This window comes from Moraxella osloensis, assembly GCF_001553955.1.
Classification (GTDB): Bacteria; Pseudomonadota; Gammaproteobacteria; order Pseudomonadales; family Moraxellaceae; genus Faucicola; species Faucicola osloensis.
In genome coordinates this window covers 1,439,031-1,669,716 of the sequence record NZ_CP014234.1, presented here as the reverse complement: position 1 = coordinate 1,669,716, position 230,686 = coordinate 1,439,031, and the positions used below count along the sequence as shown (strand labels likewise).

The 230,686-nt window shown below is 43.9% G+C and carries 186 protein-coding genes, 5 tRNA genes, 6 rRNA genes and 8 pseudogenes (2 of these 205 only partly in view); 114 read left to right on the top strand and 91 right to left on the bottom strand.

Features of this window, described 5'->3' with window-relative positions; genetic code table 11:
* From AXE82_RS07335 to AXE82_RS07325, 3 genes are all read left to right on the top strand, one after another.
* Nucleotides 1-280, top strand: partial view of an IMPACT family protein gene (locus AXE82_RS07335; protein WP_062333110.1) — the 3' end only. Its footprint begins 317 nt before the window's first position; 280 of the gene's 597 nt are visible here — the last part of the coding sequence; the start codon falls outside the window, past its left edge; its stop codon occupies nucleotides 278-280.
* Nucleotides 281-461: 181 nt separating this feature from the next.
* The gene (locus AXE82_RS07330) at nucleotides 462-1,445 is read left to right on the top strand and encodes a YheT family hydrolase (RefSeq protein ID WP_062333108.1); all 984 of its coding nucleotides are present in this window, start codon (nucleotides 462-464) and stop codon (nucleotides 1,443-1,445) included.
* Nucleotides 1,446-1,587: 142 nt separating this feature from the next.
* Nucleotides 1,588-2,694, top strand: a complete 1,107-nt coding sequence (locus tag AXE82_RS07325; RefSeq protein WP_062333106.1) for an RNA-guided endonuclease InsQ/TnpB family protein — start codon at nucleotides 1,588-1,590, stop codon at nucleotides 2,692-2,694.
* Between the two features lie 13 nt (nucleotides 2,695-2,707).
* On the opposite strand, the gene gdhA is transcribed toward AXE82_RS07325, so the two are convergent.
* Nucleotides 2,708-4,042, bottom strand: coding sequence for an NADP-specific glutamate dehydrogenase (gene gdhA / locus AXE82_RS07320; protein ID WP_062333104.1), 1,335 nt, complete (start codon nucleotides 4,040-4,042; stop codon nucleotides 2,708-2,710).
* Nucleotides 4,043-4,335: 293 nt separating this feature from the next.
* Between gdhA and mpl the strand changes: the two genes are divergently transcribed.
* The 4 genes from mpl to AXE82_RS07300 all read left to right on the top strand — a co-directional run bounded on the left by mpl (nucleotide 4,336) and on the right by AXE82_RS07300 (nucleotide 8,243).
* Nucleotides 4,336-5,769, top strand: coding sequence for a UDP-N-acetylmuramate:L-alanyl-gamma-D-glutamyl-meso-diaminopimelate ligase (mpl, locus tag AXE82_RS07315; protein WP_062333102.1), 1,434 nt, complete (start codon nucleotides 4,336-4,338; stop codon nucleotides 5,767-5,769).
* Nucleotides 5,770-5,853: 84 nt separating this feature from the next.
* A complete protein-coding gene (locus AXE82_RS07310) occupies nucleotides 5,854-6,696 on the top strand; it encodes a ParA family protein (RefSeq protein WP_062333100.1) in 843 nt (280 codons plus the stop codon).
* A 259-nt stretch (nucleotides 6,697-6,955) separates the two neighbouring features.
* Nucleotides 6,956-7,213 carry a GlsB/YeaQ/YmgE family stress response membrane protein gene (locus tag AXE82_RS07305; RefSeq protein WP_007116610.1) on the top strand — a complete coding sequence of 86 codons (258 nt, stop codon included), beginning with the start codon at nucleotides 6,956-6,958 and terminating at the stop codon, nucleotides 7,211-7,213.
* A gap of 283 nt (nucleotides 7,214-7,496) precedes the next feature.
* A complete protein-coding gene (locus tag AXE82_RS07300) occupies nucleotides 7,497-8,243 on the top strand; it encodes an enoyl-CoA hydratase-related protein (RefSeq protein WP_062333099.1) in 747 nt (248 codons plus the stop codon).
* A 95-nt stretch (nucleotides 8,244-8,338) separates the two neighbouring features.
* Here AXE82_RS07300 and thrC read toward each other — a convergent pair whose 3' ends face one another.
* The 3 genes from thrC to fmt all read right to left on the bottom strand — a co-directional run bounded on the left by thrC (nucleotide 8,339) and on the right by fmt (nucleotide 12,207).
* Complete coding sequence (gene thrC / locus AXE82_RS07295) at nucleotides 8,339-9,754, bottom strand: threonine synthase (RefSeq protein WP_062333088.1); 1,416 nt, start codon at nucleotides 9,752-9,754, stop codon at nucleotides 8,339-8,341.
* 68 nt (nucleotides 9,755-9,822) lie between these two features.
* Entirely contained in the window at nucleotides 9,823-11,175 is a 1,353-nt protein-coding gene (gene rsmB / locus AXE82_RS07290; protein WP_007116613.1) for a 16S rRNA (cytosine(967)-C(5))-methyltransferase RsmB, read from the bottom strand.
* A gap of 15 nt (nucleotides 11,176-11,190) precedes the next feature.
* Nucleotides 11,191-12,207: a methionyl-tRNA formyltransferase gene (gene fmt, locus AXE82_RS07285; protein ID WP_040403836.1), complete on the bottom strand. Its 1,017-nt coding sequence runs from the start codon at nucleotides 12,205-12,207 to the stop codon at nucleotides 11,191-11,193.
* Between the two features lie 136 nt (nucleotides 12,208-12,343).
* Here fmt and AXE82_RS07280 point away from each other — a divergent pair, with 136 nt between their 5' ends.
* On the top strand, nucleotides 12,344-15,166 hold the full coding sequence (locus tag AXE82_RS07280; protein WP_062333086.1) for a response regulator: 2,823 nt from the start codon (nucleotides 12,344-12,346) through the stop codon (nucleotides 15,164-15,166).
* Nucleotides 15,167-15,288: 122 nt separating this feature from the next.
* On the opposite strand, the gene AXE82_RS07275 is transcribed toward AXE82_RS07280, so the two are convergent.
* The 8 genes from AXE82_RS07275 to rpmH form a co-directional block, all read right to left on the bottom strand.
* Nucleotides 15,289-15,957: a riboflavin synthase gene (locus AXE82_RS07275; protein WP_062333084.1), complete on the bottom strand. Its 669-nt coding sequence runs from the start codon at nucleotides 15,955-15,957 to the stop codon at nucleotides 15,289-15,291.
* 466 nt (nucleotides 15,958-16,423) lie between these two features.
* The gene (ribD, locus tag AXE82_RS07270) at nucleotides 16,424-17,503 is read right to left on the bottom strand and encodes a bifunctional diaminohydroxyphosphoribosylaminopyrimidine deaminase/5-amino-6-(5-phosphoribosylamino)uracil reductase RibD (protein WP_062333081.1); all 1,080 of its coding nucleotides are present in this window, start codon (nucleotides 17,501-17,503) and stop codon (nucleotides 16,424-16,426) included.
* Nucleotides 17,504-17,511: 8 nt separating this feature from the next.
* Nucleotides 17,512-18,036, bottom strand: coding sequence for a transcriptional regulator NrdR (nrdR, locus tag AXE82_RS07265; RefSeq protein WP_036601355.1), 525 nt, complete (start codon nucleotides 18,034-18,036; stop codon nucleotides 17,512-17,514).
* Nucleotides 18,037-18,068: 32 nt separating this feature from the next.
* Nucleotides 18,069-19,460: a tRNA uridine-5-carboxymethylaminomethyl(34) synthesis GTPase MnmE gene (gene mnmE / locus AXE82_RS07260; protein WP_062333078.1), complete on the bottom strand. Its 1,392-nt coding sequence runs from the start codon at nucleotides 19,458-19,460 to the stop codon at nucleotides 18,069-18,071.
* Between the two features lie 157 nt (nucleotides 19,461-19,617).
* On the bottom strand, nucleotides 19,618-21,306 hold the full coding sequence (gene yidC / locus AXE82_RS07255) for a membrane protein insertase YidC (protein WP_062333076.1): 1,689 nt from the start codon (nucleotides 21,304-21,306) through the stop codon (nucleotides 19,618-19,620).
* Between the two features lie 181 nt (nucleotides 21,307-21,487).
* Nucleotides 21,488-21,754 carry a membrane protein insertion efficiency factor YidD gene (gene yidD / locus AXE82_RS07250; protein WP_228140552.1) on the bottom strand — a complete coding sequence of 89 codons (267 nt, stop codon included), beginning with the start codon at nucleotides 21,752-21,754 and terminating at the stop codon, nucleotides 21,488-21,490.
* 96 nt (nucleotides 21,755-21,850) lie between these two features.
* The gene (gene rnpA / locus AXE82_RS07245) at nucleotides 21,851-22,288 is read right to left on the bottom strand and encodes a ribonuclease P protein component (protein WP_062333070.1); all 438 of its coding nucleotides are present in this window, start codon (nucleotides 22,286-22,288) and stop codon (nucleotides 21,851-21,853) included.
* Between the two features lie 260 nt (nucleotides 22,289-22,548).
* Nucleotides 22,549-22,683, bottom strand: coding sequence for a 50S ribosomal protein L34 (gene rpmH, locus AXE82_RS07240; protein WP_050326012.1), 135 nt, complete (start codon nucleotides 22,681-22,683; stop codon nucleotides 22,549-22,551).
* A 499-nt stretch (nucleotides 22,684-23,182) separates the two neighbouring features.
* Between rpmH and dnaA the strand changes: the two genes are divergently transcribed.
* The 6 genes from dnaA to AXE82_RS07205 all read left to right on the top strand — a co-directional run bounded on the left by dnaA (nucleotide 23,183) and on the right by AXE82_RS07205 (nucleotide 30,923).
* Nucleotides 23,183-24,523 carry a chromosomal replication initiator protein DnaA gene (dnaA, locus tag AXE82_RS07235; protein WP_062333069.1) on the top strand — a complete coding sequence of 447 codons (1,341 nt, stop codon included), beginning with the start codon at nucleotides 23,183-23,185 and terminating at the stop codon, nucleotides 24,521-24,523.
* A gap of 104 nt (nucleotides 24,524-24,627) precedes the next feature.
* Nucleotides 24,628-25,803, top strand: coding sequence for a DNA polymerase III subunit beta (gene dnaN / locus AXE82_RS07230; RefSeq protein ID WP_062333068.1), 1,176 nt, complete (start codon nucleotides 24,628-24,630; stop codon nucleotides 25,801-25,803).
* Nucleotides 25,804-25,855: 52 nt separating this feature from the next.
* Nucleotides 25,856-27,028 carry a DNA replication/repair protein RecF gene (gene recF / locus AXE82_RS07225; RefSeq protein WP_062333067.1) on the top strand — a complete coding sequence of 391 codons (1,173 nt, stop codon included), beginning with the start codon at nucleotides 25,856-25,858 and terminating at the stop codon, nucleotides 27,026-27,028.
* A gap of 262 nt (nucleotides 27,029-27,290) precedes the next feature.
* Nucleotides 27,291-29,783 carry a DNA topoisomerase (ATP-hydrolyzing) subunit B gene (gene gyrB / locus AXE82_RS07220; RefSeq protein ID WP_197931436.1) on the top strand — a complete coding sequence of 831 codons (2,493 nt, stop codon included), beginning with the start codon at nucleotides 27,291-27,293 and terminating at the stop codon, nucleotides 29,781-29,783.
* Between the two features lie 95 nt (nucleotides 29,784-29,878).
* Entirely contained in the window at nucleotides 29,879-30,076 is a 198-nt protein-coding gene (locus tag AXE82_RS07215) for an MntP/YtaF family protein (protein WP_062333066.1), read from the top strand.
* 51 nt (nucleotides 30,077-30,127) lie between these two features.
* A protein-coding gene (locus AXE82_RS07205; RefSeq protein WP_115304567.1) for an IS5 family transposase occupies nucleotides 30,128-30,923 on the top strand; the annotation gives its coding sequence in 2 pieces (ribosomal slippage) (nucleotides 30,128-30,388 and nucleotides 30,390-30,923; 795 coding nt in all).
* 5 nt (nucleotides 30,924-30,928) lie between these two features.
* Here the strand turns inward: AXE82_RS07205 and AXE82_RS07200 are convergent.
* Nucleotides 30,929-31,153 (bottom strand): annotated as a pseudogene (locus tag AXE82_RS07200) (transposase); the annotation flags it as partial.
* A gap of 89 nt (nucleotides 31,154-31,242) precedes the next feature.
* Complete coding sequence (locus AXE82_RS07195) at nucleotides 31,243-32,073, bottom strand: cation efflux transmembrane domain-containing protein (RefSeq protein ID WP_062333062.1); 831 nt, start codon at nucleotides 32,071-32,073, stop codon at nucleotides 31,243-31,245.
* A gap of 75 nt (nucleotides 32,074-32,148) precedes the next feature.
* Between AXE82_RS07195 and AXE82_RS12460 the strand changes: the two genes are divergently transcribed.
* Together AXE82_RS12460 and AXE82_RS12455 are read left to right on the top strand one after the other, a co-directional pair.
* Nucleotides 32,149-32,265, top strand: coding sequence for a transposase-like zinc-binding domain-containing protein (locus AXE82_RS12460; protein WP_418001145.1), 117 nt, complete (start codon nucleotides 32,149-32,151; stop codon nucleotides 32,263-32,265).
* A pseudogene (locus tag AXE82_RS12455) lies at nucleotides 32,258-32,386 on the top strand (IS1 family transposase); the annotation flags it as partial. The gene AXE82_RS12460 and the pseudogene AXE82_RS12455, both read left to right, overlap by 8 nt.
* A gap of 202 nt (nucleotides 32,387-32,588) precedes the next feature.
* Here AXE82_RS12455 and AXE82_RS07190 read toward each other — a convergent pair.
* Nucleotides 32,589-33,185 carry a DUF411 domain-containing protein gene (locus AXE82_RS07190; RefSeq protein ID WP_007116040.1) on the bottom strand — a complete coding sequence of 199 codons (597 nt, stop codon included), beginning with the start codon at nucleotides 33,183-33,185 and terminating at the stop codon, nucleotides 32,589-32,591.
* A gap of 240 nt (nucleotides 33,186-33,425) precedes the next feature.
* Between AXE82_RS07190 and AXE82_RS12510 the strand changes: the two are divergent.
* A pseudogene (locus AXE82_RS12510) lies at nucleotides 33,426-33,593 on the top strand (IS701 family transposase); the annotation flags it as partial.
* Nucleotides 33,594-33,887: 294 nt separating this feature from the next.
* Here AXE82_RS12510 and AXE82_RS07185 read toward each other — a convergent pair.
* From AXE82_RS07185 to AXE82_RS07140, 11 genes and pseudogenes are all read right to left on the bottom strand, one after another.
* Nucleotides 33,888-34,220 (bottom strand): type II toxin-antitoxin system MqsA family antitoxin, encoded by a 333-nt coding sequence (locus tag AXE82_RS07185; RefSeq protein WP_062333060.1) that lies wholly within the window; start codon nucleotides 34,218-34,220, stop codon nucleotides 33,888-33,890.
* Complete coding sequence (locus tag AXE82_RS07180; protein ID WP_062333057.1) at nucleotides 34,217-34,537, bottom strand: type II toxin-antitoxin system RelE/ParE family toxin; 321 nt, start codon at nucleotides 34,535-34,537, stop codon at nucleotides 34,217-34,219. Before AXE82_RS07180 ends, AXE82_RS07185 begins: the two co-directional genes overlap by 4 nt.
* A gap of 103 nt (nucleotides 34,538-34,640) precedes the next feature.
* A complete protein-coding gene (locus tag AXE82_RS07175; RefSeq protein ID WP_237049458.1) occupies nucleotides 34,641-35,153 on the bottom strand; it encodes a recombinase family protein in 513 nt (170 codons plus the stop codon).
* A gap of 29 nt (nucleotides 35,154-35,182) precedes the next feature.
* Nucleotides 35,183-35,281: pseudogene (locus AXE82_RS12320) on the bottom strand (calcium/sodium antiporter); the annotation flags it as partial.
* Nucleotides 35,282-35,369: 88 nt separating this feature from the next.
* Nucleotides 35,370-36,557: a Na+/H+ antiporter NhaA gene (nhaA, locus tag AXE82_RS07170; RefSeq protein ID WP_036604826.1), complete on the bottom strand. Its 1,188-nt coding sequence runs from the start codon at nucleotides 36,555-36,557 to the stop codon at nucleotides 35,370-35,372.
* A gap of 23 nt (nucleotides 36,558-36,580) precedes the next feature.
* Nucleotides 36,581-38,323 (bottom strand): alpha/beta-hydrolase family protein, encoded by a 1,743-nt coding sequence (locus tag AXE82_RS07165; protein ID WP_062333046.1) that lies wholly within the window; start codon nucleotides 38,321-38,323, stop codon nucleotides 36,581-36,583.
* Nucleotides 38,324-38,389: 66 nt separating this feature from the next.
* Complete coding sequence (locus AXE82_RS07160; RefSeq protein WP_062333043.1) at nucleotides 38,390-39,514, bottom strand: AOC03_06830 family ribosome hibernation factor; 1,125 nt, start codon at nucleotides 39,512-39,514, stop codon at nucleotides 38,390-38,392.
* 818 nt (nucleotides 39,515-40,332) lie between these two features.
* Nucleotides 40,333-40,674 carry a helix-turn-helix domain-containing protein gene (locus AXE82_RS07155; protein ID WP_060996132.1) on the bottom strand — a complete coding sequence of 114 codons (342 nt, stop codon included), beginning with the start codon at nucleotides 40,672-40,674 and terminating at the stop codon, nucleotides 40,333-40,335.
* Between the two features lie 247 nt (nucleotides 40,675-40,921).
* Nucleotides 40,922-41,665, bottom strand: coding sequence for a Qat anti-phage system TatD family nuclease QatD (gene qatD / locus AXE82_RS07150; protein ID WP_062333040.1), 744 nt, complete (start codon nucleotides 41,663-41,665; stop codon nucleotides 40,922-40,924).
* Nucleotides 41,665-42,990, bottom strand: a complete 1,326-nt coding sequence (gene qatC / locus AXE82_RS07145; RefSeq protein ID WP_062333038.1) for a Qat anti-phage system QueC-like protein QatC — start codon at nucleotides 42,988-42,990, stop codon at nucleotides 41,665-41,667. Before qatC ends, qatD begins: the two co-directional genes overlap by 1 nt.
* A 44-nt stretch (nucleotides 42,991-43,034) precedes the next feature.
* Nucleotides 43,035-43,830 (bottom strand): IS5 family transposase gene (locus AXE82_RS07140; protein WP_115304567.1). Its coding sequence is split into 2 segments (ribosomal slippage): nucleotides 43,035-43,568 and nucleotides 43,570-43,830, totalling 795 coding nucleotides; the frame shifts between segments, so codons are not numbered across the junction.
* A 57-nt stretch (nucleotides 43,831-43,887) separates the two neighbouring features.
* Here AXE82_RS07140 and AXE82_RS07130 point away from each other — a divergent pair.
* Complete coding sequence (locus tag AXE82_RS07130) at nucleotides 43,888-44,313, top strand: manganese efflux pump MntP (protein ID WP_228140528.1); 426 nt, start codon at nucleotides 43,888-43,890, stop codon at nucleotides 44,311-44,313.
* A 545-nt stretch (nucleotides 44,314-44,858) separates the two neighbouring features.
* Here the strand turns inward: AXE82_RS07130 and AXE82_RS12505 are convergent.
* The 3 pseudogenes from AXE82_RS12505 to AXE82_RS12445 form a co-directional block, all read right to left on the bottom strand.
* Nucleotides 44,859-45,017: pseudogene (locus AXE82_RS12505) on the bottom strand (glycine zipper domain-containing protein); the annotation flags it as partial.
* A gap of 6 nt (nucleotides 45,018-45,023) precedes the next feature.
* Nucleotides 45,024-45,215: pseudogene (locus AXE82_RS12315) on the bottom strand (glycine zipper domain-containing protein); the annotation flags it as partial.
* A 66-nt stretch (nucleotides 45,216-45,281) separates the two neighbouring features.
* A pseudogene (locus tag AXE82_RS12445) lies at nucleotides 45,282-45,746 on the bottom strand (hypothetical protein); the annotation flags it as partial.
* A gap of 490 nt (nucleotides 45,747-46,236) precedes the next feature.
* Here AXE82_RS12445 and guaA point away from each other — a divergent pair.
* Complete coding sequence (gene guaA, locus AXE82_RS07120) at nucleotides 46,237-47,820, top strand: glutamine-hydrolyzing GMP synthase (RefSeq protein WP_062333031.1); 1,584 nt, start codon at nucleotides 46,237-46,239, stop codon at nucleotides 47,818-47,820.
* 74 nt (nucleotides 47,821-47,894) lie between these two features.
* Here the strand turns inward: guaA and AXE82_RS07115 are convergent, their stop codons facing one another.
* The 4 genes from AXE82_RS07115 to erpA all read right to left on the bottom strand — a co-directional run bounded on the left by AXE82_RS07115 (nucleotide 47,895) and on the right by erpA (nucleotide 51,406).
* Complete coding sequence (locus tag AXE82_RS07115) at nucleotides 47,895-48,419, bottom strand: disulfide bond formation protein B (RefSeq protein WP_062333029.1); 525 nt, start codon at nucleotides 48,417-48,419, stop codon at nucleotides 47,895-47,897.
* Between the two features lie 120 nt (nucleotides 48,420-48,539).
* Nucleotides 48,540-50,105: a glutamate--cysteine ligase gene (gshA, locus tag AXE82_RS07110; RefSeq protein WP_062333025.1), complete on the bottom strand. Its 1,566-nt coding sequence runs from the start codon at nucleotides 50,103-50,105 to the stop codon at nucleotides 48,540-48,542.
* A 208-nt stretch (nucleotides 50,106-50,313) separates the two neighbouring features.
* Nucleotides 50,314-50,637 carry a roadblock/LC7 domain-containing protein gene (locus AXE82_RS07105; protein ID WP_062333022.1) on the bottom strand — a complete coding sequence of 108 codons (324 nt, stop codon included), beginning with the start codon at nucleotides 50,635-50,637 and terminating at the stop codon, nucleotides 50,314-50,316.
* Nucleotides 50,638-51,073: 436 nt separating this feature from the next.
* A complete protein-coding gene (gene erpA / locus AXE82_RS07100; RefSeq protein ID WP_062334856.1) occupies nucleotides 51,074-51,406 on the bottom strand; it encodes an iron-sulfur cluster insertion protein ErpA in 333 nt (110 codons plus the stop codon).
* Between the two features lie 132 nt (nucleotides 51,407-51,538).
* Here erpA and AXE82_RS07095 point away from each other — a divergent pair, with 132 nt between their 5' ends.
* The gene (locus AXE82_RS07095) at nucleotides 51,539-53,512 is read left to right on the top strand and encodes an ATP-binding cassette domain-containing protein (RefSeq protein ID WP_062333019.1); all 1,974 of its coding nucleotides are present in this window, start codon (nucleotides 51,539-51,541) and stop codon (nucleotides 53,510-53,512) included.
* Between the two features lie 47 nt (nucleotides 53,513-53,559).
* Here the strand turns inward: AXE82_RS07095 and AXE82_RS07090 are convergent, their stop codons facing one another.
* Entirely contained in the window at nucleotides 53,560-54,306 is a 747-nt protein-coding gene (locus AXE82_RS07090; protein WP_062333016.1) for a glutathione peroxidase, read from the bottom strand.
* 279 nt (nucleotides 54,307-54,585) lie between these two features.
* Between AXE82_RS07090 and AXE82_RS07085 the strand changes: the two genes are divergently transcribed.
* Nucleotides 54,586-55,074 carry a YajQ family cyclic di-GMP-binding protein gene (locus AXE82_RS07085; RefSeq protein ID WP_036591734.1) on the top strand — a complete coding sequence of 163 codons (489 nt, stop codon included), beginning with the start codon at nucleotides 54,586-54,588 and terminating at the stop codon, nucleotides 55,072-55,074.
* A 93-nt stretch (nucleotides 55,075-55,167) separates the two neighbouring features.
* Here AXE82_RS07085 and hisB read toward each other — a convergent pair whose 3' ends face one another.
* Both hisB and def read right to left on the bottom strand, forming a co-directional pair.
* Nucleotides 55,168-55,770 (bottom strand): imidazoleglycerol-phosphate dehydratase HisB, encoded by a 603-nt coding sequence (gene hisB, locus AXE82_RS07080; protein ID WP_062333013.1) that lies wholly within the window; start codon nucleotides 55,768-55,770, stop codon nucleotides 55,168-55,170.
* A 22-nt stretch (nucleotides 55,771-55,792) separates the two neighbouring features.
* Nucleotides 55,793-56,323 (bottom strand): peptide deformylase, encoded by a 531-nt coding sequence (gene def / locus AXE82_RS07075; protein ID WP_062333011.1) that lies wholly within the window; start codon nucleotides 56,321-56,323, stop codon nucleotides 55,793-55,795.
* 293 nt (nucleotides 56,324-56,616) lie between these two features.
* Between def and AXE82_RS07070 the strand changes: the two genes are divergently transcribed.
* The 12 genes from AXE82_RS07070 (at nucleotide 56,617) to AXE82_RS07015 (ending at nucleotide 72,432) form a co-directional block, all read left to right on the top strand.
* Nucleotides 56,617-57,585: an IS4 family transposase gene (locus AXE82_RS07070; RefSeq protein ID WP_115304568.1), complete on the top strand. Its 969-nt coding sequence runs from the start codon at nucleotides 56,617-56,619 to the stop codon at nucleotides 57,583-57,585.
* A 320-nt stretch (nucleotides 57,586-57,905) separates the two neighbouring features.
* A complete protein-coding gene (locus AXE82_RS07065; RefSeq protein WP_062333005.1) occupies nucleotides 57,906-59,009 on the top strand; it encodes a LysM peptidoglycan-binding domain-containing protein in 1,104 nt (367 codons plus the stop codon).
* Between the two features lie 169 nt (nucleotides 59,010-59,178).
* Nucleotides 59,179-60,408: a DNA-processing protein DprA gene (gene dprA, locus AXE82_RS07060; RefSeq protein WP_062333002.1), complete on the top strand. Its 1,230-nt coding sequence runs from the start codon at nucleotides 59,179-59,181 to the stop codon at nucleotides 60,406-60,408.
* A 48-nt stretch (nucleotides 60,409-60,456) separates the two neighbouring features.
* Nucleotides 60,457-61,062 (top strand): L-threonylcarbamoyladenylate synthase, encoded by a 606-nt coding sequence (locus AXE82_RS07055; RefSeq protein ID WP_062332999.1) that lies wholly within the window; start codon nucleotides 60,457-60,459, stop codon nucleotides 61,060-61,062.
* A 212-nt stretch (nucleotides 61,063-61,274) separates the two neighbouring features.
* Nucleotides 61,275-61,874, top strand: a complete 600-nt coding sequence (gene grpE / locus AXE82_RS07050; protein ID WP_062332997.1) for a nucleotide exchange factor GrpE — start codon at nucleotides 61,275-61,277, stop codon at nucleotides 61,872-61,874.
* A gap of 143 nt (nucleotides 61,875-62,017) precedes the next feature.
* Nucleotides 62,018-63,940, top strand: coding sequence for a molecular chaperone DnaK (gene dnaK, locus AXE82_RS07045; protein WP_062332994.1), 1,923 nt, complete (start codon nucleotides 62,018-62,020; stop codon nucleotides 63,938-63,940).
* A 443-nt stretch (nucleotides 63,941-64,383) separates the two neighbouring features.
* Nucleotides 64,384-65,915, top strand: a 16S ribosomal RNA gene (locus tag AXE82_RS07040).
* Nucleotides 65,916-66,051: 136 nt separating this feature from the next.
* Nucleotides 66,052-66,128, top strand: a tRNA-Ile gene (locus AXE82_RS07035).
* Nucleotides 66,129-66,249: 121 nt separating this feature from the next.
* Nucleotides 66,250-66,325: transfer RNA gene (locus tag AXE82_RS07030), tRNA-Ala, on the top strand.
* 384 nt (nucleotides 66,326-66,709) lie between these two features.
* Nucleotides 66,710-69,844: ribosomal RNA gene (locus AXE82_RS07025) — 23S ribosomal RNA — on the top strand.
* Nucleotides 69,845-69,942: 98 nt separating this feature from the next.
* Nucleotides 69,943-70,056 (top strand): 5S ribosomal RNA (gene rrf, locus AXE82_RS07020).
* Together the 16S, 23S and 5S rRNA genes with 2 tRNA genes alongside form the textbook arrangement of a ribosomal RNA operon.
* 282 nt (nucleotides 70,057-70,338) lie before the next feature.
* Nucleotides 70,339-72,432, top strand: coding sequence for a catalase (locus AXE82_RS07015; protein ID WP_062332991.1), 2,094 nt, complete (start codon nucleotides 70,339-70,341; stop codon nucleotides 72,430-72,432).
* Nucleotides 72,433-72,489: 57 nt separating this feature from the next.
* On the opposite strand, the gene AXE82_RS07010 is transcribed toward AXE82_RS07015, so the two are convergent.
* Nucleotides 72,490-72,580, bottom strand: a tRNA-Ser gene (locus tag AXE82_RS07010).
* Between the two features lie 126 nt (nucleotides 72,581-72,706).
* On the opposite strand from AXE82_RS07010, the gene AXE82_RS07005 reads away from it, so the two are divergent.
* Complete coding sequence (locus AXE82_RS07005; RefSeq protein ID WP_062332988.1) at nucleotides 72,707-73,642, top strand: DNA/RNA non-specific endonuclease; 936 nt, start codon at nucleotides 72,707-72,709, stop codon at nucleotides 73,640-73,642.
* 257 nt (nucleotides 73,643-73,899) lie between these two features.
* Complete coding sequence (locus tag AXE82_RS07000; RefSeq protein ID WP_062332985.1) at nucleotides 73,900-74,274, top strand: DUF2147 domain-containing protein; 375 nt, start codon at nucleotides 73,900-73,902, stop codon at nucleotides 74,272-74,274.
* A 127-nt stretch (nucleotides 74,275-74,401) separates the two neighbouring features.
* Here AXE82_RS07000 and AXE82_RS06995 read toward each other — a convergent pair whose 3' ends face one another.
* Nucleotides 74,402-75,727, bottom strand: coding sequence for an ammonium transporter (locus tag AXE82_RS06995; RefSeq protein ID WP_062332983.1), 1,326 nt, complete (start codon nucleotides 75,725-75,727; stop codon nucleotides 74,402-74,404).
* A gap of 122 nt (nucleotides 75,728-75,849) precedes the next feature.
* On the bottom strand, nucleotides 75,850-76,188 hold the full coding sequence (locus AXE82_RS06990; RefSeq protein ID WP_007115809.1) for a P-II family nitrogen regulator: 339 nt from the start codon (nucleotides 76,186-76,188) through the stop codon (nucleotides 75,850-75,852).
* Nucleotides 76,189-76,914: 726 nt separating this feature from the next.
* Between AXE82_RS06990 and murD the strand changes: the two genes are divergently transcribed.
* On the top strand, nucleotides 76,915-78,300 hold the full coding sequence (gene murD / locus AXE82_RS06985) for a UDP-N-acetylmuramoyl-L-alanine--D-glutamate ligase (protein WP_228140551.1): 1,386 nt from the start codon (nucleotides 76,915-76,917) through the stop codon (nucleotides 78,298-78,300).
* 37 nt (nucleotides 78,301-78,337) lie between these two features.
* Entirely contained in the window at nucleotides 78,338-79,546 is a 1,209-nt protein-coding gene (ftsW, locus tag AXE82_RS06980) for a putative lipid II flippase FtsW (protein WP_172460479.1), read from the top strand.
* Here the strand turns inward: ftsW and gluQRS are convergent.
* The 4 genes from gluQRS to AXE82_RS06960 all read right to left on the bottom strand — a co-directional run bounded on the left by gluQRS (nucleotide 79,543) and on the right by AXE82_RS06960 (nucleotide 82,730).
* A complete protein-coding gene (gene gluQRS / locus AXE82_RS06975; protein ID WP_062332980.1) occupies nucleotides 79,543-80,505 on the bottom strand; it encodes a tRNA glutamyl-Q(34) synthetase GluQRS in 963 nt (320 codons plus the stop codon). The two genes, ftsW and gluQRS, sit on opposite strands and share 4 nt — an antisense overlap.
* Nucleotides 80,498-80,935, bottom strand: coding sequence for an RNA polymerase-binding protein DksA (gene dksA, locus AXE82_RS06970; protein ID WP_036594643.1), 438 nt, complete (start codon nucleotides 80,933-80,935; stop codon nucleotides 80,498-80,500). Before dksA ends, gluQRS begins: the two co-directional genes overlap by 8 nt.
* A gap of 225 nt (nucleotides 80,936-81,160) precedes the next feature.
* Nucleotides 81,161-81,988: a metallophosphoesterase gene (locus AXE82_RS06965; protein WP_062332977.1), complete on the bottom strand. Its 828-nt coding sequence runs from the start codon at nucleotides 81,986-81,988 to the stop codon at nucleotides 81,161-81,163.
* Nucleotides 81,989-82,169: 181 nt separating this feature from the next.
* Nucleotides 82,170-82,730: a Fur family transcriptional regulator gene (locus tag AXE82_RS06960; RefSeq protein ID WP_227713370.1), complete on the bottom strand. Its 561-nt coding sequence runs from the start codon at nucleotides 82,728-82,730 to the stop codon at nucleotides 82,170-82,172.
* 244 nt (nucleotides 82,731-82,974) lie between these two features.
* Here AXE82_RS06960 and AXE82_RS06955 point away from each other — a divergent pair, with 244 nt between their 5' ends.
* From AXE82_RS06955 to AXE82_RS06900, 12 genes are all read left to right on the top strand, one after another.
* Nucleotides 82,975-83,376, top strand: a complete 402-nt coding sequence (locus AXE82_RS06955) for an ATP synthase subunit I (RefSeq protein WP_062332974.1) — start codon at nucleotides 82,975-82,977, stop codon at nucleotides 83,374-83,376.
* A gap of 467 nt (nucleotides 83,377-83,843) precedes the next feature.
* Nucleotides 83,844-84,719 carry a F0F1 ATP synthase subunit A gene (gene atpB / locus AXE82_RS06950; RefSeq protein ID WP_062332971.1) on the top strand — a complete coding sequence of 292 codons (876 nt, stop codon included), beginning with the start codon at nucleotides 83,844-83,846 and terminating at the stop codon, nucleotides 84,717-84,719.
* 44 nt (nucleotides 84,720-84,763) lie between these two features.
* Nucleotides 84,764-84,991, top strand: coding sequence for a F0F1 ATP synthase subunit C (gene atpE / locus AXE82_RS06945; RefSeq protein ID WP_264622234.1), 228 nt, complete (start codon nucleotides 84,764-84,766; stop codon nucleotides 84,989-84,991).
* A 79-nt stretch (nucleotides 84,992-85,070) separates the two neighbouring features.
* The gene (locus AXE82_RS06940; RefSeq protein WP_062332969.1) at nucleotides 85,071-85,541 is read left to right on the top strand and encodes a F0F1 ATP synthase subunit B; all 471 of its coding nucleotides are present in this window, start codon (nucleotides 85,071-85,073) and stop codon (nucleotides 85,539-85,541) included.
* Between the two features lie 25 nt (nucleotides 85,542-85,566).
* Complete coding sequence (locus tag AXE82_RS06935; protein ID WP_062332966.1) at nucleotides 85,567-86,169, top strand: F0F1 ATP synthase subunit delta; 603 nt, start codon at nucleotides 85,567-85,569, stop codon at nucleotides 86,167-86,169.
* A 47-nt stretch (nucleotides 86,170-86,216) separates the two neighbouring features.
* Nucleotides 86,217-87,761 carry a F0F1 ATP synthase subunit alpha gene (gene atpA / locus AXE82_RS06930; protein ID WP_062332963.1) on the top strand — a complete coding sequence of 515 codons (1,545 nt, stop codon included), beginning with the start codon at nucleotides 86,217-86,219 and terminating at the stop codon, nucleotides 87,759-87,761.
* A 141-nt stretch (nucleotides 87,762-87,902) separates the two neighbouring features.
* Nucleotides 87,903-88,781, top strand: coding sequence for a F0F1 ATP synthase subunit gamma (atpG, locus tag AXE82_RS06925; RefSeq protein ID WP_062332960.1), 879 nt, complete (start codon nucleotides 87,903-87,905; stop codon nucleotides 88,779-88,781).
* A gap of 25 nt (nucleotides 88,782-88,806) precedes the next feature.
* Nucleotides 88,807-90,207, top strand: coding sequence for a F0F1 ATP synthase subunit beta (gene atpD, locus AXE82_RS06920; RefSeq protein WP_062332958.1), 1,401 nt, complete (start codon nucleotides 88,807-88,809; stop codon nucleotides 90,205-90,207).
* An 81-nt stretch (nucleotides 90,208-90,288) separates the two neighbouring features.
* Nucleotides 90,289-90,705: a F0F1 ATP synthase subunit epsilon gene (locus AXE82_RS06915; protein ID WP_062332955.1), complete on the top strand. Its 417-nt coding sequence runs from the start codon at nucleotides 90,289-90,291 to the stop codon at nucleotides 90,703-90,705.
* A gap of 419 nt (nucleotides 90,706-91,124) precedes the next feature.
* Nucleotides 91,125-91,832 (top strand): response regulator, encoded by a 708-nt coding sequence (locus tag AXE82_RS06910; protein WP_007115827.1) that lies wholly within the window; start codon nucleotides 91,125-91,127, stop codon nucleotides 91,830-91,832.
* A gap of 232 nt (nucleotides 91,833-92,064) precedes the next feature.
* Nucleotides 92,065-93,759 carry an ATP-binding protein gene (locus AXE82_RS06905; RefSeq protein WP_062332952.1) on the top strand — a complete coding sequence of 565 codons (1,695 nt, stop codon included), beginning with the start codon at nucleotides 92,065-92,067 and terminating at the stop codon, nucleotides 93,757-93,759.
* Nucleotides 93,760-93,886: 127 nt separating this feature from the next.
* Entirely contained in the window at nucleotides 93,887-94,066 is a 180-nt protein-coding gene (locus tag AXE82_RS06900) for a hypothetical protein (RefSeq protein WP_062334848.1), read from the top strand.
* Between the two features lie 122 nt (nucleotides 94,067-94,188).
* Here AXE82_RS06900 and AXE82_RS06895 read toward each other — a convergent pair whose 3' ends face one another.
* Nucleotides 94,189-95,565, bottom strand: a complete 1,377-nt coding sequence (locus AXE82_RS06895) for an ATP-binding protein (RefSeq protein WP_062332945.1) — start codon at nucleotides 95,563-95,565, stop codon at nucleotides 94,189-94,191.
* A gap of 104 nt (nucleotides 95,566-95,669) precedes the next feature.
* Here AXE82_RS06895 and AXE82_RS06890 point away from each other — a divergent pair, with 104 nt between their 5' ends.
* Nucleotides 95,670-96,992, top strand: a complete 1,323-nt coding sequence (locus tag AXE82_RS06890) for a valine--pyruvate transaminase (protein WP_062332943.1) — start codon at nucleotides 95,670-95,672, stop codon at nucleotides 96,990-96,992.
* A gap of 54 nt (nucleotides 96,993-97,046) precedes the next feature.
* On the opposite strand, the gene hisH is transcribed toward AXE82_RS06890, so the two are convergent.
* On the bottom strand, nucleotides 97,047-97,682 hold the full coding sequence (hisH, locus tag AXE82_RS06885; RefSeq protein WP_062332940.1) for an imidazole glycerol phosphate synthase subunit HisH: 636 nt from the start codon (nucleotides 97,680-97,682) through the stop codon (nucleotides 97,047-97,049).
* A 176-nt stretch (nucleotides 97,683-97,858) separates the two neighbouring features.
* On the opposite strand from hisH, the gene AXE82_RS06880 reads away from it, so the two are divergent.
* The gene (locus AXE82_RS06880) at nucleotides 97,859-98,854 is read left to right on the top strand and encodes a DnaJ C-terminal domain-containing protein (protein ID WP_062332937.1); all 996 of its coding nucleotides are present in this window, start codon (nucleotides 97,859-97,861) and stop codon (nucleotides 98,852-98,854) included.
* A 112-nt stretch (nucleotides 98,855-98,966) separates the two neighbouring features.
* Nucleotides 98,967-99,293 carry a chaperone modulator CbpM gene (locus AXE82_RS06875; RefSeq protein ID WP_062332934.1) on the top strand — a complete coding sequence of 109 codons (327 nt, stop codon included), beginning with the start codon at nucleotides 98,967-98,969 and terminating at the stop codon, nucleotides 99,291-99,293.
* A 100-nt stretch (nucleotides 99,294-99,393) separates the two neighbouring features.
* On the opposite strand, the gene AXE82_RS06870 is transcribed toward AXE82_RS06875, so the two are convergent.
* The 4 genes from AXE82_RS06870 to lptF all read right to left on the bottom strand — a co-directional run bounded on the left by AXE82_RS06870 (nucleotide 99,394) and on the right by lptF (nucleotide 103,229).
* Nucleotides 99,394-100,215 carry a DUF305 domain-containing protein gene (locus AXE82_RS06870; RefSeq protein WP_062332932.1) on the bottom strand — a complete coding sequence of 274 codons (822 nt, stop codon included), beginning with the start codon at nucleotides 100,213-100,215 and terminating at the stop codon, nucleotides 99,394-99,396.
* A gap of 161 nt (nucleotides 100,216-100,376) precedes the next feature.
* The gene (locus AXE82_RS06865) at nucleotides 100,377-101,042 is read right to left on the bottom strand and encodes a hypothetical protein (protein WP_062332929.1); all 666 of its coding nucleotides are present in this window, start codon (nucleotides 101,040-101,042) and stop codon (nucleotides 100,377-100,379) included.
* A 1-nt stretch (nucleotide 101,043) separates the two neighbouring features.
* Nucleotides 101,044-102,117: an LPS export ABC transporter permease LptG gene (gene lptG, locus AXE82_RS06860; protein ID WP_062332925.1), complete on the bottom strand. Its 1,074-nt coding sequence runs from the start codon at nucleotides 102,115-102,117 to the stop codon at nucleotides 101,044-101,046.
* Nucleotides 102,114-103,229 carry an LPS export ABC transporter permease LptF gene (gene lptF / locus AXE82_RS06855; RefSeq protein WP_062332922.1) on the bottom strand — a complete coding sequence of 372 codons (1,116 nt, stop codon included), beginning with the start codon at nucleotides 103,227-103,229 and terminating at the stop codon, nucleotides 102,114-102,116. The genes lptG and lptF overlap by 4 nt, the downstream gene beginning before the upstream one ends.
* Nucleotides 103,230-103,608: 379 nt before the next feature.
* Here lptF and AXE82_RS06850 point away from each other — a divergent pair, with 379 nt between their 5' ends.
* The 3 genes from AXE82_RS06850 to sstT all read left to right on the top strand — a co-directional run bounded on the left by AXE82_RS06850 (nucleotide 103,609) and on the right by sstT (nucleotide 106,968).
* On the top strand, nucleotides 103,609-105,123 hold the full coding sequence (locus AXE82_RS06850; RefSeq protein WP_062332920.1) for a leucyl aminopeptidase: 1,515 nt from the start codon (nucleotides 103,609-103,611) through the stop codon (nucleotides 105,121-105,123).
* 21 nt (nucleotides 105,124-105,144) lie between these two features.
* Complete coding sequence (locus AXE82_RS06845; RefSeq protein ID WP_062332918.1) at nucleotides 105,145-105,612, top strand: DNA polymerase III subunit chi; 468 nt, start codon at nucleotides 105,145-105,147, stop codon at nucleotides 105,610-105,612.
* 117 nt (nucleotides 105,613-105,729) lie between these two features.
* On the top strand, nucleotides 105,730-106,968 hold the full coding sequence (gene sstT, locus AXE82_RS06840) for a serine/threonine transporter SstT (protein ID WP_062332915.1): 1,239 nt from the start codon (nucleotides 105,730-105,732) through the stop codon (nucleotides 106,966-106,968).
* Nucleotides 106,969-107,141: 173 nt separating this feature from the next.
* Here the strand turns inward: sstT and AXE82_RS06835 are convergent, their stop codons facing one another.
* Complete coding sequence (locus AXE82_RS06835; RefSeq protein ID WP_062332910.1) at nucleotides 107,142-107,621, bottom strand: hypothetical protein; 480 nt, start codon at nucleotides 107,619-107,621, stop codon at nucleotides 107,142-107,144.
* Between the two features lie 611 nt (nucleotides 107,622-108,232).
* Here AXE82_RS06835 and AXE82_RS11895 point away from each other — a divergent pair.
* Nucleotides 108,233-108,388, top strand: coding sequence for a DUF1328 domain-containing protein (locus AXE82_RS11895; protein ID WP_007115844.1), 156 nt, complete (start codon nucleotides 108,233-108,235; stop codon nucleotides 108,386-108,388).
* Between the two features lie 149 nt (nucleotides 108,389-108,537).
* Here the strand turns inward: AXE82_RS11895 and AXE82_RS06830 are convergent, their stop codons facing one another.
* Together AXE82_RS06830 and AXE82_RS06825 are read right to left on the bottom strand one after the other, a co-directional pair.
* Nucleotides 108,538-109,524 (bottom strand): putative bifunctional lysylphosphatidylglycerol flippase/synthetase, encoded by a 987-nt coding sequence (locus tag AXE82_RS06830; RefSeq protein WP_062332907.1) that lies wholly within the window; start codon nucleotides 109,522-109,524, stop codon nucleotides 108,538-108,540.
* Between the two features lie 47 nt (nucleotides 109,525-109,571).
* Entirely contained in the window at nucleotides 109,572-109,850 is a 279-nt protein-coding gene (locus tag AXE82_RS06825; RefSeq protein WP_065252104.1) for a DUF1289 domain-containing protein, read from the bottom strand.
* Between the two features lie 261 nt (nucleotides 109,851-110,111).
* On the opposite strand from AXE82_RS06825, the gene AXE82_RS06820 reads away from it, so the two are divergent.
* The 4 genes from AXE82_RS06820 (at nucleotide 110,112) to AXE82_RS06805 (ending at nucleotide 113,993) form a co-directional block, all read left to right on the top strand.
* Nucleotides 110,112-110,741, top strand: coding sequence for a YqiA/YcfP family alpha/beta fold hydrolase (locus AXE82_RS06820; protein WP_062332904.1), 630 nt, complete (start codon nucleotides 110,112-110,114; stop codon nucleotides 110,739-110,741).
* A gap of 112 nt (nucleotides 110,742-110,853) precedes the next feature.
* The gene (gene parE / locus AXE82_RS06815) at nucleotides 110,854-112,743 is read left to right on the top strand and encodes a DNA topoisomerase IV subunit B (RefSeq protein WP_062332901.1); all 1,890 of its coding nucleotides are present in this window, start codon (nucleotides 110,854-110,856) and stop codon (nucleotides 112,741-112,743) included.
* Nucleotides 112,744-112,938: 195 nt separating this feature from the next.
* Nucleotides 112,939-113,277, top strand: a complete 339-nt coding sequence (locus AXE82_RS06810; RefSeq protein WP_062332898.1) for a YnfA family protein — start codon at nucleotides 112,939-112,941, stop codon at nucleotides 113,275-113,277.
* Nucleotides 113,278-113,357: 80 nt separating this feature from the next.
* Entirely contained in the window at nucleotides 113,358-113,993 is a 636-nt protein-coding gene (locus tag AXE82_RS06805; RefSeq protein ID WP_062332896.1) for a lysophospholipid acyltransferase family protein, read from the top strand.
* A gap of 58 nt (nucleotides 113,994-114,051) precedes the next feature.
* On the opposite strand, the gene AXE82_RS06800 is transcribed toward AXE82_RS06805, so the two are convergent.
* On the bottom strand, nucleotides 114,052-115,806 hold the full coding sequence (locus AXE82_RS06800; RefSeq protein WP_065252103.1) for a mechanosensitive ion channel: 1,755 nt from the start codon (nucleotides 115,804-115,806) through the stop codon (nucleotides 114,052-114,054).
* 457 nt (nucleotides 115,807-116,263) lie between these two features.
* On the opposite strand from AXE82_RS06800, the gene AXE82_RS06795 reads away from it, so the two are divergent.
* Both AXE82_RS06795 and AXE82_RS06790 read left to right on the top strand, forming a co-directional pair.
* Nucleotides 116,264-117,118 (top strand): FKBP-type peptidyl-prolyl cis-trans isomerase, encoded by an 855-nt coding sequence (locus AXE82_RS06795; RefSeq protein WP_062332893.1) that lies wholly within the window; start codon nucleotides 116,264-116,266, stop codon nucleotides 117,116-117,118.
* 151 nt (nucleotides 117,119-117,269) lie between these two features.
* The gene (locus AXE82_RS06790) at nucleotides 117,270-118,013 is read left to right on the top strand and encodes an FKBP-type peptidyl-prolyl cis-trans isomerase (RefSeq protein ID WP_406946756.1); all 744 of its coding nucleotides are present in this window, start codon (nucleotides 117,270-117,272) and stop codon (nucleotides 118,011-118,013) included.
* 96 nt (nucleotides 118,014-118,109) lie between these two features.
* Here the strand turns inward: AXE82_RS06790 and argA are convergent, their stop codons facing one another.
* Nucleotides 118,110-119,468, bottom strand: coding sequence for an amino-acid N-acetyltransferase (argA, locus tag AXE82_RS06785; protein ID WP_062334846.1), 1,359 nt, complete (start codon nucleotides 119,466-119,468; stop codon nucleotides 118,110-118,112).
* A gap of 517 nt (nucleotides 119,469-119,985) precedes the next feature.
* On the opposite strand from argA, the gene AXE82_RS06780 reads away from it, so the two are divergent.
* The gene (locus AXE82_RS06780; RefSeq protein ID WP_062332887.1) at nucleotides 119,986-120,519 is read left to right on the top strand and encodes a hypothetical protein; all 534 of its coding nucleotides are present in this window, start codon (nucleotides 119,986-119,988) and stop codon (nucleotides 120,517-120,519) included.
* Nucleotides 120,520-120,585: 66 nt separating this feature from the next.
* Here the strand turns inward: AXE82_RS06780 and AXE82_RS06775 are convergent, their stop codons facing one another.
* The 3 genes from AXE82_RS06775 to vapB are packed head-to-tail and all read right to left on the bottom strand — an operon-like array spanning nucleotide 120,586 to nucleotide 122,129.
* Nucleotides 120,586-121,470 carry a patatin-like phospholipase family protein gene (locus AXE82_RS06775; RefSeq protein WP_062332884.1) on the bottom strand — a complete coding sequence of 295 codons (885 nt, stop codon included), beginning with the start codon at nucleotides 121,468-121,470 and terminating at the stop codon, nucleotides 120,586-120,588.
* A 3-nt stretch (nucleotides 121,471-121,473) separates the two neighbouring features.
* Nucleotides 121,474-121,875 (bottom strand): type II toxin-antitoxin system tRNA(fMet)-specific endonuclease VapC, encoded by a 402-nt coding sequence (gene vapC / locus AXE82_RS06770; RefSeq protein WP_062332881.1) that lies wholly within the window; start codon nucleotides 121,873-121,875, stop codon nucleotides 121,474-121,476.
* 17 nt (nucleotides 121,876-121,892) lie between these two features.
* Nucleotides 121,893-122,129 (bottom strand): type II toxin-antitoxin system VapB family antitoxin, encoded by a 237-nt coding sequence (gene vapB, locus AXE82_RS06765; RefSeq protein WP_062332879.1) that lies wholly within the window; start codon nucleotides 122,127-122,129, stop codon nucleotides 121,893-121,895.
* A gap of 303 nt (nucleotides 122,130-122,432) precedes the next feature.
* On the opposite strand from vapB, the gene recG reads away from it, so the two are divergent.
* The gene (recG, locus tag AXE82_RS06760; protein ID WP_062332876.1) at nucleotides 122,433-124,601 is read left to right on the top strand and encodes an ATP-dependent DNA helicase RecG; all 2,169 of its coding nucleotides are present in this window, start codon (nucleotides 122,433-122,435) and stop codon (nucleotides 124,599-124,601) included.
* A 222-nt stretch (nucleotides 124,602-124,823) separates the two neighbouring features.
* Nucleotides 124,824-125,003, top strand: a complete 180-nt coding sequence (locus tag AXE82_RS06755; protein ID WP_036592470.1) for a hypothetical protein — start codon at nucleotides 124,824-124,826, stop codon at nucleotides 125,001-125,003.
* 458 nt (nucleotides 125,004-125,461) lie between these two features.
* Here AXE82_RS06755 and AXE82_RS06750 read toward each other — a convergent pair whose 3' ends face one another.
* The gene (locus AXE82_RS06750; RefSeq protein WP_062332873.1) at nucleotides 125,462-127,123 is read right to left on the bottom strand and encodes an electron transfer flavoprotein-ubiquinone oxidoreductase; all 1,662 of its coding nucleotides are present in this window, start codon (nucleotides 127,121-127,123) and stop codon (nucleotides 125,462-125,464) included.
* Between the two features lie 547 nt (nucleotides 127,124-127,670).
* Here AXE82_RS06750 and AXE82_RS06745 point away from each other — a divergent pair.
* The 4 genes from AXE82_RS06745 (at nucleotide 127,671) to AXE82_RS06730 (ending at nucleotide 131,045) form a co-directional block, all read left to right on the top strand.
* A complete protein-coding gene (locus tag AXE82_RS06745) occupies nucleotides 127,671-128,390 on the top strand; it encodes a DUF1285 domain-containing protein (protein ID WP_062332870.1) in 720 nt (239 codons plus the stop codon).
* Between the two features lie 190 nt (nucleotides 128,391-128,580).
* Nucleotides 128,581-129,450: a glutamate racemase gene (gene murI, locus AXE82_RS06740; RefSeq protein ID WP_062332867.1), complete on the top strand. Its 870-nt coding sequence runs from the start codon at nucleotides 128,581-128,583 to the stop codon at nucleotides 129,448-129,450.
* A 127-nt stretch (nucleotides 129,451-129,577) separates the two neighbouring features.
* Nucleotides 129,578-130,585: a DUF4062 domain-containing protein gene (locus AXE82_RS06735; protein ID WP_062332863.1), complete on the top strand. Its 1,008-nt coding sequence runs from the start codon at nucleotides 129,578-129,580 to the stop codon at nucleotides 130,583-130,585.
* Between the two features lie 199 nt (nucleotides 130,586-130,784).
* Entirely contained in the window at nucleotides 130,785-131,045 is a 261-nt protein-coding gene (locus tag AXE82_RS06730) for a hypothetical protein (protein WP_050325181.1), read from the top strand.
* 173 nt (nucleotides 131,046-131,218) lie between these two features.
* Here the strand turns inward: AXE82_RS06730 and AXE82_RS06725 are convergent, their stop codons facing one another.
* Together AXE82_RS06725 and msrA are read right to left on the bottom strand one after the other, a co-directional pair.
* Nucleotides 131,219-132,604 (bottom strand): lytic murein transglycosylase, encoded by a 1,386-nt coding sequence (locus AXE82_RS06725; protein ID WP_062332860.1) that lies wholly within the window; start codon nucleotides 132,602-132,604, stop codon nucleotides 131,219-131,221.
* A gap of 276 nt (nucleotides 132,605-132,880) precedes the next feature.
* Entirely contained in the window at nucleotides 132,881-133,411 is a 531-nt protein-coding gene (gene msrA / locus AXE82_RS06720; protein ID WP_062332856.1) for a peptide-methionine (S)-S-oxide reductase MsrA, read from the bottom strand.
* Between the two features lie 254 nt (nucleotides 133,412-133,665).
* Between msrA and cmoA the strand changes: the two genes are divergently transcribed.
* Entirely contained in the window at nucleotides 133,666-134,439 is a 774-nt protein-coding gene (gene cmoA, locus AXE82_RS06715) for a carboxy-S-adenosyl-L-methionine synthase CmoA (protein ID WP_062332854.1), read from the top strand.
* Nucleotides 134,440-134,484: 45 nt separating this feature from the next.
* Nucleotides 134,485-135,540, top strand: coding sequence for a tRNA 5-methoxyuridine(34)/uridine 5-oxyacetic acid(34) synthase CmoB (gene cmoB, locus AXE82_RS06710; RefSeq protein WP_062334845.1), 1,056 nt, complete (start codon nucleotides 134,485-134,487; stop codon nucleotides 135,538-135,540).
* A 79-nt stretch (nucleotides 135,541-135,619) separates the two neighbouring features.
* Here the strand turns inward: cmoB and AXE82_RS06705 are convergent, their stop codons facing one another.
* The gene (locus AXE82_RS06705; RefSeq protein ID WP_007117392.1) at nucleotides 135,620-135,838 is read right to left on the bottom strand and encodes a DUF2788 domain-containing protein; all 219 of its coding nucleotides are present in this window, start codon (nucleotides 135,836-135,838) and stop codon (nucleotides 135,620-135,622) included.
* 266 nt (nucleotides 135,839-136,104) lie between these two features.
* Here AXE82_RS06705 and argS point away from each other — a divergent pair, with 266 nt between their 5' ends.
* On the top strand, nucleotides 136,105-137,922 hold the full coding sequence (gene argS / locus AXE82_RS06700) for an arginine--tRNA ligase (protein WP_062332851.1): 1,818 nt from the start codon (nucleotides 136,105-136,107) through the stop codon (nucleotides 137,920-137,922).
* A gap of 62 nt (nucleotides 137,923-137,984) precedes the next feature.
* Complete coding sequence (locus AXE82_RS06695) at nucleotides 137,985-138,710, top strand: SPOR domain-containing protein (protein ID WP_062332849.1); 726 nt, start codon at nucleotides 137,985-137,987, stop codon at nucleotides 138,708-138,710.
* 61 nt (nucleotides 138,711-138,771) lie between these two features.
* Here AXE82_RS06695 and plsB read toward each other — a convergent pair whose 3' ends face one another.
* Nucleotides 138,772-141,507: a glycerol-3-phosphate 1-O-acyltransferase PlsB gene (plsB, locus tag AXE82_RS06690; protein ID WP_062332846.1), complete on the bottom strand. Its 2,736-nt coding sequence runs from the start codon at nucleotides 141,505-141,507 to the stop codon at nucleotides 138,772-138,774.
* A gap of 185 nt (nucleotides 141,508-141,692) precedes the next feature.
* On the opposite strand from plsB, the gene AXE82_RS06685 reads away from it, so the two are divergent.
* Entirely contained in the window at nucleotides 141,693-142,667 is a 975-nt protein-coding gene (locus tag AXE82_RS06685; RefSeq protein WP_227713372.1) for an acyl-CoA thioesterase, read from the top strand.
* A gap of 54 nt (nucleotides 142,668-142,721) precedes the next feature.
* A complete protein-coding gene (locus AXE82_RS06680; protein ID WP_062332843.1) occupies nucleotides 142,722-143,195 on the top strand; it encodes an acyl-CoA thioesterase in 474 nt (157 codons plus the stop codon).
* 95 nt (nucleotides 143,196-143,290) lie between these two features.
* Here AXE82_RS06680 and ribBA read toward each other — a convergent pair whose 3' ends face one another.
* Nucleotides 143,291-144,406, bottom strand: a complete 1,116-nt coding sequence (gene ribBA, locus AXE82_RS06675; RefSeq protein WP_062332841.1) for a bifunctional 3,4-dihydroxy-2-butanone-4-phosphate synthase/GTP cyclohydrolase II — start codon at nucleotides 144,404-144,406, stop codon at nucleotides 143,291-143,293.
* 446 nt (nucleotides 144,407-144,852) lie between these two features.
* On the opposite strand from ribBA, the gene AXE82_RS06670 reads away from it, so the two are divergent.
* On the top strand, nucleotides 144,853-145,506 hold the full coding sequence (locus AXE82_RS06670) for a BLUF domain-containing protein (RefSeq protein ID WP_062332838.1): 654 nt from the start codon (nucleotides 144,853-144,855) through the stop codon (nucleotides 145,504-145,506).
* A gap of 38 nt (nucleotides 145,507-145,544) precedes the next feature.
* On the opposite strand, the gene AXE82_RS06665 is transcribed toward AXE82_RS06670, so the two are convergent.
* Complete coding sequence (locus AXE82_RS06665) at nucleotides 145,545-146,831, bottom strand: replication-associated recombination protein A (protein ID WP_062332834.1); 1,287 nt, start codon at nucleotides 146,829-146,831, stop codon at nucleotides 145,545-145,547.
* Nucleotides 146,832-147,382: 551 nt separating this feature from the next.
* On the opposite strand from AXE82_RS06665, the gene AXE82_RS06660 reads away from it, so the two are divergent.
* The 6 genes from AXE82_RS06660 (at nucleotide 147,383) to AXE82_RS06635 (ending at nucleotide 156,135) form a co-directional block, all read left to right on the top strand.
* Nucleotides 147,383-149,356: a TolC family protein gene (locus AXE82_RS06660; protein ID WP_062332831.1), complete on the top strand. Its 1,974-nt coding sequence runs from the start codon at nucleotides 147,383-147,385 to the stop codon at nucleotides 149,354-149,356.
* Between the two features lie 46 nt (nucleotides 149,357-149,402).
* A complete protein-coding gene (locus AXE82_RS06655) occupies nucleotides 149,403-150,626 on the top strand; it encodes an HlyD family secretion protein (RefSeq protein WP_172460481.1) in 1,224 nt (407 codons plus the stop codon).
* 8 nt (nucleotides 150,627-150,634) lie between these two features.
* On the top strand, nucleotides 150,635-152,071 hold the full coding sequence (locus AXE82_RS06650) for an ABC transporter permease (protein WP_167541439.1): 1,437 nt from the start codon (nucleotides 150,635-150,637) through the stop codon (nucleotides 152,069-152,071).
* Nucleotides 152,071-153,267 carry an ABC transporter permease gene (locus AXE82_RS06645; protein WP_197931437.1) on the top strand — a complete coding sequence of 399 codons (1,197 nt, stop codon included), beginning with the start codon at nucleotides 152,071-152,073 and terminating at the stop codon, nucleotides 153,265-153,267. Before AXE82_RS06650 ends, AXE82_RS06645 begins: the two co-directional genes overlap by 1 nt.
* A gap of 130 nt (nucleotides 153,268-153,397) precedes the next feature.
* Nucleotides 153,398-154,504: an RNA-guided endonuclease InsQ/TnpB family protein gene (locus tag AXE82_RS06640; RefSeq protein WP_062332821.1), complete on the top strand. Its 1,107-nt coding sequence runs from the start codon at nucleotides 153,398-153,400 to the stop codon at nucleotides 154,502-154,504.
* Nucleotides 154,505-154,689: 185 nt separating this feature from the next.
* Complete coding sequence (locus tag AXE82_RS06635) at nucleotides 154,690-156,135, top strand: L-serine ammonia-lyase (RefSeq protein WP_062332818.1); 1,446 nt, start codon at nucleotides 154,690-154,692, stop codon at nucleotides 156,133-156,135.
* A gap of 50 nt (nucleotides 156,136-156,185) precedes the next feature.
* Here AXE82_RS06635 and AXE82_RS06630 read toward each other — a convergent pair whose 3' ends face one another.
* The 3 genes from AXE82_RS06630 to AXE82_RS06620 all read right to left on the bottom strand — a co-directional run bounded on the left by AXE82_RS06630 (nucleotide 156,186) and on the right by AXE82_RS06620 (nucleotide 159,855).
* Nucleotides 156,186-157,745 carry a pyridoxal phosphate-dependent decarboxylase family protein gene (locus AXE82_RS06630; RefSeq protein ID WP_062332815.1) on the bottom strand — a complete coding sequence of 520 codons (1,560 nt, stop codon included), beginning with the start codon at nucleotides 157,743-157,745 and terminating at the stop codon, nucleotides 156,186-156,188.
* A 77-nt stretch (nucleotides 157,746-157,822) separates the two neighbouring features.
* A complete protein-coding gene (locus AXE82_RS06625) occupies nucleotides 157,823-158,392 on the bottom strand; it encodes a nucleotidyltransferase family protein (RefSeq protein ID WP_062332813.1) in 570 nt (189 codons plus the stop codon).
* 83 nt (nucleotides 158,393-158,475) lie between these two features.
* Complete coding sequence (locus AXE82_RS06620; protein ID WP_062332810.1) at nucleotides 158,476-159,855, bottom strand: diaminobutyrate--2-oxoglutarate transaminase; 1,380 nt, start codon at nucleotides 159,853-159,855, stop codon at nucleotides 158,476-158,478.
* Between the two features lie 850 nt (nucleotides 159,856-160,705).
* Between AXE82_RS06620 and AXE82_RS06615 the strand changes: the two genes are divergently transcribed.
* The 12 genes from AXE82_RS06615 to pgsA all read left to right on the top strand — a co-directional run bounded on the left by AXE82_RS06615 (nucleotide 160,706) and on the right by pgsA (nucleotide 172,315).
* Nucleotides 160,706-161,311, top strand: coding sequence for a 2Fe-2S iron-sulfur cluster-binding protein (locus AXE82_RS06615; RefSeq protein ID WP_050325201.1), 606 nt, complete (start codon nucleotides 160,706-160,708; stop codon nucleotides 161,309-161,311).
* Entirely contained in the window at nucleotides 161,308-162,351 is a 1,044-nt protein-coding gene (locus tag AXE82_RS06610) for an FAD binding domain-containing protein (protein WP_062332805.1), read from the top strand. Before AXE82_RS06615 ends, AXE82_RS06610 begins: the two co-directional genes overlap by 4 nt.
* Nucleotides 162,348-164,771: a xanthine dehydrogenase family protein molybdopterin-binding subunit gene (locus tag AXE82_RS06605; protein WP_062332802.1), complete on the top strand. Its 2,424-nt coding sequence runs from the start codon at nucleotides 162,348-162,350 to the stop codon at nucleotides 164,769-164,771. Before AXE82_RS06610 ends, AXE82_RS06605 begins: the two co-directional genes overlap by 4 nt.
* Nucleotides 164,772-164,792: 21 nt before the next feature.
* Nucleotides 164,793-165,887, top strand: a complete 1,095-nt coding sequence (locus AXE82_RS06600; RefSeq protein ID WP_062332799.1) for an XdhC family protein — start codon at nucleotides 164,793-164,795, stop codon at nucleotides 165,885-165,887.
* Nucleotides 165,871-166,560, top strand: a complete 690-nt coding sequence (locus tag AXE82_RS06595; protein WP_062332797.1) for a nucleotidyltransferase family protein — start codon at nucleotides 165,871-165,873, stop codon at nucleotides 166,558-166,560. Before AXE82_RS06600 ends, AXE82_RS06595 begins: the two co-directional genes overlap by 17 nt.
* A gap of 7 nt (nucleotides 166,561-166,567) precedes the next feature.
* The gene (locus AXE82_RS06590) at nucleotides 166,568-167,854 is read left to right on the top strand and encodes a molybdopterin molybdotransferase MoeA (protein WP_062332794.1); all 1,287 of its coding nucleotides are present in this window, start codon (nucleotides 166,568-166,570) and stop codon (nucleotides 167,852-167,854) included.
* 2 nt (nucleotides 167,855-167,856) lie between these two features.
* Nucleotides 167,857-168,861: a GTP 3',8-cyclase MoaA gene (gene moaA, locus AXE82_RS06585; RefSeq protein WP_062332791.1), complete on the top strand. Its 1,005-nt coding sequence runs from the start codon at nucleotides 167,857-167,859 to the stop codon at nucleotides 168,859-168,861.
* A gap of 128 nt (nucleotides 168,862-168,989) precedes the next feature.
* Nucleotides 168,990-169,487: a cyclic pyranopterin monophosphate synthase MoaC gene (gene moaC / locus AXE82_RS06580; RefSeq protein ID WP_062332788.1), complete on the top strand. Its 498-nt coding sequence runs from the start codon at nucleotides 168,990-168,992 to the stop codon at nucleotides 169,485-169,487.
* Nucleotides 169,474-169,737 carry a molybdopterin converting factor subunit 1 gene (gene moaD, locus AXE82_RS06575; protein ID WP_062332786.1) on the top strand — a complete coding sequence of 88 codons (264 nt, stop codon included), beginning with the start codon at nucleotides 169,474-169,476 and terminating at the stop codon, nucleotides 169,735-169,737. The genes moaC and moaD overlap by 14 nt, the downstream gene beginning before the upstream one ends.
* Before the next feature lie 37 nt (nucleotides 169,738-169,774).
* The gene (locus tag AXE82_RS06570) at nucleotides 169,775-170,266 is read left to right on the top strand and encodes a molybdenum cofactor biosynthesis protein MoaE (RefSeq protein WP_062332783.1); all 492 of its coding nucleotides are present in this window, start codon (nucleotides 169,775-169,777) and stop codon (nucleotides 170,264-170,266) included.
* A 24-nt stretch (nucleotides 170,267-170,290) separates the two neighbouring features.
* The gene (locus tag AXE82_RS06565) at nucleotides 170,291-171,028 is read left to right on the top strand and encodes a sulfite exporter TauE/SafE family protein (protein ID WP_062332781.1); all 738 of its coding nucleotides are present in this window, start codon (nucleotides 170,291-170,293) and stop codon (nucleotides 171,026-171,028) included.
* Nucleotides 171,029-171,640: 612 nt separating this feature from the next.
* On the top strand, nucleotides 171,641-172,315 hold the full coding sequence (pgsA, locus tag AXE82_RS06560) for a CDP-diacylglycerol--glycerol-3-phosphate 3-phosphatidyltransferase (RefSeq protein WP_062332778.1): 675 nt from the start codon (nucleotides 171,641-171,643) through the stop codon (nucleotides 172,313-172,315).
* 144 nt (nucleotides 172,316-172,459) lie between these two features.
* On the opposite strand, the gene AXE82_RS06555 is transcribed toward pgsA, so the two are convergent.
* A complete protein-coding gene (locus tag AXE82_RS06555; protein WP_062332775.1) occupies nucleotides 172,460-172,966 on the bottom strand; it encodes a pyridoxamine 5'-phosphate oxidase family protein in 507 nt (168 codons plus the stop codon).
* A gap of 350 nt (nucleotides 172,967-173,316) precedes the next feature.
* Between AXE82_RS06555 and purL the strand changes: the two genes are divergently transcribed.
* From purL to AXE82_RS06515, 7 genes are all read left to right on the top strand, one after another.
* Complete coding sequence (gene purL, locus AXE82_RS06550) at nucleotides 173,317-177,324, top strand: phosphoribosylformylglycinamidine synthase (RefSeq protein ID WP_062332772.1); 4,008 nt, start codon at nucleotides 173,317-173,319, stop codon at nucleotides 177,322-177,324.
* A gap of 289 nt (nucleotides 177,325-177,613) precedes the next feature.
* Nucleotides 177,614-178,309 carry a YceI family protein gene (locus AXE82_RS06545; protein WP_062332769.1) on the top strand — a complete coding sequence of 232 codons (696 nt, stop codon included), beginning with the start codon at nucleotides 177,614-177,616 and terminating at the stop codon, nucleotides 178,307-178,309.
* A gap of 244 nt (nucleotides 178,310-178,553) precedes the next feature.
* Nucleotides 178,554-179,279 carry a LemA family protein gene (locus AXE82_RS06540; RefSeq protein ID WP_062332765.1) on the top strand — a complete coding sequence of 242 codons (726 nt, stop codon included), beginning with the start codon at nucleotides 178,554-178,556 and terminating at the stop codon, nucleotides 179,277-179,279.
* A 193-nt stretch (nucleotides 179,280-179,472) separates the two neighbouring features.
* The gene (locus tag AXE82_RS06535) at nucleotides 179,473-180,768 is read left to right on the top strand and encodes a TPM domain-containing protein (RefSeq protein WP_062332763.1); all 1,296 of its coding nucleotides are present in this window, start codon (nucleotides 179,473-179,475) and stop codon (nucleotides 180,766-180,768) included.
* Nucleotides 180,769-180,873: 105 nt separating this feature from the next.
* Nucleotides 180,874-181,467: a TPM domain-containing protein gene (locus AXE82_RS06530; RefSeq protein WP_406946751.1), complete on the top strand. Its 594-nt coding sequence runs from the start codon at nucleotides 180,874-180,876 to the stop codon at nucleotides 181,465-181,467.
* A 347-nt stretch (nucleotides 181,468-181,814) separates the two neighbouring features.
* A complete protein-coding gene (locus AXE82_RS06525; RefSeq protein ID WP_062332761.1) occupies nucleotides 181,815-184,208 on the top strand; it encodes an ATP-binding protein in 2,394 nt (797 codons plus the stop codon).
* A gap of 393 nt (nucleotides 184,209-184,601) precedes the next feature.
* On the top strand, nucleotides 184,602-185,252 hold the full coding sequence (locus AXE82_RS06515) for an LOG family protein (RefSeq protein ID WP_062332758.1): 651 nt from the start codon (nucleotides 184,602-184,604) through the stop codon (nucleotides 185,250-185,252).
* Nucleotides 185,253-185,354: 102 nt separating this feature from the next.
* Here AXE82_RS06515 and AXE82_RS06510 read toward each other — a convergent pair whose 3' ends face one another.
* Nucleotides 185,355-186,764: an FAD-binding oxidoreductase gene (locus AXE82_RS06510; RefSeq protein WP_227713373.1), complete on the bottom strand. Its 1,410-nt coding sequence runs from the start codon at nucleotides 186,762-186,764 to the stop codon at nucleotides 185,355-185,357.
* A 219-nt stretch (nucleotides 186,765-186,983) separates the two neighbouring features.
* Between AXE82_RS06510 and serA the strand changes: the two genes are divergently transcribed.
* Complete coding sequence (serA, locus tag AXE82_RS06505) at nucleotides 186,984-188,216, top strand: phosphoglycerate dehydrogenase (protein ID WP_062332752.1); 1,233 nt, start codon at nucleotides 186,984-186,986, stop codon at nucleotides 188,214-188,216.
* Nucleotides 188,217-188,259: 43 nt separating this feature from the next.
* On the opposite strand, the gene AXE82_RS06500 is transcribed toward serA, so the two are convergent.
* From AXE82_RS06500 to ettA, 3 genes are all read right to left on the bottom strand, one after another.
* On the bottom strand, nucleotides 188,260-188,892 hold the full coding sequence (locus AXE82_RS06500; RefSeq protein WP_062332750.1) for an HNH endonuclease family protein: 633 nt from the start codon (nucleotides 188,890-188,892) through the stop codon (nucleotides 188,260-188,262).
* 3 nt (nucleotides 188,893-188,895) lie between these two features.
* Nucleotides 188,896-190,434 carry an AAA family ATPase gene (locus AXE82_RS06495; protein WP_062332747.1) on the bottom strand — a complete coding sequence of 513 codons (1,539 nt, stop codon included), beginning with the start codon at nucleotides 190,432-190,434 and terminating at the stop codon, nucleotides 188,896-188,898.
* Nucleotides 190,435-190,527: 93 nt separating this feature from the next.
* Entirely contained in the window at nucleotides 190,528-192,189 is a 1,662-nt protein-coding gene (ettA, locus tag AXE82_RS06490) for an energy-dependent translational throttle protein EttA (protein ID WP_062332744.1), read from the bottom strand.
* Nucleotides 192,190-192,440: 251 nt separating this feature from the next.
* On the opposite strand from ettA, the gene AXE82_RS06485 reads away from it, so the two are divergent.
* Nucleotides 192,441-192,728 carry a GNAT family N-acetyltransferase gene (locus AXE82_RS06485; RefSeq protein WP_062332741.1) on the top strand — a complete coding sequence of 96 codons (288 nt, stop codon included), beginning with the start codon at nucleotides 192,441-192,443 and terminating at the stop codon, nucleotides 192,726-192,728.
* Between the two features lie 108 nt (nucleotides 192,729-192,836).
* Here AXE82_RS06485 and infC read toward each other — a convergent pair whose 3' ends face one another.
* Both infC and thrS read right to left on the bottom strand, forming a co-directional pair.
* Entirely contained in the window at nucleotides 192,837-193,334 is a 498-nt protein-coding gene (gene infC / locus AXE82_RS06480; protein ID WP_172460503.1) for a translation initiation factor IF-3, read from the bottom strand.
* A gap of 35 nt (nucleotides 193,335-193,369) precedes the next feature.
* On the bottom strand, nucleotides 193,370-195,298 hold the full coding sequence (thrS, locus tag AXE82_RS06475; protein ID WP_062332738.1) for a threonine--tRNA ligase: 1,929 nt from the start codon (nucleotides 195,296-195,298) through the stop codon (nucleotides 193,370-193,372).
* A 481-nt stretch (nucleotides 195,299-195,779) separates the two neighbouring features.
* Here thrS and AXE82_RS06470 point away from each other — a divergent pair, with 481 nt between their 5' ends.
* Nucleotides 195,780-196,799, top strand: a complete 1,020-nt coding sequence (locus tag AXE82_RS06470) for a 5'-nucleotidase (RefSeq protein WP_062332734.1) — start codon at nucleotides 195,780-195,782, stop codon at nucleotides 196,797-196,799.
* 90 nt (nucleotides 196,800-196,889) lie between these two features.
* Here AXE82_RS06470 and actP read toward each other — a convergent pair.
* The 6 genes and pseudogenes from actP to AXE82_RS06440 form a co-directional block, all read right to left on the bottom strand.
* Nucleotides 196,890-197,198: pseudogene (actP, locus tag AXE82_RS06465) on the bottom strand (cation acetate symporter); the annotation flags it as partial.
* A gap of 83 nt (nucleotides 197,199-197,281) precedes the next feature.
* Nucleotides 197,282-197,524, bottom strand: a complete 243-nt coding sequence (locus tag AXE82_RS06460) for a hypothetical protein (protein WP_062332728.1) — start codon at nucleotides 197,522-197,524, stop codon at nucleotides 197,282-197,284.
* A gap of 88 nt (nucleotides 197,525-197,612) precedes the next feature.
* Nucleotides 197,613-197,933 carry a DUF485 domain-containing protein gene (locus AXE82_RS06455; protein WP_062332725.1) on the bottom strand — a complete coding sequence of 107 codons (321 nt, stop codon included), beginning with the start codon at nucleotides 197,931-197,933 and terminating at the stop codon, nucleotides 197,613-197,615.
* Between the two features lie 491 nt (nucleotides 197,934-198,424).
* Nucleotides 198,425-198,829, bottom strand: a complete 405-nt coding sequence (locus tag AXE82_RS06450) for a thiol-disulfide oxidoreductase DCC family protein (protein ID WP_062332722.1) — start codon at nucleotides 198,827-198,829, stop codon at nucleotides 198,425-198,427.
* Between the two features lie 18 nt (nucleotides 198,830-198,847).
* Nucleotides 198,848-199,795 carry a TIGR01777 family oxidoreductase gene (locus tag AXE82_RS06445; protein WP_062332721.1) on the bottom strand — a complete coding sequence of 316 codons (948 nt, stop codon included), beginning with the start codon at nucleotides 199,793-199,795 and terminating at the stop codon, nucleotides 198,848-198,850.
* Between the two features lie 172 nt (nucleotides 199,796-199,967).
* A complete protein-coding gene (locus tag AXE82_RS06440) occupies nucleotides 199,968-200,486 on the bottom strand; it encodes a GbsR/MarR family transcriptional regulator (protein ID WP_062332718.1) in 519 nt (172 codons plus the stop codon).
* A 238-nt stretch (nucleotides 200,487-200,724) separates the two neighbouring features.
* Between AXE82_RS06440 and AXE82_RS06435 the strand changes: the two genes are divergently transcribed.
* Nucleotides 200,725-201,546, top strand: coding sequence for an enoyl-CoA hydratase/isomerase family protein (locus AXE82_RS06435; protein WP_062332716.1), 822 nt, complete (start codon nucleotides 200,725-200,727; stop codon nucleotides 201,544-201,546).
* Between the two features lie 52 nt (nucleotides 201,547-201,598).
* Here AXE82_RS06435 and AXE82_RS06430 read toward each other — a convergent pair whose 3' ends face one another.
* Nucleotides 201,599-202,333: a glycosyltransferase gene (locus AXE82_RS06430; RefSeq protein ID WP_062332713.1), complete on the bottom strand. Its 735-nt coding sequence runs from the start codon at nucleotides 202,331-202,333 to the stop codon at nucleotides 201,599-201,601.
* Nucleotides 202,334-202,517: 184 nt separating this feature from the next.
* Between AXE82_RS06430 and AXE82_RS06425 the strand changes: the two genes are divergently transcribed.
* On the top strand, nucleotides 202,518-203,330 hold the full coding sequence (locus AXE82_RS06425) for an NRDE family protein (protein WP_062332710.1): 813 nt from the start codon (nucleotides 202,518-202,520) through the stop codon (nucleotides 203,328-203,330).
* A gap of 67 nt (nucleotides 203,331-203,397) precedes the next feature.
* Here AXE82_RS06425 and AXE82_RS06420 read toward each other — a convergent pair whose 3' ends face one another.
* On the bottom strand, nucleotides 203,398-204,480 hold the full coding sequence (locus AXE82_RS06420; RefSeq protein WP_062332708.1) for a CobW family GTP-binding protein: 1,083 nt from the start codon (nucleotides 204,478-204,480) through the stop codon (nucleotides 203,398-203,400).
* 60 nt (nucleotides 204,481-204,540) lie between these two features.
* Nucleotides 204,541-205,314 (bottom strand): osmolarity response regulator transcription factor OmpR, encoded by a 774-nt coding sequence (gene ompR, locus AXE82_RS06415; protein WP_269465433.1) that lies wholly within the window; start codon nucleotides 205,312-205,314, stop codon nucleotides 204,541-204,543.
* A 580-nt stretch (nucleotides 205,315-205,894) separates the two neighbouring features.
* Between ompR and AXE82_RS06410 the strand changes: the two genes are divergently transcribed.
* The 7 genes from AXE82_RS06410 to rrf (AXE82_RS06380) all read left to right on the top strand — a co-directional run bounded on the left by AXE82_RS06410 (nucleotide 205,895) and on the right by rrf (AXE82_RS06380) (nucleotide 215,556).
* Nucleotides 205,895-208,444: a Tex family protein gene (locus tag AXE82_RS06410; protein ID WP_197931438.1), complete on the top strand. Its 2,550-nt coding sequence runs from the start codon at nucleotides 205,895-205,897 to the stop codon at nucleotides 208,442-208,444.
* An 84-nt stretch (nucleotides 208,445-208,528) separates the two neighbouring features.
* Nucleotides 208,529-209,455: a 1,4-dihydroxy-2-naphthoate octaprenyltransferase gene (menA, locus tag AXE82_RS06405; RefSeq protein ID WP_062332705.1), complete on the top strand. Its 927-nt coding sequence runs from the start codon at nucleotides 208,529-208,531 to the stop codon at nucleotides 209,453-209,455.
* Nucleotides 209,456-209,881: 426 nt separating this feature from the next.
* Nucleotides 209,882-211,413 (top strand): 16S ribosomal RNA (locus AXE82_RS06400).
* 136 nt (nucleotides 211,414-211,549) lie between these two features.
* Nucleotides 211,550-211,626: transfer RNA gene (locus AXE82_RS06395), tRNA-Ile, on the top strand.
* 121 nt (nucleotides 211,627-211,747) lie between these two features.
* A tRNA-Ala gene (locus AXE82_RS06390) sits at nucleotides 211,748-211,823 on the top strand.
* A 384-nt stretch (nucleotides 211,824-212,207) separates the two neighbouring features.
* Nucleotides 212,208-215,342, top strand: a 23S ribosomal RNA gene (locus AXE82_RS06385).
* 100 nt (nucleotides 215,343-215,442) lie between these two features.
* Nucleotides 215,443-215,556, top strand: a 5S ribosomal RNA gene (rrf, locus tag AXE82_RS06380).
* Between the two features lie 284 nt (nucleotides 215,557-215,840).
* Here the strand turns inward: rrf (AXE82_RS06380) and AXE82_RS06375 are convergent.
* The 8 genes from AXE82_RS06375 to AXE82_RS06340 form a co-directional block, all read right to left on the bottom strand.
* The gene (locus AXE82_RS06375) at nucleotides 215,841-217,922 is read right to left on the bottom strand and encodes a bifunctional 2',3'-cyclic-nucleotide 2'-phosphodiesterase/3'-nucleotidase (protein ID WP_082741430.1); all 2,082 of its coding nucleotides are present in this window, start codon (nucleotides 217,920-217,922) and stop codon (nucleotides 215,841-215,843) included.
* 206 nt (nucleotides 217,923-218,128) lie between these two features.
* Nucleotides 218,129-219,223, bottom strand: a complete 1,095-nt coding sequence (locus tag AXE82_RS06370) for an SIP domain-containing protein (protein WP_062332702.1) — start codon at nucleotides 219,221-219,223, stop codon at nucleotides 218,129-218,131.
* A gap of 77 nt (nucleotides 219,224-219,300) precedes the next feature.
* Entirely contained in the window at nucleotides 219,301-221,451 is a 2,151-nt protein-coding gene (locus tag AXE82_RS06365) for a TonB-dependent siderophore receptor (protein ID WP_062332700.1), read from the bottom strand.
* A 137-nt stretch (nucleotides 221,452-221,588) separates the two neighbouring features.
* A complete protein-coding gene (locus tag AXE82_RS06360; RefSeq protein WP_082741486.1) occupies nucleotides 221,589-223,259 on the bottom strand; it encodes a multidrug ABC transporter permease/ATP-binding protein in 1,671 nt (556 codons plus the stop codon).
* Nucleotides 223,260-223,378: 119 nt separating this feature from the next.
* A complete protein-coding gene (locus AXE82_RS06355) occupies nucleotides 223,379-225,625 on the bottom strand; it encodes a TonB-dependent receptor (RefSeq protein ID WP_062332697.1) in 2,247 nt (748 codons plus the stop codon).
* A 105-nt stretch (nucleotides 225,626-225,730) separates the two neighbouring features.
* Nucleotides 225,731-227,806 carry a Fe(3+)-hydroxamate ABC transporter permease FhuB gene (fhuB, locus tag AXE82_RS06350; protein ID WP_062332694.1) on the bottom strand — a complete coding sequence of 692 codons (2,076 nt, stop codon included), beginning with the start codon at nucleotides 227,804-227,806 and terminating at the stop codon, nucleotides 225,731-225,733.
* Nucleotides 227,799-228,728 (bottom strand): ABC transporter substrate-binding protein, encoded by a 930-nt coding sequence (locus tag AXE82_RS06345; RefSeq protein WP_227713374.1) that lies wholly within the window; start codon nucleotides 228,726-228,728, stop codon nucleotides 227,799-227,801. The genes fhuB and AXE82_RS06345 overlap by 8 nt, the downstream gene beginning before the upstream one ends.
* A gap of 14 nt (nucleotides 228,729-228,742) precedes the next feature.
* The gene (locus tag AXE82_RS06340; RefSeq protein ID WP_062332687.1) at nucleotides 228,743-229,516 is read right to left on the bottom strand and encodes an ABC transporter ATP-binding protein; all 774 of its coding nucleotides are present in this window, start codon (nucleotides 229,514-229,516) and stop codon (nucleotides 228,743-228,745) included.
* Nucleotides 229,517-229,687: 171 nt separating this feature from the next.
* Here AXE82_RS06340 and AXE82_RS06335 point away from each other — a divergent pair, with 171 nt between their 5' ends.
* A protein-coding gene (locus tag AXE82_RS06335; protein ID WP_062332684.1) for an energy transducer TonB family protein crosses the window boundary here: on the top strand, nucleotides 229,688-230,686 show its 5' portion. The gene runs 99 nt beyond the window's last position; the window shows 999 of its 1,098 coding nt (coding positions 1-999); it begins with the start codon at nucleotides 229,688-229,690; its stop codon lies beyond the right edge, outside the window.

The following is a 230,686-nucleotide window of genomic DNA, read 5'->3' as shown; positions in this document are numbered from 1 at the left end:
ACTTGGTGCAGGCGGGCTGACACGTGCCTATAGTAGCACCGCGCAAGCCGTGGTTGATAACATGAATTTGCACGCGTTTGTGCCGTTAAGCGTGATAATAATTGAAACCGATTTTGCCAATGAGTCCTTTGTCAGACATACATTAGACGGCTTTAATGCCACGATTTTGCAGGTTGATTATGGTAAAAATGTCGTTTTGACAGTGGAGCTTGCACAAAAATCGGTTCAAGCACTCAGCGAAAAAATCGGCTTTTATGGGAATGTAACAGCCAGTGAATAACCAAAAGCCAATAACCACAGTAGCAGCGTGAAAGTGATAGCCTAGCAAAATTTTTCTCAAAAAAACAAATTGTCCTCAAAAAAACCTATAAAACACCCCAAACTTAGCTCACAAGTCGCCATGAAAAAACTGTCAAAAAGCCGTAAAATAGTCAAAAATCATAACAATCACTAGGTATATTATGAATATTCACCAACTACCACTAACGCCATTTCGCACCCCGTTTTTTTTAGCCAACCCCCACGTTCAAACCATTTTACCCAAGTTTATCAAACTGCCAAAACCTAACTATCAGCGACACCTTCACCCTGACCGTACCGGCACTACCCAAGTGGCTTATGACTTTGTGTTTGCCAATATCGACAATCAGCCAAACCTCGATAAGCCATTGGCGGTGATGTTTCATGGGCTTGAAGGCAGTAGCGACAGCCATTATGCCATTGCCTTTGCCCACCAAGCGCACCGATTGGGGTATGATGCGGTTATCGTCCATTTTCGCGGCTGCGGCGGGGTGGATAATACCTCAGAATTGGACTATAACGCGGGTGATACTGCCGAAGCGGTGCATATGTTTAACCTGCTAAAAACTCAGTACGGTTATAGCCGAATTGTAGCCAGTGGCGTGTCGCTCGGCGCCAATATGCTGGCGCGTTATCTGGGCGAGCAAGGCGATGCAGCTGCCTGTGAAGCAGCGGTGGTGATTTCTGCGCCCGTCGATTTGACGACTTCGGCAAAAGCCATGCATCGTTTTGTCGCCAAACGCGTGTATACGCCTTATTTGCTCAATCCTTTATTGCAAAAAGCCTTCAAAAAGGTGGATGAGCCAGCACTAATCAACGCATTAAAAAATATCAAGATGATTGACGAGTTTGATGAGTTATATACCGCGCCGCGCCATGGTTTTGGCACAGGGGCGAATTATTACATTCAAGCCTCGGCCCTACCTGTACTCAAAAACATCACTAAACCCACGCTGATTATCACTGCCAAAGACGACCCATTTTTGGGCATTCTTGCCACCCAAGCCGATGTGTCACCTTGTGTGCGCTTACTGTATAGCCAGCATGGTGGACATGTAGGCTTTGTGCAATTACAAAACAAAAAACTCAATTTGAATTGGCTGCCTAGCACCACCTTTAAATTTTTTCAGGCTTGTGCTGACTGATTGCTATTGCTTCAATAAAAAACGCCATCACAATGACGGAGCTTTTTATCAGCCGTTGCCGTAAAACCACCGCCTTTAGGCGGTGGATATAAGGCAACTTGTACACTATAACGCTTGCATAAATTTTGCTAAAATAATTTGCATGAAAACACTCAAGCTACGCATACGAGATAAACATAAAGACCAACTAAATCGCCTAAGCGGTTCGGTGAATTTCGTATGGAACTACGTTAATGCGTTAAGCTATGAGCATCTTAAGCGTACTGGCAAGTTCTTTAGTGCTTACGACCTAAACGACTACACCAAAGGTAGCGGTGAACTACTTGGCTTACACTCGCAAACCATTCAAGCCATCAATGAAACCCATGCCAAAGCTAGAAAACAATTCAAAAAAGCTAAGTTATCATGGCGAACCAACAACCCAACATCAAAACGTAAATCATTAGGCTGGCTACCCTTTAAACAATCTGCCATTAAGCATATTGCCACGCACCAAACAGGCAAAAAGGGCTTAAAATCCACCTTGCAACTAAGCCTAGCCAAAGGACAAAAACTAGTCATTGACCTATGGGACAGCTACAACCTTAGCCTATATCAAATTAACACCCTTGAGGTCGTCCAAGACAGCCGTAACCGTTGGTATGCCTGTATCACCGTCAAAGACTACCCCAAGACACAATGCGGTACAGGCAGTGTAGGCATTGACTTAGGGCTTAAAGACAGTGCCACTACCTCAAGCGGTGACAAACTCACCATCAAGCAAACGCTCAAATATGCCAAAGATTTAGCCATTGCTCAACGAGCTAAAAACAAACAACGTGTCAAAGCGATCCATGCCAAAATCAAAAATACACGCCAAGACCTCATCCATAAATTCACCACCCAATTAGTCAAAGACAATGCCCTAATCGTGGTCGGTGATGTGAAAACCACCCAATTTAACAGTAAAAAAGGCAAACTCGCCAAATCGGTTTACGATGCAGGCTGGTTTGAACTGAAACGACAACTGACCTACAAATGCGAGAACGCAGGTTGCCGTTTTGAAATCGTGAATGAGAGATACACGACCCAGCGATGTTCGTGTTGCGGTCAAATTGACCGCAATAGTCCGAAAGGTAGAGCAGGCTTGCGAATAAGAGAATGGACTTGTGCAATGTGTGGCACATGGCATGATAGAGATATTAATGCCAGTCGGAACATTCTTGCGGTCGGGCTTGGCCGTCTGGGAGCAGGAATCCCCTTGCTTTAGCAAGGGGAGGAAGTCAAAAAATGCCGTAATTCACCATGGCTTTAGCAATCTTGTTAAAACCTGCTAGATTAGCGCCTTTTTTATAATCAATGCTCCCATCCGCTTGTTTGCCATGGTTAAAACAATCGTCATGGATATTTTTCATGATGGTTTTTAATTGCTCATCAAGCACCGCAAAGGTTGCGTATTGACGTACCGAGTTTTGTGACATCTCAAGACCTGATACCGCGACCCCACCGGCATTCGAGGCTTTTCCCGGCGCATAGATGACGCCATTACTTTGGAAGATGGCGATGGCATCGGCATCACTGGGCATGTTGGCACCTTCTGCCACGTATTTCACGCCATGATTGACCAGATTTTGCGCATCGTGCCCATTGATTTCGTTTTGGGTGGCGCAAGGTAGGGCAATATCGGCTTTGATATGCCATGGGCGGCTACCCTCGATCCATTCTGCGTCATCACTGGTGCCGACGAAGTCTTTTAAACGTTTATCTTGCGCTTTATAAGTTTTGAGCGCTTCAATTTGCTCTAAGCTAAAGCCATGCTTGAGATACAAGGTGCCTTTTGAGTCTGATAATGTCACTACCTGCGCGCCAAGCTCAATACATTTTTGTGCCGCATGTAGCGATACATTGCCCGCACCTGAGACCAGGACAGTCTTAGCCATCAAGCCGTCATGATGGGCTTCTAGCATATTTTGTAAAAAATAAACCAGACCAAACCCCGTTGCCTCGGTACGAATCAAGCTACCACCTTGTCCCACCGTCTTACCGGTTAATACCCCGGTAAACTCACGATTAAGCGTCTTATACATGGCGAACATATAATTAATTTCGCGGCTACCGACACCGATATCACCCGCCGGTACGTCTATATCTGCACCAATATAGGGCGCTAATTCCCGCATAAAGGCATAGCAAAATCGACGGATTTCGGCGTCTGATTTACCTTTTGGGTCAAAGTCTGAACCGCCTTTACCCCCACCCATGGGCAGACCGGTCAATGCGTTTTTAAAGATTTGTTCAAACCCTAAAAATTTTAGTACCGAAAGATTCACACTGGGATGAAAACGGATACCGCCTTTGTAAGGCCATAATGCATTGTTAAATTGCACACGCCAACCGCGGTTGACTTGAACATTGCCTTGGTCATCTTCCCAGTTGATACGAAATTGAATAACACGGTCAGGGTTGGTTAAGCGGTCAAATAGATTAAGGTGTTGATAAACAGTGGATTGGTCATAAACCGCTGCGATATCTTCCCAGAATTCTTCGACCGCTTGGATAAACTCTGGCTCATTGCTATGACACTGCTTTAAAATGCTTAATAACTCACTACTTTTCATACCACTCCTCAATTCTTTAACTTCATAAAAATAGTGCAAAAACACTATTTTGGTGAATTTATAGTAACTTAGCACTGTCATAGTAATTTGTAAAACTATTTTTCTGTACCTCTTTGGCACGGTTTTGGCACGGTGGGTTGACAAAAACTAGACATGGGTGTTGGTGAGCAAGTTAACCTGCAACTGGATTTAATAGCTGACAAAGCGTGATTTGTCCTTTAAAATTGTTAATTTTTAGCAAGGTTTAGCGGCTTTGATTAGCCGCTAATGCGTATTTGACCTAAGGCAAACTTATGCACATTCATATTCTTGGTATTTGTGGTACCTTCATGGGTTCGTTGGCGCTGCTTGCGCGTGACCTTGGACATACCGTGACAGGCTCAGACGCCAATGTCTATCCACCAATGTCCACCCAGCTTGAAAATGCGGGTGTTGAGATTATGCAAGGGTATGCCGCTAGTCATTTACAACCTGCCCCTGATTTGGTGATTGTCGGCAATGCCATGAAGCGCGGCATCGAAGCGGTTGAATATATGCTCAATGAGCGTATTGCTTATACCTCAGGTCCGCAGTTTTTGGCAGAGCAGGTATTGCAATACCGTCATGTATTAGCCGTGGCAGGCACGCATGGCAAAACCACCACTACCACGATGCTGGCGTGGATTTTACACTATGCAGGCATTGATGCCGGCTTTTTGATTGGTGGCGTGCCACTTGTTGATACCCAAGATGAACGCCTAAAAAAAGCGTTTGCCCACAGTAGTTATTTGGGTAGTGATAAAACTGCGGATCATGAAGGTTACTTTGTCATCGAAGCGGATGAGTATGACAGTGCTTTTTTTGATAAACGCTCTAAGTTTGTTCACTATCGCCCAACCACCGCAATTTTAAACAACCTTGAATACGACCACGCCGATATCTTCCCTAACCTTGCCGCCATCCAAACCCAGTTCCATCACATGGTACGCATGATACCGTCAAATGGCAAAATCATCATGCCAGCAGATACCGAAAGCTTGGAAGAAACCCTTAAAAAAGGCTGCTGGACACCGATTTGGCGGACAGCGATTGCTAGCACTAATCCCCAAGCGGATTGGCAAGCCAAGCTAGTGAAACAAGATGGCAGCCAATACGAAGTCATGTTTGATGGTCACAAAGAACAAGTCAATTGGCAGATGAGCGGGCTACATAGCGTCAATAATGGTTTAGTGGCAATTGCGGCAGCCTACAATGTTGGCGTATCGGTTGCACAAGCCTGTGAAGCCTTATCCAATTTTGCTGGTATCAAACGCCGTATGGAGCTGGTCGGCACAATTGATGACAACGGCAAGCATATAGAAGTTTATGACGACTTTGCCCACCACCCAACCGCCATTGAAACCACGCTTGACGGTGCCAAAAAACGTTTTGCGGATAACCCAAACCGTAAAATCTGGGCAGTGATTGAACCGCGTTCAAATACCATGAAACTGGGTACCCACCAAGGTTTGCTTGCGCCATCAGCGAGTATCGCCGACCAAGTCATTTGGTATCAACCTGCCAATCTAGATTGGTCTGTCGTCGATGCAATTGGCAATGCTGCCAACCAACAAGTGATGACATCAACCGATGCGATTATTAAGCATATTGCAGCGCACATTGGCGATGACGATGCGGTGATTGTGATGTCAAATGGCGGCTTTGAAGGCATTCATGGTCGACTAGTAAAGGCACTACAGCAAGCCTAACTGTTTTAACCTTGTAAATTTGCTAGCAAAAATCGTGATTTTTTAGCATACTCATGATTACTTGTACAAATATTAGGTTACACAATGCTTACCCGAGTCATTTTTAATCAAAAAGGCGGTGTTGGTAAATCCAGCATTGCTGTCAATCTTGCCGCGATGAGCGCCCATCAAGGTTTGCGTACCTTACTCATCGACCTTGATCCACAGTGCAACGCTACCCAATATATCGTCGGCGATGCGGCCACAGACATTCATCCCGCGCATATCACAGAACCCAATATTGAAAATTTCTTTTCGCAAACCCTGCAAGCGACGTCCAGCCCCATGCCGATGATGTTTGCATTTCCGTTTGGCGGTATGACGGGTAGTCGTAATCAAGGGTTGGAGCACTGTATTCACACCACCCGATTTGATAATTTATCACTGATTCCAGCCAGTCCCATGCTTGCCGATATTTTGCAGCCCCTTGAAAGCAAACATAAAATTTATAAGTTAAAAGACGGCTTAAACCTTTTAAGTCAGCAGTTTGATCGGGTGTACATTGATACACCACCGGCGTTTAACTTTTTTACTTTGTCGGCATTGATCGCAGCTGATCGTGTCATCGTTCCGTTTGATTGTGATATTTTCTCCAAACGCGCGCTGCAGACCTTGGTGCAAAATATCTTAGAGACGCGCCAGGACCATAATAGTGACTTGTTAATTGAAGGCATTATCGTCAATCAGTTTGACCCACGTGCCAATTTACCCAAAGAAGTGGTACAAACGTTGGTCAATGAAGGCTATCCTGTGTATGACACCAAACTTAGCCCTTCAATTATCATGAAACAATCTCATCATCAAAGTTTGCCGCTGATTTATTTGGACCCCAAACATAAACTCACCCAGCAATACGATGCACTTTATCAAGAAATCGAATCCAGATAACGGAACTTACATTTAATCGTCTCTACTGACATAGCATTACATTAAATAAAAAATTCTCTTAATACTTCAAAGAGAACTTACATAATTAACAAACCAACATTTTAACTTCTGATAGCTTATGTATAAAATAACAGTCATCAGAGAGGCAGTTATTAGTTAAAACCATAAATATAACAATTTAGCCCTGTAACGCCTGCCAATCGATTAGGCAACAAAATAAGTTAACAAGTAGACAAGTTAAAAAATTAGGAGTGTTAAAATGAGCTTTATTTATATGATTATCATGGGTCTTATCGTTGGTGTTATCGCGCGTGCTATCAAGCCAGGTGCGGACGCAATGGGTTGGATTCTTACCATTGTACTGGGTATTATTGGTGCATTAGTGGGCGGTTTCTTAGCAGGTATGCTAGGTGTGGATGCCAGTGGTGGTTTTACCGGTTTAATCTTTTCAGTGATTGGTGCCATTATTGTGCTATTCATTTATGAGCTAGCCACGGGTAAACGCCGTATTGGTTAATGCTGTATTAATTAATTAAGCAATCAATTTAAAATATCAATTAAAAAAAGGCATTTAATTTAAATGCCTTTTTTATTGGCTAAAATTTTCTGAACGCACGGTATCTAACACTTGGCATCTAGCGCTTGGTATTTTGGGCTTAATTTTTTTTCAGTTTCATTTTTTTGCCGTCATTGTCTCACTAATTTTAGAATCTCCGCTTAGAATGATGCTATATTGTTGACTTGGTTTTTAGCGCTAAACCCCTACTAGACACTGATGAGATACTAAGGTAAACATTTTCATGGAACAACTTGTCAATTTTCACACGCAAAATGGCGTTTTAGAAATCCAATTTAATCGTGCCGATAAAAAAAATGCCCTAACCAATGCCATGTACCAAGCCGTACAAACCGCGATGGAGCAGGCAAAAAGTGACGATAATATTCAAGTGATTTTATTTACGTCAACGGGGGATTTTTTTACCGCAGGCAATGATCTTGTCGATTTTTTAAACAAAGCAGAAAATGACGATGCCAAGCTTAACGCGTTAGATTTCGTGCAGTTTTTGGGTGATTATCCCAAACCCATCGTGGCAGCGGTGACAGGCTCAGGCGTTGGCATTGGCTTGACGCTACTACTTCATTGTGATTTGGTGTATATCGTAGAAAGCGCTAAATTATTAGCCCCATTTGTGGATTTATCTTTGGTGCCAGAAGCAGGTTCGACCCTTTTGCTGACGCAAAAAATTGGTTATCAGCGTGCCTTTGAGGTGTTTGTGATGGGTGAAAAAATCACAGGCAAACAGGCAGTCGAATTGGGCTTAGCCAACCAAGCTTTTGCTAGTAGCGATGAGGTACTAAGCACGGCGCGCCAAAAAGCAGAAATACTTGCCAAAAAATCGGTGCCATCGGTACGACAAACCAAAGACTTGATGCGTAATGCCACAGAAATCCTAGCGCGTATCCAACAAGAAAACATTCACTTTAGTAACCGTCTAAAGACAAATGAAGTCAAAGCGATACTGCGCAAATTTTTCCATAAACAGTAAGGCAAAAAAGAACAATAATGCAAAAAAGCCTTTTAACTGGCAAATTAAAAGGCTTTTATTTGAGTCAATTTATTAGCCAATCTATTAGATAGCCATTATTTGGCTACCACAAACTGTTCAATTTGCGCACGCACCAAATTTGCATCATTATCAAGCACAGTCACATACTGCGCCAAGCTTTCGATGTTATCGGTATGCTTGGGGCGGGGAATGTCAAGTTGACCGACAGCTTCGGTGATGGTCTCGGCAAATTTGGCTGGCAAGGCGGTTTCAGCGCAGACAATCACCTCACCTTCTTTGCGTACTTCACGAGCCACTTTTATCCCATCAGCGGTATGCGGGTCAATTAACTGATTGTCTTCGGCATACACTTGTTTTATCGTGGCGATACGGTCGGCATGTGTTGATTTTCCCGATACAAAGCCATATTTGCCATTGATGTTCGCCATCAAATCCGACATATCAAAGCCTTTGCCTGCGTTGACATCCTGCCAAAGCGTATGGATTTTTTCGCCATTTTTCTCAGCGAGCAGGTACACAAAACGCTCAAAATTCGACGCTTTTGAAATATCCATCGATGGGCTTGATGTCACATAAGTCTTGTCGGCAGTACGGGGGCTATATTTGCCAGTCGTAAAAAAGTCATGCAGAACGTCGTTTTCGTTGGTGGCAACGATTAAACGGTCGATGGGTAATCCCATTTCACGGGCAATATGTCCCGCGCAGATATTACCAAAGTTACCCGATGGGACGCAGAAACTCACCTTTTGGCTGTTGTCGGTGGTGCTGGCAAAATAACCTTTAAAATAGTAGACGATTTGCGCGAGGATACGACCCCAGTTAATGGAGTTGACAGTCCCAAGGCTGTATTTGGCTTTAAACTCAGCATCTTGCTGCAGGGCTTTTACGATATCTTGGCAGTCATCAAACATACCTTTGATGGCAATGTTATGGATATTTTTGTCATCGAGGCTATACATTTGTGCGCGCTGGAATTCACTCATTTTGCCATGCGGTGACATCATGAACACTTCGATATTGTCTTTGCCGCGCAGCGCATACTCAGCCGCTGAGCCTGTATCACCTGATGTGGCACCGATAATGGTCAAACGCTCATTTTTTTTCTTTAACACATATTCAAAAGCATTGCCCAAAAACTGCATAGCGATGTCTTTAAATGCCAGTGTGGGACCGTTTGATAACTCGATGATTTTGATGCCATCTTTGAGTGTACGAACAGGGGTAATATCAGGATTGCCAAATGCTTGTACAGTATAAGTTTTATCAATCAGTGTTTTTAAATCGTCTTTTGGGATATCGGTGGCAAATAATTGCATGATTTCAAAGGCAAGCTCAGGGTAGCTTAAAGTGCGCCATTGGGTGAGGGTTGCTTCATCAATCTGTGGGTATTCTTCAGGTAGCATTAAGCCGCCATCTGGGGCAAGTCCCATCAGTAACACATCACTAAATTGCATAGGGGCTGTTTTGCCACGGGTGCTGATATAGTTCATTTTTTCTTCCATTTAATCAATTTGATGCAGTTTAGCACAAACCTAGCATTGCGATGAATGCCAATTTTTTAGCCACGTTTTTGCAGTAAGGCATAATAAAAGCCATCGCCATCGTTTTGATGAAGCGGCAAGCATTGATAACCGATGTTCTGTTTGATTTGGTTAGGTAAATTAAGGCTAAAATCCACGATTTGCGCCGCTTTGTGTGTGGCTAAAAACGCTTGTAGTTGGTTTTCATTCTCTGCTTTTAACATCGAGCAAGTGATGTAGAGTAGATAACCGTTAGTGGCTAAATTATGCCAACAGTTGGCTAAAATACGGGCTTGTAACGCGGCAGTTTGCCCCACATCTTGTTCGGTGCGTAGCAGTGCGATATCAGGATGGCGGCGAATCACCCCCGTTGCGGTACAAGGTGCGTCAAGCACTATCACATCAAATTGGGTATCGGCTTGAAACGTTGTGGCATCATCACATACCAATTGTACATTTTCTTGGTTTAACTGCAAACGCTCAAGGTTTTGACTGACCCGTTGTAAACGTTTTTCATCGTTGTCCAAAGCGATTACATGGGCGATATTTTGATGTTTCACGTGAAACGTTTTTGACTCATCAAGCTCCAATAAATGCGCCAGTTTACCCCCAGGTGCAGTGCAAGCATCTAGTACCGTCAAAGATTTATCCAAGGCGAGGCTTGCCAAAATATGTGCTGATAGCTGGGCGTGTCTGTCTTGCACACTGACCCATCCTTCGGCAAATTTAGGCAAATCGGTGATTCTTATAGCGTCAGTGAGTTGAATGGTTTGCACCTTCTCAAAGCCAATTGATACTAGGGCAAACCCGATGCCTTGTTGGGTTAATATATCGGCATAATCCTCTACACTACAAAATTTGCGATTGACGCGTAAGAATATGGGCGCAGGTTGGCGAAGCGCTTGTCCAAGCTCGGCATAGTATTCACCCCAATCCTGTTTGAGCTGTTTGGCAAGCCAATTGGGTAGACTGTGATTTTTCTCAATTTTTTTGGCAAATTTGGCAGGGTTTTTTTGCACCTTTCGCAGTATGGCATTGATAAGTCCAGCACCGTAACCTTTATCCAGTTGTTTGACTGCTTCGACCGTTTCACCAATTGCCGCGTAATCTGGCGTGTCCATATACAGCAGTTGGTACAGTCCGATATTGAGTGCTGCCCATACGCCTTTGTCAGTAACTTCATGCTCAATCAAGCTTTCACCAATACGAGCGAGTGCCCACCATTGACGCAGTGTGCCAAGCAATAATTCATGGGCAAAGCCTTTGTCTTTTTCGCTCACTTGGTTGAGTAGTGGGTCAAGCAAGCTAGATAATGACTCACCTTGTTGGATACGCTCAAGGGTGGCGACAACTTTAGCGCGCGTGTTAAGCTGAGAATGTAATTGGGTCATGATGTGCCTAATTGGTTATGAGTGAAAAATATCACCATCGTTGAGTTTATCTCCATTGGCAATTTGCTCAGCGGTTAACGGCTTACCACCTGGCCACTGCATTTGGGTGATATTAATCAGATGTTGTACACCCTGATGTTGGTGGTTGCTCGCGTTTTTGCCACAGGCGACCAAAATTGCATTACGACCCACACTGACGATTTTACCTGCAGGTTCATGGGTTTGTTGGTCGAGTTTGATGGGCGCGGCTTTTATTATTTTGATACGGCTGTTGGGGTCTTTATGTTCATCAAGATAGGTAAAGGCATTTAACGCACGGATTTGGCGTTGAATACTGATAGCATCATTTTGCCAGTTAATTTCACCCTCTGCCGTGGTGATTTTCTCGGCATAATTAGCCAAAGCGTCGTCTTGTTTTTGCGCGTTTTGTTGATAGTTTTTTAAATCAGACAACACCGTGACAATGGCTTCACCGCCTAATTTGGCTAACTTATCATGCAATAGTTGGGTGGTATCTGTGTCAGTGATTGGGCATTCTATTTTATACAGCATATCGCCCGTATCGAGTCCCTGCGCCATTTGCATGATGGTAATGCCTGTGGTGTCGTCACCTGCCAAAATCGCACGCTGAATGGGCGCTGCACCGCGCCAGCGTGGCAATAATGAGCCATGAATATTGATACAGCCAAATTTTGGGGTATGCAGCACACCAAGCGGCAAAATCAATCCGTACGCAGCTACCACCATAACATCGGGTCGATAGCGTTTAAGTGTTTCACGTGAAACAATCCCATCGGCTGATTTTAAGCTAAAACTTTCGGGTTGTTCCACCGCAATATTATTTGCTAAGGCAAGGGCTTTGACTGGCGATGCGCTAATTTTTTGCCCACGACCCGATTTGCGGTCAGGTTGTGTATAGACCGCCACAATGTCGATATTAAGGGTTTTTTGGTGACTGATTAGTGCTTGTAAGGCGACTTTAGCAAATTCGGGCGTACCAGCAAATACGACCCTAAGCGGGGTTTGAGACATGATAAATTTCATCTTAAGTACAATAAATTTCTGTTATTATAATATGAATTGGCACAATACTTAAATCTAGCATTGTGATGATGGGTTTTTTTCTTTTACCTTCATTGACTGTTTTCTTTATTGGGTATATCACGCTGTGTCAAACCAGTTTTCTCTCTACAATCGCCCAGCAGCTCGGCGACTCATCATAACCTTAGTGGCTATCGAGCTGATACTAATAGTGGCAGGTTATGGACTGCTTTGGCTTTATGCGTTGCAGCAGCAACAGCAGCTTGGCAAAAGCTACCTCGTTGAATTGGTTGATAAACTCAATCATAAAATTACCCACGGTGAGCACGATTGGCGTCAGGTTAATTTAGACCAACATGAAGCAATCAAAAATTATCAGTTGATTGTCTTTGAGCCAACGGGTGATACTACCGTTGTCAAAAACAACCATAATGATTTCTCTGACGCCTTACCCAATTGGACGCTATCTGCCAAACAAAGCAATAAAATATTTTATGATGCTCGTGGTTTTGAAGTTTGGCAGAATCTGGCAGCGGGTTACCGCTTATACGTTAAAGTACAATACTTCCCGTTTTGGCGTAATTTTGCCAACCCTATCTATTTGCTGCCACTGCTACTAGGGCTTTGCCTATTTTTATATGTGATGATTCAGCTGCGAAAGAGTTACGAGGTTTGGTATAAATTTCTCGATTATGCCCAAAATTTGCAATTGCAAATTAGTAAAGGTTATCAGCCTGCCAAGCTTCATGAGTTTCGTAACCACCCTGAAACGCTTTATTTAGCTCAGCTATTTAACCGATATGCTTATAAGATGGGGCAATATTATGATAAGGTTCGCCAGTTAACTTATCGACAAAATATTTTGATTGATACTTCACCAATTTTGCTATTTATCATGAGCAGAAATGGTCGGATTGTGTACTTTAACCATAAATTTTCGCAAGTGTTTAATACCCCGTTTCAACAGGGGTCGATGTATATTCTTAGTGACTTTATCACCGGTGCCAATAAAACCACGCAGCAGCTACTAAGTTCGCTCGAGAATATTCAGACTTATGCAACTTTACCCGTGACCAATCTACAGCGAAATCTGTATTTTGATTTACGCATTACCCCGTATTATAACCGTTTTGGTCAACTACAAGGTTATAGCTGTGGCTTAGAGGATACCACCGATTATCACGATAAACTGCAAAAAGCGTGGGTCGAAGATAAATTTACTGCCGATAAATTAACCAGTTTTAATAAAATGTGGGCGGTAGTGGGGCATGAATTGCGTACTCCACTCAGTGGTTTAGTTGGCATGATAGATTTACTTGCTGAAGATAAAGCGCAGTTTAATAGCGAGCAACAAGAAACCATCGCAACCTTGCAGCAATCTAGCCAGACCATGATTCAACTGCTCAATGATATGCTTGATGTGGCCAAATTAGACGCAGGCAGGCTACAAACCAATGTCACGTCTATTGATCTCTTGAAATTACTGCGCCAGACCACTGAACTGATGCTTGGTAATGCCCGACGTCAAAAAATTAGTCTGTATATTTTTGTAGATCCCCTTACCCCACGTTTTATTGATTGTGATGAAGGTAAATTACGCCAAATTATTTTAAACTTATTGACCAATGCGGTAAAATTTACCAAAGAGGGCTACGTGGCTATCACGGTTGATAAAACCGATAGCCGTCACCCATTAATCGCGGCTAAAACCAGCCAAAATATGACTGTCAGCGAAGATTGGTTAAAAATATCAGTAAAAGATACCGGTTTAGGTATTACAGAAAAAGACCAACGAAAGTTATTTTCCTACTTTGAACAAGCCAATGATTCTATTAGTCGGCAGTTTGGCGGTACAGGACTTGGTTTAGCTATTTCCAATAGTTTTTCACATTTATTGGGCGGGTTTATTCATTTAGAAAGTCAATTTGGTCAAGGCAGTGAATTCCAACTATTTTTACCGATTCCAAAGTTTAGTCTGCAGTCTGTTTACCAATATAAAACTGGTAATTTAAGGATAACACTGATTATTATCTCGCCATTTTCTATCTTTGAGCGAGTGAATAAAGTGCTAAATTATGTGGAGTTATCGCACCATATCTTTACAGCTATGGATGAAGCCGTTATCGATACGATTAATAACCTTGATTTGCAAGGCTTGATGCCGGTCTTTGTGATTGATGATGCAGCACTCAAAGCCAACAACCATTTATTAGATAATATTGATTTTTATGCTGATGCGATTAAAATTATTTTAAGTATTGAATCACCTAAAACTCTGCCACCCGAGCTGCAATTACAATTTGATGGGTATTTGCAAAAACCTACGTCTTTAAGCCTGTTGATTGCTGAGGTGAATCATCTATATGAGTTAAAAATCAAAAAAGAAAAAACCAATACCCATCTGCCCGTACAACTGGCATTTAAGCAATTTTTGCAGCAGTACCCCAGCCCCTCTAATTCTAGCGTTAACGTAGCATCCGCAACGCCCCCCGTTAATAACCCTAATCTGTTATTGGATGGACCAATTCAAGTGGTTGATGAGGGCCACACCAATCTTGAGAGCCCAAACGATGCGCATCACTCTGGTCAAAAATTGATATTAATAGCAGAAGACAACCCGGTTAATCAAAAAATTGCCAAAAAGCATTTGGAAGCCTTGGGTTATCGCTATCTTGTAGCATCCGATGGCGAGCAAGCAGTTAAGTTACTCAGTGAAAATCGTCAGCAAATCGGACTTGTGTTGATGGACTGTCGCATGCCAATTCTAGATGGTATTGAAGCGACGCGTATTATTCGCCTCAATAAAGATAGTGTGCCGATTGTTGCCTTAACCGCCAATGATTCTGATGATGATAGAAATATCTGTTTAGAAGCGGGCATGGACAGTTTTTTGACCAAACCCATCAACAAGCAAAAACTCATCGAAGCCATCAATCATTACATGGTCTGAGACAATAAAAAAGACCAGGTTAACTTGGTCTTTTTTTGTTTGAAGTAAAACGTTATGAGGGTCGAGTTTTAAAAGTAAATTGGTTGGTGGTTCTTTGTCCATCATTATAAAGCAGTTGCGCTCTATTTGCTAAACCCATTTTGTTGTAGGAAGCTTAATGTAATGCCTTCATGATTAGAATTTGACATGTTGTCTGGTGTTGACATAAGAAGTTTTTCTAAATATCTGGCTACCACATCCACCTCGATGTTGACTTTTGTTGCCACTTTCCAATGTCTGCTTATGTTGGTGACCTGCGCCGTATGCGGGATGATATTTAAACTAATCACATTACCTTCCACCAAATTACTGGTCAGGCTAATACCATCGACTGTTACAGAACCCTTGGTAGCGACATATTTGGTAAACTCGCTTGGAATCTCAATCTCTATGTAAATTGAGCGCGAATCATTTTTTATCAGTTTAACTGTACCCGTGGTATCAACATGACCGGTGACAATGTGGCCGCCAAATCGTGTAGTAGGCAGCATGGCTTTTTCAAGGTTTAATACATCGCCAACTTGCCATTGTTGCATCGCTGTTTTATTGAGTGTTTCACGTGAAACATCAACGGCGTACCAGTCTTTACCTTGCTCTACAACAGTGAGACAAATCCCGTTACTTGCAATCGAGTCACCCAATTTGACATCAGCAAAGTCCAAATAGTCAGATTGAACTTTTAAGCGTATATCACCCTGTGTTGGCGTAATGGCAACGATTTTTCCCGTGGCTTCAATAATACCTGTGAACATTTTTTATCCTATTTATTGTTGATATCAATGCATTTTAATGCACTTTTACAACTATCACAAACATAAAATATTATTTAGAATAATTAAATTATAATCATGACTCAATTCTAATTTTAATTGGGCGTCAAGCGTTCAAAACTTTAAAATGATAGAGGTAGCTTTTAGTGGATAACTTACCATCGTAGACTACTTATCACCTCATTTATCTACTTATCCACTGATCATAATTGTGATAGACTACAGGTGTTTTGTGCCATGTTTCATGTGAAACACCGCTTATAGTCTAGCATTACAGTAAAATTTGACTCTAATCATTGTTTCATGTGAAACAGTTATCCACAAAGAAAATCCACTTCTAACGCTTTCATTAAATTTAGCTAACAATGTGGATAAGTTTTAAAAAGCAAAAAAATATAACAGTTTGACTATTTTTTTGTGCAAGATTTACCTAACCGATTGTGTGGATTTACTTATCAAAACGATAGGTTAGTTTGATATCATTGCCCATTGTTTCATGTGAAACTAGTGTAGCGATAATTTGTTGGTGGATATGCTGTGCATTAAAGTTAATCATGGGCTTAGCACTGTTACCCAAAAAGCATGGCGCTTGATACACGACTAACTCATCTACCAGACCTTGTTGTAAAAAACTAGCAGCGACTGTTGCCCCTGCTTCAACTAGCACATCGTTAATTTGGTAATTGTCTTTTAAAGTGGTGAGTATTTGAGTTAAGCTCATAGCTGCATCTTGGATAAGCAAAACGGGACGCTTGTTGATTTGACTTTGATACCATGCATCCGTCATTTGGATGCGTTGACGACGGTCTAGCACTATCAATAACGGCTGTGGTATATCGTCTAAATTTACCCCTAATTGCTGACTACGGATATTTAGCGCAGGATGGTCTTGCAGGATTGTTTCGCTACCCGTGATAATTGCCCCTGCCTGCGCTCGTAAACGCTGTACATCCTCGCGTGATTGGTCGCTGGTTATCCATTTTGACTCGCCATTTGCCATCGCGGTGCGTCCATCCAAACTTGTCGCTATCTTTAAGCGCACAAAAGGCAAGCCGCCACGCATGACTTTAAAAAACCCTTCATTTAATTGATAAGCCGCTTGCTCACAAATGCCAGTAATGACTTCGATACCCGCCTGCTGCAGTTTGGCAATACCGCCCCCATCGACTTTAGGATTAGGATCGACAACAGCAATCACCACACGGCTGATACCCGCTTTGATTAGCGCATCAGCACAGGGCGGGGTACGTCCATGATGGCTACAAGGCTCAAGCGTGACATATGCTGTTGCCCCTTGCAAATGCTTAGCATCATGCTCATACGCTTGTCGAAGGGCAAACACTTCGGCGTGGGGTTGTCCTGCTAGATAGTGAAAACCTTCGCCGATGATTTGATTATCTTTGACAATGACGCAGCCGACATTAGGATTGGGACGGGTGGTGAAACGTCCTTTTTTAGCCAGCTCAATGGCGCGTGACATGTAGTATTGGTGCTGATAGCGCTCAGCGGATGATAAATTTGCCGTCATAATAAAACTTAGGATTGTAGATGTTTGAGCTTGTGTGGGTGAGTCAAATCTTCGATACGTTGATTGATTTCTTGTTTATTGGCGTCCGTGGTGAGGTTTGACACCATGTGTTTAAACGCTTCAATATCTTGAAAATCTCGATACACGCTAGCAAATCGAACGTAGGCAACATCGTCAATTTGGCTCAGCTCTTTCATGACGATTTCACCTAAAATTTTACTGGGCACCTCACGCTCACCGAGCTGCCTGAGCTGTTTTTCAATCCGGCTAATCATGGCTTCAATGTTGTCAGTCGATATTGGACGTTTTTGTAATGGTAGCTGCACTGAGCGACGCAGTTTTTGCCCATCATACGGCTCGATACGACCATTGGATTTGATGATACGAGGCATGACCGCTTCGATAATTTCAAAGGTGGTAAATCGCTCTTGGCACGCGGTACACTGACGACGACGGCGTACCTGCGCACCTTCTGCCGCGAGTCTTGAATCAATGACTTTGGTATCTTCAGCATTACAAAATGGACAGTGCATGCGATTTCCTAGCTAAGTTTAAACCTTTTAATTTATTTACCAATACAAAAACTGCCAAAAATCTTGCCCAATAAATCATCGGCGGTAAATTCACCGGTGATTTCATTGAGGCTAAGCTGTGCTTGGCGTAGGCTTTCCGCCACCAATTCACCGGCATGAAATAAATGCAGTTGCTCATCGGCTTCATGCAGCGCCATTTGGGTACGGCGCAGCGCATCAAGATGGCGGGTTCGTGCAATCAAGCTGTTTTCAGGGGGATGAAAACCGACTTTATCACAGATTTGATTGACCAATTCCTCAAGGCCTGTACCATATTTACAAGACACATAGACGGGGTGATAAATCTGCTCTTGTGATGAAAATTGCTTGGGCAAATTTTGGTGATTGTCGGATAAATCAATTTTATTGGCAATCATTAATATTGAATTGGCATTGGGTAAACTGCCAAATAATTCGGTCGCTAATCGTAACGGCTCATGCTCACGGTGCGCATCATACACCATAAGCAGTAAATCAGCTTGGGTGATGGCTTGTCGTGCTCGCTCAATGCCCGCCTGTTCCACAATATCATCAGTCTGACGCAGCCCCGCGGTATCGGTCAAATTTAGCGTTAGACCGTTTAACACAATGGTTTCTTGCAAAATATCGCGGGTTGTCCCGGCAATATCGGTCACAATTGCACGCTCTTGCCCTGCTAAGCGATTGAGCAAGCTAGATTTTCCCGCATTGGGTCGCCCGGCAATCACAACTGAGACACCATCGCGCAGCAGCTGCCCTTGTTTGGCAGTGGCTAACACAGTGTTTAGTTGCTCAGAAACTTGGCGTAATTGCTTGGCGATATGTTCATCTGCCAAAAAATCAACCCCTTCTTCATCGGGGAAATCAATAGCGGCTTCAACATACAATCGTAGCTGAATTAACTGCTCAAGCAGCGCATTAATTTTTTGTGAAAACTCACCGGTCAATGAGCGCATGGCACTTTTTGCGGCAGCCACACTGGTGGCATCAATGGCATCAGCAATCGCTTCTGCTTGTACCAAATCAAGTTTATCATTATCAAAAGCCCGCGCCGAAAACTCGCCCGCTACCGCTTGATTTGCACCCAATTCAAACACACGGGTCAAAAGCTGCTGCTGCAAAATCATACCACCGTGACCTTGCAACTCAATCACATCTTCACCTGTAAAAGAATGGGGGGCAGGGAAATACAACACCAATCCCTCATCAATCACCGTATCATCATTATCATAAAATCGGCAAAAATGGGCAAATCGCGGTTTGAAAGCTTGACGACCGGTTAACGCCAAGGCAATTTGGTAACTGTTTGGACCTGATAGGCGTATCACACCAACCCCGCCACGACCCATTGGTGTTGCAATGGCGGCAATGGTTGAAGTAAGCGCTGTCTGAGAGTTATTTAACATAGTTTTTTACAATCTAACATTTCGGGTAGTCAGCATGGACTCAATACTGATATTTTAACATCCGCTCACTGATTACAACATGATTATTTTTTGCCAATAAAAAACCCTTTAAACAGTTGTTTAAAGGGCGGTTAAAGTATTAAATTGTTTAATGGATTTAAACCACGTTACGTGCTGCCTCTTTTGCCGCTTGCTCACGCTCAACTTTTTTATTGATAAAGTATTGCTGCGCCATACTAAACAAGTTGTTGACCGTCCAATAAAGCACTAGACCCGCTGGGAAGAATAGCATAAACACGGTGAAAATAATCGGCATAAACTTCAGCACACGGGCTTGCATAGGATCTTGCGGCTGTGGGTTTAGCATCTGCTGGAAAAACATCGCCGCGCCCATAATCAGTGGCAAGATAAACAATGGATCCATGGATGATAAGTCACGAATCCAACCAATCCAAGGGGCATGGCGTAATTGAACCGATTCAACCAGTACCCAATACAACGCCAAGAAAATCGGCATTTGCAGTAATACCGGTAAACAACCTGCCATTGGGTTGACTTTTTCTTCTTTGTAGATGCGCATCATCTCTTGTGACATACGCATACGGTCATCACCATATTCTTCTTTTAAGGCTTGCAATCGTGGTGCCACTGCGCGCATTTTTGCCATCGAGTGATAGCTTTTGTTGGCGATTGGCATTAACGCGATTTTAACCAATAAAGTGAGTACAATAATTGACCAGCCCCAGTTGCCCAACACTTTATGCAAATTATCCAAAATCCAAAATAGCACTTTTGAAATCGGCCATAAAATACCGTAATCAACAGTTTTATCTAATCCTTCTGCCAAAGGTTTTAAGTTGCTTTGAATTTTTGGACCTGCATACAAGACAGACGTTAAGGTTACTTGCTTGTTGGGGGCTACTGACACAGGGTTACTGGTAAACCCGATGATGTGATATTTGCCAGCTTCACGGCTATAAAAATTTGCTGTGTAATTCTTTGGTATCCAAGCGGTGACAAAATAATGCTGTACTATGCCAATCCAGCCTTTATCACTGCTGGCTTTTAAACCCTCATTGAAATCACCAAACTTGAGTTTGTTGTAAGGCTGCTCTGGTGTACCCCATGCGCCACCTAGGTAAGTCGATAGGCTAATTGCGCCTTTGTCACCTTTACCCGGGTCTTCACTATTATCACGTTTTAACTGCGCATACTTTTGTCCTTGCCAAGGCTGCGTGCCGTTATTGGTGATGTTATAGCTAACGTTGATAGGATATTGACCTTTGGTAAACTTATACGATTTGATGACGGTTACACCATCTTTTTGATAAGTTAAAGGAACGACCAATTCGGCTTGATTGGGCTGCATGACAAATTGGTTACTAGGTGCGGTAAAAGTCGCACGACCATTGCTATTATCAATACCATTGGCGCCAATCAACCCTGACTGAGCCACATATACGCGATTACTATCTTCTTGAAGAAGTACAAATGGCTGGTTGCTATCTAATGTTTGAGTCTGCTCTCGAAGCGCCGCATATACTACATCGCCACCGACTGGATTAATACGAATATCGTATTTATCCGTCATCACGCTAATGAGCTGTGCGCCCGTTTGCTGGGTAGTAGCAGCAGTTGGCGTGGTTGCTGTTGCCGTGGGAATATCGCCCGTTGGCGTACTTGAAGCCCCCGCCACTGGCACATCATTGCTACTGACGGCTGTGGTTGTTGGGGTTGTCGCCACGGGTTTATTTACATTGGTATAATCATCCCGCCATGCCAGAATCAGCAAATAACCCGTAATCAACATTGCGATAATAATCAATGTCCGTAAAATTTTTTGCATATATAGCTATCCTATCTAATGATATGACTTGAAATCACTAGTTGCTAATAAAGGAAAAATAATTAAAAAATAGAAGACATTCTACTAAAAAAAAGTTAAAAAAGATATTCTATAAATAGTTGACTCGATTAAGCTATTTGAGACTCGCAACAAGTTTTTATAATTTACTTAGCCACATCAATTAATGATAGTGATAAGCATATACCAAAAAGTAAGACGGGCGTGTGTCAATATAATGATAGCGGTAGCGATATAATGGCTTAGGGACAAAATCAATCCCATGCCCACCCCAAGGATGACAGCGCGCGATACGCTTGGCTGTTAATAATCCACCCCGGTACCCCCCATGTAATCTTACCGCCTCTAAACCATAACTAGAGCACGTTGGATAGAACCGGCAACGAGGTGCCAACCATGGGCTAATCAAACGCTGATAAAATATAATCATACACAGCAAAAACTTTGCTAATAATTTATCCATGGATTAAACCTAGATTTTTTATCACCTTCATTTGAGTAAAGATATCACGAACTTCAGCTAAAATTAACGCCGCTTCAACTTTCTAATCTTATCATTGATTAAATTAAAGCCCATTGCTAATTGCTGCGCAATTGCTTCATTTGGCATGTCATCGGAAAACTGCTTGATAGTTAATAAAATATCAACTTGAGCATTTAGCTGGTGCTGATGCAGCCGAAAATACTCTCGCGTTAATCGCTTAATACGATTACGCTCATGGGCACGTTTAACTTTCTTTTTAGTGATCGCAAGACCCAACCGATTTACTGCAGCTTGTTTTCGGGTATCGGCTAAAACCAATTTGACAAAGAACAACAAATTAGGCTGATGAATTTTAAACATCACAACATGCTGTGACTGATCTTCACCGGTTTTGGTATGACGGCCCGACATCGCTTTAAAATCTTTGGGCGTTAGCAACCGCTGTGATTTATCAAATTTAAAAGGTTTGTCTGCAGTCATGAGGATAAGTCCAAATCCATACCAAAGCACCATTAAAATAAAAGCTAAAGCTATAAAGATTTTATAGATAGGGTAAAATAGGCTGAAATAATAGAGTAGGGGAGTATGCTAATCATAGTTACGAACCGACTTCTAGCGTAACGATTAGTACAACAATAAAAAAAGCGATATAAGAAGTATATCGCTTTTTACTATAACCTGTTTTAATATCAACATTATTATTAAATCAAGATTATTAAATCAAGTTAACAAAATAGACATTACACCGTTAAACGATGACGGCCTTTAGCACGACGACGAGCTAAAACTTGACGGCCATTTTTGGTAGCCATACGAGCACGGAAACCGTGAGTACGTTTGCGTTTGATTACGCTTGGTTGGAAAGTGCGTTTCATGCGATTCACCTTGGCTAAATTTACGTGACATTTAACCGATAGCGGTTAAAATACAAAATTTCAAAACAGTTAATCTCGTATTATCCTTAATTTTAACCAATAGGTCAAGGATAACTAAGCTTACCGATTAATTTCTTTCTTAAAATTATTACTACAGTCAATTATTTTGCTTCTCTAAAATAACATTTTTGTATGACAAATACAAGGTGACAAAAAGTTATCCACAAAAATTTTTTTTATTATTATATATTAAATAAGTATTATTATTATTATTAAGCACATCGATTTCAGTGGATATCTAATAAAATAAAAACAAAAACAATTATTTATGATGTTGATAAACCTGTATATAAATAGTTGATAGTTTGTTGGTAACTCCCAATTTTAACTTATCAACAATTATATCCACATTGTTATCCACAATAATTTATTTGTAAAATCGCTGTTGTATGATACATTACACCAACTTTGAAGATGCTTGAATTAGGAAAGTGAAGTTATGGCTGATGCATTATGGCTTAAGTGCGTTGACGAATTAAAATATCAAGTACCTGATAATATTTTTACCATGTGGATTCGCCCATTATCCGCCTCAATGCATGACAACACGATGGTCGTCAATGTACCTAACCAGTACTTCGCCAGCTATGTTGAAAAAAATCATTTAAATCAAATTCAAACGATTTTACACCAGCTTGAACCAACCCTACCGATTCATGTGCAGATTCAAATTGATAAAGGTAACGCAATCACTGATGCTGTTGGTACACAAGAGTTTGGTGAGCAAAAAGTGACGCTAGTAAAAAATGAGCAGCAACGCTCCTTTCAGTATATCGATCCGCATTTTACGTTTGACCAATTTGTAACCGCAAAATCCAATCAAATCGCTTACAGTATTTGCCGAGAGACTGCCAACAATTTGGGTCAATCAAAAAATAATCCGCTGTTTATTTATGGCGCGACAGGTTTGGGAAAAACCCATTTGATGCAAGCAATTGCCCACGAGATTTTAAAGCAAGGCAAAAGTTTTTATTACTTCACGTCCGATAAATTTGTTAACCAGCTGGTGAATTCATTAAGAAAACAAAAAATCGATGAGTTTAAAGATAAAATAAAAAAAGCCGATTTATTGATTATTGATGATATTCATGTGATTGCGGGCAAGCAAAAAAGTAGCGAGCAGTTTTTGCTATTGCTCAATGATTTTATGAGCAAAAATAAACAAGTGATTTTGGCATCTGATAAACACCCGAGCGCACTGACTGATTTTGACGAACGTTTAAAGTCACGTTTGGCTTGGGGGGTAGCAGTAGCGCTAGAGCCGCCAGAGCTAGAAACCCGTATTCAAATTTTGCAAAAAAAATCCAAAGCGCAAGAGGTGAATTTGCCAAAAGAGTGCGCTATTTTTATTGCTCAGCATATCATCGCCAATGTGCGAGAGTTAGAAGGTGCGCTGAACAAAGTTTTAGCCATTTCCCGTCTGCTCAATCAGCCTATCCATTTAGAATTGGTACAAATGGCGTTAAAAGATTTGATTGCCATTCGTGTACAAGCGGTCAGTATGGATAATATTCGTAAAGTCGTTGCTGAGTTTTATGATATATCGGTCAAAGACCTGATGGGTAAAAAGCGTTTACGTCATATCGCTCGTCCGCGTCAGGTGGCTATGAGTTTAGCTCGTGAACTAACCAATAACAGCTTTACAGAAATTGGGCAGTCATTTGGTGGTCGCGACCATACTACGGTCATGCACGCCTGTGAGAAAGTACAAGAACTTTGTGTCAGCGATTTGATGTTTGACAAGGATTATCGCTCATTAAAATTAATGTTACAGACTTAGTATTTTGTTAACTCGATTAAAAAGATTTTTAGTCAATTACCCCGTATAATAAGTCTTAATTTTTCCATTTGTTACAACCATTCATTTTGATTTGAGGCGGTGCCATGCAATTAGTAATCTCTCGCGATTTGTTACTACAAGCGATTAATTTAATTTCAAAAGCCGCTGACAAACGCCATAACATGGTAATTCTGGGGAATATGAAATTGGCGTTAACCGACTCTCAATTGGTCATGGTAGCGTCAGATTTGGAGCTTGAATTACAAGCCACCCTCAATTTGCCAGCATCGGCGTGCAAACAACCAGGTGAGATCACCGTTCCTGCCAACAAATTCAAAGATATCGTAAAATTATTACCCGACGGTTTACCCGTATCTATCAGTGTAGGTAACGACAATCAGTGTTTAATTGTGTGCGGTAGTAGTCGTTTTAAACTCAGCACTTTACCTGCCCAAGACTTTCCCCTATTGGGTGAGCCAGAGCAAGTCACGCCTATCCAATTGGGCCGTGAAGACCTAGTCGATTTGCTCGATAAAACGCATTTTGCGATGGCCGTGCAAGACGTGCGGTATTATCTCACCGGTATGCTGTTTGAAGTCAAAGAGCGTCAATTGGCGACGGTATCAACCGATGGTCATCGCTTGGCATTGGCTCGTACAGTGATAGCGTGTGATGATAGCGTGGCACTGGCTGCAATTTTACCAAGAAAAGCCGTACTTGAATTACAACGTTTGTTAGCAGAGCTTAAACGCATGCTACCGAATCAAGATAATAAAATCACCCTCAATGTCGGTCGTGAATTTTTACAAGTTTTACTCCCTTTTGGGGAAGTCGATAGCACAGGTCAGCTAAAAAATGCCATCATGGTGGCTTTTACCGCCCGCTTGATTGATGGTAAGTTCCCCGATTATCGCCGCGTTATGCCATCATTAACCAACAAAATTGCCCGTATCAGCCAAGAGCAGCTGGCGAACGTGCTTCGCCGCGTGGCTATTTTGAGTAACGAGAAATCGCGTGGCGTGATTTTTGATTTTTCAGGCGATAACAATTTGATGGTACGTGCTAGCAACGCTGAGCAAGATGAAGCCAGTGAGCAGCTTGAGGTTAAGTATCAAGGTGAGCCATTAGAGATATCATTCAACGTGGCTTATTTGCTAGATGTGCTGAATGTACTGCAAGGCGAAATTGACTTTAATATGAGCCAAGCCAATGCTTCGGTATTGGTACAACAAGTCAATGACAGCAAACACGAATTTGTGGTTATGCCAATGCGTATTTAGTCAGCGGGCATATTTTTTTCAATCCAGTGATGAGTAGTTAATTAGATAAATCATGCAAATTATTGAATTGGCTATTCATCATTTTCGCAATCTTCACACGATTGAATTACAACCTACCAGTTGTAATGTGTTCTTGGGTCAAAATGGCAGCGGAAAAACATCGCTGTTAGAAAGCATCTATTTATTATCGCGCGGCAAAAGTTTTCGCCATCATCAACCGAGGCATTATATTGAGCATGGTTTTAGCGATACGACGGTTTTTGCTAGGCTCAATCATGAGCAAACGGTCGCTATTGCCAAATCCCAAGACGCTACCACGCAATTGCGACTCAATGGGCAGTCGCTTGTCACCCAAAGCCCACTAGCGCAGCTGCTACCGACCCTATTGCTTGAGCCTGTGAGCCTTGCACAGCTAGAGGACGGTAGTCAAGCAAGGCGTGAAATGCTAGATTGGTTAGGGTTTCACGTGGAACAATCATTTCATCCCAATTGGCTGTCTTATCAGCGTCTACTAAAACAGCGCAATAGCTTATTAAAGCAAAATGTTGGCAACGTCTCATTAACCAGCCTGCAACAGCAAGAACTCTCCGCTTGGGACTACCAGCTAAGCCAACATGCAGAAAAAATCCACCAAGCAAGGGCCCACATCATTGAACAATGGCAGCCCCATTTTTTGGCGCAAGTGCAAAAGTTTTTACCCCAGTATGCCGAAAAATTACGATTGCGTTATACACCGGGGTTTGATACTGAAGCTGGGTTAGCCATTACCTTAGCCAATCGTTTGGCGTCTGACATTGAGCTTGGCTATACGCGTATGGGATGCCATCGGGCTGATATCAATGTTGTGCTAGATTTAGTGCATACTGATGCAGCAGGGCATAAACACAAGCAGACATTGCTTGCCACCGATATGCTGTCACGGGGTGAAAAAAAATTATTGGTCATGGCGCTTCGCTTATCCCAGTTGCCGTTACTCAACCAGGTCGATAAAGTACCCTTGGTATTAGTAGATGATATCACAGCGGAATTGGACAATGACGCGCTTATGTTGTTATTAACTGGCTTAAAACAAGTGAATTCACAGCTGTTTATCACCAGTCTCACCCAAGATATCGTCGAGACTATTCAAAAGATTTGGCAGGATAATATAAAACTGTTTCACGTGGAACAGGGAAGTATTAGACAATTACCGCTTAAAACACAAGCTATTCAAAATGAAAGATAAAAACCAATAACATTTTTAGGTAACTAAGTTTAAATGCTTAAGTATTTTTTCAAACTGATGTAACTTAAACTCCCGTTTTTCTAGCTCAGCCAAATCACTATTTTGCCTCTTACAAGCCGGGATATTCAGTGACTTTTCCCCTAAAATTTGCTACAATAAACCCTTTATTTTTCGCCAAAAAACTAAGAAAAAAATCAACGATTTTGACCATAAAATCGAGTATGTTCTGACGTTTTTGCCATGCAAAACTTATGGAGTCATCATGACTGATACATCTGCGAATGTAGCCGATCAGACACAACAATCTATTACCCAATCAAGTCATCAAGAAAATAAAGCCTATGGTTCTGACAGTATCCGCGTACTTCGTGGCTTAGAAGCCGTGCGTGTACGCCCTGGTATGTACATTGGCGATACCGACGATGGCACAGGTTTGCATCATATGGTGTTTGAAGTGGTAGATAACGCCATTGATGAAGCCTTGGCGGGTCACTGTGATCAAATTGATATCATCATCCACGAAGATGAATCGGTCAGTGTCAAAGACAATGGACGCGGTATTCCTGTCGATATTCACCCAGAAGAAGGGGTGTCAGCCGCGCAGGTTATCATGACAGTACTGCATGCGGGCGGTAAATTTGACGACAACAGTTATAAAGTCTCAGGTGGTTTGCACGGTGTCGGTGTGTCAGTGGTTAATGCGTTATCAAAAAAACTGGTGCTCGATATCTGGCGTGACGGTTACCACTATAGCCAAACGTATGCCGATGGTGAGCCCGTAGCCCCTATCGAGCAGCTTGAAGCCACCCATCAGACAGGCACACAAGTGCGCTTTTATCCAAGCGATGATATTTTTACAGGGACGATTTTTGATTTTGAAATTCTCGCCAAGCGCTTACGCGAATTGTCGTTTTTAAACTCGGGTGTACGCATCGTATTGACGGATGAGCGCGATGACAAACGCCATGAGTTTGAACACGTTGGCGGTCTATCTGAATTCGTTCATTACATCAATGCGGGCAAAACTGGGCTAAATGAGGTGTTTCATTTTACCAGTGAAGAAAATGACGGTATCAGCGTCGAAGTGGCATTGCAATGGACAGATAGCTACAACGAAAAAGTATTATGCTTTACCAACAATATCCCGCAAAAAGATGGTGGTACCCACCTTTCTGGTTTTCGTTCGGCATTAACACGCTGCCTAAATAGCTATATGGATAGCGAAAACTTGATGAAAAAAGAAAAAGTTGCGGTAACAGGTGACGATGCGCGGGAAGGTCTAACGGCGATTATTTCTGTCAAAGTACCTGACCCAAAATTCTCAAGCCAAACCAAAGACAAACTGGTATCGAGTGAAGTCAAACCAGCGGTTGAATCAGCCATGCACGATAAGTTTAGCGCTTACTTGCTTGAAAATCCCAATGCGGCCAAAGGGATTGCTGGTAAAATCATCGATGCCGCCCGTGCTCGAGAAGCTGCGCGTAAAGCTCGTGAAATGACTCGCCGTAAAACGACACTTGATATCGCAGGTCTGCCCGGCAAACTTGCTGATTGCCAAGAAAAAGACCCTGCGATGTCAGAGCTGTACATTGTGGAAGGGGACTCGGCAGGCGGTTCTGCGAAACAAGGGCGTAACCGTAAGATGCAGGCGATTTTACCGCTGAAAGGTAAAATTCTAAACGTAGAACGTGCGCGTTTTGATAAGATGCTATCGTCGCAAGAAGTGGGTACCTTGATTACCGCATTGGGTACAGGCATCGGGCCTGATGAGTACAATCCTGACAAATTACGCTATCACAAAATTATCATCATGACCGATGCGGACGTGGATGGTTCACATATTCGCACCTTGCTCCTGACGTTCTTTTTCCGTCAAACCCCAGAGCTATTAGAACGTGGTCATATTTATATTGCGCAGCCACCGCTGTATAAAGTGAAAAAAGGTCGCCAAGAATTGTATGTCAAAGATGATGAAGCGTTAAAGGCCTATTTATTGTCGTCAACCATTGATGATACCCAGTTGCATTTGAGTGAAGGTACGCCTGCGGTCACAGGTCAAGCGCTAGAAACCTTGCTCAATGATTATAACCAAACTCAGACCATCAAAAACCGTTTGCAAATCAAATATCCAAGCGCCGTATTGGATGCGTTGGCAATCACCAGCAAACTTAGCATACCGATGATTGAAGATGAAGCGCAAATGCGAAATTGGGTAGAAGCGTTAGCGCAGAATCTAGCAGTGACGGCAGACGGATTAGACCCACAAATTGAATTAGAGTCCTTTAGCAAACAAGAAGGCGATCATCAAAAAACCTATTATCTACCGCGCGTGACGATTTTTATCCATCAGTTGCCACACGCGTACTTATTAGATACCGCATTTATTGGTTCAGGTGAGTATAGCCGTTTGCATCGCTTAACCAGCCAATGGAAAGACATGTTATCAGATACCGCTTATGTCGCTAAAGGCGATAAAAAACTGCCGATCAAAGACATGGGTTATCTATGGCAATTTATTATGAGTGATGCGCGCCGTGGTTTAGCGATTCAGCGTTATAAAGGGTTGGGCGAGATGAACGCTGATCAATTATGGGAAACCACGATGGATCCAGAAAATCGCCATATGCTAAAAGTCACCATTGAAGATGCGATTGCTGCTGATCATTTGTTCTCGTGTCTGATGGGGGATGATGTAGAACCGCGTCGTGCCTTTATTGAGGAGAATGCGTTAACAGTGACCAACTTGGATATTTAACCCAATTTTAGGGTCGTGTTTTAATACAATGGAAACCACCTTATGTTGTAATAAGGTGGTTTTATTTCAGCTTGAATTTTTAGAAGAGATATCACATGATTGCCTTATTACTGCTAGCGATAGCCTTATCGATGGATGCCTTTGCTGTAGCGATTGGACTCGGTGCCAAACACCGCCAAGATACGACCAAAATTGCGGTCATGGCAGGCGTATATTTTGGCGTGTTTCAAGGTTTGATGCCTTTGATTGGTTATCTCGGTGGACGTTCAATCTTAGAACCTGTTCACGATTAAAAAATATGCTAGGATAAGCTACATAATCAATTAATAACCGAATCAATCACCATGAGAAAAGCCTATCCAAGCGACATTAGCCGAAAACAATTTGAGCACATACTACCTATTTTAGAAAGTGCAAGGAAGAAGACCAAACCAAGAACGGTTGACCTTTACGACGTATTTTGTGGGTTATTGTATGTACTAAGAACAGGTTGCCAATGGCGACAGCTGCCCCATGACTTTCCCAAATGGCGCACCGTCCACGCCTACTTTCAGAAATGGAGCGAGCTTGATGAAGAAGGCAACAGCATTCTTCATCAAGCCTTAAAAAAAATTGGTCAAAAAAGCGCGAAAGAAGGACAAACGCAAGGGTAAAACCAGTTTTATCATCATCGATGCTCAAAGCGTTAAGAACACAGATACCGCTAAGTACAAAGGCTATGACGCAGGAAAGAAAGTATCAGGGATTAAGCGCCATATTGCAGTAGACAGCCAAGGCTTGCCGCATGCTATCTGTATTACCACTGCCAATATCACCGACCGTGAGGGTGCTACAACGTTACTTCGTCAACATGCTAAACGATTAAGCCGCGTAAAAAATGTGATGGTTGATGGCGGTTATCGAGGTGAGCCATTTGCTAATAGTGTTAAATCTATTTTAGGCGAAACCGTTACCACAGAAGTTGCCAAAAGAGATGAATTGCACACGTTTAAAGTCATACCAAAGCGATGTGTTGTAGAACGTTCGTTTGCTTGGCTTGAGAAAAATAGACGCTTATGGAAAAACTGTGAGCGTCATTTAAATTCGAGCCTTCAATTTACCAATCTTGCTTTCATCGCTTTGTTATTGAAAAGATTGTGAACAGGTTCTAACTCGGCAATGCGGGCGGCTTGGCTTTCGGTGGTAACAGTGATGGGATTTTGCTTTGCTAGGTGCTTTTGATGCCATGAACGAAGGGTTTCAGGGGTACAGCCAAACTTCGGAGCAATGGCTTGTATGGCTGCCCAGAGTGAGGGATAATCTTTTTGTGATTCGATGAGTAATTCGACGGCTCGAGTCTTAATTTCAGTTGAGTATTGTTTGGTTTTCATAAGGGTATTGTCTCAGAGTTTTGGGTCTCCGACAATCCCGGGACGGTTCACTACTTACTTGAGCTATTTGCTTCAGTTATTAGGCTTGGCTACTTACTCAACTTCAATATTCTAAAGGCGCCCTGAATAACTAAAGCAAATACGATGCTACCAATAATCAAATCAGGCGTACTAGAGTGTAACCAATTAACCAAAATCCCTGCAACAATTACCCCTAAATTGATAATCACATCGTTTGAAGTGAAAATCGTACTGGCTTGCATATGGGCTTCTTCTTTGCTTTTCGATTTTTGTAGTAAATAGAGGCAAATCGAGTTTGCAATTAGCGCAAGAATCGATATGACTATCATGGTAGAAAAGTCAGGTAACTGCTCATTGCCAAAGAAACGTCTTAGTACTTCTAAAAAACCAAGAATCGCCAGCGTAATTTGAAAATATCCGGCAATTCTAGCAATCCGTTTTTTCTTAATGACCGTTCCACCGACCGCAAATAAGCTAATTCCATACACAAAGCTATCTGCTAACATATCTAAGCTGTCGGCGACCAACCCCATCGAACGAGAAATCAGTCCCGTGCTCATTTCAATAATAAAGAAAGCAAAGTTAATGACCAGCACTATCCATAGTAGCTTTCTTTGCTCAGCATCTTTTTTGTGACTAGAGTCAGCATCAACTTTAAAATTATTGTTGGGATCAGAGGGGTCAATGGTTTCGGTCGAGAGTAAGATGTCTCCTAATTTTAGGTCATGAATAGCAGTCTCTATCCCTTCTATATTGTCATGATGAAACACAGTTAATTGACGGTTAGGAATGTCGAACTCAAGATGTTCAATATTCGAGTGGCCCTCTAATTTCATTCGGATTAGGTTTTCCTCCGAAGGGCAGTCCATCTTTGATATTTTAAAAGTTGTTTTATTCATAGCTACATTTATATCCGGGTGGTGGTTCAAAAACTAGGCTGGAAAAAACAGGCTGAGAAATTGATAAATAGTGAAATGCAAATGACACTATACATCAAATGCCCAGCCTGTCTAAGTGACAATATAAAGAAAAATGGTTTCAAAAGCTATGGTAAGCGAAACTATAAATACAAAGACTGCAAAAGGCATTGAAGGTAATAATTGCACTATCAGACATCGAGTAAGGCGAGCATTTAGGCGAAGTTGTAACTTTCCTAAAAAGCTGGAAAATCACTTTAAAGCCTTTGATTTAGCTTTCTTTGATGTGGCCTGATAAATTAGGCATCAGCATAGAATTTGGATTAAAATAAGTATCCGACCACCCCGCCTTTCTCACATTAGCAGAATGTGGGGTAACTGCTTATGATGATTAACTAAATAACTTACTCAATCTGCTGTAATATTATATGAGAGCCACGTCCTATAGCCGGACGTGACCCAATCAGTGTTACCTAGCGCTGTACTGGCTAATATCTTCAATATTGTTCGTTTGCTTGTTTAATACTAGCATAAGGCGCGGTACTACCGTCTTTTTTTATCAGCATAATAGTATAAGGACTGAATTGATCACCCATTTCCATGCCTGGACTACCCATTGGCATACCCGGTGTGGCTAGACCAATAGCGTCTTTGGGCGGGTTTTGTAGGAACTTATCCATATACTTGACCGGCACATGACCCTCAAACACATAACCGTCTTGGCTTATGATGGTATGGCAAGAGTACATTGACGTTGGTAATTGATGCTGCGCTTTGATCGCTGTAACTGCCTCATTACTGGTGACTTTGTCAACAATCATCACACCGTAGGATTTAGCATGCTCAATCCAACTATGACAACAGCCACAGTTCGGGTCGCGATGTACCGTTAACGTATTGTTTTTCAATGTATCTGAGATTTGAGTTTGAACGTTAGGAATGGTGGTTATCGCCTGACGCTGCTGAGTTGTTTGAGGCGTTGAGGCGATGGTATCTGTTTGACTATTTTTCGCGACTTGATTGCCACAAGCGACCAAAGATAACGCTGATAAGCTGACGAGGATTGAAAATTTAATAGAATATTTATTTGACATGATAATCTCTATTGATAAGTTGGTTTCAGCTCAAACGTGACGGGTAACGCTAAAATCACTGGTTAATCTGTAACTTTGAAATCACTAAATGAGTAAATGCCAAAACCTTATGCTTGGCATTTATAATTAGGACTTACGCAAAAAGCATAAAATTTTGCGAAAGCGGATAAAAATATAGTAGCATAAAGAGATGAAGAAAAAAGCTATCACCCGCTTAGATTAGACTACTGTCAATATTTACTGGTAAGCCAAACCAATTACACCCTTACCAACTACGCAGAACATCATCCTGAATCAATTAGTCATGACCGCATCAATCGATACCTACGTCATGACAAACTAAAACCCAAGCTCGTATGGGAAAAAGTCAAAGACGACATCGTATTAGACGACGATGGCTATGTAGTGGCATAATAAAGCTAGACAACCGATAAGAGATTATAATGGGGTTACCCCAGAATTCGGAGAAAATAGTACGTTAAGGAATTTAGTCGAGTATTTTTAAAATTGATAAAGGTCAAGGTGTCTAAAAAACGTTGGTTTTTTGGACACTTCCATTTAGGCGAAAAAACAGAGGCAAATCGCCTCTATTTTTGTAAATTAACCTGTCTACAAATCAGTATCTAATAAATATGTAAATAGACCCTATGAGAAAATTTCAATTACACTCAAAGAAGGGTAGTTACTAGAATGGCTCAAGTACTATGCCAAATGAGCAATCTCATCAATTAACTCAGGTTTTTTGCCCAATAACTTAAGCAAGACTTGAGCTGAACCGCTCGGTTTACGCTGACCTTGCTCCCAAGACTTTAAAGTATTGACTGAAATCCCCAATGACTTGGCAAATTGACTTTGCGACAAGCCTGTCTTTTGACGAACTTGGCTGACTTCCGATACGGGTGCATACCGTCCTTCTCGTAATTGAGAAAGTGATTTGGCTAAACTGTCTTTAATAACAACCGCATCAGGGTCATCTTTAATCACCGCTTCAACAATATTGGCAATATCTAAATCAGAAAATTTGACACGTTTCATGATTGGTTTCCTTGCTTTTCATTTTTCAAAGATTTTAATTCTTTGGCAGAAATGTTTTCTTTTTCATTTTTCGCATACACAGCTAGACAAACTATCAGTCCATCATCCAGCATATTGTAGTAGATAACTCGAACCCCACCTGACTTACCTTTACCACTGGTTGCCCAACGAATTTTGCGTAATCCTTTGCCATGTTGAATCACATCACCTTTTAATGGATTTTGTGAAAGGTAAGTAAAAAAAGCCAATCGATCATCCAAATCTAACAATTGAGCAATCTCAACTTTAAAGCTTTCTGTTTCGACGACCGTATACATAGTAAACCTTTAATATATGATACATTGCATTATAATACTAAATCTACTAGTTAACAATCGATTTTAGAATCCTGAAAAATTGAAACTTCCCAAAATTTTGAAATTAATCGAGTTTGCTTATTAAATCCACCCCTGCCTTCTTCAACTCCCCTTTCGCCGTCACATAGTGGTACAGCGTACTGCTGGGAATATCACCAAGCTCCCTGCAAATCGCAGGAATGCTTTTGGTTTGGTCTTGCATCAGATGCTGGGCATATCGCAGTTTCTCAGCAGTCATGATTCTAGGTCTGCCGCCTTTACGCCCCCGAGCCCTAGCAGCCGCAATCCCCTCTTTTACCCGCTGGTGGATAATATTACGCTCCATCTCCGCAAAAGCAGCTTGAATCTGCAAAAAGGCTCGACCTGCAGGGGTTGTGGTATCCATCGGTGAATTAATCGCTTTAAAGCCAATGTCTTTTTCAGCCAGTTCATCGATGAGTTTAATAAGCTCACTGGCTAACCGCCCTAACCTATCCAAATCCAAAACAACAAGCACATCGCCTTTTCGCAAATAGTTTAGACAATCATCCAATCCTTTACGTTGGGAATTACTGCCTGATGCTTTGTCTTCAAAAATTCGCTCACAGCCGATTTCTTTTAACGCATCAACTTGACGGCCAAATCCGTTGCCCCATCAATAAACACGTTGGCACTCCACACCAGTATAGCTAGCCCCACTAAAAATGCCACAATCGCAATCAACATAAAAAACTCACTTTGCTATTCAATTAAAAAATGCGTTTTTACCGCTATCAATGATAAAAACGCATTTTAGGTATAGGATAGTTAAAGGCTAGGCTTGTTTTGGCAATGTCTTATTCAGATAAAAATAACCGATAATGCCTGCTAAAACTGAACCCATGACAATCCCTAATCGCTCATCAAACGGTTTAATCTCCAATCCTGCGAACGCCAAGCTCCCGATAAATAAACTCATGGTAAATCCAATGCCACATAGGGCAGCGACACCAATTACTTGACCCCAGTTCATGCCTTGTGGCAGATTGGCGAGCTTTAGCTTAACCCCAAGCCAACTAAATAACATCACACCCAGCATTTTACCGACTAGCAATCCCATGATAATGCCCAATGACACAGGGTGGGTGAGTGACGCCATAAAGCCTCCTTCCGCTCCCCCAAAATGGATCCCTGCATTGGCAAAGGCAAATACGGGCAAAATCAAAAAGCTCACTGTATGATGCAAATCATGCTCAAGTTCTTTTAACGGTGAGATTTTAGGGTTTGCCGAATCAGTCATTGGGATAAACATCGCCAGCAATACCCCAGCAATCGTGGCATGAATACCCGATTCAAGCATCGCCACCCATAACACCAATCCAATAATGACATACGCAGAAATACGAGTGACATTAAAACGATTCATGATAAACAATACTGCAAGCGTTAAAGCGGCAACCCCTAAGGCGGCTAGGTTTAACCCACTGGAATAAAACAAAGCAATGATTAAAATCGCCCCAATATCATCGAAAATCGCAATTGAGGTTAAAAACACTTTAAGCGACAGCGGCACTCGGCTACCCAGTAAGGTTAATACCCCCAACGCAAAGGCGATATCCGTGGCCGCAGGAATCGCCCAACCCTTAGCAAAATCAGGGTTTTGGTAGTTAAACATCAAATAAATTAAGGCAGGAAACACCATGCCGCCCATGGCAGCGAGTGCAGGTAAAATGATGTTGCGTGGGTTGGACAATTCCCCTACCATCATTTCACGTTTAAGCTCAAGCCCCACTAAAAAGAAAAACACTGCCATTAACCCATCATTAATCCAATGAAGCAAATGGTGTTTCACCACGAAATCACCAAAACTTATCGCAATCGGAAAATGCAATAAATGCTCATAGCTTTCTTGCAATGGCGAATTGGCAACAATCATTGCCAGTAGTGCAGCGATGGCTAAAACAATACCAGCCGCTGCATCCATCGCAAAAAACCGCTTAAGCGTTTGCTGAAAATTACTCATAGACCCTCCTAATATAAAAATAGCTATTTATTCTCTTTTGTGAATGCTATTCGCTGTTCAATTCTTTCTGCCACTTGCTTAGGGTCAACTTGTGAATTATCGAGTACCGCCGCCCACGCATACACGATATCATCTTCATAAATATGACCAAATCCTGCAGGCGTTTGGTTAGACGCTGGCATATCCAGAGATAATTCCCAAAAACTTAACACAGGCAACCATCTAGGTAAATGACTAACCCCTCGACCCTTGGGTTCTGCCATCCAGTCAGGTGCTTGCCATAGCATCTTGGACGACCACCACACGATAGGGTCTGTCGCATACTGCAAAAATACAATTCGTGGTGACTGCCAATCATTTGTCAGTTGTTTTAATGAGGCAGGATTATCCATAAATCGCACATGTTGTCCGCCATGAATAATGGGTAAGACTTCCGTCGAACCTTTATTCCGATTCGCCACCAGTTGTTGCCATAGTGGGCTAAATCTTGGCGTTCCCACCCACACCGCCCCATCAATACGATTAATGACATCATCATAATTGTTAAAAAGCGATTGACTGGCATACGCCCCTAACGACTCTCCTGCAAGCAGTAATTTAGGGCGTTTATCAATCGGCATTTGCTCAAGACGTTGTTTGACGGCATTTATCAACTCGCTATTGGCAAACGTGGCAAGCTCACCATTCAACAAAAACGAAAATTGACTGGGTAAATACGAGTATTGAATCGCCACCGTTGCCACATCGCCTTGGGTCAAATACTCAACCGCCTGACTGCTGTACTCTTCAATCCAGCCCCGTCCTGTAGCCCCTTGTATCACGATATAGCGGCGGGTAAACGCCTGCGTTCTATCCATCTCATCAAGGGCGGTCTGCACCATTTTTTCTAACAACGCTTTATCAGGTTCTTGACGATTCAAACCAACGAATACCCGAATCGGCTCTTTGGCAGGCAATCCTGTCAGCAAGCTAATATCCTTCTGCGACGCCCCAAGCGAGACAAAGCGTTGTCCAAAATGCCCCAACTCCTGCCACTGTTGGGCAGGTTTTTCTTTATTACTATGCCCCGTTTGCCCACTATCAAACCCTGATTTATACCGTGAGAATGGGGCTGATAGGGTATCGGGTTCAGAGGTATCAAGCTGCATGGCACTATAGGCGACTTTCTCGACAACTTTGTGCCAGATATAATCTCGACTTAACGTAACCAATCCGACAATCAGTAGTAAAAAAGCCCCTGCTTTCATACTCATTTTTGTGGTAGTAGAAAACTGTGGAAAGCCACGTTCTACCCCCATCAACACCAATTGCTTTATCAAGCGAGCGATAAACACGACCAACCCCCAAATCAATAGACTTAAGAGCATTGACCCACTGACACTAAGTAATGACGGCGGTGTTATCTGGACCTGTTGGGCAATCTTGGCAGTAATCTGGTAATGATAAAAAGCAAAACCAATCGCGCCTAAAAATCCTAATACCATCGTCATTATTGGTAAGATATTTAGGTGGTTGATAGCTGATTGATGATTGGAGTTTTTTAATAAACGCTGTAACCAATACCCTATAAGACCCAACAGCATTCCAAACGCATAACCAACGATAGCGTTAATGCCACCACTGATTGCCTGCAACCACCAGACCCGTGGCAACAACATTGGTACATAGGACACATATAGACAAAAAAAACCCAGCATTAACCCAACTGCTGAACTATCTTTAATCTGTCGCTGTAGCCATTGAGCGACCAAATGCGTATTATTCATCTATTTTACTCAATAAAAAAAGGGGTAAGACCATTGTCCTACCCTTCATTGTAAACGATTTAGTAATTAGTAACGAGTAATCAACGCAATCGGCTCCTTTTCATCCATTTGCTCAGTGGGTACAAATACCACCTCACCACCGTTATGGCTAACCAATTCAATGATTTCACTAACCGCATCATCGGTTACACCCTCAGCAGTAGCATCATCTTGGACTTGTAGGGTCTGTGCTTTCTCATCAATCTTCGCAGGCACACTATGACCTTGACGAACCAATAGCGTTACCGCATTGCCTTCAAACGCCGAGCGATAAATTTGTTGCAAATCAGTACGCACCATCTTTTCATTACGAGCTTTTTCAAGGTCGCCTTTGGCAGTTTCATAGCGAGTCTGACGCTTTTGCTCAACGATGTCTTGAACGCCAGCAATAATGTCCTCTGGCTTGCTGTCGTTTAAATATGTTAAATTATCGACTTTACCAATAATCATATCAGGGCGGTCGCACACTTTTTCATAAAACCCCATATTGTGGCTATCACCCACCAAAATCACAGGTAGTGGTGATTTGTTATAAAGCTCTTGCAAGCTTTTATCAACACGGTTAAAGAACTCTTTTAAGTACATATCATCGTCTGATGAGCCTGTACGGTCTGCTTTACTGTTGTTGGGTAGCGTTGAGTTGTTAATAGGGAAGGTCAACTCGCTCATTGTTTGTTGACGTTCGCTACCGCCTTTAATTTCTTCAACCAGACGATTATTCACGCCTTCAATCAGACGGGCTTTTTCAGGCGTAACTACCAACACATAATAGCCAACCCCTTCTGATAAGTTACGCATGAGGTCACGGGTCGCAAACTTTTCACCAATGATGACTCGCTCAGCGGCATCAAAGGGCAAACGCACCACTTGAGCAGATTCAGGCGTGGCAAACACAGCCAGCGTATCTAAGTTATAGTTATGGTCAAGCTCATCGGTTTGGGCATGGATTTTTTCCATCACACTTGCAGCAACACGCTTGTCGTATTCATTGGTGACACGTTCTTCGACGATTTTAAGTTGGTTTTTTAGGGCAATTGCGTCTTGCTCATTGTCTGGGAAAGTACGGTGGGTCGGAATAAATACGCTAACCGCTGGATTACCTGTTTGCCCACGCAATGTTTTAAAAGTTTCTTTTAAATTGATGTTATTCATGTGTAACTCCCATTTTAAAATTAAATAAAAAATAAATATCAAAAACAAAAAATAATAAGAAAATATATTTCTAAATATAGCAAAATATAGAATTTATTTTTCATATTTAAGCTAAAATTTGATTATATCAATCATAATAAGAATTAAAAGTAAAATATTGTATCGCTTATATATGGCAATGTTATAGTTAGCATCGTTTGAACAATAAAAACGAGTATTATAAAAGACGTAGATTTCAAAAGTTCTAGACTGGGATAAACGATAATGGTCTCATACCTAATCTGCCATTTATAACTAACTTAATGTCTAGAAACAAAATTTTGGGTCAAAGGGTAGATATAAATGCACTCACAAACGTGGCCTTGGCTTATCCGAAAGCGGCTAGACTGCTATAGTCTTCGAAGACAGAAAGTGCTACGGCGTTAGGCTCACTCACAGTACTATTTGTACAGTTTCGTTCGCCTGCCTTGTATCACTTTTATGTTTCTGTGACTATATTTCCCTAATTCTTTGCTGATATCGAATAAGGTAGAGTGTAAAAAAACAAGCCACACTTTAACCAGGGGTTATCTGAGAATTCGGGTCATATTGCACGCTAAGGAATTTTGTCGAGTATTATACCATTATAGATTCGCGTGATAATAGAACTAGCCTACGGAAAACAGATGTTTTCATAGAGTTTCTTATTTTCTTAAGTTTATGCCTATTTTTGTAAATTAACCTATCTATAAATCAGCGTTCAACACATCTTTAAACAGAGCTTATAAGAAACTTTCGATTACACTCACTAAAAGGTGTTTAATAGAAGGGCTCAAGTACTATGCAAAATGAGCAATCTCATCAATTAACTCAGGTTTTTTGCCTAATAATTTAAGTAAGACTTGCGCTGAGCCACTCGGTTTACGCTGACCTTGCTCCCAAGATTTTAACGTATTGACAGAAATACCTAAGGCTTTGGCAAATTGACTTTGCGACAAACCCGCTTTATGGCGGACTTGAGCCGTATCTGATATTTCTGTCGTACGTGCAAAGATACCTGCTTTGGTTTGGTTTAATGCTTCAATCAAATTGTCTCGCTCTGCTATCAAATCAGGTTCATCATCAATAATCGCTTGAACCGCTGCTTCAACATCGAAGTCTTTAGGAAAATTCGTTTTCATCAGTTATCCTTTTAGCTTTTGAAGCTCACTTGCCAAAATATTTTCTTGTTCATTTTTTGCATAGAAGTAAGACATCACAATCAGTGTAAGCATCCGACCATCCCATCTACCACCATTCTAAAAAATACGAGATAGTGCCCACTTATTTTGATCTGAACCCCGAAAGTTGGACACCCTTTTTAACGATTTTTGAAGTATTTCTACATAAATGGTAAAATTAAAAATATTTTTTGGGATTTATTGTTGTTCACCAAGTCACTTGCCTTATAAGGTTTTTAAAATTCTCGAAAACTCTAGCAATAACTTGCTCTCTTGGTTCATTCCAAAGCTTAGATAAACTATTGATTACTGGCATAACTTCGCCAGGCAAAATTGGCTGATTTTTACTCTTAACAAATGGGCCATCCGTTTCAGTGATAATGCAGTTTTTGGGAATTCTGCTGACGAGCTGTTTTCCTTTGTTGGTTGAGAGCATCCTTTGATTTACTGAAAACCAACAGCCATTAGCTATCGCTCTGTTTAATTGAATTTCATTTCCTGTGTACCAGTGTAGAACAGGTACGCCATTTGAAAAATGATTTTTTAAACAGTCAAGTACGCTATCCACAGCCTGAAGACTATGAATGGTTAAAATTTTAGGAGTAGACTTATTCGATTGTATAACAATATGCTCAAAAACTTTCTGTTGAATCGATTGAAATTGTTTTAGTGAGCGCGAGCCATCTAATCCTATTTCACCTATATATTTTGTGTCGTCCACTAATAGGTCAAATAAATCTAGTTCATCACTTCGTTCGTGAGCTATCTGTGGATGCAAACCAAGAGCTGTTTGAATTCTTTGATGGTTTTCTGCAAGTTCCTTTGTACCGAACCATGCTTTAGGTGTTGTCGTGACTGATAGAATATAACTTGAAGCATCGCATAAAGAAGCGACTTTATGCGGATTTTCATATAAATCCAAATGGCAATGCAGATCAATCAATGGGTACATTAGACAGTTACATCCAAATTTTGAGTTTGTAAATAATTTTTCACTTCACCCATTCCCCTTAAAACAGTATCTATAATGCTCTGACGTTCAGTTTTCTCAAATGGTAATGAACCCGACCTTGCCACCCAAATATTTTTATTCGAAGCATTTTCTAAACTCTGAATAGCGACAATCATAGACATCAAATCGTCTCTATTATTGGGGTTTTTGATGACATGGTTTAAAACTGGGAATTGGTATGGTGTATTATCATTATAAGTGGCTGCATTAAAAGAAGCTCGCCTAATCAAGCATGGCACACATCTGCCGCATTGAATACCTGAGCGTTTCCATTTACCACAGGAAACTGTATCAACGGCAACCTTTTTCAGTAAAGCCTGATTTTGGCAGTCTACTATCATCTCACCCTTTGTTTTAAACTGGTAAGGATTCAATAGCTTAACAGGTAAACCAATATTGATGAACAATTCGTTCAGCTTTCCTAAAAAAAAGGGATGAGTCGTTCTTGTACTCAATGAACCAATTCGTCGAGCTGTTAATGGTGGATTGATCGAAATAAGCCCATTTTCTGGGATATAAAGGTTAACGGTTTGATTATTATAGTGGTTTTTTGATAACGCAGTAGCAATCAATGCTCCAAATGCAATAAAGTTAAAACTCCGTGTTCTCATTTGTACATCGACTGGGATTTCTTTTACTTTTCTTGGGTTTGCGACGACTTGAAATTTAGCATTAGTAAGGCGAAGTTTGTTATAAACATCATCCTGTTTTTCCCTATCTTTTGGATAAGCATGGCTGACTAGTACAGGTTTTTTCCCTTGTTGTGTTAAATCTATGGCTCCAATCATACTATCGAGACCGCCAGAGAATAAACAAACCGAGTCATGATTATCGATGTGTATTTTTCGAGCTCGTCGATGCGTTATCTTACTTGGTATTTGAAAATCACTTTGACTAAATTCAAAATCCCATAAGTCACCGCTGAGAAAATGTAAAGTTTCTTGAAGTAATGATCTTTGTTGTTGCCACAAATCTGGTTCTAGTAAAGGTAGATGAACCTTAAATTGACGACACCAAGCATCTTCTGCTCTGGTGTTTCGTTCAACGAAAGTATCAGCGGCAGTAACTGCTAACGATAACATCATTAAGTCAAAAGCTGTTTCGTCAGGCTGTTCTTGTAATCTTCTGAATTCTTGTAAAGCAGCTCCGCCAATACTGTTGTACATACCTTCCAGTGCAGATTTGCCAAACATCCGGACTGGTAATACATTACTTGACATATTAGGTAATTTAGTGGGGTCAGTCTCAAAATATAGTTCAATCATTTAGATAGTCCTCCCACTCGGTCCAAATCTCTTTAAGAACCTGTTCACAATCTTTTCAATAACAAAGCGATGAAAGCAAGATTGGTAAATTGAAGGCTCGAATTTAAATGACGCTCACAGTTTTTCCATAAGCGTCTATTTTTCTCAAGCCAAGCAAACGAACGTTCTACAACACATCGCTTTGGTATGACTTTAAACGTGTGCAATTCATCTCTTTTGGCAACTTCTGTGGTAACGGTTTCGCCTAAAATAGATTTAACACTATTAGCAAATGGCTCACCTCGATAACCGCCATCAACCATCACATTTTTTACGCGGCTTAATCGTTTAGCATGTTGACGAAGTAACGTTGTAGCACCCTCACGGTCGGTGATATTGGCAGTGGTAATACAGATAGCATGCGGCAAGCCTTGGCTGTCTACTGCAATATGGCGCTTAATCCCTGATACTTTCTTTCCTGCGTCATAGCCTTTGTACTTAGCGGTATCTGTGTTCTTAACGCTTTGAGCATCGATGATGATAAAACTGGTTTTACCCTTGCGTTTGTCCTTCTTTCGCGCTTTTTTGACCAATTTTTTTTAAGGCTTGATGAAGAATGCTGTTGCCTTCTTCATCAAGCTCGCTCCATTTCTGAAAGTAGGCGTGGACGGTGCGCCATTTGGGAAAGTCATGGGGCAGCTGTCGCCATTGGCAACCTGTTCTTAGTACATACAATAACCCACAAAATACGTCGTAAAGGTCAACCGTTCTTGGTTTGGTCTTCTTCCTTGCACTTTCTAAAATAGGTAGTATGTGCTCAAATTGTTTTCGGCTAATGTCGCTTGGATAGGCTTTTCTCATGGTGATTGATTCGGTTATTAATTGATTATGTAGCTTATCCTAGCATATTTTTTAATCGTGAACAGGTTCTTAGGATTTATCGCAAATTGGGCGCCTTGGATAGCGTGCGTTATTTTGGTGGGGCTTGGTGGAAAAATGCTGTATGAAGCCTTATCTGGCGATGATGAAGATGCTGCATCACAAGATTCCACCCCGCACAATATTGCTTTAGATATCGCCAATGATGCCAATGTTGTCATCACCCATAAAACCATGACTACTTTAGCGATTGCAACCAGTATTGATGCAATGGCAGCCGGATTTACCTTAAATTTAATCCCAGTCAATCCTTATGTATCCTGTGCAGTAATTGCCGTGGTAACAGGCATTTTTAGCTTTATAGGCGTATTTATGGGCAAGCAATCAGGCACGTGGCTAGAGAGTAAAGCTGAAATTTTTGGTGGGCTAGTATTAATCGGTATTGGCATCAAAATGGTAATTTAATAGACCAGCTTTTTTAGCTTTGATTTTAACAGTTCAAATAAAAAAGACTTTCAAATTAATGAAAGTCTTTTTCATTTTAAGCTAACTTAATCGAAAGATTAACGCTTAATACGATACCATGCATCACGTGCTGCTAGGCGAGCTTGGTCCCAAGTCAAACGTGAATTACCTTTGAATTGTTCCCAATCATTGCGTAAGTCATTTTCAACACTTTCAAACTCATTAGCTGTATTAAAATGATGACGTGCACGATAACCATAATCATACGCCGAGCGATAGTCAGTATCGTAATCATAACCTTGGCTATAGTAAGTCGTGGTATTGTAGTTATTGCGCCAGTAGGTATCTTCTTCTGTATTACCTTCAAGCGTATTTGCTACCGCGTTACCTGTGGCTGCGCCTGCTACAGCACCAATTGCACCACCCACCACTGAACCTACTGGCCCACCTACCGCACCAATCGCTGCGCCTGTCGCGGCACCGGCAGCCATACCTGTACCACTGGCAACAGGGTTAGCTTCTTTACGCTGTTCGCCTGCTTCAGTTGGATTGACTGCTTCACCGACTTCATGACCTGCTGCCCCGCCAGCTACAGCGCCAATCGCGCCACCCACTAAGGTACCGACAGGACCCGCTACTGAACCAACGGCTGCACCGGCTGCGGCGCCACCTAGTGCCCCAGAACCACTGGCAACTGGGTGAGGTTTTTCGTAAGCATCTTCAGCGGTGGTAGGGTTGACTGCTTCACCGACTTCATAACCTGCAGCACTACCTGCTACTGCGCCGATAGCGCCACCCACTAAGGTACCAACAGGACCGGCTACTGAACCAACGGCTGCACCAGCTGCAGCACCACCTAATGCACCTGTACCAGTAGCAACAGGATGAGCTTTTTCTTCACCTTCTGCATAGCCATCCACCGTACGAAGACGTGGTGAATATTCTTGACCAGAAATACGAGCATCTGTTCTATCCCAACCATCACGAATAGCTTCTTTGGCATCTTGCCATGCAAGACGTGAACTACCTTTTACTTCCTGCCAGCTACGTTCAAGGTCCGATTCTACACTGTCAAACGTTGTGCCAGCTGGGTATTTTGCGCGGTTTGCATAGCCGACGGCATAAGCTGGTTGATAGTCAGTGGTATAATCATAACCATCTCTATAATAGGTTGTTTGTGTATAGGTATCGTTCCAATAAGTATCTTCAATAGTTGGGTCAATCGCTTCACCTGCGGCGTGACCTGCAGCACCACCAGCGATTGCACCAATTGCGCCGCCAATTAACATACCCAATGGACCACCAATAGCGCCGATAGCTGCACCTGCAGCAGCACCACCCATACCGCCTACTGCGGTACCGATTGGGTGTGAGCCTGGTTCACCAGTGATAGGGTCGCGGTTTAAGTCTGAATCATTAATATTATCTACCATGATGGTATCCTCATTTGAAGTTTTTTTATCCAAGCCATACGAGTGTTTAGAAAAAAATTTTAATATGGCTGTTATTTTTATTGTCGAAAAACGATTAAACGTGACGTTAACTTAAAATGCATAAATTAAAATCAATTTTTTCATCAATCCGTTTTCGGTTATTACCGTTTCATAATAATAAATTTTTGTATTTGCTGTATAGTATTATGATCAGTCTTTTTCGTAGAGTTTGGTAAACATAAAGCTTATTAGATGAGGTTTGTGTAACAAAGATAAGCAATTGGTGAAAGGGATACAAAAAAAACCAAGTAAAGACTGTTTATGATAGAAATTTTTTAGGGAAAATTTTTACTTACAACAGTTATGTAGCTATTTTCCACTCCATAAAAATCAGCAAATAAAGCCGTTAATTGGTAGAATACCCATAAATTTTTGAAACCTGTTAGCATCAGTTCAATTAAGCTATTTATCCAAATTTAAAGAGGCTCGTATGTCAACATCCAACAACTCAATCAAACAAGACCGTATCTTGGTATTGGATTATGGTTCACAGTACAGTCAACTGATTGCGCGCCGCGTGCGTGAAGCAGGGGTATTTTGTGAAATGTACCCATACGATATTGACGCACAGCGCATTCACGACTTTGGTGCAAAAGGGGTTATTTTATCGGGCGGTCCAGAGAGCGTGTATGCAGAAAATAGCCCAAAAATTAATGACGCCGTATTTGATATCAATGTGCCTGTACTAGGCATTTGCTATGGTATGCAGGCGATGGCAGATCGGTTTGGTGGCAAAATCGAAGCCAGTAGTCACCAAGAGTTTGGCGCTGCTACCATTGAAAAAACCGCTCAAGATAGCTTTTTTAAAGGCATTGAAGATGAGCCCAACAAATTACACGTTTGGATGAGTCATGGCGACAAAGTTGTTGAGTTACCTGCAGGCTTTGAAGTGACTGCGATAACCCCAAGCTGTCCAATTGCTGCAATGGCAAATGAAAGCAAGCATTATTACGGAGTGCAGTTTCATCCAGAAGTGACCCATACTTTGCAAGGTGAAGCATTGATTAGCCGATTTGTGCACCAAATCTGTGGCTGTGCCAATGCCTGGACACCGGACAATATCGTTGAGATGCGTGTCGCGCAGTTAAAACAACAAATTGGCGATGAGCAAGTGTTGCTGGGGCTTTCGGGCGGCGTAGATAGCTCGGTGGTAGCCGCACTGCTTCACAAAGCGATTGGCGAGCAGCTAACCTGTGTGTTTGTTGATAATGGTTTGTTACGGCTCCATGAAGGCGACCAAGTGATGCAAATCTTTGCTGAAAACATGGGCGTTAAAGTCATTCGCGTGGATGCTGAAGAACGTTTTTTGACCGCATTGGCTGGCGTTAGCGATCCAGAAGCCAAACGTAAAATCATTGGCAAAACCTTCATCGATGTGTTTGCGGATACCGCACGTGAACTGTCGGGTGAGGGCAAAGGCATTCAATTCTTGGCACAAGGTACCATTTACCCCGATGTCATTGAATCGGCAAAAAGTCACCAAGGCAAAGCGCATGTAATCAAATCTCACCACAATGTCGGTGGCTTGCCAGACGATTTGCAGTTCAAACTCATTGAACCCTTACGTGATTTGTTTAAAGATGAAGTGCGTAAGCTCGGCGTGACATTAGGGCTACCTGAAAAAATGATTTATCGTCATCCTTTCCCAGGTCCAGGGCTAGGCGTGCGTATCTTGGGTGAAGTGAAAAAAGAATATGCCGATATTTTGCGGCAAGCCGATGCCATCTTTATGCAAGAGTTGGAAAAATCTGGGTGGTATGAGAAAACCGCACAAGCGTTTGCGGTATTTCAACCGGTAAAATCAGTGGGCGTGGTCGGTGATGGTCGCCGCTATGCGTGGGTGATTGCATTACGGGCGGTTGAAACCATCGATTTTATGACAGCACGTTTTGCCCATTTACCGTATGATTTGATTGAAACCGTGTCTAATCGCATCATGAATGAAATCAAAGAAGTATCACGTGTGACCTACGATATCTCAAGTAAGCCACCAGCGACCATTGAATGGGAATAAAGCGACTAAAAAAGCTAATAAAAAAGGCGATTGATTATCGCCTTTTTTATGGGTTTAAACCACGACCGATAGCGTTATCGAGCATTGCTTTGACGTATCGCCAAAATAATCATTACCAATAAAATGCTAAAAAATCCCAATGATAATTCTGGAATACTAAAGCCTAAAAACGTCCAATCAATCACCGCGCACTCGCCAGAACCTTTAAATACTTCTTTTAACACTTGGGCAATCGGCAACGTATCCATCCAATAGTCTAATCCAGGACCACATGAGGGGACTTGGTCAGGTGGCAGGTGTTGAATCCAGACATGGCGAATCGCCACAGCAATTGACCACAAAATGCCAAGCAGTGCGCCAAACATCAACAAAATCTTTGCCCAAGCTTGTTTTGGATTGAGCAAAAAGGCGATAAACGCAAAAATCCCCATCACAATCAAACCCATTCGCTGAAAGATGCACAGCGGACACGGGTCTAATTTTACCACCCCTTGCAAATAAAAATAGGCGAAACTCATGCCAATAATGCTGGCTAACGTCAATAGTCCTGCCAGTCCCCGATAACTTAACAAGCTGTGGGTCAATGAAGCATCACGCATAAAAAAACCATCAAACAATTTAGTGAAAAAGAATAAGCCAAACAATAGCGCTTAGAATTTTAGAAATTTAACCCTACAAAATAATCAGCGCAACAATACCTGATAACTAGCACCTGCTAACTAGCGAAATTGACCCACATACGTATAAAAATCTTGTGTGTCATTCTGCTCGATATCGGCTTGCTCACGCACAGAGTCTTTGGCAAGCTGCTCGAAGTAAGTCATTTGCTCAGGGACCAATCCTTGATGTCTTAAACGATTGGCATGCATTTGCGCCAGTGACTTACCAAACTGCCAGCTACTATCAAAGCGTTCGGTATCGGCTAGCACTTGCGCTGATAAGGTGTTGTCTGGATTTTGCGCTTTTGCCATCATCGCTTGCCACGCGTTGCGGTAATCATTGCTACCATAGGTGACATCCATGAGTTCTGATAGCTTACGCATACCGAGCAAATGCTGTACTAGCCAGTCTTTAAATGCGACTTGCCCTACTAGTGTATCAATCATTAAATTTGGCTCGCGCCCTTGATTGACAATTTTTTCTTGGTTTTGAGCAAGTAGGGCATCTTCATCGGGCAATAAGTCAGGACTGTCCAGCAATAGGCAGTACAATGCCAAAATTTCCATAAAACAGGCGGTATTTAAGCTGATACCGATTTCGCTGTACGGATCTAAGTCAATCGCTCGGAGTTCCACATAAGCGATACCGCGCTTAGCTAACGCATCACTGGGGCTTTCACCAGGTTGGGTAATTTGTTTGGGTCGAATCGGGCTATAGTACTCGTTTTCAATCTGCAAAATATGGTCATTGATTTGAATGGGATAGCCATTGTCATCATCGAGTCCCAACGCGGTAAAATTAGGATGCGGCGTGTGGATGGCATTACGCAAACCTGCGACATATTCATCGAGACTATTGTAGCAGATATCTAAATCATCTTGTACACTATTTTGATAACCCAGTTTGCCCATACGCAGAGAGGTAGCATTGGGTAAATAGTAAGTTGATGCGTTCATTGGCTTTAGCGGATGCTCGCGACCCTTTAAAAAACACGCGCACACGGCAGGACTTGCACCCACCAAGTACAGCACCATACCACTTAGACGCTTAAAGTTACGAATCAGACCCAAGTATTTTTCATTTTTAAATTCAGTTAATGACTGGGTATCACCTATCTGCTGTTGCCAAGCGGTGAATAAATTATCACCAAATGATAAATTATAATGCAGTCCAGCAATGGTCTGCATACGGCGACCATAGCGAATGCCTAGACCATGACGATATAGGGTTTTTAATCTACCTAAGTTTGAGGTGCCATAGTCGGCCAGCAAAATATCTTCATCGCCCGAAATCATACAAGGCATCGACATCGGCCAAAACAGCTCGTCATCGGTCAAAGCATTTTGTACCACAATATGCAAATCACGCAGCATATCAAGCGCTTCTTTCACCGTGGGTTTTGGCTCAGTAATTAGCTCTAACAAGCTTTCGGCGTAGTCAGTAGTGATAAAAGGGTGAGTGAGTTTTGAGCCAAGCTTTGCCGGGTGTGGGGTAGTGGCGATATATCCCTCAGAGCTCATACGTAAGCCTTCTTTTTCGATACCCCGTAGCATGCCATGAATGTTTTCAGCGGTCAGCCAAGTAGGTAGCTGCAAAGAAGTACAAGTTTGAGGCGCTTGGGTCATAGTTATCCTAGAATTATTGTTAATTGTGTGAAATTATGCCACCAAATTTATACAAACACTATCAAAATATCGTGATGACGAAATTACCAATTGCGATAATCGCCAAACGTAAAAAACCCACAGTAAATACCGTGGGTATGATAAAAACTATCCTATTATTTGATTAAGCGGTAATTTTTACCTAAAACTTTTAATCAACAACAAGGCATTAAGAGAAATCTAATTCAGTCTCAAACCCTTTTAATTCATGACGCGCCATGGCTAAGTTTGATTTTTGGCGATCAAGTACTAGGTACAAAAATAGGTTTTCGTTACGGACTAGTGGACGGATTAAGTGATATTGTTTACTTAATGTGATTAGGATGTCTTCGATCTTGTCGTTAAGACCTAATGCTTTAGAAGTTTTACGTTTTGCACGTACTACTTCAGTGTTACCCGCTGCTGCAACTTCAAGGTCGATACCATTACCCGTTGTAGCAAGTGCTAGACCTGATTCGCTGTCAACCAATGCAGCTGCAATGAAACCGTCGATGTTATTGAGTGAGTCTAAAGATAATTTAGCCTCCTTGGTGTTATTAAACTAATAATAAAGATTGCTTATTAATAATTGCTTAGCTAACAAACTTAAATCATTAAAACATTTAACATTAAAACATTTAACATTAAGTAATTCACAAGAATAAATTAATATCAACCTATATTAGGATACTTGATGATAACACAGTTAAGTGTCAGCACGCTGTTGATGGAAGCATTATTACCGATAAAGGCTAATGACACAAATCAAATCTGATAAACGCTGAAAAAATGTAGATGATTTTGTTCAAAGGTAACAAATACAGGCTAAACGAAAATTAAAAGGCTAAACTTAACAGTTGCTAAATATATTTAAGCCAAAATTTAAACTAAAGCCTTTTAATTATGCAAACAAACTAGGTAAAGAAACCCAGTAAAATTAGCCAGTAAAGCTAGATAGAAAATGACGAACCACAACCACAAGTTGTGGTGGCGTTTGGATTGTTGACGGTAAAACGCGAGCCTTCCAGGCCTTCCACATAATCAATGGTTGAGCCATGTAGATATTGGTAGCTCAAACTATCCACGACCAATGCTACGTCATCGTTGCTAAAGGTAGCATCATCATCGCCCAAGTTTTCTTCAAAATTAAAACCATACGAAAAACCCGAACAGCCACCACCCGTCACATATACTCGCAGCATCAAGTCGTTATTGCCTTCTGAATCACGTAGGTTACGCACTTTTTTGGCAGCATTATCGGTTAAAGTCACGCCATCAACCATACTATCAGTTACGGTATCGCTCATCGGGGTATTCCTTATAAAAACTTTTTTCTTATTATGGGGTGCTTGCTTTATACTATCAAGAATTTTCCCATTTAATTTTAGTCAATTTTTTTGAGTTTTGAGCCGATTATGATAGAACTAAAAGATGCCAGTATTCGCCGTGATGGGCGGGTATTATTTAAAGATGTTAATTTGCAAATCCATCCAGGTTGGAAAATCGGGTTAACAGGCAACAATGGCACAGGTAAATCCAGTTTTTTTGCGACGCTATTGAACCAAAAAGGCGAAGGTGAATTGGCGCTCGACACAGGCAGTCTATCGGTTCCCAACAGTTGGCAAATCGGTCATATGGCGCAAGAGATTGAAAGCACTGACCAGTCGGCGATAGATTTTGTATTGAGTGGTGACAAAGAATACTTTGAGCTGCAAGATAAGATTAACCACCCGGATAGCTTGTCAGAAGATGAGCTTGCCCATGTGCACACGCGCTTTGATGATATCCATGGCTACAGTACCCCTGCAAAAGCCTCCCAAATCATGACAGGACTTGGGTTTAATGTCGCCCAAGAAAGCCAACCTGTGAGTAGTTTTTCAGGCGGCTGGCGTATGCGCCTAAACCTTGCCAAAACCTTAATGAGCCGAGCGGATTTATTGCTCCTTGATGAACCGACCAATCACTTGGATTTGGATGCCATCTTGTGGCTTGAAGAATGGCTCAAAGCCTATGACGGCACGCTACTCATGATTTCGCATGACCAAGCGTTTTTGGATAATGTGGTGAGCAATATCTTGCATATTGAAAACCAACAAATGACCCTTTATACAGGCAATTATAGCACCTTTGTGCGTACCCGTAGTGAACGCTTAGCCCAGCAGCAGCAACAGTTTGAAAAACAGCAAGAAACCCGTGCCCACCTTGAAGATTTTATCCGCCGTTTTAAAGCCAAAGCCTCCAAAGCCAAACAAGCGCAAGCCCGTGTCAAACAGCTGGAACGGATGACCGAGCTAGCGCCTATCATGGCGGATAATCCGTTTCAGTTTCGTTTCAAATCCCCTGTGCAATTAACATCGCCATTATTGGTGCTAGATAATGCCAGTGTAGGTTACAACGGTGTAGCACTCATCGAGAACATTCGCCTACAAATTACCCCTGACAGCCGCATCGGGCTGCTAGGGATGAATGGCGCAGGCAAATCAACGGTCATTAAAGGCTTGGTGGGTGAGTTGCCTATCTTGTCTGGGACGCGTAAAGCCGCAGATAGTTTGGTACTAGGGTATTTTAACCAACACCAAATGGATAGCCTTGATGGCGAAGCATCCCCCATGTTGATGCTGCAGCGTCTCGCAGGCAAAACCTCAGACGCTGATTTACGCGCGTTTTTAGGGAGTTTTGACTTTCGCGGTGAGCGCATTGATACCCAAAGCAAGTTATTCTCTGGCGGTGAGCGGGCAAGACTCACCCTTGCGCTCATCGTATGGCAGCGTCCCAATGTTTTGGTATTAGACGAGCCGACCAACCACCTAGATTTGGAGATGCGGCAAGCATTGAGTATGGCGTTGCAAGAATTTGAAGGGGCGGTCATTCTGGTGTCACATGACCGAGAAATGATAGCCAATGTTTGCGATGAGCTATATTTGGTGCATGACGGGCAATGTAACATCTTTGACAATGACATCGCTTATTATAGTCAGTGGTTATCACAGACCCGCAAACAGCAAGCCAAACAAGCGAGCGATAATAAAAAGCTCGAAGACAAAAAATTAGCGGACTATAAAACAGATGTTTCACGTGAAACACCTAACGTGCCCAATGCGTTATCCAAAGAAGAACAACGCAAAAAATCCGCTGAACAGCGTAAACTCACCGCGCCTATCCGTAAAAAAATCGAAAACGAGGAAAAGCAACTAGAAAAATTCATGGCGCAGCTGGGTGAGATTGAAGAAAAGCTGGGTGATGCAGGTCTGTATGATGATAGCCGAAAAGCGGATTTGTTAACGTTGCTCGATGAGCAGACGGCATTAAAAAGTGACATTGAAGCAGTCGAAGAGCAGGTGATGAATTTGATGATGGCGCTTGAAGATATCGAAAATAATTTTAACTAGCCAATAAAAAAGACAGCCTAGACTGTCTTTTTTTATTTAATCAAACATTATTTTGCATCAGCAAAATATTTTTGTAAGTCATCATTACCACCGATGTGTTTGCCACCGATAAACACCTGTGGGGTGGTTTCACGACCAGTAATGGCTCGCACTGAGGTAATAGTAGCGTCTTTACCAAGTACAATTTCTTCAAACTGGAAGGCTTTTTGGGTTAACGTTTCTTTGGCTTTGGCACAATGTGGGCAACCAGGCTTGGTAAAAATTGAGACAGAGGGTTTATCTTGCCAGTTTGGGTCAATGTATTTAATCATGGTATCAGCATCTGATACTTCATACGGGTCATCACTACCGCTGTCTTGGGGTTCATCAAAGATTTTGACGATTTTACCATCATCGACCAGCATCGAATAACGCCACGAACGTTTGCCAAACCCAATTGCTGAGTCATCAATTAAGCGTCCCATCGCTTCAGCAAACTCACCGTTACCATCTGGAATCATGGTCACATTGCTACAGTCTTGGTCTTTTGCCCAAGCATTCATAACAAAGGTATCATTGACCGAGACACACACGATGTCATCAACGCCTAGTTTGGCAAATTCAGTTGCCAATTCATTGTAGCGGGGTAAATGCAGTGATGAACACGTTGGTGTAAATGCCCCTGGTAAGGCGAACAATACGACTTTTTTTCCTTTGAATAATTCATCCGTGGTAACATCCACCCATTTGCCTTGCTGCTGGGTATGAAAAGTCACGCTTGGCACTTGTTTGCCAGTCATATCGATAAACGCCATGTCCTACTCCTTATTATGGTAAATTGTTATACTACATTTTTTAGTAAATGACCTATTTGCTTACTCATTATACAAACAAATAAGGTAAAAAACTGTAATCAGCGTTATTAAAAAGTTAATCATTTTAATCAGTATTTTAAATCATTATATAGTTTATGATTTATTTTATATGATTAACTTGGGTAAAAACAGCTAGTCAATTGTTAAAAATCGACAAAATCAGTTATCATAGGGCAGATTTTTTAGATTTTATTCAACAAATTTGATAAGGAAAACCTCATGCCATCATTTGACGTGGTTTCAGAATTACAGTTATTTGAAGTTAAACATGCCGTACAAAATACCGAAAAAGAGATTGCCACCCGGTTTGATTTTAAGGGTAGTGATATTAAAGTCGAACTCAATGAGAAAGACAAAAAAATCACCATCACCGCAGACAATGAGTTGCAGATGGAAAACGTGTATGCCATGCTTGAGAAAAACATGATAAAACGTGGGGTAGATTTGCAGTCGCTTGACCCACAGGATAATCAAGGCTCGGGCAAACAAATGAAAAAGGTGGTCAATCTTAAAGATGGACTTGATGGCGATACTGCCAAAAAAATCAGTAAGGCATTAAAAGAGTCGGATTTGAAAGTATCGGCAGCGATTCAAGGCGATAAAGTACGAGTCAATGATAAGAAAAAAGACACGCTACAGCAAGCGATGGCGTTTTTGAAAGAAAAACAATTTGGTGTGCCACTGCAATTTAATAATTTTAAAGACTAACACGCAAAAATTAGCACGCAAAAATTAGTACAAAAAAACTGGCATAAAAAAAGCCCTTGTTTCAAACAGGGCTTTTATTTTTACAGGTTGCTATCAAAGGCTTTCTTTGGTGCTTGGCAATCTATCTAACGCCCTTTCATCGTATTCCACCGCCATGCGCAGCGCACGAGCAAAGGCTTTAAAGATACTTTCAATTTGGTGATGGCTGTTTTTGCCTTTTAAGTTATCCAAATGGATAGTTATCATGGCATGATTGACAAAGCCATAGAAAAATTCACTGAACAAATCCACATCAAACCCACCAATCATCGCACGGGTAAACGGGATATCCATGTGCAGTCCAGGACGACCTGAAATATCCACTACCGCACGGCTAAGGCTTTCATCGAGTGGCGCATAAAAATGCCCATAACGCACGATGCCTTTTTTATCGCCAATCGCTTGTTTGAAGGCTTGACCTAGCGTGATACCGACATCTTCGACGCTATGATGGTCGTCAATGTGGGTGTCGCCGTTACAGGTGATATCCATGTCAATTAAGCCATGTCGTTTGATTTGGTCAAGCATATGGTCAAGAAATGGCACGCCCGTGTCAATACTGCCTTGACCAGTGCCGTCAAGGTTGATAGACACGGTGATTTGGGTTTCGGCGGTATTTCGTGTGACAGTGGCGATACGCGATGGGCGAGTGGTCATGGTTTTCCCTTACAGTTAAAAATCACAGTCTTTTATGTTCAGCATCTTTTTCACGTTGTTTGATAACTTTACGCACTTTATCACGCGCACGGTCTTGTTTGAGCTTGGATAAATAATCCACAAAAACTTTACCATTTAAGTGGTCAATTTCATGTTGGATACATACGGCAAGTAGGCCTTGTGCTTCTTCAACAAACGGGTTGCCCTGCGCGTCGAGTGCCTCAATTCTGACATGTTTGGGTCTATCGACTTTGTCATAATATTCTGGCACAGACAAACACCCTTCTTCGTAGCTATATAACTCATCGGCTAATGGGGTGATAACAGGGTTGATAAACACCCGAGGCTGGCTGCCATCTTCAGATAAGTCCATCACCACCAATTGAATGTGCTCATCCACTTGTGTCGCCGCAAGGCCAATACCTTTGGCGGCATACATGGTTTCAAACATATCATCAATCAAGGTTTTTAGCTCATCATCAAAGTGGGTGACAGGCTTGGCAAGGGTACGAAGCCTTGGGTCTGGGTAATTTAAAATGGTACGTAAAGTCATAATCGGTCAACTGTTAATAAAGCAAAAATTATCTAAAAAAATTGGCATAGGGTAACGCAAACGCTAAAGTTTGGCTACTATAACTTATATCTCAGCACACGACAAAAAAACGAAAAAGTCTGTTAAAGCAATGGCATAATAACAATTTTTCTCACGAACCACCATTATGCCAAACCTTAACAGACTCAGTGAAATATTAACGCAAAATCTTACAATGAACAAGGCAAGAATTACCTGTTTAAGCCTCATGATAATCGCCCTGATTACCGCCCAAAGCAGTAATCTAAAAAAAAATAGCAAGGCACCTACCTAATAGTGGCAAGACGGACAGTCACTACCGCAGGCTACAGCGATTTATCGCCAGTGCTGTCATCGACTATGACCAATTAGCCATATTGATATATCGGCTATTTGGACTTAGCAAAGTCACCCTTACCATTGACCGCACCAACTGGAAATGGGGGAAAAGCAACATCAACATATTTATGCTAGGGGTGGTCTATAAGGGCATTGCCATACCACTGTACTGGGACATGCTAGACAAACGGGGTAACACAAACCACCTTGAGCGAGCCGAACTCATTGAACGCTTTATCAAGCAGTTTGGTAAAGACAATATTGAGATGATACTGGCAGACAGAGAATTTGTTGGTGAGTTATGGTTTAACTGGCTAACAGCGCATCACATACCCTTTGCCATCCGTATTAAGAAAAACAGCAAAGTTGTGAACCATCACGGCAAACTGGTACAGATTAAAGACTTATTGCGTCATGTCTCCCACAAAGAAACCTATCGACATGGACGGATATTGATAGTCGATGGCTGTGCTGTCCGAGTATTTGCCAAACGTGATAAAGACCATGGTTTAGTGATTGTAGCAACCAATCAGCTACAAACCCTTGATGCGATGACAATTTATGCCAAGCGTTGGGAGATTGAGAGTTTATTTGCTTGTCTTAAAGGTCGTGGTTTTAATCTTGAAGAGACGCATTTGACTAAGATGGATAGGGTGAGTAAGTTAGTGGCAGTCAATGCTTTAGCGTTTTGTTGGGCTTATCATGTCGGTATTCATCATGATAAGCAAAGACCATTAAAACGTAAGCCCAAGTCAAACGGTCGCCCTCAGGCCAGTTTATTTGCATTAGGCTTGGATTTGTTGATTGAGGGCTTGCGTTTGGTGTTGTTGAACAATGATAAAGCCGTATTTCGACAGTTGGTCAGTTTTTTAACCCCCAAACCCATGAAAATTGGTTGGTGCTGATTTTTTGTCGTGTGCAGAGAACTTATATATAGGTGCAAACCAATCGCTTCACAATAGCAAATAATCAATGATAATGATCAATGATAATGATAATGATTGAATGATTAAAATCCACCAAAAACCAATTATTTAAAAAAACCATTTAAAGAGAAAATTTATCAAGCCCCAATTATTTTATGCTATGCTAACCAAAATTTACATAGTGCAAATTATGGGTGATTTTGCGACACATAACACAACATTTGGCTATGATTTTTATAAGTAATGGTAAAGCGTATGCCATTTTAAAGCGTTAAGCGGTTAACCTTGAGCATTAGGCTATGACAAACTATAACACCACGACAATGAAAAAATTATCCTTCGCTTTGTTGGCAACCTTAGGTATGACAGTGACTTCAGTGGCTGCTGCTAACAACCCGCCGCCTCGTATCAAAGCCGATGCTCCCAACCGTTACGTGGTAAAAAAAGGTGATACGCTTTGGGATATCTCCGGCAAATTCTTAGAAAGTCCGTGGCGCTGGAAAGAAATCTGGGCGACCAATAAGCATATTCGTAATCCGCATCTGATTTATCCAAAAGATGTGATTATCTTATGTGTGATTAAAGGGCAAAAATTGGTCGGTGTAGATACGGGTGAAGGCTGTGCAGGCATTGAAAAAGCCATGAACGCGCCAGTCACCACAACCACAGTGGTAAGTGCTGCAGGTAGTATCGCTGCGATTCCTTTGACTGCCATTGAAACATGGCTTGAGCGCAATATCATCGTATCGCCTGATGACTTTAAAACTACCCCCTATGTGCTTGCTTCAAAAGATAAAAATATTATTACAGGTGTCGGTAACAAAATTTATGCCAAAGGCGTGCCACTCATTGTGGGACAACGCTATGGCGTGTACCGTGAGGGCGAACCGTATGTTGACCCAGTGACCCGTAAAGTCATCGGTCTTGAAGTCACCCAAGTTGCCGCAGGTATCGTCACTAGCGTAGCATCAAACGGTGTTTCTAGTATCGAGCTTAAAAAATCGTATGGTCAAGAAGTGCGCGAAGGTGACCGTGTATTTGTCGAAGTCGGTCAGTACTTGCCACCCGCTTTTTATCCAAAACCTGCCAGCGTTACTCGTGGCGGTCGCGTGATTCGTATTTTAAATTCCATTAGTAGTGCGGGTCGAGATGGGGTGATTGCCATTAATTTGGGTACCAGCCAAGGCGCTGAGCCAGGCGATGTGTTGACGGTTTATCAAAAAGGCGCTTTAGTCTTGGATGGCTATTCACCCGTAAAAGGTGGGGCAGTACGCTTGCCAAGTGAGCAAATCGGTCATGTGATGGTATTTAAAGCATTTAACGATATAAGCTACGCTTATGTACTTGATGCAGAATCACCGATTCATGAGCAAGATTTTTTATTGCCTGCGGTCGGCAACTAACGCTTTTGCTTACCTTTGCTTGCTTGCCCTTGCTGATGCTTGATTGGTAAGCGATTGTTCAAAAGCCAGTCACTTTGACTGGCTTTGCTGTCTTTAAAGTTTTTATCGTGAGAAAAATTTATACTAGCAAACATTCATAAGCCCTATACTTGCCCAAGGAATATACGTGATGCAGGATTATCAGCCTAACCTAAACCCAGCGCAGCAGGCTGCCTTATTGTTATGGCATTTAGTGAACTTATCGGTGCCTGTTTATAACAAGCTTGTAGCGCGTTTTGGTAGCGCTGAACAAGCCATTCAAGCTAAGCTAGCAGACTGGCAAGCACTGGGCTTGCATGATAATCATCACAAACGCTTTGCTGAGTTTATCAGCGCCAGTCGAACCAGCCAATTTTTGCATGATACGCTATTAGAGCTATCACAAGGGCAGTATGGGGTTGTGTTTGATAATGACCCTTTATATCCCACGCAGTTAAAAAACATCTATGACCCACCGCCTTTGTTATTTTATCAAGGCAATTTATCTGCATTAAGCCAACCACAATTGGCGATTGTTGGTAGCCGCAAACCAAGTCCACATGCTGAAAAAATCGCCTTTGATATGGCGCAATATTTGGCGCACGAAGGCTTATGGGTCACCAGTGGCATGGCAGAAGGCATTGACAAACAAGCGCATTTAGGTGCGTTAAGTCTACAAATGACTGGCACACAAGGTGGTACTATTGCGGTACTGGGCAATGGTATTAAACATTGTTACCCAAAAAATCACGCCAGCCTTAAAGCCCATATTATTGCGTCAGGTGGCTGCGTCATTAGTGAATTATTGCCTGATATGCCGAGCAATCGTTACCATTTTCCAAGGCGCAATCGGCTCGTCGCTGGGCTAAGTTTGGCAACTTTGGTTGTAGAAGCCGCTGCCAAAAGCGGCTCGCTCATCACTGCCAGAGAAGCCAATGAACAAGGCAAACAAGTCTTTGCTATTCCTAGTCATATTGATAACCTCAACGCCAAAGGTTGCCACCAATTGATTCGTGAGGGTGCGACCTTGATCGATCATCCCTCACAAATTTTGGAAGATTTATCAATTTTTAAATCGCCGCTTGTCAAAGCCACTGAGGTTGAAACAGCGCCGATAGTTGTACAGGCAGTCATCAGTAGCCCTCAATTACCGTCCGAATCAGCATCAAACACCCAGCCGCTCCAAGCGCCATTGGCGATGGATGTGGCGCCACATTTGCAGACACTACTTAATCAACTCGATTGGGTCGGGCAAGATTTAGACAGCTTGGTCGATAAGACCGGCACGGATATTGCGACACTTATGGGCTGGCTGATTGAGCTTGAACTCATGGGACTGGTGATGCAGCGCGGTGGTCTATACATGCGCTGCCGCCCTTAATTTTGATAAGCGATAAGCAAAAAAAATACCAAATAATCGAGGTATATAATGCAATTTAATGACACCCAGCTCGATGCAGTTCAGCAATTTTTACAAGCCGGCAATCTGCTCGCTTATCCAACCGAAGCGGTGTGGGGAATCGGCTGTGACCCGTTTAACGAAACAGCAGTGAAACAGATTTTAGCGGTTAAACAACGTCCAATCGAAAAAGGCATGATTGTTATCACAGGCGATATTGCGCATATTCAGCCATTTTTACAGCCGTTACCACAGCAGGTAGTCAACACCATTGCGGCAAGTTGGCAGTCTAGCGATGCACAAGCCACCACTTGGTTGTTACCGATTCCTGCATCATTGCAAGGCAAAATCCCCGAATGGGTCACAGGTGGGCGAGATAGCTTAGCCATACGGGTGATTAGCCATCCGATGATTGCCAAACTATGTAATCACATTGCCCACGTAGACAACAATAACCCGTTTGGATTTTTGGTATCCACAAGTTGTAACCTATCGGGTTTAACACCTGCTACTGATTTTGCGGCTGCTTATCATTACTTCGGTGATGCCATCGGTTATTTACTCGGCGACACCCTTGGATTTGTTCGACCTAGCCAAATTTTTGATGCACTAACCCACCAACAAGTACGCGCTTAACACCTTGTTTTTAGCAATTTTTATCTTCTCATGTCATAAATACGCAAATTTAATGTGGATTTCATAGTAAAAACACCATTTTGACCCGAAAATAATGCGACTTACTCTTGAAATCAAAGAGATTCACCACTATCAAAGATAATAACTTTAACCGTTTTAACGTGTAACTGTTACCCTGGTGACGATTACTTTGATAATAGGAGTGATGATTGATGAATTCAGCTGATAATAACCAAAATACGCAACCGCATAACCAAACTGATGCCACGTCAAATGTATTAGGCGAAGCAATAAGCGAATCTGAGCCAACTAGCGAACCAAAAATTATTGACAGTCAAGTAGATTTGACTACTTACCAAAATCGCATTGCCGAGCTTGAAGGTCAAATCAAAGAAGCCAAAGAAGCCCAGGCCCGTGCCAACGCTGAAGCCTACAATGCGCGTAACCGCATGGAGCAAGAAACCGAAAAAACCAAAAAATTTGCCTTAGAAAAATTTGCCAAAGACCTATTAGACACGGTTGATAACCTTGAACGTGCGATTGAAAATAGCCAATCCGACAATGATCCTGTGTTTGAAGGCGTCAAACTTACTCACAAATCGCTGATTGCGGTGCTAGAAAAATACGGCGTTAAAGTGGTCAATCCACAAGGCGAAACATTCAATGCCGACCTGCATGAAGCCGTGGGTATCGATCCAGAAGCAAGCGCCAACCAAGTCGGTCAAGTACTACAAAAAGGTTATACGCTACATGAGCGTTTATTGCGCCCAGCCATGGTTCGCGTAGGTAGCCAGGAAGCAAGCAGTAAATAATGGATTGACCGATTGGTAACAAATGTAGCAAAAAAATTTTGCTAACTGCTTGAAAAAAACCCTCGGTAAACCTATATAAAAATACAAGACAACGTGGTGCTCATCACCACTTATTATCAAAATAAAAATTGGAGAATTTAATTATGGCTAAAATTATTGGTATTGACTTAGGTACAACCAACTCATGTGTTGCAGTGATGGAAGGTGACAAAGTTAAAGTCATCGAAAATGCTGAAGGCGCACGTACCACCCCATCAATCGTTGCTTATAAAGAGGACGGCGAAATCTTAGTGGGTCAAGCAGCCAAACGCCAAGCGGTAACCAACCCACAAAATACCTTATTTGCTATCAAGCGTTTGATTGGTCGCAAGTTTGAAGACAAAGTCGTGCAAAAAGACATCGCCATGGTGCCATATAAAATTGTCAAAGCTGACAATGGCGACGCTTGGGTTGAAGTCAACGGTAAAAAATTAGCACCACCACAAATCTCTGCTGAAATTTTGAAAAAAATGAAAAAAACTGCAGAAGATTATCTAGGTGAAAACGTCACTGAAGCGGTAGTAACGGTACCTGCTTATTTTAATGACAGCCAACGTCAAGCCACTAAAGACGCAGGTAAAATCGCAGGTCTTGATGTCAAACGTATTATCAACGAACCTACAGCGGCAGCTTTAGCCTACGGTTTGGACAAAAAAGGCGGGCCAGACCGTAAGATTGCGGTTTATGACTTAGGTGGTGGTACATTCGATATTTCAATCATTGAAATCGCAGACGTTGATGGCGAGCAGCAATTTGAAGTACTTTCAACCAATGGTGACACCTTCTTAGGTGGTGAAGACTTTGACTTAGCCTTAATCGACTACTTGGTTGAAGAATTCAAAAAAGAAAACGGTGTGAACCTAAAAGGTGACCCGCTAGCAATGCAGCGCCTAAAAGAAGCGGCAGAGAAAGCTAAAATCGAACTTTCTAGCTCACAAAGCACGGATATTAATTTACCGTACATCACGGCAGATGCGACAGGTCCAAAACACTTAGTGGTAAACGTAACCCGTGCCAAGTTAGAAAGTTTAACTGAAGCGCTGGTCAACCGTACCATTGAGCCTTGTAAAATCGCACTGAGTGACGCCGGCTTAAAAGCGTCTGATATTGATGACGTTATCTTGGTAGGTGGTCAAAGCCGTATGCCACTGGTACAACAACGTGTCCAAGAATTTTTTGGCAAAGAGCCACGTAAAGATGTGAACCCTGACGAAGCCGTAGCGATAGGTGCAGCAATTCAAGGTGCGGTACTGTCGGGCGATAAAACTGACGTACTACTGCTTGATGTAACACCGTTAACGCTAGGTATCGAAACCATGGGCGGCGTGTTAACACCAATCATTGAGAAAAACACCATGATTCCAACCAAGAAATCACAAGTGTTTTCTACAGCGGATGACAACCAACCTGCGGTAACTATTCAGGTGTACCAAGGTGAGCGTAAAATTGCCGCACAAAACAAATTGCTTGGACGTTTCGATTTGACCGATATTCCACCAGCACCGCGTGGCGTACCGCAAATTGAAGTTACCTTTGACATCAACGCTGATGGCATCATGAATATCTCAGCTAAAGACAAAGGGACTGGTAAAGCACAAAGTATCCAAATCAAAGCCGACTCTGGTCTATCAGATGCTGAAATTGAGCAAATGATTCGTGATGCTGAAGCCCATGCCGCTGAAGATGCCAAATTTGCTGAACTTGCGCAAGTACGTAACGAAGCAGATGGCCGTATTCATGGCGTACAAAAAGCCATGAAAGATGCCGCTGACAAAGTGACCGATAGCGACAAAGCCGCAGTAGAAGAAGCTATCAAAGCGCTAGAATTGGCGGTAAAAGAAGATAATCTAGATGACATCAAGTCAAAACTTGAAGCCCTAGACAATGCCTTCTTACCGGTTAGTCAAAAAATTTACGCTGATGCAGGCGCGACTGCAGGAGCAGGTGATGCACAGCCACAACAAACCCAGCAAGATGATGGGGTTGTCGATGCAGAATTCACCGAAGTAAAAGATGACAACAAATAATCATTTAACCGGTTAAATCATCAATAAAATACCGCCTTACGGCGGTATTTTTTATTTTATTTGAAAATTTTTAAAAAAGGTGTTGACACCCATTCCAATTCACGTATAATACGCCACCACTGAGCGACAAAGAGTTTACAAATAAGTAAACAAGTTACGAAGCTTAGAAAGAATTAAAATAAAGCTTGACAGAGTAAACCAAAGCGTATTACAATATCAAACTCACCAAATGATAGACGATATCTTTGGTACACTAAATAACAACGAACACAAGAACAACTTGTGTGGATTTTCACTTAGGGCGATAAAATTAAGACTTTAATTAATTATATTGTCAGAGTGAAGATACTCGTAAGTTTATTTGAGCAAAGACAGTATAAATAATTGAGTCAACAAATTAAATCTATTGACACCGCTACGCGGTGACAATAGATAGAAAGATTAAACTGAAGAGTTTGATCATGGCTCAGATTGAACGCTGGCGGCAGGCTTAACACATGCAAGTCGAACGATGACTCTCTAGCTTGCTAGAGATGATTAGTGGCGGACGGGTGAGTAACATTTAGGAATCTACCTAGTAGTGGGGGATAGCTCGGGGAAACTCGAATTAATACCGCATACGACCTACGGGTGAAAGGGGGCGCAAGCTCTTGCTATTAGATGAGCCTAAATCAGATTAGCTAGTTGGTGGGGTAAAGGCCCACCAAGGCGACGATCTGTAACTGGTCTGAGAGGATGATCAGTCACACCGGAACTGAGACACGGTCCGGACTCCTACGGGAGGCAGCAGTGGGGAATATTGGACAATGGGGGCAACCCTGATCCAGCCATGCCGCGTGTGTGAAGAAGGCCTTTTGGTTGTAAAGCACTTTAAGCAGGGAGGAGAGGCTAATGGTTAATACCCATTAGATTAGACGTTACCTGCAGAATAAGCACCGGCTAACTCTGTGCCAGCAGCCGCGGTAATACAGAGGGTGCGAGCGTTAATCGGAATTACTGGGCGTAAAGCGAGTGTAGGTGGCTCATTAAGTCACATGTGAAATCCCCGGGCTTAACCTGGGAACTGCATGTGATACTGGTGGTGCTAGAATATGTGAGAGGGAAGTAGAATTCCAGGTGTAGCGGTGAAATGCGTAGAGATCTGGAGGAATACCGATGGCGAAGGCAGCTTCCTGGCATAATATTGACACTGAGATTCGAAAGCGTGGGTAGCAAACAGGATTAGATACCCTGGTAGTCCACGCCGTAAACGATGTCTACTAGCCGTTGGGGTCCTTGAGACTTTAGTGGCGCAGTTAACGCGATAAGTAGACCGCCTGGGGAGTACGGCCGCAAGGTTAAAACTCAAATGAATTGACGGGGGCCCGCACAAGCGGTGGAGCATGTGGTTTAATTCGATGCAACGCGAAGAACCTTACCTGGTCTTGACATAGTGAGAATCTCTCAGAGATGAGAGAGTGCCTTCGGGAACTCACATACAGGTGCTGCATGGCTGTCGTCAGCTCGTGTCGTGAGATGTTGGGTTAAGTCCCGCAACGAGCGCAACCCTTTTCCTTATTTGCCAGCGGGTTAAGCCGGGAACTTTAAGGATACTGCCAGTGACAAACTGGAGGAAGGCGGGGACGACGTCAAGTCATCATGGCCCTTACGACCAGGGCTACACACGTGCTACAATGGTAGGTACAGAGGGTTGCTACACAGCGATGTGATGCTAATCTCAAAAAGCCTATCGTAGTCCGGATTGGAGTCTGCAACTCGACTCCATGAAGTCGGAATCGCTAGTAATCGCGGATCAGAATGCCGCGGTGAATACGTTCCCGGGCCTTGTACACACCGCCCGTCACACCATGGGAGTCTATTGCACCAGAAGTAGGTAGCCTAACGAAAGAGGGCGCTTACCACGGTGTGGTCGATGACTGGGGTGAAGTCGTAACAAGGTAGCCGTAGGGGAACCTGCGGCTGGATCACCTCCTTAACTAAAGCACTAAGTGAGAATTCACAGCAAGTTGTTCTTGTGTATAAATAAGCTAATTCGAGGGTTACGGCTTTAGAATTTACTTCGTAAATTCTCTTGCACTCGGGCAAAGCGATGCTTTGCTAATCCTCGTTCAGGGTCTATAGCTCAGTTGGTTAGAGCACTGCCTTGATAAGGCAGGGGTCATAAGTTCAAGTCTTATTAGACCCACCATTAGATGAGCTTAGTAAGCGCAAGCGAACTTAGCGAAACCTATGTACCGCTACTTAATTGAGTCGTTACTTAATCGAGTAAAGATACATAAAACTTTAACCAGCTACAGTAATTAAGTAGCGGGGCCATAGCTCAGTTGGTAGAGCGCCTGCCTTGCACGCAGGAGGTCAGGAGTTCGACTCTCCTTGGCTCCACCATAATTAGCTTAACGTTATAAAGCAGACAGAGTAATTTAGTAAGTATTAAGAGATTACTTCAATCTGTTTTATCAGAAATCACGACCTGACGAAGGTCTGATAATTCAATAACAACATAGAGAAATGAGTCTGGGTTAATTATCAAGTTCCAACGAAGATAATTAACCTTTACCGCACCTTGCTGCCTTTAGCAGACAGGTGCGGTATAAAAGTAAAGAGAACTGAATCAAGCGTAAACATAGGTGAAGATCGTTACCATTACGAATATAACTCAAATAGAAAAGTGCAGTAAGCACTTGCTTGAAATCTCGAATTATTTCGAGATGCAAAGCAAGTAATAGCTGTCACTCATTTGGCAACAGATGAAGCTATTTAGGGTTGTATAGTCAAGTAATGAAGTGCACATGGTGGATGCCTTGGCAGTCAGAGGCGATGAAAGACGTGACAGCCTGCGAAAAGCGTCGGGGAGGCGGCAATATCCTGTGATCCGGCGATATCTGAATGGGGAAACCCACTTGTCATAAGACAGGTACCCCGCTATATTTTATAGCGGGGGGCAAACCGGGAGAAGTGAAACATCTCAGTAACCCGAGGAAAAGACATCAATAGAGATTCCCCTAGTAGCGGCGAGCGAACGGGGAGGAGCCGACTGATTATAATTTAGAGGAATGACTTGGAAAGGTCAATCGTAGAGGGTGATAATCCCGTACTCGAAAGGTTATAAGAAGCATATTAAGTAGGGCGGAACACGAGAAATTCTGTCTGAAGATGGGGGGACCATCCTCCAAGGCTAAATACTCCTGACTGACCGATAGTGAACCAGTACCGTGAGGGAAAGGCGAAAAGAACCCCTGTGAGGGGAGTGAAATAGAACCTGAAACCGTGTGCATACAAGCAGTCGGAGCCCCGCTACTTAATTATTTTGGAATGATAATGTTCTACGTATATATACTCAAAGGTGAAGATGGTTCGCATTATTGTGGATACACATCAGACCTAAGACAACGATTTGCCGCCCATAACAGTGGTGGAAACAAATCGACCAGTTACCAGCAATGGCAACTACTATACTATGAAGCATATCAAACAAAACAATTAGCAATGAGAAGAGAGCAAACGCTCAAACATCATGGCAAAGTTTACCAGTCCTTAATCAAGCGACTGGCAGAATAATTAAGTAGCGGGGTGACGGCGTACCTTTTGTATAATGGGTCAGCGACTTATATTCTGTAGCAAGGTTAACCGAATAGGGGAGCCGTAGGGAAACCGAGTCTTAATAGGGCGTCTAGTTGCAGGGTATAGACCCGAAACCGAGTGATCTATCCATGAGCAGGTTGAAAGTGACGTAACAGTTACCGGAGGACCGAACCCACTGTCGTTGAAAAGCCAGGGGATGACTTGTGGATAGGGGTGAAAGGCTAATCAAACTCGGTGATAGCTGGTTCTCCCCGAAAGCTATTTAGGTAGCGCCTCGGACGAACACCATTGGGGGTAGAGCACTGTTTCGGCTAGGGGGTCATCCCGACTTACCAAACCGATGCAAACTCCGAATACCGATGAGTGATATCCGGGAGACAGACGGCGGGTGCTAACGTCCGTCGTCAAGAGGGAAACAACCCAGACCGCCAGCTAAGGCCCCAAATTCCTAGTTAAGTGGGAAACGATGTGGGAAGGCACAGACAGCTAGGAGGTTGGCTTAGAAGCAGCCATCCTTTAAAGAAAGCGTAATAGCTCACTAGTCGAGTCGGCCTGCGCGGAAGATGTAACGGGGCTCAAACTAGGAGCCGAAGCTGCGGATTTAATTGTTTCAATTAAGTGGTAGGGGAGCATTGTGTAAGCCTGTGAAGGTGTGTTGTAAAGCATGCTGGAGGTATCACAAGAGCGAATGCTGACGTGAGTAACGACAATGCGAGTGAAAAGCTCGCACGCCGGAAGACCAAGGGTTCCAGTCCAACGTTAATCGGGGCTGGGTGAGTCGACCCCTAAGGCGAGGCCGAAAGGCGTAGTCGATGGGAAATCGGTTAATATTCCGATACTTGTTTATGATGCGATGGAGGGACGGAGAAGGTTATGCCAGCTTGGCGATGGTTGTCCAAGTGGAAGGATGTAGTTAGGTTTAGTAGGCAAATCCGCTAGACTATTAATGAGATCTGATAGCAAGCTGTACTTGTACAGCGAAGTGGCAAATACCCTGCTTCCAGGAAAAGCTTCTAAGCGATAGTCATAAACAAATCGTACCCGAAACCGACACAGGTGGTCAGGTAGAGAATACCAAGGCGCTTGAGAGAACTCTGCTGAAGGAACTAGGCAAAATGGTACCGTAACTTCGGGAGAAGGTACGCTGCCGATGGTGAGTAGTCACGCACTACAAAGCTATTGGCAGTCGCAGATACCAGGCCGCTGCAACTGTTTATTAAAAACACAGCACTCTGCAAACACGAAAGTGGACGTATAGGGTGTGATGCCTGCCCGGTGCTGGAAGGTTAATTGATGGGGTCAGCCGCAAGGCGAAGCTCTTGATCGAAGCCCCAGTAAACGGCGGCCGTAACTATAACGGTCCTAAGGTAGCGAAATTCCTTGTCGGGTAAGTTCCGACCTGCACGAATGGCATAATGATGGCGGCGCTGTCTCCAGCAGAGACTCAGTGAAATCGAAATCGCAGTGAAGATGCTGTGTACCCGCGGCTAGACGGAAAGACCCCGTGAACCTTTACTACAGCTTTACATTGAACTTTGACCTTACCTGTGTAGGATAGGTGGGAGGCTTTGAAGCAGGCACGCCAGTGTCTGTGGAGCCATCCTTGAAATACCACCCTGGTAATGTTGGGGTTCTAACTCAAGCTTAACAGAGCTGAGGACAATGTATGGTGGGTAGTTTGACTGGGGCGGTCTCCTCCTAAAGAGTAACGGAGGAGTACGAAGGTGCGCTCAGAACGGTCGGAAATCGTTCGAAGAGTATAAAGGCAAAAGCGCGCTTAACTGCGAGACCCACAAGTCGAGCAGATACGAAAGTAGGTCTTAGTGATCCGGTGGTTCTGTATGGAAGGGCCATCGCTCAACGGATAAAAGGTACTCTGGGGATAACAGGCTGATACCGCCCAAGAGTTCATATCGACGGCGGTGTTTGGCACCTCGATGTCGGCTCATCTCATCCTGGGGCTGAAGCAGGTCCCAAGGGTATGGCTGTTCGCCATTTAAAGAGGTACGCGAGCTGGGTTTAGAACGTCGTGAGACAGTTCGGTCCCTATCTACCGTGGGCGTTGGAAATTTGAGAGGATCTGCTCCTAGTACGAGAGGACCAGAGTGGACGAACCTCTGGTGTTTCGGTTGTGACGCCAGTCGCATTGCCGAGTAGCTATGTTCGGATGGGATAACCGCTGAAAGCATCTAAGCGGGAAGCCCACCTTAAGATTAGATTTCCCTAAAGAGCCGTTGTAGACTACGACGTTGATAGGTTGGGTGTGGAAGCATAGTGATATGTGTAGCTAACCAATACTAATTGCTCGTTTGGCTTGACTATACAACGCCTAAATGGCTTTGTAGGTAATAACGATATTCACCTCGCTTGATATAGCTCATACTTTACTTCTAAAACAACTCATTTCTCTATCCCCCTTTGCTGACGATAATAGCTTGGAGGTCCCACCTGATCCCTTCCCGAACTCAGAAGTGAAACTCCAATGCGCCAATGGTAGTGTGGTTCGCCCATGTGAGAGTAGGTCATCGTCAGCTCCCTATCCCAAAACCACCCCCCTTACATCAGTAAGGGGGGGTTGCTTTGTAGTCTATCAAGATTTTTTATATTTGGTTATCATGTTATTTTAATTATTTTTAGTTATCTTTAGTTATCTTGCGTTAATATCTTATTTGCTACATAGCTTTACGCATTTTCACACTGTAAATTTTTGAATTCTATATACTGATTATATCAATGTCGATCCTTTTCCAACCTTAGGTAAACATTTGATATTTGCTAAGAAATTACAAATATAATTAAAAGTTTAGGATAAAAAAATGACACATAAGCCCGTTAAGCCAGAGCCAGATATGAATATTCAGCAAGGCAATGGTGGTGAAACTCACCAACAAGCTGATAATAATTCAACCAATTTAACCACGCAGCAAGGGATTGTTATTGCAGACAATCAGAATTCGCTAAAAGCGGGTCGCCGTGGTCCTGCATTGCTAGAAGATTTTATTTTACGTGAGAAAATTACCCATTTTGACCATGAACGTATTCCAGAGCGTATTGTGCATGCGCGAGGTAGTGCGGCGCATGGTTATTTCGAGTTGACTGAGTCATTAGAGCAATATACTACTGCTAAAGTGCTTACTGAGGTAGGTGAGCAAACACCTTTATTTACCCGTTTTTCGACGGTAGCGGGTGGCGCAGGATCAATTGATACACCGCGTGATATTCGCGGTTTTGCTGTCAAAATTTATACTAAAGAGGGAAACTGGGATTTGGTGGGTAATAATACCCCAGTATTCTTTATTCAAGATGCTATTAAGTTTCCAGATTTGGTTCATGCTGTCAAGATGGAACCGGATCGTGGTTTTCCACAAGCTGCCTCAGCGCACGATACTTTTTATGATTTTATTTCATTGAGTCCAGAAACATTGCACAATTACTTGTGGGCAATGAGTGATCGCGGCATTCCACGCAGTTTGCGTATGATTGAAGGCTTTGGTATCCATAGTTATCGCTTTATTAATGCCCGAGGTGAAAGTGTGTTCTTCCGTTATCACTGGCGTCCACGTTTGCAGCTTCAATCACATGTGTGGGATGAAGCAGTGAAAGTTGCCGGTGCTGATCCAGACTATCATCGTCGTGACTTATTTGAAGCATTACAACAAGGTGATGAGGTTATTTGGGATTTTGCTGTTCAGTTGTTCACCCAAGAACAAGCGGATGAATTCCCTTTTGACCATCTAGATGCTACCAAGCTTATTCCAGAAGAGTTGGTACCACTCAAAATAGTTGGTAAGATGGTATTAAACCGTTATCCCGATAACTTCTTTGCTGAGACAGAGCAAGTGGCTTTTTGTCCAGCAAACATCGTACCAGGTATCGACTTTAGTAATGACCCATTATTACAAGGTCGTTTATTTAGTTACCTTGATACCCAGCTGTCGCGTTTAGGTTCACCAAATTTTGCGCAGTTGCCAATTAATGCACCAAAATGTCCATTCCATAATATGCAGCGTGATGGTCATATGCAGATGCAAATTCCGAAAGGGCGCGTTGCTTATGAACCACAAAGTTTAGAGCCAGAAAAACCGCGTGAAAATCCCGCAGTAGGCTTTAAATCATTTGCTGAGGATTTAAGCCAAGGCAATGATACAGTTAAAGGTCGTATCCGTTCTGAAAGTTTTGCAGACTTTTATAGTCAGCCACGTATGTTCTATCGTAGTCAAACACCTATTGAGCAGGCGCATATTGCTTCATCAATTGTTTTTGAACTTTCAAAAGTTGAGACGCCCTATATCCGTGAACGCATGGTTGCGCAGCTGTTAACGGTTGATGAAACATTGGGCAAACGCGTTGCCGATGGGTTAGGGATGAAATCCGTGCCAAAACCGATTGAGCCCACGGTTCCAGTGCAAGATTTGCCATTGTCGCCAGCTTTACAGTTGATTGGCAAAGCTAAACCAACGCTTGAAGGTCGTAAAGTCGCTATTTTAGTTGCCGATGATTCAAATGCAGAAATGCTTGAAAAATATAAAGCAGCGATTACAGCAGCAAAGGCAGTACCGTTTGTAGTAGCGCCAAAAATTAGTATTACCTTAAACAATGGTGAAACCATTGCGGCTGACGGTCAATTGGCGGGTTCACCTTCTGTATTGTTTGATGCAATCGTTAGTATCATTATGCCGGAGCAAGCGAAAAAATTAGCCAAAATGAGCGAGGCGATTGCGTGGTTTAAAGACGCGCACGCCCATCTAAAAGCGATTGCTTATTGCGGTGCGACCGATGAATTTATTCTAATTCCTCAGCACATTGAGAAAGATGCCAGTGTGGTGGCTTTAAAGGAAATAGATACCTTTATTGAGAAGGCCAAATCGCGTGAATGGGATCGTGAGCCTAATGTGCGTGATTTAGCATAACTCATCAACCCCGCAACAAAAAAGCTAGCTTAATAATAAGCTAGCTTTTTATTTATTTGGCGGAAACGGAGGGATTCGAACCCTCGATACGCTATTAACGTATACACACTTTCCAGGCGTGCGCTTTCGACCACTCAGCCACGTTTCCAATCGAGTTGCAATTCCAAAATATAGGTAATCGCAAAACGGACGCCTATTTTACCCAAAATAATGCCAAATGTCATGTATAATTAATCAATTTTCATCGATGGCTAGAGTTGGTAAGTTAGAGCGTATGAGTTGTCATCAGCGTTTTTCCCACAAATCACTGTCACAGATGCTAGTAGTGATAGCTTTATCCTTATTGCCCTTATGGGCACATTCAAGCACCTCTTTAGATTATCGTAAACAGCACCTCAATCAATGTGGCAATACCTATGCTAACCAACAAAGTCCACAGCCACTCTCGAATCAACCACTTGAGATTTATTATCTATGTCTAAATGGCTTTGCTGTGGGGTATTCGTCACTCAGTAAAACCGCTTTGTGGTCAGCGGAGTATTTGACGCGAGCGCGTATTGAAAAAGCGAGTGAACTATCTAGGGTTGATAATTTTCACGAGGAAAGTCAGCTGCCTAATCGGGTTAAAGGCTACTTAACTGATTATCGTAACGTACCTTATGATCGTGGACATCTAGCGCCGAATGCAGATATGAGTACGCTTGAATCACAATATGACAGTTTTAGCCTCGCCAACATTGTACCGCAAAATCCTGTCAATAATCGTAGCACTTGGCGAGACATTGAGTCCCGTACCCGTTATTTAGCGATCAAACACAACCGTATCTATGTGGTGACAGGGGTGGCTTTTATCAGTAATCGAGTTAAGAAAATTAATAACAATATATTAGTACCCAGTCATCTGTATAAGGCAATTTATATTCCAAGTCTACAACAAGCAGGGGTTTATTTTGTCCCTAATGATGATAGTCAGCGCGTGGAAGTCATTAGTCTGGATGAATTGGCGGTAAGAATAGGTGTAGATGCCATGCCAGGCTTGTCAGGAAAGGTACAAAAAACGGCAATGACGCTGCCTATCGATGACTATTCGAGCGCTACAAAAAACAAAAACACGCCAAAATCAGAACCTGATAACCAGCAAATTTTATTAGTCTTAGTTAATTTAGTCTTGACCATTTTTGAATGGATAATCAGCCTATTTAAATCCTAAAAATGGTAATTATACACAAATGACTGATTAGTCAGTTTACGCTTTTGGGATTTTTTCAAAAAATAATCATTTAAAAATCAAATACTTAATTATAAAAAAACGAGAAATTTTGCCCTGTAAGGATGTAGAAAACTATTAGTAACTTTTGCGTATTAAAAAATATCTTTACCTCAAAACCATTTTGGCTATAATGATTGTTAATGGTACTGCATCTCACTTCCCTTACTTTTTTGCAGTGCGCTACAGAAGGAACTGTTATGAAAATTTCTCTTAAATCAATCAGCGTTGGTGTTGCTCTTTCTACTTTAAGTGTTGCTGCAATGGCAGCTGACCCAATTGTTGGTAACTGGCAATTAACGGAAGACGGTAATCCAAAAGCGGTTGTTACTATCTCGCAATCAGGCGCTGGTTTTAATGGTGTGGTCACTTCTGGTCAAACTGAAAAAGCAAAAACCTATGTTGGTAAATCTGTTATCATGAATGCAAAACCAGCGGGCGATGGTAAATATGTGGGTAAAGCTAAAGATCCTCGTTGGGGCTTCTTGCCAGCAGTAAATGCGGACATCACGTTAAGTGGTAACAAATTAACCCTAAAAACCCTGAAGGGTTCTGAAGTGTTAACTCGTAAATAATGAAATATTTATTTAAAGAGCCAAAGTCACTACTTTGGCTTTTTTATTGTCTACAGTTTTAAGTCTACAATTAAAATTTTAAAAAGGGTAAATATCGTATTTACCCCCTTTTACTATATTTTATGAATTATTCAATACGTTCACCATGAACGGCTAAGTCAAGCCCAGTGTACTCATCTTCATCAGTGACACGTAAGCCCATGGTTAATTGAATCACTTTGGCAATAAGGAAAGTCACAATCGCGCAGTAGATGATAACCGCAAACACGCCTTCTAATTGCACCCACACTTGACCCATAGTTGATAAAGCCAGTGGTTTGCCAGTGATAGCAGGACTCACAAAGACACCTGTCAATATGGCACCGACGATGCCACCAACGCCATGCAATCCAAACGCGTCCAAGCTATCATCGATTTTTAATAGACGTTTGAGATAGTTGACTGCATAAAAGCAAACCAATGAGGTGATAATGCCAATCGCTAATGCGCCTGCTACCGTCACAAAACCTGCCGCTGGGGTGATACCGACTAGACCTGCTACTGCACCTGATGCACCGCCTAATACAGAGGCTTTACCACGGACTAATTTTTCGATGGCAAACCAAGTCAATGCCCCTGCCGCTGCCGCTACTTGCGTGACGAGTAGGGCATTACCTGCCAATGCATTTGCCGCCAACGCACTCCCGCCATTAAAGCCAAACCAACCTACCCAAATCAAACCCGTACCAATTAAGGTTAAAGCCAAGTTTGAAGGTGCCATTGGATCACGGTTATAGCCATTACGTTTACCTAAAACCGCCGCCAACACAATACCTGCTACACCTGCATTAATGTGCACGACCGTACCGCCTGCAAAGTCTAGCGCACCATCTGCCATCAACCAGCCGCCGCCCCAAACCCAGTGACAAATCGGTGCATACACCAATAATACCCAAAGGGCAGTAAACACCATGAAGCTACTAAATTTAATACGTTCAGCAATCGAGCCTGCTAAGATTGCCACAGTGATAATGGCAAAGGTCATTTGAAAAGTGACAAATAACAGGGTGGGTACGGTACCGGTTAAATCACCTAACCCAATATTAGATAACAGGGCATTATCAAAACCGCCAATAAATTGATTAAAATCGCTACTACCAAACGCCAGCGAATAACCCAACACAATCCAAATGATAGATACTAACGCCGTGGCACCATAGCTGTGTGCCATCGTCCCTAAAATATTCTTTTTGCGCACCATACCTGAGTAAAACAACGCCAACCCTGGAATAGTCATTAGGAGCACTAATGCAGTAGAAATTAATACCCAAGCCGTGTCGCCTGCATTTAGCGTAGGCGTGTCAGCAGCATGAGCCACCAATGGAGATAACAACAATAATGATAAAATTGATTTGGTAGATACTAGTGGCTGTGAAAATTTGGCAAAAGCTGCCCTTGTAATGACGGCATTCATCGTAACCCCCTTAAAATTATTTGAGATAGTCGTTAAGCTGCTTGATAGGTCTTCGTTAATGTTTAAAGGATGGTCAACTTTAAAGTTTAACAAGCGCTGCGGCAACGACAGTCATGATAGTGTTAGATAGCATTAGCGCCCGTTTCACCCGTACGGATACGAATCACTTGTTCTAATGGTGATACAAAGATTTTGCCATCACCGATTTTGCCCGTGCTAGCCACGCGAGTGATAGCTTCAATCGCTGCATCAACCATTTCGTCAGTCACTGCAATTTCTAACTTAACTTTGGGCAGGAAATCAACCACATACTCAGCGCCGCGGTACAATTCAGTATGACCTTTTTGACGACCAAAACCTTTGACTTCGGTAACAGTGATACCTTGAACACCAATCTCAGAGAGTGACTCACGTACATCATCTAGTTTGAACGGTTTTAAGATAGCCGTAATTAATTTCATAATAATTTCCTTTTAAGTGCCGCTTATGGTTGGGTTAGTTACTATTTGCTGCAGTGGCTTAATAGCAGTTACCCTAAACAGCATTTGTATAGCGAGTTGAAAATGGTAGTTTCGATAATTCAAAAGCTATGCCAACTTTCATAAACGTCCTATTTTTAAGGGGGTAAAAAATACAACCTATTGAAAATAAAGCAAAAACTTTTTTGTGGTTTCAATGCGACCATCACACAGAAAGCGTAATTTTATTATAGCGAAAAAATAAAAATTCCTCTAATTTAAATCAGCTATTGCACCAAAAAGGTTATTTGGGTGCCATTAACGATTTTGTAGATAAATTTTAGAATTATTTTAATAATTAGCGATAAAAACAAAAATATTGCACTAAAAAAGTGCATTATACTTCCTAAAATCGTTGAATTTGTTGGGTAATATAGATAAAAGTATATCCGCATCACAAAAATCATAGCATTTAAACCGTCTTTTATTGCTGCCACTACAAAACATGAAAACTCACATTTAATCGCAAAACTTTTTGTCATAAAATGGTATGATAGAAAACGTTTTTTAGCTTATGCGGCAAGTATGGTTATTGCCTTAGTTAGCGGTACCTTTATTTAAGTGTTACAAGTTTAAGTGTTACAAGGAATTCTCGTGAGCCAACTCTCTGCCACCCAATCACCCGTTTCACCTGCTTCAACCAACCAAAGCATGCCATCAGCATCAAGCATGATTCAACGTGGCAATGGATTACAAGTGGTGGTTGGACTTGGCAAATCAGGCTTGTCGGCAGTCAACTATTTACACGCGCTTGGTTACCCAGTAGCTGTCACTGATGCAGGTCTGCCCAAACTTGCCGAGCATTTGCCAACCAATATAGTGACCAAGTTTGGGGCACTAGATGGCGAGCTGTTGTCAGTGGCAGATCGCATTATCATCAGTCCTGGTATCGACCCTTATTTGCCGGTGTTTGATGGCGCACGTGCGAGAAAAATCGCGATTGTCAGTGATATTCAATTGTTCCATGAGGTAGCTAAACAGCGAGATATTCCGATTATTGCAATTACCGGCTCTAATGCCAAAAGCACTGTCACCACACTGGTTGGCGAGATGGTCAAAAATGCGGGGGTTAAAGTCGGTGTCGGTGGTAACTTGGGAACGCCCGCGCTTGATTTGTTACTTGAGCCCATACAGATGGCGGTGCTTGAGTTATCCAGTTTTCAACTACAGACCACCACCAATTTGGCCGCTAAAGTAGCCACTGTGCTTAACATGTCGCCTGACCATCTAGATCGCCATGGCAATATGCTTGGCTATCACCAAGCCAAACACCGAATCTTCCAAGGCGTGCAATCCATTGTGGTCAACCGCGAGGACTTGCTTAGTCGCCCGTTGGTAGCCGATGATATGCCCACCCTTACCTTTGGTAGTAACGCACCGGATATGAATCAGTACGGATTGATAAAAGATAGCGATGGTGAAATCTGGTTAGCCCGGGGTCGTGAGCGCTTACTCAATGAAAAAGACGTGCCGATCAAAGGTGAACATAATTTGGTGAATGCGCTGTCAGCCTTAGCAATTGGCGAGTTGGCGGGTCTGCCGTTAGAGAGTATGTTGACAACATTGAAAAACTTTGTCGGGCTGCCACATCGCTGTGAATTTATCACAACCACCCATCAGCTCGATTGTTTTGACGACTCCAAAGGCACTAACATTGGCTCGACCATCGCGGCAATTTTGGGGCTAGGTAAAGTATATGCGCCCAAAGGCAAAAAACTCGCTGTGATTTTGGGCGGGCAAGGCAAAGGTCAAAACTTTGCTGAACTGGCAAAACCCCTGATGGATTATGCGCAAGTGGTGTACTTTATTGGTGAAGATGCCGATAAAATCGCGGCTGATTTGGCATCAGCGGGGTTAGATGCTCACAATCCTGCAGGGATTGTGTTAACCAAATGCCAAACCTTGGAACAAGCGGTCAATCAAGCTTGGCAAGACCAGCCAACATTCCCCGCGTTAGGTGTATTACTGCTATCACCTGCTTGTGCAAGTTTTGATCAGTTTAGTGGCTATGTGGAACGTGGACAAGTTTTTCAACGCTTAGTCAAACCCCAATAATCATTCGCTAGTGTATTTTTAATATTTAGGTTGTGTTATGCCCGCGCCCCATTCGACTTCTTCGTCACTTTCTTCATCCCTCTCAGCTAACAGCGTTTCTGCTAAGAAAAGCCGCCAGTGGATTCCGCCCATCAATTCGGTGCTATTGACCACGGTAGCAACCATCATGGTATTTAGTCTGTTGATGGTGGCGTCCGCATCAATACCTTTTGCACAAACCAAAAAACTGGGTGATTTTTACTTTTTTTATCACCAATTGGCGTACATGGCAATCGGTGCAGTTCTTGGTTTACTGGTATATTTTATCCCGCTTCGCAAGACGTTTCGCTTAGATTTTATTATGTATGCGCTGCTGGCTTGTCTTTTACTGATTATTTATACGCTAATCGGTGGGTCAGTGATTAACGGCAGTAAACGCTGGATTGAACTGGGTGGTATCAATTTTCAGCCCTCTGAACTGGCAAAATTGTTGATGATTTTGTACACCTCAGATTATCTGGTGCGCCGATCAGAAGAAATTCGCAACCATTGGAAAGGCTTTTTGCGGCTAACACTGATAGCCATGGGGCTGATATTATTTATCATGTTGCAGCCTGACTTCGGCTCGGTGGTGATTATTGCGACCTGTATTGCGGCGATGATTTTTGTCGGTGGCTTACCCATGCGCCAGTTTTTTATCATCATGGGTGCCATGTTTTTGGCAGGCACCATGGCGATTATGGGGGCAAGTTACCGACTAAAACGGGTAACCTCATTTTTAGATCCGTTTGATGACTTAAAAAATAGTGACTATCAGCTAGGTCGCAGTATTGTAGCCTTTGCCCGCGGTGAATGGTTTGGTGTCGGCTATGGGGAAAGTATCCAAAAACTCTCCCATTTACCGGAGGCGCATACCGACTTTTTACTAGCCATTACCGGTGAAGAGTTAGGCTTAGTGGGTGTGTCGTTTTTACTGGTGTTACAAATTATTTTGGTCACCACGGTTATGCGCATTAGCTACCAAGCGCTAGCACGGCACCAAACACGCTTAAGCTATTTTGCGTTTGGGGTTGGGATTTTATTTTTTGGGCAAATTTTTGTTAATGCCGGCATGACCATGGGGATGCTACCTACCAAAGGGTTGACCATGCCATTTTTTAGCTATGGTGGTTCTTCTATGGTGGTTAATCTGATTATCGTCGGATTGTTGATGCGAATTATCAAAGAAAGCCCAACGATTCCTGCCAATCAATGTCGTTATTATTAATGGGTTGCCAAAAGATTTTGTAAGCTATCGACTTTTATACGCTGTTTGCCTTGCAGCGGCGTATGATTCCATTGGCAAACCGCCTGCTCGAGCATCGTGGTTGGTTTATCCATATCAATCGGCGGCTGTTGTAATAATTGCAGTGCTGTTTTGATAAGTTGTGGTGCAGGGTAGGATTGAATCGGCTCAGCAAGCGTTTGTTTAGACAGTTTTTGCCCTTGTGCATTCACCAAAATGGGTAAGTGGTAGTAATGCTGGTGAGGGGAAAAATTTAAATAATCCGCAATCACCATTTGCGGTATCGTCAATGGTAATATATCCAGACCACGCACGATTTGATTGACGCTTTGAAGCGCGTCATCAATTACTACCGCAAGCATATAATTAATCATGCCTTTGCTGGCTGTTTGAGCCTTTGAAAAAGACGGTTCAATGCGCCGCCTTCTGACCACAATATCACCCTGTTCTCGTTGCGGATTGCCCAAAATCACCCCTTGCAGCTGATCAAAAAAAAGCATTGGGTTATCTGGCATCACTAAGCGAATGGCATGATCGCGTGATAGCCGTTTATGGGCACAGATTCTGGGATAAGGGTATTGGGTGTTGGGGTGGGCGAGTTGATAAGTTTGCAGGAATTTACGACTGCAATCACAGCCATAACTTACTGCTTTTAGTTGCTCATCTAATAACGCGTGATACGTGTTTAGGTGTTGTGACTGGTAGCGAATGTTACCATCCCAGTGCAAACCCAATCGATCCAAATCTGCTAAAATCAAATCGCTAAATTTTGGATGACAGCGCTCAGTATCGGTATCTTCAATGCGTACTAGCCACTTGCCTTTTGCTTGCTTGGCGATACAGTAACTGGCAATCGCCGTCACCAGTGACCCCAAATGCAAAGCTCCCGTCGGAGAGGGAGCAAAGCGTCCAATAACAGGAGAGGTTGATAAATTAAGCATGACCCCATGCTTGTTTTTCTTTAATCTCTGATAAGGTTTTGCAGTCGATACATTGGGTCGCGGTTGGACGGGCTTCTAAACGACGCAAACCAATTTCTACACCACAAGTCTCACAAAAACCGTAATCACCACTGTCAATCTCAGCAATCGATTTATCAATCTTGCGAATCAGTTTACGCTCACGGTCACGCGTGCGCAGTGCCAACGCAAACTCTTCTTCTTGGGTGGCGCGGTCATTAATATCAGGCATCGCCGTTGATTCATCTTGAATATAAGATTTGGTTGATTCAGCTTCGCTAATTAACTGCTCTTTCCAATCTAATAAAATTTTTCTAAAATGCGCAAGCTGTGCGTCATTCATATATTCTTCTTCAGCCGCTGGCTGATATGGGGTAAAGCTTAATTCACGTTCATTTTGGGCAGATGCCATAGCTAATTCCTTTAAAAACCGATAGTGATACAATTTTAAGTTTACAATTTCATTACGAGTTCAGCACTTAAGGCAATGACATCGCGTTATTCACGCTTTAAACACTGCAATTCGCCAGTATATGAAATCAAACTAAAATAAACGCTAAAACCTTAATAAACAAGCTAACCAAACTTTCACGACATTAAATTTATGAACATAAGTTCAACAAACATGAAAAATTAGTCAGATAGTATCTGTTCTTTTGATACCAGTTGCAAGTAACCCATTGTTATATAAATTTATCCAACGTAAACCAGGCGCAATTTCGTCAATGGTATAATCTTTACACAAGGGTTTAAACTGTATGCTAGTCGATGGGCAGCCAAATACCGATATCCCATAATTAATCTTATGCATTTCTTGGTGAATATGACCGACAAATATCGCTTTAATGCGGTCTAGATACGGCATTACGACCTCCCAAAAACGGTCCGCATTGATTAGGGTGTACTCATCAAGCCATGCTGAATCGATTAACACCATCGGATGATGACAAAAAATTACACAAGGGCGATTGGCGTTTGCCAACTGTTGCGCCAGCCACCGCAATGACTGCTCGTCAATCTTGCCATGACTGTGCCCCTCACAAGAGGAGTCTAATAACAGTAAGTCCCAATAATCGGTGTCAATACTATAGCAGTTTTGCAGGCGAGTATCTGCTTTGACAGGCAAATGACGGCGCTGGGTAAAGGGTAAATGACTATCCAGCTCTAGGGTCACATCATGATTGCCTGGGATGGCTATAAAAGGAATGTCGACGTCGTTTAAGGTTGCAAATAAACGGTCATAATTCTGTGGGGTAGGTTCATGGCATAAATCCCCCGTCAGTACCAACAAATCAACATTATCGCGCTGTTGTCGGACCAAGGATAATACCGACGCAAATGTGTCTGCGGTATTAACACCATTCATTAACTTATTAGGGTCATCAAAGAGATGCAGATCACTTAATTCAATGATTGAAAAATAATCAGCATGGTGTTGTGATATCGAACTTGGCAGTAACGTCACTCAGTTATCCTTAGAATAATGACGGTAATCGTATCAGTACAACTTTATCAAACAACGGTTAATTGACTTAAGTCAATCAAATAAGCCATGTTTTATATCACAAATGCGCATAATTGACAAACACAATAGCAAAATAATTGTTGGCAGAGTCTGATTCTAAGCATTCGATAAAAAAAGGTGACTATTGGCAGCGCTGACAAACACCTGAAAGCTCAATAATGCTTGACTGAGTGGCAAAATTGGTTGACTGCTCAACCTCAGTTAGCATGGTCTGGATAGATGGGTGGCTAAACTCTTGTACCTCGCCACAGCATCGACAGACCAAAAAAGCGGCAACATGGCGATCGGTGGGCTGAGAGCAAGCAAAAAATGCCTTGCTAGAATTTAATTGGTGAACCAAGCCATGCCTGAGCAAAAACTCCAAACTACGATATACAGTTGGCGGTGCGACGACTTTTTCGCTCGCTGATTGCAGCAAATCCAATAATTCATACGCCCCAATGGGATGGGCGGCAAGTAAAATCAAACGATACACTTGCTCTCGCAGCGCAGTAAAACGTAAACCTTGCGCTTGGCAATCTTGTTTTATCTGAGCAATCTGTGATTCAATCTGCTCGACCGTCATTTGTGGCATACACATGGACATAGATAGGTGGCGACAATTTGCGTCGTAACTATTGGTTGATTGACTATTGGCTGATTGAATAGAATTTTCAGTTGATTGAATAAAACGTTGGGTCATATCACATAAAATCATCAATAACTATCAACTTACTTTAGCATGAAAACCGCATAATTTGTCTGAGAAATTAGTGGTTCGGCTTTAAAAATATCCAACAATATAGCAAGTCTAATAGCATATTATTTATAATGACTGGCGATTAACATCAGCATAGATAAAACAACCTTTAGCCAAATTTTTAATCAAGATTCTGCTATACTACTTTCATCATTCCTGCCCACAATCAGCCAGCCCTTATTTTGCTATGTCAAAACCTGCCAAGCCATTTGACCCACAGTCTATCCAACAATCCATCAACAAGCAGTCGTGGCTGATACTTGGGCTGGTCGCCATCGGGATTGCATGGGATGTTTGGCAAGGCAATAGCCAGTATATGGTGAGTAAAAATCTGCTAGCAGGTAGTGTGCTAGGGTGGGTGAGTCAAATCATCTTTGCTAAAATTTCCCTGAGCAAATCGGGCTATCAGCAGCGTCGTCAAATTGTTCATCGTTTTTACCAAGCGCATATGGTAAAGTGGCTGTTGACCATTGTTGGGTTTGCACTGATTTTTCTGCTATTAAAACCGCTAAACGCCATTGCGGTATTCGCGGGCTACTTAATTTTGCAAATGAGTTACCTCATTATCACTTACCGAAATCCTTGGTAAAAAAAGGCTATTTACAATTATTTGGTAATAACAGAAATAACCTAAACTAAATCACAAATAAATCTATTTAATCCTTTACAAAAAGGTAACAGTTGAATTAATATAGTGAAAATTTTTTAAAGGTGCGATTGCTCAGCGCTAATTGGCTAAAAAGAATTAGTTTTCAAGCAATTGCATATATGTTTTACTGATGACCCACTTATTTGAGTCAAGCAAAACACAGTAGGTCGATAGCCTATATTATTACGTTGATAAACAATCCGTTTATTCACGGTTCATCACCTTAGTTAAGCAGATTGCTTAAACGCCTCGATGTGCCTTTGACGTCATGTTTGCACTTCTCATTGAGTATCATCAGCTCAGTTAGATACGATTATAGTGTTAAGTTACAAATTTTTGTGATTAGACAAAATATCTGACGCTAACTCCCTCTATTATCGGCTCAATATAAAAAAGAAGTTAAGATTATGGCAGAAGCAAACGCAGAAATTACTTCAAATGAGTATATCAATCACCACTTGACCAACTGGACTTTTGGTAATCACCCAACAGAAGGTTGGATAGTTGCCGAAACCAAACAGCAAGCTTCTGAAATGGGTTTCAATGCGATTCATTTAGACTCAATGCTGTGGTCGATTGGTTTAGGGGTTCTTTTTTGTGCCATTTTTTATACGGTAGCAAAAAGAGCGACCTCGGGTGTACCCGGCAAAATGCAAGCTTTTATTGAAATGATTGTGGAGTTTGTTGATAGTAACGTTCGTGATACTTATCATGGCACATCAAAAGTTATTGCGCCATTAGCACTGACTATTTTTGTGTGGATTTTCTTGATGAACTTCATGGATCTTCTGCCAGTTGATTATTTGCCTGTCATTGCACAAAAAATTGGTGGTCTACTAGGACATAACCCACACCATGTTTACATGAAAGTCGTACCAAGTACTGACCCAAATGTGACGCTTGGTATGTCGTTCTCAGTATTTGCACTGATTATTTTTTATAGTATTAAAGAAAAAGGTTTTGGCGGTTTTATTGGTGAATTAACCCTTCATCCATTTAGCGCAAAAAACCCAATCGCTAAAATCTTATTGATTCCAGTGAACTTTATCCTAGAGTTTGTAACTCTAATCGCAAAACCTATCTCACTTGGCTTACGACTTTTTGGCAACATGTATGCAGGTGAGTTGATTTTCGTATTGATTGCTTTAATGCCATTTTATCTCCAATTTTTATTATCAGTACCGTGGGCTATCTTCCACATTTTAGTAATCACTTTGCAGGCGTTTATCTTTATGATGTTGACTATCATTTATCTGAGCCTTGCAAGTCAAACTGACCATTAATTTTTAACCATGAGGATATTTCGATGAATCCAGAACTAGCAAGCATGACAGTATTAGCCGTTGCTCTACTTATTGGTCTAGGTGCATTAGCCACAGGTATCGGTTTTGCCATCTTGGGTGGTAAATTCTTAGAGAGCGTTGCTCGTCAACCAGAACTAGGTTCACAACTACAAACTCGTATGTTTATCGTAGCAGGTCTTCTTGACGCCGTGCCAATGATCGGTGTGGGTATTGCTATGTTATTGTTATTCGCAAATCCTTTAGCAGGTTAATAGGTACACTATCAGTACAATGTCCACATCATTTTATGTGGACAAGGATTGAAGAAACTTAATTAACGAGGGATTCTAAGTGAATATCAATGCAACCCTAATTGGACAATCGATTGCATTCGCCATCTTCGTGATGTTTTGCATGAAGTTTGTGTGGCCGCCTTTGGTTGCTGCTATTTCGGATCGCCAACGTAAAATCGCAGATGGCCTAAATGCTGCCGAAAAAGCCAAAGCAGACTTAGCAACTGCATCACAAGTTGCAGAGCAAGAGCTTATCGCAGCAAAAGCAAAAGCCGCTTCACTCATTGAGCAAGCGAACAAAAGCGCCAATCAAATGATTGAAGAGGCCAGAGTGCAAGCACAAGTGGAAGGCGAACGTATTCGTCAACAAGCGCGTGAAGCAATTGATCAAGAAATTAATAAAGCCCGTGAAAGTTTACGCGCGCAGGTTGCAGAACTTGCCGTACTCGGTGCCGAAAAAATCTTACAAGAAAAGGTCAATCCAGAAACTCATGCCAATATGTTAAACCAATTGGCAGCCAAGTTATAAGTAGCAACCGTACAGTGAGGATATGATGGCTGATTTATCAACCTTAGCAAGACCCTATGCAAAAGCAGCATTTGATTATGCTAAAGAGCATCACGCTATCAATGAGTGGCAAGATTACTTAAACGTGATGAGTGCCATCGTTAGTGATAAAGCATTTGCCGATTATATCAATAATCCAGCAGTTGCTGCACAAGCTAAAGTCGCTACTTTAAAAGACCTTTATAACCAAATTTCACCTGAAGATAGCAATACCGTGTTTAAAACTCTAAGCACCGCTATTGAGGGTGGGGCACAAGCAGATTCCAATGCTTTTGTTAATTTTTTGACGCAACTTGCAGAGCAAGATCGTTTGGCATTATTACCCAGTATCAATGAGCGTTTTGGTTTATTAAAAGCCGCTGATGCAAAAGAAGTTCATGCGTATGTCACATCGGCATATCCATTAACGCAAGTGCAAGAGCAACTCATTGAACACCGACTTGCTACCTCCCTAGGCGCGAAGGTCGTACTACATGTCAGTGTAGACCCTGCCCTGATTGCAGGTGTGACGATTAAGGTCGGTGACAAAGTAATCGATGACTCTGTACGTGGCAAATTAAAACAGTTAAAAACACAGCTGACGGCATAAATTTCAACAAAATTGATTCTAGTCAGTAAAATTTAAGGAACAGTGCAATGCAACAATTGAATCCAGCGGAAATCAGTAATCTGATTAAGCAGCGAATTCAAGACCTGACTGCGGGTGCCACAGCAAAGAACGAAGGCACTATTGTCATGGTATCTGACGGTATCGTACAGATTCATGGTCTTGAAGATGCCATGTACGGCGAAATGATTGAGTTTGAAGGTGGCGTATATGGTATGGCGCTAAACCTTGAACAAGACTCAGTCGGCGCGGTTGTTCTAGGTGAATACTTGAATCTCCAAGAAGGACAAAAAGCTTACTGTACTGGTCGTATTTTAGAAGTACCAGTTGGACCCGAGCTTTTAGGTCGTGTGGTAGATGCACTGGGTAATCCTATCGATGGTAAAGGCCCAATTAACGCCAAGTTAACGGATAAAGTTGAAAAAATCGCCCCAGGCGTTATCGACCGTCAATCAGTTGATGAGCCAGTAATGACAGGTTATAAAGCTGTTGATACCATGATTCCAATCGGACGTGGTCAACGTGAGCTTATCATTGGTGACCGCCAAACTGGTAAAACAGCCATGGCAATCGATGCGATCATTGCGCAAAAACACTCGGGCATTAAATGTGTATATGTAGCCGTTGGTCAAAAACGCTCAACCATCGCAAACGTGGTACGTAAACTAGAAGAAACAGGCGCACTAGCTTATACAACGGTTGTGGTTGCATCGGCTTCTGAACCAGCAGCGCTACAGTACATCGCGCCATACTCTGGTTGTACTATGGGTGAATACTTCCGTGACCGCGGTGAAGATGCGCTTATCATTTATGATGACTTATCAAAACAAGCCGTAGCCTATCGTCAAATTTCATTGCTATTACGTCGTCCACCAGGACGTGAAGCTTACCCAGGTGACGTATTCTATCTTCACTCACGCCTATTAGAGCGCGCTTCACGCGTGAATGCTGAGTATGTAGAAAAATTCACCAACGGTGCTGTAACAGGTAAAACAGGTTCGTTAACTGCCTTGCCAATTATCGAAACCCAAGCGGGTGACGTATCAGCATTCGTACCAACCAACGTGATTTCAATCACTGATGGTCAGATCTTCCTAGAGTCAAGTTTATTCAACTCAGGTATCCGTCCAGCGGTGAATGCGGGTATTTCAGTTTCTCGTGTGGGTGGTGCCGCGCAAACTAAAATCATCAAAAAATTGTCAGGTGGTATCCGTACCGCATTGGCACAGTATCGTGAATTGGCAGCGTTTGCACAGTTTGCTTCTGACTTAGATGACGCGACCCGTAAACAGCTTGACCATGGTCAACGTGTGACTGAATTGATGAAGCAAAATCAATACGCACCAATGAGCATCGCTGAACAAGCTGCGGTAATTTATGCCTCTAACGAAGGCTATCTAGCTGATGTTCCCGTCAACAAAGTGGGTGCATTTGAAGCAGGTTTGTTACGTTACCTACGTGACCAACATGGTGATTTTATGGCAGACATTGATAACACTGCCGACTATAATGATGATATCGCAAACCAGTTCAAATCAGCGATTGAAAACTATAAGCAAAATCATTCATTCTAAGATTTAGTGAAATTTTAGAACTGCATTGTCATAGAACAAATGAACAAAGGGGTTATGATTACTTTGTTCATTTTTCCAAATTTCGTCCATGTTATATCAATGGGCGTGGACTGAAACTAAACATGGCTGTATGGATTATTTATGGCAAGTTTAAAAGAAATTCGAGCAAAAGTTGCTAGTATTAAAAGTACCCAGAAAATTACTCGCGCCATGCAAATGGTTGCAGCGAGTAAGATGCGACGTGCCCAAGAACGTATGCAACTAGGTCGTCCTTATGCCGATAGCATGCGTCGAGTGGTTTCTCATCTAGTTAAAGCTTCACCAGACTACAAACATCCTTACCTAGTATCTCGTGCGGTTAATCGTGTTGGCTATATTGTAGTCAGTTCTGACCGTGGTCTTGCAGGTGGTTTGAATATCAACTTATTCAAAAAATTGATGCAGCACGTTAAACAACAAAAAAGCCAATCGGTTGAAACGCGTTTTGCGGTGATTGGTCAAAAAGGCGTGAGCTTCTTTAAAACATTCGGTGGTACGGTGATCGCTGCGGAAACTCACTATGGTGACAACCCAAGCTTTGAGCAACTTAGTGTGCCAGTTCAAGTGATGCTTGATGCGTATAATCGTGGCGAAATTGATGAAATTTACCTGGTATATAATGAATTTGTTAATGCCATGACCCAAAATCCTAGTGTGCAACGCTTATTACCGATTGCGGCTGAGTCTTTGGTTGATGAAACCATGGAAAATCGTGAATACAGCTGGGACTACATCTATGAGCCAACTACCAAAGAGCTGCTTGATGGTTTGATGGGACGTTATGTTGAATCAATCGTCTATCAAGGTGTGGTAGAAAATATTGCTTCTGAACAGTCTGCACGTATGGTTGCTATGAAAGCAGCAACGGATAACGCAGGTAACTTAATTAACGAATTACAATTGGTTTACAACAAGCTGCGTCAAGCGGCGATTACCCGAGAAATTTCGGAAATCGTTGGCGGTGCTGCTGCTGTTTCATAATTGACCTACATTCAAGGAGAGCGTAATGAGTAGCGGTCGTATTGTACAGATTATTGGCGCGGTTATTGACGTTGAATTTGACCGTCAAAGCGTACCAAGAATTTATGATGCCTTAAAAGTTGAAGGCACAGAAACTACATTAGAAGTACAACAACAATTGGGTGATGGTATCGTACGTACTATTGCCATGGGTTCTACTGAAGGTCTAAAACGTGGTCTACCAGTTAGCAACACTGGCGCACCAATCTCTGTACCTGTGGGTAAAGGTACACTAGGTCGTATCATGGACGTTTTAGGACACCCAATCGATGAGGCAGGTCCGGTAGAGCATAGTAACACTTGGGCGATTCACCGTGAAGCGCCAAGCTATGATGAACAATCAAACTCTACTGAACTTTTAGAAACCGGTATTAAAGTAATTGACTTACTATGCCCATTTGCTAAAGGTGGTAAAGTCGGTCTGTTCGGTGGCGCGGGTGTTGGTAAAACCGTTAACATGATGGAACTTATCAATAACATCGCAAAAGCACACTCAGGTTTATCGGTATTTGCTGGTGTAGGTGAGCGTACTCGTGAAGGTAATGACTTCTACCACGAGATGAAAGACTCAAACGTACTTGATAAAGTTGCGATGGTGTATGGTCAGATGAATGAGCCACCAGGAAACCGTTTACGTGTTGCCCTGACAGGTTTAACCATGGCAGAATACTTCCGTGACGAAAAAGATGAAAACGGTAAAGGTCGTGACGTATTATTGTTCGTTGACAATATTTATCGTTACACGCTAGCGGGTACCGAAGTATCAGCATTATTAGGTCGTATGCCATCTGCAGTAGGGTATCAGCCAACGCTTGCAGAAGAGATGGGTGTACTACAAGAACGTATTACTTCAACCCAATCAGGCTCTATTACCTCGGTACAAGCAGTATACGTTCCTGCCGATGACTTGACTGACCCATCACCCGCGACAACCTTTGCTCACTTAGACGCAACAGTGGTATTGAGCCGTGATATTGCCTCACAAGGTATTTACCCAGCGGTTGACCCACTCGACTCAACGTCGCGTCAGTTAGACCCACTGGTCATTGGTGAAGAGCACTATGCTGTTGCTCGTGGCGTTCAAGAAGTATTACAACGCTTTAAAGAGTTGAAAGACATTATTGCGATTTTGGGTATGGACGAATTATCAGAAGATGATAAATTAGTGGTTTACCGTGCACGTAAAATCCAACGTTTCTTGTCACAACCTTTCCACGTTGCAGAGGTATTCACCGGCTCACCAGGTAAATACGTACCAATCCGTGAAACTATTCAAAGTTTTAAAGCAATCTTAAATGGTGAGTATGATGACTTGCCAGAACAAGCATTCTACATGAAAGGTGGTATTGAAGAAGTGGTTGCTGCAGCAGAAAAACTACGCGGCTAATTTCTCAATCAAACCCTGTTAATTTAAACTGTATTAACAGGGTTTTATCAACCTAATTTTGCAATACCATAGGAGAGAACTGTGGCAACTTTACAATGTAATGTCGTCAGTGCGAAAGAAACTATCTACTCTGGTGAGATTAGTATGTTAATTGCTACTGGTGTAGAAGGTGAAGTCGGTATTTTGCCAGGACATATTCCTTTTATTACGCTATTAAAACCAGGTACCATGCAGATCAAAACTAGCAATGGCAATGATGAAATGGTGTATGTATCAGGTGGCGTTTTAGAAGTACAACCGCATTTAGTGACGGTATTGGCAGATACGGCAGTACGTGCGAATGACTTAGATGAAGCCAAAATTTTGGAAGCACGTCGTCATGCAGAACAAACCTTGCAAAATCAAAATGCCGATATCGACACCTCTGCGGCTTTGGCAGCATTGGCAGAATCTTTGGCACAATTGCAAACCTTACAGAAATTCAAAAACCGTGCCTAATTTTGATGTGGACGTGTTTAAAGACAGTGGCTATGACCACTGTTTTTTTATGGGTCCTTAAAAATTCGTATTTAAAAATGGTTAATTGAGAAAATGGTTACTTGAGAATTTGATAATTACTTTTTAACTCACAACTGGTACCTTTTAACTCACAACTGGCAAAAAAATATTTATCAGTTACCAAACAGACAACCTTATATCGTATGGTTTTGCATCTTGTTATATGTGGTATTTATACTTTTTTATGTTTAGTTACGTTTTAACAATATTAAATTGGCTATTTTTTCGCTAAATTAATTCAATTATATTGTAGTAGTACAGGTAATGCGTAAACTTTTATTACTTATTGCTGGTGGATAAATAAAGATATATTCTGATATAAGTATTAAGAGTATGTATAAATTTTTTTGGAGGAAATTATGTCAGAAGAAGAGTTGATACCCCGCGTATTGATTGTAGAGGATGATGAGCGTCTTGCCACTTTGACCCAAGATTATTTGCGTAAAAATGGTCTAGATGTGGCAATTGAAACTGACGGCAACCGTGCGATTCGTCGTATTGTGGCTGAGCAGCCTGATATGGTGGTGCTTGATGTGATGCTGCCAGGTAGTGATGGTTTGACGGTCTGCCGTGAAGTGCGACCCCATTTTCATAACCCTATCTTAATGCTAACCGCGCGTACTGAAGATATGGACCAAGTATTAGGTCTAGAAATGGGTGCGGATGACTATGTGGCAAAACCGGTTCAACCGCGTGTGTTATTAGCGCGTATCCGTGCGCTATTGCGCCGCTCTGATACCGCGCCAACTGATGAAGTGCCACAGCGTCTTGAATTTGGCGATTTGGTTATTGATAACGGCGGTCGTTCGGTTACTTTGAATGATGAGCTTGTTGACTTTACCAGTGCAGAATATGATTTATTGTGGCTGTTGGCATCAAATGCAGGTCGTATCTTATCGCGTGAAGATATTTTTGAACGTCTGCGTGGTATCGAGTATGATGGTCAAGACCGCTCGATTGATGTACGTATTTCTCGTATCCGTCCAAAAATTGGTGATGATCCAGAAAACCCAAAACGTATCAAAACGGTTCGCAGTAAAGGTTATCTGTTTGTCAAAGAAAACTAACATAGTATTGATAAACACAGTATCGATAAAAAAGTCAGCATCAAGCTGGCTTTTTTTATCGCTATCACTGGTAACTTTGCTCTTTGCTACCTAGCGATTGAAAGGTTTTGGACAACAATTTCCTACGTTACTAGACAGTCGCCTCAACGTTTTTCATGAATTTTACATTGTAATATTAATTTTGCTAGGTAATAATACGGCTATTATCTATAGCCCTTTACCCTAGATTTTTATGCCGCTATTATCCTCCTTAAACCAGTCTATTTTTCTGCGAATTTATGCAGGTCTGTTATTTATCTGTTTGTTGGTTGCATTTTTTGCCCAACTGCTTATCACCACTATCAATGCAGAGCGGGTACAGAGTTATCGTGAGGATATGGCATCAGCAGCATTTTATCTCATTGATTCAGGCTTATCGCGGCAAGTCACTGCCAAAGAGCGTAATTTTTGGCTCTCTGATGTCAGTACTTTATTTGACACCAAGTTTAATATCGAACCGATCTCAAAAGCGGACTTTAGAACCAGCGAAATCAATCGACTCAATAAACAACAAGCGGTAGTACGTTTTAATAGCGATACCAATACGGCTGATATTTATTATAAAATCTCGGGTGAAGATAACGTCTTGCATGCAAGTTTTAATAAACTTAGTGAGCAACAAATCAAAGGGGTAGGCGTGTTGCTGCTCGATGATTTGTCTCACTATCGTACTTTGGCAGAAAAACAGCAACGCTTGCAACAAATTCAAAAATTTTTCCCTTTTAAGCTCACCTTACAATCCATTAATAAACTGCAGCTTGATACCGACCAAAAAGCGCGCCTGTATCGCAAAGATATTGTGATTATGTTCCGTGACAATACCAGTGTAGAGAATTCATCGATTCGGGTATTAGCACCGACTGAACTTCAAGATATCGTAGTGGATTTGGGACCCATTCCGCTATTTAACTGGTTTCCGCTTAATCTGATTATTAGTATCACGCTCATTAGTATGTTCTTGATTAGCCTAGGGGTGTATGCGCTGATTTTCCCATTAGAGCGTAAATTGCAGCTGATTCAAAGCGGTATCACCAAAGTGCGCGAAGGTAAGCTCAATACCAAAGTAAAAGTCGTGGGCGAAGATGAAATTGCCCATCTAGCTGCAACCTTTAATAGTATGACTGAGCACATCCGCCGTTTGATTGAATCCCAGCGCGAGTTGACCCGTGCCGTATCCCATGAGCTGCGCACCCCAGTAGCACGTATCCGCTTTGCCGTGGATATGCTGGCTGATACGGATGATTATGAGGATCGGATGAGTCAGCGTGATTATATCGACCAAGATATCGAATCGCTCAATGGCTTGATTGATGAAATTTTGACCTATGCCAAGCTTGAAGAAGGCTCACCTAAAATGGACTGGGAAGATGTCGATTTGCAAGAACTCGTTTCGCAGATTGCCCGTGAGACCAATGCGCTTGGTAAACCTGTCACTGTCAAAGTGGGCAACGTGCAAAAAGGTGTATTTGCACAAGCCGATAGACGCTATTTACACCGTGTTTTGCAAAACTTGGCAGGTAATGCCACCCGTTATGCTGAAAGCACCATTATCATCTCAGCAGGCCTAGAAAAAAATGAAGCCTTTATCAGTGTGGAAGATGATGGCCAGGGTATTGCAGAAAAAGACCGTGAAAAAGTCTTTATCCCGTTTGCGCGTTTGGATGATAGTCGTACCCGTGCCTCGGGCGGCTATGGTCTGGGCTTATCAATCGTGTCTCGAATTGCGTTTTGGTTTAATGGTCGTATGTCAGTGGATGAAAGCCCGACCTTGGGTGGGGCGCGATTTATTATGAAGTGGCCGAAAAGCCAGCTAGCTTCAAGTATTGAGGCCGATGAAATTACCCAAAAAAGTAGCGAGAAAAAATACACGCAAGCGCAAGGGTCATAAGCTCGTTACCCGTAACGCTTGCAAATTTGTTCAGACTGGGCTAAATTTTAGTGAGTTATGCAATGGTTTAGCGAAACTTGCGCCCATCAATTAACCGATGAGCGAAATCATCACAAGCGAGGATGGCATGCGTTACCTATTTTTAGCCTTGGTGGTACTCAACATGGCGGTTTTCGGTTATTATAGTTTTTTGCGCAAACCTAATGAAAGCCAGTCCGTCTCACAGGCGCGCGCAGCATTGGTTCACCCTGTCACAGCCACCAATGTGTCAAGTGAATTACCCCCCATGATTGGTACTAAAAAGTAAAAATGGCTACCAAAACCAAAGCTATCAAAACCAAAGCTATCAAAACCAAAGTTACTAAGGAATCATGGTTAGCCTAACCTATTAAGCAACCAATCGGTATGTCATCTTTACTCTATAATCATTCATTCTATAATCGGAATGTTCACCACTACTACTAGACCGCCGCCATTGGGCTGATTACGAGCGATGACGCTACCATTGTGTAGGTGAGTAATGCGGCTTACAATCGCAAGCCCAAGTCCACTTCCTTGCGTGGTACGTGCCGTTTCGCCCCGCTCAAACGGCTGCATAATCCGCTCAAGCTGATCTTCGGCAACGCCTTGCCCTTCATCGCTAACTTTGATGGTTAAGTATTTTTGTCTAGAGGTTATCTCTGGTGTTAGATTTTCATCGGTGACCACTTGCTCAGTAGGCTGTAGCTCATCATCAATGCTGATTTCAATATGAATGGGCGGCTGACCATAGCGACAAGCATTATTGACCAAATTAACGATCAGACGCTTGATGGATAAGGGTCGCAATGGCACACTGGGCAGATCGTCTTGGATATCGATAATAAATGGGGTGGGGGCAAACTGCACCACAATCTCGTTAATGATAGGGCGCAGGTTGGTCAATCGTACTGCTTCATCTGAGCCATCTTTCATAAATGAAATAAACTGCTCCAAAATCGCGTCCATGTCCTCAATGTCATACACTAGCCCTTCCCGCAAAAACTCATCGGGTAACATCTCAGCTGTGAGTCGCATCCGCGTCAGTGGCGTGCGCAAATCATGGGAAATACCAGCGAGCATAATATTGCGTTCTTTTTGGGTTTGGATCAGGTTATGAAACAGTCGGTTAAATGCCAAATTCACCTGACGAATCTCTGTTGAGCCTTCATTGGTCGCCAAATTGTTGGCGTGCCCAAGGGTGATGTAGTCAATTGCCACTTTTTGTAGGCGTTTGAGCGGGCGATTTAATTGTCTGACCAAAAACAAAATAGTCAGCAACGTGGCAAGCGGAATCCCCAATAAGAAAAAATAAATCGACGTTGGGCTATATTTGGCATAAAACTTGACAGGCTCTTGCAGCCAAACATCCGGATGCGCACTGTCTTGAATATACAAAATCGGTACGGGTTTGAATTTAAAATTGACCGATACAGGACGCTGCATCACGGTTTCCATCTGTGTTGCCATCCGCTTAGTGAAATAATCCACCAAGGTTTTTTCTTGAAAAGAAGGTATCTGTTGTGGGTCAGTAATCACGTTAATATGCGAGGCATTAATAATCCAGTTTTTAAGCTCGGGATTGTTTTTAAAATCTTTATCCGCTTTATCAATCATTAACAGCTGATGGGCAAGATACGTCGCATGGTTTTGTAGCTCGGGTAAATACAGACTGCGCCAAAAAAACCACAGCGACAACGCCACGCTCACCAGCACCATCAACATCACCATCAAGGTGGTTTGCCAAGTGTGGCTATAGCCTTTGAGTTTGGGTAAATGCGGTTTCATGCTGGGGTATCCTGATGGTGGCTGTATAGCTGAGTCAAAACGGGCAACGGCACTGGCATGCTGTTATAATACGCAGATAGCTTGACAAAATTAAAGGGGCAATCATGCAGTTTTCAAAATTTGGTGAAAAGTTTACCAAAAACAGCGGTATTTTGCAGTTAATGGATGATTTGGGCAACGCGCTTAACAGCGAGCAACCGATTAATATGCTCGGCGGTGGCAATCCAGCACGCATTGATAAAGTTAACCAAACCTATTGGTCGGTGTTTAAAAGCCTAGCCGAAGGTGATATGGGTTCAATGGCCATCGAAAATATCGGAAACTACTCAACGCCGCAGGGCGATGCCAAGTTTATTGCAGCATTGGTAGATTTTTTTAATCGCCATTATGATTGGGGACTTACCACAGACAATATCGCCCTGACCAATGGCTCACAAAACGCATTTTTTTATTTATTTAACTTGTTTGGTGGGCAGTTTGACGATACTAAACAAGGCAGCATAGATAAAAAAATTCTATTACCCCTTGCCCCAGAGTACGTGGGTTATGCCGATGCTCATGTGGATGGGCAGCATTTTATCGCAGTGCTACCCAGCATTGAATTTGTGCAACATCAAGGTGAAGACGGCTTTTTTAAATACCGAGTCGATTTTGACACCCTAGAGAATTTGGCTGAATTGCACAACGGCGAAATCGGGGCAATTTGCTGCTCACGCCCGACCAACCCAACAGGCAACGTGCTGACTGATGACGAAATGGCGCGCCTTGAAGCGATTGCCAAGCGCTTTGATATCCCCCTGATTATTGACAATGCGTATGGGATGCCGTTCCCCAATATCATCTATAGCCAAGCCACGCTCAATTGGAATGAGCAAATTATTTTGTGCTTTAGCTTATCAAAAATCGGTTTGCCTGGGGTGCGTACAGGGATTGTGGTCGCCAATCCGCAGGTGGTCAAAGCGATTAGTAGCCTAAACGCCATTGTCAATCTAGCGCCGACCCGTTTTGGTGCGGCGATTGCTACGCCACTGCTACAAGATGACCGGCTAAAAGATTTGTCAGACAATCATATTCGTCCGTTTTATCAAGGACAAGCCAAATTAGCGGTGCAGCTGCTAAAACAAGAACTGGGCGACTTACCAAGCCCCTATAACAATGTGATGAAAATCCACAAGCCTGAAGGTGCGATTTTCTTGTGGGTGTGGTTTAAAGATTTGCCGATAACCACGGTGGAATTGTATGCGCGATTAAAAGCTAAAGGCACATTGATTATCCCTAGCGAGCATTTCTTTGTTGGCGTGGATACTGACAACTTTAAACACGCCCATGAGTGCATTCGCCTAAGCATCGCCCAAGATGATGAGACGCTGAAAAAAGGGATTGCCACGATTGGGGAAGTGGTGAGAGCGGTTTATGCCAAGCAATAAAAACAAGCAATAAAAAAGGCGCACATCGCGCCCTTTTACTGTTTTTGTTAACAACTAAATCTTCCACTCCACAAAATTCTTCAATAGCTGCAACCCTGCGGTATGGCTTTTTTCGGGATGGAACTGGGTCGCAAACAAATTATCTTTAATCACGCTGGCACAAAACTCGACACCATAATCACAGGTTGCCGCCACAATCGAGGTATCAGACGGCACACAATAAAAACTGTGCACAAAATAAAAATGGGTATTATCTTCAATCCCTTGCCATAGCGGATGCGCCAAATCCATATGGGTAGTAGTATTCCAACCCATATGCGGCACTTTAATGCGTTCGTTTTTGTCATCTAGCCAATGATCATCAAAGCGTTTGACGTCACCGCCCAGTACCCCTAGACAGTCTACCCCGTCATTTTCTTCTGAGCGCTCAAACAACGCCTGCATCCCTACACAAATCGCCATTACAGGCTTATTAAATACAGCCGTTTTGACAGCATCAGCGATTCCTGCTGCCTGCATCTCTGCCATGCAGTCGCGCATTGCCCCTACGCCAGGGAAGACGATTTTGTCCGCCGCCGCAATCACTGCCGGGTCGCGCGTGATCGACACATCAGCGCCCACTGCCGTCAAGGCTTTACCCGCCGAATGTAAATTACCCATGCCATAATCTAACAATGCAACCTTTGTCATCTGTTATCCTGTTGTCAAAAAAAGCCCAAAACTGCGATTAAGCGCTGATATCACTTGGCGCTAATCTATCTTTAATTACCAAAGAAGCTTTGAAAAATGCCAAAATAGCCATTATATTAATATCATCACATTGCTGCGCGAATAACATTATTCGCAAAATTGTAAGGACAATAATAATGGCAGAAAAAAACTATTATGACATTTTAGGCGTCGATAAAAAAGCCAGTGAAGCAGATATTAAAAAAGCCTATCGCAAACTGGTACGACAATATCACCCTGATATCAACGACTCACCCGATGCCGACGCCAAAATGGGTGAAATCAATAACGCCTATGAAACGCTCAAAGACGCTGAAAAACGCGCCCAATACGACCTGATGCTCGACAATCCTTATATGGGTCAAGGCTTTGGCGGTATGGGGGGCGGCATGGGCGGCGGTCAGGGCTTTAATGCCAATATGAGCCAAGCGGATTTGGATGAAATCCTCCGCCAGTTTGGCGGTGGGGCAGGCGGTCGTCAGTCGCAAGGCGCGGGTGGCTTTAGATTTGATGATATTTTCTCGACATTTGGGGGCGGGTTCGCAGACGGATTTGGTGGCAGACAGTCGCAACGCTCGAGCAAAGGCGACGATCAGCATGCCGAGTTATCAATTGATTTAAAAGCTACTTATGAAGGCGATACCCGTAAAATTAGCCTAAATTTACCGGTACGAACCGCGACAGGGCTGGATTATCAAACCAAGACCATTGAAGTCAAAATTCCCAAAGGTATTGCCGAAGGACAACAAATTCGCTTGGCAAAACAAGGCAGTCCAAGCCCGTATGGCGGTGATAATGGCGATTTGTACCTAAAAATTAAATTTAATCACCCAGACAACATCCGTGTAGAAGGCAAAGACGTGTTCCAAACGGTAGACGTTGCGCCTTGGGAAGCAGCTATGGGCGGTCAAATCACGGTCAACACGCCTGCTGGCAAGGTCAATGTCAATGTACCAAAAAATAGCCGCACCGGTACCAATCTGCGCCTTAAAGGTAAAGGTATCCCAGCCAAAGAACCCGGTGATTTGTATTTAAGTTTAAATATCGTGTTGCCAAAAATTAATACAGACGCAGATATCCAAGCGTATGAAGCGTTCAAATCGGCATTTCCCTCGTTTGTCCCAAAGCGCTAATCTATTGATAATTAAGCTTTATTGATAACTAAGCAAAAAAAATAGGCAGTACAATAAAAAAAATGACAAACAGGCAACAAACATAACTATAGAGACACAACAGGAGTGTAACATGGCTCAAACCACCCATACGGATTTATCATTACGGTTAACCTTAGATGATTTGATTATGGCGAGTAGTTGGGATAAAAGCTGGATATTAGCGCTGATGGATGAAGATATTATTTATGCTGAAACGCCTGCTATCGATAGCCAGCCCTATTTTAATAGCACACAATTGACCACAGTGCGCCTTGCCTCACGCCTACGCCGTGATTTTGATGCCAGTCCGCAAGCGATTGGCTTGATACTATCGCTGCTTGACGAGCTAAGACCGCTTCGGCAGTTACAGCGGCAAATCATGCTCACGCGAATGATTCATGATGTGGATGACAGCTAACAAACATCAAGTTAGCCAACATCAATTAGGTGAGTTTAATGTTAAAAAAGGGCGGGTTATACTGTGATAATCCGCCCTTTTTATTTGCTACAGCAACCGATTATTGGGCAAAACCGTGGTTACGGAGCCAATTTTGTAGAAGTTGTATTTCGGCTTGTTGAGTATCGATTAGGGTATTGGTAAGGCTACGCACTTTGTCATCGTTACCATATTTGGCAACCACTTGTGAGAACGCAATCGCGCCTTTATGATGAATCAGCACGGTTTGGGCAAACGCTTGGTCGGCATTTTTAGTCATGACCGTGTCCACCATTTCTTGCTGCATATCATCGATAATGCTATCGATTTCTTGCTGGGCTGCCACACTATCTGCCATCGGCTGATTAGGGTCAGCGGTGTTTTGAATCAGTTGCATGGCAAGCCAATTCTGTAATATTTGTGATTCATTTTGGCGTGAGCTGATAATGTCTCGGGCTAAGTCTAGCAGTTCAGGATTTTTGCCGTATCGCTGCTCAATATTGGCAAGCGCGATGATTTCATCAAAATGACTCAGCATGGTTTTGACAAAAATCATATCCGGTGAGATGGGTATATAGTCAAATTGATTGAGGGTGTTTGGGTCACTGGCTGCAGCCGCATCGATGCTTGGCTGCTTGATGACAGTAAAATACGCTTCTTGATAGTCATTGATGGTGCTCGAGGCGGGCATCACATAACCTTGTGCCAGTTGACTGACGGTGAGCATGTTGTTATTGATTGCCTGTGTGTCTAATACTTGGGGCAATGGTTTATCATCAAATTCTAGGGGCGAGCTCGCGCTGGCAGCCGTTGGGGGTGTTGGCTGCTGAGAATCAGATTGCTCACAACCAATCATGCTGATAATTGCGATGATAAGCAGAATTGATGGTGCGGGGTTGGACATGCATCGGCTCCCATGCGTTGATTTTATACGGTGTGTTTTGAAATGATGACTGTCAGCATTGATTATCAGTCTTAGGCAACGAGTATAAAATAGGGCAAGCACAGTGACTATATCAATTGTGTCATGGCAACTTGCTTATCATTTGCTAGCTGCTGATTATGCTAACTGCCGAGTGCGGGCAATATCCCAGCCAAGGTAAAAAACGCGCGATAAGCGGCTACTTTTTTCTCCAAGCTTTGCGGGTAAGCGCGCGAGGTCGATGGCAACCGATAAATACCAAATGCTCGCCCAAAAGCGTTAACTTCAAGAAACTGATTGGTTTTTGGTAGTTTATAGGGTGTTTGGCTGGGATTGAAATAGGGTGACGCAGGGTCAATGATACTTTGGTTCACCAGCGCTATCAGCACTTCTGTGGCTTTGCCACCGGTGGTATATATCCACTTGACTTGCTCAAGCTGTGCCAAAACTTTACCCAAATCAACTGTAGCAACCACGGTTAAATGTTCATCAGCCGCATTGCCTTTTTCGCGGATGACGTGAGTGACTGAAGGACACTCACCGATGTTATAAGCCTGTAAAAATGCTTTGATTTTTTCGGCATCAAAGCGTTTTTCGTCACCGACTCGAAAATAATCGATATCATCAAAAAACACCTTGCCCATGATACGCCACATATCATTATAAAAATTGGGGTAATGAAATGCCATGCACCATTTGTCAGGCGTGGGCGGCATGGTACCCATCATCAAGACTTTGGTATCCGCAAAAAAGAAGTTACCAAATGGATGGGCTTCGACACGCGGGTCAGTCAATAAATTAGCAGACATATCAGTTTTTATGTTTAATTAAATACACGCCAAGCGCGGCACTGGCAATAATCGGTAATAACACCATAAAAAACGGTGAAAATCCCGTGCTTAAACTGACAAACCCGACCAAATCTTGCAGATACCTAAATACCAAGCCAAAGAGTAGAGCAATCACAATGCGATAGCCCAAACTTTGGTTACGCAAGGAGCCAAATACAAATGAACAAGCAACCAACACTAGCGATAGCATGGCAAAAGGCGACAATAGCTTTTTCCAAAAGGCAACTTCATGCTCAAGCGAGCGGCGTTTGTCTTTGGCTAAGAGCTGTTGGTGCTGCCATAATTCGGTCACTGACATGTTATCAGGGCTGCGTGTTAACAGATAAATCGCTGACGGCTCAATGGGTAACTGCAGCGTCATAGTCGGGATGGTAGTCAACTGACTGTGTCCATCGGCGGCGATGGTCAATTGTTTGACTTGTTGCAGCTGCCAGCCCGATGTCTTATCGGCGGTATTTTGGCTGACAAAGCTGCCGGTATCGGCCTGCAGCACTTGTTGGATATGGGCAGTGTCGTCTAGCTGCCAAACTTTGATATTTTTGAGCTCGCCTTTGGTATTGGCATGGTCAATATTGATGATGCGGTTGGCCTGTTTGTCCCAATAACCGTTGATGGCACTTGATAGCAAAGGTTTGTCATGCTTGACTTGGTGCGCTAACTGATTGCTAGTTGGCACTACATACTGCCCAAGCAACAAACGGATAATGACAAAAATAATCGCTGGTTGCATCACCCAACCGACTATTTTAAAGCGGCTGATGCCTGCTGCTTGAATCACCGTAAGCTCACTGGTGTTGGCAAGCAAGCCTAGCCCTACCACTGCGCCTAATAGTGTGCCAAATGGCATATAGTCGAGTAAATCACGGGGTGCACTATAGGCAATAAAACGCAAGGCATCTAAATAATTGTAATGGTCATTGAGATCCTGCAACTCTGCCAGATAATCAAAGACGACTTTAAGTAGCCAAAGACCAATGATAGCCCCTGTCATGGCAAAAAGCGCTTGTTTTTTAACGTAACGAGATAAAATCATGGCTGACCGCCTGCGGACAACTGACGACTTTGGCGACGATAGCGGACACGATGTACCACGCGGCTTTGCCAATTTAACAACAATGCAAATGCGATAAAACCAACGATTAGCCAAATATACGCGTACTCACTAATGCGCTCTTTACCAATGGCAGTGCGTAGCGAAATGATACTAATCGCACAGCTAGCAAATATGAGCACTGAAGGTAACAGACGAAGCCAGCGTCCTTGACGGGGGCGTACTTGTGCAAGCGGGGTAGCAAGCATCGCCGCAATGATAATCAGCCACGGCATGGTAAAGCGATAGCCAAGCTCGGCTTTGACTTCGGGTTTTTGGGTATGGGCGAGCAGTTTGGCAGTGGTTTGGGTTTCGACATTGGTTTCGGTAATTGTTTCGCTGGCAGGTTTTTCTAGGGTAATGCGATATTTTTCAAAACTGGCTTGGTTGTATTTGGCGTTGTTGGTGCCAAGCTCATAGCGACGACCCTGAAACAAATCCAGCTGCATTGAGCTATCTGTGTCTTTACTGGGTACTTGATAGGCGCGCGTGGCGGTGATGATAACATCGTTTTTGGCGATTTTGCCGCTTTTATCGGTTTGCTGCTGCACCACGTATAGGTTTTTGAGTTCACGTTTTTCTTTATCAAACTCATCGACATACAGGTGATAGTTACCACTGCTGATAAAGGTTTTTGGACGCACTAAATCGAGCAAACTACCGAGCGACTGGGTTTGCCAAATCTGCTTACTGTTAGACAGTCCCCATGGTTTTGCCCAAAGACTAATCCCCATCTGAAATACAAATAACCCAGCAATGAGCGGAATCATCAAACGCGTTAAACGGCCGCGACTGATACCACTGGCAAACAGGACGCTCATCTCCTGATCCACGTACATACGACCGAGCACGAGCATCAGTGCGATAAAAAATGACAGCGGTAAAATCAGCTCAAGAAAGGTTGGAATGTTATAGCCAATAATAGTAAATAGCAAACCCACATCCAGCCTGCCTTCTGCAGCGATACCAAAATAGCGGATTAAACGACCGCCGAGCATCAGCGCCATCAGAAATAACAGCACAATCGCAGTATTAGCGGCGACTTGTTGCGTCATATAGCGTCGTAATATCACAAGTAACCACCTAATATTACTCAAAGATTAATCAATTCAAACAGCTAGGGAAGTAAATGCCAATATTGTACGACATCATACCATTCGGCGCATCTGTTAATCGGCTATTTTAGCGCGTTGCCGAGAGATTATGAATATGAATACTGTAAGGTAACATTTCACAATGGCTTTTCACCAGCACTTTTTATAGCCGCTTTATCAAAGCCACTTTTTACAAAGACTTTTCACAACTGCATTTTACCCTACGCAATGACGCCTGCTATCCCATCGCCCAGTGATAACCCAATGCTATAACCCAAATACGATAATAGGTATGCTATGATAATAGTTATTTCTTGATGACAATAATTAAGGAGCTTAAATGAGTTTGACATTGACACTAGCGACCGTGCTTAAAAAACCGGTCAAGAACAGCTATCACGTGGTATTGGTAGATGACAATAGCCAAACTATGGGGCAACTAACGAGCGAACTACAAACCGCTGTCAGTCGTTTGATTGAAGCGAGTCGTTTTAAGGGTAAGCTTGCCGACACCGCAATCAGTTATGGCACAGACAACAATACGGGTTTATTGTTGGTTGGCGTGGGGAGTCAAGACAAATTAAACGGCGGTAGCCTGCAAAAAATTGCCAAAGCAATTTATGCAAGTTTAAGCAGTCTTACCAAATCTGCGGTGATTAGTTTAGGCGATAGTATGGATGAGGTGAGTTTTGGTCAGTTGGCATTAGCCCTGTTAAATCAAAGCTACACCTTTGATATTTATAAATCGCAAAAAGCGGATAAACCGACGCTAAAAGACGTGACCTTATTGGTCAGCGCAGACAACCAACCTGCGTTTGACACCCTGCTACAGCTGCAGCACGCGACTGCGCAAGGTCAATCACTCACCAAAGATTTGGCAAATCAGCCACCAAATGTATGTTTCCCTGCCTATCTTGCAGAGCAAGCACAAAGCTTGGCAAATCAATACCCAGAGCTATTGACGGTCAAAGTACTGGGTGAAAAAGACATGCAGCAATTAGGGATGAACTGCTTTTTGGCAGTCGCTCGCGGCTCAGCGCATGAAGCTAAGCTAGTATTACTTGAGTACAATGGCAAAGCCGCCAAAAAAGACAAAAACAGCAAAACCAAAGGCAAAAAATCAAGCCTAGAGCAACCGATTGTACTCGTGGGTAAAGGCATCACCTTTGACAGTGGTGGTATTTCACTCAAACCAGGTTTGGGTATGGGTGAGATGAAATACGACATGGGCGGTGCAGCGGCAGTCATGGGCATGATTAAAGCGCTATGTGAAGCGCGTCTACCGCTACAAGTCGTTGGCGCACTCGCTTGTGCGGAGAATATGCCATCAGGAACAGCGACTCGCCCTGGCGATATCGTCACCGCCATGAATGGTAAAACCGTGGAAATCCTCAATACGGATGCCGAAGGTCGTTTGGTACTATGCGACACCTTGGTATATGTGCAGCGCTATCAGCCAAAAGTGATTATTGACATGGCAACCTTGACGGGGGCGTGTATCGTGGCGCTGGGTTATGTGCGCTCAGGTTTATACAGTAACAATGAAGATGTGATTTTTGAGCTTGAACAAGCTAGCGAATCAGCGTATGACCGTGTTTGGCACATGCCACTGGATGATGACTACCAAGAGCAGCTTAAATCCAACATGGCAGATATGCAAAACATTGGCGGTATGCCGGCAGGGTCAGTCACAGCGGCGTGTTTTTTATCCAAGTTTGTTGAAGATATCCCTTGGGCGCACTTGGATATCGCAGGGACGGCATGGCAGTCGGGTAAAGAGCCAACCGCAACAGGTCGTCCAGTACCGTTATTGATGCATTATCTTTATCGCCAAGCTGCCCAAGATGCAGTCTAGGTGATAGGACGCTGACCCCTAATGATGGCCTCGCAAATTAGTTTTTATATTTTGTCCCCGCAAAAAAAACAGCTGGCGTTTGTCTGCCAGCTGATTTCAACCGTGCTAGCCAAAAGCGATGATAGCATTATCGTAGTGGCAGCATCCGAGCTATTACCCCCACTTGATGACCGACTATGGTCATTGAGTGATGTGGCGTTTATTCCCCACCAAATTATCCAGCAACTTGATGCCTTTTATCACCAAAAACTCCCTGCCAGTGTGGTACTTACCGATAATATCGAACTTGTCACCTTATTTGATGGCGTCGTCATCAATCTCACCAACGAAGCAATTGTAGATACCCAAGCTAGCCGCCTGCTAGAAGTTATCGACGCTGCCCCCGAACAGGTTGAAAGTGGTCGTCAAAAATACCGCGTTTATCAAGCACAATTACAATCACTAGCAACCAACAGCGCACCTGCCATCCAAGTTTTTCAAATCCGCTAACCTCTTTACCCAATACTTTGATAGCTTTAAGTTGACGATTTTAAAAATAAATTATGCAAATTGTTAAAAAATGTTAATATAGCAGCCATTTTTGCGGTGAAATATTAAGAGGTTATTATGTTAAAGCTTATCCAAGCGTATCAGCGCGTGGGGTTGGTGCCTTTGATTGTGATAGGGCTGATACTCGGTATCTTAGTCGGTTCATTAGCCAATCCGACTATCATCGGCGGTTTATCCATGAGTGTGGCGCAAACCATCTCAATTTTGGGTGCGTTGTTTGTCGGTGCGTTAAAAGCGATTGCACCGTTGTTGGTGTTTATCTTAATCATTGCCGCTATCAGTCAGCATAAATCAGGCACTCAGGTCAATGTCCGCTCAACCTTGGTGCTGTATATGGCAGGTACGTTCTTGGCAGCTTTGACGGCGGTAGTAGCAAGCTTTTTATTCCCAACCGAATTGATTTTAAAAGCCGGTGAAGTCAGTCAGACGCCACCGTCATCCTTAGCAGAAGTGATAAAAGTACTCTTGACCAACATGGTGGAAAATCCTATCAAATCGATCGTCAATGCCAACTACATGGGCGTGCTATCTTGGGCGGCGATTTTGGGTTTTGCCTTGCGCCATGCCTCAGACAATACCAAGCAAATGATTAACGATTTGGCGGAAGCGGTCTCAAGCGTGGTCAAATGGGTGATTTGGTTTGCGCCATTGGGCGTGTTTGGCTTGGTGACACAAACCATCGCTGAAACGGGTCTGTCGGTGTTATTAAGTTATGCCCGTTTGTTAGCAGTGTTGGTCGGCTCTATGGTGTTTATCGCTTTAGTTGTAAACCCATTAATTGTATTTGTCAAAACCCGCAAAAATCCTTATCCATTGGTGTTTACCTGCCTTAAAGAAAGTGGCATCACCGCCTTCTTTACTCGTAGTTCAGCTGCCAATATTCCTGTGAATCTAAACCTTGCGCATAAGTTGGGTTTGCATGAGGATACTTATTCAATCACTATTCCGTTAGGTGCCACCATTAATATGGCAGGGGCGGCGATTACCATCAATGTCATGACATTGGCAGCGGCACATACGTTAGGTATTCATGTGGACTTCGGGTCTGCGCTATTGTTAGCGGTGGTGTCTACCTTAGCTGCGGCGGGGGCATCAGGTGTTGCAGGGGGGTCATTGCTATTGATACCATTGGCCTGTAGTTTCTTTAATATTCCTGACACCATTGCCATGCAGGTAGTCGCGATTGGCTTTATTATTGGGGTAGTACAAGACTCGGTTGAGACAGCACTCAACTCATCAACGGACGTGTTATTCACCGCGGCAGCAGATCCCAAATATGCTGCTTATCACCGCTAAAAGTTGCTAAAGATTTTGAGTCATATAACGATAAAAAAGGAACAATAAAAAAGGGTATCAAGCGTGTCTTTTTTATTGTCCAAATAATCAATAGACTAATTAGCTAATAATCCACAAAAAAAAAGATGCCACGTAGGCATCTTTTTTTATAAAAATCGTTTAACAATTAGCGATTATGGGTTTACTACAACAGGTACGATTTGTACATCAACGGGTACAGCCGTTGTTGTTGAGGCAATCGCTGTATTGTCGTCAATAGGTTTAACGGTGACTGCTTGAACCGCAGGCCCTTTTGGGATAACTTTTACTACAGGGACCACAACTACAGGATTGGGTTGAGCATTCATAGGTGCTCTTGGCGCAACAGATTTGTTAGTGCTTTCGTCGATTTTTAGGTCAGCTGGGATATCAATGTTTATTTCGCTGGTTCTTGGCGTTGCTTTGCTGCCTTTTTTAGCCTTGGCTGAAGCTTTGGTACTGTGAGTATTTTTTGAGGCTTTTGTGGATTTTTGCGGTTTTGCTTTTGCCGATGCGACGTTTTTGTGTGTGGTAGTCGATTTGGTCGTAGTTGTTACTTTAGTCGCTGCTTGGGCACTGACCGTAAGACCTGTTGCTATGACTAATGCAGTAAGCGTTGTGGCTAATTTTTTCATAATTTTTTCCTCATTGTTGATTGATAGGTTGATGATTAGCTTGTTTTCTATAGTTATATTAGGTGGTTAGTATCATTCCCCAAATATGACCGTATTATCAATTATCAAGAAAATGCTTTAAGGGAGTACTAAACGCCTAGATGTCATTATAGAACAATCATCCGACGCAACAATGTAAGGATTGCAGGCAAAATGTTGAGAATACGTAAATAAATCCTAACGCCATCAAAGAAGTTATCCGGTAGCGTTAACAATCAGTGAAATTGTCAATGAAACGCCATCAAATTTTATTTTGGGGTAAATTTTATGGTATAAGTAAAAGACCAGTTAGCAGAAGTTATTAACAAAACCTTGCAAAACTTACTAATGCTTACTAGAAGCGTCAACGATATCAACCTTGTAGGGCTTTTTTTTGCACTTTTTTATATAACGGCTATGAGAATGCCACAAACCTTACAAAATTGCTCGTTACAACAAGATAGAATCATTCTAATATGCAGTCATGTGTTAAAGCATAGGTCAATATGCTTTAATAACTAAAATGCAAAATTTCTAAAAGTGTCAAAGTACAAAAGCAGGACATTAAAAATACTAAAAAAAGGAGAATTATCATGTTTCGTTGGGCTATTATTTTTGCGGTAATCGCACTCATTGCGAGTTTCTTAGGTTTTGGTGGTGTCGCAGGTTTATCGGCAAACTTGGCATATGTGTTCTTGGCAGTAGCGGTGATTTTATTTATTATCGCCTTTATTAGCCGAAAAGTTTAGCTACTAAAGTTTTGATACTAAATGGTAATACGATAGGTCGATTTGACGGGTCTATTTAATTTGGTATGATCGTACCAAACACACTTAAAATAACCTTTTACTATATGAAAACACGTTTGTTTGATGCAAAGTGTTAACAATGTAAAAGGTTATTTTTTTTTGTTAGAATTTTCACTCAGATATAGCTTTGCCTCATATGCCAGCAATGCCAGTAAGGCAACCAAAAATGGCATGATGTAATACAGTAATCTAAAAATCAATAGCACCGCCAGCATCTGCGTCCGATCGACTTTGGGCAAAGCCGTAATCATGACCACTTCAAATACGCCCAATCCCCCAGGGACATGACTTAAAATACCGATTGCCATTGATTGAATAAACGCAGAAAAGGTCGCCCAATAGCTAATATGCTCAGAAGGCGGCAATAGTAAGTACAGTACCAACGCCACGGTACTTAAATCTAAAATGGCAATCGCAATCTGTTGCAGCACAATTTTGGCGGGCGGTAAGTCAAAACGCCAACCCCGAATCACCACGTGTTTGCCTTGCTTGCCAGCATATACAATAATCGCTGCAATAACGCTTAACATGATGATGCCAAGCACCCGTACATAAAAAGTATGCTCAAAGATGCCAAGGGATTTATCCAGTTCAGATAATAGTTGAATGGTAATCTCAGGATGGCTAGTCAAAGACGCCCCAATCAACGTGGTAATACCAAAGGTAAATGCCATCGACACCATCCAGACGATATTGGCAATTTCATTATGAGTCAGATTAAAACGGCGATAGTTACGATAACGGATACCACTTGCGGTCACAAGATTGAGCCCAATGGTGTGGCTAATGGCATAAGCGGTAAAAGAGGTGAGGGCGACATGGCGGTAATCAAGTTTTTTGCCGAGTTGGCGGAGCGCAATAAAATCATAAAGGGTGAGTACTAAATAACCAAAAGCCACCACGATGGCGGCGATAAAAAGATGGAAGGTAGGAATATGCGCGATAGCGTCTAGAACGTCTTGATAGTGCACAGTTTTGGTCAAACGATAAAGCGCGCGAATTGCCATAAAAAAAATCAATACCGTAATCGCTGTTAATGCAAGTCGCCAAACCTGCTTAAACCAAGAACTATTCATGCATTCAACCTAATTTTTTTTAGTAGACATTACAATCATTTAATCAATTAGTCGCCAACATTATTTTCATTATCTGCAAACAATGTCAAATTTATCTCATCATCTCGCGCAGTAGGGGTTTGGTGCGCCAAACGCTCGGCACGCAGTCGTTTGAGTCGCCGGATAGTCAATAACTTAAGTACTTGCCGCTTTTGTGAGTCATTCATCATAAGCCAAAGGTCACGCTCAGTGCGATTGCGCAAACAGCCTTTACAATACCCCTGTTTATCTAGCTCGCAGACTTGAATACAAGGACTGGCAATCTCAAATAGCTCTTGCTGCTCCATCGCGGTGATAACTCCTGACTACGCCATACAAATGGACGAGTAATCCACCTATGCAGAGATAGGGTTAACTGGGCGGAAAATCAAATAACACAGGCAAAAACGTACCACCAAACACGGCTAGCTAATTAACACGACAAATTTTAACGTGTTGAAACCTCGCATCATGGCTATTTTAGCCAAGCAATGCTAAGATTAAATGTTAGCCAAACCAACAACAGTCGATATGATGATTTACTATAATTAAAAATTTGAGATAAAGCCATGCAAATTGTGTATATTCACGGACTTGATAGCAATCCAAACGCCGAAAAAGCGCAAAAACTCAAAGATTTTTGTGCCAAAAATTTCCCACAAATCAAGGTTGTTGCGCCCGATTTGAATCGTTCACCCAATGAGTCAATTGCTTTAATCCAACAAATTATTGCCAACGACCCGAATACAGGTTTGGTCGGTAGTTCGCTCGGTGGGTTTTATGGCAACATTTTGGCAAATTTGACAGGTAAAAAAACGGTATTGCTCAATCCAAGTGTGCACAGTGGCACAAGTCTCAAGCGTTTTTTTGGGGAAGATTTTGACGGTTTACCCGATGATTATATCGGTCACGTCACCCCCGATGGTTGGCACATTAGCAAAAAAGATATTGAGTGGCTGGTAGCAAATCGCCCCGAACAACCGCTCAATCCGCAAAATTTATTGGTAATTTTGAAAAAAGGCGATGAGCTGCTTAATTTCCAAGATGCGGTCAATTATTTTAGTCAAAGCGCTTTGGAAAAAAGCAATGCCCAAAGCCATATCATCGTGGAAGAGGGTGGCGACCATCGTATGAGTGATTTTGAAACCAAATTACCGCAAATCATACTGTTCTTGTTTGGCTTGCCGCTGATTAAGTAAAAATTTGCTCGAAAGGTCAGGCTTTAGCCTTGAAAATGGGTTTATCTCATACCACTAGCTATATCTACTATTTAGTATGAATCATTGAAAATTTTAAAAAATTAAGGTTGTTATGAGTAGTTACACATCCACATCCCTCGAAGTATTAGAAGGTCTTGACCCGGTACGCCGCCGCCCCGGCATGTACACTGACACCACACGCCCCAACCATCTTGCCCAAGAAGTCATCGACAACTCGGTGGACGAAGCCCTTGCAGGTCACGCCAAAAACATTACTGTCATTCTACACACCGACGGCTCGCTGTCAGTCGAAGATGACGGACGCGGCATGCCCACCGACATTCACCCCGAATTTAACCAATCGGGCATTGAGCTGATTTTGACACGCCTACACGCAGGCGGTAAATTTTCTACCGACAACTACCAAGTCTCAGGCGGTCTGCATGGCGTGGGGATTTCAGTCGTTAATGCCTTGTCGCACAAAGTCGATGTCACTGTGTGGCGAAATGGCGAAGAATTTACCATGCAATTTGCCGATGGCAATGCGGTTGCTCCGCTGGCGGTTGCCCCGTCTTCTAACAAGAAAAAACGTGGGACACTCGTGCGGTTTTGGGTCAATGAAACATACTTTGACTCACCAAAATTTAACATCAAACAACTCAAACATCATCTTAAAGCCAAAGCCGTGTTATCGGCAGGGCTGACCATTACTTTTATCAATGAAATTGACGGTGACAAAGACGTTTGGCAATTTACCGATGGGCTATCGCAATATCTCACCGAGCAACTGGTCGAAGAAATCACCCTCCCAGAACAGCCATTCGTGTTTAATTACGACGCCAAAAAAGGCGAACGAGCAGGGTTAAGCTTTGCCATTTGTTGGCTTAGCGAGGGAGGTACGCCTGTGCAAGAAAGCTACGTTAACTTGATTCCTACGGCTCAAGGTGGCACCCACGTCAATGGACTACGCACAGGTATTACTGACGCGTTAAAAGAATTTTGTGAACTGCACAATCTACTGCCGCGCAACGTCAAACTCGCTCCCGAAGACGTGTGGGATGGGGTCAATTATATTTTATCGCTAAAATTCTCCGAACCGCAATTTAGCGGACAGACCAAAGAGCGCTTATCGAGCCGAGAAGCAGCGGGCGTGGTGCAAGCCTTTGCTAAAGATGGCTTTAGCTTGTGGCTCAATCAAAACTCAGAGATTGCCAAACAAATCGCTGAACTTGCCATTAATAAAGCGGGCAAACGGCTAAAATCTGCCAAAAAAGTTGAGCGTAAAAAAATCACCCAAGGACCCGCATTGCCAGGCAAATTGGCGGATTGTCGCGGTGATTTGCGAGATGGCGCAGAGCTGTTTTTGGTGGAAGGGGATTCGGCAGGTGGCTCAGCAAAACAGGCACGTGATAGACATTTTCAAGCGATTATGCCCCTGCGAGGCAAGATTTTGAACACGTGGGAAGTGTCGCCCGATACGGTGCTTGCCAGTGAAGAAATCCACAATATTGCCATTGCCATTGGCGTTGATCCTGATTCGGACGACTTGAGCGAACTGCGTTATGATAAAATCTGTATTTTGGCGGATGCCGATTCGGATGGACTGCATATTGCCACGTTGCTGTGTGCGCTGTTTGTCAAACATTTTAAAGCGGTGGTTGATGCAGGGCATCTGTACGTTGCAATGCCACCGCTATACCGCATTGATATTGGCAAAGAGGTGGAGTACGCCCTTGATAATGACGAACTTGAGCAAATCTTGAAAAAAGTGGCAAAAAACAAAAAGCCGCAAATTACCCGTTTTAAAGGCTTGGGCGAGATGAGTGCCGAACAGCTACGTGAAACCACGATGAATCCTGATACGCGACGTTTGGTGCAGCTAGACCTTGATGACCCAATTGCAACCGATAGCATGATGGATATGCTGCTTGCCAAAAAACGCGCCAGCGACCGTAAAACATGGCTTGAGCAAAAAGGCGACTTGGCAGAAATTGGGGTTTAATGGCTAGGCAAAAATGATTGACGTTAAGCCTACACTGCTAGCGCGTACTTTTGTAAGTGCATGGCTATCAGCTACGTTTGCACATTATCACGTAGATAAATCCTATGACGCTGTAGACTTTTCAAAGGCAAATGACGCTCGTGATACGATTTATCAACTTTCCCCTGCTGCTTAATATAAGGCAAATCCGCGAATATGACTAAATTGTTGATTACCCTGCTTTTATTCTTTATCACCGCCATTGCCGAGATTGTCAGTTGCTATCTTGGCTATCTGATGCTCAAACAGCATAAACCGCTTTGGCTCATTGTACCTATGACCATCACGCTTGCCCTGTTCGTATGGCTACTGACCCTTCATCCCACCGCGACAGGGCGAGTGTATGCCGCATATGGTGGCATATATATCACGACGGCTTTGGTATGGCTAAAATTTGTCGATGGCGTTTCTTTAACGCACTGGGACAGCATTGGCGGTTTGGTGATACTGTTGGGCGCAACTATCATTATCCTGCAGCCCAAAAGTTTGTTATAAACTCCGCCAATCAACAAATTTGCTAATTTTAGTGCACTAATGTAAACTCAAATTAAATTATTAAATCAAAGAGACCCTACATGGATATCAACCAAACGCCATTAGATCCCAGCCAATTTGGCTCAAATGTGCCGCGCCGCGATGACCCAAACATTGCCAAACTTGCCGCAAAATACTTAAAAATGCGCGGTTGGCAACTTGTGGGCGAGGTGCCCAATGTCAAACAGCTGGTCATGCTCGCTGCCCCGCACACGTCAAACGAAGATGGCTGGAATGCGGTGATGGGCATTTTATCAGTTGGCATTGATTTTAAATTGATGGGCAAAAAAGAGCTGTTTCGTATCCCCCTCATCGGGTCTTTCTTAAAATGGGGCGGTATGATTTCGATTGACCGTCACAAAAAAGGCTCGACTTTGCAGGCGACTTTGGAGCAGTTTAACCAACGAGATCAACTTTGGTTAGGGTTGGCACCTGAAGGGACACGTAGTTATACCGAAAAATGGAAAACAGGGTTTTATCATATTGCCGTAGGCGCAGGCGTACCAATTTTGCCGATTGCAATGGACTATAAAACCAAGCAAATCCGCTTTATGCCTTTGTTTTACCCAACGGGCGACTATGATGCCGATTTACCGAAAATTTTAGAAAACTATCGCGGCGTTTTGGGTAAGCATTTTGAAAAAATGTCACAGCCACTACAAGATTTACACCGTTAATAAAATACCCTGATTACTTATCAGGGCATTTTTTTCAGCGTGGCTGTACACTAAACAACTATGATTTAGGTTTTAAATCATCGCTACTAAAGGTGCTGGTAGGTTGAATAATCGCTTGCTGTGTTTGGGTCGTTTTATCGGTATCGATGCTTTCAGCCAAATTGTTAAGTGCGGTATGCAATGACGTGGTGGTATCGACAGTGGTTGCTTGATTGTTGTCAATCCCCGATGCATTGCCTGAGTCAATTGGACGCTCAATGCTACCTGTTTGTGTAGGTGCGTACTGAGTCGCAACATCTGTTTCAAACCCTGTCAATTTAGTAGGCTCTTTCACAGGCGTATTCATCATATTTGTCAAGCCTGAGCGTTGACCTTCCGCCTTATCTTGGATGTTTTTTAAAAAACGGGCGGCAGCTTCACGACCACCAAGACCAAAGGCTAGGGCAAACGCAACCGCGACTGCGCCTAAAGTCAAGCCAAATGCCATATTGACAATCGAGTCAGCAATACCCATCGCACGTAAGCCCATCGCAAGCACCACACCCATGATGAGAACACGCACAAGGTTGGCTAAAAATGCCGTACCATTTTGTGAGCGTTGTACCGCACTCGCCAGTAAATTGGCAAGCCAAAAACCCACAGCAAGGATAATTGCACCTAGGATGACTTGCGCGCCAAACTGGATGAAGACGTTGATTAAATTTCCAATATAAGTAAAGCCAAGGCTGCGAGCCGCTTCGATGGTGGCAAATAACATCACAAAGAACACAATCAAAAAGCCTGCCACGTCAGAGACTTTGGCAGTACCTAACACATTTTGCAAGCCTAACTTGCTTGGTAATACATTGACGCCTGAGTTATCAAGTAGGTTTTTGACGATATCGGCAATCATTTTTGACACAAAATACGCTACACCTAAAATCAATATGGCCATGATGATATTTGGAATCGCTAGCATGATTTCGTTCAGCATATTGGTCGCAGGACCAGAAATCGCTTGGATATCCAGTACATTAAGACCCATGATAATCGCGGTAATGAGTACGATGAGATACACCAGCGTACCTGCGATATTGGCGATTTGGGTTTGGTTGCCGATACCCGCCTTGCCTGCTAAGTTTTGCACGTTTAAGCTTGTGACAATATTAGTGACGATACCACGTAAAATTTTGGCAATAACAAAACCGACAAAAATAATCACACCCGCGCCGATTAAGTTAGGGATGTAAGATAACGCTTTGGTAATCATGCCATTAATCGGGGCTAACAGACCCGTTACGCCCAATTGCTGCAATACCATTGGCAAGAACATGAGCAAAATAAACCAATAAGCCAAGTTAGCAATGCTCTCGCTCATGTGCGGTACGCCTGCTTCGCTTGATAGTTTTTCATCAACTGACGTGCGGTTAAGCACGTTTGACAGCGCAGAGCGCACCACAGTCGCCAGTACCCAACCTAGTAGCGCAAGTAAGCCTGCAGCAATTAGATTTGGAATAAATAACAACACGATATTGACCATATTGGCAAACGGCACTGAGATAGCGTCAAGTTTTAAGAAACTTAATGCCGCAGAAATACCAATGATAAAGACAAACCAAAAAACAATACGTGATAATAAATGCGCCAAATCATAGGTTTTACCCGTTGACGCATTCATTTTTTGATTGATGCTCAGTTTTTCTAATAATTTATGCACCACCGAACCGACAATACTGGCGATAATCCAACCAAGAATAAAAATAATCAGTGCGCCAATCATGGTCATCATGGATGAACCAAGAGTTTGGTTATAATTAATGAAAAAATTGTCCATTGTGCCTCCTACAATTTGGTTATATTATTGATGTGGTTGATAAAAGTTTTTAAATACTCGAAAATTACCAGCTATATGCTACTCCATACTATTGTTTGTCTATCCTCGGTCTAGCTAAGCCAATGTCGTGCTTATAATTATCATTGTTGTGTGTATGTTTAATTAAATAAAGTGCTACAAATAACTTTCAAGTGTTTGCAAATGTTACTGTAGCATTGAAGCTCAACAAGATGACAGTGTAAAAAAGTTGCGTTTCAACCCTTTTTACCCCTAAATTGTTAAGAAAATTGTATTAATGTAAACATAGTTTTACTATTGCCCAATTTTTTGTTTGGCCATACGGTCACCTCACGATGTCATAGGTTTTGCAAACTATTTCTGCTATGATAGCTACAATTTTGAGACGATTTTTTAGTCGTTATTAGACCTTAATTGGACATATCAGATAGGAAATTTTATGAGCAATAATACAGTTCCCGTATTGGCAGCAGTTGTGTTAGGTGCTTTGGCATTATCACCCGTTTTTATCAAAAGTTTTGGCAACGACCCACAAGTAGCCGCCATCGGTAGCCGTCAGTTGGCGGGTAATTCATCCGCTATCAATGCCCAAAGTAGTGAAGTGGCAAAGGTAGGTTATAGCCTAGGTTATATGATGGGTCAAAACATCAAAAAAGACGCCAAAGACCTCAATCCTGCTGATATCAATCAAGGTATCAATGACGGTTTTAATGGTAAAGAATCGACCATGTCCCGTGAAGAAATGATTAAAGCGGTACAAACCTATGAGCAAAATCAAATCCAAAAACGCCTTCAAGACAACCAAGCCAAAGGTGAAGCTTTCTTAGCGCAAAATGCTAAAAAAGCGGGTGTCAAAACGACCGCGTCTGGCTTGCAGTATGAAGTGCTCAAAGAAGGTACCGGCGCACAGCCAAAAGCCACAGATATCGTAGCCGTACAATACGAAGGTAAATTATTAGACGGTAAAGTATTTGATAGCACCGCACAGCATGGCGGCGAGCCTGCGGTGTTCCCGCTTAACCAAGTTATCCCAGGGTGGACTGAAGGCTTACAATTGATGAAAGAAGGCGGCAAATATCGCTTCTACATTCCATCAAAACTCGCTTACGGTGAGCAAGGCGCTCCCCAAGGTGGTATTGAGCCAAATAGTGTGCTCATCTTTGATGTTGATTTGCTAAAAGTCAATCCACCGGCTGATGCTGCACAGCCTGCCGCAGCAGATATCCAAGCTCAACTACAACAACAAATTGAATCCATGCAGTCAGCTTCTCAACCTGCCCAATCTGCTAAATAGGTGGGGTTGGCGTCAGATAGGTGGTCTCAATCAGCTGGGCAAGCGCAACTATCGAATTCGCTCGCCCTACTCATCGGCACGATGGCAAAGGAACATCCCAATGATTTTAGCATATAAAAAAGTAAATTTAGTGACTGGCATCGCTACTGGCATGCTGTTAGCGGTTACGTCAATCAGTGCAAATGCCGCACCGGCTAGCACTAACGCAACAAAAGTTGCGTCCTCTGTTTATGTACCAAAATCAACAGTGACGGCAACTAGCCCAGCATTGGCACAAGTCGGCTATAGTTTTGGCTATCTGATGGGTGAGAGCAACAAAGACAGTATTGATGACTTAAATCTGGATGCGTTTTTTCAGGGATTTCGAGATGCATACTCAGCGCAGTCGCCCAATCTTGACAAAAAACAAATGCAAAAAGTATTGCTAGACTATCAAAAAAACAAAGAAATCGCCTATGCCAAAGAAGTACAAGCATTAGCAGCGAGCAATGCGGCAGAAGGTAAACAGTTCTTACTACAAAACGGCAAAAAATCAGGCGTGAAGACTACCGCGTCGGGTCTACAATACCAAGTGCTAACACAAGGGAGAGGCAAATCGCCTAAAGCAACGGACAAGGTCAAAGTCCACTACGAAGGTCGCTTGATTGACGGTACGATTTTTGACAGCTCTTATAAACGTGGCGAACCTGTGACTTTCCCACTCAACCAAGTGATTAAAGGTTGGACAGAAGGGCTACAGTTGATGAAAGAAGGGGGTAAATACCGTCTGTTTGTTCCCGCTAATTTGGGGTATGGCGAAGCAGGCAATGCCGATATCGAACCCAATAGCGTGTTGATTTTTGATATTGAGCTGCTACAAGTCAATCCACCCGTGACCCAACCCGTCAAACTTTAAGTTTTCTCCCATCTTAAAGTTTTCCCCAGTTGGCTATAAAAAAACGCTCATATTCCTATTGAGCGTTTTTTATATGAGGGCTTGAAAAGCGTACCTTTAAAGCACCTTTTTTAATACTTTAGAGTTGCGGGTATTGTCATAAAAGGCATAGCGGTCAGCCGGTAGCGATTCAGCAGGGACTTCCATAAACCCATGCTCGACAAACCAATGCGCGGTGCGAGTAGTCAAGACATACAATTCATGGATGCCACGGCTACGCGCTTGTTGCTCTAAGAATGCTATCAAATCTGCGCCACGGCTACCATTGCGATAATCGGGATGGACAGCCACACAAGCCACTTCCGCGGCTTGGTCATTGAGTGGGTATAAAGCCGCGCAGCCTAGCACCATGCCATCACGCTCAATCACGCTAAAGTTTTCGATATCGCTCTCTAAACGCTCACGCGAACGACGGACCAAAATACCTTGTTCTTCGAGTGGCTCTAGCAGTTCAATCAAACCTACCACATCGTCGATATCGGCACGGCGAATTTCTTCATACGGGTCATGGGAGATTAGCGTCCCTGAGCCATCACGGGTAAATAACTCTTCAAGCAGTGCGCCATCTTTGGCATAGGAGATAATATGGGTACGGTGGATGCCGTATTGACAGGCATCGCTGGCTGCCCGTAAGAAACGCGCGATTTCTGAGTTTTCAGGAACATCTCGTAAGAAGCGTGTCACTTCATGCGGAATCATTTCTTTAAGCAGGTGAGTGCCATCTTTATAGATACCTGTTTGCTCACCCAAGAAAATTAATTTATCCGCTTTTAGGCTAATCGCCGCTTGTAGCGCCACATCTTCAGCCAGCAGGTTAAATACTTCGCCTGTCGCAGAATAGCCCATACTACCCAAAATCACCACATGATCATGGATTAAATTGTTGTGTATGGCTTCGGCATCAATCGCGCGCACTTCCCCAGTAAATTGGTAATCGATGCCATTACGGATGCCATAAGGGCGGGCGGTGACGAAGTTGCCTGAGATGGCATGAATACGAGAGCCATACATCGGCGAATTGGCAAGTCCCATCGATAGCTGCGCTTCAATTTGCAGGCGAATTGAGCCAACGGCTTTTAGGATGTACGGCATGGCTTCTTTTGTAGTGATGCGCACGTCATCTACCATCGGTGTTTCGATATGGTTCTCGGCAAGATTGGCATCAATTTGCGGACGCGCACCGTGGACGAGTACGAGCTTAATGCCAAGACTATGCAGCAGCGCAAAATCATGAATCAAATGGCTAAAGTTGTCGTGATTGACCGCTTCGCCATTGAACATAATGACAAAGGTCTTGCCACGATGGGTGTTGATATAGGGCGCAAAGTTACGAAACCATAATACATAAGGCGGGGTAACATAAGCAGGGGTTGTGGCAGCGGCATTTTGTTGGGCAGTATTGGGTAAATCAATCATAGCGTGATAGGCAAGTATAGGGTTATTATCAGTCATCGTTTCGCCATCGGCAAGCGGTGCATTGCCATTGGTAAAACTTGCTGAAGTGTCGGTTGAAGTTGGCATGATAATAGTAGATATGATAAAAAAAGTAGACGTACAAACAGCATACGATAAAGTTTTTGTCTCTTTTAATTAAACATACATGTAATTAAACATACATGTAAGTTTAACAGCGTGATTGCGACGCATCGCTCAGAGACTAACGATAAGGCTATCAATAAACCTTACAAAATACAATAGCTAATCTTACTGATTTTGGCTGCGCTGTTTGTATTTAGTAAATTCATCCCGCAACTTTCAACTTGCTAGTGAGTTAAATTGTAAAGTTTGTTATGCTAATCTATAGTCGAGCATTAACCTATTTGACCACCCAATCAGCGGTGTAGGCCAACCTGCCAAAAAAACAGAATACGCTAGCAGCCGCTGACACAACAATTTTGAACATTTGAAAATCATGATTTAATGGAGAATATTCATGCAAAAGCTTTCAGTATTCGCGCTAATGACCGCCTCACTTGGGGCATCAGCCACCGCAATGGCTGTGCTACCAACGGTGGCATTAGACCCTGTTGATAATAATCAAGCTGCACCTATCTCAGCGCCAGTTGCTAGTCAAATTCAAACCCGCATTTTAGCCTCTGTGGTTGGTCAGGATCCACAAGGTCAAGAAGTGTTAAGCCCCGTCAATGCACAAACGCGCCTTGCATCTGGCAACATCGTAGAGTATCGCGGCTACTTAACCAATAACAGCCCCGACCGTATCCGCAACATGAAAGTGACCATGAACATTCCCGCCAATATGGAATTAGTGAGCACGAGCGATGTAGAGCCAACCCGCGCGTTTGGTAGTATGGACGGTGCCAATTTTCAATATATGCCACTAAAAACCAATATGAATGGCGTGCTACAGAACCTACCGATGGCTTACTATAAAGCCATACAGTGGGATGTACCAGGTTTGGGTCTTAATGAAGTGGCGATGGTAAAGTATCGTTTAAAAGTAAAATAATAAGCGCTCAATGCCTAGAAGGGCTCAACGCATAAAACCGCTCAATTGAATGAGCGGTTTTTTTATTTACAATTTTTGAAACTTGCCGATTTTTTGCTCGATATCGCTGAGCTTTGCTAAGGTTGCAATTTCCCCTGCTTTTATCGTCGCTTCTCTAGCTATGGTATTGGTCGTGCCAATATCACCAACGGCCGGGCGTATCACCACGTCCGCCCATTTGATTTCAGCAGCATTTGCTTGATGGGGGATGACGGCAAATGTCTTATCCAGTAGCGCCCAAAAATCCTGCGGATGACTATTTTTTGGCGGGCTTGAGACATCTACCGCGATGATAATATCTGCGCCCATTTGTTTGGCAGTTTGCACAGGCACAAGGCTTGTCAAACCGCCATCGCCATAGCGTTTATTGTTGATACGTGGCGGTACAAAAACACCGTACACGCTACTGGATGCACGCACCGCAAGACCGGTATTGCCTTTATCAAAGACGGCTTTTTGCTTGGTGGTTAAATCGGTGGCGACACTGGCAAAACGGATGGGGAGTTTTTCAATCGGTCGATTATCGACTTGGGTATTTACCCAGTTTTGTAGTTTGATGCCTTCGATAAATCCTTGTTTGCTCCAGCTATAATCGAGTAATTCATTATTGCTAACATGGGTCGCGATGTCTTCAAGTTCGCTAGCGGACTTGCCACTGGCGTATAAACTACCGACTAGACTGCCGCTACTGGTACCGACGATTAAGTCGGGGGTGATGCCATTTTTTTCCAGTACCTTGATGACGCCGACATGAGCAAAACCTTTGGCACCGCCCCCGCCTAATACAAGGGCGATTTTGGGTTTTACTGATGGTTGAACGGGTGGTTTAATAGGTTGGGTGGGTATCACTGGCGTTTTGGTGCAGGCGGTGACTGCGAAAGTTAATAGCAGGTAAGTGAATAATTTTTTCATGATTTATGACACCCAGTTATCTAACCGTAATCCTTCGACACGCTCAAACTCTCTTAGATTATTGGTCACCAAAATTAAGCCGCGGCTACGGGCATGACCTGCGATATGCATGTCATTTTCGCTAATGACGTTACCTTTTTTAGTCAAGTCAGCATAAATATTGCCGTAATGACTTCCCGCTTGGCTATCATAATCAAGGATAACCAAACGTGATAAAAAATCATCCACTTGTGCCAAGTTTTTAGCCAGATTTTGGCTGTTTTCCGCGCCAAAATACAATTCCGCTACTGTGATACTACTGACACAAATTCTAGCGGCATATTGGTTGAATTTATTTAAAGCCGCAATCGGACGTTGTTTGATGACGTGGATGGCGATATTGGTGTCTAGCATAAAGGTCAGCATACATCGCTTCCTAGTCGTTAGTCAAAGCTTTCGCGTTGGCTGATAGGGGCGTTGCCACGCTGTGCCATAAAGTCATCGCTGACGGGGTCTTTAGCAATAAAAAAGCTATCCCATACGTTAGTGATAGGGGTTAAAATACGTTCGTTACCGACTTTGCGTATATGAACATGTTTGATGTCATCAGCAAATCGCATATCCGCAGGTAAGCGCACAGCTTGGGTGCGGTTGTTAAAAAATACGCTAGCTTGGGTCATAAATTATCCTTTTTATGCTATATATACTAAGTATATAGCATAAATTTTAAAAAGCAATCTGCGCTATTTTGTAGTGAAAATTCTGCCTATGATGTTTAGGAGATAAGCATAGGTATGTTTAGAAGACAAGCATAGCAGAACCTACTTTTAGCAGGTTTTTTTTGTACCTAGCAACCTCGCTTTGCAATCAGGCTATATTAAAAACAAAACCCTGTAAATGCTGTTAAAAAATGCCATAATAAATCACCTGTTTCATTAAAATAAAATCAATAAAAACAAGCTGTCTAAGGCATGACGAACCGCATGACCAACCCCATGATTCAACCCAATACTGACATCTTTAACCTCCCTGTCACCGCGCTCGCTGGCGTGGGTAGCAAAATCGCTGAACAGCTTGACCAACTAGGTATTGAGCGCGTGTTTGATTTGTTGCTACATTTGCCGCGTGATTATGAAGATCGCAGCCGACTGGTCAACATGTGTGATGTCGTCGATGGACAATCGGCATTGCTACAAGGCACCGTTGTCCGCGTCGAAAACAAAAAGATGGGCCTCAGCGTGACATTGCAAGATAGGACAGCGCAAACAACATTACGCTTTTTCAAAGTCTATCGTGGACTGACCGAAACCATGGCAGTGGGCAATACCTTGCGTGTCTTTGGTGAAATCAGTATCAGTAAGTATGGCACCCAAATCAGCCACCCTGAATATGAAATTATTACTGGACATCAACCCCTGACCAATACAGGGCTGATACCTGTTTATCCAACGGTCAAAAACTTGCACCAAAATAAACTGCGTAGCTTGATTCGACTTGCGCTGCAAACGGTTAAACAAGCCAATCCTGTGATGGCTACTATTAGTGATGCTGAGTGGCAAATCGTACAAAGCGCGCTGAGCCAACAGTTTCCGTTACTGGCAGGTAGCCACAATCCATTTGAGGCATTTAGCTTGCTAGAAGCCATTAGCTTTATCCATCAGCCACCGATTTATACCGATTTGAATAAGCAAATTTTGGTGTTAGAGGCGTTAAAAAATCGCAGCCATCCGACCTGTCAGCGGCTCATTATCGAAGAAATGCTGGCGCACCAGCTGAGTCTACTGTACCGCAAACAACAACTTTATCAGCACAAAGCACCGCGCTGCGATGCCACAAGCGCGCTTGCCAATCGGCTGTTAGCCAATTTACCTTTTACCCCGACCCATGCCCAAAATCGGGTAGTGGCGGAAATCGTCAAAGATTTGTCAACCTCAGTACCCATGCTGCGACTTGTGCAAGGCGATGTTGGCGCAGGCAAAACCTTGGTGGCAGCTTTGGCGGCATGCTATGCGCTTGATAGCGGCTGGCAAGTGGCGGTGATGGCACCGACAGAGATTTTGGCGGAGCAACATCTTAATAACTTTAAAAACTGGTTTGAACCGCTTGGCATCGGTGTGGGTTGGCTGGTGGGTAAGCAAACAGCCAAAGCGCGTGAAAAAGCCTTGCAACAAGTACAAGACAACGAGGTGCAAATCGTGGTCGGTACGCATGCGCTATTTCAAGAGCATGTCAATTTTGCCAAGTTGGGCTTGGTGATTATCGATGAGCAGCACCGTTTTGGGGTGGAGCAGCGAATGGCGCTAGTAGATAAAGGCTTGGCGCATACCACACCGCATCAGCTGATTATGACAGCCACACCCATACCGCGTACCCTTGCCATGAGTGCATTTGGTGATATGGATACGTCTATTATTGATGAATTGCCGCCCAACCGCACCCCTATCACCACCGTCACCATAAGCCGTGACCGACGCGATGAAGTGATTGAGCGTATCGCTGCCAACTGCGAGCAAGGCAAACAAGCTTACTGGGTGTGCCCACTGGTCGAAGAGTCTACCGTGCTTGATGCGCAAGCCGCTGAAGCGACCTATGCCGATTTGAATGACAGGCTCAATCTCAACATTGGCTTGGTGCATGGCAAAATGAAACCGAATGACAAACAAGCGGTCATGGCGGATTTTAAAGCGGGTAAAACTGCTTTGCTGGTGGCTACCACCGTGATTGAAGTCGGGGTCGATGTGCCCAATGCCTCGCTGATGGTGATTGAAAATGCTGAGCGATTAGGGTTGTCGCAATTGCACCAGCTACGCGGACGCGTGGGGCGTGGCACCCAAAAAAGCTTTTGCGTATTGCTTTATCAAACGCCATTGTCAGAAACGGGTATCGAGCGGCTCAATGTGTTGCGAGATAGCAATGATGGCTTTGTGATTGCGCAAAAAGACTTGGAACTGCGCGGTGCAGGGGAGCTTTTGGGTAAACGGCAGACGGGATTTGATAGCTACTATGTCAGTGACCTAGCTAGAGATGAAAGCTTGCTAATCGTGGCGCAAGCGATTGCTAAGTACCTAATTGCTGATGAAAATCGCAAATCACAGGTGCAGCAATATATCAGTCATTGGACACCCGATGCCATTAAATACATTAACGCGTGATAGCGCGTAGTAGGCGCTTGAATTCTGATAGAGCGCTATTTTTACAGATAAAGCGCCTATTCACATCCGCAAATTTTTGTTATGTTATACCCTATGCACTTATTGATTAATTAACAATGTCCTAACGATTGGTTTTAATTAATTTTTTTATTCATTGCGCAATATCACTGTTATTAATATAGAGTTATCAATATTTTGTTATCAATATAAAGGATATCTGTTATGCCACAAACCAAATACGATTTACCTATCGCAGACCAAGCCGCTGCTGATGAAATCATCAAAAAAACCGAAGACATCAAAGGGGTCAAATTTGTCAACATTAACCCTAATGGTACCATCGTTGTGACCCATGGTGACGACTTTGATGAAGCTGCATTTAAAGCGGCTGCAGGTATCTAACTAGTAGTCTTGATAAGCGACTAGGTTTTAAGCCTAGTTTGATTGCCTGTATGTTTTATTGCATAGATTTTTGACTGCATAAAAGCTGACTTCGGTTAGCTTTTTTATTGGCTAAAATTTGCCGTAAATTGTTCATTCAATCGTCATACGGTTGTCACCTTAGTCAGCCAATGTTTCCTAGTTATAACGCCAGTTTTGTAAGTCACAAGACACCTATTTAGTCACCACTTTATCGCCATTTGCTAATGAAAACATCATGTCAAACCAGCTAGCTGACCAGCAGTCGCTAATTCACAATTTGCTTAAAGATACCCAGTCAGAGCCAATCTGCGTTAATCGTCACCGTTTTTTGTAATCAACGTCGCAGAACTTGCTAAAGTGCCATTATTTGGTTTAAACAACTTTGACAAAACCCAATAAAAAAACCGCTAACGTTAGCGGCTTTTTTTGATAAATCATTACATATTTGGGTAGTTTGGACCACCACCGCCTTCTGGCGTGACCCACGTGATATTTTGTGAGGGGTCTTTGATATCACAAGTTTTACAGTGCACACAGTTTTGTGAGTTGATTACAAATTTTGCGCCGCTGTCACTTTGTACCACTTCATATACCCCTGCTGGGCAATAACGCTGTGCTGGCTCAGCAAAGATTTTGAGGTTACGCTTAATTGGCACCTCTGGATCGGTTAATTTTAGGTGACACGGTTGATCTTCAGCGTGGTTGGTATTGGAGATAAACACGGAAGATAATTTATCAAAGGTCAGCTTACCATCGGGCTTTGGATACTCAGGGATATAAGCGTGGTCTGCGCGCTCAAGCACATAGTAGTCTGGCATTGTGTCACGAATAGTCAGTGGCATTTTACCCTTAAATATATTTTGCTCTAGGAAGTTGAACGCACCGCCCATCCAGATACCCATGCGGTGCATCGCATTTGCGAAGTTACGCGCTTGGTACATGTCGTTGTAGAGCCAGGAGGCTTTGAATTTTTGCTCATAAGTTGGCACTTCGTCATGCTGACGACCGGCAGCAATCGCTTCATACACGGCTTCAGCGGCTAACATACCTGATTTGATGGCGGTATGAGTCCCTTTGATTTTTGCTGGGTTTAGGAAACCTGCATCGTCACCCACTAATACACCGCCGGCAAAATACAGTTTTGGTAATGAGTTTAAACCGCCTTTGGTCAAGGCACGCGCACCGTAAGATAAGCGTTTACCGCCTTCTAAAATATTGCGAATGAGCGGGTGGGTTTTTAGACGTTGTAACTCATCAAATGGCGATAGGTAAGGGTTGTGATAAGACAAGTCAATCACCATACCAAATGACACTTGGTTGTTTTCATCAAAGTATAACCACCAACCACCGTTACTATGCGTATCGCTAAGCGGCCAACCTGAACCGTGCAGCACCATGCCTTCTTGGTGTTTGGCAGGGTCAATTTCCCAAAGCTCTTTTAAGCCAATCCCGTAGTGCTGTGGGTCTTTGCCTTCTGATAGATTAAAACGGCTGATTAAGCGTTTACCTAAGTGACCACGGCAACCTTCAGCAAAAATGGTATATTTTGCCAGTAGCTCATAGCCTGGCTCATAGCCTGGTTTTGGTTGACCTTCGGCATTGACGCCCATGTCACCCGTCAATACGCCACGAACAGAACCATCTTCGTTGTAGAGAATTTCAGCGGCAGAAAAACCTGGGAACATCATCACTTCAAGCTCTTCGGCTTGGGTGGCTAACCAACGTACAAGGTTACCCAATGAGATAATGTAATTGCCATGGTTGTGCATCAAGCTTGGGACGATTTTTTCTGGCAATTCGCGGTATTTGGTCTCATTTTTGAGCATGTAGACGCGGTCACCTTTGGTTTGCACGCGAACGGGCGCACCTTTTTCTTTCCAATCAGGAATCAGTTCAGTCAGTGCATTAGGCTCCATGACCGCACCTGATAAGATATGGGCACCAAATTCTGACCCTTTTTCAACGATACACACGCTAAAATCAGGATTGCCAGCAGCAATGGCAAGTTGACGTAGACGAATTGCCGCAGATAGACCTGAAGGTCCGCCACCCACGATAACTACGTCAAACTCCATTTGCTCGCGTTCGATGTCTTGCATACAAACTCCTTAGAAAAATAAAATTCAGTGATGACAACTTACTTAAACTTGTGCGCATTAGGTTAAACCATGCGGTTCTTCAGCTTATACCTGACAATACACATAAGTTACATCACGATGATTTTTGCAAGGCTAGTGATTGGGAAGGTTAGCCTTTGATTATCAGTTCATCAAATAATTGCTGGCACAGGCTGGCAATGTTATCAATGGTTTTCTTGATTTTAACATATAATGATTCGTTATATGAATTCAGAAAAAATACTACTTAGTATAATAGATTAACTGTTTAACCACCTAATAATTTTGCAGCAGAAAATGACTGCCGGGCTTAATTTATCGTATCTAATCTGGCTTATATTATGCGAGCTATCACTTTTATATACAATAAATCGACACAGGTACTAACAGCGACTATTTGAAACCCAGCGTTGAATTGACTACTATGTACCACAAAGTGATGTCAACACAGCGCATCATGGCATTCATAAACCCATACAATACGCTAAATACTAATCTAAATAAAAACTACCATAATACGAGCTATAAAATGACTAATAATGATACTGTAGCGTCTAAACCGAGTTTTGATGTTAATTTTGATACTAGCTTTGATATAAGCGAGCTAAGCCAACAAATCGAGCAATCGGTCACTTCGCAAGCGCTAGCAACCGCAAATCATGCGACACGCCAAATTCCACCGCTTGAAAAATGGCAACCCAAACTCAGCGGTGCGATGGATATGGTGGTCAAAGCCAATGGCGAGTGGTGGCATGAAGGCAGTCAAATCACCCGTCCGCTACTCATTGATCTGTTTGCCAAAGTGTTGTGGTCAGAGGTTGATGACAACCACCAGGTTCGGTATTTTTTAAAAACCCCTGTGGAAAAATGGCAAATCCAAGTAGAAGACGCGCCACTGCTAGTGAATCAAGTGGACGTCATTAGCCAGCAATTTGGCGATACTAGCAAACCGGTGTTGCAGTTCACCACCACGCAAGGCGATGTGGTGATTGCTGATGAGCAGCATCCGATCCGTTTGGGTCTGCCATTTACCCATGCTACCCAGCAAGATGCTGGTTTACAGCAAAAACAAGCCAGCCAGCCTTATTTATTGGTTCGCCAAAATGGTGACTCAGCATTATACGGACTCATTCATCGCAATGTGTTTTACCATTTGATTAAGTTGGGTGAGTTGGTAGAGGGTGAAGAGGGGACGTCATTGATTTTGCACAGTGGTGATAGCACTTTTACCTTGACCATGAGCGCATAAGTCTCAGCGTTAACCAAACTGTTGATAAGTTTTGAGCAAGTAAAGTGACGAATGGGCTGTCAAATTCGGCCCCGCATTTTTTTTGTAGTGAGTACCTAAAAATTGGTATAAGATAGTGGTCTATTTTATGGGTAGGCGATTATTTTGCGGTTTAAAATAGCAACACCCTGCGAGTTGGACTGAGTAGGCTATGGTAGAATTAGCAAGCGCGCCGATAGGCGTATTTGATTCTGGGTTGGGCGGATTGTCGGTATTGACCCATTTGCAGCGACGCTTGCCATTTGAACGTTATATCTATCTTGCCGATACCCTGCATGTACCCTATGGCTCACGCAGTGAAGCAGAGATTCGTGAACTTACGCTGCAGGCAGTGGCATGGCTACACTCGCAAGGCTGTAAGCTCATTGTGATAGCTTGCAATAGTGCCTCTGCGCATGGATTACAGGCGGCAAGGCGGCGGTATCCTCAAGTACCGATTGTCGGTTTAGTCCCTGCATTAAAACCTGCAGTGATGCAGTCGATGACCAAGCAAGTCGCGGTGTTGGCAACCCCAGCGACCTTGCACGGGTATTTACTCAATGAAGTTATTGAACAAGTCGCCAAACCGCAGCAAGTGACTGTCCACAAATATAGCTTTAACAGTCTAGTGCCTTGGGTGGAATTGGGTATGCCAAACCATCACCCAGCCGTGACTGATTTAGATCACTTGCTAAGTGAGTTACAGGATAAAAAAGTAGACCAATTGGTACTGGGCTGTACCCATTTTCCTTTTTTTAAAGCCTATTTGGCACAGCTTATCGACGAGCTGATGACCCGCCAAGCTATGCGTAAAGTGGCATTGATTGATTCGGGCGATGCCATTGCCAAACGCGTATATGATTTGCTTGAGCAAGCCAATCAGCTTGCCTCTCATAAAGAGCGACCGCGATTACAGTTTTATGCCACCGCCAACTTACCCACTACTGAGCAGGCGGCAACGCGTTTGTTGCAGCGGTTTTTGCCAGAGTTGGGGATTGATTTTTTTACCTTGTGTGTGACTCAACATCGTGCAGTGAATTGAGCTTGTTGGTTAGTCGGCATGGCTTTTACCCTTTTAGCTTTTAACGATTTAACTTTTAACGATTCAGCTTTTAACCCTTTACTTTTTTAATTAATTGCGTTCATTAGAGCGTTATGGAGAAGATAGCATGTCTCAAAAGAAACGTTATCATATTCATATCTCTTTGGTGAGAAATGAAAATGTCAACTTAGAGAACGCGCTAGAGTATGCGCTATCGACAGATTATTTTTTGACTTGGGATTTGCTTGCGACCCATACCAATTTTGTTGAATACAGCCGCCAACAAATCGACCAATGTGATTATATGATTTTTATTTTGGGCAATGATTACGGTCATTTAAGCCTATCAGGTGTCAGTTATCTGCACTTATCTTATATCTATGCGTCTTCAAAACGGGTGCCGATGATTGCGTTGGTCAATACCCAACCAAGCCAACATGAGCTATTACGTCAACGGTTGGATCTGTTTAATTTGGTGATTAAAGAGCAAGGTTCGCGGGCAATTTACTTCGATCAGACCCATGATGGCGTGCCAGACTGTGTGCGAATGCTTGAGGAAATCAAAGACAAGTTTCCGCGATCAGGTTGGGTCAAAGACACCCATCCATTAAGGACGCTACCGACAGGCGCTAGTAGTGATTTAAAGTCGGTGTTTGTCTCGGATCGATTTCATATCCGTAATAGTGTGCAACCCGCCTTAACTGCCAGTAGTCTAGAGCGCGATCAAAAGCCGCCTGAACTTGAAGCCAGACCTACCCAAGTCACGCCAAAAGCGCTCAATGAAGGGTTATTGGTCAATTACACCGCACACGCGTTTGAAGGCGGCAACTTGCAAGAAATCAGCGCAGCTTATACCTTTAGCTTGGGCAATATTGTGCAAATGCTACAAGCATTACCGCAGCCGTTTACCAGTAATATGATGTTGACCCAAATTAATGATGCCCTCAAAGATGCGGCGATGGCAGAAGCGCTCAAAATCTCACCCAAAATCCATGCCGTCTCTCGCTGTCAAATCAGCAATATCGATTATCAATGGATCAAAAGCCAACTGGTGAAAAAACAATGGTTGGTCTCCGTCAAAGAAGAGCGAAGTATCCGCGAGCTGTGGCAGATTAACATTATTGTACAAGCTTAATCTGTCGTTTTTAACACGCATTTTTAGTGTTTTATCTCAGTATTTTACCCAAATTTTATATCAGCTTTCACCAAGCCATGATTTACTCATGTCATGATAATATTATACAGACCTGCTAACTAGCGTCACATTTGTTTGTGTTATGATAATCTCATAACGATAACATTGATGATAAAAGAGGATAAAAGAGGATAAAATTATGAGCAATCATGTGACCCAACAAGCAGACGAGCTTGAAAACAAAATCAACCAACTTGAAGACACCATGCACGAAGCGCAGCAGTTTCGCACCCTTGAAGAGCAAGTCGAAGACATGAAACGCCGTGGCATCAACCCACGCGATAACTTCAAAAAATGGGATGAAGACGAAGAGGACAATTGGGGCAGCAATTCAAAAGGCGAAGTCAAACCAATCCAAATGGATGATGGTGAAGAGCCCACCCCGCCACCTATTGTATAAGGTTGTACAATGCGCGGATATTAACAAAACCGTGTCACTATCAACAAAAAACCCTTAATGGTGACATTAAGGGTTTTTTGTTTGGGGATAAAAAATTGATGAACATTTTAAATGACTAAGTCTTAAATACCTCAGGGTTAAATCATTTAAGGTTTCAATGCCTAACGTTTAAATCACTGAGGCGTTGTCACCCCACCTTGCCCATTATCGATACGATAGTAACTCGTGCGACCATTGGCATCGCGTACCACTTTAGTCGGACTGGCAGTAACGGTTGAATTCGGTACAGACTGGTATCGAACGGGCGTTTGGGTCGGGTATTGGGCTGGATACTGACCATTGCCTGGCTGAGTCATTAGCATACGGTAGAGTTTCATACCCGCCCGACCATCAGGGTTGACACCTTGCTGACGCTGAAAATCTTGAATGGCATAGCGCGTTTTATCGCCAATCATGCCATCGACTTGACCAATATCATACCCACGATTAAGCAGTGCTTGCTGGATTTCACGGGCTTGACGGCGACTAATACCGGCATCATCTGTGGGCCAAGGTGTGACAAAGCCGACATTGCTAGTACGGTTTTGGCTAATCATATCGGACAAATGCGCAATCGCTAGCGCGTAGTTCTCTGACGCATTGTAACTATAAAACGCATCGAAGTTTTTACCCACTAAAAACGCAGGACCTTTAATGCCCGCAGGTAATAGCAATCCTGCACTATCAAGGCTAGAGGGTAGCGGCTGACCATTGGCAAGGGTCAGACCTTGACTGCGCCAGTAGCTCATCGGTTTTTTGGCTTTGCGGTTGCTATCTGCCCAAAACCCTGCAGGCAACTTGACCTCAAACCCCCAAGGTTCGCCGGTGCGATAACCTGCTTTATCCAAGAAATTGGCCGTTGACGCGAGCGCATCAGCTTGGCTGTTGACCAAATCTTTACGTCCATCACCATCAAAATCTTGCGCCAAGCGTAAAAAGGTACTTGGCATAAACTGGGTTTGCCCAAACGCCCCTGCCCATGAGCCAGTCATATCATCACGGCGGATATCACCATTTTGCAAGATACGCAGCGCATTGGCGTATTCCGTGCGAAAGTACGACTGACGACGGTCAAAGCAAGACAAGGTCGCTAACGACTGGATTAAGTCTTTTTTACCCAGCTGCTTACCAAAGTTCGACTCTACCCCCCAGACGCCAAGTACATCCGTCCCTTTCACGCCATAGCGCTGCTCGATGCGGCTTAGCGTGCTTTGCAGTTGGTTTTTGGCATTGATACCGTCTTGCACACGTTCTTCATCGACCAGACCTGAGAGATAGTCCCACACTTCTTTTTGAAACTCAGGTTGATAGTTGAGTGAGACAATCACACTAGGGTCAGGCTCACTTGGGCGATATTGTTCTAAGGTGCTGGCTACACCGCGAAAGGTGCTGCTGTTTTTGAGATTGGATAAACACTGTTGAAACTGGGCATTGCTAAGATTAGGCGGTGTCGGTGCGGCATTGGCTTGGCTAATCATCGCCACGCCTGCCAGCGCCATAAAAATCGGAAGTAAACGCATAAAAAACCTTGAATAGTGGCAGATAAAAACATCAACAAACGGGATGAATTTTGACTAGGTCAAGGGTATAAAAAAAGCTTGCTTAGTGAAAGGAGTAAATGCATTTAATTACATTTTTTCACATTGGGTGATAACGCGTTAATTTTTGCACGGTTGTGGTAAGTTTAATTATTGAACGCAAAAAAATTGGGCATTAACGCGGTAAAGCCCAATTTTGAAAGGATTAATAAGTATCACTAAGGTATTAACAAAGTATCAATAAAATAACAATACGCGTTATTGTTCAATCATAAAACCGCTAAAATATTGTTTAAGCTTGGCAAGCTTGGGCGGAATCACAAAGTTGCAATAGCTTTGGGTCGGGTTGTTGGCGTAATAATCTTGGTGGTAGTCTTCGGCAGGGAAAAACTGCGCAGCAGGATGCACTTCGGTCACCACCTTGATGCCCTGCTCATCGCGAAGCTTACCAATCACACGGTCAATGGTCGGTTTTTGCTGCGCTTCATCGGTGTAAAACACCACAGAGGCATATTGTCTGCCGACATCATTACCTTGACGGTCTTGTGTCGTTGGATCATGGGTGGCAAAGAAAATATCTAATACCGTCTCAAGCGGAATAATGGTCTCATCAAAATCGACTTTAATCACTTCGATATGACCGGTATCGCCGCCACAGACGGCTTTGTAATTGGCGGTTACTTCATCACCGCCCATATAGCCTGAGGTGACATCGATCACACCTTTGACATGGCTAAATACGGATTCGGTACACCAAAAACAGCCACCACCTAAAATAATCGTTTGCATAATAGTACCTTTTTATGGTTATTTCATTGGTTTGATATAAGGGTTAAAATAAATTATTAAAAGTAAAACGGGTGAAAATGTTAGAATAGCAAAGTTTACTGGTCATTCAAGTTAGGCAATGTAAACCAAGTTTCCGCTATCTAAAAACCTGGCAGTTTAAGCGTTTCTTAAGCGTTTCATTGTTGAAGCGATGATAAAACTGTCAGCGATAATAAGCCTTAGTAACGCTCAATCAGCCATAGTGAGTCAGCCGCATGAGTCAGCCCCAAGCCAAACCACCCCTCGATACGTTATTTACCACGCCGCTAGATACCCATGCGCGGTTTAGCTTTGATGAGCAAGTGGTGGCTTGTTTTCCCGATATGATTCGCCGTAGTGTGCCTGGGTATGGGCAGATGCTCGCCATGTTGCCGATTTTTGCCAAACGCCATTGTCAGTTTCGCCAAACCAATAGCGACGGCAATAAAGTCAGCCGCGTCTATGATTTGGGCTGTTCACTCGGGGCGGTGAGTTTTGCGCTCGCAGGCGAGTTTGCGCCGCAAGATTTGCAAATCAAAGCCATTGATATCTCAGAGCCAATGATTGCCAAAGCGCAAAGTGTACTAATGCAGCATTATCCTGAACATGATATCGAGCTGATTTGCGCTGATGTGTGTGAGGTGGCGTTTGAGCGGTGCGATATGATTGTGCTTAATTTAACCTTGCAGTTTTTATCCCCTGACAAGCGCGAGCTGTTACTCAAACGCTGTTATGATGCGTTGGTTGAAGGCGGTATTTTGATTTTGACCGAAAAAACCCATTTGCTCGATGAAGCGGACGATGCCTGGCGCGTTGAGCGGTATTATGATTTTAAACGCGCCAATGGCTATAGCGAGATGGAAATCAGTGGTAAACGCAATGCGCTAGAGAATGTGCTTATCACCGATACCCTCGATTTTCATCATCAGCGTCTAGCAACGGTGGGGTTTGACCGCCATTTGACGTGGTTTCAGTTTTTAAACTTCGCGTCGATTATTGCGTTTAAGTGATGATTGCCGTTAAACAATGAAGACCTGTCAATCCTAAAAGAGTCAATCATGAATGCTACCATCAAAACTGCCGAAACCGACGTCTATCTTACCTTGCTGCAATTGGCGGAAAAATACCCAGTTGCCAATGAATGGCTTGCCCGGTTGCCCAACTGGCTGGCTACCATCAAAGACAAATCACGCTACGCCCATGCGCCATTTTATCAATCGCTCATTGAGCGCTTGCCCGTGGTTGGCAACGCGCAAGTAGCGTTGAATCAACCCTGTATCACCGCAGCATTTGATTGGCAAGACAGTGAATACAAGCAAACTCATGCACTACTCAAACGTCTGATGCCGTGGCGCAAAGGCGGTTTCTTACTGGGTCGAGATGACCTGCAAATCCATATTGATACCGAATGGCGCAGTGATTGGAAATGGGATAGGGTGTTGCCGCATATCAGCCCACTTCACGGCAAACGCGTGCTAGACGTGGGTGGCGGTTCTGGTTATCACGGCTGGCGTATGGCGGGCGCAGGGGCAAGCACGGTGATTGTGATTGACCCATCCTGCCTGTTTTATCACCAGTTTATGGCGATTCGGCATTTCGTCAGAGACGCTGACCGTAACGATTTTGGACGCAACAGGGTGCACTATGTACCCGTACCGCTTGAAGCCTTGCCCAATCCTAGCTTGACTAGCGGGCAAGCAGGGCTGTTTCATACCGTGTTTAGTATGGGCGTGCTGTATCACCGCGCGTCACCGTTTGAGCATCTTGAGCAATTATACCATCAGTTAGCAAAAGGCGGAGAATTGGTACTAGAAACCTTGGTGATTGAAGGGGATGCGACATCCGTGCTAGTACCAAGTGAGCGTTATGCACAGATGAATAACGTGTATTTTATCCCGTCAGTTGCGGCACTGTCGCTATGGCTGTACAAAGTAGGCTTTGTGGCGGTGCGCTGTGTCGATGTGGATGTGACATCGACGGATGAACAACGCAAAACCGACTGGATGGATTATCAATCTTTAAGCGATTTTCTTGACCCCAAGGATAGCAGCAAAACCATCGAGGGCTATCAGCGCCCGACCCGTGCGGTGATGATAGCCAAACGACCGTAACGGTAGATGAACAAGTAACAAGGGTAATGCAGTTTGGGGTAATGGCGTTTTAGGCTAGTAAAGTTTAGCGTAGGGGAGTTTAAAGTGTCCTACTAAAGTACCACTCCAAGACCATTTTGATAAGAAAACCAAAAAAACCACCGCCCAGTGCCAAAAAAATCCAAAATGTGCCTTGTTTGCCGGCATTGTTTTTCTTTGAAATATCGTACATGATAAAAAATAAAAACGCGATAAAGATAGGCAGCAGCACATACATGCCAAGTTTGGTGATTAACTCACTAGAGACTAAAACAAACATGTTATTATCCTATGATTGTCATCAGATATTACAAAATTTTAGCCCGTATTATACGCCAAAAAACCGCGTTTCCTTGTAATAGCATGTATCTTTTGACAGGATTATAATGAAAAAATCATCAAAAATTGGTATATTGAACGCCAAAATCCATGCCCATTGATTATGAGCGAGTGATAGCGTCAAATTGATGGTGATTCATTGATTTATCGTGCTTTTTTAGCTATCAACCCTGCAACAAAACCTGTGAGCCAACAAAGAGAATTTCCATGTCAGAACAACAACCCGTCATTTCGCAAGCCTTAGCATTAGTGGTGGAATCACTAAAACAACAGCAAATTTTGCCAATCGATTGGGTTGATAACAGCACCATCAGCCGCACTAAAGACCAAGCGCACGGCGATTTTGCCAGTAACCTTGCGATGATAGCTGCCAAGACTGCCAAGAAAAACCCACGTGAACTGGCGCAAACCATCGTGGCGATGTTGCCTGCCTCGGACATGATTAGCAAAGTTGAGATCGCAGGACCGGGGTTTATTAACTTTTTCTTAGATGATAACGCGCGTTTTGCTATCTTAGACACCATTATGGAGCAGAAAGGCGACTTTGGTACATCCGAAGAATTTGCCGGTCAAAAAATCCAAGTTGAGTTTGTCTCTGCCAATCCAACCTCAAGCCTGCACGTGGGGCATGGTCGCGGCGCTGCGTTTGGCATGAGCGTGGCCAATTTACTAGAGGCGGTTGGCTACCAAGTCGGGCGGGAGTATTATGTCAATGATGCGGGTCGTCAGATGGATATTTTGGCAACCAGTACCTATTTGCGCTACCTTGAGCTGTGCGGTGAGCCAATTGTATTCCCCACCAATGCCTACCAAGGCGATTATGTCAAAGATATTGCCAAACCCATCAAAAAACAGCATGGCGATAGCCTAAAAACCGCCTGGGAACATATGCTGCTCAATGTACCTGCCGATGCCCAGTACCAAATCGATGCCAACGGCGAAAAAGTATGTGTCTCAGGTGATAAAGAAGCCCATATTGACGGACTGATTGCCAATGCCAAAGCCAATTTGGGCGATAATTATCAGATTTTTCATGAAGCTGCACTTAGTACCATCTTGGCAGATATCCAAGATGATTTGGCGGATTTTAATGTCCATTTTGACCAATGGTTTAGCGAAAAATCCATCCAAGATGCCATTGTGCCTGCTTTGGAATTATTAGAGCAGCGAGGGTTTTTATACCAAAAAGACGGTAATTTGTGGTTTAAATCCACCGAATTTGGCGATGAAAAAGACCGTGTTGTCCGCCGTGCCAATGGTCAATTTACTTATTTTGCCTCGGATATCGCCTACCACAAAGACAAGCTTGACCGCGGCTATGACAAAATTATTGATGTATGGGGCTCAGACCACCACGGCTACATCAAACGGGTGAAAGCGGCATTGACGGCGATGGGCTACGATGCCCAGCGTATGGATGTGATTTTGGTGCAGTTTGTCACCCTATGGCGCGGTACAGAGCAAATCCAGATGTCATCACGCTCAGGTCAGTTTGTGACCTTACGTGAACTGCGTCAAGAAGTCGGCAATGATGCCGCGCGCTTTTATTATGTCGCGCGCAAGCCTGAGCAGCACATTGACTTTGACTTAGAGCTTGCCAAATCGCATACCAAAGATAATGCGGTGTATTATATTCAATATGCCCATGCGCGTATTTGCCGTGTGCTTGAGCGTACTGAAGAGCGCGGTATCAAAGTCGATGACAAAGCCGGCAAAGCCCACCAGCATCTGTTGACCCAACCTGTTGAAACGGATTTATTGAGCTTACTGGCTTCTTACCCTGAAGTGCTACGCCGTGCTGCCGTTAATTATGAGCCGCATTTATTGACCAATTACCTCAAAGATTTGGCAAGCTTGTTCCACGGTTGGTACAACGACAACCGTATCTTGCCCAAAGATGGCGAAACCCCGACCCAAGATGAGCTGGACTTGATGCAAGCACGTCTGCGGTTATCAAAATCGGTACGCCAAGTGATTCAAAATGGCTTAATTTTGCTTGGATTAACGGCACCAACCAGTATGTGATATGATTAAGATACGCTAAAAACGCTGTAGTATTACCGTATCCCATGTCGTAGGAGATGATGATGGCAAGACCCAAAGGAGCGACCCCGCGTAAAGCGCCAAGCACGATGTCGTTTTTTGCTGCCATGTTGGTGGGCATGATATTGACCGTGGGGATTGGTCTGTTTGTTTATTTGTGGAATCCATTTAACCAAGGCAAAACCACGAGCAGCGATGAAGCGCCGATGGTGCAGCCAAAGGTGCAAGACAAACCCAAAACCAATAACTACGAGTTCTATGACTTGCTCAAAGAACAACAGGTTAGTGCTGTCCCCGACGAGGCCGCTGCCAGCCAGCCAGTCTCGGCGCAGCCTGATGTGGTGTTGACCCAAGCTGACAGCGCCAGTGCGCCAAAATCTGCGAATGTCAGCGTGGTCGATAATCCTTTGTTGTCTGATGATAACGGTACCAAACCACGCACTTCAGCCAACAATAGCACGGTAGACACTAGCAGTACTTCCGATGACACAAGCAGTGCCGATGCCATTGTCATTGGCAATGAAGAGCCTACGCGGACTTATATCTTGCAAATCAATAGTTTTGATAATGCCGATGATGCCGATAAACGCCGTGCTGAAGTGCTAATGGCAGGGGTGGATGCCCAAATCGTCAAAAAACGCTTAAACAATGACCAAACCGTCTATCAAGTTATCTCGCGCCCGATGAGTAGCCCAGAGATGGCGGCACAAGCCCAGCGTCAACTACAAAATAGCCGCATTGATTCACTGATTGTCGAGCAGCGCCGCTAGGCTGATTTGCAGGCAAAAAAAACCGTGTTATCGCAACACGGTTTTTTATTGTTCGGTAGAATTAAGCTTTTTTACGACTAAATTTGCGTTGTTTTTTGTTTTGCAGTTCAGTCAAGGTGCGTTTGATTTCCTCATCAGTCAGTTGTGAAATTTGCTGTAAGATATGCATCACGTCCATATTAAGGATAAATCGCGCGCTTTTTGCCATAGTATGAATGCGCGCATCAAACTCAATCACCCCGCTGGCCGACACCGTAATATAACCAAGACGCTCTAGCGCATCCATAAAGCTAGTAAACAAGGCACGGTCAAAGAAATCTGGCATATCATCTTCATATAGCACCGATAGACGCTGACCGAGCAGATGACCCAAATCAATCACTTGCTCTTTGGTGAGTTTGCCTGAGCCTTGCTGACTCAGCAGCGCAAGTACCATAAAGTAGCGCTCTAGACTCTGCTCAACTGAGTTGGCAAGTACTGTCAACTGCTGATAGCTACGGGTATTCGGCTCTGGCGTGGTCAGCATACGATGACCGTCCGCATTCACCCCTTTGTCCACGATGATGTTTTCTTCGACCAAAGTGTCGATATGCTCACGCAAAGTGTCATTTAGGGTGCGCAGTGGGTATTTCAAAAACAACTCTGCTTGCAAGAAGGGATACATGATACCCACCACCCGCTCAATGGTGTTTAGGCTCATGGTACCATTACGCTGTATCAATGATGCGCACAGTGACGCGATGATATAAATATGCAAAATATTGTTGCGAAAATAGCTCAGTAGCGGCGCTTGACCGTCCGCAATACGAATCAAGTCACCGAGTACATGTGGGGTGCGCTCGATGAGTTTAAGCTTGACGCCATAGTTAATAATGGCTTCTGGGCTTTGCTGGGTGATGGACACATCATCATCATACGGGATTTTTTCGGCGATACGTTGATACAGCGCCAACTGTTCACGACAGCTTTGCTCATCAAGTGCGCCATGGGGCGTATCAAGCAACACCAAAGCTAGCAAATTGACTGGGTTAAGCACCGCAGAGCTGTTGATACGCTGCATGATTTTGATGCTCAAATTGTCAATCATGTGAGTGACATTGGCAGGCATATCACTATCGGTACGGTCTTTGGGTAGGGTGTTTGGGGCAACGTCAAATTTTTTCATAAAATCAGCTAGATACAGCGGCTGACCAAAACTGACGTGCACATGACCAAAGATACGCTCGATTTTTCGGCTGGCTTTTAACAGACCGAGTAGCGACTCAGATTCTTTGGGCTTACCTTTAAGCTCGCCTATATAAGTGCCGCCTTCCATAATACGTTCATAACCGATGTAGGTCGGGATAAAGACAATCGGTTTGCCCGCTTGGCGTAGATGGCTTTGTACCGTCATCGCTAACATTCCTTTTTTGGGCGGTAACAAGCGACCTGAGCGCGAGCGGCCGCCTTCGATGAAGTACTCAATCGGCGTGTTGCGTATCAGCATACTATGCACGTATTCACGAAACACCGCAGAGTAAAGCGGATTGCCTTTAAAACTGCGACGCATAAAGAAAGCACCGCCATTGCGTAATATTTGACCTAGCACGGGGATGTTTAGGTTCTCGCCTGCAGCAACGTAGGGCACCCGTAACCCACGTTTATAAATCACGTATGACAGCAACAGATAGTCCATGTGACTGCGGTGGCAAGGCACATAGATGATTTCATAGTCGGATGCCAGTTCGCGTACCCGCTCAAAGTGCGCCACTTCAACCCCGTCATACAACTGTGTCCATAGCCAGGTCAAAAAGCGGTCAAAAAAGCGCACGGTTGCATACGAGTAATCACTGGCTATCTCATTTAAATAACTACGAGCGAGTTTGCGGCTTTTGGCGAGTTCACGCGAGTTTTCTTTGCTATCGATATTGATGGCGTGCTGAATGGCAGGGGTATACAGAATTTTATCGACCACGTTGCGACGGTCTGATAAGTCAGGTCCCAAGATGGCTTCTTGTTGTTTATCCAGATAACCTTCTAAACGCTGCTGTACCTGTGCAGCGACGGTGTGTAAATGCTGGCGGTCGTTACTAGCAGCATCAGTGGATATCAGGCTATCTGATTGCAGCGCAGGGTTTTTGCCAATCTCATCTTCGATGATGGCACGCAAATCTTTGGGTGAGTGAAACTGCACATAGGTATCTCGCCCTTTGACCCCGATATTAAATAGCTGTTTGCTGATGCTGGGTACTTGCCATTCATCAGCCGTGAGGAGGTTAAACAGCGAATCTTCTTTTTCTGGCGCGCGACCCCACAAGATAGTGACAGGGATAAAATCAATTTTTAGCGTTGGGTATCGCTCGACGGCTTCAATCAAACGTAATAGGCGAGGTGAGAATACAGGGTTGTTATCAGACAGTTTTTCTGTTTTATGGTGATGCAAAAAAATCATTGCGGTATTTTCATCAATACCATGCGCCCGATCGATGACATTGGCTAGGGCAGGGGGTAGGTTGTATTGTTTGGTTTCTAGGTCAATTAAAATACTGTTGCTACGAGAATATTCTTTGAGCACATAAAAGGTGAGTCGCTGGCTTGAGGTGCCGCTATCGCCTGCTGGCGCTAGCTTATCATCGCTAACATCGGTGCTAGCTTGGCTAATATTGGGGATGTCGCCGATAAGTTTGGGTTTGACGGCGAGCCCCAAGAGTTTGCCAGAGACTTGTCGGTATAGATTTTTTAATAGCGGGGTCGCAGCAGGATGGGTACCTTTGTTGTTCGCTTCGGTAGTGCCTGAATTTTTCCCTACGTGATTCATAGTATGCCTAGTGATTGCGTGAGTTTTTTCGTAAGTTTTTTAAAGATAAATACAAGGTTTAAAATATGTCTTATCATGCCATAGATTGATGAATTTCTAAACCTTATCACGCAAAAATTCTTGTATAATGAGTGACTTTAATCCATTTTATCTACCCAAAAATAACGTTAATCATAAGAGTGTCTATGTCAAACCAACCAGATATGCACCGTACCCATACCATTGATATCACTCACCAACCACAGGTGCCGGTAACAGCCGTAACGCAGCAGCTTGAGCAGCAAGCGATTTGGCAACAATTAGTCACGCAGTTATTAGAAACCTTAACCCTCGTGCCGTATCAAGACAATGTATTTATTGGGCAAAGCCACGATTATGTCGGCGCGCGTATTTTTGGTGGGCAAGTACTGGGACAAGCATTGATGGCAGCCAGCCATACTGTGGAGCATTTTAAACCTTGCCACTCATTTCATGGCTATTTTTTGCGCGGTGGCGATATCAATAAGCCTGTATATTACCAAGTCGAGAAATTACGTGATGGTCGTAGCCTTGCTTCACGTCAAGTAACAGCACGCCAATATGATGACGATAACCAACCGAGCATAATTTTTACTATGATGGCGTCTTTTTCACCGTTTGAAGAAGGGCTTGAGTACCAAGAAACCATGCCGAATTTTCCAAGTCCGGACACGCTGCTGACCGAGCAACAGCTTAAAGACCAAGTGGTAGGCAAAATCCCCGATGCCCTAAAAGCTCGCTTTATGCGCCATCGTCATATCGAAATCAAACCGATACAGCCGCGTGACCCCATTCATCCAAAAATCATGGAACCTAGCCAAGCTAATTGGCTGCGTATTCCGCAGCTGGGTAAACAGTCAATTCAAGTGCAACAAGCACTGCTCGCATTTTCTTCTGATTTTTATTTGATTGGCACGGGGCTGATGCCACACGGGATTAGCTTTATGACTAAAGGCTTGCAAGCAGCAAGTATCGACCACAGTATGCATTTTCACCGCCCATTTGATATGAATGATTGGTTACTCTACAACATGTGGTGCGATACCACGTCACAGTCAAAAAGCCTAAACCACGGTCAATTTTGGCAAAATGGCAAATTGGTCGCCACAACCCAGCAGCAAGGGCTAATGCGACTGCGCTAGTGATTCAATAATTTTTACCTTGTTTTAAACAGTAACCGTATGAGAGAGAAAAATATGTCCAATCCCCCAATGAGTGATGCCACTCGCCAGGACATCGCCCAACAAGACAATCACCCATTAAAAGGCTTTGCTGTTATCTATGAGCAAAAAGTGGAATGGGGTGATATGGATGCGTTCAAGCACGTCAATAACGTGGTGTATTACGACTATGCCCAGCGCGCGCGTATCCACTACCTTGAACAAGTCGATATGTTTAACTTACAAACCCATACCGTGATTGCTTCGTCATCTTGCCAGTATTTAAATTCGGTCACTTTCCCCGATGTGCTGTGGATTGGCATTCGTGCCAAAAAAATAGGCAATACCAGTCTAACTCATGACTATGTTTACTTTAGCACGGCCCAGCAAAAAGTCGTCGCCACCGCATCGTCCGTCATTGTATTTTTTGACCAAACCGGCAAAAACAAACAACCGATTTCTGATGGTCAGCGCCAACAACTTACCGAGTTAGAAAGTCATACGGTTTAACTGTTACTAAATTTCATTGTTAATAAACTTGTTAAAAAAAGCCACAAGCTGCAATGCTTGTGGCTTTTTGGTCTGATAAATGGCTATCTCAAGAATCACGCTTTGTGGTCGGGGTTGGCAACGGTTTCCACCAAGTTTAGGTCAAATCCTGATAACGCGTTGAATTTAAGCGGTGATGACAGCAAACGCATATCACGCACGCCCAGATAACGTAAAATCTGTGAGCCAACCCCAATGCTGCGGTAAGGTTGGTGTTTAAGCGGTGAGTTGGGTTTGTCAGCGACAAAGTTATCGAGCGCTTCGCCCATATCAATCGCTTGCTGATGCCCAATCCAGACAAACACGCCACGCTCTGATTGGCTAATTTCTTTGAGTGAGGCATGGATATCCCAGTTACTCTTACCGCTGTTGGGTAGCTGCACAGTGAATAAATCGCGCAATGGCTGGAAGCTATGCACCCGCACAGTGCTCACGCCTTCTTGTGGGTTGCCCTTGACCAGTGCCAAATGGGTATCCTCGGAATTTTTTTCTTTAAAACGATAAGCTGTAAACTCACCAAACTCAGTTTGCATCGGATAGGTCGCAACCATTTCTACCGTTTGCTCATTGGCAATACGGTAATTAATCAAATCGGCGATGGTGCCGATTTTTAAGCCATGTTCTTTGGCAAAAATCTCTAGGTCATCACGGCGCGCCATTTCGCCATCTTCTTTGATAATTTCACAAATCACTGCCGCAGGTTCAAGTCCTGCCAAGCGTGTTAGGTCACAGCCCGCTTCAGTATGACCGGCACGGTGTAGCACACCGCCATTTTGTGCCACGATTGGGAATACATGTCCCGGTTGTACGATGTCTTCTGGTTTGGCAGTCGATGACACTGCTGTTTGGATGGTTCTGGCGCGATCCGCTGCTGAGATACCTGTGGTGACCCCTTCTGCCGCTTCAATCGATACCGTGAAGTTGGTGCTAAATTTAGCGCCATTTTTATCCGACATGAGCGGTAAATTGAGCTGTTCACTGCGGTCAGCGGTGATGGTCAAACACACCAAGCCACGCGCATGGGTAATCATAAAGTTAATATCTTCTGGGCGTACATGGGTGGCTGCCATCACCAAGTCGCCTTCGTTTTCACGGTCTTCATCATCCATCAAAACGACCATTTTGCCTGCACGGATGTCATCGATAATTTCTGCCGTTGTATTAAATGCCATAAAAGTGCCTTTGTTAGCGATTTATTAAAATAACATTGATTAAAAAACTGATTAACAAATAGGGAAAGAAAATAAGCGCTATCAGCTAGTATTGTTCAAACTATTGTCCAAACCAACCTTAACAATCACCTCATCAGACTGGGTAAAGCTATTATGGGCGCCCATTTTTTATTAGGTCGCTATTATAGCATCAACTCAGTGAGTCTAAGCAGCGAAATATTGATAACCATATGCGCTGGTAGCGCACGCAGATAAAACATGCGGATAAATTAGTTTAAAAAACTAACAAAAATTGGTGATTTTGTATAATTTTTGAGCAAAAATTAAAAAAAACTGGTATATTATTACTTAATGATTAATAAAAATTACATTCTTAATACGTTTGAAGAAAACGCTATTAAAAAGTCATAGACGTCTAACCGATTTATTTATCTAAGGATACTGTGATGTCAGTCTTTTATCTTATCTACACGAGCAAAATTACCTTACAAGCAAGTTTGCATACGATGACGTTGCCTGATATCTATCGTCAGTCAGTCGCGCGCAACACCCAGGCAAATGTCAATAGCGTACTATTTCTCAAGCAAGGCAAATTTCTACAATATATGGAAGGTAGTGAGTGCACTATCACCCAACTATTTAACAAAATCAAAGCCGATAAAAGACACAAAAATATTCACGTTATTGGACAGGGACAGGCGCCCAATGCGCTGTTTGGGCACTGGAAAATGCACTGCATCAATTTAGATAGCGTCAATGATATGGATGATGTCGATGATATCAGCCCCCTGCTAGACTATTTTGAAACTGCGCAATTTGATAGCGCCAGTGTACCAAGGTTGCTTGCGGATGTAGAAAACTATTATCGTTCGGGCAAATGGCAAAGGCATCAACATACCAACTTTGATAAGGGCAGTTATAGCCATGCCACGCTGCGCCGATTGGGCTTTAAGCATCGCTATTTTTTGTGGATTCAGCTTGGGTTTTTATTGGTGTTTTTATTGCTGGTGATATACTGGGTATTACAGAATAGGGTTCATTTGGCTGCGCTAAATCATCCGTTGTCTGCTTTGAGGGGTTTTTTAGCCGCCGCGCTTTAATCATCGCTCTTCAGTGATTGCCGTTTAGCCACTGCTTTTTAACCACTGCCCTTTAACCACTGTATAAAGGCATAGGTTTGCTGTTCTTTGGCATTATCAGCAAAGTCAAACAACCGCGTGCCCAGTAAATTATCAGGCAGATACTGCTGTGGGTGGTAATGGTTGGGGTAGTCATGCGGATAGACATAATTGGCACCATAACCTTCGGCGCGCATCAGCTTGGTGACGCCATTACGCAAATGTAGCGGTACAGGCGATTGGTCATTTTCTGCCAGTCGCATCGCTTTATTGATGGCCTGATAACTAGAATTGGACTTCGGCGATGTCGCCAAATACACCACCGCTTGCCCCAAAATAATTCGCGCTTCAGGCATACCGATGCTCTGCACACTTCGCAGGGCGGTATCGGCAAGTAGTAACGCATTGGGATTGGCAAGTCCGATATCTTCACTTGCCAAAATCACCAACCGCCGCGCAATAAAGGCAGGGTCTTCGCCCGCTGTCAGCATCCGCGCCATCCAATACAGTGCCGCATCAGGGTCACTGCCGCGGACTGACTTAATCATCGCTGACACTAGGTCATAATGGCCATCACCCGATTTGTCGTAGCGTACCAGGCTTGCACCTGCGACCGCGATGACATTGTCATCAGTCACCACAATCGGTGACTGACTGCCTTGCTTAAAATTGGGGCTTGATTGAATGGCGAGTTCAAGTAAATTTAACGCCTTACGCGCATCGCCTTGCGATAGCGCAAAAATCGCTTGGCTTGATTGTATTTCAATTTTAAGTTGTTTAAAAACTGCATCATCGTCAATGGCACGTTGTAGTACTTGGCTGATTTCATCTTCGCTCAAGGGGTTGAGCCGATATACTTGGCAACGGGACAATAGCGCATTGTTGACACTAAACGAGGGGTTTTCGGTGGTCGCACCGATTAAAGTAATATCCCCTGACTCAACCGCGCCGAGGAGTGCGTCTTGCTGGGCTTTGTTAAACCGATGAATCTCATCGACAAATACTACCGGCGGCTCGCCAAACAAACCGTCATCTTTTGCCAGTACTTCACGCAGCTCTTTGACCCCTGCATTGATAGCCGAGAGCGGGCGAAAAGGACGACCCACCGCATCGGCTAATAGCATGGCTAGGGTGGTTTTGCCAATGCCTGCTTCCCCATGCAAAATAATCGATGGCAAGTAACCTTGCTCAACAATACGGCGAATCGGTGCATTGGCACCGAGCAAGTGGGTTTGTCCGATCACCTCGTCAAGCGATTTTGGGCGGACACGTTGGGCAAGGGGGATTTGAGCGAGTTGATTCATCATTAAGGTATAAGTTTAACTGGATTACTTAGTCGAAGGTCTTCAGCGATTTCACTATTTTTTAAATTGGGATTGTAGCTAAGTGCGGTACTTATTTGGTAAAAGTAACTGCACCAAAAACAATGAGGGTTTTTTAAGAATTTTAGCATCCTTAAATGACAGCGGTAAGCTAACTTGTTTGATTTGTGTGACTACTTGGATTGAGAAATATTTTTACTTTGTTAAATAAAAATAAACAGTAATGATGTGAGGCTTAATGAGCCATATTTTTAAAAAAACTACAATATTGTTAATATGACAAGTGTAGATTGACGGGTCATTTTTTTCTTTTTACAATCTCATAATTTGGTTAATATTCAAACTGACAGTTAGTGCTCACTTTGTTATTTCATTAGTATTTAATAAGACAGTTTTTTAATAAGACATTATTTAGCAAGACAGTTTTTTGGTAATACGGGCATCATAACGGCGACCGCATCAATTACTAGGGTCATTGACGGCTTGCGGGGTTGTTATGTTGCGGCAAAGCCATAGGCAAGTTATTAGCGAGTCGTATGAAATTACATCAATCCATCAAACCATCGACTTACCCAGTAAGCCATCATCTGCAGCCACTATCACGCGTGCTTACCCTGTCGGCGTTTACGGTGGCAATGGTTTCGTTGAATTTGTCCTTATCTTTGGATGCGACGGCTGCGACCACGGTCACCAAACCCAGCACTACCAAAACCACCCCGACAAAAACTACAACAAAAACCACCAAAACGACCAGTACCCCCACCAAAAATGCTAACAAGCCGCCTGTTAAAACATCAGCTACAACATCGGCTAAAAATTCTGTTAAAACATCGGCTAAAACCACGCCAGTAGCGCCAACCATAGAGCCCACTAGCAGATTGCAGCCCAGTACCAGTGGCGACACCGCAGAGTTTACGCCGATAATCAATACCCCGCCCAACCCTGAGCCTGTGCTCAATGCTAGCCCTGCCACGGACGCACCATCAGCCGACACGCCATCGAAAAAAACCGCGTCCCGCGCCAATGAAGTTAAAGGTGGTAAAGCAGCTGGGCTCAGCTACGATCCTACTATCAATAATGGGGTGCCTTATCCGCCAAGTTATGGCTTGGATGTGCCCAGTAATTTGACACTGGCACAAGCGCAGCAGTACCTAGTTAAAGTATCACCCAAAGTCGCGGCTGACAATGCGGCAATCGTGAGTAATGAGCTGCGAGCTGAGTCAACCAAAGGCTTAAACAAACCGATTGTGTATCTGGGTGCCAGTGCTACGCATGTACATGTGGATGACAATATAGATACCACGGGCATTAAAAACAACCTAGCCAATCCCATTGACAATGCAGTCAATAACAATAGTGGCAGTTTGCCCATCACCTTGCCACTGCCTACCACGCCTGCAGATATCGGTGGCTTAATCACCGACCCGATTCCCAATAGCATCCCTGTCAATATCGGCAAGAACAACACATCAGCCAATATTACGGTGCTATGGTCTGCTTATAACGGACACAAAACCGAAGCAGTGACCAGTTTGCTCAATGGTATGACCGATGAAAGCCGTGCCGATGCTGATTTGTCACTGGATGAACAATACACCACGCTTACCAAACGCTATTTTCAAACCCAGCTTGCCATCATGGCAGCTTATCTACGCGCCGATGCACTCAATGCGATTCGTGCCACCGACCATGCCGCACAGCGCGCACTCGATGTGGGGCTGATTTCAAAAGTCGAGCGTTTGGAAGCCAAAAAAGCCTTAGCCGATGCTGAATACGAAAATAGCAAAGCGCTGAACGATGCTGAGCTTGCCATGACCGCGCTACAGCGGTTACTGCGCACGCCGTATTTTATCAAACCAACATCGCCTTTATTTGTATCCACCAAGCCGTTGCCGCCACTGAGTTATTTTCAGCAGCAGGCTAAAATGCATCACCCAGGTTTTGATAAGGTGGCCGCCAAGTACAACCAAGCCAAAGCGCTGCATGAATTTAGTGAATCCGCCTATAAACCCAATGTTACCGTCTTTGGTCGCTCTGAAATCGACGCTGACCCAAATTGGATTGCCGGGGTGTCTGCCAACTGGAAATTGTGGGGTGGGGTAGATCGCCGTACCAGTACCCAATCTAGCCTTGCCAAGCTGCACCAAGCCGAATTTAGCCAAGTCGATGTCAATGATAATATTATGTTGTTGGTAGAAAAAAATTGGCAAACAGTCAACAATGCACGCGATAATTTTATTGCCTTAAATACCAATATTGAACTTGCCAGTGAGATGCTACGCTTTCGTCAGCTCGGCTTTAAAGAAGGCGTCAACACGGCCGTAGAAGTGATGCAAGCCGAAGCCAATTTGGAAAAAGCCAAAACCGAGCAGGCCAAAGCGGCAAATGATTATGTGCAGGCAATGGCAGACTTGATGCAAAGCTGCGGTACGCCACTAGAGTTTAACCGTTATATGCAGGCAGCGGACGTCAAGCTACCCGCGATTTATTTTGAACATCGTAAAAACTAATCAATTATTTTAACCCGTGTCTTTATTTCACCAGTAGGCTTACCGTATGGCTGATCCACAAAACCCAACACCAGACAATGCGATGGACAACGCTAAAGACAACGCTAAAGACAACACTTTGGACAGCGCTGCGGATAATGCTAATGCAGCGATGAACGCCCAAGCTGCCGATGAGCCGCACGCAGAGGATAGCCTGGCAGCCGCTGCGACGGATAGCCGTTACGCGGCGCCTACCAAAAAACCCAGTAAAATCCGCACCATCATTATAGCTTTGATTATCCTTGGGCTGATTGGACTGGTCGCATGGGGGCTAATCAAAGATAAGCGCGAGACGCGCAGCGCGCCTGTGACCATCCAAGGGCATATGGAAGTGGAGCAAACGCCTGTCGCTGCCAAAGTTGCCGGTCGTATTGCCAATATTTATGTCAAAGAAGGCGATGAAATTAGCGTCGGCACCCGCCTGATTGATATGGATAGCCCAGAAATCAATGCCAAGGTCGAAGAAGCACAAGCAGCCAAAGAATTAGCCCAAAGCCAGCTGGACAAAGCCAACAATGGCGCAAGACCGCAAGAGATTGAAATGGCAAAATACCAGTACGATGTTGCCCAATCCGCGGCTGACCTTGCCAAAGTCACCTACGAACGTATCAACCGACTCGCAGCAGAAGGCTTGATGTCACGGCAAAAACGTGACGAAGCCTATACCAACTATGTCGCCAATGTCGATAAAGCCAAAATCGCCAAAGCCCAATATGAGTTAGCCAAAACAGGCGCGCGTAGTGAAGATAAAACCGCCGCCCAAGCGCAAGTCAGCCAAGTAGAAGCCAAGCTTAAAGAAGCAATGGTGGCCAAAGAAGAAGCCAATCTTAAAAGCCCGATTGCCGGTATCGTGGACAACGTGATTGTCAAACCAGGTCAAGTGGTGGGACAGGGCGTACCACTGATGACCATTGTCGATCCCAAAGACCAATGGGTCGTGCTTAACGTTACCGAAAACAATCTAAATCATTTTGCAGTCGGTAGTGAATTTAGCGGTACGGTTCCTGCGTTATCGGTCAACAATCAGCCTTACCGCCAAGTGTTTAAAGTGTACGCAAGTTCCGTGCTATCAGATTTTGCCACGTGGCGCCCGACCAACAGCAAAGACGGCTTTGATATGCGTACCTTTGAGATTCGCGCGCGCCCGAGCCAGTCAGATACACGCCTAAGACAGGGCATGACCGTATTGGTTGATATACCGGCAAGCCGTCAGCCAACCCAAACACAATGAAGTCAACCATGATATCAAAACTGACATCAAAACTGACATCAAAACTGGCATCAAACAAGGGCTCTAAAGCGTCACCGACATCGTCCGCTGTGTCAAATGCCAGTGACAGTGACAGTGTTGGTGCTAGTGACCATGAGCGTCATGCGCAGTTTGATAACCGCTCAGGCTTTGTGCAATTCTTTGCGGCGTTTTGGCACAGTGCGCGCCGTGAATGGGATTTTTTGGTGCAAAATCGCTGGGATTTTTCGTTGATGTTTTGGATGCCCATCGTATTGATATTTTTGGTCTGGTGGATTTTTAGCAAAGGCATGGCAGTCGGGATACCGATTGCGGTCATAGACAATGACCACTCCGCGCAATCTGCGACGATTATCCGCTATATTGATGCGACGCCTGAGGTTGCGGTGGTTAAAAGTCTTCATAGTGCCGCTGCGGCTCAGCAAGCCATCGAGACTACCGATGTCATGGCGGTGGTTGAAATCCCAGAGAATTTTTCAACCAATCTACTGGCTGGCAAAACCTCGCGCTTGCTACTCAATGTCAATGCCCAGTATGGCACGCATTCAGGTATGATACAAAAAGCGGTACAGACAGCAGTCACAACCTTTTCGGCAGGGGCAGAGATGCAGCGGCGAGTCGCCATTGGCGAAGATGTCACCCTAACTAAAACCAGTTATGCACCGATACAATCGCAAAGTGTGGCACTGTTTAATACCGCCAATAATTATCAGCAATTTTTGGCAGTCACTGTGGTACCAGCCTTACTACATATTTTGTCGATGGTGATTGGGGCGTCAACTGTCGGGCGAGAGCTGGTCGACAAGACGCTAGGTGAGTGGTATCAGTCGCTAAAATACCCCAAATTTGCCAGTAGCCATGCCAGTAACCACGCCTTTAACCGCCCCTTTAACTATAGCCATCCTGTGACACTGGGGCACGAAAAACCCAAACTATCGCTAATTATCGCAGGGCTCAATGGCAAACTAATTTGGGCGATGTTTGCGTATACGCTTTGGGCAGCGGTGGCATTAACGTTGGTGATGCAAATTTTCCCCATTCGTTTGGCATCCGTGGCGATTACTTATCTGATATTTTTAATGTTTATGATGGTGTCGTTCTGGCTTGGGGTGATTGTCACGGTCGGCACGTTTTCGTATCGTCAAGGCTTGTCATTTACCGGATTTATCTCCGCCCCGTCATTTGCTTTTTCAGGGGTGACGTTTCCATTTTTGGCGATGAGTCCTGCCGCACAGCGTTGGGCAAATGCCCTACCACTAACCCATTATCTCAACTTGCAAACCACCCAATTACAAATGGGCGCACCGCCATCGTTTGCCTATAGCAGCTTTATCGGATTTTTTATTGCCGTCATGATTACCTTGTTGCTAGCCGCGTTGTTGACCAAAAAGGCCTTGCTGAAGCCTGAAAAATGGGGGCAACGCTGATGCCCACCCAGAGAACCCCCGGCAAAGTCGGCGTAAGCCACTCTGGCAACTCTGCCAACATTTGGGAGCGCGGTTTTTTGCTGCAAGTTTTGCATGTATGGCGCAGCGTGTTTCAAGACAAAGGGGTGCTTAGTATGCTACTGATTGCCCCGGTTATTTATGGCTTTTTTTATCCGTGGCCGTATTCAAAAGAAGTGGTGCGTCATGTCCCTGTGGCAGTGGTGGATTATGACCATTCAAGTCTATCGCAGACCATTATCCGCTACGCCCAAGCCAATCCGCGCATCCAAAGTACTATTGTAAACGATGAAAACAGTGCCAAGCAGCTGATGTGGCAAGGCAAAATTGCAGGCTACATGGTGATACCCTCAGGGCTGTATCAAAAAGTGACCACAGGACAACCTGCCAAGGTGAGTATCCTTGCCAACGGTAACTATTTTTTGCTCAACAAACAAGTACAAACGGGGTTTTTAGAAGTCATCGGCACCGTGTCCGCAGGGGCGAAAGTACAAAAAAATGTTGCCATCGGGCAAGATATCACGGTTGCCAAAAACAATATTTCCCCGGTTGCGCTGACGATTAATCCCTTATACAACCGGACCGAAGGCTATGGCAGCTACATTGTCCCTGCGGTTGCGATATTGATTCTGCAGCAGATGTTTTTGATGGGCACAGCAATGCTAGTGGGTACTTGGGCAGAGCAAGACATGCACCGCGCTTCGATGAAAACGTGGCTTGCGCGAATATTGGGCTTAGCGTGTTTTGGTTTTGTGCTCGGCTGTTTTTATTATGGCTGGGTGTTTTCGAGCAATGACTATATCCGTAACCAAAATCTCACGGGTTCACTGGTACTGCTTGCCCTGTTTTTCCCCGCGGTAACGGCGCTGGGCTGTCTGCTTGGGGTGTGGTTTGGGGCGCGAGAACGGGCGATGCAAATCTTGGTCGCAAGTTCAATGCCGATGCTGTTTGTATCCGGGATTTCATGGCCGTATCAAATGCTGCCTGAGCCACTGCAGTATTTGCGCTGGGTGTTGCCTAGCACCTCGGGAATGAATGCCTCTGTGATGCTGAACCAAATGGGCGTGCCACTGGCGTATGTCAACGTGTATCTCATGGCACTCATGATGATTTTCTTGGTTTGTTTATTGCTGCTACTTTTATTAGCGAGTAAAGAAAGTGAATCGTTAGCAGATTAATCCTTGCCAACGGTTATTTTCTTCCTCATGCGTTTATCATCCGTTGCCTTATATCCACCGCCTTTAGGCGGTGGATATAAGGCAACTTGTACACTATAACGCTTGCATAAATTTTGCTAAAATAATTTGCATGAAAACACTCAAGCTACGCATACGAGATAAACATAAAGACCAACTAAATCGCCTAAGCGGTTCGGTGAATTTCGTATGGAACTACGTTAATGCGTTAAGCTATGAGCATCTTAAGCGTACTGGCAAGTTCTTTAGTGCGTATGATTTAAACGACTACACCAAAGGTAGCGGTGAATTACTGGGGTTACACTCGCAAACCATTCAAGCCATCAATGAAACCCACGCCAAAGCTAGAAAACAATTCAAAAAAGCTAAATTATCATGGCGAACCAACAACCCAAATTCAAAACGTAAATCATTAGGCTGGCTACCATTTAAACAATCTGCCATCAAACACATCGCTACCTACCAAACAGGTAAAAAGGGCTTAAAATCTACCTTGCAGCTATCTTTAGCCAAAGGACAAAAGCTAATCATTGATCTATGGGATAGCTACAATCTATCGTTATATCAAATCAACACTTGCGAGCTAGTCCAAGACAGCCGTAACCGTTGGTATGCCTGTATCACCGTCAAAGAATACCCTAAAACTACTTGTGGAACAGGTAGCGTTGGCATAGATTTGGGGCTTAAAGATAGTGCTACCAGCTCGAGCGGTGACAAACTACAAATGAAACAAACGCTCAACTATGCCAAAGATTTAGCCATTGCTCAACGAGCTAAAAACAAACAGCGTGTCAAGGCTATCCATGCCAAAATCAAAAACACACGCCAAGACCTGATACATAAATTCACCACCCAATTAGTCAAAGACAATGCCCTAATCGTGGTCGGTGATATTCAGAGTAATCAATTTAATAGTAAAAAAGGCAAACTCGCCAAATCGGTTTACGATGCAGGTTGGTTTGAACTGAAACGACAACTGACCTACAAATGCGAGAACGCAGGTTGCCGTTTTGAAATCGTGAATGAGAGATACACGACCCAGCGATGTTCGTGTTGCGGTGAAATCACCGCCAATAGTCCGAAAGGTAGAAAATCGCTTAGAATAAGAGAATGGATATGTGCTTCGTGTGGCACATGGCATGATAGAGATATTAATGCCAGTAAGAACATTCTTGCGGTCGGGCTTGACCGTCTTGTAGAAGGAATCCCCTTGCTTTAGCAAGGGGAGGAAGTCAAACAGGTGGTTAGTTGCCAAATTTGCGATGCGTGTAGCGAGCATCTATCATCTATCATTTGATAAACTTTTCGATAGCACATTGACACAGATGGGCAATCCGTGGTTATCTAGCACAATGAATACAACATAATTGAATTTTTCAACTGATTGGCATATAGGATTTATCAGTGATCAGTATTTTTGATTTATTTAAGATTGGGATTGGACCTTCAAGTTCGCATACCGTCGGACCGATGAAAGCGGCGAATCTGTTCGTTAGCGCATTATCACAGCAGCAGCTATTGATGCAGGTGGATAGGGTGCAAGTCGAGCTGTTTGGTTCGCTCGGTGCGACCGGTAAAGGGCACGGTAGTGATATAGCGGTGATGCTAGGTTTGATGGGAGAGCAACCACAGACGACGGATGTCGCCGCTATTTCACAAAAAATTGCCGATATCCAAGCGCAAAGCACGCTATGTCTAAATCAGCAGCATGAGATTAACTTTGTTGCTGACAAAGATTTAATCCTAAATGGTAGGGTATCGCTGCCCCATCATCCCAATGCTTTGACTATCACTGCTTTTACAGGCAATGAAATTGTTTACCAAAATACGTATTATTCAATCGGCGGCGGGTTCGTGCAGACCGAGCAAGAAGCGCAAGCAAAAGAACCGGTGATTGAAAGCGTCAAAAAATTAGTACCTTATCCGTTTAACAACGCCAAAGAATTATTACAAATTTGCCAACACAATCAACTGTCAATCGCCCAAGTCGTTCGAGCCAATGAACTGGCTAACTTGAGTGAAGATGAGCTGCTGGGTGGACTTAACGACATTTGGCAAGTCATGCAAGACTGTGTCAATGATGGTTGTCGCCACGATGGTATTTTGCCAGGGGGCTTACAAGTACAGCGCCGTGCCAAGGCGATTTATCAGCAGTTATCCGCTGCCGATAGCCGAAAAGCGTTTAATGATGCCCTTGCCGTGATGGATTGGGTGAATCTATATGCGTTGGCAGTTAATGAAGAAAATGCCAGTGGCGGACGTGTAGTCACCGCACCCACCAATGGTGCGGCAGGCGTGATACCTGCGGTTATGCATTATTATCGAGATTTTTGTCCAAGTTATACGCTGCAAGGTTTGCATGATTTTCTGCTAACCGCCGCGGCGATAGGCATCATTATCAAAGAAAACGCCAGTATTTCAGGTGCAGAAGTGGGCTGTCAAGGGGAGGTCGGCTCGGCATGTGCAATGGCTGCGGCAGGGTTAACCTATGTGCTTGGTGGTAGTCCTGCGCAATGTGCCAACGCTGCCGAAATTGGCATCGAACATCATCTTGGCATGACGTGTGACCCGATTGCAGGGTTGGTGCAAGTACCTTGTATTGAACGCAATGCCATGGCGGCAGTAAAAGCGATTAATGCCTCAAGGCTTGCGCTTAAAGGCAATGGGCAGCATGTGGTATCGCTTGATAAAGCCATCAAAACCATGAAAGAGACAGGCAGAGATATGATGTCAAAATATAAAGAAACCGCAATGGGCGGGCTTGCTATCAATGTCCTAGACGAGGATTTTGCCGCCCAGTCAAATCTGATTCCGACGCTGGATGTGACGGTCAATTACAGTCAGTGTTAGTGCTACAATAAAAAAACCGATTCGCCAAGGAATCGGTTTTTTTGTGCTTATCAATCAATCGCAGGCTGATAATCCCCTGTGATAATAGCGTCTTTGATGTCATCGGCTTGTGCCAACACTTGCGCCAATAATGCTTTGACATTGTCAAGCGTGGCGATGGGGCTTAACGTGGTCATTTTAAGCGATTGCACATCTTGGTTAGCATCCCCTTGCTTTTGGTAACTGACGCGCGTCACGCCGATATTGGCTTCACCTTTGGCAAATAGCTCATCGGCGACATTTTGGTTTAAGCTATCAAGCAACTCGACCGGGTAGTCTTTGGGCACCACGCGAAATAGCACGGAGGCAAACTGTGGCTCTACCAACAATTCAAGCCCATCAGTCGCTTTGATGTAATCAGCGACTTCGCGGGTCAAATCAACGCCATGGTCAATCATCGAGCCGTATAATTCTTCGCCCAAGGCTTCCACTGTGAGCCATAATTTTAGCGCATCAAAACGGCGCGTGGTTTGTAGCGACTTAGAAACTAGGTTGGGTACGCCATGTTCCTCGTCATACGCAGAGTTTAAATACTCAGCTTCGTAATGCATGAAGCGATAGTTGGCTTCATCTTTGAGCAAAAATGCCCCGCAAGAGATGCTTTGGAAGTAATGTTTGTGGAAGTCGAGGGTGATAGAATCGGCTTGCTCAATGCCTGCAAGTTTATCGCGGTAGTTATTCGATAAAATCAGCGCACCGCCCCAAGCGGCATCAATATGCAGCCATGCACCGTACTCATGGGTAAGCTTACGAATCGCAGGGATTGGGTCAATCGCGCCTGCGTCGGTAGTGCCTGCAGTAGCGACCACACAGGCGATGATTTTACCTTCGGACTTCAGTTGCGCCATGGTGTGTTCAAGTGCGGCAACATCCATCTGCGCTTGGTCATTGACTGGCACAGTGACCACCGATTGAAAACCCATGCCCATCATTGCCATGTTTTTTTGCACGCTAAAATGCGCGTTTTCTGAGCAGATGACTTTCACTTTTTGCATGGCATCGGCTGGGATACCGTCACGCTGTACTGACCATTCTGACCCATCGTCATTCTTATAGTTGTTGGCGATACACCAATCACGGGCGAGTAACACGCCCATCAAGTTGGATTGGGTGCCACCTGAGGTGAATACGCCCGCTTGTCCGCTACCAAAACCGACTTTTTGACGTAGCCAATCAATCAGTTGCACTTCCATCAGTGACCCTGCTGGGCTTTGGTCCCAAGAGTCCATCGATTGGTTGGTGGCATTAATCAGCACTTCAGCGATTTGGCTTGTGACCATCGTTGGGCAGTGCAAGTGAGCAAGCGAATGTGGGTGATGCACCTTTAAGCTTTTATTAAGGAATAATTCGACTGAACGTTTTAATGCGTCTTCCAAGCCAAGTCCTTCTTTTGATGGCTGAAAGGCAATCTCAGCGCGCAGCTGCTTGATACTACCGCCGGTGTACATTTTGTCATTTTTGAGCCAATCGGTGACGGCTTGCACGGCAGTGTTCATATTTTTTTGGTAATCGGCAATGGATTGGCTGTCATTACAAAATAACGCTTGGCGATGCTGTGATAAGTTTGACATGATAAGTCCTTGCATTCTTTAAGATAGAGTTAACTATAAATTGTCATTAAACAGAGTGATATGAGCAAATGGTTAATTTATTTTACAAAATTACGCTTATACAGTTGATGATTTACAATATTGGCTTTGGCATCGTTTTTATCCCAAATTTGCAATTCCCACGGATAATAAAAATTGCTCGCATTTTTAAAGTACACATGCACACCGATATACCCGTCGATATCACGTAAATACCAATTTTTTAGACTGTAATCTGTTTTCCAATCATCCAGTTTTTCCATAATATCTGTCACATCAGCCGATGGCAAAATTACCCGAGCACCAAAAATATCATTTAAGATATTATTGACTGGGTACTGGTTTTGTCGTGCCAAATAGCGATTGACTTTGTCATAGATACTTTCAGCCGTTTTAACACGGTAAAAAAAATCGATATTTTGGGTATCGGCAAATGCCAAATAATCATTAATCGCTTCATGCAAATTAAGCCGATATGACAAGATAGGCTCAATAGGGACGGTTTTGAGCGTATGTGATAGATTGATTTTTGGTACCTTGCCTGTTTCGAAATAATCTTGCGAATACTCACCATGAATCCGATTGATTTCTCGAATCAGGCGTTCGGTCTTGGCGATATTGGTTTCCATATTTTACTCAAAATAAAATAAACAGATAATAAAAACGGCAAAGCCACGTCAGTAACTTTACCGTCTTAATAGGCAATAATCAATTACCCACGTACTTTTTGCACGGCTTCAGCCACTGCCTTTTTAAAGCGTTCAAGCACCGCATCACATTCATCAGCAGTGATGTTAATCGGGCAAAGCAAGCGAATCACTGTACCGCCACGACCGCCTTTTTCCAGCAGTAACTTGTTGTCAAAACACGCTCTTTGAATCGCATTCGCCATGTCAATGTCAGCAGGATACGAGCCGATACGGTCAGCAGGTTTACGCTCATCGACAATCTCAATACCCGTCATCAAGCCGCGACCGCGCACGTTACCGATACAAGGAAATTCTTGGGCGATTTTTTTGAGTTCATCGCGCAAGAATTCACCGCGGATACGCGCATTTTCTGCCAAGTTTTTGCTGCGGATTTCAGCCAATACTTGAATCGATGCCGCCATTGCAAGCTGATTGCCACGGAAAGTACCGGTGTGACCGGCTGGCGCCCATGCGTCGAATTTTTTGTTGATGGCAAGTACGCATAGTGGCAAACCACCCCCGACCGCTTTACTCATCACCACCACGTCAGGCACGATGTCGGCATGTTCGAAGGCAAACATTTTGCCTGAGCGCGCAAAACCAGCTTGCACTTCATCCAAAATCAATACGATATCATGCTTGGCGGTCACTTCACGGATTTTTTGTAGCCATTTTTTGGGCGCAGGCACGACACCGCCTTCCCCTTGAATTGCTTCTAGGATGACCGCTGCAGGTTTGACCACGCCGCTTTCAACATCTTCAATAAAGTTTTCAAAGTAGTAAGTCAGCGCATCCACGCCCGCTTCACCCCCTAGACCAAGTGGGCAGCGGTATTCATGCGGATAGGGCATAAACTGTACCCCTGGCATCAAATTGCCAACTTTCTCTTTGGCAGACAAATTGCCGGTCATGGCAAGCGCGCCATGGGTCATACCGTGATAACCACCGCTAAATGCGATAACGTTGTCACGCCCTGTATAAGTTTTTGCTAATTTAATCGCCGCTTCTGTACCGTCAGCACCGGTCGGACCGCAAAATTGCAATACAAAATCTTTTGGAAAAAAAGACAGCAAGGATTCGGTAAATGCATCTTTAACAGGGGTGGTGATATCTAGGGTGTGCAGTGGCAGACCACTTTCTAACACATCATATAAGGCTTGTTTGACGGCTGGGTGATTGTGACCCAAGGCTAATGTGCCAGCACCGGCTAGGCAATCAAGGTAATCATTGCCTTCAACATCGGTGACCCAAATACCTTGGGCTTTAGCTATAGCTAGCGGTAGTTTGCGGGGATAACTACGAACATTAGATTCCATCGTGCTTTGACGAGTTAAGTAATATTCGTTAGTGGCATGAGAAATTGGATGTACAGGGGTTGCTACGTGTAAATGCGTTTGGCTCATATCGGATTACCATCTCAGATAACGGGCGAAAAGGTTAGTTTTTTGGCTATCTTTCTCGTATTTGTGAATAACATATCAGTCAGGATGACTGACACCAAAACAAAAACGTTATACCGCAAAACCCCAAAATGCCATGACACTGCACCCAAGACCTAACAATATAACGTTGAAAATTTATGGGGCATGATACCCTTTTTTTGTGAAAAATACAGTCTTTTTTGCAAAAAATCGCATGAATCCTCCAAAGTGATAACACAGCGGCGTATTTTGCGATGACAGAGGCAAAAAATCATGGCAAGCGGTGAGCAAGGTGAGCAAGGTGAGTAATGAGCGGCACAACACCACAAGTAAGTATGAAAAGTCTGACAATCGTTGATAGTCCAAGCAGTTTATAAAACTCTGCAGTCACAATTTCAGTCACGATAATGATAAAAAAATTACCTAGTTAATACCATGTTAATGAATTATTTGATACAAAATAGCCAAGTGTCAGCACGCCCAATAATATCCAAGCTTACACCATCAAAATTTTATAAAAGCTAAATACTGCTTAGTATTGAGAGCTTTACACGAATAAACATACAAAAGCTGATTAAAAAAATATAATCAATTACCTAGCAAAATAGACTGGCAAAAGAACTAGTAAAAAAATTACCAAAAGAAACTGCCAAAAAAATTGCCAAAAAAACGGGATGGCTACATACGCAAAAATAACAGACCCTTGTAATGTTACCAGCGTCCTTGCGTAGGCAAGACGTAGCGAATTTTTAGAAACTATTTTAATAACATGCGTCAATCCTAGATAACACACTTAAAATAAACCCATAACAACTAGACGAGAAGCAACTTTATGCCACAATCCTTAACACTTACTATCAATCAGCAACAACACACGTTGACGAATCTAGATGTACGCACCACGGTGCTGGATGTCTGTCGCAACCATCTTGGCTTGACAGGCAGCAAAAAAGGCTGTGACCACGGTCAGTGTGGCGCATGTACCATGCTGATTAATGGTCAGCGGGTCAACAGCTGTCTGACCCTAGCGGTCATGCATGAGGGCGATAGCATCGAAACCATTGAAGGCATTGGCTCACCTGAAGCGCTTGACCCGATTCAACAAGCGTTTTTGGAACATGACGCCTTTCAATGTGGTTATTGTACCCCTGGACAAATTTGCTCGACCAAAGCGATGATTGAAGAGCTCCGCCAAAACTGGGCAAGTCATGTGTCGGCGGATTTGATGCAGCCTTTATCAAACGATACAGCACAATTTAAGCAACAATTAGATAAGGAAATCTCTGAGCGTATGAGTGGCAATATTTGTCGCTGCTCGGCATATCCCAACATCGTGCGAGCTATCAAACAAGTATTACAAGAAACTGGTTTTTCGGCAGAGACAGATAAGGTAACCACCCAGACAGCAGCTACTCAGGCTACAGGAGTGTCGCTATGAAAACGTTTGATTATCAGCGCGCCAACTCGGTAGATGACGCAATCAAAATAGCCACTTTAGCTGAAGGGCATTTAGTTGAGGCGCAGCGTCCGTTTTTTATCGCTGGGGGTACCAATTTACTTGACTTGATGAAACTCGAAATCGAACAGCCGACGCAGCTGATTGATATTTCACGTTTGCCCCTTAACACAATCGAAGCCACGCCAGAAGGTGGGTTAAAAATCGGTGCTATGGTCAGTAACAGTGAATTAGCGGCTCACCCTGTCATTCGTCAAGATTATGCGGTGCTTGCCCGTGCCTTGTTGTCGGGTGCATCGCCGCAACTGCGTAACAAAGCCAGTACCGGTGGCAATCTACTACAGCGTACCCGTTGTTACTATTTTTATCAGCCTGATAGTCCGTGTAATAAGCGTGAGCCTAATTCTGGCTGCGGGGCAAAAGCAGGTCTTCATCAGAATTTGGCAATTTTAGGCACGAGCGAGCAGTGTATTGCTACTCATCCATCAGATATGGCGGTGGCAATGCGATTGCTCGATGCCGTCATTGTTATCCAGCAAGCCGACGGGCAAACCCGCCAAGTGCCTATTGCTGAATTTTATCGCTTACCTGAGCAAACCCCCCATATTGAAACTTGCTTAAATCTAGGTGATTTGATTACCCATATCATTCTACCGCCGCCCTTAAAAGGCGTGCATAGCTATGACAAAGTGCGTGACCGTGCCTCATATGCCTTTGCTTTGGTGTCCGTCGCTGCAGTGATTGAGCATGATAATGACACACTCACCAATGTACGACTTGCATTTGGCGGTATTGGCAGTCAGCCATGGCGAAATACCGACATTGAAAAAATACTGATTGGCAGCACGGGCGATGCCGTGAGTATTGAGCTTGCGGTGGCGACCCTATTCAAAGAAGCAAAAACTGATGAACAAACCGAGTACAAGACCGTGCTAGTACAGCGTCTTTTACACCATGTTGTGCAGCGGGCATTACAACAACCCAATCAATCAAGTCCTTTAAGTAGTGGAGTGAGTGCATGAGCCTAACACAAATTTTTGGCGAATCGCCCCTTGAAAAAAAACTGACCATGGACAAGCCTGTCGAGTCACGGCTAGATACGACCGATAGCAAACTCGTTGGCAAACCACTGAGCCGTATCGAAGGACACCTAAAAGTCGCAGGCAAAGCCACGTATACTGCTGAGCACCAATTTGACGACTTGTGTCATGGTGTCATGGTCGGTGCAACCATCGGTAAAGGCAAGGTAAAAAAAGTACATCAAGATACCGCCTTACAAGTTGCAGGTGTGATTGGGGTGTTTCATGACCCGCTGTTTTTACGCAACCCGCAACAAGGGGGTGTCAAAATGGCGCCTGTGCAAGGCGCAAGCGAGGTTTTTTATCATGGACAGCCGATTGCCTTAGTGGTCGCAGAAACCCTAGAAGCGGCTCAAGAAGGCGCGAAGGCGTTACAGATTGACTATGAAAATGATGAAAAACACGGGCATTTTGACTTTAACAAGCAAAAAAAGCATACCCAATTTATTGATTGGGTAACTGATAAAAGTGACGATATTGGCAAACCTGAAAAAACGCTTAAGCAAGCAGAGGTTAAAGTCGATGTGACTTATACCACGCCAAGCCAAAGTAACATGCCGATGGAACCACACAGTTCGTTGGCGCGTTGGTTTGAGGGTAAGCTAACTCTTCATACCTCCAACCAAATGCTTGCCTCTTCCAAAATACAGCTTGCTAAAGCCTTAGATATGCCCGAAGACGATGTCCGTTTGCTATCGCCATATGTTGGTGGCGGGTTTGGCTCAAAACTGGGTATTTCGCCAGAATCGGTGATGGCAGCCATTGCGGCTAAAGACTTAAAACGCCCCGTACTGGTGAACATGACCCGACCGCAAGTCATGGAAACTACCGTGAGACGCACCAACACCGAACAAAGGGTGGCATTGGGGGCGGATAAAGATGGTAAAATCCATACTATTATTCATAATAGCATTGTTACCAATTTACCGTCAGAAACGTTTTTTGAGCCAGTGGCGGTCTCTACCCACTTTTTATATGGCGGTGACAATCGCCAAATCAAATACGAAATGGCGCGCATGAATTTTACCTTAACAGGCTCTATGCGTGCCCCTGGCGAAGCGGTGGGTCAGTTGGCACTCGAATGTGCCATGGACGAACTGGCACATGCATTAAAGCTGTGCCCAATCGAACTGCGAAAACGCAATGAACCGAGCGAAGACCCAAGCAAAAAAATTCCCTACAGCACCCGAAAATTGCTGGCGTGTATGGAGCAAGGGGCAAAAGCCTTTGGGTGGGATAAACGCCCACAAACGCCCGCAAGTCGCCTTGATGGTGATTGGCTGATTGGCTATGGGATGGCGTGCGCCGCACGTAGCAACGAATTAAAACCCTCGCAAGCCCGTGTGAGCTTGTTGCCCTCTGACAAACCGCTTGGGGTCATGGCTCGTATCGAAACTGACATGACTGATATCGGTACAGGGAGCTATACTATTTTTTCGCAAGTGGTTGCCGATATGCTGGGCTTACCGATTGACCACGTCGAGGTCAAACTTGGCGATACCGATTTGCCGCCTGCTGCAGGGTCAGGCGGTAGCTGGGGAGCTTCAAGCGCTGGTAGTTCTATTTATCTGGCGTGTGAAGCGCTACGAGAAAAGATTGCACAGAGTGTGGGGCTGCATGCCGATAGCATTGGCTTTAAACAAGGCAATCTATATAGACAATTTGAGCATGACCCTAGCCTAGCTGAAAAAATTGGCGAAAAAATTAACCATACGTTAACCGATACGTTGGATAAACTAGCAGAAAAAACAGGCCTTAATTCTGAGGTTTCTGTAGACCACCAAGATAATGTACTCGATTGGGAACAAGTCAATACCCAGTTACCGCTGAGCAGTTTTTTGCAGCAATATGCCCCTCATGGCTTGGTAGCTAATGGTGAAATCGAACCTGGTAAAACCAAAAAAGAATACCGTCATGCAGGCTATGGCGCACAGTTCGCTGAAGTCGGGGTACACCGGGTAACGGGTGAAATTCGGGTTCGCCGTATGCTAGGCACATTTGCCGCAGGGCGTATCTTAAATGAAAAAACAGCGCGCTCGCAGTGCTTTGGTGGTATGGTGTTTGGTATAGGGGCTGCCTTGATGGAGCAAATTCACCATGACAAACGTGACGGTCGTCTATGTAATCACGATTTAGCCGAGTATCAAGTGTGTGTGAATGCCGATGTGCCTGACTTAGAGGTAATAATGTTACCCGAAACTGACCCCTATGCCAATCCGCTCCACAGCAAAGGCATAGGTGAATTGGCATTATCAGGGGCAGGGGCAGCCATTGCCAATGCAATTTTTAATGCCACAGGCGTTAGAGTACGAGACTATCCCATTACTTTGGATAAACTGCTGTACCAGTTGCCCTTACTGTAATCGGCTACACTGTCATTTGCTATGAACCACTTGTTTGATATTTTTGATACCCTTGAGCAGTTACCGCCCAACAGTGAAGCGGTGTTAGCCACAGTGGTGAGTGTCGAAGGGTCAGCCTATCGGCAACCTGGCGCCAGAATGTTGATTTTAGCCGATGGTCAATCCATAGGCATGGTGAGTGGCGGTTGTCTTGAAAAGCACTTGGTTCAGCGAGCCTTTTGGCTAACGCGAGCTGGGGCAACGCTCAAAACCTATCATACCGCAACCGATAGCCAATTATCACAAGATGAGGTAGCTGATGACAGTGATGAGCAAGAAGGCTTTGGGCTTGGCTGTCAAGGCGTCATTCAAGTATTATTTGAACGTCTGGTTTTGAATGAGCAATCTGTATTATTCGCCTGTTTTCAGCGCTTAAAACAGACAAAACAGCCACAAACTCTGGCTACAGTTATCACCTCAAACTCAGATCACTTTGTGGTTGGACAGCATCTGCCTTTGACACAGTTGTCGCAATTGGGTCAGCAAGATTGGCAACTGGTTAATCAAGTCGCTGCCAGCCGTAAGAGTCGCTTTAAGCTGCATGTTTATCAAAAACAAGCACAACAATTGAGCCTCTTTGTAGAAACGCTACAACCGCCACTACAGTTATTAATTTTTGGGGCGGGGCAAGATTGTTTACCCTTGATGACCATGGCAAATTTGCAAGGCTGGCAGGTGACGGTGATTGATAGTCGGTTGGATGTGATTGCCCGTTATCGCGGGCAGGCTCACGCCAATTTTGTGCAGATTGCCCTTGAGCAAGCCGAGTCTGTGCAGACTTTTTTTGAGTCACCGCAGCCGACCGCTGTGGTGATAATGACCCATAGTCTGAGTCAAGATAGAGTATGGCTCAGCCAAGCCTTTAAAGCCCAAAATTCGCCTTTCTTTATTGGACAATTAGGGCCCACCTATCGTACTGAGCAGTTGCTTAGTGAGATTGACGATGGTTATCAACTGGTGAAATCTGCTAATTTGTTCTATCCTGTGGGTTTAGCACTCGGTGGGGATACGCCCGAAGCGGTGGCTTTATCTATCACTGCCCAAATTCAACAGGTATATCATGAGCGTCACGCCTAGCAATTTAACCGTGGTGATTTTGGCGGCAGGATTGAGCCAGCGTCTTGGTTTTGCCAAACAGCTGATTGTAAAAAATCATCAAACTTTGCTGGCTGAAAAAATTCAACTGGCACGCCAATTGCAGCCTCATCAAGTGTTGGTGGTTTTGCCAAAATTTGATAACCCAATATCTAAAGCGTTATACAACGAAGTTGCACCATTTGCCGTCACAGTCGTTGATAATCCAACGCCGCAGACAGGGATGGCGCAATCGATTCAGTATGCAATGACAACATTACAACAACAGTCAGTAAGTGCTACGATGCGAATTTTGTTCTTGACTGTTGACCAAGTGGCGGTAACCCTCGATGATTTGACGCTATTAAGCCAAAATGTTAAAGACCATAAGCTGATTGTGAGTGAGTATGGTGATAACAATCAACCAATTTGGGGGATTCCCGTCAATTTACCTTGGGGTTTTTTGCAAGCATTTGGGCATCAGTTGCAAGGCGATAAAGGTTTTCGGGCGTTATGGCAACACCAAACCGCTATCGTTTCGCCCACCGACGGTACGGTTTATCAGCTTTATCCAATACCGCTGCCGCATTTAAGCCAAGATATTGATACCTTAGAACAATTTGAGCAGCTAAAAACAGCCTATCACCTTTTGCCGCCGACCCAACATTTTAATTGAGATAATGATGATTTCTGTCAATGAACTAAAACAAGCGATTAATGAGCGCCTAGAGAACTATTTAACGTCGCGTCTGGGCGAGGTAAATATCATAACAGTGGGTTTATTGGAGGCGCAAAACCACATCTTAGCCCAAGATATTGCGGCATCCTTTGATATTCCCCGCCAAAATCTATCATCCATGGACGGTTTTGCGATTGCTATGAGTAGCTATCTTGACCACGATAGCCAACTTGAAATCATCGGTGAATCGGGGGCAGGTAAACCTTTTAACGGTCGTTTAAGACCCAATCAAGGCGTGCGAATTTTTACCGGCGCGGTGGTGCCAAATGACTGCGACACGGTGGTGATGCAGGAAGACACCAACCTTAGCGACATTCAGCACAGTTTGGATAACACCCAGGCCTATCACATTCGCTTGACCCAAACCGCTAAGGTGGGCGCAAATATTCGCCGCCAAGGCGAGGAAGTGCAAGCAGGCGAAACTGTTTTAACAATTGGTAAACGCCTAAACCCCACCGATATCAGCTTACTTGCCAATTTGGGCGTGGATAGCGTGCAGGTATTTCAGATACTCACGGTTGGCATTATTGCCACCGGCGATGAGCTGGTTGATGTGGGGCAGCCGCTGGCAACGCTTGCCCAAATTTATAATTCCAACACGCCCACGCTAAAAGCGTTATTAAAGCAGTTGCCGATTGCGATTCAAGATTATGGCATTGTCCCTGACAACCTTGAAACCACTCGCCGCACTGTTCAGCAAGCGATAGTCGAATGTGATGTGATTATTTCTACGGCGGGTGTATCGGTGGGTGATTATGATTTTTTAACCCAAGTCATTCAGGCGCTTGGCAAAATTCACCATTACAAAGTGGCGATGAAACCAGGTAAACCTTTTATATTTGGGGAATTTGAGCAAGATAAAAAAACGGTCATGTATTTTGGGTTACCCGGCAATCCGCTATCTACCGTGGTGTGCTGCCTTAATTTTGTCCAACCCGCGCTGTGGCAACTATCGGGCGCGATACCATCAGACATCCCAAAACCGCTGCAACTGTTTGCCAAAACCACCCACGACATCAACAAGCGAGCAGGACGCCAAGATTATCAGCGAGCGATTTTTTGCCAAAATGAAGACGGCAGTTTTAGTGTCACTCCTTTATCTGCCCAAGACTCCCACCGTGTAAAACAGCTTAGCCACGCCAATTGCTTGCTTGTATTACCCAAAGATAATGCAGGGGTAAAAGCAGGCGAAATAGTGACAGTGCAGCCGTTTAGTTGGAATTTTAGCTGACGATGACTCCGCAACCTTCTTCATTAAATTTGGTGGACAATTTCCATCGCCAGTTAAGCTATTTACGCCTGTCGATTACCGATTTTTGTAACTTTCGCTGTCACTACTGTCTGCCCGATGGCTATACTGCCAACGCGGGTAAACGCCCTGACAACGAGCTTTCTGTATCCGAAATCGATGTTTTAATACAAGCCTTTGCCAAACTAGGTACCACCAAAGTGCGGCTGACGGGGGGTGAGCCATCGATTCGACAAGATTTACCGCGCATCATCGAACTTGCCAAACAGACCCAAGGCATCCAAACAGTGGCGGTTAGCTCCAATGGCTATCGCCTTGCCAAGCATTTATCCGATTGGCAAACGGCAGGGCTAAATCAGCTTAACATCAGTATCGACAGCTTTGACCCCACCATTTTTAAACAAATCACCGGCTTTGATATATTGCCAACGCTGCTAAAAGACATAGATAAATTGCTAGCAACCACCGATATTAAGCTAAAACTTAATGGTATTTTGATGGCAGACACCGCTTTTGATAACTTGCAATCCGTGTTAAGTTTTGTCAAAAATCGCCCTGTCACTTACCGTTTTATTGAGTTTATGCAAACTTCGGATAATAAAGCTTTGTTTTTTGCCCAACATAGCAGTGGTCAGCGTATCAAAGATTTTTTGCTAGAAAATGGTTGGCAATCCCAACGCCGAGCAAGCGATGCAGGCCCTGCGATTGAATATCGCCATGCCGATTATGTCGGTGGCATTGGGCTGATTGAGCCTTACGCCCCGCAGTTCTGCGACAGTTGTAATCGGCTGCGAGTGAGTAGCCAAGGCAAAGTACATTTGTGTTTGTTTGATAATGGCAGTTATGATGTGCGAGCGTTTTTGGCAAATGGCGATGTCGATGGATTGGTTCATGCCTTGCAAAGGTTAATGCCGATTAAGCCCGAGCATCATTTACTCAAGCAAAACGACAGTGGTATCATGGCGAATTTGTCGATGATTGGCGGCTAATCGATGGCGGGTTTTTTGAAAATATAAAATAGGCAAATTTAAGAAAAATTGACTCATTCAAGCGCAGCTTGATAAGCGTATATGTTGATGTAATTTTGTGCCACATTTGAGGGGTGAAAATCCAAAACATGACAACACAATTAACTCCCTTAGACCTGACACATTTAGACGCACACGGCGATATCGCCATGGTCGATGTATCGGGCAAAACAATAACCCAACGCAGCGCCACCGCCGTAGGGCAAGTCATTTTCCCTAGCAACAGTTACCAAGTGATAAAATCTGCCGACGGCATCACCAAAAAAGGCTCAATCACCCAGACCGCGCATATCGCAGGGGTCATGGCAAGCAAACGCACCCACGAGCTGATTCCGCTTTGCCACCAGCTGCCACTCGATGGGGTAAAAATCGGCTTTGAGTATGATGATAACAACTGCTCAATTCATGTCACTGCCACCGTCAAAGTCACCCACAAAACAGGCGTGGAAATGGAAGCCTTAACCGCTGTGTCGGTAGCTTGCCTAACGATTTACGACATGACCAAAGCATTATCTCACGACATCACCATCAGTGATATCAAGCTACTCACCAAAACAGGGGGCAAATCCGACTATGCCAACACCTAGCGCGTCTGAGAAAAATTTAGCCATCTTATACTTTGCAAGCCTTGCTGAACAAGCAGGGAAAGACGAAGAAACAATCCGCTTTGACGGTGATAACCTGACCGAGCTTTACCAAACGTTAAGCGCACACTACGGTTTTAAACTCGCCCAAACCAAACTTGCCGTGGCAATCAATCACCATATTGCCAACTGGCAAACGCCGCTTCAAGATGGCGATATCATCGCCTTTATTCCGCCTGTAGCGGGCGGTTGAATATCGCATACACCCTTTAAAAAATATAGAGAAAACCATGAATGCATTGCATAAAGGCTCATCCACCATTAGCATCAGTGAAGACCAAGCCTACCAAACCGTGATTACTGGCGGCTTTACATTGACTGACCGAGCCATTGACGATAAACGGCTTAAACACGCCTTAATGAGCGATACTTGTGGGGCGTTAGCGACATTTGAAGGCTGGGTACGTAACCACAATAACGCTCGCCCTGTTAGCAAACTCACTTACTACGGCTACGAGCAACTGGCACTTAATCAAGGCAAAAAACTGATTGAACAAGCCAAAGCCCAGTTTGACATCGAAAACGCCATTGCCATACACCGTGTTGGCGACCTTGCGATTGGTGAGATGGCGGTGTGGGTTGGGGTAGTGGCTGCCCACCGTTATCCTGCGTTTGATGCCTGTCGTTGGTTACTAGATGCGATTAAAGCGGATATCCCTGTGTGGAAACAAGAATTTTATGCCGACAGTACTGAGAGTCTGTGGCTTTCTAATAATGGTTAATACTCTAGTAATGGTTAACAAGCAATGACAACTACCGTATTAAGCGTGCTGTTCTTTATTTCTGCCTTGCTCTATTCATCAGTCGGGCATGGGGGCGCATCGGGCTATCTAGCGATGATGGGGTTAGTCGGCGTTGCGCCAAGTATGATGAAACCCACTGCGCTATGTCTTAATATTTTGGTGTCAATCATTGCGTTTTGGCGCTTTTATTCTGCAAAAAATTTTTCTTGGCAAATTTTTATTCCCCTTGCTATTACCGCGGTGCCGATGGCGTTTATCGGGGGAATGACCCATTTACCCAGTCATTTATATAAGCCGATTGTTGGGATGGTACTGATTTTTTCGGCTATTTATTCATTTATCTTTGCCAAAAAACTCACCAGCGAGCAACCATTAAAACAGGTGTCAAAATGGATTTTGGCAATCGTGGGGGCAGTTTTAGGGTTGCTTTCGGGATTGACGGGGGTGGGCGGTGGTGTGTTTTTAAGTCCAATTTTATTGTTTAACCGTTGGGCAAGTCCTAAAGTTGTTGCAGGCGTAGCGTCGGGGTTTATTTTGGTGAATTCAATTTCAGGTCTGTTTGGTGTGTTATCGACAGGGGCAAAACTGCCAAATCAACTACCAATCTGGCTTGTAGCGGTTTGTGTAGGGGGTTTTATTGGCGCAACTTATGGTAGCAAACGCCTTGCCGACCCCATGCTCAACAAATTATTATCTCTGGTATTAGTCATTGCAGGGCTGAAAATGCTGGCAAATTTTTAACGATTAGGTAGACCCCAACCGCTGCCTCTAGCACCACCCTAAAAACGCGATGAATTGCATGCAACATCCAATAATTTCAAAGCTTAAGCCATAAAAAAAACCCATTGCAGGAGGTGAGCAATGGGCTGAGGAAAAGCACAAGTAAGTGTTAAAAGTCTGGAAATTTTTGACAATAAACGCGATTTATCAAAATTATCCAATCACTATATGATAAAAAATTGATAAAAAAATTCATAAGTTGATACGCTATGATTAATGAATTGGGTGGAAAATAATCAACTTTCAGTAAACCTGACAACAGCAAAATTTGCTAATATCGAAATAAGTCTTATTGTTATTATTTCGTTGTCGGACGTTATGATATCAATAAAAGTCTAAATTTTTGACTGTCTAATTACACCCTGTTACTCTTGAAGTGTTTTTTATACAATGACATATTTAGTAAAAAATACCATAAAATCAATACGGTAAAGTAGCTTAATTATTGAAAAATATGATAAAAACTAGCATTATGGGCAAAAAATAATGACATTAATTTGAGAACCGTTATAATTATTTCAACTAAAATTAGCGTTACGCCGCGCCCTAAAACAATAATGAACGAAAAATCCCATGACCGATAAGCCAGTGACCGACGAGACAGCCCATCCCCCTGTTGCTTCGGGTAGTATTTTTAACTTGCCCAACAACTTGACCATTGCGCGCATCATAATGATTCCGCTGTTTGTGGCGATTGCTTATTGGCCGCCTGCGATGGGGATTGGGCAGAGCGCCATTAGTGACAATGCAATTGCCAACATCGGCATGTATCAGTTTAGCGATAGCCTACTACGCCACTTTTTGTTGACCGCTGTATTTATTTTGGCGGCAGTTACAGATTGGTTAGATGGCTACTTTGCCCGCAAGCTCAATATGACATCGGCATTTGGGCGGTTTCTTGATCCTGTGGCGGATAAGTTGATGGTTGCTGCCGCGTTAATTATTTTGGTGCAGTGGCATCCTGATATTGTCATGGCGATTTCAGCGATCGTTATTATCTCACGTGAGATTGCCGTCTCAGCCCTGCGTGAGTGGATGGCAGAGCTGGGCAATCGTACCAGCGTTGCCGTGTCATATGTGGGTAAGATGAAAACCACTTTTCAAATGGTGGCGATTACGGTATTACTACTCAATTGGGAATCACTTGAAATGACGGGATATTTACTATTGGTTATTTCAGTGGTATTGACGTTATGGTCAATGTTTATTTATCTAAAAGCGGCATGGCCCTATCTAAAACAGCCCTAATTGATGACTTTAAAAAAAGCTGATAACGTTAACAAAAGCTGATGACGTTAAAATAATGGATTATTCTAAAAAATTGTTAGCTCAGAATTTACCATAAAAAACCCCAGTTAAAAAACCGGGGTGATATTTTTTTAAAGCCAATAATTAAAACGTCACTGAATGGTTTTCACCCAGATTTTCTGCAGTTTTCCCTTCTTGGACAGCCGCTGATACCATCTTAAACATATCCACCACCGTGTTACCGCTTAACCAATACTGCGCACCGTTACATTCAATGCAAATCACTTGCACATTAGGATCTTCTTTGCCTTTTTCATAGAACGCTGCATAAATTGGGCTCCAAAGCTCATCTAGTTTGGCTTTGTCATTAACCAGTTTAGCCGTGCCGTTGATAGACACAAAGTCTTTTTGGTCGCTTGAGGTATATGATAAGTTGACTTGTGGGTTTTTTTCCAAGTCTTTGATAGTTTCTGATTTGCGATCGCCGATGAACCAAATTTTACCATTTTCTAATTCATTTTTATTGGTGGTCATAGGGCAAGCATGTAAATGTTTTTCGTCTGCAGTAATGGTGGTCATCATTGCATATTTGACGCCTTTAATTACTTTATTAATATTTTCAATATGTTGCGCTTTAGTGAGATCTGCCATGAGAATGTCCTTGTTATTATATGGTTATTATACGTCTCAAATTTAATGCTAAAAAATTTATTGCTAACTGATTAAGAATTTACGTTAAAACTGGGTTAAAGTCATTAACTTGGATGATAATATCGGCTTTTGTTATTTAAGTCTGTCGAAAAGCTGCAAATAATTGGTATAAAACCGTTAACGATGTTATCGCAAGGTAACGCAGTTGGCATGCTGTTTAGAAAAAACACATCGTGAAATGACATTCTATCGCCATCAAGGCAAGTGATAAGCCCGTAGGTTTAATGCTATAATAGCCGCAAATTTTTCTGTTATTTTCCCAACTTTTCCCGAAGCAAGCGGAACTTTCTATGACTATCATCGCTGGATACCCATTTTTAACCGATTTTCAAACCACCAAACTGCTAAATTCCCTTAGCCAAAAAACCAATCTCAAAATCACTCACTTAAAAAGCCAGCAAGTTTATATTTTTTCTAAAGATTTGGCAGAACACGATTATAAGAAAGCGCTAGATTTGCTCAATCACGGTGACGAAATCGCGCTCAATCAAGCAAGCCCAGATGAGAATCAGGATGAGAATCAGGATGAGAATATAAAGACGCTGCAAATCATCGTTAGCCCACGTTTTGGTACGATTAGCCCTTGGGCAAGTAAAGCGACGGATATTTTTAACAATTGTGAGATAGCGATTGAGCGTGTTGAGCGCTTGGTGGTGTATACGCTCATCGGCGAAAACTTGCCTGAAAAGCTCCCGCATGATATCGAGATGATGTTGTACGACCGCATGACCCAAAGCCTATTTTATGACTTGGCAAAGGCTCATCACTTATTCGATGACCACGAGCCAGCACCGCTCAACCATGTCGATGTGATGGGCAAAGGGCGTGAAGCGTTAGAATCTGCCAACCGTGAGTTTGGTTTTGCGTTATCGAGCCAAGATATTGACTACTTGATGGATGCCTACGTTCATGTGCTGAAGCGCAATCCGACCGATGTTGAGCTCATGATGTTTGCCCAAGCCAACTCGGAGCATTGCCGTCACAAGATTTTTAATGCTCAATGGACGATTGATGGGGAAGTACAGCCAAAATCCTTGTTTGGCATGATTAAAAACACCTTCGAGCAAAATCCCAACGACATTTTATCCGCCTATAAAGACAATGCCGCGGTGGTGAAAGGGCATGAAGGACAGCGTTTTTATCCGCTATTAAACAGCGACAACAATCATTTAGCATACGATTTTCACCAAGAGCCGATTGATATCTTGATGAAAGTCGAAACTCACAATCACCCAACGGCGATTGCACCGTATGCAGGCGCGGCAACAGGCTCTGGCGGCGAAATCCGTGACGAAGGCGCGACAGGTCGTGGCGGTAAACCCAAAGCAGGCTTGGCAGGATTCCATGTGTCGCATTTGCAGCTGCCTGATATGCCAGAAAAGTGGGAGCACAGCGGAAAAATCTCCACGGCTGACTACGGCAAACCAGCGCGTATGGCGTCTGCATTAGAAATTATGACCCAAGCACCGCTTGGTAGTGCAGCGTTTTCTAATGAATTTGGTCGTCCAAATCTGGTCGGTTATTTTCGCTCATTCCAATTGGATACCTCAAAAGACCAAGATGGCAGCCAAATGCGGGGCTATCACAAACCCATTATGATTGCCGGTGGTTACGGTAATATCAAACGCAATTTGGTGGAAAAAAATCCGATTCAGCAAGGCGATTTGCTGATTGTACTAGGCGGTCCTGCCATGCAAATCGGCTTGGGGGGTGGCGCGGCAAGTTCGGTGGATAGTGGTGAGCTTGATGAAGGCTTGGATTTTGCGTCAGTGCAACGTGACAATGCCGAGATGGAACGCCGCTGTCAAGAAGTCATTGACCGCTGCTGGGCAATGGCAGGAAACCAGCCAGATGAAGATAACAATCCGATTGTGTCGATTCATGACGTGGGGGCAGGGGGGTTGTCAAACGCCATGCCCGAGCTTGTGAATGACCACGAACTTGGGGCGGTGTTAAACTTGCGTAAAGTGCCGTCGCTTGAGCATGGTATGTCGCCAATGGCGATTTGGTCAAATGAAGCCCAAGAGCGTTACGTATTGGCAATCCGTCCACAAAGCCGTGAGCTATTTGATAGTATCTGTGAGCGTGAGCGTTGCCCGTATGCAATTTTAGGTGAAGCGACTGACGTGCGTGAGTTGGTGGTCAATGACCCGTTACTGAACACCAAAGGCGACCAACAACCGGTCGATATGCCCCTACAAGTGCTACTTGGTGGCACGCCAAAAATGCAGCGTAGCTTTAGCCGTAGCACGCCAGATTTGACAGCGTTAAATCTTGATAAAGTCGATTTGGCGGAAGCGGTCAAAGACGTGCTGCGTCACCCAACGGTTGCCAGTAAATCTTTCTTAATTAGCATTGGCGATCGTTCCATCACGGGTATGGTAGTACGTGACCAATATGTTGGACGTTACCAAGTCCCAGTGGCGGACTGTGCTGTTACTGCTTCTGCTCTCATCCCTGTCGATGGCAAACCGATGACAGGCGAGGCCATGAGTATGGGCGAGCGTACCCCAGTTGCTTTGATTAATCCTGCCGCATCTGCGCGCCTTGCGGTCGCTGAAGCCATTACCAATATCGCAGGGGCGAATATCGCCAAGCTATCAGACATTACCTTGTCGGCGAACTGGATGGCAGCCTGTGGTGAGGACAAAGAAGACCAAGCGTTGTTTGATGCGGTGTATGCCGTGGGCGAAGCGCTTTGTCCGGCACTTGGCATTGCCATTCCTGTGGGTAAAGACAGCTTGTCGATGCGAGCGAATTGGTCAGATGAGCAAGCAAACAAGTCTGTGGTGTCACCCATGTCGCTCGTTATCACTGCCTTTGCCCCTGTGCAAGATGTCACCAAAACCTTAACCCCAGAATTGGTAAACAGCTCGGCGCTTGGCGAAACCGCTTTTTATCGCTTAGACTTATCAAAAGGTCAGTTCCGCTTAGGTGGCTCAATCCTTGCCCAAACCCTAAGCCAACTGGGTGATACTTGCCCAGACCTAGATAATCCGCAAGATTTAATCAACTTTTTTGACTTTATCCAGCAAGCCAACAACCAAGGCTTAATCACCGCATATCATGACATTGGGGATGGCGGTTTGCTTGCCACCATTGCCGAGATGCAATTCACCAGTCGCCAAGGCGTGAAATTGGTATTAAGCGATGACAATTTACTCGGTCAATTATTCGCCGAAGAACTCGGTGCGGTAATTCAAGTCAAATCGGATAAGGTTGCCGAATTGCTTGAATTAGCAGAAAAAACAGGCGTCAGCGAATTATTAAGCCTAATCGGTCAAAGCACCGATGAAGACAGTTTACTCATCCAAACAGCCACGCAAAATTTACGTTTTGAGCGTAGCGAGCTTGAGCAAGAATGGAGTAAAGTCAGCTACCATATCGCCAAAAACCGCGACAACCCCGAATGCGTACAACAGGCCTTTGATTTGATTGGTGATAAATCCCATCAAGGCTTAATCGCCCAAGCCAATTATGATCTCAACCAAGCGATTGAAGCCCCGTATATCAATAGCCGCAGCGCACAGCCCAAAGTCGCCATTTTGCGTGAGCAAGGCGTAAATGGTCAGCTAGAAATGGCGGCAGGCTTTAAACGCGCAGGACTAGAAGCCGTTGATGTGCATATGAGTGACTTGCTCAAAGGGCGTGTCAACTTGCGTGACTTTGATGGGCTCGTGGCTTGCGGCGGCTTTAGTTATGGCGATGTGCTTGGCGCTGGCGCTGGCTGGGCAAAATCGGTGCTGTTCCATGATGAATTACGCATGCAATTTGTGCGATTCTTTACCCGACCAGAAACTTTCTCGCTTGGCGTGTGTAACGGCTGTCAGATGATGAGCCAGCTTAAAGATTTGATACCGGGCGCAGAGAATTTCCCCCGTTTTATCGCCAATAAATCGGCACGGTTTGAAGCGCGCACGGTGAATGTGAAAATTGAACGTACCAAGTCAGTGCTGTTAAAAGGCATGCAAGAGAGCATTCTACCGATTGCGGTGGCACATGGCGAAGGCTTTGCGACCTTGAGCGATACCGATATCGCAGGGATGAGCGCACATGGGCAAATTGTGATGCGTTATGTGGACAGTCTCGGCACAGCAACCGAGCATTATCCGCTCAATCCAAATGGCTCACCGCAAGGGGTGACAGGGATTTGTAGCACCGATGGGCGTGTGACCTTGATGATGCCACACCCAGAGCGTAATTTGATGGCGTATAACCATAGTTGGAAACCTGAAGCGTGGGATAATGATGGGGCGTGGATGCGGATGTTTAGAAATGCCCGGGCATTCTTAAGATAAAAGTTAAGATAAAAGTTAACATAGTGGATTTTTTTATAAAAGGATGGCAAAAGCTATCCTTTTTTAATGACCTAATCCAACCCGACTAACGCAATAAAGGCTGGGTAATAAAGGCTGTCACGATAAAAACCTTGGCTCGGTCAAAAACTAGCAACAATTTACAAACAATACATGATAACAAGGAAAAACTATATGTTATAATAACTTAATTCTACATGGAATAAGTTAAGTTTCATTAACAATGTTTTGTAAGCCCATACAGTTTTTATAATATATCGAGGAAAATCCCATGAATAGCAAACTTTTAGCCACTACCGCTATCGCAGCGTTGTTAGCCACACAATTTGCCAACGCAGAATTGGTCATCTCGCAAAACGGTGAAACGCAAAAAATTGGTGAAACCGTGGCTCAACCTGCAGCGGTCACAAAAGCGCCTAAAACCGCCAAAGTAGAAAAAGTTAAGCCAAGCAACAGCACTAGCTACAAACTAGACCCAAACCACACCAATGTACGTTTTGCCATTGATCATTTTGGTACGAGCACCAATACCGGCGGATTTTACGGCTTAACCGGTGACATGGAATACAACCCTGCCAAGCGTAGGGGCAGCATCAATGTTGATATTCCAGTTAATTCGTTAAATACGGGTAGCGAAGCGTTTGATAAACATCTCAAAAGTGGTGATTTCTTCGATGCTGAAAAATACCCGACGGCTAATTTTAAATCAACCAAATTCCATTTCAAAAATGGCAAAGTAACGAAAGTTGACGGTAACTTGACGCTATTGGGCAAAACCAACCCAGTCAGCCTAAAAGCCACCAAATTTAATTGCTACAACAGCCCAATGCTAAAAAATGCACAAGTATGTGGTGGTGATTTTGAGACTACCATTGACCGCACCAAATGGGGCATGGATACTTATGTCAAAATGGGTTTTGCTAAAGACGTCAAACTTAATATCCAAGTTGAAGCGGTACAGCAATAATTATTTAGCAAACAATGAAAGTAATCAAAAAGATCAGCCTTGGCTGGTCTTTTTTTATGGCATGCTGATAGGGTATCTTTCAACCAAGCCGAGTAGAATTTGTGAGCGCGGTTTCATGGGGCTGCGTTTTGATACAAAACCATACAGCACTATACAAAACGTAAATTTACAGTAGCCACACATAGCTTCATAATTTTCAAAAACCTAGACATCACTTTATTTAATTTGTTTTTGAGGAAAACTTATGAAATCATTCAATACCACAGTAAAAAACACCGTATTAGCCGCAGCGTTAGTGGTGGGTTCTGCCAATTTAACAGGGTGTGGTTATAACGCTATGCAAGCGCAAGATGAGCAAATCAACGCCTCATGGTCAGAAGTAGTCAACCAGTATCAGCGCCGTGCTGACTTGATTCCAAACTTAGTCAAAGTTGTTGAGCGTTATGCCCAGCACGAACAAGCGACCTTAACCGAGGTCACACAAGCGCGTTCACAAGCGACGGCTATCAATGTAAGTGCTGATGTGCTCAATGACCCAGCGGCTTTCCAACGCTATCAACAAGCGCAAGATCAATTGGGCAGTGCGTTATCGCGCTTGATGGCAGTGTCGGAGCGCTATCCAGACCTAAAAGCGGATAAACAATTCCAAGAGTTACAAGCACAGCTTGAAGGTACTGAAAACCGCATTGCCGTGGCACGGGGTCGTTATATTCAAGATGTTCAAACTTATAACACTACCGTACGTCAATTCCCAACCAATATTACCGCAAAAGTGTTTGGTATGCATACCCGTCCAAACTTTACCGTGGCTAATGAGGCGCAAATCTCCACCGCACCAACCGTTGATTTTGGCAATAGCAATACCAACACCGCAAATGCAGGCGGTCAGCCAGTGCAAAACAGTGGTAACACTGCCAATGCCGGTGGTCAGCCTGTAAATAATTCGGCTACCGCGACAGCGAAACCCTAATTCACCAGTGTTCACTGTATGGTTAAGGTTAATAGTTAAGAAGATTTTTTTAAATAGTCTGCCATCAGTCGGTGGCAGGCTCATTGGATAAGATTTGCATAAATTGCGAGACTGATTTTTTAATTTTTTAAAATAGTGGTTGAATTGATTACATCATCATAATAAAAAAATTGCATACTTTGAGGAAACACAGGTGTCATTGAATATTGTACAGACACAGCCCAATTTACAGCGCTGCCATAAACAGCCGCAAAAATTGTCATCTGGTTTTTTAGCCAAGCGGTGGCTATTAAGCACCTTCACTGCACTGACCATGGGCATTGGGCTTGCGATGCCTATGGCTGCCGTTGCAGAAACTGCCACGGCGACAGCCAATTCTGCAACCGTTACCGCTAAGCCTACATTACAAGATCATAGTGTTGAGGACATGATTGCGATTGCCAAAACCGCACAAAGCAATGAAGCGCTCAATGATGCTGTATTCAATAATGATGCAATTAAAGAGACGTTAGGCAATGATGCGCTGCCGATACCAGGTAATTCCCAAGGAACTGGCAATCAGACAAATAGCAATCAGGCAACCGCTACCGCTAATACCCAAACGACTACGACGACCACGACACCCAAGCAATCAACCCAAGCCCCTGTCGCCGCTGACAAATTAATTCTAAATAACCCTGTCATAGATGAAGCAAAAATTCTATCTGCCAGTGATAAACAGGCGATTGAAACCAAACTGCGTAGTCTTAATGACCGCGGTTTGGCGCAAGCAGCCGTGGTCATTGTACCCACCACCAATGGCGAGGATATTTTTGACTATTCAATGAAAATTGCTGACCGCTGGAAACTGGGCAAAAAAGACACCGATCAAGGTCTGTTGATGGTTGTTGCTGTCAATGACCGTAAAATGTATATTTTAACAGGCTATGGTCTTGAAGGTACCATTCCTGATGCCGTCGCTAAACGCATTATTAACGATGACATAACCCCAAGATTTAAACAAGGCGATTATGCCGGGGGTATCATCGCGGGAATTAATCGCATTGAAGAACGCTTGACGACCGATCCTGCTATTTTAAAGCAAGCGGATGCCAATCGAGTCAATACCAATAGCAATGCCCAGTCAAATCAAGAGGGCGGTATACCGCTTATCTTCCTAGGATTTTTTGGCTTTGTCGCTGGTATGATTTTGACCAGTATATTAGGGCGTTTTTTTGGTTCTATCGCTACGGCAGGTGGCATCGTAACACTTGGTACAATCTTTGGTGCAGGGTTACTGGGTAGTATGTTTGTGGCATTTATTGTGTTTTTATTTTTGCTATTTCGAGGTGGCGGTGGTGGTCGCGGTGGCAGAGGCGGCGGTGGCGTTGTCTTCCTACCGGGTGGCGGCTTTGGCGGCGGTGGATTTGGTGGTGGCGGTTTTGGCGGCGGTGGATTTAGTGGCGGCGGTGGCGGCTTTGGCGGCGGCGGCGCTGGTGGCGATTGGTAATCAGTAGTCAGTAATCGGCTAGCTATTGAAACATCAGTTAAAAAATTGTGTTAACTTTACCCCTTATCATCAACTATATACTTCATTATTTTTTATGGAATTTTCATGAGCACAAATGACCCAATAATTGCAACGAATGGTGCCAACGAAGAAACCATGGCTTACACCTCACCGATGGCGACAGTGACTTCTACTGTGCCAAGCTGGGCTAGATGGTGGCGTCAAGTTGCGTTTATACCTAGTCTGCACAATCGCTGGTTAACGCCTACGGCCCAACAACAGCTCAATCAAGCAATTACCGAAGCTGAGCAAGGGCATCGCGGCGAAGTCGTGCTAGTGATTGAAAATCATTTGCCTATTTCGTCAGCACGGCTACAAAACAGCCGAGACAGAGCGATCGAAGTTTTTGGGAATTATCGCGTCTGGGATACGCAGGATAATACTGGGGTGTTGGTGTATCTTAATATCTGTGAGCGGTGTCTGGAGATTGTCGCCGATAGAGGCATCAATAGCCATGTGATGCCAACCATGTGGCAAGCGATGTGCGACAAGGCTATCGAAGGTATTAAAGCCAATCATCCTGTGGAAAGCCTGATGGCATTGCTAGCGGATGTCGGTCAACTGTTACATCAATATTATCAATTGGAAAATGACCCAAACGGCAATGAAATCGCTGACAAGATGATTTTTATAAAGTAGTTTTAAACTTAATTAGCATATTGCGATGATGCAATCCTACCAAAAGCGATGTCACCCATCGCTTTTTTTATTGCTCAGCTTTTAATACCCAAGAGTAAGTGGGTAAACTTCAAAATTTGGTATCAAAAATTATTGAGGATTATCTTTGCGGCGCTAAAAAATTGATTGAAGGCTCGACAAAAGAATCGACAAATTTTGCTAGGCGAAATGATAAAATTTTACATATAATGAAACCGACATACCGCCACTCAGCTTCTTAGACAATTAGACAATTAGGCAGTTAGACAATTAGACCAGTCGTCATGTTGGCGATAAATCATTACTTATAAAATTTTTGAGGGAATCCCATGCCAACGCTCACCAATAATATTCCTGATAGTATCGGTCAATTTTATCTCGGTCAAGACGTGTACCCAGAGCCTACACAAGGTCAAGCAACCCTATATGATGCAGCTGACTTAACAACCCATGCGGTGATTATCGGGATGACGGGCTCGGGTAAGACGGGTTTGGGGATTAGCTTACTGGAAGAAGCTGCGCTGGATAATATTCCGGTGATTGCTATTGACCCCAAAGGTGACTTGGGCAATTTAGCATTGACGTTCCCAAATTTGGCAGCCAGTGACTTTGAGCCGTGGATTGATAGCGGCATGGCAAATCAAGCGGGTATGAGCGTGGCAGAGTTTGCCAAGCAAACCGCAGAAAACTGGCAACAAGGGCTTAGTAAAAGTTTTCAAACCCCGGAGCGTGTTCAAGCACTCAAAGCCGCCAATCGTGTCAGTGTCTATACCCCAGGTAGCGAGAATGGTTTACCGATTGCGCTACTTGGCAATCTCGTGCCGCCGCCCGATAGTATCAAAAATGATAGCGAAAGCTATGCTGAGTATATCGATGCGACAGTGTCGACGCTGTTGGTGCTATTAAAAGTCGATGGGGATAACCTCGCCCCAGGGCATGTGTTTTTGGCACAGCTACTTAAAAATGCCTGGGACAATAACCAAACTTTAACCTTAGTGGATTTGATTACCCAAATCCAAACGCCACCGTTTGACAAAATCGGCATCCTGCCGCTGTCACAAGTATTTGTGGATAAAGACCGTAGCGCACTGGCGATGAAGCTCAATACGCTTTTGGCATCACCAAGTTTTGCCAGCTGGCTTAAAGGCATGCCGCTGGATGCTGGCGCACTGTTTTATGATAAAAACGGCAAAGCACAAACCAGTGTGCTCAATATTGCGCATCTATCCGATGACGAACGCTTGTTTTTTGTCACCTTGTTACTCACCAATTTATTGGGCTGGATGCGCCGTCAGCAAGGCACCTCAACCTTGCGGGCAATTTTGTACATGGATGAAGTGTTTGGCTATCTACCGCCGATTGGCAATCCACCGACCAAAGTATTGCTATTGACCCTACTAAAACAAGCGCGCGCATTTGGCTTGGGGATTGTGTTATCGACCCAAAACCCAGTGGATTTGGACTACAAAGCCTTATCCAATGCGGGTACTTGGTTTATCGGACGGTTGCAGACTGCGCAAGACCGTGAACGGGTGATGGATGGCTTGCTCTCTGTCAGTGGCAGCAGTGGACTGGACAAAGCGGCGCTCAATGCGTGGTTTGATAAACTCGGTAAACGCCAATTTTTGCTGCACAATGTGCATGACGCCAGCCCTGTGATTTTTAGCACCCGCTTCACGCTCAACTACTTATCAGGACCACTTAGCAAACAAGCCATAGCACAGCTCAAAGCCAATAGCCAAGCCGCTGCGCCTAGCGACCCAGCGCAAACGCAAGCCACCACGCCTGCTATCAATCCATTAGCAAGCACCATAAGTCAGCCGCCTGCCTTGCCCAAAGATGTGGGCTTGTATTATGCACCCAAAGACATGGCGGGCGATGGGCAAACCTTCTATGAGCCTACTGCCTTTGCCTATGCGCGGGTATTTTTTAATGACAAAAAATCAGGCGCTCAAAGTCAGCAGCAGCTATTATTAACCACAGCATTTGGTGAGCCGCCGTTGGTGGTAGATTGGCATCAAGCGATTTTAAGTGATTTGACCTTTGAGCAGTTACAATCGGCTCCGCACCAACCTGCTGTGCTCAAACAACTGCCTACCCAAGCGCTCGACAAGGCATCATGGAAAGCTTGGGAAAAAGCGGTGAAAGAAGCCATCCGTCAGCAGCAAGTGTTAAATCTGTGGTATGTCGATAGTTTAAAGCTGTATAGCGAAGTGGCAGAGAGCGAAGAAGCCTTCCGCAATCGGCTCATCGTACCGCTGCATGAACAGCGTGATATCGCCATTGCCCAGCTGCGTGATAGCTTTGCTAAAAAACAAGACGCGCTAGCCAAAAAACTACAAGCCGCCAATGAAAAATACCAACAACAAGCCGCTGAGTCGAGCAAAGGCTGGCTTGATGCAGGGGTCAGTATTGGTTCTGCGGTCTTAGGCGCGTTTATGGGGCGTAAGGCGTTGTCACAGACCAATATCAATAACGTCAAACGCGCCATGAACTCGGTGGGCGATATCAATGCCAACAAACAAAGTGCCGCAGAGCTTGATGCGATTCGCCAGCAGCTGCAGCAGGAGTTAGACAGTATTGGGCAGCAGTTACAAAGCCAAATCGACACCTTGGCAACCACATATGATGCCCAGTCAATAGCACTTGAGACGGTACAGATTGCCCCAGCAGCGAAGGATATCACGGTGTTGTTGGTCGGCGTGTTGTATCAGCCGCTATAAACAGACGCAATATAAACCTTTTGGTTCTATCGAATTTCGCGGAATGCGGTATGACCCCAACGTCTGAATACGAACAGCAAGCCCAATATTTTCTCGCCAACATCTATGCCAGTGGCAATGGCGTCGCTGCCAATGCCCATCATACTTATTAGGATATCTACTTGATGGCTTTTGATAGCCTACTTTTATTATCAAGCCTTTCTTATCAAAGCTATCTTGTGCAGCCTTTCATTGATGGCTTTTTAACAGCCATTGCTTTATTTTTCGCCAACTGCACCAATTATAATGCCTATGCGCCAAATGTAGCCAAAATGAGATACGCTGCGCCTAGGATGCGTTCACGAATTTGTAGGATGATTGACCTATAATGACAACACATTAAAAGGAAAAAGCATGACACCCGTAGATATTATTACTAGTAAAGAAGTGAGCGATATTGCACAAATTGTCAAACTTCATGACATTGATGTTCCCTTAGTCGCTGTGTATTGCGGCTCTCGCAAAGGCAATGACCCTGTCTATGTCCAATCGGCGCATGAACTGGGTAGGGGGTTGGTTGAAGTGGGGTTAGGTCTGGTATATGGCGGTGCGGTGATTGGCTGTATGGGCGCGGTTGCCGATGGTGTGATTGAAAAAAACGGTATTGCCGTGGGTGTGATTCCTGAATTTATGATGGATCGAGAAGTGGCGCATGGTGGGCTGACGCGTTTGCATTTGACCGATACCATGCATACCCGTAAAGCCATCATGGCAGAGTATGCCAGTGCCTTTATCACCTTGCCCGGTGGGCTTGGCACCCTTGAGGAAATCATGGAAATTGCCACTTGGCGACAGCTATATCAACATGAAAAGCCGATGATTATTCTCAATATCAATGGTTTTTATGACAAATTGATTGAACATCTACAGTTTACCGCTGAGCAAGGCTTTATGAAGCCAGAAGATTTACAGCGATTAATCGTTTGTGATACTGTCGCAGAAGCCATTGAACTACTCAAACCGATTGTCAATATGCCAGACACGCTGAATGTGAATAGAATCTAACCCCGTGAGCGACAAAAAAAAGACCTCAGTTAAAGGTCTTTTTTTGTATCTTTTTTTTGTATCCCTTTTTTGTAACAATGTTATCTAGTCGAAAATCGTTATCTAGTCGAAAATCTTACCACGATTCATAATCCCATTGGGGTCAAACACTTGCTTGATGGCGCGCAAATAATCAATTTCTTCATCAGGACGGGTGTAATTAAGATACGGCTTTTTGGTCATCCCCACGCCATGCTCGGCTGAGATAGAGCCGTTGTATTTTTGCACCGTTTCAAACACGTGCTTGTTGACCACTTGGCATTTTTCAAAAAATTCGTCTTTGCTAAGGTTCTCTGGCTTTAAAATATTTAAGTGTAAATTACCATCGCCAATATGCCCAAACCAGCACACTTGAAAATCCGGATAGTTTTGGCTAACAATGGCATCGATATCCGCGATAAACTCTGGCACGCGGCTGATGAGCACGGAGATGTCATTTTTGTACGGGGTAAATACCGAGATGGTTTCAGAGATATACTCGCGCAGTTTCCATAACTCTTGGGCTTGGTGAATCGATTGGCTCATCACCCCATCAAGCACCCAGCCTTCGCTCATACAGTCTTCAAAAATCTGCATCGCCATGTCCATAATCGGCTCGTAGGGCGCTTCAAATTCGAGTAGCGCATAAAACGGCGCATCGGTTTCAAAGGGTTTTTGTACATGACCTGTGGCAAGTAATTTATCAACGGCGACATCATCAAAAAATTCAAACGCGGTCAAATCCATTTTGCTTTGAAAGGCTGACAGGATTTGCATGATATTGGTAAACTCTGGTACGCCAAGCACCATGACGGTTAGGTTCTTGGGCTGACGCTCTAGCTTGACTTGCACTTCAGTGACAATGCCTAAGGTGCCTTCTGCCCCAATAAACAAATGACGCAAGTCATAACCGGTGGCATTTTTTATCATGCCCTTATTGAGGTGCAAAATATCGCCTTTACCTGTCACCACCGTAAGACCTAATATCCAGTTGCGGGTCATGCCGTATTTGATGACTTTGATACCACCGGCATTGGTGCCAATATTGCCACCAAGCTGGCTTGAACCGGCTGACGCAAAGTCCACGGGATAGTATAACCCTTGCTGCTGGGCAAAGTCTTGCAGCGCTTTGGTGACGATACCGGCTTCCACTTCCACCATACGGTCAGCAGGGTAGAAGCCCAATACTTGGTGCATTTTATCAAGGCTAATTACCACCTCGCCATTGGCGGCAACCGCCCCTGCAGATAGACCCGTCCGTCCACCGCTTGGGGTAATAACGATGTTTAGCGCATTACATAGCTTGACGATGGCTTGCACTTGCTGGGTGGATTTTGGGAAGACAATGGCGCTGGCATTGGGCTCAAAATGCTTGGTCCAATCTTTGCCCCAAAAGCCCAAACTGTCCGCATCGGTTTTGATTTGGTGTTCGTCAAATCCTTGCTGGCGTAGTTGTTCAATGAGCGTATTGATGGCGGTCTGATTAGCAGTCATGGTGTGGCTTTTACCCATATGTTTATACAGATTGAAAAGGTTTTTGAGGCTCTATCATAGCATAACTAACGGCATAAATTTTGACAAAAACGCTGGCGATTGATGAAGAATTTTTTACCCATAAGACAAAAAAATCATGCCATCTTGCTGGAATTTCACCACAAAAAACCCAGCAAGTGTGATAGGATAATTGACTAAAAATACTGACTAGGGGTTGTTATGGCACAAAATCTATCACTTGAGAAAGACAAAATCCGCTTTTTGATGCTTGAAGGCTTGCATGACAATGCCTTTAAAGTGCTGTCAGAGGCGGGCTATCACAATGTTGAGAACATCAAAACCGCCTTAGACCCCGAAGAGCTTAGCGAAAAAATCAAAGACGCCCATTTTGTCGGTATTCGGTCTCGCACCCATTTGACCCGCGATATTTTAGAAAAAGCCGAAAAGCTCATCGCCATTGGCTGTTTTTGTATTGGCACCAACCAAGTGGACTTGGAAGCTGCCCGTGAGCTGGGTATCCCTGTCTTTAATGCCCCTTATTCTAACACCCGCTCTGTCGCGGAGCTTGTCCTTGCCGAAATCATCATGCTGATGCGCGGTATCCCTGAAAAAAACGCGGTGGTACACCGTGGCGGCTGGAACAAATCTGCCAAAGACAGCTATGAAGTACGCGGCAAAACTTTAGGTATCGTGGGTTATGGCTCTATTGGTACTCAGCTATCGGTACTCGCTGAAAGCCTTGGGATGAAAGTCATCTATCATGATGTGGTTACCAAATTGCCACTGGGCAACGCCACCCAAGTGGGTAGCCTAGAAGAACTGCTTGGTAAAGCCGATGTGGTCACCTTGCATGTGCCAGATTTGCCAAGTACGCGTAATATGATTACCGCCACAGAATTGGCTGCCATGAAGCCAGGCGCGCATCTTATTAATGCGGCGCGTGGCAAATGTGTGGATATTGATGCGCTAGCGGCAGCCTTACAAAGCGGTCATATCTTGGGCGCGGCGATTGACGTGTTCCCCAAAGAGCCAAAATCAGCGGATGAAGAATTTGAATCACCACTGCGCGCGTTTGACAATGTGATTTTGACACCGCATATCGGTGGCTCCACCCAAGAAGCCCAAGCCAATATCGGTCTTGAAGTGGCAGAAAAATTTGTGCGTTACTCTGATATGGGTGATACTGCAACGTCTGTGAATTTCCCAAATGTTAGTATGCCACAAAAAGAAGGCACGCATCGTTTGCTCCATATCCACAAAAACGTGCCTGGCGTGTTGTCACAGATTAACAAATCCTTTGCCGATGCCAATATCAATATCTTTGCCCAAAGCCTGATGACCGAAGAAGATGTGGGCTATCTGGTGATGGATGTGGGTAGTGGCGATTCTGCGCAAGCGGTTGAAGCGCTTAAAAATATCCCAGAAACCATTCGGGTGCGGGTGTTGTTTTAATTTTTAAATCTGAAGAAAAAAACCAACTTTAAGAGTTGGTTTTTTATTTGATTTGGGTTATCTTTTTGAGAATATATATGATTTCATAAAACTCTTCAGTATTACCATATATAGAATTTAGAAATGAATTGAGTTCATGTTTAATCTCTTCTAAAGTCGATGTTTCTGTTAGATTTAAGAATTCTTTATTTTGCAGATATAACATAATGATCTCATCGTATTTTAACCTACGATTATTACAAATTTTTCGTTGATTTAAATTCAGAATTTCTATTGCTAATTTAGCCCTATGTGTATTACCGACAAGTTCTCCTGCAAAATTTATTTTAATTTCTTCATCACACTCATTCATCAAGGGAGTTAATGGTAACGCTTTGTTCTCTTTAGCTTTATCACACTGATTTTCAGTGGCACAAGAAAGTAAAAGATTATCATACTCATAAGTTTTTTTGGGATATTTTGACCTACAATCTAAGTGCTCAACCCTAGTTTCTTCATCAACTAAAGATTTACAGCAATAGCAACATAAGCCAAGTTGTTCCTCGTACAATTGCTGATGTATAGCATCATAACCTTCAGAAAAATCATTTTTTAAATTCCAAGGTTGGTTTTTGTGACGCTTAATCCACCCCGCCATTATTGGAGGCATAGGTAATTTTTTATCAATCTTCTGCATAAACTAACCCAAATTTGTCGCTGATTTTTGGGCAAGTTTTGCTTGAGCCAATAACAATTTGACTTTCAATAATTCTGTATTACCTGATGCTACTTTCTTTGCAATACTATTAATAAGATTATCAGCTATTTCAAATTCCTGGTTGCTAATCGCTCGTCGAATATTATTAAAGTCATTTTCAACTTCGGGGGTACGAACAGGCACATCGAATATATTATTCAATAGTGTATTTGCATCTTCCCCGTAGATATTCTTCGTTTTGTGCAAATTACCATTTTCCAAAGAGTAAACTAAAATGTTTGGGCTATCGCTGACAATCAGTGGCGAATGGGTGGTTAGGATAAATTGAACGTTGGGGAAGGTGCGAACTAGCTTATCGATTAGGTCGTGCTGCCATTTTGGGTGTAGGTGTAAATCGACTTCGTCAATCATGACGACACCTTCGCCTTGAAGTGGGTCGTCTAGGCTAGGGTTAAGTATTGCTAATCGTCTTGCGATGTCGCCTACTAAGGCAAGTAAGGATTTTTCACCTTGGGAAAGTTGGTTTACGTCCAGTTCTTCACCGTCTTTTTCGATTATCATTGTAGGGGTGTCTTGACGTTGAATTCTGATGTTTTTAAATTCCGTGAATTCCTCGATAGCTTGTCGAACAAATTTTAAAGGTAAAGTTTGAATTTGATTTGATGTATCTTTTAAAAAGCTATTTCTGATAAGTAAATTATTATATTTTTCCTTCTCTTCTTTAATTTGGCGGGCAATTTTTGCAGAGTATTTATACTTTTCTTCATCGTTGGGAAAATAATCAATGTCATCTATATGTTCTTGAATTTCCTCTAATTGTTCAATTTTTATTTCAATTCGTAAAAATTCATCATGTTCTTTTAAGTATTTAGTTTTGTTAATCTCATTCTCTAAATCTTCATTATCTCGAAACCATTGAAAAAACTGACTATAATCTGAACCAGCATTCAAAGCATTTAGATAACCACTAAATTGATGATTCTTAAAGCTTAAGCTTGGTTCAAGCTCACTTACACTTACATTTCTTTCTACACTATAAAAAGCTAATAATGGTAAATTAAAATTTTTCGTGTTTTTAATATTTTCCCTATAAAAATCTAACAGAGCCTCAAAATTAGTCATTTCACGACCATATGAAGCAATATCTAATCCATTATTAACTGACGTATCAATCTTAATACTTGAACCAAATTTACTATTTTCGTCATTAAAGAAAAGTTCTATCTCGGAAAAACTTTGATTATTTTTTATCATTTTTTTAGGGATATGCACTCCTTCACAATCAAATGTCCATTCAAATTCAAATTTGTCCGAATGATTATTTATACTTTTCACCTTCGTCAATCCGTTAACAAACCAACTTAACCCAGTCGCCAATGCTTGCAAAATTTGTGATTTACCTGCCCCATTATTTCCCACAATGACCGTGACATTGCTTGCTCTATCCTCAGTCGGAGCAAAGTCAATCGTCAAATCTTCAAATCTGCCATAATTCTGTAACTGTAATTGTTTGATTTTCATCATATTTTCCAATATTGATAAGCGTTAAAAAACCCCACTCAAATCGCTTGAGTAGGGTTAATATAGCATAAATTTTTAAGCATAAATCGCTAACTATTTCGCAATCTTTTTATATTTCATGCGTTTTGGCTCGGCATCTGCGCCCAACTGTTTTTTGCGATACGCTTCAAACTCAGAATAGTTACCATCAAACCAAATCGGACCCTCCTCCTCAAACGCCAAAATATGGGTGGCAATACGGTCTAAGAACCAGCGGTCATGCGACACCACCATTACCGTACCAGGAAACACTTCCACCGCATCTTCAAGCGCGCGCAAAGTCTCAACATCAAGGTCGTTTGATGGCTCATCGAGTAACAGCACGTTTGCCCCTTGCTTCAAGGTTTTGGCAAGTTGCAGACGGTTACGCTCACCACCCGACAGGCTACCGACCAGTTTTTGTTGGTCTTGACCTTTAAAGTTAAAGCGTCCGATATAGGCACGGCTAGGCGTGGTGTATTCGCCCACGGTAATCATATCAAGACCGTCGGAGACTTCTTCCCACACAGTTTTTTTGTCGTCTAGCTCATCACGCACCTGTCCCACATACGCCACTTTTACCGATTCACCGACTTCAACCGTGCCCGTGTCTGGCTTGTCTTTACCGGTAATCATATTGAACAAGGTCGTTTTACCTGCACCATTGGGTCCGATAATCCCCACAATCGCCATCGGTGGCACAGTGAAGGATAGGTTTTCGTATAGCAAACGGTCACCAAATGATTTACTGATGTTGTTGACTTCAATGACTTTGTTGCCAAGGCGTGGTCCTGGTGGAATGTAAATTTCGGCGGTTTCGTTACGTTGTTGAAACTCTTTGGAATTGAGTTCTTCAAAACGTTGCAAGCGAGACTTAGACTTGGCTTGCTGACCTTTTTGGTTTTTACGCACCCATTCAAGCTCTTGTTTCAGCGCTTTGGCAAAGGCTTCTTCTTGTTTTTGCTCTTGCTCGATACGCTTGTTTTTCTGCTCTAGCCACTCGGTGTAGTTGCCTTGGTACGGGTAGCCATAGCCACGGTCAAGCTCCAAAATCCACTCGGCAACGTTATCAAGGAAATAGCGGTCATGGGTAATCGCCACGATGGTGCCCGAATAATCTTTTAAGAAATGCTCCAGCCAAGCGACTGATTCGGCATCCAAGTGGTTGGTCGGTTCGTCGAGTAGCAGCATATCAGGTTTTGATAGCAATAGACGGCATAGGGCAACGCGGCGTTTTTCACCACCCGACAATTTGCTCACGTCGGCATCCCACGCGGGTAGGCGCAGCGCATCGGCGGCTTTTTCTAGTTGGTTGTTGAGGTTATGGGCATCCCACGCTTGGATGATGTCTTCCATTTTGCCTTGTTCAGCGGCCAATTTGTCAAAGTCAGCATCGGGTAGGGCATATTCGCCGTAGATTTCATCAAGGCGTGCAAGGGCATCTAGGGCTTCACGCACACCATCTTCGACGTTGCCACGCACGTCTTTGGCTGGATCAAGTTGTGGTTCTTGCGCTAGATAGCCGATTTTGATACCGGGTTGTGCGCGCGCTTCACCGTTATACTCGGTGTCCACTCCTGCCATGATTTTAAGCAAGGTTGATTTACCGGCACCGTTGAGACCCAGCACACCGATTTTTGCACCGGGGAAAAAAGACAGGCTGATGTCTTTTAGGATTTCCCGTTTGGGTGGAACAATTTTTGATACCTTGTTCATGGTATAAATATATTGAGCCATGGTTTTCCTAGAGTTTTGAACAGTTTTTTTGAAAAAATGGTAAGATTTAACCGCTTATTATCGCATTGTTAACAGGGTGGGGCAAGGTAAAAGCCTAGCGAAAAATCATTTGCAAACCCCATACCGAATAGGCAAAAACTTTTACAAGTCATGGACAGTGGTTGTGCTACTATCAAACGGCAAATAACCAAGCGACAAATAACCAAGTCACAGATAGCATAGTAGACAAAAAAATACACAAGGAGACAACCATGTCGGATTTACAATTATCGATTCACCATAACGAACAATCACAACGCTTTGAAACCACCGTTGACGGCACTACTGCTTACATTAGCTATGTGGATAATGGTGATGTCATCGTATATGACCATACCATTGTGCCAGACGCGATTGGCGGGCGCGGCATTGCAGGGGAGCTCACCAAGCACGCGCTAGACTATGCCCGCAAGCAAGGCAAAAAAGTCGTGCCAGCCTGCTCTTACGTGGCAAGCTACCTGCAAAAGCACCCCGAATACAATGACTTAAAAGTACAATGACTTAAAAATACAGTGATTTAAAAGCTTAAAATTTTATCAATGTGTCAATACGCCAATAAAAAAACCACATAGGTTAATGTGGTTTTTTTATCGATTAGGGTTTGCTGATTATTTTTTCTTGGTAGGTCCAAGTAGCATACCCATTTGACGACCTTCAACTTTTGGTTGTTGTTCAACATTGGCAACGTCGGTCGTATCGGCAATGACTTTTTCAAGCTGCTGCAAGCCAATTTGTTGGTGAGCCATCTCACGACCACGGAAGCGAATGGTGACTTTGACTTTGTCTTGGTCTTCCAAAAACTCACGGATTTTACGAAGTTTGACTTGATAGTCGGCTTCTTCCGTACCAGGACGCAATTTGATTTCTTTAAGCTGCGTTTGTTTTTGGTTCTTTTTGGCTTCTTTGGCTTTTTGTTTTTGGTCGTACAGATATTTTCTGTAGTCCATCACTTTGGCAACAGGAGGCTGAGCGTCTGGTACTATCTCGACCAAATCCAACTCAGCATCACGGGCGGCCTGCAAAGCCGTTTTTATATCCACAACACCAACTTGTTCGCCGTCTTCTTTGACTAAGCGTACCTCTTTGGCACGAATTTCCTCGTTGATGTCTAATCGGTTTGAACTCTTAATAATACTTACTCCTACGCTGTTTTTGATTTGACGCGCCCTTTTTGGGCGGTCGCTTGGTTAACCAAGTCGATAAAGGCATCGATACTCATCACGCCAAGGTTGTCACCTTCACGAGTACGCACGTTAACTTGGTTGCTTTCTACTTCTTTATCACCCATGACAATCATATAAGGAATACGTTCAAGGGTGCGTTCTCTAATTTTAAAGCCAATTTTCTCATTACGCAAATCGGTGATGACACGAAGTCCGGCTTCATTCAATTGTTCGGCGACTTTTTGACAGGCTGCCGCTTGGTTGTCGGTAATATTCATCACCACGACTTGCTGCGGTGCAAGCCAGACTGGCATCCAACCGGCGTAATGCTCGATGAGCATACCGATAAAGCGTTCAAATGAACCCAAAATCGCACGGTGGAGCATTACAGGGCGCTCACGTTCGCCTTGCTCATTGACAAACTCCGCACCTAGTCGTTCTGGCAGGTTAAAGTCAAGCTGCAGTGTACCGCATTGCCATACGCGGCCAAGACAGTCTTTAAGGCTAAATTCGATTTTTGGCCCATAAAATGCGCCTTCACCTGGCAGATACTGCCAGTCAAGCCCGGCATTATCCAACGCATCTGCTAAGTCTTTTTCTGCCAAGTCCCACAGTTCGTCAGCACCGACCCGTTTTTCTGGGCGAGTCGAGAGTTTCATTTGCACGTCATCAAAACCAAAGTCTTTATACACATCAAGGGTAAGCTTGATAAAGTCTTGGGCTTCTTGTTTGATTTGCTCATTACTACAAAAAATATGGGCGTCATCTTGGGTAAACCCACGCACCCGCATGATGCCATGGAGCGAGCCTGACGGCTCATTACGGTGGCATGAGCCAAACTCAGCAAGACGCAATGGCAAGTCACGGTAGGATTTTAACCCTTGATTGAACACTTGCACATGACACGGGCAGTTCATCGGCTTGATGGCATAGTCACGTTTTTCACTGTGGGTGGTGAACATCATGTCGCCATAATTTTCCCAGTGACCTGATTTTTCCCATAGGCTTCTATCGACGATTTGCGGGGTTTTGATTTCAAGATAGCCGTTATCTTTTTGTACTTTTCGCATATACTGCTCAAGCACTTGCCACATCGTCCAGCCATTGGGATGCCAAAACACCATACCAGGCGCTTCTTCTTGCATATGAAATAAATCAAGCGCTTTACCGATTTTACGATGGTCGCGTTTTTCCGCTTCTTCGATACGCTGGATATAGGCTTTTAAATCTTTTTTATCTGCCCAAGCGGTACCGTAAATACGTTGTAGTTGCTCATTCTTGGCATCACCGCGCCAGTAGGCACCACTCATTTTGGTGAGTTTAAAGGCTTTTAAGAAACGGGTATTGGGCACGTGTGGTCCACGGCACATATCGACATATTCTTGGTGATAGTATAAACCCATTTGAGTTTCATTCGGCATATCTTCGATAAGACGTAATTTATAAGTCTCACCACGGTCTTGGAATACTTTGATAACCTCGTCACGCGGTGTCATTTTTTTGATAACATCGTAATCTTGGTTAATCAATTGCGTCATGCGCGCTTCGATTTTTTCCATGTCTTCTGGCGTAAACGGGCGCTCGCTGTAGATATCATAATAAAAACCCTCTTCAATCACAGGACCGATAACCATCTTCACCTCAGGATACAGCTGTTTGACAGCATGACCCAGTAAGTGAGCGGTCGAGTGGCGAATGATTTCCACACCTTCCTCGTCTTTTGGCGTGATGATTTGAACGCTGGCGTCTTCAGTAATCGGGTCACACGCATCAACTAATTTGCCGTTGACACGTCCTGCAACGGTAGCTTTGGCAAGCCCTGCGCCGATACTTTGCGCCACTTCCATGACTGACGTTTGTCCATCAAATTGTTTAATATCGCCGTTTGGTAAGGTAATGGCTACCATAATTGCTCCTGTTGTCCTTTGGCAGTGATGACCGTTACTATCGGTCATGTAACCGTGAGAGATGGGAATAAAAAAAGGGAAAAACTCTGCCAATCCAGACTTACCGTGTCTCGATAGGCATTACAATCCCATGAATTCGTCGCTTTGCAAAAAGCGTAAACAAGATATTATAGCAAATTGCGGTGATGAAACCAACTTGCTGATAAAATTGCTTGCAGTTATGGCAGAAAATGAGGCGGCTCATGATATGCGTTTAAAAAACACTGCAATAGACGACAGCCAATGCTTGGTATCTACAATTTGACTGTGTATCTTTAATTTGACTGGGTGTCCTGACACTAAGCTGTTTGTCTTTACCCGAACAAGTTACAGGAATAATCTAGATTACCCGTGGCAAAACTTATAACTTATATAACTACAGAATAGTGAGTGCTATGCTTCATAACGCTCCATAACAACACGATTGATTAAGGGCATTTTTATGTCAGTTGATTTTTCCAATACATTAATTGTGGCGGTCTCTGCCACGGCATTGTTTGACCTATCAGAGTCTGAGCGGTTTTTTCAACAAGCGATAGCCCAAGATCCAGAAACGGCGATTGATAAATTTCGCAGCTATATGATTGAACGCGAAAATGATCCATTGCAAACTGGGACGGGTTATCCGCTTATCAAAGCCTTACTCAATCTCAATCAGTATTGTGCAGCCGATGACAAGGGCGAGGGCATCGCTGCACCCATGGTTGAAGTGGTGATTATGTCAAAAAACAGCCCAGATACCGGTATTCAAGTATTAAATGCGCTGCGTAGTCATGGACTACCCATTAGTCGCTCGGCATTTACCTCAGGCGAAGGGGTGGCAGATTATGTGGCAGATTTTAAGGTGGATTTGTTTTTGACCACCAATCATAACGATGCCCAGCAAGTCACCGATGCAGGCGTGTGTGCCTGCGCGATTTTGGATGCGCCGCCCATTGATATGAAAGAGCTAGACACCAATCAGCTACGCATTGCATTTGATGGCGATGCCGTGTTATTTGATGAAGCAGGGGAGCTATTGTCGCGCCAGCAAGGACTCAAAGCGTTTCATGATTATGAAGCCAAAATGAGTGATGTGCCGATGAACAAAGGCCCGTATGCAGATTTTTTAATCAAACTCTCCAAACTACAAAAACGCCTGCCTGCTAAAATCAAGCATCCACCGATTCAAATTGCACTGGTGACCGCGCGCAATGCGCCTGCAGATTTGCGCGCGATTAAGACATTACGTAATTGGGGCGTCAATGTGGATTTGGCGTTCTTTTTAGGTGGCTTGGATAAACGCCATGTACTGCAAACCTTTGCCCCGCATATTTTCTTCGATGACTCCATTCATAATTACGAATCTGCTAAAGGCGTAGTACCTTCAGGGCTAGTGCCTTATAGCTCAAAATCAAAATTGTATGTCAAACAAGCGGATGCCGCGGCAAGCCAAAACCTGGTTGAGATTCATCAAGGATAAAATTCATAGGTTTTATAAAAACCGCCATATAAAAAAATACCGCTTATGGTAAGCGGTATTTTTTATTGAACACTGGAATTGAACACTGGATTAGTGGTCAGATGCACCTGACGCACCGATACCGGTTAATGAACGTACATACTGTGCATCAAAGCCTTTTCTATCTAACTGCGCGCGTGGTGAGTTGTCAGTGATAGAGGCGATCCACGCTAGAATGAAGGTCACAGGCATACTAAATAAAGCCACGTTTTTGTAGGGGAAAGCAGGTGATTCGTGCTTCATGATATCGACCCAAACCGCAGGTCCTAAGATAATCAGTAACACTGCGACTGCTAAGCCTCCAAACCCACCGATTACCGCACCACGAGTGGTTAAACCACGCCAGAACATCGCTAACAAAGGTTACCGCTGACATATAGTCGCCGGCAATGGCGATTCCGTTTTTGGTACCTGAGATACCGCCGCCCGCGGTATAAAAGTCGCTAGCGGTTTTGTTTTGACGCCCAGTAAGTAATACCGAGTGTTGCCAAAACGAAAATCAAGAACATGATAATGGCTGAGATATTCAGCGGTTGTTTTTTTACTTCGCCTTCTAGGGCGCCCGCTGCCCATGCTGGCATCTGTGCCATCAGACCCATTAGCGTCAAGCTTGCGGCAGTAGAGAGCTTACCGATACGCTTGCTAAGGCCTTTTAGAGCCACGCCATTATACTGTTGTTGTAACATGCCACCCTCCATGGTGTCAAAATGAATGCCAAAATTGATATCAAATTTTTACTACCGAAATCGAAAACCCAACACAATCCCTGTGTGGTTAAACTTTACCACTGTTGATATCATCGATGACTTTACGAGTCATCGTGTCAAATTCACCGTTTGCTTTTTTGACATATATCCAAGTGATGAGTGGTACAAAAATGATGAAAGCTACGACAATATAAAAACCTACAGGCGTCATCGAACCTGCGGAAACTGGTTTAGCAAACATGCTTGGGTTAAATCCCACGAGTAGCAGATAACCGAACCAAAAAACTAGTGTGATAATGGTAAAAATAAGACCTAGGCTAGTTTTTTTCTTTGCCATGCTTTGGAATTCAGGATGACTCATGACGCGCTGAATTTGTGCCTCATCCATGGTAACGCTCCTTGTAAATGAATGAAAAGACAACTCATTGATGATTGATTCACCAATCAGTGTCAAAACCGACAAGGAAGATAGCGATTGGATGACAATAACAGTAGACAACAATATGGTGAAGCAAGTCCGCTATGCTAAACGTAATAGATTGTCTTAAATGATACAAACAATCTCATCTTCCTGATTAGTTGCTATTATTAAATGAAAATTGTTAAAAAATCTAGCTATTTTTTCTCAAACTGTAAAAAAATTGTAGAATGTTAGTTGAAAATTAGTGGCAACGTTATCAAAGCACCCAAAGTTAATAGTAGACATAACTTGATACTCATAATCCTGACTAATAATAATTGTATCTAATAATGATTGCACCTAATCATAACTGTAACGCCCAATGACCAGTAAAAATTATCAAACTATCCATGATGGATAAATCGTAGAGGATAGATGAATCATTGAGCGTACATACCGCCATTCAAACCAAATGGCATTTATTTGCCTCGTGTTCTACACATACCGTCTTTGCAGTCTTCTGCGACTTTACCATAGGCAAGTTGTGTCATCCAGTTGGGTACACGGTTGCGATGTCGCGCAAAAATAGGGTAAATCATATCGCTGGCTTGTTTCACCACAGGCCATTCAAACACGTTTGCAAACGGCAGTTGTGCGGTTTTGTACAGCAGTCGTACAGCATCCATGCCTTTTTGCATGTTCCCTTGTTTATCTTGCACACACAGATAACTCATCGCCTCATCTTCGCTAATACCAAATTTGGCAAGTTCGTCCCGTGCGTCATCAATCGGAACGATGCGAATGGCGTCAGGTTTTTTCTCTGCCATATGCAAGGCTTCGGTACGGCAGACAGGGCAGGTATCATCATAGTACATGGTAATCATATTAACAGTCTCCGAAGATTAGCTTTTTAGGGCATCTAATACGGTCAAGTCGTTAAATTCAAAACCTTTATCCAGTAACGCTGTAGGCACAACGCGTTGCCCATCCAACAGTAACGTCGACATTTCACCAAACATGGTCTTGACCACAAAGGCGGGCAGGGTCATCAGGGTAGGGCGGTGCAACCAAGTGCCCATCGCATCGGTAAATGCAGCATTGCTAATAGGCGTTGGATTGGTCAAATTGTAAATTTGCTGAGTGGGCAGGGTGTGAGTCAGGTTTTGTTCAATGATAAAAATCACCGCACGCACCCAATCACTACGGCTAATCCAACTCATGATTTGCTGACCATTGCCAAGCTTACCACCTGTGCCCATTTTAAATGGGGTAATCAGTCGCCCAACCATACCCCCCTCAGGCGCAATCACCACCCCTGTGCGCACAATCGCAACTGGCACAGCGTCTGTTACGGCATATTTTGCAGTATCTTGGGCAGTCAAAGCTAGCTGCTCCCACGCCTGACAAATTTCGTGAGCGAAGTCGGTTTTTGTCACGGGGCTGGTTTCATCAAGCGCGGTTGGGTCGTTTTCATGTTGGATACCGTACCAACCGATGGCTGAGCCGCTAATCAATAGTTTTGGTTTGTTGCCGATTCGCTCAATATAGTCAATTACCGCTTGTGTGGGTTTTAGTCGGCTATCAAACAATTCTTGCTTACGTGCATCCGTCCAACGGCTGTCGGCAATACCCGCCCCCGCTAGATTGATGATGACATCATACGTCTGATCGGTGCTGGCAAGATCGTCATAGCTAATAACGTCGTCTGCGATATTTTTGGTTTTCTCTTTTTCTACAGAACGAGATACCCAAGTGACTGACGCAGTGTCACCTTTTACGCCATGGGTTTTTAACGATTGTGTTAATGCTGTGCCTAAAAATCCTGAACCGCCTGTGATAAGTATTTTCATGATTTATTTCCTTTTTTCTGTCAAAACTGAAATTTATGGGTAAAATTTTTAGCTTTTTGGTAAAACCAATTTGCCAACGATTACACTACTTAAACCGCCAAATAGAGCATAATAGGTTAAAACTTTGCCAGTCGGATATGTTGCAGTCATTGTCCCAATCCAGCATTTCCCATCATTTCAAAAACTTCTGAATCGTTGCCCCAAGTTTTAGGATACGATTGAGCGTAGTGGACGAAAGTTTTAGCATCTCGTTCGCCCAACTCGTCAGCGTATCGACAAATTGATGAGTGTCTTTGATACGTTGCTGTACGTCTTTGCTCTCTGTGGCAAATTCTGGCTCATTGATTAAATCTGCCAAGAATCCAACCGTCGGCGCAAGCTCTCGTCGATAGCGTTCTTCGACAATCACTTTAGCCAATTCCCACACATCCGTGCCCGTGGTGAAATAATCGCGCCTATCACCGAGCGTATGTACCGTTTGTACCAGATTTAAGCTCTGTAATTCCTTGATACTATTGCTCACATTTGAACGCGCCACGCCCAAGGTCTCTTGGATTTCTTCGGCATTCATCGGCTTGCCTGCCAAAAATAACAAGGCATGAATCTGGGCAACGGTGCGGTTTACGCCCCATTTATTGCCCATTTCGCCCCAGTGTAAGACAAATTTTTCCATGGTAGGTGTGAGTTGCACTTTTTAGCCCTGTGTTTAAGTAAATGGATATAAATCAATCAATTTTTAATTAGTTTGAGCTTTTTATATATTTCTGTCAATACAGAAATTTTGAAAATTATAAAAATTTTGTGGTTGGGTTTGGATTGTTGACCTTACAAGTCGCGTTTTATTTCCCAAAAAAAAATAATTTCGGTAAGATGAAGTGGTTGATTGTATCTTTTTTTTGACATTTATTTCTTTGGTATAAGGATGACCCATGACGGCAACCCAAACACAACAACCCACCTTTCAAAAAGTCACGTATGATGTTGCAGATAGTGTTGCGACGATTACCCTCAATGATCCAGCGTCACTCAATGCGCTCAATAGCGTAATGAAATCTGAGCTTTATCAAGCCCTTGATTACGCACAATACGACACAGCCGCCAAAGTGATTGTCATCACAGGCGCGGGTAAGGGATTTTCTAGCGGTGGTGATATTCGCGAGATGCTATCCGGCGCAGATAACCGCGAAAACCTACTGAAAATGTCGCATAGTCTGACCATTGGGATTGCGGACATTACGCGCCGTATCCGCAAAATCAGCAAGCCGATTATCGCGCGTATCAATGGCGCGTGTGCAGGCGCTGGCATGAATATCGCGTTAGCGTGTGATTTTCGCGTCGCCAGTGACAATGCTAAATTTTTACAAGCCTTTGTCAATATCGGGCTAGTGCCTGATGGGGGTGGTATTTATCTGTTATCTCAGTTGATTGGTGCCGCCAAAACCACTGAGCTTGTGATGTTGGGTGAGCAAATCACCGCGCAAAAGGCAGAAGAGTTGGGACTGGTGACTGCGCTGGTGAGCCAAGATGCGCTTGATGCGGCAGTGAAAAAACTGACCGACCGCCTCACGAGCTTGCCAACCCTAGCACTGGCGGCAATGAAGCAATCGATTAATCAAGTGGCATTTGCAGGACTAGATATCGCGCTAGACCAAGAGGTAATTTACCAAATGCAAATGGCGACCAGTGAAGACTTTAAAGAAGGGATTACCGCCTTTATGCAAAAGCGTCCTGCTGAGTTTAAAGGGCGATAAAGCATAGGGCAAGCTCCTAAAAATCCTGCAAAAAATAGCGTTGACACCGACGCTATTTTTTTTGGGTATGATAATGTCCAAACTGGTAACGGATTTTGTTATCACGGATTTCGCCAACAAAGAAACGATATAAATTGGCATGCAGGTATTTCCACCCCGTATTAAAATAGCCATCTTGCTGCAAGCGGCGTGGGTCAAAGCGAAAGGTGAGCGGTAGCATCTGATAGCGGGTGATTTTTTTGGCGCGATTGACATAGTCACAATCTTCACACAGGGTGATAGACTCATCAAACCCACCCAATTGCTCATGCACAGATTTACTGGAAAAAATACACGCGCCGACCGCCGTTGGCGATAAAAATTGGCTAGCAAAAATACCTATATTAAACAGCTGATAACCCACTGTAAACCAAGGTTTTAGGTGGTCAGCATTCATATACACGCCGGCTACTTTCAAGGATTTTTTATCCAATAATTGACTGGCTTGTTGCAAAAAGTCTGCATCCAGCCGCACATCGGCATCTAGGAACAGTATTCGTTCATTTTTGGCTAGGTTTGCCCCTGTATTACGACCCAAGCTGACGCCACGCTTTGGCATTTTATGTACGTTTATCGCGGGCAACTGATCGCGAAAACTTGCTGCAATTTGACAGGTGTCATCTTCGCTGTTGGAATCCACCACGATGACTTCAAAATTTTGGTAGCTTTGCTGGGCTAAGTCACGCAAAATATTGCCGATACGTTCGGCTTCGTTTAGGGTAATAATCACGATGCTAATTGGCGTCATAAGCTCATTCACAAGGGCAACAATCGTTTAAAACGGCAGTTTTTTAGATTTTTTATCATAAATGAACAATATGACGATTTGGTGATTGCTAAAAAGTTTTGGCTGCTAAGCTAGGGAATGAGTAATCGAGCGGATGCAGGGTGCAATGGGCGATAGCATGGTAACAAGTTAGAAGGAATGAAGTATGTGCATTGTGGCGTTGGCTTGGCAGCTGTTTGAGGATAAACCCTTGGTATTATTATCCAATCGGGATGAATTTTTGCAGCGTCCTACATGCGCACTGCATGAATGGCAGTTGCCGAATGGACAAAAAATCATCGCGGGGCAAGATGCGCAAGCAGGGGGCACTTGGTTGGGTATCGATCCTGCGCATGGGCGCTGGGGGGTGATTTTAAACTACCGAGAGATTATCAAAGATAAACCTGTCTTTGCGACGTCCCGTGGTCAGTTAATCGTTGATTATTTAAGTGGTGAGTGGCCGCCGCTAGATTTCGCAAGACAAATTGATTTGCCCTGCTACGATGGGTTTAATCTAGTCATCGGCGATCGGCAGCAAGCGGTGCTGCTCAATAATAAAGGGCATGGCATCGAGGTATTGGCAAAAGGCTTATACGTGTTATCCAATGGTCAACCAAATACGGCATGGTTTAAGACGGAAAAACTGCGCAGGCGAGTACGACAAGAATTATTGCCGCTGCTTGCTGGGCATGAGGATTGGCAAACAGCCAATTGGAAAAACGTGGCATTTGAAATACTGCAAGACAGTGAACGAGCGTCTATCACCCAGCTACCTGATACAGGCTTAGGTATCGAGACAGAATTGGCATTGTCTTCCATCTTTATTCCTGCCCGTCGCCTCGACAAGCTGCTAGGAAGTCGCTATGGGACGCGCGTGAGTAGCTTGCTCACCATCACGCATACAGGGTTTGATATGCAAGAAAAGAATCTTGAAAATGACACTATCATCCGTATCACGCCCGATGTTAACGTCATATAATCATTGAAAAAAACAGCCGAAAAGTCAAAAAATAGACAATAAAATCGGCTATCCACCAACCGTAAGCTTAACTGATATGCCCAAACATCATCATCAGCTCAGTATCGAGCCTATTAAAATCCAATTCGATAGTGTTATCCAAAAAAATCACTTCAATACGGTTATCGGTTTGTGGCTCACAGGCAATCAAATCGAGCGAATCAGGGGTAAAATTCATGGTTTGCCATTGCTCATCATGCGTATGTTTGATATGAACCACCGATTTGATACGTTGCCAATTGGGCAGTGCCAACAGCCATTCCATCAGCACAGTCATATCAATTGTCCAGTCGGCTGACACCCGCCAGCCGATAATTTGATAGCCGTTTTGTATATCATGATAGCGAAAGGGCAAGTCATCGTTGGTAGCTGTTGGCGATGGGGTCGTGTCGGCTTGGGTGGTGGAGGGAGCGTGGGACTGAGCAAAGCTCGTTAAGCTAATTTGTTGGTAATGGCTACGCTCGGCAAGCACTTGGCTTGATTGCTTGAGCGCTTGTTGTAATTGCTGCAGATTGTCTTCGCTCAGCGTTTGTCCTGCTTGCCAAATCAATTTTGCTTTAGGGTTTAAGCCCTTTACCCATGCAGTCAATTGGGTTTTTTGGGTGTCATCCAACCCATGAAAGCGATTAATCACCACCACATCACAAAACCGCACATGCGCTTGGTAGCCTTCATTGTCACGATAACGGGCATCTTGCCAATGACGGGCATTGACGATACTGATGGCGGATTTTAGCGACAGCGCAGTTTGCCAATGCGGTGCAGATAGCTGCTCAATCAGCTCGCGCGGGTGTGCAAGCCCTGTCGGCTCAATCCATAATCGGTCAGGTCTATACTCAGAAGTCAGGCGAGCAAGCGCAATCTGTAGCGGCAATTGCGACGTACAGCAGATACAGCCACCAGATACTTGGCGAATCGCTAAATCATGGTCAGCATTAGCCGTCAATAGCTTTTTATCAATACCGATTTGACCTGCCTCATTGACCAAAATCGCCCACTTTTCTTGGTGCTGAAAATGCGCGATACAGGCATTGATAAAACTGGTTTTTCCAGAACCTAAAAAGCCCATCACCAGGTGACAGGCTGTATTTACAATCAACGGTTTTATCATAACAATTTCTTAACTCTGTTAACTTGGCTTTTTTAATCCGCTCTGTTAAATAGCGCTTGTCTAGCTATCTGCGCCATCGGGTACAAACACGTAGCCCACGCCCCAAACGGTTTGGATATAGCGCGCTTGCGAAGGGTTATCTTCGATAAGGCGGCGTAAACGCGATACTTGCACATCAATTGAGCGCTCCATTGCGCCCCATTCACGGCCGCGTGCCAGATTCATCAGTTTATCACGGGTTAATGGCTCACGGGGATGTTGTACCAAAGCCTTTAATACACTAAATTCACCCGTGGTTAAGGTCACGATATTGCCATCACGTTTTAGGGTGCGCGTTGATAAATCTAATGTCCATGACCCAAATTCGACCACTTCCATTTGCTGACTGGGTGCGCCTGGCAATTCACGCGTTTGCCGACGCAACACGGCTTTAATACGTGCCAATAATTCTTTGGGGTTAAAGGGTTTTGGCAGATAATCATCCGCGCCTGCTTCAAGTCCTGCGATACGGTCGGCATCGGAACCTTTAGCGGTCAACATAATAATTGGAATATCGGAGTTTTCTGCGCGTAAGCGATGGCAAATACTGATACCGTCTTCGTTAGGTAGCATCAAATCCAGCACAATCAGCGAAAATAACTCGCGCTGCATCAATTTATCCATTTGGTTGCCGTCATGCGCAGTACGTACAATATAACCATCGTCTTCTAAGAAACGTTGCAACAAAGTGCGAAGGCGCGCATCATCATCAACGACCAAAATGCGCTGATTCATATCGCCGGCGGCTAATTGATTGGGGGTAGATTCTACAGTGGGGTTGATGTCGTCACTCATTGATTATTTTCCTCATTTTTATCGTCGATATTCCTATCACCCATATTCCTATCACTAACGTTATTTTCACTCGAATGTTGTTTTCGCTACATTGTTTTCGCTACACAGTTTTTATAAATACCCAATTGTTTTTTATAAACGCTAAATATGTTGCATTAGCGTGCTGAACTGAACCTTATAATTAATAGTTAGGACAGGCAATGCTATAAAATATATGGGTATAAAAATTTTTATTAGGGACTGATAAAGTTATTTTGAAACGATTGGTTACAACTTGCAAGCATTATCAATCTTATAATTCAGCCAAATTTGCGTGGTTATGCGGTTATTAAAGCAAAAAAATGTGTCGATTGCTGTAGTGATTTTGCTAAAAATGCGACGTTAGCTGATAGGATCGTCACTTATTATAGTCATTACTTAGCAAAATTTTAGTCTAACGACAGCCATAGGACTGGCAAGGTAAAAATTCACTAAAGATTTTTGTTAAAATAGCGTTTACCTATTATCTTTTTGTATTGTTTTGTTATAATGCGTGAACTCTGAAGTTATGAGTTCATCCTTATAAGTGTTAGGCAAAAATATGACTACAAACGTTACTGCCATTGCGGCTAATCCAGCGGTAGATGTACTCTCTGAGCAAGTCCAGCAAGCCATTTATCAAAAATTAGCTGCCAATCTTGGTATCAAACTCAACCAAATGATGGCATTCGTCAAACTCTATGATGATGGGGCGACGATTCCGTTTATTGCCCGCTATCGTAAAGACCAAACCGGCGGGCTCGATGACGTACAGTTGCGTAGTCTGGAAAAATCGCTCAGCTATGAACGAGATATGGCTATTCGCCGCCAAAAAATCATTGAGCTGTTGACCTCACAAAATAAGCTGACCGATGAATTGAGTGAACGCATCAATCAAGCGGCATCCAAACTTGAATTAGAAGACATTTATTTGCCGTATCGTCCGCGCCGCCGCTCATTGGCAACCCAAGCACGTGAAGCAGGACTTGAGCCAATTGCCTTGGCGGTTTTAAATGACTCGGTAAGCCCAGCCGCAGCATTATCAGATTATCAAGCGCCAGCGCCTGTACAGAATGAAAACGGCGAAGCCGAAGCGTCAATTTTTGAAGATAAAGAAAAACAGCTATCAGGCATCGGCGCCATTATTATCGATGAGTGGACACAGCAGCTTGACCTACTCGATAAACTGCGCGTCGGCTTTGGTAAAATCGCCCAAATTCATAGCCGTTTAGTGGGCGAAGAAAAGCGGGAAGTCGGCGAAAAATACAAAGACTATTTTGACCACGCTGAAAGCTTGGCGCGTCTACCCAATCATCGATTATTAGCGATGCTACGCGGTCGCCAAGACAACGTACTGACGATTGCCATTGAAGGCGATGATGCACCATTCATTGAACAAATTAATCACGCATTTAACTTAACAGCTGCCGAGCCTAGTGAGCGTCAACAGTTTTTATTGTCACTGGGCAAAAAACTGTGGTTGGATAAATGGCGCCCGCATATTGAGCATCGTTTGCTCACAGAAAAACGCTTAACGGCTGAATCCGCAGCAATTGACGTGTTTGCAAACAATTTACAGCATCTATTGATGGCAGCGCCAGCGGGTCAAAAAACGATTCTAGGCGTCGATCCCGGTATCCGTCATGGCGTCAAAATGGCGGTAGTTGATAGCCTAGGTCATGTTGCCAAAAATAGCGATGGTAGTTTTGCGATTGCAACAGTGTATCCATTTGCCCCAGACAATAAAGTCGATGAAGCCAAACAAACCATTGCCGATTTACTCAAAAATCACCATGTGCATTTAATCGCTATTGGTAATGGTACGGCTAGCCGTGAGACAGATGCTTTAATCAAAGAAATTTTGGCAGAAAACAGCGCTCAAGGAAACGGCGATATCAAAGCCGTGCCTGTGGTGGTCAATGAGTCTGGTGCTTCTGTGTACTCAGCCAGCGAACTGGCATCGCAAGAATTACAAGAGCTTGATGTATCCATTCGTGGGGCGGTATCGATTGCCCGTCGTTTGCAAGATCCCTTGTCTGAGCTGGTTAAAGTCGATCCCAAAGCCATTGGCGTGGGTCAATATCAGCATGACGTCAACCAAACGCAGCTGGCGGATAGTTTAACCAAAGTCACGCAAGACTGCGTGAATGCCGTGGGCGTAGACGTCAATACCGCAAGCCCTGCGATTTTGTCTTATATCGCAGGTCTCAATGTCAATGTGGCGCAGCAAATTGTCAACTACCGCAACGAACACGGCGCCTTTGCTAATCGTGAACAGCTCAAAAACGTGCCAAGATTAGGTGCCAAAACTTTTGAACAGGCGGCAGGTTTTTTACGCATTCGTGGCGGTGATGAGCCGCTAGATGCGACAGGGTTACACCCAGAAAACTACGAGATGGTCAAACAATGGCTGGCTTCAACTGACAACACTCTCAACGATGTGCTAGGCGACGAGTCAGCGCTTAACAATCTGACCGCTTCACTTATCGCTGCCGCAAACGATGAGGTTAACGATGCCGAGCAAGCAACGCTGAAAGCCGCTGCCATCAAACAAGAATTAGCCAAACCTGCACACGATCCAAGACCGAGCTTTAAAACAGCAAAGTTTCGTGATGATGTCAATAGCCTCAACGATTTAACCGAAGGCATGACGCTTGAAGGCGTGGTCACCAATGTGACAAGTTTTGGTTGTTTTGTTGATGTTGGCGTACATCAAGATGGCTTGGTACATATCTCAGAGATGGGTAACGAGTTTATCGCCGATCCGTTAAATCATGTCAAACCAGGTGATATCGTCACCGTTCGCGTGATTTCAGTGGATGCAGAGCGTAAACGCGTGGGCTTTAGCATGAAGTCAGACACCCCAATGGTAGCCAAACCTGCTGAAAAAGCACCCGCCAGCAAAGCAAAAAATACCAACCAATCAGTGGATGGTACAGCGAAAAAACATGCAGACCATAGCGAGCGTGGCGGTAAATCAGCCAAACATTCGGGCAAACCTCAACGTAGTGATAAAGCCGCTAAACCGCAAAACCAAGCAGCCGACAAACCGCAAAAAATCGGTAGCTTAGGTGCATTGTTGGCGCAAGCAGGTCTAAAAAAATCAACATAAACCCCGCATCATTGGTAAACGTGCATCTAAATGGATAAATTCATTTAGATGTTGCGATTGGTGATACAAGGTTTCGAGTGAGTGATGGTCAATTTTTTACAAGCATTTTGGCAAGCGACTCGCCCACGCACTTATCCACTAGCGGTAGCTGGCATTATAGTAGCCAATGCGTTGGCATACTCGCGGATTGGTAGCTTTGAAACCAAAAATTGGCAAATCTTTTTGCTAAGCCTATGGGTTGCCTTAGGACTACAGATTTTATCCAATTTAGCCAACGACTATGGCGATGGCATACGGGGTACGGATGCCCATCGACTCGACAGACAGACTGCCCAAGGGACAATCAACCCCAAGACCCTCAAGAAATTAATCATAAGTTGGGGGCTGTTTATTTTTGGCTGCGGTATTGGCTTACTTTGGCTGAGCTTTAACAGTCTGACCGATTTCTTCACCTTTTTAGCATTGGGCATCATCGCGATTATCGCCGCAGTGACCTATACTATGGGTAAAAACCCCTATGGGTACAATGCGAAAGGGGAAATAGCGGTATTTTTATTCTTTGGCTTAGTTAATGTATTAGGGGGCGTGTACCTACAAACACAATTTATCCGTGCGATGGATATTATTGCTGCCGTGGTGATCGGCCTGCTATGCACTTGCGTATTGATGATTAACAATATGCGGGATTTTGACACAGATACAGGCGCTGGTAAAAACACCCTTGCCACCACCTTAGGCAAAGAAGGCATGAGCCACCTATATCGGTTTATGTTGTTGGGTGCTTACTTTTTACTCATTACCTTTGTGACCTTGCGACAAAATTTTTATCTATTAAGCTTACTTGTTCTAGTATCACCGATTGCCAAGCATCTTAAAATGGTTCGCCATTATAGTGATGAAAATATCCCCTCAAACGCACTAGCGCCAGAGCTGGCCAAAATTGTCTTAATCACTCTAGCGACCAGTATATTGATGAGTGTAAGCATTCTTATCTTTAACTATAAAAATTAATTTGAAAATAAATCAAAAAAATTTTCGTAGTGGTATTGACAGGCAAAAAGAAAAGCGTATAATACGCACTCACTGGCAGCGACTACAGCTGTAAACTGTAGTAAAAACAACAACTTAAATTAATACAGATATAAGTTGAGCGGTCATAAAAAATTAAAGAAAAAAGTTATTGACAACACAAAATAATCTGTTAAAATAGCGACCTTCTTAACAACAACCAGACGATGGTGTTGGCACTAAATAACAACGAACACAAGAACAACTTGTGTGGATTTTCACTTAGGGCGATAAAATTAAGACTTTAATTAATTATATTGTCAGAGTGAAGATACTCGTAAGTTTATTTGAGCAAAGACAGTATAAATAATTGAGTCAACAAATTAAATCTATTGACACCGCTACGCGGTGACAATAGATAGAAAGATTAAACTGAAGAGTTTGATCATGGCTCAGATTGAACGCTGGCGGCAGGCTTAACACATGCAAGTCGAACGATGACTCTCTAGCTTGCTAGAGATGATTAGTGGCGGACGGGTGAGTAACATTTAGGAATCTACCTAGTAGTGGGGGATAGCTCGGGGAAACTCGAATTAATACCGCATACGACCTACGGGTGAAAGGGGGCGCAAGCTCTTGCTATTAGATGAGCCTAAATCAGATTAGCTAGTTGGTGGGGTAAAGGCCCACCAAGGCGACGATCTGTAACTGGTCTGAGAGGATGATCAGTCACACCGGAACTGAGACACGGTCCGGACTCCTACGGGAGGCAGCAGTGGGGAATATTGGACAATGGGGGCAACCCTGATCCAGCCATGCCGCGTGTGTGAAGAAGGCCTTTTGGTTGTAAAGCACTTTAAGCAGGGAGGAGAGGCTAATGGTTAATACCCATTAGATTAGACGTTACCTGCAGAATAAGCACCGGCTAACTCTGTGCCAGCAGCCGCGGTAATACAGAGGGTGCGAGCGTTAATCGGAATTACTGGGCGTAAAGCGAGTGTAGGTGGCTCATTAAGTCACATGTGAAATCCCCGGGCTTAACCTGGGAACTGCATGTGATACTGGTGGTGCTAGAATATGTGAGAGGGAAGTAGAATTCCAGGTGTAGCGGTGAAATGCGTAGAGATCTGGAGGAATACCGATGGCGAAGGCAGCTTCCTGGCATAATATTGACACTGAGATTCGAAAGCGTGGGTAGCAAACAGGATTAGATACCCTGGTAGTCCACGCCGTAAACGATGTCTACTAGCCGTTGGGGTCCTTGAGACTTTAGTGGCGCAGTTAACGCGATAAGTAGACCGCCTGGGGAGTACGGCCGCAAGGTTAAAACTCAAATGAATTGACGGGGGCCCGCACAAGCGGTGGAGCATGTGGTTTAATTCGATGCAACGCGAAGAACCTTACCTGGTCTTGACATAGTGAGAATCTCTCAGAGATGAGAGAGTGCCTTCGGGAACTCACATACAGGTGCTGCATGGCTGTCGTCAGCTCGTGTCGTGAGATGTTGGGTTAAGTCCCGCAACGAGCGCAACCCTTTTCCTTATTTGCCAGCGGGTTAAGCCGGGAACTTTAAGGATACTGCCAGTGACAAACTGGAGGAAGGCGGGGACGACGTCAAGTCATCATGGCCCTTACGACCAGGGCTACACACGTGCTACAATGGTAGGTACAGAGGGTTGCTACACAGCGATGTGATGCTAATCTCAAAAAGCCTATCGTAGTCCGGATTGGAGTCTGCAACTCGACTCCATGAAGTCGGAATCGCTAGTAATCGCGGATCAGAATGCCGCGGTGAATACGTTCCCGGGCCTTGTACACACCGCCCGTCACACCATGGGAGTCTATTGCACCAGAAGTAGGTAGCCTAACGAAAGAGGGCGCTTACCACGGTGTGGTCGATGACTGGGGTGAAGTCGTAACAAGGTAGCCGTAGGGGAACCTGCGGCTGGATCACCTCCTTAACTAAAGCACTAAGTGAGAATTCACAGCAAGTTGTTCTTGTGTATAAATAAGCTAATTCGAGGGTTACGGCTTTAGAATTTACTTCGTAAATTCTCTTGCACTCGGGCAAAGCGATGCTTTGCTAATCCTCGTTCAGGGTCTATAGCTCAGTTGGTTAGAGCACTGCCTTGATAAGGCAGGGGTCATAAGTTCAAGTCTTATTAGACCCACCATTAGATGAGCTTAGTAAGCGCAAGCGAACTTAGCGAAACCTATGTACCGCTACTTAATTGAGTCGTTACTTAATCGAGTAAAGATACATAAAACTTTAACCAGCTACAGTAATTAAGTAGCGGGGCCATAGCTCAGTTGGTAGAGCGCCTGCCTTGCACGCAGGAGGTCAGGAGTTCGACTCTCCTTGGCTCCACCATAATTAGCTTAACGTTATAAAGCAGACAGAGTAATTTAGTAAGTATTAAGAGATTACTTCAATCTGTTTTATCAGAAATCACGACCTGACGAAGGTCTGATAATTCAATAACAACATAGAGAAATGAGTCTGGGTTAATTATCAAGTTCCAACGAAGATAATTAACCTTTACCGCACCTTGCTGCCTTTAGCAGACAGGTGCGGTATAAAAGTAAAGAGAACTGAATCAAGCGTAAACATAGGTGAAGATCGTTACCATTACGAATATAACTCAAATAGAAAAGTGCAGTAAGCACTTGCTTGAAATCTCGAATTATTTCGAGATGCAAAGCAAGTAATAGCTGTCACTCATTTGGCAACAGATGAAGCTATTTAGGGTTGTATAGTCAAGTAATGAAGTGCACATGGTGGATGCCTTGGCAGTCAGAGGCGATGAAAGACGTGACAGCCTGCGAAAAGCGTCGGGGAGGCGGCAATATCCTGTGATCCGGCGATATCTGAATGGGGAAACCCACTTGTCATAAGACAGGTACCCCGCTATATTTTATAGCGGGGGGCAAACCGGGAGAAGTGAAACATCTCAGTAACCCGAGGAAAAGACATCAATAGAGATTCCCCTAGTAGCGGCGAGCGAACGGGGAGGAGCCGACTGATTATAATTTAGAGGAATGACTTGGAAAGGTCAATCGTAGAGGGTGATAATCCCGTACTCGAAAGGTTATAAGAAGCATATTAAGTAGGGCGGAACACGAGAAATTCTGTCTGAAGATGGGGGGACCATCCTCCAAGGCTAAATACTCCTGACTGACCGATAGTGAACCAGTACCGTGAGGGAAAGGCGAAAAGAACCCCTGTGAGGGGAGTGAAATAGAACCTGAAACCGTGTGCATACAAGCAGTCGGAGCCCCGCTACTTAATTATTTTGGAATGATAATGTTCTACGTATATATACTCAAAGGTGAAGATGGTTCGCATTATTGTGGATACACATCAGACCTAAGACAACGATTTGCCGCCCATAACAGTGGTGGAAACAAATCGACCAGTTACCAGCAATGGCAACTACTATACTATGAAGCATATCAAACAAAACAATTAGCAATGAGAAGAGAGCAAACGCTCAAACATCATGGCAAAGTTTACCAGTCCTTAATCAAGCGACTGGCAGAATAATTAAGTAGCGGGGTGACGGCGTACCTTTTGTATAATGGGTCAGCGACTTATATTCTGTAGCAAGGTTAACCGAATAGGGGAGCCGTAGGGAAACCGAGTCTTAATAGGGCGTCTAGTTGCAGGGTATAGACCCGAAACCGAGTGATCTATCCATGAGCAGGTTGAAAGTGACGTAACAGTTACCGGAGGACCGAACCCACTGTCGTTGAAAAGCCAGGGGATGACTTGTGGATAGGGGTGAAAGGCTAATCAAACTCGGTGATAGCTGGTTCTCCCCGAAAGCTATTTAGGTAGCGCCTCGGACGAACACCATTGGGGGTAGAGCACTGTTTCGGCTAGGGGGTCATCCCGACTTACCAAACCGATGCAAACTCCGAATACCGATGAGTGATATCCGGGAGACAGACGGCGGGTGCTAACGTCCGTCGTCAAGAGGGAAACAACCCAGACCGCCAGCTAAGGCCCCAAATTCCTAGTTAAGTGGGAAACGATGTGGGAAGGCACAGACAGCTAGGAGGTTGGCTTAGAAGCAGCCATCCTTTAAAGAAAGCGTAATAGCTCACTAGTCGAGTCGGCCTGCGCGGAAGATGTAACGGGGCTCAAACTAGGAGCCGAAGCTGCGGATTTAATTGTTTCAATTAAGTGGTAGGGGAGCATTGTGTAAGCCTGTGAAGGTGTGTTGTAAAGCATGCTGGAGGTATCACAAGAGCGAATGCTGACGTGAGTAACGACAATGCGAGTGAAAAGCTCGCACGCCGGAAGACCAAGGGTTCCAGTCCAACGTTAATCGGGGCTGGGTGAGTCGACCCCTAAGGCGAGGCCGAAAGGCGTAGTCGATGGGAAATCGGTTAATATTCCGATACTTGTTTATGATGCGATGGAGGGACGGAGAAGGTTATGCCAGCTTGGCGATGGTTGTCCAAGTGGAAGGATGTAGTTAGGTTTAGTAGGCAAATCCGCTAGACTATTAATGAGATCTGATAGCAAGCTGTACTTGTACAGCGAAGTGGCAAATACCCTGCTTCCAGGAAAAGCTTCTAAGCGATAGTCATAAACAAATCGTACCCGAAACCGACACAGGTGGTCAGGTAGAGAATACCAAGGCGCTTGAGAGAACTCTGCTGAAGGAACTAGGCAAAATGGTACCGTAACTTCGGGAGAAGGTACGCTGCCGATGGTGAGTAGTCACGCACTACAAAGCTATTGGCAGTCGCAGATACCAGGCCGCTGCAACTGTTTATTAAAAACACAGCACTCTGCAAACACGAAAGTGGACGTATAGGGTGTGATGCCTGCCCGGTGCTGGAAGGTTAATTGATGGGGTCAGCCGCAAGGCGAAGCTCTTGATCGAAGCCCCAGTAAACGGCGGCCGTAACTATAACGGTCCTAAGGTAGCGAAATTCCTTGTCGGGTAAGTTCCGACCTGCACGAATGGCATAATGATGGCGGCGCTGTCTCCAGCAGAGACTCAGTGAAATCGAAATCGCAGTGAAGATGCTGTGTACCCGCGGCTAGACGGAAAGACCCCGTGAACCTTTACTACAGCTTTACATTGAACTTTGACCTTACCTGTGTAGGATAGGTGGGAGGCTTTGAAGCAGGCACGCCAGTGTCTGTGGAGCCATCCTTGAAATACCACCCTGGTAATGTTGGGGTTCTAACTCAAGCTTAACAGAGCTGAGGACAATGTATGGTGGGTAGTTTGACTGGGGCGGTCTCCTCCTAAAGAGTAACGGAGGAGTACGAAGGTGCGCTCAGAACGGTCGGAAATCGTTCGAAGAGTATAAAGGCAAAAGCGCGCTTAACTGCGAGACCCACAAGTCGAGCAGATACGAAAGTAGGTCTTAGTGATCCGGTGGTTCTGTATGGAAGGGCCATCGCTCAACGGATAAAAGGTACTCTGGGGATAACAGGCTGATACCGCCCAAGAGTTCATATCGACGGCGGTGTTTGGCACCTCGATGTCGGCTCATCTCATCCTGGGGCTGAAGCAGGTCCCAAGGGTATGGCTGTTCGCCATTTAAAGAGGTACGCGAGCTGGGTTTAGAACGTCGTGAGACAGTTCGGTCCCTATCTACCGTGGGCGTTGGAAATTTGAGAGGATCTGCTCCTAGTACGAGAGGACCAGAGTGGACGAACCTCTGGTGTTTCGGTTGTGACGCCAGTCGCATTGCCGAGTAGCTATGTTCGGATGGGATAACCGCTGAAAGCATCTAAGCGGGAAGCCCACCTTAAGATTAGATTTCCCTAAAGAGCCGTTGTAGACTACGACGTTGATAGGTTGGGTGTGGAAGCATAGTGATATGTGTAGCTAACCAATACTAATTGCTCGTTTGGCTTGACTATACAACGCCTAAATGGCTTTGTATGATAATGTATGATGTTCACCTCGCTTGATATAGCTGATACTTTACTTCTAAAACAACTCATTCCTCTATCCCCCTTTGCTGACGATAATAGCTTGGAGGTACCACCTGATCCCTTCCCGAACTCAGAAGTGAAACTCCAATGCGCCAATGGTAGTGTGGTTCGCCCATGTGAGAGTAGGTCATCGTCAGCTCCCTATTCCAAAATCACCCCCTTTATTCGTTTAAAGGGGGTGTTTTTTTGCTTTGTGGGTTCTTAAGATGTTTTATACAGGGTATTATCGGAGACTTAAAAACCTGAGGCACTACCCTCATGAAAAACAAATAACAAAACAGAATCGTCGTAAAATCCGGTATAAACGTAAGAAGGATGGCATGTCAAAGCTTGGTCGTTGCACGGTTGGATGCTTGATGAGATAAAAAAAGTGTGGCAACTACCACACTTTTAAAAATAAATGAAATACAAGTTTCTTAGCGATTATTTTGATAAATCTATCGCATAATCTGCCAAGCCTTTATTTGAACCATCGTCATTATTTACGACGCTAATATTGGTTAATCCTGCTTTTTGGGCAAAGTCAATTTTGTTTGCACTCGATTTAAAGGTTACAGGACCCGCTGTTTTTACTTTGACAAACCGCCAGCTACGACTGCTACCATTACTGGTTAATGATAAATTCTTAGCCACTTTGATGTAGTTAATCAGCACATCACGATTGGCATCAGGGGATTCAACTACATTGGTACTATTGATATTGTAGTATTCCTTTAGACCTGATGCACGATAGTTATTGGTTGCGATGATAAATGGCGCGTTGTCTTCAATCGGCTTGCCTTTGTAGGTTAAGTTTTGGATACGGCTACCGATAGGTTTAGTCACATCAATTTCATATTGCACATCGGGTGAGGTAAACATATCAAAGTTGTACCCAGGAAAAGTGCTGATTAACGCTTGTGGCGTAGTAAGGCTTGGGTTTATTTGATTAAAGCGTTTGGCAGAATTCTCTAGCCATTTTTTGATATCACTGCCTTGTATTTTTACTGCAAACACGGTATTTGGATACAGGTATAAATCAGCCGCATTGTTAATGGCGATATTGCCTTGCGCGACATCCGTATAATCTGAACCCCCTGCAAATCCGCTTTTAAATGGGGCACTTACTGATAAGACAGGGATATTTTTATATTGTGGCAAATTGGCGTTAATATAATCGCTGATATAATTGGCTTGGGCTTGGTTGACCACTTGAATCGCTGACACATCACCCACATCAGCAAAGTAAGAAGTCATTGAGAAATCGGATGTACCGATTGGCGTTTTGACATAATTAATAGTGGCATTATGTTCTGCCTGAATTAATTGAGCCACTCGCGGGTTAGCTGCTACAAAAGTTTTATCAGCATTTTGGATAGTACGCACTTCCACTTTGGTATTGTTTTTATTGACGACCCATTTTTTGCCATCAAAGGTTAAATTCAATTTGATGACCCCTAACCCTTTGCCCCAAAAACTTGGCATGACCGCAGGTACGTTGTTTAATAAGCCATTAACTTTATCAATACCTGCCTGGTCTAGGCGGGTGTCTTTGCTATTAGCATCGGGAAACACTTGATGTGTGTGTCCCATCAAAATCGCATCAATACCTGCCACTTGCGATAGATGCCAACTGGCGTTTTCCATCGTTGGGCTGTATGGTGAGGTATCAATACCACCATGTGACAAGGCGACAATGACATCTGCACCTTCATTCTTCATTTGTGGCACGTATTTTTCTGCCATTTCTTTCGCACCGGCGGTGGTGACTTTACCGTCTAGCCATTTTTTGTCCCATTGCATAATACCGGGTGTGGTAAAGCCAATGATACCAATTTTTAGCGGTACGGTAACCGTCTTACCATCTGGTGTGGTTGCCGTAAAGGTTTTGGTAATGATTTTATACGGCTTAAACAGTGGCTGATTATTGCGAGCGCTAATGACATTGGATAAAACCAAGGGAAAGTCAGGTCCTTTACAAGCACTGGCACTTGCGGTTATGCCATCAACATTAAACTGACTGCCTGTAATTTGATTAAGATAGTTCAGCCCATAGTTAAATTCATGGTTACCAATCGTACCTGCATCATACTTTAGGTCATTCATAACTTTATAAATGCCCAGTGTTTCGTCGCATTTGACAGGGTTCACTGTTGCTTGATAGTCACCTAAAGCACTACCTTGAATGGTATCACCGTTATCTAGCAAGATATTATTGGTAGATTCACTACGAGCGTTATTAATAAGCGTTGCGGTTCGCTCAAGCCCCAAACTTTTGTCTTCTGTCAACTTGTAATAATCATAACTCATGACATTGTTATGCAAATCTGACGTTTCAAGAATAGTAAAGTTAAGGTTCGTATTGGTAGCGATTTGCTGGGGTTTAGGGTCATTACTATCATTATCATTGTTATTACAAGCAACAAGTGACATGCTTGCTACAATCATGGATGTGGTGAGGCAAATGCGCTTGATTTGGATATTTTTATAATGATGGTTTTTATAATGATGGGTCTTATAGTTCATGATCGCTCACTAAATTAGGCTCAAACAAGAGCGTTGATAAATTTGTGAAATATCATAGAAAGGTTGCGTGACAAAATGATGAATAGCTAATGGTTCATAAAATTCGCCGGCCGCTGCCTACAGTCAAGCGACCCTGCAAACAACCAATTGTTACGACTAAGCACTCACGTATGCATCTGATTGTCTGCCCAATTCCGAGGTGGCCGTTAGCTTGCTCGCCAATACACTTTTAGTACGCTATTATCGCGACTTAACTGTAATAACTCATCCAATAACAAACGCAATTTTTTCGTTGTTGTCGCTTCAAGCCCACCCCAGATGTGGTCAATTTTGTGAGGATGTTGTTGTAAAAAATCTTGTAGGGTCGTAAAAATCTGCTTATGGGGCAGTTGGTTATCATTCGCCACAATTGGCAACACCGTTGCAGGATACTGGGCTAAAACGTCTTCTAAATAAGCCAAATCTAGCGGGCTTTGCAAAAAGGCAAGTACAATCGGTGGTGTTGTCTGCTCGGTCATTTGCCACTGCTCTAACAGTCTGGCTACGGTCGGCAGTGAGGTTTCATCAGCGATTAATAGACTTTGTCCCTGTGGCTGATTAACATCGAGATGATCGATTTTTTCGGGGAATTCTCGCTCACTGGTAAAAATATCGCCTATTTTTAACGATTTTACCCAAGTTTCGCCAAGACTGATTTCGCCGTTTTTTTCTCCATGACAATAGATATCTATCCAAGCAAGGTTTTGCGTTTCACCGTTTTCATCCACAGTTTGCCATGCTTTGCGAAGCGTATAATAGCGGTAGGGGCGGGGGTGCTTTTTTAGGTCGGTGTCGGGCAGTTTGACATCAAATAAAAACGCATAACCTGCCGGCAAATCGGATAAATCGCTATCTGTTTGCACTGTCAAACGATACATATGGTGACTAACCGCTTCCACGCTTTGCAGGCAAAATTGACGCTGCTTGATGTCAATGGTTTTTTTACCTTGTTTGCGGTCACTGCGCTGCAATAAGGCGACATATTGGTCGTTGAATTTTTCAAGGGTTTGGGTCGGCTCACTAAATGCCAAAAGCTGATTGTCTAAGTGTGGCTCGTTTTGCGTAAATTGCAAATCCAACAGCAAGCCTTGTTGATAGATTTGGCGCAAGGTCGCATTTTTTAAGGTTTTTTGCTGAACCTTGGTTAAGTTTAGCAAGCCTAACGCCATGTGCTTCATATCATCGCTGTGGTCTTCGTTGATGTGATCGATGATGTCGGCAATTTCGGGGTCATCAAATAAAGTCAGATTTTCTGGGTGCATAGAATGTAATTTTTGTTAAAGGGCGATAAGGAAAGGACGTGGGGTGACAAGTCCTTTGTTTAGATTTATGAATATGATTAAAACTTCGCTGTTAAGCTAACACTGGCTTGTCGCTCTGCACCCATCCAGCAATTATTGCGGTTATAACAACTACCCACGTAGGTTTTGTCAAAAAGATTGCTGACATTTAGCCCTGCAGTCAAGGTCGGGGAAATTTGGTAACTGCCCGATACATCCACTAAGGTCACGCTAGGCAAGGTGTCAGAATTTGCCTGATTGATTTGCATGCCTGACTGATAGCGAACGCCTAGATTGAGTATGGTCTTGTTATTTGGGGTGATGCCTGCCCAGAGACTGGCTTTGTGCTTGGCGACTTGTTGTGGCATCTTACCGACATATTCTGGGTGAAATTCGTCTTTGGTAATTTCGGCATCGACATAGCCGTAGCCTAGCCCGACATTAAGCCATTTGTTAAAGCGATGGTCGGCTGAGATTTCAAAGCCTTTTGAGGTGATTTCGCCGGTTTGGGTGACGGTGAGCCAGTCGCTAGAATTGAGAGGTTCGTTCTTTTTCTTGATGTCATAGGCGGCAAAGGTGGCTTTGGTCGCTTTATCGGGCGAAACGTATTTAACCCCTGCTTCGATTTGGTTGGCGGTGGTGGGTTTTAGCGGTTCATTTGTGTTATAAAACATACTTACCACAGGCTGAAATGATTGCGAAAAGCTGGCATATGGGGCAAAGCCATTGTCAAATTGGTACATGCTCGACAACCGTCCTGATGTGTGTTTGGCGGTGTAGTCAATAGTATTGTCGGCCACACCTGGACTTTTGGCAATAGTGGTATTTTTATAGTTATCATGGCGTAATCCTGCGACCACCGTCCATTTTTTCCATTGTATTTCGTCTTGTAAATACACACCTAACTGAGATTGTTCGATATCGTTGCTGAGTTGGTAGCCTGTGAGATTGAGGTCAATCTTACTAAATTGGTCGTAGTCGGGGTCAGCAAGGTCAATCGTTGGCACGCCACTATAAATCGCATCCGCATATTTGGCGGTACTATCTGTTTTTTGATAATCCACACCCAATAGCAAGTTGTGTGAACTATTCTTGGTAAACAGGCTATACGCCAACTGGTTATCCGTCGCCCAGTTGGTCATTTTTTCATCGGTGGTGTAAGCAGTACGGGTGAGAATGCTGTCCGAACCATCGATAAAAGGCGAATCTGTGTCAGTTTTGGTATGATAGGTGTTTTTTTGTTGAGCATCGGCATCGGTATAACGCAAGCTGTGTTTAAACTTTAAAAAGTCGTTGATTTTCCAGTTAATCGTTTCACTCGGCATAAAGACTTTTTTGCTAAAATCGTTCCATTTATCGCCGGCATAGGCGTCGGCTTTCAGCTTGCCATAACTGGCGTTATACACCGTACCCACCCCAGGTAGCGGCGTAGAAGGGACTTGGTGTGGGTCATCTTGGTAATAAATGTTGGCAAGTACCGAAACATTTTTGTTAGGTTTCCATACGATAGAAGGATTGATTAATACCCGTTTTTCTTCGGTCGTTTGCATTTGTCCTTCTTTTTCACGGGCTAATGCCACCAGGCGATAATTGGTGGTATCGTTAATAGGACCTGTGCTGTCAATGCCGATTTCTTTGAGGTTATTGGTACCTAAGCGCAGTTTGATTTCGTGTTCAGAGGTGTTTTTTGGGGTTTTGGCGACTTGATTGACCATACCGCCAGGTTCGTTAAAGCCGTATAACGCAGAAGTAGAGCCTTTTAGCACTTCCACGGCTTCAGTTGCATAGATATCAACTTGGGGCATCAGATTCCACGCCCCATCATACGGCAGCCGCATTCCGTCATAAAAGTTGGAAAAATTCTTAAAGCCCCGCATTTCGTACTCATCAAACACGCTGACCGTGCCACGACTTTCGCTACTGACACCTGGTTCATAACGCAGCGCACTCGCCACACTGTCTGCTTGGCGTTGCTGCAATGTCTCTTGCTCGATACGAGAATAACTCATGGGGGTTTTTTCGGGGTCAAGGGCGGTCTTGGTAGCAGTGGTGCGGTAAGCATCACTACGAATGACCAAGGTATCTAATGTGGTTTCAGGTGCTTCTTCGCTATTGGCTGCAACGTCTGCCAGCACTTGACTGGCAAAAACATGGCTGATACCTACTGCTAAAGACGCCCGTATTGCTACTGACAAAAAAGATAAACGCATAAGTGACCCCGCCACAATAAATGATTACAGAAATTTACAGTATGTTAAAATTAATGAAAATAATAACAATAATCATTCTTATTTGCAATGATATTTAATCAGCTGTTACGAGGTTTTAGGGCAGGTCGTATAGATTCTTAATGCTCACCAATCACTGTAATGGCATCTAGACTGGCTTTTTCGCGTTGCAAACCGGTCAGCTCGCTGAGTTCGCCATTTTTCATCATCAACAATCTATCCGCCTTTTCAAAATAGCTGTCATCATGACTGATAATAAACAGCGTTTTGCCCATTTTTTGCAACATGGGAATAATATGGTGATAAAACACACGGCGATAGGCAGGGTCTTGGTCGGCAGCCCACTCATCAAGCAGTAAAATAGACTTTTCTTCGGCGACAGCAAGCAGCATGGCAAGGCGTTTGCGCTGCCCCTGCGAAAGTTCGGTGGCGCTAAGTTGGTTATCGGTGACGCTGACTTTTTCTTTGATGGCTAAAATATCTAGCCAATTATCGATTAACTCGGCATTGGGCGTATTTTGCGCGCTTCCCATCACAGTTTTAAACAGATAAAAATCGCTATAAATCGCTGAAAATAACTGGCGATAATGGGGGTAATGTTCTGAGGCGACAGGCTGGTTATCGATAAAAATACCGGAATTTTCCGCAAATTTAGGCTGATATAACCCTGTGATGAGCTTGGCAAGTGTGGATTTTCCGCTACCATTGGCGCCAATTAAGAACACCACTTCGCCGCGTTTTAACGTAAAGTTGATATGCTTTAAGCCAAAATTTGCGCTATTGTCATAGTGATAATTTATATTTTTAAAAGTAATGACTTGCCAATTTGGGGTTAAAATTTGGGTATCAAAATTTGGGCTATAGTCGGCAAGCTGTAATGATTGTATTTTTTCCAAGGCAACTTTAGCCGTTTGCACGGTGGGAAATGCCCCAATCGCCATCAGTAGAGGCGACTGGATAAACAATACGGTGAGGGCAAACGTAGTGGCGGTGGCGGTATCTACCCAATGATAAATATTGGCTAGGGCATAAATCACCCCAATTACGGCAAACATCATAATATTTGACCAGCTTACGGCTGACAGATGAAAAGTATCGGCTTTGACAATATGCTTGAAATAGTCGCTTGCGTGGCGTTGATAATCATGGGTAAATAGACGGTTGGCACGTTCACGATTTAAGGCAAGTTCTTTTCGTCCATCAATCACCGCTTGATAATCTTGATACAGTGCATCATTGATTTCTCGTAATGTGGCTAAATGGGCATACACATGACCAACGAGTTTACTGCTGATAAAAATGGTCAGCGTAATACATCCCATGACCACAAGCAGCATTGGCAGAGATAAAAACCCCAAATAAACCGCGGTCGCCGTGCAAATAATCACCCCTTGCACCAGCTCAGGCAAGCGTACAAACGCCACGGTAATCGACTGCACATCGGTAGTTAAGCTGGCTAACAGCTTGGCACTACCGATTTTTTCGATTTGGGCGATTGAAGTGTCTAAGATACGTTTTATCAGTTGCGAACGTAATTCAAACACAAAGCGATGCCCTAACTTAGTCAAGGCAAGCTGTGACATCAACGTTGTCGCTAATAAACCCATAATCGCTACCAAAAATATCGCTAATATCTGCCAACTGCCTAAGAGGGGATTATCAGTGCCGGCTGCTGCAATTAAAAAACGGTTAATAAAGGCGATAATAGCGACATTCACCAAGGCATTAAGCAGATTGAGCAAGATGACTTTGATAAAGGCAAAGCGGTGCTGTTGCCAGATAAGGGTCATAAGGGGCATGGTAGTGGGGAACATGTATTTCCTGTTTAGCTTTTATTTTTTAGGCAGTCTCAAATAAAAATCGGACAAAGCAAGCTTCATCCGATGGCAAACGTTAACAATGGGTAAAATTAAAAATCAAAGGTCGCTGACAGCTTCAATGTGCGTGGCTCACCTAAGGTAAGATAGCCTGCACCGTTGTCACCTGCGGTATTTTCATAACCGCCCACCGATGACCAGTAGTCTTTATCGGTGACGTTAGCAATCACCCCTTTGAGCGTGACTGCTTTACCGGCAAGTTGGGTTTTATATCTTGCGCCCAAATCCACAGTGGTGTAGCCATCGACTTTTAGGGTGTTGGCATCATTGGCGTAACGTTTGCCAGTATGGATGACATCGCCTGTTAAGGTTAAGCCGTCTAGTTGTGGTAAATCATATTCTAGCCCTAGGTTCAACAGGTGTTTTGCCGCGCCGATAACTTGCTTACCTTCAGTGGCATCATTGCCGGTGTCTTTTTGTTGGGTATCAAGAAAGGTCACGCCGCCTAGCACTCGCATATTGGCGGTGGGTTGTCCATATACATTGAGCTCAATGCCCTTATGTTGGTTTTTGCCATGTGCTTCAAAGGTAGTATCAACGGTAGTATAACGCGGCTTGTTGGTTTGAAAAACGGTGAGACCTGCGCCGATAACGCCGCGGTCGTATTTCACGCCGATTTCGCTTTGTTTGGTGACGTACGGTGACATGGCTTGACCTGCATTGGTCAGCTCAGTTGCTACGCCATCGATGGTGGTGGTGAGTGGGGCAGTTTCGCCTTTGCTGAGGCTTTGCATATAGTTAGCAAAGACTGACCATTCATCGCTAGGGCGATATAATAGGGCAAACGCAGGCGTGGTTTTACTTTCTTTATATTTGCCATTACTGGCTTGGGTGGTGGGGTTAAAACTTTCGTCTTCAATGGTTTGGTGTCTTGCCCCCAAGGTCACTTGAAGTTTATCATCCATAAAGGCTAGGGTGTCTGCCAATGCCACACTGGTGAGCGTGGTTTCGCCTGTCTTGGTAGGATGGTCGATATCGCCACCTGCTAGCGCCGCCGCTGACCAGCTGGGTTTGGCGTACGAGGTTGGGTGATATAAATTGGTCGTCAGCGTGTTTTGCCAATCAAATTGATAAGGTGCTTTTGTCTGTGCTTTATAGATATTGCCAGACACTACCCAGTTATGGTTGATTTTGCCTGAGGTCAGTTTCCCACGGATACCGATTTCGCCTGTGTTAATGTCATCCTCACGGGCATTGTCAAAGCGATAGGTGGTGCCATCGCCATTTAGATTAGTGACCGTCAAGTTAGCGAGCGAGTTCTCTTCTTCGCCATGACGAAAGCCATACGCGCCATACGCAGTCAAATTTGGGCTAAGGTCATATTCAGCCCGTAATGTGCCAAACACATCTTTTTCATTTGAATAACTCCACGGTTGCGACCAGTTGCTTTTGGCATCAGCGGCATTGGGTACACGGGTCAAGCCTGACAAGGTGACATTGGTGCGCGTTTTTTGTAGTTCGTTATTTTGATAACCCAAATCTGCCGATAACCGCATGTTGTCTTGTCGATAATCTAAGCCCAAACCGACCAAACCCAATTTGGCTTTTTCATCATCGACTGCTGTACCGCCGTCTTGATAGGCGACATTGGCACGCACACCGTACGCTTGATTTGCGCCAAACCGTTGTCCCACGTCTAGGGCAATTTTACCATTTTCGGCATTCTCGCTGCTGATAGTGACTTGACGAATCGGCGTTTGAGTGGCACGCTTTGGCAGTAAATTGACTGTGCCCCCTTTATTACTTCCCCCAGGCGCTATGCCATTTAGGAAGGTGCTAGCGCCACGTTGTACTTCGACCCGCTCAAATAGCTCACTTGCGATAAATTGACGAGGCATAATGCCGTATAAGCCGTTCATCATGGTATCGTCAGAGTTGGTGACAAATCCGCGAATGAGATAAGCTTCTTGAAAGTTACCAAAGCCACGAGCCACACGCACCGTTGAATCTTTTTTTAGGATATCGCCAACAGAATCCGCTTGTTTATTCAGAATAAAGTCATTGGTATAGGCCGTGGTCGAAAAAGGCGTTTCCATGGTCGATTTATTACCCAAAATACCGATACGGCTACCGGTGGCGACTTGCCCACCTTGATAGGCGGGCGGTAAACCAGTTTTTGACGCATCCGCACTTGCAGTAACCACGATTTCATCGAGTAGGGTTTCTGTGGCAGCCTCCGTGGTATTTGCTTCTTCTGCCATCGCCGCGGTTGATAATAAGCCAATCGTACTCGCTGCCAAAGACGAACGCACGGCTAATGATAATAGGGATAAACGCATATTCAATCACTCAAAAGACAATAGATAAAACATTTTTGCGAATGATAACAATTATTATTTCTATTTACAATAAGTAATGATAGCGTAACCAAAGAAGTTATGTTTTTAATTTTTCATACCTTTCATCAACCATAAAAAATATAAGCCGCCTACGATGGAAGCGATGGTGCCCGCAGGTATTTCATAGGGAAAAATCGCATAACGTCCCACCCAATCAGCAATCAACATCAATCCTGCGCCCAGTAGCGCTGATAAGGCTAATTGTTGAGGTAACTGCACCGCCCCCAGTGTCTTGGCTAAATGCGGCGTCATCAATCCAATAAAACTTAGCGGTCCAACCGCCAGTGTCGAAACAGTGCTTAACACCGCTACAAGGCTAAAAATCAGTATTTCGCTACGTTTTACTGATACGCCCAAACTGCGAGCCATCGTTTCATCTAGGCTAATCACCCTAAGCGGCTTTAGTACCAAAAAACTGAGTAAAAATAACCCTGTACCAATGACCATTAATGCCCACGCCGTCACAGGATAAGCATGATATGTTGTGCCCGATAGCCAATTGAGCATCGCTTGTAAGCGAGGGTCGCCTGACAGTTTGATTAAAGTTAAAATGCCACCCATCAATGCAGAAATCGCCACACCCACGAGTAACAAATAGCTTGAGGATAGCCGACGAGCAAGCCACAAAATCAACAGTAACACCAAACCCGCACCTAACAGTCCGCCCAATAAAGGCAATCCCAATGCCCAAAAAGAATCGGTTGCCAGTCCCAGTGTGCCTACTATCACTGGACTAAGCACGAATACCAATACCACCCCCAATGCTGCACCTGAACTGATGCCCATCACTTCAGGACTTGCCATCGGATTGCGCGTCAAGTTTTGTAATAGCACCCCTGCGGTAGCCAGCATCAGACCTGTTGCCATTGCCGATAAGGTACGCGGCAGGCGAAAATTCTCGATAAAACTTACCTCGGTATGCCACCCAAAACTGCCCATCGCATCAGGGGAAATATGTAATACACCCACCGTCAAAAGCAGCAACAACCCTACCGCAACCGCCCAAAAACCGCCACCAAAATATCGGCGTTTGCCGGCCAACAGGCTAGGGCTTTGTTCGGCAATCATGGGCTGTTTACTTTGTCTAATAACCAACCAAATAATCAACCCGGCACCTAATATCCCTGTGACCGACCCCACAGGCAGCGTAATATTAAGTAATGGTTTGAACCAGGGTGACAGTAGCATCACAATGTTATTAGTGAGCCATAACAACATCGCCCCAAAGGCAAATCCTGCCATTAAGCGTTGCCCAATCGGGCGAATCGCTACTACATTAACGACACTTGCCGCAGCCAAGCCCACAAAACTTAAAACGCCCACGCGGCTTACAACGCTTGCCGTGACTACCGCAACAAGGGTTACTACCAGCATACGCACAGCAGCCACAGGCACGCCCAAGGCTTTGGCTTGGCGTTCATCAAGGCTCATGATGGTTAAAGGTTTGACCAAAAACAACAAGATAACGGGCAAGATTAAGCTTATTAGCACAAAAAACTGGCTATTTTGCCAACTGGTTTGGGTTAAGTTACCGCTTTCCCATGCCATGACCCCCATAACCCTTTCTGAGAAAAAAATCATCAACAGTGAGGAAATAGCAGAAAACAAAATATTGGCCACCAAACCACCCAAAATGAGCACCACAGGATTCATACGACTTTTGGCAGCAATCGCAAACACCAAGCCCATACTCAGCAATGCCCCACCAAATGCCACCCAAAAGCTACCATACAAGCCAAAACTGGGAAAAAATAGCGTCACAATTAATAAAGCCAATTGTGCACCTGTTCCTACCGCAAGCGTACTATCTGAAGCAAGGGTGTTTTTGACCAATTGCTGTAGCAAGACACTGACTACGCCCAGTAATCCGCCGGCAAATATCGCCACTAACATAGTCGGCAAAATTTGTAACTGCGCCACCATTTGCGCTAAGGTTAGCGACTGTGAACGGGCAAATAATAACCCCAATGAATCATGCCAAGTAGTTTTAACAACCAAAGCCGTGGTCATTAAAACCAGCGACAATAAGCCACTAAAAAGCCAACAGGCAGGAGCATTAAAGGGCTTGGTGATTCGCTGGTTATCTCGCTGGTTATGTTGTAGCCTAGTTTTATTACCCATGAGCCTTGCCCCCTAACCAATGAGCCTGATTTAATCGCTCGCCAAATACCACCATAGAAGACACGCCGCCATACAGCCAAATCGGCGGTAAGACTGCCATACAGCGGCTATTGTTAGCCCTTGCGCCATAGCCTAGCCGCTGCCACAGCAAATTTTTGGCTAATTCTTGACGTAGCATAGGGCTAAACGGCTCAACCACCACCAAACAGGTGTCATCATCAAGTTTTGCCAAATCACTCAATGCCAGCGAATTAAATCCCCAAAGATTGCCTTTACCCATCTGATTTTCAAGGGTAATCAAATTTAACCCCATCACCTCAAAGGTCGGTCGAAACAGGCTATTGTTGGTATAAATCCGCAAATTATTGCTATCGGCAAACTGCACCACCGCAATTTTTTTGATGTGGGGATGCTTTTGGCGAAATGTCGCACCAAGCTCGCCAAGCTGTTTTTTTGACTGCGTTAAAAATTGCTGGGCGCGTTGCGGCTGATGAATAATTTCACCCAGCTGAAGTGTCGGTTCAGCATAGTCCTGCCAAGTCGCTACCGCGTTTTTTGACATAAAACTCACCGACTTATGGGGTGTGTTGCCGTAAGCAGGTCTTAGATGAGCATAAAAATCATTATCAATAATCACAATATTGTTAGAAGATGAGGTGAGTTGGGCAAGCCGTTCAAAGTTTGGGGTGAATCGTTCCCCAATATCGATAATATCACTTGGCAGCGAGGGCGTGCCCACCCACTCACGGTAGCTTTTAGTATCGCCTGTGGCAATCGGTGGATAGCCTAGGGCGGTGAGGGTCGAAGCCACCGCCCAATCAGGGGTGATGACTTTGACGGTGTGAGCATCTGCGGGCGGCGCTTCAAGCTTTAAATCCCGCTGAGGCTGGCACGCTGTCAAAAAAAATAAAACAATCAACAAGCAAAAAGCTCTCATCACACCACCGCCACTTTGTTACCGGTGACTGGGTGACTCAATAAATGCAAATTGATACCAAAAATCTGGTCAAGCACTTGCGGTTGCATGGTACTGGCGACATCACCAACATGACAAAGCATGCCGTTTTTTAACGCAATAAACTCATCGCAAAACTGTGCCGCAAGATTAATATCATGAATAATAATCACGATCGCCTTGTTTTTGTGCCGTGCCAAATCACGAATGAGACGCAGTATTTCAACTTGATAGACGATATCGAGCGGGGCAAGTGGTTCATCAAGTAGCAGATAGGGCGTATCTTGGGCGATACACATGGCAAGCCATGCCCTAGCGCGCTCACCCCCTGACAGCGTTGCCACTGATTGCTCGGCAAACGGCGTGACTTGGGTCAGCGCCATTGCTTCACGCACCTTAGTATGGTCTTGTGACGTGGGCTTTTGTAGCCATTTTTGATAAGGGTATCGCCCTAACATCACCAGTTCGGCAACGGTAAATTGACTGGCATCAGGCAATTTTTGCGGTAAATAGGCGACTTGCTGTGCGAAGGTTTTTGGCGGTAAATCAAAGATTGATTTGTCAGCAAAATCCTGTAATAAAATCTGTCCGCTAGTGGGGGGTGTTTCCCCTGCCAAAGCTTTAATTAGGGTCGATTTGCCCGAACCATTATGCCCAATTAAGGCATAGATTTTTCCCTTATCAATGGTGACATTGATGTTGTGTAAGAGGGTTTTTTGTTGGCGTATGACGGTAAGCGATTGGGTGGTTAGCATGAGTTGCCCAAGGTCAAAGTTTTAAAATAGCAAATCATAGCATTGATGATAATAATTATCATTAATTTTTATAAACAAGAATTAATATCATTTAAGATATTGATAACGATTCTCATTCACACTATAATACAGCGATGTTAAGACTTTTCCTAAATATACAGCCCTATAACTATGCCTATCCAACGTCACGCTAACTTTAGTCCAGCCCATTTCTCAAACGATATTAGCGCCATAGTCGATAAAAAGTCGGGCACGTTGGCACTGATTGGCGTATTGAGCTTACACGGTATCGTAGCGATTAGCTTGGCAAATATGGCAATGCCTAATATCAAACCGCCCAACGTCACGCCACCGTTAGAAATTAGCTTTATCGCGCCACCACCTGCGCCAACCAAGCCGAAAGAGATGACGGTAACAGCCGAGCAACAACCGATAAAACAACTACCCAAACCCGTCGAAAAGCCAAAAGAAAAGCCCATAGAAAAAGTGGAAGAAAAACCAAAAGAAAAGCCGATAGCAAAACCCATCAACAAGCCTATTGAGAAAACGGTTGAAGAACCGATTGCTAAAAAACCTGTAGAACAACCGGTTAAACCATTACCGGAACCGTTGAAACCAGCAGTAAATCCTATCGTCAAGCCGCCACAAGTTGATCAAAACATTGTCATGGCAAGGCAACTTGCCCTCGCCAATGAGCGAGCCGAACAAGCGCAAAAACAACAATTTGAGCGCCAACAAGCACTTGCCAGACAGCAAGACTTAAAACAACAACAAGAATTAGAACGGCAACAAGTCCTTGCACGGCAAAAAGCGTTGGAAAACCAATTAATTGAACAACAAGAGCGTGAGCGCAAACAAGCAGAAATGGATCGTCAAAAAGCGCTAGCTGATGCCAAAGCCAGACAAGCAGATGAAGCTAGGGCGAAAGCCGAAAAGGCAAAACAACAACAAGCCGACAAGGATAAAGAAGCCCAGCAAGCTCAAAATAATTCACCTGTAAGCTTTTCGGCAGGGCAAGCAAGTTGGCGACGGCAACCTAGCTTTAGCTGTGATAGTGAAGACCTCGAAAACGGCGCATTAACAGCGACTATTCGCTATACGGTGGACAAACAAGGCAATCCAACCAGCGTCACTTTAGCCAAATCGACCGGCAATGCCAGAGTCGATAGA

Excerpts from the sequence above, each read along its gene's own strand:
- AXE82_RS07330 (WP_062333108.1), top strand. The coding sequence starts at position 462 with ATGAATATTCACCAACTACCACTAACGCCATTTCGCACCCCGTTTTTT.
- AXE82_RS07325 (WP_062333106.1), top strand. The coding sequence starts at position 1,588 with ATGAAAACACTCAAGCTACGCATACGAGATAAACATAAAGACCAACTA.
- gdhA (WP_062333104.1), bottom strand. The coding sequence starts at position 4,042 with ATGAAAAGTAGTGAGTTATTAAGCATTTTAAAGCAGTGTCATAGCAAT.
- mpl (WP_062333102.1), top strand. The coding sequence starts at position 4,336 with ATGCACATTCATATTCTTGGTATTTGTGGTACCTTCATGGGTTCGTTG.
- AXE82_RS07310 (WP_062333100.1), top strand. The coding sequence starts at position 5,854 with ATGCTTACCCGAGTCATTTTTAATCAAAAAGGCGGTGTTGGTAAATCC.
- AXE82_RS07305 (WP_007116610.1), top strand. The coding sequence starts at position 6,956 with ATGAGCTTTATTTATATGATTATCATGGGTCTTATCGTTGGTGTTATC.
- AXE82_RS07300 (WP_062333099.1), top strand. The coding sequence starts at position 7,497 with ATGGAACAACTTGTCAATTTTCACACGCAAAATGGCGTTTTAGAAATC.
- thrC (WP_062333088.1), bottom strand. The coding sequence starts at position 9,754 with ATGAACTATATCAGCACCCGTGGCAAAACAGCCCCTATGCAATTTAGT.
- rsmB (WP_007116613.1), bottom strand. The coding sequence starts at position 11,175 with ATGACCCAATTACATTCTCAGCTTAACACGCGCGCTAAAGTTGTCGCC.
- fmt (WP_040403836.1), bottom strand. The coding sequence starts at position 12,207 with ATGTCTCAAACCCCGCTTAGGGTCGTATTTGCTGGTACGCCCGAATTT.
- AXE82_RS07275 (WP_062333084.1), bottom strand. The coding sequence starts at position 15,957 with ATGTTCACAGGTATTATTGAAGCCACGGGAAAAATCGTTGCCATTACG.
- ribD (WP_062333081.1), bottom strand. The coding sequence starts at position 17,503 with ATGACGGCAAATTTATCATCCGCTGAGCGCTATCAGCACCAATACTAC.
- nrdR (WP_036601355.1), bottom strand. The coding sequence starts at position 18,036 with ATGCACTGTCCATTTTGTAATGCTGAAGATACCAAAGTCATTGATTCA.
- mnmE (WP_062333078.1), bottom strand. The coding sequence starts at position 19,460 with ATGTTAAATAACTCTCAGACAGCGCTTACTTCAACCATTGCCGCCATT.
- yidC (WP_062333076.1), bottom strand. The coding sequence starts at position 21,306 with ATGCAAAAAATTTTACGGACATTGATTATTATCGCAATGTTGATTACG.
- yidD (WP_228140552.1), bottom strand. The coding sequence starts at position 21,754 with ATGATTATATTTTATCAGCGTTTGATTAGCCCATGGTTGGCACCTCGT.
- rnpA (WP_062333070.1), bottom strand. The coding sequence starts at position 22,288 with ATGACTGCAGACAAACCTTTTAAATTTGATAAATCACAGCGGTTGCTA.
- rpmH (WP_050326012.1), bottom strand. The coding sequence starts at position 22,683 with ATGAAACGCACTTTCCAACCAAGCGTAATCAAACGCAAACGTACTCAC.
- dnaA (WP_062333069.1), top strand. The coding sequence starts at position 23,183 with ATGGCTGATGCATTATGGCTTAAGTGCGTTGACGAATTAAAATATCAA.
- dnaN (WP_062333068.1), top strand. The coding sequence starts at position 24,628 with ATGCAATTAGTAATCTCTCGCGATTTGTTACTACAAGCGATTAATTTA.
- recF (WP_062333067.1), top strand. The coding sequence starts at position 25,856 with ATGCAAATTATTGAATTGGCTATTCATCATTTTCGCAATCTTCACACG.
- gyrB (WP_197931436.1), top strand. The coding sequence starts at position 27,291 with ATGACTGATACATCTGCGAATGTAGCCGATCAGACACAACAATCTATT.
- AXE82_RS07215 (WP_062333066.1), top strand. The coding sequence starts at position 29,879 with ATGATTGCCTTATTACTGCTAGCGATAGCCTTATCGATGGATGCCTTT.
- AXE82_RS07195 (WP_062333062.1), bottom strand. The coding sequence starts at position 32,073 with ATGAATAAAACAACTTTTAAAATATCAAAGATGGACTGCCCTTCGGAG.
- AXE82_RS12460 (WP_418001145.1), top strand. The coding sequence starts at position 32,149 with ATGCAAATGACACTATACATCAAATGCCCAGCCTGTCTAAGTGACAAT.
- AXE82_RS07190 (WP_007116040.1), bottom strand. The coding sequence starts at position 33,185 with ATGTCAAATAAATATTCTATTAAATTTTCAATCCTCGTCAGCTTATCA.
- AXE82_RS07185 (WP_062333060.1), bottom strand. The coding sequence starts at position 34,220 with ATGAAACGTGTCAAATTTTCTGATTTAGATATTGCCAATATTGTTGAA.
- AXE82_RS07180 (WP_062333057.1), bottom strand. The coding sequence starts at position 34,537 with ATGTATACGGTCGTCGAAACAGAAAGCTTTAAAGTTGAGATTGCTCAA.
- nhaA (WP_036604826.1), bottom strand. The coding sequence starts at position 36,557 with ATGAGTAATTTTCAGCAAACGCTTAAGCGGTTTTTTGCGATGGATGCA.
- AXE82_RS07165 (WP_062333046.1), bottom strand. The coding sequence starts at position 38,323 with ATGAATAATACGCATTTGGTCGCTCAATGGCTACAGCGACAGATTAAA.
- AXE82_RS07160 (WP_062333043.1), bottom strand. The coding sequence starts at position 39,514 with ATGAATAACATCAATTTAAAAGAAACTTTTAAAACATTGCGTGGGCAA.
- AXE82_RS07155 (WP_060996132.1), bottom strand. The coding sequence starts at position 40,674 with ATGAAAACGAATTTTCCTAAAGACTTCGATGTTGAAGCAGCGGTTCAA.
- qatD (WP_062333040.1), bottom strand. The coding sequence starts at position 41,665 with ATGTACCCATTGATTGATCTGCATTGCCATTTGGATTTATATGAAAAT.
- qatC (WP_062333038.1), bottom strand. The coding sequence starts at position 42,990 with ATGATTGAACTATATTTTGAGACTGACCCCACTAAATTACCTAATATG.
- guaA (WP_062333031.1), top strand. The coding sequence starts at position 46,237 with ATGTCAACATCCAACAACTCAATCAAACAAGACCGTATCTTGGTATTG.
- AXE82_RS07115 (WP_062333029.1), bottom strand. The coding sequence starts at position 48,419 with ATGCGTGATGCTTCATTGACCCACAGCTTGTTAAGTTATCGGGGACTG.
- gshA (WP_062333025.1), bottom strand. The coding sequence starts at position 50,105 with ATGACCCAAGCGCCTCAAACTTGTACTTCTTTGCAGCTACCTACTTGG.
- erpA (WP_062334856.1), bottom strand. The coding sequence starts at position 51,406 with ATGGTTGATGGCGTGACTTTAACCGATAATGCTGCCAAAAAAGTGCGT.
- AXE82_RS07095 (WP_062333019.1), top strand. The coding sequence starts at position 51,539 with ATGATAGAACTAAAAGATGCCAGTATTCGCCGTGATGGGCGGGTATTA.
- AXE82_RS07090 (WP_062333016.1), bottom strand. The coding sequence starts at position 54,306 with ATGGCGTTTATCGATATGACTGGCAAACAAGTGCCAAGCGTGACTTTT.
- AXE82_RS07085 (WP_036591734.1), top strand. The coding sequence starts at position 54,586 with ATGCCATCATTTGACGTGGTTTCAGAATTACAGTTATTTGAAGTTAAA.
- hisB (WP_062333013.1), bottom strand. The coding sequence starts at position 55,770 with ATGACCACTCGCCCATCGCGTATCGCCACTGTCACACGAAATACCGCC.
- def (WP_062333011.1), bottom strand. The coding sequence starts at position 56,323 with ATGACTTTACGTACCATTTTAAATTACCCAGACCCAAGGCTTCGTACC.
- AXE82_RS07065 (WP_062333005.1), top strand. The coding sequence starts at position 57,906 with ATGACAAACTATAACACCACGACAATGAAAAAATTATCCTTCGCTTTG.
- dprA (WP_062333002.1), top strand. The coding sequence starts at position 59,179 with ATGCAGGATTATCAGCCTAACCTAAACCCAGCGCAGCAGGCTGCCTTA.
- AXE82_RS07055 (WP_062332999.1), top strand. The coding sequence starts at position 60,457 with ATGCAATTTAATGACACCCAGCTCGATGCAGTTCAGCAATTTTTACAA.
- grpE (WP_062332997.1), top strand. The coding sequence starts at position 61,275 with ATGAATTCAGCTGATAATAACCAAAATACGCAACCGCATAACCAAACT.
- dnaK (WP_062332994.1), top strand. The coding sequence starts at position 62,018 with ATGGCTAAAATTATTGGTATTGACTTAGGTACAACCAACTCATGTGTT.
- AXE82_RS07015 (WP_062332991.1), top strand. The coding sequence starts at position 70,339 with ATGACACATAAGCCCGTTAAGCCAGAGCCAGATATGAATATTCAGCAA.
- AXE82_RS07005 (WP_062332988.1), top strand. The coding sequence starts at position 72,707 with ATGAGTTGTCATCAGCGTTTTTCCCACAAATCACTGTCACAGATGCTA.
- AXE82_RS07000 (WP_062332985.1), top strand. The coding sequence starts at position 73,900 with ATGAAAATTTCTCTTAAATCAATCAGCGTTGGTGTTGCTCTTTCTACT.
- AXE82_RS06995 (WP_062332983.1), bottom strand. The coding sequence starts at position 75,727 with ATGAATGCCGTCATTACAAGGGCAGCTTTTGCCAAATTTTCACAGCCA.
- AXE82_RS06990 (WP_007115809.1), bottom strand. The coding sequence starts at position 76,188 with ATGAAATTAATTACGGCTATCTTAAAACCGTTCAAACTAGATGATGTA.
- murD (WP_228140551.1), top strand. The coding sequence starts at position 76,915 with ATGATTCAACGTGGCAATGGATTACAAGTGGTGGTTGGACTTGGCAAA.
- ftsW (WP_172460479.1), top strand. The coding sequence starts at position 78,338 with ATGCCCGCGCCCCATTCGACTTCTTCGTCACTTTCTTCATCCCTCTCA.
- gluQRS (WP_062332980.1), bottom strand. The coding sequence starts at position 80,505 with ATGCTTAATTTATCAACCTCTCCTGTTATTGGACGCTTTGCTCCCTCT.
- dksA (WP_036594643.1), bottom strand. The coding sequence starts at position 80,935 with ATGGCATCTGCCCAAAATGAACGTGAATTAAGCTTTACCCCATATCAG.
- AXE82_RS06960 (WP_227713370.1), bottom strand. The coding sequence starts at position 82,730 with ATGACCCAACGTTTTATTCAATCAACTGAAAATTCTATTCAATCAGCC.
- AXE82_RS06955 (WP_062332974.1), top strand. The coding sequence starts at position 82,975 with ATGTCAAAACCTGCCAAGCCATTTGACCCACAGTCTATCCAACAATCC.
- atpB (WP_062332971.1), top strand. The coding sequence starts at position 83,844 with ATGGCAGAAGCAAACGCAGAAATTACTTCAAATGAGTATATCAATCAC.
- atpE (WP_264622234.1), top strand. The coding sequence starts at position 84,764 with ATGACAGTATTAGCCGTTGCTCTACTTATTGGTCTAGGTGCATTAGCC.
- AXE82_RS06935 (WP_062332966.1), top strand. The coding sequence starts at position 85,567 with ATGGCTGATTTATCAACCTTAGCAAGACCCTATGCAAAAGCAGCATTT.
- atpA (WP_062332963.1), top strand. The coding sequence starts at position 86,217 with ATGCAACAATTGAATCCAGCGGAAATCAGTAATCTGATTAAGCAGCGA.
- atpG (WP_062332960.1), top strand. The coding sequence starts at position 87,903 with ATGGCAAGTTTAAAAGAAATTCGAGCAAAAGTTGCTAGTATTAAAAGT.
- atpD (WP_062332958.1), top strand. The coding sequence starts at position 88,807 with ATGAGTAGCGGTCGTATTGTACAGATTATTGGCGCGGTTATTGACGTT.
- AXE82_RS06910 (WP_007115827.1), top strand. The coding sequence starts at position 91,125 with ATGTCAGAAGAAGAGTTGATACCCCGCGTATTGATTGTAGAGGATGAT.
- AXE82_RS06905 (WP_062332952.1), top strand. The coding sequence starts at position 92,065 with ATGCCGCTATTATCCTCCTTAAACCAGTCTATTTTTCTGCGAATTTAT.
- AXE82_RS06900 (WP_062334848.1), top strand. The coding sequence starts at position 93,887 with ATGCGTTACCTATTTTTAGCCTTGGTGGTACTCAACATGGCGGTTTTC.
- AXE82_RS06895 (WP_062332945.1), bottom strand. The coding sequence starts at position 95,565 with ATGAAACCGCATTTACCCAAACTCAAAGGCTATAGCCACACTTGGCAA.
- AXE82_RS06890 (WP_062332943.1), top strand. The coding sequence starts at position 95,670 with ATGCAGTTTTCAAAATTTGGTGAAAAGTTTACCAAAAACAGCGGTATT.
- hisH (WP_062332940.1), bottom strand. The coding sequence starts at position 97,682 with ATGACAAAGGTTGCATTGTTAGATTATGGCATGGGTAATTTACATTCG.
- AXE82_RS06880 (WP_062332937.1), top strand. The coding sequence starts at position 97,859 with ATGGCAGAAAAAAACTATTATGACATTTTAGGCGTCGATAAAAAAGCC.
- AXE82_RS06875 (WP_062332934.1), top strand. The coding sequence starts at position 98,967 with ATGGCTCAAACCACCCATACGGATTTATCATTACGGTTAACCTTAGAT.
- AXE82_RS06870 (WP_062332932.1), bottom strand. The coding sequence starts at position 100,215 with ATGTCCAACCCCGCACCATCAATTCTGCTTATCATCGCAATTATCAGC.
- AXE82_RS06865 (WP_062332929.1), bottom strand. The coding sequence starts at position 101,042 with ATGTCTGCTAATTTATTGACTGACCCGCGTGTCGAAGCCCATCCATTT.
- lptG (WP_062332925.1), bottom strand. The coding sequence starts at position 102,117 with ATGATTTTATCTCGTTACGTTAAAAAACAAGCGCTTTTTGCCATGACA.
- lptF (WP_062332922.1), bottom strand. The coding sequence starts at position 103,229 with ATGACGCAACAAGTCGCCGCTAATACTGCGATTGTGCTGTTATTTCTG.
- AXE82_RS06850 (WP_062332920.1), top strand. The coding sequence starts at position 103,609 with ATGAGTTTGACATTGACACTAGCGACCGTGCTTAAAAAACCGGTCAAG.
- AXE82_RS06845 (WP_062332918.1), top strand. The coding sequence starts at position 105,145 with ATGATGGCCTCGCAAATTAGTTTTTATATTTTGTCCCCGCAAAAAAAA.
- sstT (WP_062332915.1), top strand. The coding sequence starts at position 105,730 with ATGTTAAAGCTTATCCAAGCGTATCAGCGCGTGGGGTTGGTGCCTTTG.
- AXE82_RS06835 (WP_062332910.1), bottom strand. The coding sequence starts at position 107,621 with ATGAAAAAATTAGCCACAACGCTTACTGCATTAGTCATAGCAACAGGT.
- AXE82_RS11895 (WP_007115844.1), top strand. The coding sequence starts at position 108,233 with ATGTTTCGTTGGGCTATTATTTTTGCGGTAATCGCACTCATTGCGAGT.
- AXE82_RS06830 (WP_062332907.1), bottom strand. The coding sequence starts at position 109,524 with ATGAATAGTTCTTGGTTTAAGCAGGTTTGGCGACTTGCATTAACAGCG.
- AXE82_RS06825 (WP_065252104.1), bottom strand. The coding sequence starts at position 109,850 with ATGGAGCAGCAAGAGCTATTTGAGATTGCCAGTCCTTGTATTCAAGTC.
- AXE82_RS06820 (WP_062332904.1), top strand. The coding sequence starts at position 110,112 with ATGCAAATTGTGTATATTCACGGACTTGATAGCAATCCAAACGCCGAA.
- parE (WP_062332901.1), top strand. The coding sequence starts at position 110,854 with ATGAGTAGTTACACATCCACATCCCTCGAAGTATTAGAAGGTCTTGAC.
- AXE82_RS06810 (WP_062332898.1), top strand. The coding sequence starts at position 112,939 with ATGACTAAATTGTTGATTACCCTGCTTTTATTCTTTATCACCGCCATT.
- AXE82_RS06805 (WP_062332896.1), top strand. The coding sequence starts at position 113,358 with ATGGATATCAACCAAACGCCATTAGATCCCAGCCAATTTGGCTCAAAT.
- AXE82_RS06800 (WP_065252103.1), bottom strand. The coding sequence starts at position 115,806 with ATGGACAATTTTTTCATTAATTATAACCAAACTCTTGGTTCATCCATG.
- AXE82_RS06795 (WP_062332893.1), top strand. The coding sequence starts at position 116,264 with ATGAGCAATAATACAGTTCCCGTATTGGCAGCAGTTGTGTTAGGTGCT.
- AXE82_RS06790 (WP_406946756.1), top strand. The coding sequence starts at position 117,270 with ATGCTGTTAGCGGTTACGTCAATCAGTGCAAATGCCGCACCGGCTAGC.
- argA (WP_062334846.1), bottom strand. The coding sequence starts at position 119,468 with ATGATTGATTTACCCAATACTGCCCAACAAAATGCCGCTGCCACAACC.
- AXE82_RS06780 (WP_062332887.1), top strand. The coding sequence starts at position 119,986 with ATGCAAAAGCTTTCAGTATTCGCGCTAATGACCGCCTCACTTGGGGCA.
- AXE82_RS06775 (WP_062332884.1), bottom strand. The coding sequence starts at position 121,470 with ATGAAAAAATTATTCACTTACCTGCTATTAACTTTCGCAGTCACCGCC.
- vapC (WP_062332881.1), bottom strand. The coding sequence starts at position 121,875 with ATGCTGACCTTTATGCTAGACACCAATATCGCCATCCACGTCATCAAA.
- vapB (WP_062332879.1), bottom strand. The coding sequence starts at position 122,129 with ATGACCCAAGCTAGCGTATTTTTTAACAACCGCACCCAAGCTGTGCGC.
- recG (WP_062332876.1), top strand. The coding sequence starts at position 122,433 with ATGACCAACCCCATGATTCAACCCAATACTGACATCTTTAACCTCCCT.
- AXE82_RS06755 (WP_036592470.1), top strand. The coding sequence starts at position 124,824 with ATGCCACAAACCAAATACGATTTACCTATCGCAGACCAAGCCGCTGCT.
- AXE82_RS06750 (WP_062332873.1), bottom strand. The coding sequence starts at position 127,123 with ATGCAAGACATCGAACGCGAGCAAATGGAGTTTGACGTAGTTATCGTG.
- AXE82_RS06745 (WP_062332870.1), top strand. The coding sequence starts at position 127,671 with ATGACTAATAATGATACTGTAGCGTCTAAACCGAGTTTTGATGTTAAT.
- murI (WP_062332867.1), top strand. The coding sequence starts at position 128,581 with ATGGTAGAATTAGCAAGCGCGCCGATAGGCGTATTTGATTCTGGGTTG.
- AXE82_RS06735 (WP_062332863.1), top strand. The coding sequence starts at position 129,578 with ATGTCTCAAAAGAAACGTTATCATATTCATATCTCTTTGGTGAGAAAT.
- AXE82_RS06730 (WP_050325181.1), top strand. The coding sequence starts at position 130,785 with ATGAGCAATCATGTGACCCAACAAGCAGACGAGCTTGAAAACAAAATC.
- AXE82_RS06725 (WP_062332860.1), bottom strand. The coding sequence starts at position 132,604 with ATGCGTTTACTTCCGATTTTTATGGCGCTGGCAGGCGTGGCGATGATT.
- msrA (WP_062332856.1), bottom strand. The coding sequence starts at position 133,411 with ATGCAAACGATTATTTTAGGTGGTGGCTGTTTTTGGTGTACCGAATCC.
- cmoA (WP_062332854.1), top strand. The coding sequence starts at position 133,666 with ATGAGTCAGCCCCAAGCCAAACCACCCCTCGATACGTTATTTACCACG.
- AXE82_RS06705 (WP_007117392.1), bottom strand. The coding sequence starts at position 135,838 with ATGTTTGTTTTAGTCTCTAGTGAGTTAATCACCAAACTTGGCATGTAT.
- argS (WP_062332851.1), top strand. The coding sequence starts at position 136,105 with ATGTCAGAACAACAACCCGTCATTTCGCAAGCCTTAGCATTAGTGGTG.
- AXE82_RS06695 (WP_062332849.1), top strand. The coding sequence starts at position 137,985 with ATGGCAAGACCCAAAGGAGCGACCCCGCGTAAAGCGCCAAGCACGATG.
- plsB (WP_062332846.1), bottom strand. The coding sequence starts at position 141,507 with ATGAATCACGTAGGGAAAAATTCAGGCACTACCGAAGCGAACAACAAA.
- AXE82_RS06685 (WP_227713372.1), top strand. The coding sequence starts at position 141,693 with ATGTCAAACCAACCAGATATGCACCGTACCCATACCATTGATATCACT.
- AXE82_RS06680 (WP_062332843.1), top strand. The coding sequence starts at position 142,722 with ATGTCCAATCCCCCAATGAGTGATGCCACTCGCCAGGACATCGCCCAA.
- ribBA (WP_062332841.1), bottom strand. The coding sequence starts at position 144,406 with ATGGCATTTAATACAACGGCAGAAATTATCGATGACATCCGTGCAGGC.
- AXE82_RS06670 (WP_062332838.1), top strand. The coding sequence starts at position 144,853 with ATGTCAGTCTTTTATCTTATCTACACGAGCAAAATTACCTTACAAGCA.
- AXE82_RS06665 (WP_062332834.1), bottom strand. The coding sequence starts at position 146,831 with ATGATGAATCAACTCGCTCAAATCCCCCTTGCCCAACGTGTCCGCCCA.
- AXE82_RS06660 (WP_062332831.1), top strand. The coding sequence starts at position 147,383 with ATGAAATTACATCAATCCATCAAACCATCGACTTACCCAGTAAGCCAT.
- AXE82_RS06655 (WP_172460481.1), top strand. The coding sequence starts at position 149,403 with ATGGCTGATCCACAAAACCCAACACCAGACAATGCGATGGACAACGCT.
- AXE82_RS06650 (WP_167541439.1), top strand. The coding sequence starts at position 150,635 with ATGATATCAAAACTGACATCAAAACTGACATCAAAACTGGCATCAAAC.
- AXE82_RS06645 (WP_197931437.1), top strand. The coding sequence starts at position 152,071 with ATGCCCACCCAGAGAACCCCCGGCAAAGTCGGCGTAAGCCACTCTGGC.
- AXE82_RS06640 (WP_062332821.1), top strand. The coding sequence starts at position 153,398 with ATGAAAACACTCAAGCTACGCATACGAGATAAACATAAAGACCAACTA.
- AXE82_RS06630 (WP_062332815.1), bottom strand. The coding sequence starts at position 157,745 with ATGTCAAACTTATCACAGCATCGCCAAGCGTTATTTTGTAATGACAGC.
- AXE82_RS06625 (WP_062332813.1), bottom strand. The coding sequence starts at position 158,392 with ATGGAAACCAATATCGCCAAGACCGAACGCCTGATTCGAGAAATCAAT.
- AXE82_RS06620 (WP_062332810.1), bottom strand. The coding sequence starts at position 159,855 with ATGAGCCAAACGCATTTACACGTAGCAACCCCTGTACATCCAATTTCT.
- AXE82_RS06615 (WP_050325201.1), top strand. The coding sequence starts at position 160,706 with ATGCCACAATCCTTAACACTTACTATCAATCAGCAACAACACACGTTG.
- AXE82_RS06610 (WP_062332805.1), top strand. The coding sequence starts at position 161,308 with ATGAAAACGTTTGATTATCAGCGCGCCAACTCGGTAGATGACGCAATC.
- AXE82_RS06605 (WP_062332802.1), top strand. The coding sequence starts at position 162,348 with ATGAGCCTAACACAAATTTTTGGCGAATCGCCCCTTGAAAAAAAACTG.
- AXE82_RS06600 (WP_062332799.1), top strand. The coding sequence starts at position 164,793 with ATGAACCACTTGTTTGATATTTTTGATACCCTTGAGCAGTTACCGCCC.
- AXE82_RS06595 (WP_062332797.1), top strand. The coding sequence starts at position 165,871 with ATGAGCGTCACGCCTAGCAATTTAACCGTGGTGATTTTGGCGGCAGGA.
- AXE82_RS06590 (WP_062332794.1), top strand. The coding sequence starts at position 166,568 with ATGATTTCTGTCAATGAACTAAAACAAGCGATTAATGAGCGCCTAGAG.
- moaA (WP_062332791.1), top strand. The coding sequence starts at position 167,857 with ATGACTCCGCAACCTTCTTCATTAAATTTGGTGGACAATTTCCATCGC.
- moaC (WP_062332788.1), top strand. The coding sequence starts at position 168,990 with ATGACAACACAATTAACTCCCTTAGACCTGACACATTTAGACGCACAC.
- moaD (WP_062332786.1), top strand. The coding sequence starts at position 169,474 with ATGCCAACACCTAGCGCGTCTGAGAAAAATTTAGCCATCTTATACTTT.
- AXE82_RS06570 (WP_062332783.1), top strand. The coding sequence starts at position 169,775 with ATGAATGCATTGCATAAAGGCTCATCCACCATTAGCATCAGTGAAGAC.
- AXE82_RS06565 (WP_062332781.1), top strand. The coding sequence starts at position 170,291 with ATGACAACTACCGTATTAAGCGTGCTGTTCTTTATTTCTGCCTTGCTC.
- pgsA (WP_062332778.1), top strand. The coding sequence starts at position 171,641 with ATGACCGATAAGCCAGTGACCGACGAGACAGCCCATCCCCCTGTTGCT.
- AXE82_RS06555 (WP_062332775.1), bottom strand. The coding sequence starts at position 172,966 with ATGGCAGATCTCACTAAAGCGCAACATATTGAAAATATTAATAAAGTA.
- purL (WP_062332772.1), top strand. The coding sequence starts at position 173,317 with ATGACTATCATCGCTGGATACCCATTTTTAACCGATTTTCAAACCACC.
- AXE82_RS06545 (WP_062332769.1), top strand. The coding sequence starts at position 177,614 with ATGAATAGCAAACTTTTAGCCACTACCGCTATCGCAGCGTTGTTAGCC.
- AXE82_RS06540 (WP_062332765.1), top strand. The coding sequence starts at position 178,554 with ATGAAATCATTCAATACCACAGTAAAAAACACCGTATTAGCCGCAGCG.
- AXE82_RS06530 (WP_406946751.1), top strand. The coding sequence starts at position 180,874 with ATGAGCACAAATGACCCAATAATTGCAACGAATGGTGCCAACGAAGAA.
- AXE82_RS06525 (WP_062332761.1), top strand. The coding sequence starts at position 181,815 with ATGCCAACGCTCACCAATAATATTCCTGATAGTATCGGTCAATTTTAT.
- AXE82_RS06515 (WP_062332758.1), top strand. The coding sequence starts at position 184,602 with ATGACACCCGTAGATATTATTACTAGTAAAGAAGTGAGCGATATTGCA.
- AXE82_RS06510 (WP_227713373.1), bottom strand. The coding sequence starts at position 186,764 with ATGACTGCTAATCAGACCGCCATCAATACGCTCATTGAACAACTACGC.
- serA (WP_062332752.1), top strand. The coding sequence starts at position 186,984 with ATGGCACAAAATCTATCACTTGAGAAAGACAAAATCCGCTTTTTGATG.
- AXE82_RS06500 (WP_062332750.1), bottom strand. The coding sequence starts at position 188,892 with ATGCAGAAGATTGATAAAAAATTACCTATGCCTCCAATAATGGCGGGG.
- AXE82_RS06495 (WP_062332747.1), bottom strand. The coding sequence starts at position 190,434 with ATGAAAATCAAACAATTACAGTTACAGAATTATGGCAGATTTGAAGAT.
- ettA (WP_062332744.1), bottom strand. The coding sequence starts at position 192,189 with ATGGCTCAATATATTTATACCATGAACAAGGTATCAAAAATTGTTCCA.
- AXE82_RS06485 (WP_062332741.1), top strand. The coding sequence starts at position 192,441 with ATGTCGGATTTACAATTATCGATTCACCATAACGAACAATCACAACGC.
- thrS (WP_062332738.1), bottom strand. The coding sequence starts at position 195,298 with ATGGTAGCCATTACCTTACCAAACGGCGATATTAAACAATTTGATGGA.
- AXE82_RS06470 (WP_062332734.1), top strand. The coding sequence starts at position 195,780 with ATGTCAGTTGATTTTTCCAATACATTAATTGTGGCGGTCTCTGCCACG.
- AXE82_RS06460 (WP_062332728.1), bottom strand. The coding sequence starts at position 197,524 with ATGTTACAACAACAGTATAATGGCGTGGCTCTAAAAGGCCTTAGCAAG.
- AXE82_RS06455 (WP_062332725.1), bottom strand. The coding sequence starts at position 197,933 with ATGGATGAGGCACAAATTCAGCGCGTCATGAGTCATCCTGAATTCCAA.
- AXE82_RS06450 (WP_062332722.1), bottom strand. The coding sequence starts at position 198,829 with ATGATTACCATGTACTATGATGATACCTGCCCTGTCTGCCGTACCGAA.
- AXE82_RS06445 (WP_062332721.1), bottom strand. The coding sequence starts at position 199,795 with ATGAAAATACTTATCACAGGCGGTTCAGGATTTTTAGGCACAGCATTA.
- AXE82_RS06435 (WP_062332716.1), top strand. The coding sequence starts at position 200,725 with ATGACGGCAACCCAAACACAACAACCCACCTTTCAAAAAGTCACGTAT.
- AXE82_RS06430 (WP_062332713.1), bottom strand. The coding sequence starts at position 202,333 with ATGACGCCAATTAGCATCGTGATTATTACCCTAAACGAAGCCGAACGT.
- AXE82_RS06425 (WP_062332710.1), top strand. The coding sequence starts at position 202,518 with ATGTGCATTGTGGCGTTGGCTTGGCAGCTGTTTGAGGATAAACCCTTG.
- AXE82_RS06420 (WP_062332708.1), bottom strand. The coding sequence starts at position 204,480 with ATGATAAAACCGTTGATTGTAAATACAGCCTGTCACCTGGTGATGGGC.
- ompR (WP_269465433.1), bottom strand. The coding sequence starts at position 205,314 with ATGAGTGACGACATCAACCCCACTGTAGAATCTACCCCCAATCAATTA.
- AXE82_RS06410 (WP_197931438.1), top strand. The coding sequence starts at position 205,895 with ATGACTACAAACGTTACTGCCATTGCGGCTAATCCAGCGGTAGATGTA.
- menA (WP_062332705.1), top strand. The coding sequence starts at position 208,529 with ATGGTCAATTTTTTACAAGCATTTTGGCAAGCGACTCGCCCACGCACT.
- AXE82_RS06375 (WP_082741430.1), bottom strand. The coding sequence starts at position 217,922 with ATGAACTATAAGACCCATCATTATAAAAACCATCATTATAAAAATATC.
- AXE82_RS06370 (WP_062332702.1), bottom strand. The coding sequence starts at position 219,223 with ATGCACCCAGAAAATCTGACTTTATTTGATGACCCCGAAATTGCCGAC.
- AXE82_RS06365 (WP_062332700.1), bottom strand. The coding sequence starts at position 221,451 with ATGCGTTTATCTTTTTTGTCAGTAGCAATACGGGCGTCTTTAGCAGTA.
- AXE82_RS06360 (WP_082741486.1), bottom strand. The coding sequence starts at position 223,259 with ATGACCCTTATCTGGCAACAGCACCGCTTTGCCTTTATCAAAGTCATC.
- AXE82_RS06355 (WP_062332697.1), bottom strand. The coding sequence starts at position 225,625 with ATGCGTTTATCCCTATTATCATTAGCCGTGCGTTCGTCTTTGGCAGCG.
- fhuB (WP_062332694.1), bottom strand. The coding sequence starts at position 227,806 with ATGGGTAATAAAACTAGGCTACAACATAACCAGCGAGATAACCAGCGA.
- AXE82_RS06340 (WP_062332687.1), bottom strand. The coding sequence starts at position 229,516 with ATGCTAACCACCCAATCGCTTACCGTCATACGCCAACAAAAAACCCTC.